Below are 223,231 nucleotides of genomic sequence, written 5' to 3'. Positions count from 1 at the left end.
CGGACGGCGACGGCCAGTTGCAGCGCGTGCGGGCGGCTGCGGTCGGTGCCGCCGGCCTGGCGCCAGACCTCGGCGATCAGCGCCGCCAGGGGCGAATCCGGCCGCGACAGCGCCCCCGAGACCAGCACCGCCCGCCGCCGGTCGTCGAAGGAGCGCAGTCGCAGGTCGCCCAGCCAGTCCTGCCAATGCTGCAAGGTCGCCCCCTGCAACAGCGCCATCACCCGGTCGGGGCTGTCGTTCTGCGGGGCGGGCACTTCGGCGAACAGCGCCGCGCCGGCCTGCCTTGCCGCCTCGACCGCCAGGCCCGCGCCGCGGGCGCGCGCCATGTCCCAGCCGGCGGCGGTGTAGAGCCCCGGCACCGGCCGGTCCAGCGGCAGGCCCGAGCGGCGCTCGGCAATATCCGCCAGCGCGGGCAGCGCCTGCAAGAGGTGCCAGGGCGGCAGCGCCGCCGCCTCGGCCGAGCGGCGCAGCTCCAGAAAGGCGCGCTCGGGCTCGGGCGTCTCGGCCGCAAGGACGCGCGCCTGCGCCAGCAGTTCGGCATCGGGCGGCGCGATGGGGGTGTCGGGGCGGTGCGGCAGGGCCAGCAGATGCGGGGCAAGGCCGACCAGGGCGGGATCGGCGCCGGCGCGATCCTCGGCCCAGCCGGCCAGCCAGGCGGGTTGCCAGTCGGCCGCACCCGACAGCACCGACCAGGCGCGCAGCGTGTCATAGGCGGCGGCCGGCTCGCCCTCGCCGGCCAGGGCGGCGTCGATGGCGCGGGCCAGGGCCGGCGGCAGGTGGCGGGCGCGCCCCTGGGCCAGCGCAGCGGTGGCGCGGCGGGCGGCATCGCGGCCAGTCAGCCAGCCCAGCGGGCGCACCCGCACCCGCGCGATGCCCGCCGCCACCTGCGCCTCGGCCCGCCGCAGCCGGTCGAGCCGCGCGCCCAGGTCGGCAAAGGGCGCATCGCGGTCCAAGCCCGCCGCCACAGCCTCGGCCTGGAACAGCCGGTCCAGCGCCCGGCTTTGCCCGGTCTCGACCCACAGCGCCCAGGCCAGCGCGGCCAGCAGCCAGGCCGCCGCCAGCACCGCCAGCATGGCGCCCCAGCCGGCGGGCCGGCTGCGGTCCAGCGCCTGGCGCCGCGCCTCGGTCCGGGCCAGGCAATCGGCCACCAGCGCGCGCACCGGGTCCAGCTCGGCCCCGCCGCGCCGCAGCGCCTCGGCCAGGCTGGCGCCGTCCATGGCGCCAAAGCCGCGCGCCGCGCCCTGCCAGCCCGGCAGCGCCGGATTGGCCGCGCCCGCATCCTGCAAGAGCAGCGCCAGCGCCGCCCGCGCCGCCGCCACCGCCTGCGGCGGCAGGCCCGCGCGCAGCGCCTCGGTCCCGAAGCGGTCCAGCAGCACCCGCGCATGGCCGGCCAGCGCCGCCATGTCCTCGGCCACCCAGGGCAGTCGGTCGGCATAGGCCAGCACCGGCCCGGCCAGCCGTTCGGCGGCGGCGCTCAGAGCTTCCCCTCGGCCTGCCATTTGCGCAGCGTCTCCTCGCCGATCTCGAAATGCATCGAATCCTCGCGGCTGTTATAGGCGGCGCCCCAGAACCAGCCCTCTTCGTTGAAATATTCGGCCAGGATCAGCAGGCCGAACTGCGTCGCGCCATCGGCAAAGGGATCGAGCTGCCCCTCCAGCGTCAGGTCGATGGCCGTGCCCCAGGAATGGTTCGAGATCGACCGGGTGGAGCCGCGGATCAGCCGCGCGCAAAGCCCGCCGGCGGTGCCCAGCTTGGCATGGATGTCGGGATCGCTCTGCTCCAGCCGCTCCAGCACCCGCGCCAGGCTGTCGAGCGCGGGCTTCAGCATGGTCACGGTGATGGGACCGACCTTGCGCGTCTCGATCAGCGCCGCAGCCGGGGTTGGTCACTGGGCGCAGCGGGGGTTGGTCACGGGCTGGCAATCGGTGTTGTAGCTTTTTCTCGCGCGGCGGCCCCAGGATCGCCAGCATGGTCGCATTGCGCGGCTGGGTGATGCCCTTGTTGAAGCGCGACTTGGCCAGCCGCATCTGCTCGGTCAGCGCCTCGGTCGGGGGCGGGCTTTCGAAATCCTCGCCGCCCAGGTCCGCCGGAGGGGCGGCCTGAAGCGGCGGCGCGACCGGGGCGCGGTTCGCCACCAGGCTCAGGTCGTCGCGCAGCTGCGCCAGATCGGCGCGCAGGCCCTGGCGTTCCACCCGCGCCTCGGCCAGCGCCTCGCGCAGCAGGGCCAGTTCCGCCTCTTGCCGGGACAGGCGCAGCTCGGTCGCCTGGTCGGCGCTGTCGAGAAACCAGGTGGTGACCGCAAAGGCGATGGCGCCGATCACCACGCCGATCGCCACGATGATCGGCGCGGCCAGGCTGCCCGCCGGGCGCGGCGCGCGGGCCCGGCCGCGCCCCGGCATCGCGCTGCGCGCGGGCGGGGCGGTCGGCGGGGCGGGACGGCGGCCCATCTCAGCCCGGCCCGATGTCGACCACGATGACCGAGACATTGTCCGGCGCCCCCGCCGCCAGCGTCTGCTGCAACAGCCGGGCACAGGCGGCATCGGCGGGCGTGCCGGCGGCCAGCGCCGGGCCGGGCCGGGTCTCGCGCAGCGCCTGCGCCAGCGCGGCATCGGCCAGCACATGCGTCAGCCCGTCCGAGCAAAGCAGCAGCCGGTCCCCCGCCGCCAGGTCCAGCGCCGCCAGTTCCGGCGCCGCCCCCGCCCCCACGGCGCGGGTGACGATATTGGCCTGGGGGTGGTCGCGCGCCGCCTCGGGCGCCAGCCGGCCGGCATCGACCAGCTCCTGCACCAGCGAATGGTCGCGGGTCAGCCGCGCCAGCCGGTCCTCGCGCAGCAGATAGGCCCGCGCGTCCCCGGCCCAGGCCAGCGTCAGCCGCCCGCGCCGGATCACCGCCGCGACGGCGGTGGCGCCGATCACCGCGCCCTCGCTGCGGCCGCGCACCGCGATCAGCGCATCGGCCGCGGCAAAGCGCGCGGCCAGCGCGGCGGCAGGGTCTTCGCCGTCGGCGACCGTCTCGAGCGCGTCGATCACCCGGTCCGCGGCATAGCCGCCCAGCCGGTGCCCGCCCATGCCGTCGGCCACCGCCCAGACCCGGCCCGAGGGATCGACCAGGATCGCGTCCTCGTTCTGGTCGCGCACCGTGCCGCGATGGGTCAGCCCCGCGCCCCTGACCGACAGGCCGCGCCGGGTGGTGGGACCGTTCACCGGGTGATCCTTTGCGGGCAAGGCAGCCTCATCCCGAACAATCGCGCAAGAATTGAAAACATCTTTAGTTTAGCGTAAAATAATCTTTCAGGGATGCAGTTTTTTTATGGTGATTCCCGTGCTGCGGACCGGCTTGGCCATATTGTCCGGTATTTGCCTTCTGGTCGGTTCCGCCCAGGGGCAGGACTTGACCGAAGAACAGATCCTGCAACGCTTCGAGGCCCAGCGCGAGATGTATCGCGCCACCGTCCAGGGCCAGAAGACGCGCGGGCTGGACATGATCGCCGTCCCCCAGGGCGGCGAGCCGGCAGGGGCCGAGGCGCCGGCAGAGGGCGGCACCGTGGTCTTCGGCGAGTTCGCGCCCGAGCTTCAGGTCAATATCGCCATCCGCTTCGCCTTCGATTCCGCCAGCATCGCGCCCGACCAGCACCCGCTGCTGGAAAAGATGTGCGGGGCCATGCGGCAGTCGGACGTGGCGCTGTTCCGCATCGTCGGCCATACCGACGCCAAGGGCTCGGACAGTTACAACGAGACGCTTTCGAAGCTGCGCGCCGAAGAGGTGCGCCGCTGGCTGGTCCAGGATTGCGGCATCGCCGCAGCGCGGCTGGAGGCGCTTGGCATGGGCAAGCGCTTCCTGGCCAATCCCGCCGACCCGGCGGCAGCCGAGAATCGCCGGGTCGAGTTCCAGGCATTGAGTTGACGCGACGGGCCGCCCCGGCAGCGGCTGGATACCGATAAGAAGAACGCTTTCGACGGGCTGACGAAACCGGGGCGGCATCCCTGCCGCCGCATCGTTCGGGGGAGGCAGGAACGTGACATCTGCAAGACGCGGCATCCGCCGGCCACGCCCCTTCGCCCGCCCGGCAGGCCCGATCGCGGCGCTTGCCGCGGCGGCCCTGCTGGCGGGGCCGGCGCAGGGCCAGACACGGATCCCGACCGCAAGCCAGATCACCCAGGACAGCTACCAGCCGCCGATGCAGCGGCTGACCGGCGCGGTGGTGTTCAGCGGCTCGCCGGGGCTGGCCGCGCCCGAGGGCGCCGAGCGGCTGTCGATCCAGCTGGCCGATGTCCGGGTCGAGGGCGCCCTGCCCGGCAGCGAAACCCGCATCGCCGCGCTGCGCCAGCGCCTGATCGGCAAGCGGATCGCGGTGTCCGAGATCTTCGCCGCCGCCTCGGATCTGGAGGCGGGCTTCGTGCGCGACGGCTATGTGCTGGCGCGCGTGGTCATCCCGGCGCAGACGCTGGAGGATGGCGGCCCGCTGCGCCTGACCGTGGTCAACGGCTTTGTCGAGAAGATCGACACCAGCGCCGCGCCCCCCGGCCTGCGCGCCCGGCTGGACGCCGTGACCGCGCCGCTGATCGACCGCCCCACCCTGCGCCTGCCCGACATCGAGCGGCGGCTGCTGCTGGCGGGCGACATGTTCGGCGTCGCGCTGGGATCGGCGCTGTCCACCGGCGCCCGGCCCGGCGGCACAGTCATCATCCTGAACCCGCAATTCCGCACGATTACCGGCTTCGTCGGGCTGGACAACAGCTTCTCGCGCGAGCTGGGGCGGTGGAACCTCAGCGCCGGGGTCGAGCTGAACAACCAGCTCGGCCGGGGCGAGGTGTTCTACCTGCGCGCCTCGGGCCATCCCAAGCTGGGCGAGCGGGGCTATCTGGACGACCGGCCGCAATTGCGCACGCTGGCGGGCGGCGCGGTGTTTCCGCTGGGCAACGACGGGCTGACCTTCGGGATCGAGGCGGCCAGTTCCAAGGCCGGGCCGGACAGCGGCGACGTGGCCACGGCCTCGGATTTCGACCGGCTGTCTTTGCGGCTGTTCTATCCGGTGGTGCGCTCGGTCAAGCGCAACATCTCGGTCACGGCGGCGCTGGACCTGCAACGCGACCGGCAGGATCTGGAAACCGGCGCCGGCGATTTCGGGATCTACAAGGACCGCACCCGCGTCCTGCGCCTGACCGGCGAGGGCAACTGGCAGCTTTCCGACCAAAGCGCGCTGCGCATGGCGGCCGTCCTGTCGGTGGGGCTGGACGCCCTGGGCGCGCGCAGCGCCGCCGAGGCGACGCCGGCCGAGCCCCTGTCGCGGGCCGGCGCGGATGCGGATTTCCGCAAGCTGGAGCTGTCCTTCCGCTACGACCGCGACTTTCGCCAGGACTGGAGCATGGCGCTGTCGGGGCAGGCGCAGAGCGCCTTCGGCGACCCGCTGCTGTCGAGCGAGCAATTCGGCATCGCCTCGACCGAGGGGCTGTCGGCCTTTGACCTGGGCAGCCTTTCGGGCGATTCCGGCTGGTTCCTGCGCGGCGAGGTGGCGCGGCATTTCCCGGCGCAGGGCTTCGGGCACCCGCTGGTGGTCAGCCCCTATGTCTTTGCCGCCATGGGCGCGGTCCATCTGGAGAATCCCACCGTCGACGAGGCTGCGCGCATCGAGGCCAGCTCGTTCGGCATCGGCGTCGATCTGCGGCTGATCCGCGATCCCAGCTATTCCTCGGCGCTCATCAGGTTGGAATACGGCAAAGGGAACAGGGACGATGGCCAGGAAGATCCCTCGCGTTTCACGATCGTCAGCACCTATCGCTTCTAGCCCCGGCCGCAGGCTTTGGGCGGCGCTGCTCATGTGCAGCGCGCTGGTGCCGGGACCGCTGGCGGCGCAGACCCTGCCCAGCGGGCCGAACGTGGTCGGCGGCAGCGCCAGCGTCACCACGCCGAACCCCGGCGCCATGCGGGTCGACCAGCAAAGCGACCGCGCCATCATCGACTGGACCAGCTTCAGCATCGGCGCCGGCGGCTCGGTCCGGGTGCATCAGCCGGGGCGCGATGCGGCGCTGCTGAACCGCGTGACCGGCGACAGCCCGACCCGGATCGACGGCTTCCTGGGCGCGAACGGCCAGGTCTTCGTCGTCAACCGCAACGGCATCCTGGTCGGGCGCGAGGGGCGCATCGCCACCGCGGGCTTCGTCGGCTCGACGCTGGACATCTCGAACGAGGATTTCACCGCCGGCCGGCTGCGCTTTTCCGGCGACCGGCCCGGCAGCGCCGAGAATCGCGGCCGCATCGACATCATCCCCGGCGGCTATGCCGCACTGCTGGGCGGGCGGGTCGCCAACAGCGGCACGATCCGCGTGCCGCTGGGCACGGTGGGGCTGGGCGCGGGGCGGCGGGCGGTGCTGAACCTTTCGGGCGACGACTTCCTGTCGGTGGCCCTGCCCCCGGCCGAGGACGGCGACGCCATGGCGCTGGTCCGGCAGCACGGCCGCATCTCGGCCGATGGCGGCGTGATCGAGATCGAGGCGGCGACGGCGCGCCATGCCGCGCGCCATGCGATCAACCTGACCGGCGTGACCGAGGCGCGCACCGTCTCGGGCCGCTCGGGGCGGGTGGTGCTGGGCGGCGGCGACGGCGGCCGGGTGCGCATCGCCGGCCGGGTCGATGCCAGCGGCGGCCGGCGCGCCGCGGCCCCTCCGGTCAGCGCCGCGCGGCCGGCGGCGCGGCCCGAGCGCGGCGGCAGTATCACCGTCACCGGCGCCGAGATCGCGCTGGAGGGCGCGGTACTGGATGCCAGCGGCACCGGCGGCGGCGGGCTGATCCGCGTCGGCGGCGATTATCGCGGCGGGGCCGGCCTGCCGCGGGCGCGCCGCACCACGCTGGACGCCGGCACGCGGCTGCTGGCCGACGGCATCGGCCGTGCCGATGGCGGGCGGATCATCGTCTGGTCGGACGAGCATACCCGCTTGGCCGGCGGCGTGTCGGCGCGCGGCGGCGACATGGGCGGCGACGGCGGCTTTGCCGAGATCTCGAGCCATGGCGCCCTGGCGATCCGCAGTTCCGACGTGCGGGTCTCGGCCCCCCGCGGCCGGCCGGGGACGGTGCTGTTCGACCCGCAGAACCTGCGCATCGTCGACGAGGAGACCTTTGACCCCGACGATCCGACGCATGTGCTGGTAACGGACATCTATGGCATGTTGCTGGACCCCGGCCACTATATCCTCTCGACCGCGGGCGAGGGCGACGATGCCGGCGACCTGGTCGTCGATACGCCGATGACCCTGACCTTTGCCGCCGGCGCGGCCAGCCATCTGGACCTGCGCGCCGACAACGACCTGCTGGTCAATGCGGCGATGAGCTGGAGCGGGCCGGGCCAGCTGTCGCTGACCGCCGGCGCCGGCCTTACCACCCTGGGCGCGCTGAGCTGGGGCGGCGCGACGGCGCTGAACCTGGCGGCGGGCGAAGGCATCGCGCTGAACGCGCCGGTGCAGGGGCCGGCCGGGGTGCTGAACCTGCAAGCGCCGCTGGTCACGGCGGCGGCGGGCGTCTCGGTGGACAGCTTCCGCCTGAACGGCGCCTCGCAATGGCGGCAGGTCGCGGCCACGCTGCCGGGCTTTGCGGCGCGCGATTTCGCGCTTTCCGACACGGCGGGCTTCCTGCGGGCGACGGGCGGCGCCGGGACCGCCGCCAGCCGCTATGTCATTACCGATGCCTATGGGCTTCAGGGCATCGGCTCGGCCGGCTATGCCGGGGCGCATTACGCGCTGGGGGCCGACATCGCCGCAACGGGCACGGCCGGCTGGAACCTGGGCGAAGGGTTCCGGCCCATCGGCAGCCGCGGCACCCCCTTCTCGGGCAGCCTCGATGGCGCCACGGCGGCGGGCGGGCGCCATGCGATCAGCGGGCTGGCGCAGGTGGTCTCCTCGGGGCCGGGCGGGCTTTTCGGCATCATCGCTGGCGCCACGATCCAGAACCTGCGCCTGCTGGACATCGCGCTGGAGGCGCGGCAAAGCTTCGCCCCCGTCGCGGGCGGGCTGGTCGGCGAGACGCAGGCGGGCAGCGCGCCCAACGTGATCGAGAACGTGCTGGTCGCCGGCCGGATCGCGGCCGAGATGGGCGAGGATTCGGTCAGCAGCGCCAGCTTTGGCGGCCTGGCCGGGCTGTTCGGCGACGGCCGCATCGCCGATGCGGAATCCCGCGTCGCCCTGGCGCTTGCGGGCGAGGCGGACGGCTGGGGCGACGTGATCCTGGCCGGCGGCCTTGTCGGGCAATCGCTGGGCGGGATGACGATCACCGGCAGCCGCTATGCCGGCAGCATCGATTCCGGCTTCGACGGATCCGAGGACAACAGCGAAGGCTTCGCCCCCGCCTCGCGGATCGGCGGGCTGGTCGGGCTGACCCAGGAGGGCGACAGCATCGCCGATTCCACCGCCGCCGCGCAGATCTCCCAGACCGACAACGGCAACTGGATCATCGGCGGGCTGGTGGGCGAGAACGCGGCGGACCTGTCCGGGGCCTCGGCCAGCGGCGGCATCACCCTGTCGCAGGACGATGTCGGGACCATCCGCCTGCTGGCCCTGGGCGGCCTGGCCGGCACCAGCAGCGGCGCCATCTCGGACGCCTGGAGCGACGTTTCCATGGACCTCGACACCGCGGGCTATGTCCGGGCCGGCGGGCTGGTCGGCGTGAACGAGGGCACCATCGGCGCCGCCTATGCTCTGGGCGGGCTGGGCCTTGTCCTGTCCGGCCTGCCCGAGGGCGACAGCATCGCCGAGATCGGCGGCCTGGCCGGCGCGAACGAGGGCGAGATCGCCGATGCCTTTGCCGACAATGCCGTCAGCGTCTCGGGCAATGCGGTGACGGCGGCGGGCGGGCTGGTCGGCTGGAACCTGGGCACCATCGCCCGCGCCCGCGCCTCGGGCAGCCTGGAGGTCGCGCTGGACGGCACCGAGGCGCTGGACGGCCCGCGCTCGGCCCTGGGCGGGCTGGCGGGGTGGAACGACGGAAGCATCGCCGATGCCTATGCGCTGGCGCCCGTGACCTATTCCGGCAACCTGCCCGCGACCATCGGCGGGCTGGTCGGCTCGAACGCCGGCGGCATCGCGCGGACCCATGCGGCGGGCCGGATCAGTTCCACGGCCGCGGCGGGCCTGCTGCGCATCGGCGGGCTGGTCGGGGCCAATGACGAGGGCGAGGGCACCGGCAGCACCACCGCCTCGTTCTGGGACCGCCAGGCCAGCGGGCAGCAGCAATCCGCCGGCGGCAGCGGGCTGACCACGGCGCAGTTGCAGGACACGGCGGGCTTCATGGCCCGCGCGACGGGCTGGAGCTTCACCACCACCTGGGCGCCGGGCGGCAATGGCGCCTATCCGCAGCTCTACAGCATCGACCCGGTGCTTTGGGCCGAACTCGCGCCGCTGTCCGCGACCTATGGCGACGCCCTGCCCACGCCCGGCGGCACGGTGCATGGGCTGGGCCGCTACCTGTTCGGCGACCAGCCCCTGGTCGCGGGGATCTTCGGCCTGCCGGCGGGCGTGCGCAATGCCGGAACCTATCCCATCCAGACGGCGGGCAGCGTCACCTCGGCCGAAGGGACCGGCTATCGCATCATCGCCTCGGCGGCGAGCCTGACCATCAACCGCGCGCTGCTGACCGTCTCGGCCAACGACCTGAGCAAGACCTATGGCGAAGAGCGCCGGCTGCTGGTCGGGGACGCCACCGCGACGGGCCTGCGCTATGACGACCGGCTGGCCGCGCTGGACCTGGCCAGCGAGGGCGCGGCGGCCGGGGCCTGGGTCGCCGGCTCGCCCTATGTCATCGGTGCCGGCGGCGCCCGGATCGAGGGCGCGGGCGGCGATGCGACCGGCAATTACATCATCACCTATGCCGAGGGCGCGCTGGAGGTCTTGCGCCGCGCCATCACCATCGGCGCCCGCGACGCCGCGGCCCGCTTCGGCACCGCGCCGGTGCTGGACTGGGCGCTGATCGCGGGCACCCTGGCCCAGGGCGACGCGATCACCGACGTCCTGCTGGCCAGCGATGCCGCCGCGGCAAGCCCGCCGGGCGCCTACGGCATCACCGCCGCGGACGCGCGGATGCTGGCGGGGGCCGAGGCGAACTATGCCATCACCTATGCCCCCGGCACCTTGCAGATCCTCAGCCCCGGCACGGCCAGGGGGTTGCCCATCGCGCAGAACACCCTGCCGGAGACCGGGCTGCCGAACCCCACGGACGGCCCCCTGCCCCTTCCGGTCACGCTGCCGACCGATCCGCCCTTGATCACAGACGGCGGCGGCGTGCAGGAGGACGGGCTGGCCCGGCTTGCCGCCCTGTCGGACGAGGTGTCGCAGATGATCGACGCCTGCAGCCAGCACGAGGGCCAGGCCGAGGACATGCTGGCCTGCCTGTCGCGGGCGCTGGACCGCTATTCCAGCGCGCTGGACCAGCTTTCGGCGGAACTGCCGCCCTCGATGCAGACGGTCTCGGCCATCCTGCGCCAGGCCAGCGCCGAGATCGGCGCGGCGCGCAGCCGGGCGATGGACCGGCTGGCCACGGCCGGCAGCGATACCGAGCGCCGCGCCATCCGCGGCGACGCCCTGCGCGAGGCCAGCCAGGCCATCGCCGGCGCGCGGGCCGAGATTGTCAAGCAGATCGCGCTGCTGCGGGTCGAAGACCCCGAACTGGCCCGCGCCCATGCCCGGCAGGAGGGGCTGATCCTTGCCACGGTCGAGAAAGCCGATGCCGTCCTGGTGCGCGCGGTCGGGCTTTAGGCCCGCCCTCATCCTCGCCGCGCTAGTCGCGGCACTGTTCCTGGCCGCCGAGGCCGCGGCGGCGCCCAAGGTGGCGCTGGTGATCGGCAATGCCGCCTATGGCGGCGTGCCGGCGCTGGACAACCCCGCCAACGATGCCGAGGACATGACCGCGGCGCTGCGCGACCTGGGCTTCCAGGTGATCCTGGGCGTGGACAGCGACCAGGCGCAGATGCGGGCGCTGATCGGCCAGTTCGGCGCGGCGGCGCAGACCGCCGAGGTGGCGCTGTTCTACTATGCCGGCCATGCCTTTCAGGTCGCCGACCGGAACTATCTGCTGCCGCGGGATTTCCGACTGGAGCGGCTGGACCAGGCCACCGAGCGCACCGTGGCGCTGGATGAGGTGCTGGGGGCGATGGCCGGGGCGCCGGGGGTCAAGATCGTGCTGCTGGACGCCTGCGGCGACAATCCGCTGCGGCTTGCCGGCGCCGGCCGCGGACTGGCCCGGATCGGCAGCCCCGCGGATTTCCTGATCGCCTATGCCACCCAGCCCGGCGCGGTGGCCTTTGACGGCGCCGGCCGCAACGGCACCTTCACCGAGGCGCTGCTGAGCCATATCCACACCCCCGCCCAGGACATCGGCGAGATGATGATCTCGGTGCGCAAGGACGTGATGGCGCGGACCGGCGGGCAGCAGATCCCCTGGGACGCCTCGGCGCTGACCCGGCGGTTCCGCTTTGCCGACGGCCCGCCCACCGCCTCGCCCGAGACGCTGTTCTACCAGGTCTCGGTCCGCGCCGCCGATCCGGCGCTGCTGCGGCTTTACCTGCAGCGCTATCCCAACGGCAGCCATGTCGGCGAGGTGCTGGCGCTGCTGGCGCAGGATCCCTCACGCACGGGCCAGGCGCGGCGCAGCATGGGGCCCGAGGCCGAGGGCGCGGCGGGCGAGCAGCTGTGGGATCTGGCGCGGCGCAGCCGGCTGAAGCCGCTGCTGGAAAGCTATGCCCGCAGCTATCCCGACGGGCCGCATATCGGCGAGGCCCGGCGGCTGCTGGCCGAGCTTTCGGCGCAGGCCGATCCCGGCCCCGCCCGGCGCTGTGAATTGCTGGCGACCCATCCGCGCGACGGGACCGAGACCACGCCCGGCGTCTCCTACGAGCTGCTGGCGCAGAACGCCGTCGAGGCGATGCATGCCTGCGACGAGGCGAGCCGGCTTCACCCCCGCCAGGCGAAATATGTCGCGCTGCTGGCACGGGCGACGGCGGCGGCCGGCCTGCGCGCCGAGGCAGTGGCGCTTTACGAAACCGCGGCCGGGCGCGGCGACCTGCGGGCCATGGTCAGCCTGGCGCTGCTGAAGGAAACCGGGGACGGCGTGGCCCCTGACCCGGCCGGCGCGCTGGCGCTTTACGAAAGGGCGGCCGCCGCCGGCAGCGCCGATGCGGCGATCAACCTGGCGGTGACGCTTCTGGACAGCCCCCGCGCCCAGGACCAGCAGCGCGGCATCACGCTGATGCAGCAGGCCTCACAGGCCGGGTCGCCGATCGCCACCTTCAACCTGGGCGTGCTGGCGCAAGAGGGCCGCTTCGGCGATCCCGGCGACGCCCGGACGCTGTTCGAGCGCGCGGCGCGCGAGGGCGAGCCGCGCGGCCACCGCGCCGCGGCCGTGCTGCTGGACGAGGGGCGCGGCATCCCCCGCGACCCCTCGCGCGCGGCGGTGCAGCTGCTGCTGGGCGTCGCGTCCGACGATGGCGGCCTGCTGCGCGAGCTGGCCGAGCAGGGCGGGAACTGGAACCCCGAGACGCTGAGCGCGCTGCAACGCCGCCTGGCGCGGGCGGGACTGTTTCAGGGCCCGGCGGACGGCATGCCCGGCCCGGCGCTGAGCCAGGCGCTGGAACTGTGGCGCAACGGCGGCTTCGACGCGGCGGCACTGTCGGGCTGAGCGCGGCCGCCACGCCGGCAATGCGTCGGAACCGGCCGGGTCTTGCCGGGCCTTGCCGGGCATCTGCTGCCTGCGCAACCCCTGGGATCGCTGCCTGCCGCACAGCCGGCCCCCAGCGGCAGTTCAGGGGAGGACCTGTTGCAGGAACGCGCGCGCGGGGGCCTTGCGGGTTGCTGACGAAATCGCCGGGTGTCGCCTCCCTCGACCTTCTGACCGCAGCCCATCAAGATCCCGGTCGGCGCCCGGCCGTGCGAAGCCCATCTCATCGGTAACGCAGGGCATGGCCACGCCCACTTCGGCCGGACCGACCATGGTGTCGAGGACATCCTTGATCTGAACCTTAACCATGCCGCGACCGAAGCCCGGTCATGCAACTCGTGTGCCGTCGCGAGACCTTGCCACCCTATTTGCGCAGGAGGACTCGCTGCCTGCGCCACGGGATGGCATCGTTGAAGGGAGGGATGCGGGCCGGAAGTGTGCCTTATCAAACAAAAGGCAAGACTCTCTGAAACGCCACAAGAATTTCATGGTCGGAGCGAGAGGATTCGAACCTCCGACCCCCTGCTCCCGAAGCAGGTGCGCTACCAGGCTGCGCTACGCTCCGACCGTGAAGGGGCAGGTAGCCCCTGGGGCGGCGGAATGCAAGGGGGAATCTTGCGGGACAGCCGCAGAAAACAGCGCCAGCCCCGCGCACAGCAAGCGCGGAGATCTCGCCTGCCGGTGCCGGGCGAGTGCCGCGTCAGACCCGTGCGCGTAGCAGGCGCATCAGCGCGGTTTCCGAATGCAGGAAGCCTTTCGCGTCAGCCCCGCGCGCGCAGCAGGCGCTGCAACAGGCTCCAGCGCGGGGCCGTCACCGCCTCGGCGCCCAGGCGCGCCCGCGTCGCCGGCCGCAGGCGCGAGGCGCCCAGCCGCTCGCGCATCAGGATGTAGAGCCCCGAGGCCATGATCAGACCCGCCCCCAGCACCGTCGGCCCGTCCGGGCTTTCGCCGAACAGGAACCAGCCGTAACCCACCGCCCAGAGCATCTGCGAATATTGCATCGGCGCGACATTGGCCGCCTCGCCGGCCTGATAGGCCAGGATCAGCAGGAAACCCGCCGCCAGCCCCAAGGCCGCGATCACCCCGGTCAGCGCCAGGTCGCCCAGCTCCATCGGGCGATAGGCAAAGCCCAGCGAGGCGCCGGTCAGCAGGAAATTCCCGATCATCGGCCAAAGCAGCAGGATCACCGTGCGCTCGGACCGGCCCAGGCGTCGCACGGCGATGGCGGAAAGCGCCGTGGCCGTCGCCCCCATCAGCGCCGCCAGGTGCCCCAGCCCCAAGGGCGTCACGCCGGGACGCAGCACGACCAGCACGCCGCAAAGCCCGGCGCAGACCGCCAGCCAGCGATGCAGCCCGACCTTTTCGCCCAAGAGAGGCACCGACAGCACGGTGACGATCAGCGGCGCGGCGAAGAGGATGGAATAGACCTGCGCCAGCGGCAGCACCGAAAAGGCATAGAACCCGCCGATCCCCGAGATGACGATGCAAAGCGAGCGCAGCCCGACCCAGAACGGGTTGCGCGGCAGCAGCGTGCCATGCGTCGGGTCGCGCAGCAGCAGCACCGCCAGCGGCGGAAAGGACAGCAGCGCCGAGAAGAACAGGATCTGCAGCGCCGGATAGGTCGCGCCCAGAACCTTGATGATCACGTCATGGGTCGAATAGAGCCCCATGGCCAGCAGGGCGAGCAGCGCGCCCTTGATGTTGCCCGCCGTCATGCCCCTCCCCGACGGTTCGCAGGTTGGGCCGCGCCCGGCGATGCGGGCGCGGCCTGCCGGTCACAGCGCCGAAAGCGCCGCGACGATGTGGTCGCCCATCTCGGCGGTCGAGACCGGCTTGCCGCCTTCGGCCCCCATCAGGTCGCCGGTGCGCACGCCGTCGGCCAGCACCTTCTCGACCGCCTTTTCCAGCAGGTCGGCCTCGGCGCCCAGGCCGAAGGAATAGCGCAGGCACATGGCGAAGCTGAGGATGCAGGCGATCGGGTTGGCCTTGCCCTGCCCGGCGATGTCGGGGGCCGAGCCATGCACCGGCTCGTAAAGCGCCTTGGGCCGGCCGTTCTCCATCGGCGCGCCCAGGCTGGCCGAGGGCAGCATGCCCAGGCTGCCGGTCAGCATCGCCGCCGCATCCGACAGGATGTCGCCGAACAGGTTGTCGGTCACGATCACGTCGAACTGGCGCGGATTGCGCACCAGCTGCATGGCGCCGTTGTCGGCATACATGTGCGACAGCTCCACGTCGGGATATTCGTTGTCATGGACCCATTGCACCTCTTCGCGCCAGAGGATGCCGGATTCCATCACATTGGCCTTTTCCATCGAGCAGACGCGGTTGCCGCGCTTGCGGGCCAGTTCGAAGGCCGAGCGGGCGACGCGGCGAATCTCGCCCGAGGTATAGCGCTGGGTGTTGACGCCGACGCGGCCGCCCTCGTTGCCGGGGGTGTCGTCGGCGGAAATGCCGCGCGGCTCGCCGAAATAGACGCCCGAGGTCAGTTCGCGCACGATCAGGATGTCGAGACCCGCCACCACCTCGCGCTTGAGCGAGCTGAAATCGGCCAGCGCGTCGAAGCATTGCGCGGGCCGCAGGTTGGCGAACAGGTCCATCTCCTTGCGCAGGCGCAGCAGGCCGCGCTCGGGCTTGACCGAGAAATCCAGGTCGTCGTATTTCGGCCCGCCGACGGCGCCCAGCAGCACCGCATCGACCGCCTGCGCCTTGGCCATGGTCTCGTCCGCCAGGGGCTTGCCATGTTTGTCATAGGCCGCGCCGCCGACCAGATCCTCGCTGACGTCGAAGGACAGGCCGCGGTTCTGCTGGAACCAGCCGATGACCTTGCGCACCTCGGCCATGACCTCGGGGCCGATGCCGTCGCCGGGCAGGATCAGAAGGGAATAGGTCGTCATCGCAGGCATCCTCTTTGCTTCTGGCTGTTGGCAATCGCGTATCCTTGCGCCTGTGCTGCGTCAAGTTCACGGCGAATTGGGTTGCACGGGACCGGCGGATCGGGCGGGATGGGCGCGCGAAACCGAACGTCCAGAACAAGCAAGGGGGCAATCCATGAAAGCACTCGCGGCTCTGGCCGGCGCATTGGTCCTGGGGACCGGCGCGGCGCTGGCGGACGGGGGCATCACCGTGAAGCTTCCCGATGTCTCGGGCCTGTCCGACCCACAGGCGAAATCGCTGATCGCGGAACTGGCGAATGTGAACGTCATCACCTCGAACTGCCCCGATTACGCGATCACCGACGGGGAATGGACGCTGATCACCGGCACGGGCGATCTTCTGGCGGCGAAGCTGGGGCTGGACGCCGCGGCCTATGACCGCACCTATTACGGGCCAGCCTTCAAGCTGCTGGACGATCCGGGCGCCTGCGACCGCATCGGGCCGACGGCAAGGCCGCTGATCCAGCGGCTGGTCGGCATGGGCGGCAGCACCACGCCGCTGACGCAATCGCAGTAACGCTGGCGTCGCGCGACCGGGGCAAGGCATCGTGCCGCTCGCGCGATCGCAGCTGTGCGTCGCATCTTGCCCGCGCCCGCGCCGCGCCCTAGCCTGCGGCCATGACCGCCGAACCGACCTACAGGGGATTCGCGCTGGACGCCGAGACGGCGCTGGCGCTTTTGCAATGGCAAGCCGAGCTGGGCGCGGACGAGCCATGCCTCGACGCGCCGCTCGACCGCTATGCCGCGCCCGACCGTGCCGAACCGCCCCCTGCCCCGGCCGTCCAGGCCGCGCCGGTCGTGGCGCAGCCGCGCGACGAGGCCGAGGATCTGGTCGCCCGCGCCGAGGCCATGGCCGCCGCCGCGACCAGCCTGGCCGAACTGGCCGAGGCGCAGGAAGCCTTCGACGGCATCGAGCTGAAGAAGGGCGCGCGCAACTTCTGCTTCTGCGACGGCAATCCGGCGGCGCGGGTGATGATCATCGGCGAGGCGCCGGGCGAGGAAGAGGACCGCCAGGGCCGCCCCTTCGTCGGCCGCGCCGGCCAGCTTCTGGACCAGATGTTCGGCGCCATCGGCCTGTCGCGCAAGGCGGTGGATGCGGAACGCGCGCTCTATATCACCAACGTGCTGACCTGGCGGCCGCCCGGCAACCGTCGCCCCGAGCCGGCCGAGATCGCAATGATGCTGCCCTTCCTGGCCCGGCATGTCGAGCTGGCGCAGCCGCAACTGCTGGTGCTGATGGGCAACACGCCCTGCATCGCGGCGCTGAACCAGCAGGGCATCCTGAAGCTGCGCGGCAATTGGACGACGGCCTTCGGCCTGCCGGCGCTGCCGATGGCGCATCCGGCCTATCTGCTGCGCACGCCGCTGGCCAAGCGCGAGGCCTGGGCCGACCTGCTGTCGGTGGCGGCCCGGCTGGAGGGCTAGGCGGGACGGCTAGTCCGCCGCCTCGCGGCAGCCGCGGAACTCGACCGCGTCGTCGGGGCCGATCAGCGTCACCCGCAGCGCCTGCGGATCCAGCGGAAAGGGCTTGCCCGAGGCCGCGACGAAATCCGCCTGCGCCGCCAGCCGGCCGCCGGCTGCATGCGTTTCCGGGGCCGAGACCCAGATCTCGTCGTCGGCCAGTTCCATCGCCACCTCGTCGCCGCGGGCGCTGTCCGCCGCGGGCAGGGTGGCCGTCACCTGCATGCCGTCCTGGATCGGGGCGATGCGGCATTCGGGCTGGCGGTCCGAGGTCTCGGGCTGGCGGGCGATGGCCGCCTCGATCAGCGGATCGGGCGCCGGGCCGGGGGGGCCGGCCTGCAATTCCACCCGCACCGGCACGCAGATGTCCTGGCAGATGCCGAAATCCACCACCGCCCTGGGCTCGACCGGCGCGGCGGGGCTGGCCGGGGTGATCTCGATCGGCAGGACCAGTTCACCGTGATAGCCCAGCGTGCGCTCGCCGCCCGATTCGATCACCTCGGGGCGCGGCCAGAGCAGCCGCACCTGGGCCAGGTTGCGCGAGGCGCCCCAGTCGAAGCGCGGCGGCACGCCGGCATCGCCGGGGCTGCGCCAATAGGTCTTCCAGCCCGGCTCGAGCCGCAGGTGCAGCGCGGTCATGCGCTGGCCTTCGGCCGTGGTCCAGCCGGGCAGCAGCTCGGCAGATGCCAGTCCGGGCGGCAGATCCTGCGCCAGTGCCGGCGCGGCGGTCATGAATAGCAGGGCAAGGGTCTTCATGCTGCCGTTCTAGTCGTCCCGCCCCCTCGGGGTGAAGTCACATTAGCGGCAATCCCTTGCGAAAACAGCCGACAGGGCCGATCTTGAGGAAAAGGACGGAGCAGATCATGGACCAGTCGAGCAACCTGACCGGCAAGATGCTGATCGCCATGCCCGGCATGCGCGACCCGCGCTTCGAGCAATCCGTGATCCTGGTCTGCGCCCATTCCGAGGACGGCGCCATGGGGCTGGTGGTCAACCGCCCGCTGCCCGAGATCGGCTTTTCCGACCTGCTGGCACAGCTTGGCATCCAGGCCGGCACGAATGCGCTGGACATCCCCGTCCGCTTCGGCGGCCCGGTCGAGCCGGGGCGCGGCTTCGTGCTGCATCGCGCCCCCCGCGACATCGACCTGGGCGAGAACCGGATGCGCATCACCGACGACCTCGCCATGTCCACCACCCGCGACATCCTGGAAGATTTCGCGCGCGGCCAGGGCCCGCAGCCCGCCGTGCTGGCGCTTGGCTATGCCGGCTGGGGGCCGGGGCAGCTGGATTCGGAAATCCGCGACAACGGCTGGCTGACCTCGGAGCGCGGCGACGAGATCATCTTCGGCACCGACAATCCCGGCAAATGGCGCGCGGCGCTGAAATCGCTGGGCATCGACCCCCTGATGCTGTCACCCAGCGCGGGCCACGCCTGAACCCTAGCGCGGCGCGGCAGCACGGCGCAGCCGGTCGTTGATCGCGGCGCCCAGGCCCGCGTCCGGCACCGGCGCGACGGCGATGGGCCGCCCCTCGGCATCGGCGCGGTGCAGCAGGTCGAACAGCCGCGCCGCGGCCTCGGCCAGATCGCCCGTCTGGCTCAGCGTCATCTCGCCCGCGACGGGGCCGAAGCCGATCAGCAGCTCGCCCGGCCGCGCGTCCCCGGCGTTCAGCCGCAGGCTGGCGCGCGGCGCGTAATGGCTGGTCAGCTGCCCCGGCGAGGTCGGCGCCTCGGCATTGCCTTCGGGTCGGGCCAGCGGCTGGCCCAGCACGGATTCGATGGCCTCGGCCGCGACGCCGCCGGGGCGCAGCAGGGCGGGCCGGCCCCGGACCCAGCCGACGATGGTCGATTCCACCCCCACCGGACAGGCGCCCGCATCCAGGACCGCCGCGATGCACCCACCCAGCCCGCTTTCGGGGTCGGCGACATGCGCCGCCGTGGTCGGGCTGATCCGCCCCGAGGGATTGGCCGAGGGCGCCGCCAACGGCCCGCCAAAGGTGCGCAGCACCGCCTGCGCCGCCGGATGGGCCGGCACGCGGATCGCCACCGTATCCAGCCCCGCCGTCACCAGCGAGGCGATGCCGGCCTCGGGCCGCAGCGGCAGCACCATGGTCAACGCCCCCGGCCAGAAGGCCCGCGCCAGCGCCAGCGCGGCATCGTCGAAGACGGCGATGCGCTCGGCCGCCGCCAGGTCCGGCAGATGCACGATCAGCGGGTTGAAGCTGGGCCGTCCCTTGGCCTCGTAGATGCGGGCCACGGCGCGCGGATTGCGGGCGTCGCCGGCCAGCCCGTAGACCGTCTCGGTCGGGATGGCGACCAGTTCGCCCTGCGCCAGCAGGTCGGCGGCGGCGCGCACGCCCTGCGGGTCATGGCCAAGGATCAGCGTCTGCATTCGTTACGTCGGGTTGTGGTTGATGGACGCGGGCCGGCAAATATGATCGAAGCCCAAGGCATCAGTTACGCGCCGCAGCCGGATTTGCCAAGGCGCCAGAGGGAGAGAGTGCGGATGGCCTATCAAGCCCCGGTCGAACAGATCGCGTTCATTCTGAACCGGGTCGTGTCGTTTCCAGACCTGTCCGTCACCCAGCGCTTTGCCGAGGCGACGGCCGAGACCATGGCCGCCATCCTGACCGAGGCCGGAAAGCTGGCGACCGAGGTGATCGCCCCGGTGAACCGCGCCGGCGACCTGACCCCCGCACGGCTGGAGAACGGCAAGCTGCGCTCGTCCCCCGGCTATGCCGAGGCGTTCCGCGCCCTGGCCGAGGGCGGCTGGATCGGCATCGCCGCCGATCCCGAATACGGCGGCATGGGCCTGCCGCAGGCGCTGAACATGGCGGTGAACGAAATGCTCGCCTCGGCCTGCCTGGCCTTGCAGCTGAACCCGCTCTTGACCCAGGGCCAGATCGAGGCGCTGGAGCATCACGGCAGCGACGAGTTGAAGGCGCTCTACCTGCCGAAGCTGATCTCGGGCGAATGGTCGGGCACGATGAACCTGACCGAGCCGCAGGCGGGATCGGACGTGGGCGCGCTGACCACCCGCGCCGAACGCGCGGGCGACGGCAGCTATCGCGTCACCGGGCAGAAGATCTTCATCACCTGGGGCGACAGCGACGTGACCGAGAACGTCTGCCACCTGGTGCTGGCGCGCCTGCCCGACGGCGGGCCGGGCACCCGCGGCATCAGCCTGTTCATGGTGCCCAAGTTCATCCCGGACGAGAACGGCAAGCCGGGGGTCGCCAACGACCTGCGCGTCGTCAGCCTGGAACACAAGCTGGGCATCCACGGCAGCCCGACCTGCGTGATGAGCTTCGAGGGCGCCAAGGGCTGGCTCGTGGGCGAGGAGCACAAGGGCATGGCCGCCATGTTCACCATGATGAACGCGGCCCGGCTGGGCGTCGGCGTGCAGGGCGTGGCCCAGGCCGAGGCGGCCTTGCAGCAGGCCGTGGCCTATGCCGCCGAACGGGTGCAGGCGGGGCCGATCCTGCGCCATCCCGACGTGCGCCGGATGCTGGCGGAATCGCGGGCCGAGGTCTTTGCCGCCCGCGCCATCTGCATGGCCTGCGCGGTGGCGCTGGACATGTCGCGGGCCACCGGCCTCGACGAATGGGCGGCGCGCGCCGCCTTCCTGACGCCGATCGCCAAGGCGCATGGCACCGATGTCGGCATCCGCGTCGCCGATACCGCGGTGCAGGTGCATGGCGGCATGGGCTATGTCGAGGAAACCGGCGCCGCCCAATACCTGCGCGACGTGCGCATCACCGCGATCTACGAGGGCACCAACGGCATCCAGGCCATGGACCTGGTCGGCCGCAAGCTGGCCGATGGCGGCGCCGCGGCGATGGCGCTGCTGGACGAGATCCTGGACGGCGCCAAGGCCGCGCAATCGGCCGAGCCGGACCTGGCCAACCAGCTGTGGCAGGCCGCCGAAACCCTGCGCGAGACGACGCAGGAGCTGCTGGACCGGGACATGCCGGACCGCTTTGCCGGCGCCGTGCCCTACCTCTCCGCCTTTGCGCGGGTGCTGGGCGCGCATTACCACCTGCGCGCCGCGACCGGCGGCGGCAGCAAGGCGCTGGCGCGGCTCTACATCGCCCGCATCCTGCCGCAATTCGCCGCCGACCTGGCGGCGGCGCGCGCCGGGCTGGCCGATCTTGAGGCGCTTGACGACGCCGTGCTGCTGGGTCAAATGGCCGGGTGATACGCAGCGAGACACATAACCCCCCGGCCGAGGGCGAGGCGCATGAGATCGCCCCCGGCGTGTTCTGGTTCCAGCTGCCCCTGCCCTTCAAGCCCGATACGGTCAATGTCTATGCCTTCCGCGACGCGGATGGCTGGACGCTGGTGGACAGCGGCCTGGACACCCGCCGCACCCGCGGCATCTGGCAGGGCATCCTGCAGGGCCCGCTGGCCGGCGCGCCGGTCAGGCGGCTGATCGCCACCCATCACCACATCGACCACATGGGCCTGGCCGGCTGGTTCCAGACCCAGGGGGCCGAGCTTTGGACCTCGCGCTCGGCCTGGCTGACGGCGCGGATGGGCATCCTGGACGTGCAGGAACGCCCGACGCCGCAGGCCATCGCCTTCTGGCGCCAGGCCGGGATGCCGCCCGAGCTGCTGGAGGAACGCAGCCACGAGCGCCCCTTCAACAGCGCCGATGTCTGCGCGCCCCTGCCCCCCGGCTACCGGCGGCTGGCCGAGGGCCAGCAGGTGGCCTTCGGCGAGCGGCGCTGGACCCTGCGCATGGGCCATGGCCACGCGCCGGAACATGCCACCCTGTGGTCGCTCGACGACGACCTGGTGATTGGCGGCGACCAGCTGCTGGCGACGATCTCGCCCAACCTGGGCGTCTATCCGACCGAGCCCGAGGCCGATTCCGTCGGCGACTGGCTGGAAAGCTGCGAGCGGCTGGCCGGGTTCGCGCAGCCCGAGCAACTGGTCCTGCCCGGCCACAAGCTGCCCTATCGCGGCCTGCCGACCCGGCTGCGGCAACTGGCCGAGAACCAGCGCGCCGCGCTGGACCGGCTGCTGGACGGGCTGCGGCAACAGCCGCAAAGCACCGTCGGCTGCTTTCCGCTGCTCTATCGCCGCCAGATCGCCAAGCCGGAATTCGGCCTCGCCCTGGCCGAGGCCGTGGGCCACATCAACCACCTGCGCGCGACCGGCCGGGTGTGGCCCGTGGGCCAGACCGAATCGGGCGCGGTGCTTTGGGGGGCGTGACACGGCCGGCGCCTTGGGTTATCCCTGCCCCCGACGCATCGCATCGTTTTACGGACAGGATCATGGCCTCGCATCACGAAATCACCGAACACAAGCACGGCGAAATGGACATCCGTCACCACCAGGCAACCTTCGCAGGCTTCATCAAGGCCGCGACCTGGGTCAGCGTGCTGGCCATTGCCGTGCTGGTATTCATGGCCCTGGCCAACGCCTGATCCTGACCGGGGAAAGACCAAAGATGCAAAGGCGTGCCTTCCTTGCGCTGGCGCTGCCGGCCGCGCTTGCGGCCTGCGGCTCCGACAACAAATGGGCCAGCGACGAGTCGATCCGGCGCGCCCGCTATGTCGCGGAGGGGCCGCCCTCGATCACCCTGTTCACCGTGATCGGCATCCCCCGCGGCGAAGGCGGGCATTCCGCGGTAATGATCAACGGCAGCCAGCGGGTGATCTATGATCCCGCCGGCAGCTGGGAACACCCGGCGATCCCGGAACGGCACGACGTGCTTTACGGCATCACGCCGAACTTCAGGAACTTCTACATCGACTATCACGCGCGCTCGACCTACTGGGTGGCCGAGGACACGGTGCAGGTGCCGCTGGCCATCGCCGAGGCCGCGATCCGCTCGGTCGAGCGGCAGGGGGCCTCGAACAAGAGCTTCTGCGCCGTCAACACCGGCAAGGCGCTAAGCCGCGTGCCCGGATTCGAAGGCGCGCCCACCGGCTTTTCGCCGCTCAAGCTGCGCGAATGGTTCCTGACGCTGCCGGGCGTGACCTCGCGCCGGCACATGGACGGCGACCCGGCCAACAACCACGACGTGCTGCTGCGCCAGAAAGGCGGCGCGATCGCCGGCTATGGCCGCGACGGCCAGCTTCACGTCATGAGGTAAAGCGCCGTGTAAAGCGTGGCCATCCCGCCCAGGATGGCCGCCAGCACGTTGCGCGTCGCCACGCCCACCGCCACGGCCACCGTTGCCGCAAGCATCCGCGCCGGATCGGGCTCGCCATGCGTGGCCGCCGGCCAGACCACCAGCGGCGCCACGATGGCCGGCAGCACCCCCACCGCCGTATAGCGCAAGAGCCGCTGCGCCCAGAGCGGCATCGGCCGGCTGCCGAAGGCGCCAAGAAAGGACCAGCGCAGCCCATAGGTTCCCAGCGCCACGGTCAGGATGATCAGCCAGATCGTCACATCGCTATAGCCGGTCACAGGCGGGCTCCGTTTCTACGTTCCATCAATACCTCGACCCCGGCGCCGGCCAGCATGGCCAGCGGCGCGGCCACGAACAGCCCCAGCCCCGAGGGCAGGAAGGCAAAGGCCAGCGAGGCCACAACTGCCACCAGCGCCGCCGCGACATGGGCCGGGCTGCGCAGCATCGGCGCGATCAGCGCCAGGAAGGTGACGGGCATGGCGAAGTCCAGCGCCCAGCCCTCGGGGATGGCGTTGCCCAGCCAGACGCCCAGCAGCGTGGCCAGCAGCCAGAACGGGCAGGTGGCCAGCGCCGCGCCCAGGAAATAGCCGATGCGCTGCCCCATGCTCAGCCGCGGGTGCTTTTCATAATGCTGGATCGCCAGCGCATAGGTCTGGTCGATCAGCACATAGGAAATCCAGGCCCGGTCGCGCGGCCTGGCCCCGCCCAGCCAGGGCACCAGCGAGGCCGAATACATCGCCATGCGCAGGTTGACCGCGATGGCCGAGACGATGACCACCAGCGCCGGCGCCTGGTCGGTCAGCAGCTGGACGGCGGTGAATTGCGACGCGCCGGCCAGCACCAGCACGGTGAAGCCCAGGATCTGCGGCAGGTCCAGCCCCGCATCCGTGGCCACCACGCCAAACAGCATGCCAAAGGGCAGAAGCACCAGGATAAAGGGCAGCGCCTGCAGGAAGCCGTGGCGCAGGCATTGCGCCGGGCTGCGCAGCAGCGCGCGGCTCTGGTCGGGGGAGTGGCTGGGCTGGGCCGCAAGGCCGGCTTGCGCGGACATGGTGAAAAAGGCTCGCGATGCGGATAAGGCTGGCGGCACAATGGCCAAAACCGCCGCCCGACACAAGAACCACCATACAAGAACATGCAGGGACAGCCATGACCGGATCGCAGACCCCGCCCCGCATCCTGCGCGGCATCCCGCCCGAGCTGCGGGGCGCGGCGGCGGCGCTTTACTGGCGGCATTTCGGGGCGCAGATCCTGCCCTGGCCGGCAGGGCCGCGGCAGGGCGCGGCGCTGGTCCGCGCCGCCATGCGGCCGCAAGGCGCGCTGGTGGCGCTGTCGCCCTCGGGGCGGCTGCTGGGAATCGCCGGGCTGCGCGATGCGGGGGGGCGGCTTCCTCGATCCGGGGCACGGCGGCTTCGTCGCGGTCTGGGGGCCGCTGCGCGGACGGCTGCGCCACCTGGCGACCGGGCTTTACCGGCCCGGCGCCGAGACGGCGGACCTGGTCCTGGACGGGATCGCGGTGCTGCCGCAATGGCGCGGGCGCGGCATCGCGCGGGCGCTGGTCGAGGCCGCCGCCGCCCATGCCCGCCGGCAGGGCCACCCCGCCCTGCGCGCCGAGGTCCAGGCCGGCAATCGCGCCGCGCTGGCGGCATGGCGGGCGATGGGCTTCCAGCCGCAGGACCGCCAAAGGCTGGGCTGGCCCTGGTCGGCGCCGGCCCATGTGCTGCGGCTGCCGCTTTAGCGCGCGCCCGCCCCCTCTGCCCCCTCGACCCCCTCGGCCTGGGTGCCGGCGCGGCCCAGCATGCCGGTCACCTGCGCCAGCAGGGTAAAGGCCCGGCCCGAGCGGGTCTCGGCCAGCGCGGCCAGCAATTGCGGGTCGCTGTCCTGCACCTTGCGGCTCATCAGCCGGTCGAAATGGCGCAGGAAATGATGGGCGACGTCGCGAAACACCTCGTCGCCATGCAGCATCGCCCCGGCGCTGGCCAGGGCGGCCTCGTCGCGAATCACCGCCAGGTCGGCCACGGCCTCGCCGCGCGCGCCCTCGGCAAAGCGGCGCCACAGGACGGGATCGGCCTCGGGGACGGCCAGCTCGTCCATGTAGACGCCCTGCCCCGCCAACAGCGTGACCACGTCCTGCGCCGCCCGGATCAGCCGGGCCATGCCCGGATCGGCCAGCGCCAGCCGCAGGCAGCGAATCGCCTCGCGATCCTCGGGACCGTCGGGAAAGTTCAGCGCATGGAACAGCTCGGCCGGCGTCAGCTGGGCCGCGGGCGGCGAATCCAGCTCCAGGCTGGCCTGCCGCGCATCCGCGGCAGAGGGCCGCGGCGCGGGCGGCACCATGCCGCGCCGCGCGGCCGGCGCGGAAACGGGGGCGGAGGACGACGCGGCCGCGCGCGGGTCGGCCATGGGTTCGCCGGCCATGCCCTGGTCCTGCATCCGGGCCAGCATGGCGCGCAGCTCCTCGGCCTCCTGGCGCAGGAGCAGCAGGCTGCGCGCCGACCAGACCGCCAGCCAGACCAGCGCCAAGGGCAGGATCACGCCCACCAGCCAGACCAGCCAGCCCGCCGCGCCCTGCCCTTCGGCCTCCGGGCCGAAAAGCGCAAACAGCCCGACCAGCGCCAGCCAGGCCAGGCTGACCCCCGCGCCGATCGCCAGCACGCGGTTGCGGGCCTGTTCGACGGCCAGCCTGCGCAGCGGATCAAGCGAGTCCATGCGCCCGGCCCCTTCCTTCAGACATAGCGGATCGAGATGATCTCATAGGATTTCCCGCCCCCCGGCGTCACCACCTCGACGCTGTCGCCCTCGTCCTTGCCGATCAGGGCGCGGGCCAGGGGCGAGCGGATGTTCAGAAGCCCGCGCTCCAGGTCCGCCTCGGCCTCGCCGACGATCTGGTAGGTGCGCTCTTCCTCGGAATCCTCGTCGAGCAGGGTGACGGTGGCGCCGAACTTGATCGAGCCGTTCAGCCGGCTCGGGTCGATGACCTCGGCCCGCGAAAGGATCATCTCCAGTTCCTTGATGCGGCCCTCGACGAAGCTCTGCTTTTCGCGGGCGGCGTGATATTCGGCATTTTCCGACAGGTCGCCATGCTCGCGCGCCTCGGCGATGGCGCGGATCACCGCCGGGCGCTGGACCGAGCGCAGCTCGCGCAGTTCCTCGTCCAGCTGGTCGTAGCCCGCGCGGGTCATCGGTATCTTTTCCATTCCAGTCCTTCCGGTCGCAACGGTGCGACGCCAGTCAACGCGAAACAAGCTGTTGGAACGCCCCCGGCCATCGGCCGGGGGCGCCCGCTGAAAATCCGAGGGGCATCGTGGCGCGATCCCGTCCCTGTTTCAAGTCCCGGCGGATGCGATCCGCGACAGCCTGCCGAGAAAACGTCGCAAGTTGATTATCATGCGTCGCGTTAAGATTGCCCGCAAGAATATTACGCGCTAGGTCTTGCGCCCAGATTGTCGAGCTAGGGAAGTTGGAGGCCGAGCCATGTCCGAAATTGAACGCGAGTCGATGGAATACGACGTTGTGATCGTCGGCGGCGGCCCGGCGGGGCTGTCGGCGGCGATCCGGCTCAAGCAGGTGAACCCGGACCTCGGCGTCGTGCTGCTGGAGAAGGGCTCGGAGATCGGCGCGCATATCCTCTCGGGCGCGGTGCTCGACACCGCCGGCCTCGACAAGCTGATCCCGGACTGGAAGGACAAGGGCGCCCCGGTCAGCACCGAAGTCACCCAGGACAATTTCTACATCCTCGGCCCGCAGGGCCAGGTCCGGGTGCCGAACTGGCCGATGCCGCCCCTGATGTCGAACCACGGCAAGTATATCGTCAGCATGGGCAATGTCTGCCGCTGGCTCGCCGAGCAGGCCGAGGCGCTGGAGGTCGAGATCTTCCCCGGCATGGCCTGCTCGCAGCTGGTCTACGAGGGCGACCGCGTCGCGGGCGTCGTCGCCGGCGAGATGGGGCTCGACGCCGACGGCACCCCCGGCCCGAGCTACGAGCCCGGCATGGAGCTGCGCGGCAAATACGTGCTGATCGCCGAGGGCGTGAGGGGCTCGCTGGCGAAAGAACTCATCCAGAAATACGACCTCTCGGCCGGCCATGAGCCGCAGAAATTCGGCCTCGGCATGAAGGAGATCTGGGAGATCGACCCCGCCAAGGCCCGCCCCGGCACCGTCACCCACACCATGGGCTGGCCCTTGGGCAAGAACGCCGGCGGCGGGTCGTTCATCTATCACCTCGAGGGCAACCAGGTGCTGGTCGGCTTCGTCGTCCACCTGAACTATGCCAACCCCTACCTCTATCCCTACATGGAGTTCCAGCGCTTCAAGCACCATCCCATGGTCGCCGAACTCCTGGAGGGCGGCAAGCGCGTGGCTTACGGCGCCCGCGCCATCTCCGAGGGCGGCTGGCAATCGATCCCGAAGCTGGCGGTGCCCGGCGCGGCGCTCTTGGGCTGCTCGGCCGGGCTGGTGAACGTGCCGCGCATCAAGGGCAACCACAACGCCATGCTGTCCGGGATCGCCGCGGCCGAGGCGGCGGCCGCCGCCATCGCCGCCGGCCGCGCGGGCGACGAGCTCACGGACTACGAGGCCGACCTGCGCTCGGGCCCCATCGCCCGCGACCTCAAGCCGGTCAGGAACGTCAAGCCGCTCTGGTCGAAGCTGGGGCTGTGGCCGTCGCTGGCGCTCGGCGGCTTCGACATGTGGGTGGCCAACCTCACCGGCTGGAACCCCTTGGGCACCTGGAAGCACGGCAAGACCGACGCCGAGGCCACCGGCAAGGCCGCCGATTTCCAGCCCATCGACTATCCCAGGCCGGACGGCAAGCTCTCGTTCGACCGCCTGACCAACGTGGCGTTCAGCTTCACCAACCACGAGGAAAGCCAGCCCTGCCACCTGAAGCTGAAGGACCCCGCGATCCCGATCGCGGTGAACCTGCCGCTCTATGCCGAGCCGGCGCAGCGCTACTGCCCGGCCGGGGTCTACGAGGTGCTGGAGGGCGAGGGCGGCCCGCGCTTCCAGATCAACTTCCAGAACTGCGTCCACTGCAAGACCTGCGACATCAAGGATCCCAGCCAGAACATCGACTGGACAACACCCCAGGGCGGAGACGGGCCGAACTACCCGAATATGTGATCGCCAGGACGCCCGCCGCCGCCGCCCCGCCGTTGCCCATCGGCCCGGCGGCGGCTAGGGTCGCCTGCGCAAATCGCCGAGACATGGGCCCAAGCCGTGACCACAAGACTGATCCCCTTGGCGCTGATCGCGCTGATCGCCGCGCCGATGCCGCAGGGCACCGCCATGGCCGCACCCTCGCTTGCCCAGGCCGAAAAGCCCGAGCCCCAGAACAGCGAGCGCCCGGCGCATCGCCCGGCGGATACGGCGCCCGAGGTTCGCGGCCTCTCGGGGCCCTACCTGGCCGCGCGCATGGCCGCGATCCAGAACGACTATCCCGAAGCCGCCCGCTATTACCTCCAGGCGCTGGCCCATGACGACAGCGATCCCTTCCTGCAGGACAGCGCGCTGGTCGCGCTGATCTCGGCCGGCGAGATGGAGCGCGCCACCGCGCTTGCCGGCACCATGTCCGGCCAGGGCCGCGCCACGGAACTGGCGCGGCTGGTGCAGCGCGCCGAGATGGCACGCGCCGGGCGCTGGGACGCGCTGATCGAGGCCATCGACGCCGCCCCCTCGCCCGAAGGCGACGCCGGCACGCCCGGCGGCGGCATGCTGATCGACGGCATGATGCGGGCCTGGGCGCTGCTGGGCGCCGGAAAGGCAGGCGAGTCGCTGACCGCCTTCAAGAAAATGGCCGAATTGCGCGGCGCTGCGCCGATGGTGAACTACCACCTGGCGCTCGCCAAGGCGCGGGTCGGCGATTTCGAGGGCGCCGAGCTGCTGCTGGCCGATCCCGTCACCGGGGCGCATATCCTGGGCGTCATCGCCCGCGCCCAGGTGCTGTCGCAGCTGGAACGCAACCGCGACGCCATCGCCATGATCGAGGCGACGCCCGGCTTTGCCGAGGAGCCCTACCTGGTCGCCCTGCGCGACCGCATGGCGCGGGGCGAGACGCTGCCCTTCGATTCCGCCCGCGGTCCGGCGGACGGCATGGCGCAGCTGTTCCTGACCTTCGGCTCGGTCCTGGCCACCACCGACGAGCCCGATCCGCTGGCGCTGATCCATGCCCGGCTGGCCGAATACCTGGCCCCCGACTTGGGCGAGGCGCGGCTTCTGGCGGCGCAGCTCTTGCAGGGCTTCGGCCAGTTCGACCTGGCCGAGCGCGAGTTCGAGGCCCTGCGCGAGCTGGGCGACATGCGCCCGGTCGCGGAATTGTCGCGCATCGACGCCCTGGCCCGCGCCGAGCGGCTGGGGGATGCCGAAAAGGCCGCGCTGGCGCTCACCGCCGCCCATCCCGAACTGGCCCAGGGCTGGATCGCGCTTGGCGACATGCTGCGCCAGCAGGACAAGTTCGCCCAGGCGGTCCCGGCCTATGACAAGGCGCTGGACCTGATCGGCGACGCCAGCCCCGAGGCGCGCTGGTTCCCGCTTTACGCCCGCGGCATCGCGCTGGAACGCTCGGGGCAGTTTCCCAGGGCCGAGGCGGATTTCCGCGCCGCGCTGAAGATCCGCCCCGATTCGCCGCAGGTGCTGAACTATCTGGGCTACAGCCTGGTGGACCGCAACGAAAAGCTGGACGAGGCGCTGGCGCTGATCCAGCGCGCGGTCGAACTGCGCCCGGACGACGGCTATATCCTCGATTCGCTGGCCTGGGCCTATTTCCGCCTCGGCCGCTACCAGGAGGCGGTGGCACCGATGGAGCGCGCGGTGGCCGCCATGGCCAGCGATTCGCTGGTCAACGACCACATGGGCGACATCTACTGGATGGTCGGCCGCAAGCGCGAGGCCGAGATCCAGTGGCACCGCGCCCTGTCGCTGAAGCCGGAAACCGAAGCCGACGCCCAACGCATCCGCATCAAGCTGGAGCGCGGCCTCGATGCGGTGCTGGAAGAGGAAACGGCAGCCGGCGGCCGGCGCCCCGAGGTCCGCGCCCCGGAACCGGCCAAGGCCGACTGACCCATGCCCCTGCCCCGGCGCGAGGCCGCGCCCGCCAAGCTGAACCTGTCCCTGCATGTGACCGGCTGCCGCCCGGACGGCTATCACCTGCTCGATTCGCTGGTGGTGTTCCTGGAGCTGGGCGACGTGGTGACGGTGGCACCGGGGCCCTTGTCGCTCAGCCTGACCGGCCCCTTCGCCCAGGGCCTGGCGGCCGAGCCCGACAACCTGTGCCTGCGCGCCGCGCGGCTGGCCGGGCGCGAGGCGCGGATCACCCTGGAAAAGAACCTGCCGGTGGCCTCGGGCATCGGCGGCGGCTCGGCCGATGCGGCGGCGGTGCTGCGCGCGCTGGATGCCCGCCCCGAGCGGCCGGAAGTGCTGGGCGCCGACCTGCCCGCCTGCCTGGCCGGCCGTCCGCTGCGGATGCGGGGCCTGGGCGAGATCCTGGTGCCGCTGCCGCCGCTGCCCCAGCTGCATGTGCTGCTGGTCAATCCCGGCCGCGGCCTGCCCACGCCCGCGGTGTTCAAGGCCCTGGCGCAGCGCGACAATCCGCCCATGCCCGAGCCCTTGCCCGATTTCCCCGACGCGCCGGCGCTGATCGCCTTCCTGCAGGAATGCCGCAACGACCTCGAGGCGCCGGCCATCGCCCTGATGCCCGAGATCGCCGATTGCCTGGCCGCGATCCGCGCGACCGGGGCGGCGCTTGCCCGCATGTCCGGCTCGGGCGCGACCTGCTTCGGGCTTTTCGCGACCGCGGCCCAGGCCCAGGCCGCCCGCGCCCGCATCGCCGGGGCAAATCCCGGCTGGTGGGTGGCGGCATCTGGACTTGCGCCGGCAAAGCACTAACCTGCCGCTGAAATCCACAAGGGGAAAACCATGCTGCGCCTTGGCGTCAACATCGACCACGTCGCCACCATCCGCAACGCCCGCGGCACGCCCTGGCCCGACCCGCTGCGCGCGGCGACGCTGGCCCAGGAGGCGGGCGCCGACGGCATCACCGCCCATCTGCGCGAGGATCGCCGCCATATCTCGGACGCGGACATCGACCGGCTGATGGCCGCGCTGAACCTGCCGCTGAACCTGGAAATGGCCGCGACGGCCGAGATGCAGGCCATCGCGCTGCGCCACCGCCCGCATGCCGTCTGCATCGTCCCCGAAAAGCGCGAGGAGCGCACGACCGAAGGCGGGCTCGACGTGGCCGGAAACGAGGCCTTCCTGGCCGATTTCATCGCGCCGCTGCGCGAGGCGGGCTGCCGGGTCTCGCTCTTCATCGGCCACGAGCCGCGCCAGGTCGAGGCCGCCGCCCGCACCGGTGCCGCAGTGGTGGAACTGCATACCGGCGCCTATTGCGACCTCGACACCGAGGGCCGGCCGGCCGAACGCGACGTGGAGCTCGAGGCGCTGCGCAAGGCCGCGGCCCAGGCGCATCTGCTGGGACTCGAGGTCCATGCCGGCCACGGCCTGACCTTCGACACGGTCGGCCCCATCGCCGCCATCCCCGAATTGCGCGAATTGAACATCGGCCATTTCCTGATCGCCGAATCGGTCTTCCTCGGCCTCGGCCCGGCCATCCGCGAAATGCGCCGGCGCATGGACGCCACCCGCGCCTGATTTCTCCGTTGCCCAAATACCCATGTCACCACAGGACCAACCAGGCGCATGATTCTCGGCATAGGCTCGGACCTTTGCAACATCGACCGCATCGCCGGGGTGCTCGCGCGCCACGGCGACCGCTTCCGCCGGCGGGTCTTTACCGAACGCGAACTGGCGCTGGCCGCGCGGCGCCGGCAAGAGGCCGCGACGCTCGCCAAGCGTTGGGCGGCCAAGGAGGCCTGCTCCAAGGCGCTGGGAACCGGGCTCGCCATGGGGATCGCCTGGCGCGACATGGCGGTCAGGAACCTTGCGACCGGCCAGCCGACCATGGAGCTGACAGGCTGGGCGGCCGAGCGGCTGGCGGCGATGACGCCCCCCGGCCACCGCGCGCATGTGCATGTGACGCTGACCGACGACCATCCCTGGGCCCAGGCCCTGGTGGTGATCGAGGCGCTTCCGGATGACGGCGGGGCAGGCACGGCTTGACTTTGCCGCCCCCCGCGCCCCATGAACGCGCGACTTGCCGATGAAGGGAATGGCATCCATGGCCAAAAGCGAAGCCCGCAAGGATGGCGGCATCTGGGAAACCGTCAAGACCATCTTCTGGGCGCTGGTGATCGCGGGCGTGTTCCGCACCCTGTTCTTCCAGCCGTTCTGGATTCCCTCGGGCAGCATGAAGGACACGCTGCTGATCGGCGACTTCCTGTTCGTGAACAAGATGGCCTATGGCTATTCGCGGGTGTCCTGCCCCTTCGCGATCTGCCCGATCTCGGGCCGCATCCTGGGCTCCGAGCCCGAGCGCGGCGATGTCGTGGTCTTTCGCCATCCGACGCGGGGCGACGATTTCATCAAGCGGGTGATCGGCCTGCCCGGCGACCGCATCCAGATGAGGAACGGCGTGCTGTGGATCAACGGGCAGGAGGTGCCGCAGCAGCCCGCCGGCACCTTCACCGAACCCTATGCCCCGCAGGGCCCGCAGCAAAGCCTGCCGAAATGCCGCAACGAGCCGGTCCCCGAGGGCGCCGCCTGCGAAAAGGACCGCCACACCGAGACGCTGCCCAACGGGCGCACGCATGACGTGCTGAACATCTTCGACAACGGGCCCGGCGACAATACCGCCGAGTTCACCGTGCCCGAGGGGAACTACTTCTTCCTGGGCGACAACCGCGACAACTCCGGCGACTCGCGCTGGCCGGCGGCGGTGGGCGGCGTCGGCATGGTGCCGGCGGAATACCTGATCGGGCGCGCCGACCGGATCATGTTCTCCTCGGCCGGCAAGTCGCTGCTGTATTTCTGGACCTGGCGGGCAGACCGTTTCCTGAAGGCCGTGGACTAAGGGAAGAATTGCCGCGGCGCCCCGCGCCGTGGCAGGATCGCGACATGAAGATTTCCGCAGACCTGCGCGCATTCTCGGAACGGCTGGGGCACGAATTCTCGCGCCCCGACCTGCTGCGCCGCGCCCTGACCCATGGCTCGATCGCCAGCGCCACCCGGCCCGACAACCAGCGGCTGGAATTCCTGGGCGACCGCGTGCTGGGCCTGACCATCGCCGAGGCGCTGTTCTCGGCCGACCACGCCGCGACCGAAGGCCAGCTTGCGCCGCGCTACAACACGCTGGTCAAGGGCGAGACCTGCGCCGCCGTCGCCCGCGAGATCGGGCTGGGCGAGGTGCTGAAGCTCGGCCGCTCCGAGATGCTGTCGGGCGGCCGGCGCAAGGAGGCGCTGCTGGCCGATGCGATGGAGGCGGTGATCGCCGCCGTCTATCTGGATGCCGGCTTCGAGGCGGCGCGCCAACTGGTGCTGCGCCTATGGGCAAGCCGGCTCGCCAATGTCGAAAGCGATGCGCGCGACGCCAAGACCGCGCTTCAGGAATGGGCGCAAGCGCAGGGCATGAGCCCGCCGCGCTATATCCAGACCGCGCGCAGCGGCCCCGACCATGCGCCGGAATTCCAGATCACCGTCCGGCTGGACGACGGCCGCGAGGCGGCCGCCAGCGGCAGGGGCACCAAACGCAGCATCGAGCAGGCCGCCGCCAGCGCCATGCTGGAACAGATCGAAAGAACGCCATGACCCAGACACGCGCGGGCTTCGTCGCCCTGATCGGCGAGCCGAATGCCGGGAAATCCACCCTGCTGAACCGGATGGTCGGGGCCAAGGTCTCGATCGTGACGCATAAGGTGCAGACCACCCGCGCCCGCATCCGCGGCATCGCCATGCGAGGGGACAGCCAGATCGTCTTCGTCGACACGCCCGGCATCTTTCGCCCGCGCCGCAGGCTCGACCGCTCGATGGTCAAGGCGGCCTGGGGGGGCGCGGCCGATGCCGATGTGATCCTGCTCTTGATCGAGGCGCATCGCGGGCTGACCGACGGCGCGCAGGCGATCATCGACAACCTGCGCCAGCATGCCGGCCAGACCCCGGTGGCGCTGGTCATCAACAAGATCGACCGGGTGAAGTCCGAGGCGCTGCTGGCGCTGTCGCAACAGCTGAATGCCGCCTTCGACTTTACCCGCACCTTCATGATCTCGGCCGAAAAGGGCTATGGCTGCGACGACCTGCTGGACTGGCTGGCGCAGGAAGTGCCCGAGGGGCCGTGGCTCTACCCCGAGGACCAGGTGGCCGACCTGCCGATGCGCATGATCGCCGCCGAGATCACCCGCGAAAAGCTGACCCTGCGCCTGCACGAGGAAATCCCCTATCAGCTGACGGTGGAAACCGAGAAATGGGAAGAGCGCAAGGACGGCTCGGCCCGCGTGGACCAGATCGTCTATGTCGCCCGCCCCGGCCACAAGGGCATCGTCCTGGGCAAGGGCGGCGAGACGATCAAGGCCATCGGCCAGGCGGCGCGGGCCGAGCTGGCCGAGTTCATGGGCCGCCCGGTCCACCTGTTCCTGCAGGTGAAGGTGCGCGAGAACTGGCTGGACGAGGCCGAGCGCTATAACGAGATGGGCCTCGATTTCCGCGACGGCGATGCCTGAGGCGCCCGATGCCTGAGCCGCGCCTGGCCGCCGGCGTCTGGGTCGCGGCCTATCTGCGCCGGCTGGGGCTGGCCGGCATCCCGGCCTATGTCACCCGGCATGGCGACGACACCGCCGGCAGCGTGATGGTGAAATGCGCCACGCTGGACGGCCGGGCGAGCCTGTGGATCCGGGAATGGGATTTCGAGACCGACCGGCGGGCCTGGCTGCAGCTGAACGAGGCCGAGGAGCGCGAGATCGACGCCGGGATCGCCCGCAACATCGCCCGCGACCCCGACCTGTGGGTGATCGAGATCGAGAGCCGCGACGGCCGGACCCTGCTGGACGAGGACGGGCTGGCTTGAACCGGCCTGGGTATCGCCCGAGAGGGTGGCAGGCCGGACGGGACGGAGCACAATGCGCGCCGGGCGGGAGTATTTGGGAAACGGTGAAAGCCCAAGGACAAGGCGGCGGGCGGAGCGCCTGGCGGGGCGGGCGGCATGGGTATTTGGGGAACGAAGAAGCCGGAGGTTTCGCGCCGGATGGCCGGGCGCGCGGCACGGCGGGCATGGCGGGGGCGCCGGCCGGTGGGAAGCCGCTAAATCTTGTGGCTTTCCCGTGACATTCCGTGCGGCGCACACTATAAGATGCGAGTCCAAGGCAGGATAAGAAGACAATGACCGAACCCGCCCCCCAGACCTCCGACTACGGCGCCGATTCCATCAAGGTTCTCAAGGGCCTGGAAGCCGTGCGCAAGCGTCCCGGCATGTATATCGGCGATACCGACGACGGCTCGGGCCTGCATCACATGGTCTATGAGGTCGTGGACAACGGCATCGACGAGGCGCTGGCCGGACATGCCGATTTCGTGCGGGTGAGGATTCACGCCGACAGCAGCGTCTCGGTGCGCGACAACGGCCGCGGCATCCCGGTGGACATGCACCCGACCGAAGGGGTCAGCGCGGCCGAGGTCATCATGACCCAGCTGCATGCCGGCGGCAAGTTCGACCAGAACAGCTACAAGGTCTCGGGCGGGTTGCACGGCGTCGGCGTCTCGGTCGTCAACGCGCTGTCGGACTGGCTGGAGCTGCGCATCTGGCGGGGCGGCAAGGAACATTACGCCCGCTTCGAGAACGGCGACACCGTCGAGCACCTGCGCGTGGTCGGCGATGCCGAGCCGGGCGAAAAGGGCACCGAGGTGCGTTTCCTGGCCTCGTCCAAGGAGGACCGGGCGGACGGCACCTTCTCGAACCGCGACTTCAGCTACAAGGTGCTGGAGAACCGGCTGCGGGAGCTGGCCTTCCTGAACTCGGGCGTGCGCATCATCCTGGAGGACGAGCGCCATGCCGAACCGCTGCGGACCGAGCTTTTCTATGAAGGCGGCGTGCGGGAATTCGTGAAGTTCATCGACCGCTCGAAAACCCCGGTCATGCCCGAGCCGATCTTCATCACCGGCGAGCGCGGCGGCATCGGCATCGAGGTGGCGATGTGGTGGAACGACAGCTACCACGAGACGGTGCTGCCCTTTACCAACAATATCCCGCAGCGCGACGGCGGCACGCATCTGGCCGGCTTCCGCGGCGCGCTGACCCGCGTCATCAACAATTACGCGCAGACCAATGCCCAGGCGCGCAAGGAAAAGGTCGATTTCACCGGCGACGACGCGCGCGAGGGGCTGACCTGCGTGCTGTCGGTGAAAGTGCCGGACCCGAAATTCTCGAGCCAGACCAAGGACAAGCTGGTCTCCTCGGAGGTGCGTCCCGCGGTCGAGGGGCTGGTGGGCGAGAAGCTGGCCGAATGGTTCGAGGAGAACCCGGCCGAGGCGAAATCCATCCTGGGCAAGATCGTCGAGGCGGCGCTGGCGCGCGAGGCGGCGCGCAAGGCGCGCGAGTTGACGCGGCGCAAGACCGCGATGGACGTGGCCAGCCTGCCCGGCAAGCTGGCCGATTGCCAGGAAAAGGATCCGGCGCTGTCGGAGCTGTTCATCGTCGAGGGCGATTCGGCCGGCGGGTCCGCCAAGCAGGGCCGCTCGCGCCAGAACCAGGCGGTGCTGCCCTTGCGCGGCAAGATCCTGAACGTGGAGCGGGCACGCTTCGACCGGATGCTGTCGAGCGACCAGATCGGCACGCTGATCACCGCGCTGGGGACCGGCATCGGCCGGGACGAGTTCAACCTGGGCAAGCTGCGCTACCACAAGATCGTCATCATGACCGATGCCGACGTGGACGGCGCGCATATCCGCACGCTTCTGCTGACCTTCTTCTTCCGGCAGATGCCCGAGCTGATCGAGGCGGGGCATCTCTATATCGCGCAGCCGCCGCTCTACAAGGTCAGCCGCGGCCGGTCCGAGGTCTATCTCAAGGACGAGGCGGCACTGGAGGACTACCTGATCGAGCAGGGCATCGACGGCGCCAGCCTGCGGCTGGGCAATGGCGAGACCCTGACCGGCGCCGACCTGGCCCGCGTGGTCGAGGAGGCGCGCACCGTGCGCCGCATCCTGCGCGCCTATCCGACGCATTACCCACCCCATATCACCGAGCAGGCCGCCATCGCCGGCGCGCTGGTGCAGGGCCGGGTCGATGCCGATGCGCAGGGCGTGGCCAATGCCGTGGCCCAGCGGCTGGACCTGATCGCCGAGGAATACGAGCGCGGCTGGACCGGCCGCCCGACCCAGGATGCCGGCATCCGCCTGACCCGGCTGCTGCGGGGCGTCGAGGAAAGCCGGACCCTGGACGGCCCGATGCTGCGCAGCGCCGAAAGCCGGCGGCTGGGCGCCATGACCGATGCGCTGCACGAGGTCTATGGCCAGCCGGCGCAGCTGATCCGCAAGGATCGCGGCATCCCGATCCACGGCCCGATGAGCCTGCTGCAAGCCATCTTCCTGGAGGGCGAAAAGGGCCTGTCGCTGCAACGCTACAAGGGCCTGGGCGAGATGAACCCCGAGCAGCTTTGGGAAACCACGCTGGACCCGGCGGCGCGCACCATGCTGCAGGTGCGGGTCGAGGATCTGGGCGAGGCCGACGACATCTTCACCAAGCTGATGGGCGATGTGGTCGAACCGCGCCGCGATTTCATCCAGCAGAACGCCCTGAGCGTGGAGAATCTGGACATATAGGGCTTAATGGTGCCAATGGTGCCACAAGCCCCTTAAATTTTACACGATCTTTAGTTTTATTGTTGCTATCATGTCGCGATCTGCGCCACAAAACGGCGGCGCCTTCAGGCGCCGCTTGCGGCCTTCCGACCGCAGGCCGAGTTGTTAATTGATTTTGATGCCGGGGATTTTGGACCTTCTATAGGCATCACGCATAGGAGATGTGGACATGTGCGCTGTTCGGATGAACGCCCTTCACGCCACTGCGGCCGCCGCCTCGCTGACGCTGGCCGCCGCTTTGGCCGCGAATGCGGGAGGTTTTACACCGCCGATCGTTGACAGCGGCGTCACCGCCCCGATCGTCGAAGTCCCCGCCGGCGAATGGGCCGGCGGCTATGCCGGTGTGACGCTGGGCTATGCCTTCGGCGAGGGCGAATACGTGGGCTTCACCGAGATCCCAGGCGGCTATCTGGGCACCGCCGGCAAGCTTGAGCTTAGCGGCGCCAATGCCGGGCTGCGCATCGGCTATCGCTGGCAGCGCAACCGCTGGGTGTTCGGCCCGGAACTGGGCTTTGAAGGCGGCAATATCGACGACGTGCTGACCTATGACAACGCATACGACGGCTCGACCGATGTGTCCTCCAAGGTCAAGAGCGTCCTGGCCCTGCGCGTCAAGACCGGCTATGCGGTTCAGCCCGACCTGCTGGTCTATGGCGTGGCAGGCCTTGCCAGGGCCGATATCGAGTATCGGGTCGCTGCCACGGATGACGCAGGCGGTTCCTTCAGCGACGAGGCGAATTACAAGCAGAGCGGCTATATCCTGGGCCTTGGCGTCGAAAAGAAGCTGAACGATCGCATGTCGGTAACGGGCGAATATGAATATGCCAACTTCGGCAAATCCACGCGCACCTTCACTCTCAATAGTGAAACGGCATCGACTCAGGCCACCCCCGACTATCACAACCTGAAACTGGGCCTGAACTTCAAGTTCTGACCCCGAACGCTTGATCCGGCTCCACGGACGGGAAAGGGTCGCCCTGGGGCGGCTCTTTTTCGTTTCTCACGACCGTCGGCGGCCCAACGGCAGCGGGATGGCGCGGGCGCCGCAAGCGATGGCCAGCCCCTGCGGCACCAGCGCCGCCAGCGCCGGATCGTCCTGCAAAAGCCCGCCGGTATAGGCGCCGAAGGCCGGCAGCAGCAGGTGATCGCCGCCCAGCAGGAAGGCGCGCCTCCGCTCTCCGGCCAGCCGCACGGCGGGGTGGAAATGGCCCGATATGTCCGGCCCCTGCCCCGCCTGGTGCCGCAGCGTGACCCGGCCCAGCCGCAGGCTGTCCGCCGCCCGGCCCGGCAGGCCCGCCGGTGCGCCGGGATCGTGGTTGCCGCCGATCCAGACCCAGTCCCGCCCCTGCGCCAGCCGGACCAGGGCGCCGGCGACCAACGGGTCCAGCGCCTCGGCCGCCGCCAGGTCGTCGAAACCGTCGCCCAGGCTGACCACCACCTGCGGGTCCAGCGCCGCGATTTCGGCCGCCAGCCGCTCCAGCGTCGCCAGCCCCTCATAGGGCGGCAGCAGCGGGCCGCCGCGCCGGGCCATGCGCTCGGACTTGCCCAGATGCAGGTCGGCCACGACCAGCCAGCCGCCCGCCCCCCACCACAGCACGCCCGAGGCTCGCGCCTCCAGCCGCAAGCCATGGAAATCAAAGACGTATCCGCTCATGCGATCCCTTCCAGCCCGGCGTCGCGCATCAGTGCCTCGGCCTCGATTTGCGCCAGCCGCTCGCGGCCCTCGCCGCGGATCGGCACCCGGCCGACCTCCAGCAGCAAGGGCGCGGCCATGGGCGAGACGCGGTCCAGCATCCGATGCTCGCGCCGGGGCGAGCGGTCCAGCATCTCCTCGATCCGGCCGAAATCGACAAGGCCCCGCCCCGCCTCCTCGGCGGTGATGCGCAGCATCAGGTGGCCGGGGTCGTATTTGCGCAGGGTGTCGTAAAGGATGTCGCTGGAGAATGTCGCCTGCCGCCCGCTCTTGCGTTGGCCGGGCATGTTGCGCTGGATCAGCCCGGCGACGGTGGCGACATTGCGGAAGGTGCGCTTCATCACCGCATTCCCGCCCAGCCAGTCGCCCAGGCCCGCCCGCAGCCGCGCCCGGTCCAGCAGCGGCGCGGGATCGCACAGCGGGTCCAGCGACCAGACCAGCAGCGCGTAATCGGTCGACAGGAAACCCAGCGGGCCCAGCCCCTCCTCCTCCATCTCGCGGGTCAGCAGCAGGCCCAGCGTCTGCAAGGCATTGCGACCGGCGAAACCGTAAAGCGCGAAATGCCACAGCCCGGCATGGGGAAAGCTTTCGGACAGCAGCAGCCCCGGTTCCGGCAGGGCCGAGACCTCGGCCTGCAAGCCCAGCCAGTCCCGCGTCTGCGCGGGCAAGGCATCGTGCCGCGACGGATCGCCGATCAGCGCCAGCACCCGATGCGAAAGCTGCGTGGACATGGCCAGCTTGACGCCGGAATAGACCGCGATCTTGGGCTGCCGCGTCGGGTCGGGCGTGACCTCGATCACCATCTCGCGCATCGCGTCCATGCGCACCACCCGCCCGCCGATCAGGAAGCTGTCGCCCGGCGTCAGGCTGGCGGCAAAGGCTTCCTCGACCTCGCCCAGGGGCGCGCCGCCGCGGCCGCGCAGGCGGACCTTCATCATCTCGGCCTCGACGATGGTGCCGACATTCATCCGCAGCAGCTTCGCCGCCCGCGCGTCGCGCAGATGCCACAGGCCCCCGCGCAGCATCAGCCGCTGCCAGCGGTCATAGGCGCGCAGGGCATAGCCGCCGGTCGCGGCGAAATCCAGGCAGGCGTCGAAATCGGCGCGGGAAAGCCCGCGATAGGGGCCGGCGGTGGCGACCTCGGCATAAAGCGCATCGGCGTCGAAGGGTGCGGCGCAGGCGGTCAGCAGGATATGCTGGCACAGCACATCGAGCGGCCCCGGCCCGCGCGGATCGCCATCCAGGTCGCGCGCCCGCACCGCCTCCAGCGCGGCGACGCATTCGATCTGCTCGAAACGGTTCGCCGGCACGATCCGCGCCTTCGAGGGCGCATTATAGCGATGGTTCGCCCGACCGATGCGCTGCACCAGCCGCTTGACGTTCTTGGGCGCGCCGACCTGGATCACCAGGTCCACCGCGCCCCAGTCGATGCCCAGGTCCAGGCTGCCGGTCGCGACCACGGCACGCAATTCGCCCGCCGCCATCGCCGCCTCGACCCGCGCGCGCTGCTCGCGCGCCAGGCTGCCGTGGTGCAACCCGATGGGCAGGTTCTCGTCATTCGCGGCCCAAAGCGCCTGGAAGAACAGCTCGGCCTGGGCGCGGGTATTGATGAAGATGATGGTGGTGCGCGCAGCCTTCACCGCCGCCAGCACCTCGGGGATGGCATGATGCCCGCCACCGCCGGACCAGGGCGCGGGCCGCACGGTGGCCAGCATGGCGATGTCGGGATCGGGGCCGGGATCGGCCTCGACCACCGTCACCGACGCGGCGCCTGCCATGAACCCGGCCAGCGCCTGCGGATCCTCGACCGTCGCCGACAGGCCCGTCACCCGCAGCCCCGGCGACAAGGCCCGCAGCCGCGCCAGGCCCAGCATCAGCTGGTCGCCGCGCTTGCTTTCCGCCAGGGCGTGCAATTCGTCCAGCACCACCCGGCGCAATCCGCCAAAGATCGCCGGCGCCTCGGGATAGCTCAGCATCAGGGCCAGGCTCTCGGGCGTGGTCAGCAGGATCTCGGGCGGATCGACGCGCTGGCGCCGGCGCTGGCTCTGCCCGGTATCGCCGGTCCGGTCCTCGACCCGCACCCCCAGCCCCAGTGCGGCCACCGGCCGCGCCAGGTTGCGGCCGATATCGGCAGTCAATGCCTTCAGCGGCGAGACGTAAAGCGTATGCAGCCCGCCCCGTGCCGCTTCTCTGTTGCCCAAATACCCATCCGGCCGCGCCACCTGCGCCAGCTCCACCAGCGAGGGCAGGAACCCCGCCAGCGTCTTGCCGCCGCCGGTCGGCGCGATCAGCAGGCTGTCGCCCGTCGCCGCCAGCAGCGCCAGCTGATGCGGATGCGGCTGCCAGCCCTGGCGCGCGAACCAGTCCTGGAACGCGGGTGGCAGGATCACAGCATCGCCTCGAGCGTTTCCAGCCGGTCCGCCTCGGCCGCCGGCTTGTCCCAGCGGATGCGGCTGATGCGGGGAAAGCGCATGGCCACGCCCGAACGGTGCCGGGCCGAGCGGTTCAGCCCCTCGAAGGCCACCTCGACCACCAGCTTCGGCGCCAGCGCCCGCACCGGCCCGTAACGCTCGACGGTGTTCTGGCGCACGAAGCGATCCAGCTCGCGCAGCTCGGCATCGGTAAAACCGAAATAAGCCTTGCCGACCGGCACCAGTTCACCGCCGTCCCACAGGCCAAAGGTGAAGTCGGAATGAAAGCCCGAGCGCTTGCCATGGCCGCGCTGCGCATAGATCAGCACCGCGTCCACCACCATCGGGTCGCGCTTCCACTTGAACCAGGGCCCGCGCGGCCGGCCGGCGACATAGGTCGAATCGCGGCGCTTGACCATCACCCCCTCGATCACCGCCGCGGGCGGCTCGGCGCGCAGCGCGGCCAGGTCTTCCCAGGTGGCGAAGTCCAACAGCGGCGAGATGTCGATGCGGGCGCCGAAATCCACCGCCTCCAGCACCCTGCGGCGCGCCTCCAGCGGCTCGGCACGCAGGTCGCGGCCGTCCCACAGCAGCAGGTCGTAAAGCCGCAAGCCCGCCGGGTGGCTGGCCAACAGGCCCTTGCCGACGGTCTTGCGGTTCAGCCGCTTTTGCAACTCGCCGAAGGGCGCGACCTCGCCCTCGCGGCGCACGATCAGCTCGCCATCGGCGCTGCCGTGGAAATCCATCGCCTCGATCACGTCGGGAAAGGCGTGCGAGATGTCCTCGCCGCTGCGGGAATACAGCCGCCGCATGCCGCCTTCGGCCACCGCCTGCACGCGGATGCCGTCCCATTTCCATTCCGCGAAATAATCGCCGGGCTCCAGCGCCCGCAATTCGTCCAGGTCGGTCGGCGTCGACAGCATCACCGGGCGAAACGGCGCCAGCGCCGCGCTTTCCGGCCGCGCCCCACCGCCCAGCCAGCCGAACAGCGGCGCATAGGGCGGCGTAAGCCCGTGCCAGATCTCCTCGATCTCGGGGACCGAGGGCACGCCCATCGCCGCCAGCGCCATCCGCGCCATGCGGGCCGAGACGCCCACGCGCAGGTTGCCGGTGGCGAGCTTCAGGAAGGCCAGCCGCTCGGACGGGCCCAGCCGGTCCAGCAACGCAGCGATGGCGCCGGGCAGCGCCGCCTTGCCGGTGCCCTGCAACAAGGCCACCGCCTGGGACAGCGAGGGGTCGTCCTCGGCCCCCTCGGGCCAGACCAGCGCGATGGTCTCGGCCAGGTCGCCGACGAAATCATAGCTCAGCGCCAGGAGCTCGGCGTCCACCCGCTCGGCCGCCAGGGCCCGCAGAAGCGAGGGCGTGACCCGGCGCAACTCCAGATCGCCGGTCAGCGCCGCCAGGGCCCAGCCGCGATCCGGGTCCGGCGTGCGTTCCAGATAGTGCTGCAAAAGCTGCAGCTTGACATTGCGCGCCGGCGTGAAGGCCAGCCGTTCCAGCAGGGCGGCAAAACCCTTCATTCCGCCTCGTCCTCGTAGCCGACCAGCCGCAGCGGCCGGGCGGGGATCTGCGCCAGTTCGCACCAGCGCATCACGCCCTCTTCGGCGCCATGCGTGACCCAGACCTCGGACGGCGCCAGTTCAGCCAGCGTGCCGGTCAGCGCCGGCCAGTCGACATGGTCGCTGATGACCAGCGGCAGTTCGACCCCGCGCTGCCGCGCCCGCGCCCGCACCGCCATCCAGCCCGAGGCAAAGCCGATCACCGGGTCGCGGAACCGCTGCACCCAGGGGCTGGCGAATGCCGAGGGCGGGGCGATCACCAGCTGCGCCGCCACATCCTCGGCCGTGGCGGGCACCAGCGCGCCCAGGTCGATGCCGCGGGAGGTGTAGAAATCGCACAGCGCCTTCAGCGCGCCATGGATGGCGATGGGCGCGTCATAGCCGGCCTCGCGCAGCAGCGCGATGACATGCTGCGCCTTGCCCAGCGCATAGGCGCCGATCAGGTGCGGGCGGTCGGGAAACTCGGCCATGCTGGCCAGCAGCTTGGCCACCTGCACCGCCGGGTCGGGAAAGCGGAATACCGGCAGGCCAAAGGTCGCCTCGGTCACGAAGACGTCGCAGGGCACCGGCTGGAAGGGCGCGCAGGTCGGGTTCGGCTGGCGCGCGTAATCGCCCGAGACGACGATGCGGCAACCGCCGGCCTCGACAGAGATCTGGCTCGATCCCAGCACATGACCGGCCGGGTGGAAGCCGACGGCGACGCCGCCGATGCGCGTCTCGGCCTCGGCCAGCTGGGTCGCGCCGGCAAAGCCGTCGCCCATGCGCAGCCGCATGATCTCCAGCGTCTCGGCCGTGGCCATGACCGCGCCATGGCCGAAACGGGCGTGGTCGGAATGGCCATGGGTGATCAGCGCGCGCTCGACCGGACGCAGCGGGTCGATGTGAAAGCCGCCCTCGGGGCAGAAAAGGCCGGCTTCGGTCGGGAACAGGATGGAATCGGCGCGCATGACCCGAAGATGTAGAACATTTCGTGAAAATCAAGCCGGCGCCAGCGGCCGGCCCTCGAAGATCGTCTCCATCGAGAAAACGCCGGTGACGCGTTCCAGATCCATGTCGGCGATCAGTTGCTTGTAAAGCGCGTCATAGCCCGCCATGCCGCCCACCACCGCCTTGGCCATATAGTCCCATTCGCCGCCGATGCGGTGGAACTCGGTGATCTGCGGCAGCGATTCGATGCGGGCGCGAAAGCGCCGCGCCCAGGCGTCGTCATGATGGCGGGTGCGGATCATGACAAAGACCGTCAGCCCCAGCCCCAGCGCCGCCGCGTCGATGACGGCGCGGCTGCCTTGCAGCACGCCGGCCTCGGTCAGCCGCTGCAGGCGCCGCCAGCAGGCGTTCTGCGACAGGCCCACCCGCTCAGCCAGCTCGCGCTGCGACAGGCCGGCATCGCGTTGCAGCAGCGCCAGAAGGCGGTTGTCGATTTCGTCGATGGAAAAGATCTTGTCGTTCATTTGACAACCGATCAGTGGGATACTGGCAGATATTCAGAATGATTTCTCGCCAGCGGCGGGTCAAGATGCGCGCATGAAGACGAGGAACCCGATGCCGCCTTTCGACAGCTATCTCGCCCGGCTGGGCGACGACCCGATGCAGGTGATCCATGACGGCGTGATCGGCCGCGACGCGATGATCGACGGCCCCTTCGGGCCGCGCCGGATGATCTATGCCGATTACATCGCCTCGGGCCGGGCGCTGCGGCCCATCGAGGACTGGGTGATGGAGAACGTCCTGCCCTGGTATGCCAACAGCCATACCGAGGCCAGCCATTGCGGCGGCACCATGACCCGGATGCGCCGCGCGGCGCGCGAGGCGATCGGCTTTTGCACCCATGCCGGGGCGGAACATGCGGTGATCTTCACCGGCTCGGGCGCGACGCAGGGCATCAACCGGCTGGTGCATCTCATGGCCGCCGGGCCGGGAACGACGGTGCTGATCGGGCCTTACGAGCATCACTCGAACATCCTGCCCTGGCGCGAAAGCGGGGCCGAGGTGGTGACGATCCCCGAGGCCGCGACCGGCGGGCCGGACCTGGCGGCGCTGCGGCAGGTTTTGGCGCGCGCGGGCGGCCCGGTGATCGGCAGCTTCTCGGCCGCCTCGAACGTCACCGGCACGCTGACCGACATGGCCGAGGTCACGCGCATCCTGAAGGCGGCGGGGGCCAGGGTGGTCTGGGACCAGGCCGGCGGCGCGCCCTATCTGCCCATCGACATGCGGCTGGGCATGGATGCGGTGGCGATCTCGCCGCACAAGTTCATCGGCGGGCCGGGCGCCTCGGGCGTCCTGATCCTGCGCCGCGACGCGGTGCTGGCCGGTCGCCCCACCCTGCCCGGCGGCGGCACGGTGCGCTTCGTCTCGCCCCAGGGCCACGATTATGCACCGTCGCTGGAGGCGCGCGAGGAAGGCGGCACCCCGAACGTGATCGGCGACATCCGCGCCGCGCTGGTCTTTCTGACCAAGGCCGCCGTGGGGCAGGACGCCATCGACGCGCGCAATGCCGAATGGCTGGCGCTGGGGATGGCGCGGCTGCGGAACCATCCGCGGATCGAGCTGCTGGGCAACCCGGACGCGCCGCGCCTGCCCTTCTTCAGCTTCCGCATCCGCGACGGGCGGGGCGGCTTTGTCCACCAGCAGCTGGCGACGCGGATGCTGTCGGACCTTTACGGCGTGCAGGCGCGCGGCGGCTGCGCCTGCGCCGGGCCCTATGTCCATCACCTGCTGGGGCTGGGCCCCGAGGATTCGGCCCGGCTGCGCGCCGCGATCCTGGCCGGGGACGAGATCGAGAAGCCCGGCTTCGTGCGGCTGAACCTGTGCTGGGCGGCCCCGCGCGCCGAGGTCGAGGCGATCCTGGATGCCGTCTGCGACCTGGCCGACCACGCGGCCGACCACCTGGCGCATTACCGCTGCGACCGCGCCACCGCGATCTTCACCCCGGTTGCGGCCGCCTAGCGCAGGGGCGCGAGATATAGTCCCGCACCAGGGCCACCCGGCGCGGGCGAAAGCTGGTGCCGCCGGGACGCATGGCCCGGATGCGCGGCACGTGAAAGGTGCGGAAATCCTGCCGCAGCGTGCAATGCGCCAGCAGCATCATGTGATTGTCGCTGTAGCTGAGGCCCAAGGGCCAGATCTCGCGCGTCGTGGCGGCGTCCTGCAGGTCGAGATAGTCGATGACCAGGCTGCGCTCTTCCCACAGCGCCTCGCGCAGCAGCGCCATGTCCACCTGCGGGCTGGGACGCTGCGCCGGTTCGCGAAACAGGCGCATGGTGGTGTGCATGGCGTGCCGGCCCTGGCTTTCGGGCAGGGTGGCGATGATGCGGGCCAGCGCATCCTCGCCCGCGCGGGTCAGTTCGGGATCGCCCAGCGTGCGCAGGCCCGAGACGGCCAGCAGCAGTGCCTCGATCTCCAGCCGCGAAAAGCTTTGCGGCGGCAGGGCCGGGTCTTCGGTCAGCGCATAGCCCAGCCCCGCCTCGCCGTCGATCAACGCGCCGCCGGCGCGCAGCGTGGCGATGTCGCGGTAAAGCTGGCGGCGCGAGACGCCGGTCTCCTCGGCCAGCCGCGCGGCCGTCACCGGCGCGGGCAGGCGGCGCAGCGCATCCATCAGGCGCATCAGCCGGTCGGTGCGGGACATGCTGTCACCTTCTGTCAGGGGCCCTGCGCCATTCTGCCCCCGTCAACACAGGAGGCCAAGATGCCGACCCTATACCACGCCCCGAAAAGCCGCTCGTCGAGCATCCTTGCCCTGCTGGAGGAACTGGGCATCCTCGACAAGGTCGAGATCCGCCATGTCACGATCCCGCGCCAGGACGGCTCGGGCGGGCGCGACCCGGCGAACCCGCATCCCGAGGGCAAGGTCCCCTATCTGGTCGATGGCGAGGATCACGTGCGCGAACGCGGCGCCATCATCCTGTATCTGACCGACATGTTCCCCGAGGCGTGGCTGGGCCCGCTGCCGGGCGATCCCAGGCGCGGCCAGTATCTGAGCTGGCTCAGCTGGTATCAGGGCGTGCTGGAGCCGGTGGCGATCCTGAACTTCTTCAAGATCCAACATCCGGCGCTGGAGGCGACCTTCCGCGACTACGACACCGCGATCCGGCGGCTGGACGAGGTGCTGGGCAAGCAGCCCTGGCTGCTGGGCGACCGCTTCTCGGGCGCCGACCTGCTGATCGCCAGCCCCTTCCTGTTCTTTGGCGAGGGGATGCCGCGCACGCCCGCCATCGACGACTGGGCGCGGCGGGTTCAGTCGCGCCCCTCGATGGCGCGGGCGGCGGAACTGGACGGCTGAGGCGCCGCGGCGGCGGCGGGCAGCTTGGCCAGCTGCACCATCAAGATGCCCGCCGCCACGATCAGCGCGCCGATCACGTCCGAGGCGCCGAACCGCTCGCCCAGCAAAGCGGCGGCGATGGCGACGCCGAAGATCGGCGACAGGAAATGAAAGGTCGCCGCCCGCACCGCGCCGATGCGGTTGACCAGCCGGAACCACAGCCAGGTCGCGCCGATGCCCGGCGCGATCACCGTATAGGCAAAGGCCCAGAGCAGGCCCGCGCTCCATTCCACCGGGCGGCCCCATTCCATCAGCACGGCCGGGACCAGCAGCAGGCCGGCGCCGACCGCCATCTGCAGCCCGACGATCATCATCATGTTGCGGCTGCCCCCGGCCCCGCGCGCCGCCAGCGTGGCAAAGGTCAGCGCCACCATGCCGATCAGGCACAGGATCACCCCCGGCACGTCCAGCCCGTGCCGGAGCCGCACCCCCATGATCAGCGTGACGCCGGCCACCCCCGCGACCAGCCCGGCCACGGCGATGGGGCGCAGCCGCTCGGCATAGAGCAGCCAGCCCAGGAAGGCCACGGCCAGCGGCATCATCGAGGCGATGATGGCCGAGACGGATGCCTCGACATATTGCATCGCGACCCAGCTGAAGCCCAGGTAAAGCGCGTTCTGGCACAGGCCGAACAGGACCACCGTGCGCCATTCGGCGCGGCTGAGGCGCCAGTTCTGGCCCATGGCGCGGGCCAGCGGGATCGCAACCATGGCCGACAGGCCGAAGCGGATGACCAGCGCGGTCAGCGGCGGCGCGGCCGTGACGATCATGCGCGTCGAGGTAAAGGCCGAGGCCCAGACGACCGCAAAGCCGAAGCCCATCAGAATGGCCCTGAAATCCATGTCGCCCCCCCTGCCCGCACCCCCATGGGCTAGCAGATGGGCCGGCGGGCGCAAGGGCCGGAAACGACAGAAGCCGCGCAGGTCATGCGCGGCCCCTTCTGCGGCGAAAGCCGGGATCAGGCGTTCACGCTGTCCTTCAGCGCCTTGGCGATGGTGACCTTGACCACCTTGTCGGCGGGCTTCGTCATCATCTCCTGGGTTTGCGGATTGCGGACCTGACGCTCGGGGCGGGTGCGGCAGGCAACCTTGCCGATGCCCGGCAGGGTGACGGCACCACCTTCGGCGACCGTGCGCGACACGACGGCCGAAAGCGCGTCCAGAGCCGCCGCGGCGGTCTTCTTGTCGCTGCCCATTTCATCGGCCAGCGTGGCGACGAGCTGGGTCTTGGTCATCGGTTTCGAAGCGGCCTGGGCCATATTCTGTCTCCTCGTTGTTCCCCGTTCGGGAAATTTTCGGACGCCACCTTGGCGGCACGCTTGCCGCTACACAAGCTTTTTAAGCGCAGATCAAGCTTTTTCGGCGTCTTTCCCCAGCAAACGCTGCGAAATTCGTCGCCAAGGGCCCTATTCTAGAGAAAGGCGGTCTCGTTGAACGAGCGCAACTTGCGCGAGTGGATGCGCTCCAACGGCGTCTCGCGCAGCTTTTCCATGGCCCGGATGCCGATCAGCAGGTGGTTCGCGACCTGGGTGCGATAGAAATCCGTGGCCATGCCGGGCAGCTTCAACTCGCCGTGCAGCGGCTTGTCGCTGACGCACAGGAGCGTGCCATAGGGCACGCGAAAGCGGAACCCGTTCGCGGCGATGGTGGCGCTTTCCATGTCCAGCGCGATGGCGCGCGATTGCGACAGCCGCTGCACCGGGCCGGACTGGTCGCGCAATTCCCAGTTGCGGTTGTCGATGGTGGCCACCGTGCCGGTGCGCATGATGCGCTTGAGCTCATAGCCCTCCAGCTGCGTGACCTCGGCCACCGCCTCTTGCAGGGCGACCTGCACCTCGGCCAGGGCCGGGATCGGCACCCAGACCGGCAGGTCGTCGTCCAGCACGTGATCCTCGCGCAGATAGGCATGGGCCAGGACGAAATCGCCCAGGCTCTGGCTGTTGCGCAGCCCGGCACAATGGCCGACCATCAGCCAGGCATGCGGGCGCAGCACCGCGATATGGTCGGTCGCGGTCTTGGCGTTCGAGGGGCCGACGCCGATATTGACCAGGGTGATGCCGTCGCCGTCGGCGCGCTTGAGGTGATAGGCCGGCATCTGCGGCATCTTGGCGCCGGTGGCGATGATGTCCTCGGGGCGTTCCAGGACCTGGTTGCCCGGCGCGACGAACTCGGTATAGCCCGAATGCGGATCGGCCAGCGCCCGGCGGGCGAAAAGCTCGAACTCGTCCACGTAGAACTGATAGTTCGTGAACATCACGAAATTCTGGAAATGCTCGGGCAGGGTCGCGGTGTAATGCGCCAGCCGCGCCAGCGAGTAGTCGACGCGCTGCGCGGTAAAGGGCGACAGCGGATGGCTGCCGTCCGGGTTCGGCCCGGCTGTGCCGTTGACGATGTCGTCGTTCATCGTGTTCAGGTCCGGCACGTCGAAGACGTCGCGCAGCGAATAGTCCAGCACGCCTTCCTGCGGCACGTTCAGGTCGCTTTGCGTGGCCACGGCGAAATGCACCGGCATCGGCGTGCCGCTTTCGCCGATCGCCACCGGCACGCCGTGGTTGCGCATCAAAAGCCCGATCTGCTCGGTCAGGTAGCCGCGGAACAGGTCCGGCCGGGTGATCGAGGTCGAATAGGTGCCCGGTAGCGCGACATGGCCGAAGGACAGGCGCGAATCCGTCTTGGAATGGATCGGCACCGTCATGCGCAGTTCCGGGTAGAAGGCGCGATAGCGCGCCGCCGGCCGGCCGCCCTTCAGCGTGGCAAGGAAATGGTCCAGCAGGAAATGCGAGGCGCGCTCGTAAAGCTCGACCAGCCGGGCGACGGCAGCGGCCGGGTCGTCGAAATAGACGCGCTCGGCGGGCTCGGGCGTCTCGATGGGAAGTCTCCGGCTGTCGGTCAACATGCGCGCTCTCCAGTTTCGGCGGAGAGTGCCAGCGCGGCGGCGGGCTGGCAAGCCGGCACCGGACGCCTTATCTGGGGAAGGCAAAGGAGTGATGCGCATGGAATTTTCCATTCTCGATCTGGCGGTGGTGGCCGAGGGCTCGGACGCGCGCCGGGCCATCGCCAATTCCGTGGCATTGGCGCAAGCCGCCGAGGGCTGGGGCTACAGCCGCTTCTGGCTGGCGGAACATCACAACATGCCCGGCATCGCCAGTGCCGCCACCTCGGTGCTGATCGGCCATGTGGCGGACCATACCCGGACGATCCGCGTCGGCGCCGGCGGCGTCATGCTGCCCAACCACGCGCCCCTGGCCATCGCCGAACAGTTCGGCACGCTGGCGACGATCCACGGGCCGCGCATCGACCTGGGCCTGGGCCGCGCGCCGGGCGGCGACGGGGCGGTGATGCATGCGCTGCGCCGGTCCCTGCAGGGCAACCAGGATTTCCCGAACGACGTGGTCGAACTCATGCATTATCTCGGCCCGCCCCGCCCCGGCGTCCCGGTCGCGGCCCATCCGGGCCAGGGCACGAATGTCCCGGTCTGGATCCTCGGCTCGTCGCTTTACGGCGCGAGCCTCGCCTCGGCGCTTGGCCTGCCCTATGCCTTCGCCAGCCATTTCGCCCCCGGCGACCTCGAGGACGCGCTGCGGCTTTACCGCGAGCGGTTCCAGCCCACCGAGTTCGGCCAGGCGCCGCGCTTCATGTTGGCGGTGAACGTCATCGTCGCCGACAGCGACGCCGAGGCGCAGCGGCTGCGCAGCAGCCAGCAGATCAGCTTCGCCCGGCTGCGGCTGGGCATGCCGGGCCTGCTGCCGCCCCCGGTCGACGACGTGCTCGAGGCGATCCCGGTGCGCATCCTGCCCACGGTCAACGCCGCGCTGGCGGTCAGCGCCGTCGGCAGCCCCGACACCGTCGCCGCCGAACTGGACCGGCTGATCGCCCGCCACCAGCCCGACGAGCTGATCCTGGTCGGCAATATCTACGACCAGGCCGCGCGGCACCGCTCCTTCGCCATGGCGGCCGAGATCCTGCGGGCGCGCGCATGACGAGGATGCTGGTTTTCGGCCACGGCTATTCCGCCGGCTTCCTGACGCCCCTGCTGCTGGCCGAGGGCTGGCATGTCACCGGCACCACCCGCACCGCCACCGATCGCGTGGCGCAGGCCGGCGCCCAGCCGCTGCGCTGGCCGGGGCAAGAGGATGACGTGCGCCGCGCCATCGCCCAGGCCGACGCGATCCTGGTCTCGGTCGGGCCGGAACAGGGCGCGGACCCGGTCCTGGCCGCCTTCGGGGCCGAGATCGCGGCGGCGCAGCCGCGCTGGCTGGGCTATCTTTCCACCACCGGCGTCTATGGCGACCGGGACGGCGGCTGGGTGGACGAGGACACGCCCTGCACCCCCTCGACCCGGCGCGGGCGCGAGCGGGTCGCGGCCGAGCAGGGCTGGCAGCGGCTCGCCGCCGAACACGGCCTGCCGCTGCACATCTTTCGCCTGGCCGGGATCTATGGGCCGGGGCGCGGCCCCTTTGCCAAGGTCAGGGCGGGCACGGCGCGGCGCATCGTCAAGCCCGGCCAGGTCTTCTCGCGCATCCATGCCGAGGACATCGCCCAGGTGCTGCTGGCCTCGATCCACGCGCCGCGGCCGGGCGCGATCTACAATGTCTGCGACGACGACCCGGCCCCGCCCGAGGCGGTGATCGGCCATGCCGCGGAGCTGCTGGGCCTGCCCCTGCCCCCCGCCGAGGATTACGCGAGCGCCGAGATGACCCCCATGGCGCGCAGCTTCTATGCCGAGAACAAGCGCGTCGCCAACGACCGCATCAAGCGCGAGCTGGGCGTGACCCTGCGCTATCCCGACTATCGCGCCGGGCTGGCCGCGCTGGCCCGCGCCGAGGCCTCGGCCGTATAGGAGACGTCGATCCCCAATCGCGCCGGGCTGGCCGCGCTGGCCCGCGCCGAGGGGATCGAGGCCTAGCAGGCTGCTGAAAAAGGATTTTGAGAGGGCGACGCAGCGGAAATCGTTCTGGATCCAGCTAATATCGGCCTGGAAATGAGGTGTTTTCGGCAAATTTGAGGCGGATTTCCCGGTTCCCCGCCCCCTCTGTCCTGTCGCCAGGACTTTTTCAGCAGCCTGCTAGGGCGCGATCGAGCAGCAGCCCGTCAGCATGCGCGAGGGCTGCTCCTGCCCGTCCAGGATCACCGCGACGGCCAGGGCATAGCTGCGGTCCGACATGCCGTCCGAACATTGCTCGGGCCGCAGGAAGGCGGTCAGCCGGCCCTTGTCGTCGCCGGCGATGATGCCGCGCGTGGGCTCGCCCTCGATGCCGCGATCCATGACCTTGCGCAGCGAAAGCTGGCGCTCGGGCTGGTCGGGCTCGCTGAAGACCAACCCCTTCTGCACGGTCTTGACCGACCAGAAGGGCTCGGTCCCGCTGCAATGCAGCGCCAGCGGCAGCTCGGCCGGTTTCCACACCGTCGCCTGCGGCTTGAGAAAGCGCAGCGCGACCCAGCCCGTGGTCTCGCCCACGTTCACCCGGCCCCATTTGCCGCTGGCGTCGCGGGAAAGCAGTTCCACGCCCTTGGCGGTCGAGGCGAGCCGGCCGATGACCTTGGCCTTGCCGTCCGGCGCCTCGCGCACGTTCAGCGTGTCCCAGGTCTCGACCACGGTGACGTCGAACAGGTTGGGCAGATGATCCTGCGCCTGCACCGCCAGGGGCGCGGCAAGGGCAAGGCCGGTCAGAAGGATACGCAGAATCTGCTTGCTCATGGTAAGCGTCGCCTCCGGTCAATCCACATCAAAGAAGTTAGCGTCAATCGAGCGCAGCACATAGGTCTTGTCGATCCTGACGCCGACGCCATGGTCTATCATCAGCCGGGCCAGCCGGGCACCGTCGATCAGGACCACGCGCTGCTGCACGCGGCGCACATACTCCCGCGCCTCGCGCGAAAAGGACGAGGTGGTCACGAACACGCCCTTCGTGGCGCTTTCGCCGGTCATCGAGCCGATGAAGGCCTGTAATGCCGGGCGCCCGACGACATTGTCCAGGCCGTAGCGCTTGGCCTGGATATAGACGGCGTCAAGGCCCAGCTTGTCCTCGTTGACCACGCCGTCGATGCCACCGTCGCCGGATTTTCCGATGGCCTGCCCCATCTCGGTCCGACCGTCGCCATAGCCCATGGCCAGCAGAAGCTCGACGATCAGCCGTTCGAAACGGGCGGGGGTCAGCGCCAGAACCTGTTCGAGCAGGTCTTCGGCCAGGGCCGCATCCAGTTGGGCATAGGCGGTTTCGATATGCTCTTCCGGCGTGGCAGCGGCGAGAGGCGCAGCCACGGACGCAGCCGCCGCCTCCGCTTCTCCCGCCTGACGTGAACGCCAAGCTTGATAAAGCGGGAACTGCTCCAGAACGGGCTTGTCGATCCGCGCGCGCCCTTGCGCCAAAAGTTGCTCGCCAAGCGGCGTTATACGATAGCGCCCCCGCGACTCCGCTTCGACAAGGCCCGCATGTTTCATATAGTTACGCGCCCAATGGGTACGATTGCTGATCGTGGTCTGCTTGCCACTGGGCAGAAGCTCTTCCATCTGCCCATCGGTCAGACCAAAGCGGGTCTGGAGCGCAGGTAGGCAATCCGACACGGTCTGGTGCCCGGCCTGGATGAGTTCCAAGACCGGCAGCATGAGATCTTCGAATTTTGGCAGATCGGCCGCGCTCACGCCCGCTTTTCCCCGATCCGGGCCACGCCCAGGACGTCCAGCACCTTGGCCTCGATGTCGGGGGCGGACATGCGGGCGTCGCGATACATGGCCTCGGGGCTGGCATGGTCGATGAACGTGTCGGGCAGCACCATCTGGCGGAAGCGCAGCCCGCCGTCGAAGACGCCCTCGTCGGCAAGCAACTGCGCGACCAGGCTGCCGAAGCCGCCGACCGCGCCCTCCTCGATGGTGATCAGTGCCTCATGCGTGCGGGCCAGGCGCAGGATCAACGCGCGGTCCAGCGGCTTGGCGAAGCGGGCATCGACCACCGTGGGCGAGATCCCGCGCGCAGAAAGCGCCTCGCGCGCGCGCATGACCTCGGCAAGCCGGGTGCCAAAGGACAGGATGGCGACGCGCTTGCCCTCGGCGACGACCCGGCCCTTGCCGATCTCCAGCACCTCGCCGCGCTCGGGCATCTCGACGCCGGTGCCCTCGCCGCGCGGATAGCGGAAGGCGATGGGGCCTTCGTCATGTGCGGCGGCGGTGGCGACCATATGCACCAGTTCCGCCTCGTCCGCGGCGGCCATCACCACCATGCCGGGCAGGTTCGCCAGGAAGGCGATGTCATAGGCGCCGGCATGGGTGGCGCCATCGGCCCCGACCAGACCGGCGCGGTCGATGGCAAAGCGCACCGGCAGGCGCTGGATCGCCACGTCATGCACCACCTGGTCGTAGCCGCGCTGCAGGAAGGTCGAATAAAGCGCGCAGAAGGGCTTCATCCCCCCCGCCGCCAGCCCGGCCGAGAAGGTCACGGCATGCTGTTCGGCAATGCCCACGTCGAAGCAGCGGCGCGGGAAACGCTCGGCCATCAGGTTCAGCCCGGTGCCGTCCGGCATGGCGGCGGTGACGGCGACGATTCGGGCGTCGCGGCTGGCCTGATCGACCAGCGCGCGGGCGAAGACCGAGGTATAGCTGGGCGCGTTCGACTTGGCCTTGGCCTGCGTCCCGGTCTCGACATCGAATTTCGCCGTGGCATGGCCCTTGTCGGCGGCGCGCTCGGCCGGGGCATAGCCCTTGCCCTTGCGGGTCACGACATGCAGCAGCACCGGCCCCGTCGCCCGCGCCTTGACCGTGCGCAGAAGCGGCAGAAGCTGGTCGAGGTCATGGCCGTCGACCGGGCCGATATAGGAAAAGCCCAGTTCCTCGAACAGCGTGCCGCCGACGGCCATGCCCTTGAGCATCTCCTTGGCGCGGCGCGCGCCCTCTTGCAGGCTGGGCGGCAGGAAGCCGACGGCGCCCTTGGCCACGGCCTTCAAGTCCTGGAACGGCCCCTCGGCGTAAAGCCGGGTCAGATAGCGCGACAGCGCCCCGGTCGGGGGCGCGATGGACATCTCGTTGTCGTTCAGCACCACGAACAGCCGCTTGCCCAGGTCGCCGGCGTTGTTCAGCGCCTCGAAGGCCATGCCCGCGCTCATCGCGCCGTCGCCGATCACCGCGATGGCATCGCCCGGATCGCCACCCAGCTCGCGCGCCATGGCAAAGCCCAGCGCCGCGCTGATCGAGGTCGAGCTGTGCCCGGCCCCGAAAGGATCATAGGCGCTTTCCGACCGCTTGGTGAAACCGGAAAGCCCGCCCTCCATCCGCAGGGTGCGGATGCGGTCGCGCCGCCCGGTCAGGATCTTGTGCGGATAGCATTGATGCCCCACGTCCCAGATGATCTTGTCGCGCGGCGCGTCGAAGACCGCGTGCAGCGCCACGGTCAGTTCGACCACGCCCAGGCCCGCGCCCAGATGGCCGCCGGTCACGGAGACGGCGCTGACCGTCTCGGCCCGCAGCTCGTCGGCAAGCTGGCGCAGCTCGCGATCGGTCAGATCCTTGAGGTCGGACGGCAGATGCACCCGGTCCAGGATCGGCGTCGCGGGGCGGTCGGAAGTCTCATGGGTCATGGCTTGCCCCTCTCCGGGCGGGCTGTCAGGCGTCGCGTTCGATAACGAAACGCGCGAGCTGCCGCAAGTTTCCTGCGCCCTCGCCATAGGCATCCAGGGCGGTTTCGGCGTCGCGGACCAGCGCGCGCGCCTTGTCCCGCGCGCCCTCCAGCCCCAAGAGCGAGACGAAGGTCGCCTTGTTCGCGGCCCCGTCCTTGCCGGTGCGCTTGCCGGTCTCGGCCTCGCTGCCGGTCACGTCGAGGATGTCGTCCTGGATCTGGAAGGCCAGGCCCAGGTTGCGGGCATAGTCCGCCAGCGGGCCGGGATCCTTGCCGGCCATGACCGCGCCGGCGGTGGCGGCGAACTGGATCAGCGCCCCGGTCTTCGCCTGCTGCAACCGCGTGATGGCGGCAAGGTCCAGCGGGGCGACAGCGGTCTCGGCGGCGATGTCCAGCGCCTGGCCCCAGACCATGCCGCGCCCACCCGCCGCCTCCGAGAGGCCCCGCACCAGCGCCAGCCGCGCCTCGGGCGTGCCGATCTGCGGCTCGGTCAGCAGGCCGAAGGCCAGGCTTTGCAGCGCATCGCCGGCCAGGATCGCGGTCGCCTCGGACCATTGCACATGCACGGTCGGCAGGCCGCGGCGCAGGTCGTCGTCGTCCATCGAGGGCAGGTCGTCATGGACCAGGCTATAGGCATGCAGCGCCTCGACCGCCGCCGCGACCGGCAGCGCAGCCGCGTCGCCCAGGCCGAACAGCCGCGCCGATTCCATGGCCAGGAAGGCGCGGATGCGCTTGCCGCCGGTGCAGGCATAGCGCATGGCATCGGCCAGCTCGCCCGCGGGCAGGCCGGCCATGGCCCCGTCCAGCGCGGCCTGGACCTGCGCCTTCACCTCGCCCAGGCGCTCCTGCATCACAGCCCCTCGGCCGGCGCGGTGCCCTGGGGCTGGCCGTTCGCGGCCAGCGTGATCCTTTCCACCCGCTCCTCGGCCTCGCGCAGGCGCTGGTCGCAATGCGCCCGCAGCAAGGCGCCGCGCTCGTAAAGCTTGATCGATTCCTCCAGCGTGGCCTCGCCATGCTCCAGCCGGCCGACGGTCGCCTCCAGCTCTTTCATCGCATCCTCGAAGGACATGTTCTCGATCTCGGTCACGCCGCAGTCTCCCTCAGCACATCGACATGGGCGCGCGCCGAGCGGCCCAGAGCGGCAAGATCATATCCGCCTTCCAGCGCCGATACCACCGGGGCCGAACAGGCGGCCGCCGTATCGCAGATCATCCGGGTGATGGCGGTGAAATCGGCCTCGTCCCACATCAGCGAGGCCAGCGGGTCCGCGGCATGGGCATCGAACCCGGCCGAGACCAGCACCAGCTGCGGCCGCCATGCCGCGACCCGGTCGCAGATCGCCGCCCAGGCGGCACGCGCCTCGTCCCCGCCGCTGCCCGGCGCCAGCGCGACATTGACGACCTGGCCATGCGCGCCCCGCTCGGCCGGCGCGCCGGTGCCGGGATAAAGCGGCACCTGGTGGGTCGAGGCGAACAGCGCCCGCTTCTCGTCCCACAGCACGTCCTGGGTGCCGTTGCCGTGATGCACGTCGAAATCCAGCACCGCCACCCGGTCCAGCCCGTGATGCTCCAGCGCCCGCTTGGCCCCGATCGCGACCGAGGACAGGATGCAGAATCCCATCGCCTTCATGCGCTCGGCATGGTGGCCGGGCGGGCGCATGGCGACGAAGGCATTGGGCGCCTCGCCCGCCAGCACCGCATCCACGGCGGCGCAAACCCCGCCCACGGCATGGCGCGCGGCCTCCAGGCTGCCCGGCGCCAGGTAGGTGTCCGAATCGAGCATGCTCCAGCCCTCGGCCGGCACCTTCCGCCGCAACAGCGCCAAGTATTCGGCCGGATGGGCGCGCAGGATGTCCCGGTCTACCGCCTCGGGCGCCTCGCGCCGCTGCAGGTCGGCCCCCTCCAGCGCCGCCAGCACGGCATCCAGCCGGGCCACCTGCTCGGGATGGCTGGGCGGCGTCACATGCAAAAGCCCCGAGGGATGCGTATAAAGCAAGGTCATCGGCCCAAGGATTATGGACAGCCGCCCCGCCCGGCAAGGAAATGTTCCCGACCTGGCCGAAAATCCCGCCCCCCGGCAGGGCAAATGCCCATCAGGACCGCAATGGCGGCACCCCTCCCCGGCTTCTTCCGTGGACAAATATCCTCGGGGGGAGGCCATCGGCCCCAGGCCGATGGACGGGGGGCAGACAGCCCCCCGGCGACCGCGACGATGGACCGCCCTCAGGCCCTCAGCCGCTGCCCGTCATGGCCGGCGATGCGCACATCCATCAGCGTGCCCTCGGGCATGTCGCGATCAAAGGCGACCTCGGTGAAATGCTCCGTCCGGCCCAGGCGCGGCCCCTCGGTCAGCACCATGCGCGCCGCGCCGACCTCGGCCTCAAGATGCCGGGCCAGCGCCGCATCGCCCGCCGCCCGCAGCCGCGCCGCCCGCTCCCTGATCGCCGGGCCGGGCACGCGCGGCATCCGCGCCGCGGGCGTGCCCTTGCGCGCCGAATAGGGGAACACATGCAGGAAGGTCAGCCCGCAATCCTCGACCAGCTTCAGGCTGTTGTCGAACATCGCCTCGGTCTCGGTCGGGAAGCCGGCGATGATGTCGGCACCAAAGACGATACCGGGCCGCAGCCGCCGCGCCTCCTCGCAAAAGCGGATGGCGTCGTCGCGCAGGTGGCGGCGCTTCATCCGCTTCAGGATCATGTCGTCGCCCGCCTGCAAGGACAGGTGCAGATGCGGCATCAGCCGCGGCTCGGTGGCGATGGCCAGCATCAGGTTCTCGTCCGCCTCGATCGAATCGATCGAGCTGATCCGCAGCCGCGGCAGGTCCGGCACCAGCCGCAGGATGCGCATGACCAGGTCGCCCAGCCGCGGCTGCCCCGGCAGGTCCGCCCCCCAGGAGGTCAGGTCGACCCCGGTCAGCACCACCTCGTTGAAGCCGCGGTCGCGCAGCCGCCGGATCTGGTCCACCACCACCCCGGCCGGCACGGAACGCGAATTGCCGCGACCATAGGGGATGATACAGAAGGTGCAGCGATGGTCGCAGCCGTTCTGCACCTGCACATAGGCGCGGTGCCGGCCGAAGCCGTCGATCAGGTGGCCCGCCGTCTCGCGCACGGACATGATGTCGTCGACCTGCACCTTCTCGGTCTCGCCGATCAGGTCGGGGGCCTGCATCGCGGCCCAGGTCGCCGGCTGCATCTTTTCATGATTGCCGATGACCCGGCTGACCTCGGCCATGGCGGCAAAGGTCTCGGGCTCGGTCTGCGCCGCGCAGCCGGTGACGATGACCGGGGCGCCGGGATTTTCCCGCGCCAGCCGACGGATCTCCTGCCGGGCCTTGCGCACCGCCTCGGCCGTCACCGCGCAGGTGTTCACGATCACCGCGCCCTGCAGCCCGGCGGCCTCGGCCATCTCGCGCATGGCTTCGGTCTCATAGGCGTTCAGCCGGCAGCCGAGGGTCGCGAAAACCGGGGGCTTCATGTCCTTCATCCGCGCCAGATCCCGTCGAAGACATGCGCGGTCGGGCCGGTCATCCAGACCCCGTCCTCGCGCCAGTCGATCTCCAGCACGCCGCCCGGCACGTTGACCCTGACCCGCCGCCCGGTCAGCCCGCGCCTTGCGGCGGCGACGACGGCCGCGCAGGAACACGACCCCGAGGCCAGCGTGATGCCGGTGCCGCGCTCCCAGATGCGCAGGATGATCTCGCTGTCCGAGACGACCTGAACGATCTCGACATTCGTCCGCTGCGGATAAAGCGGATGATGCTCATGCACCGGGCCGAAGCGGTCCAGGTCCACCGCCGCCGCATCGGGCACGAAGAAGGTCATGTGCGGATTGCCCATGCCGGTCGCCACCGGATCGCCCTCGACGGGCAGGTGCAGCGTATCGACATCCCCGGCCAGCGGGATCCCGGCCCAGTCCAGCACCGGCGCACCCATGTTGACGCGGGTCAGGCGGTTCCCGGCATCCTCGGCCGCAAGCACGGCGTGGTCGGTGGCCAGCCGCAGCGCGGGGGCGCCGGTCTCGTCCATCAGGAAGCGCGCGACGCAGCGCGTGGCATTGCCGCAGGCCGCCGAGACCGAGCCATCGGCGTTGAAGAACACCAGCCGCGCATCGGCATTCTCGCCGGGCAGGATGACGGCAAGCTGGTCGAATCCGACGCCGCGATGGCGATCGGCGATGGCGGCCACGGTCGCGGCATCGGGCAGCGCGCCCGAGCGGCGGCTGTCGACAACGACGAAGTCGTTGCCGAGCCCGTGCATCTTCATGAAGGGCAGAGGGGTACCCTGACCGAGGTTTTGCTGGTGTTCCATGGCGCTGACATACTCCTGCCGAAAAGATTCTGCCAGAGGCGCGATTTTTCCGCTTGACCCTGTCAGCCGCCGACCGTAGTTAGCCCCCCGTGCGATGGGCCCGTAGCTCAGTTGGTAGAGCAACTGACTTTTAATCAGTGGGTCACAGGTTCGAATCCTGTCGGGCTCACCACTGAACTTCCTTACATGACAAGCGGTTACGAGAAACTGCCTACGAGGCGGTTTGGGCGCTAACACCTCCTTGGGGGACACATGGGGGACAATTCGAAGCCGCTCAGGACGCTCCGAATCTAGCGCCAGCGCGCCGCGCGCCAACCGGCGGCGATAGCCTCGGCCTCGTCGCAAAACCAGCGCTCGCCCCTGCTCTCATCGATCCGGGTCTTGGCATGGGCCGGCGACCAGGGCGTGTGATAGATCCGCTCGCCCTTGTTCGAGATGTTGCCCTTGATCGGACAGCCCTCGGGCGCCTCTGCGACAGCCCGCGCCCGGAGGTCGGCGCGATAGTCCCCAGGCAGGCTGAGATTCGCTCTGTCAGACACCCCGGCCAGCGGAACGGGCCTGCCGGCGCTGCGCGAGCATTGTCGCACCCGAGCATTTCCATCTTTCTCGACCTGCGATTGTCGCTATTCCGCGATTCTCGGCAATCGGGTCGTCAGAAGGGTCGCCGTGGCTGGCTTTCGCGACGATCAGGAATCGCAACCTGCGGCTATTCGGTTGCTACTCTGCCGGGTGGGGGCAACCCTGAAGCCTTGCGTCCCAGCCGGAATACATGGATCAGTCGGAACATGACGGACCCACAGGCCCCTGAAACGGCGAATCCATCGCATGTGGCAAGGCTGTGGCTGGCCCTGCTGCTGGCCCTGCTGGTCGTCATGTTGCCCGGACCACAGGTCACCGCGGCGGCAGGCCAGTCCCAGAAACTGACCGCGCCGGCCCTGACCCTGGCGGCGATCCACGGGCGCGACCTGATCGCCCGAAAGGATGCGGTGCAGATCCGCCCGCTGGCCGCGACGGCGCTGCCGCCACCGGAGCACCCGTCTCTTCCGCCGCGCATCGCGGCATCTCTCGCCTATGCCTATCAGCCGCAAACCGGTGTCTGTGCCGGCAGGCTTGCCCCCTGCGCCCGTGCACCCCCGTCCCTTCCCATGACCGCCTGACAGCATTCTGCCCCCGGTTCCGGGCTGGCAGATCATGACCCTTGCGTTCACGAAGGACGACAGATGACTTCCCACGAAGATGAACCGGCCACGCGCCGGACACCTTTTGCCGAAAAACCAAAGACCGGCGATGCGCCTGAACCTGCCGAAACACCGCCCACACCCGAACAGCTCCAGTCCGGCAAGGCCGTGCTGCTGAACTGGTGCATCATGCTTGCCGGCTTTGGCGGGATTGCCCTGGCCGCCTATTGGCTGCTCGGCTGACCGGCGGCCGCCCCTGCGGAAACGGGTTCGCAGGGGCTGGTCTTGGCCGGCGCAGGGTCAGGCGCCCCTGTCCTGTTCATGCTTGGCCCACAGGTATCCCACGAACGCGCCCTTCACGAGACGGAGGATGACCAGGGTCAGCACGGTTGTCGCCAGCCCTACCGAGACCAGCAGCGTGACCGGATCCGGCCGATAAAGCCCCCAGGCAAAGCCGATCATCGGGATCAACAGCAAGAGCATGATGGTCATGGTGAAGAAGGCCGGGCCATCGGCCGCCCGATAGAGCCCCAGCGGCTCGCCGCAGGATTCGCACTCCTGCACGATGGTCAGGTATCCCCTGAACAGCCGACCCTTGCCGCAATGCGGGCACCTGCCCATCAGCCCTCTCACCGCCGCTGCCCGCTCGTTCCGTTCCTCTGCCATGGCTGTGCGCGCTCCGATTGCTCCTGTCGAAGGATAACACCATGGGGCGAGGATTGGATGTCGCGACATTCGCGACAAAGGGCGTGTCTGTCGCAGGCGTCGGGAGGGGCATGGCCCTTTGGAATCGCAAACCGCTCCTTCCACTACACAAGGGATGCAGCGGAGGGAGCGGCAAACACGAAGCAGGAGCCCCTATGCGCCAGGAAGCCGCTCAAGCTCGGGGAAGGGCTGCCACTGAATGTCCGAGCGGTCACAGAGGGGGTGATCCAGGCTGCCGCCGGCAATCTTGCCGTCCCGGATCGGGATGCCGATGCTGTGCACCCCCAGATAGCGGCCCGAGACATCCTTGCTGTCGGCACGGACGCAGACGCCTTGCAACCCATCCGGCAAGGTCGCCACGTTGGAAATCTCGGCATCGCGGATCGAGGCGGGGTCATAGATGAGTTCCTTGGCACCAGCCACAATCTCGGACTTCAAGGCGGCGCTGGGCGGCGTGGAGCGCGCGATGATTTCGCTGTAATTGTCCGATGCGGTGCAGGCGGCGAGCAGCAACGGCCCGACGATCAGAATGGCTTTCTTCTGCATGATCCACTTTCCCTTCAAGGCTTGGCCTAGGCTAGGAAGTCCTGAGGTCCCGGACAAGCGATAACACTGGCCGCTGTGCTTTGTGCTTGCCAGAATGGGAGGGTCGCCAACCCATGGAACAGGGATCGGCCGAGGCATGGCAGATCCGCAGCCCCTGACACGGCGAAGCCCCGCACCATGCGGAGGCTGCCAATGCGCTCTTGTTCACCCCCTTCCGGCCGAGAAATCAGCCGTCAGGCATGCCCGGGCGACGGGCTGGCGCTGCGAGTCCCCGAGGTCGCCAGCACCAGCGGCGGCTCCTTGGGGAAGGAACGGATATCGAACCACTTGAAGCAGGTGCCGTCCGTGTTCACCCGGTCGCCCGAGGCGATGGGGTAGCCGTTCGAGGCGTGGCGGATCAGCCCGGCCCGGAACGCCCGCAGGTCCAGGAGCCACCAGAGGTCAAAGCCCGTCTCGCCCGCATTGGCATGACCGTAGAACAGCCAATCGCCTTCGCCGTTCACAATCTTGGCCAGTTCGGTGGGGTTTCCCGAGGGCAGGCGCGAGCGGATGGTGAAGTCATAGGGATAGCGGCCGGCATAGCCATGACGCCGCACCCTGGCGGCGATGCGCATGTCGCGGCCATCCAGCATCAGCAGATCGGTGGCATGGCGCGTATCGAGGTAATCCGGCGCGACCCGCAGCAGATGCGCGCCGACGATGCGGCAGATCTCCGGGATGAGGCGATCCGACCAGTGCCGGTGATCGAATAGGCCGTGTCCATGCAGATGCGCCCTCGCGCCGGTTGAAGATGGGATGAAAGAATGGAGGCGCCCGACTGGAGCTGGGGACTTCTGTTTCAACCGATCATTCTGCGGGCCTCGGCCCAGAACTGCGCTTTCTGGTCCCGACACTAGCCCCAAGAGCATCTGCCACGAGACCATTGAGCCTCTGCCGCTCACCCTCACCCTCCTGCGTGAGGGAAATCCCATCTCGCTCATTGGCGACGAAGCCGGATTCGCGCATCTTATCGATGATGGTTCGAGCCATCTTCCGGTCTCGATTGATCCGCCTTGCTATCTCGCTCAGGCTCAGCGGCAGGGACGACTGGCTGAGAACGAGGTAGACGCGGATCTCCGTCATGCTGATCTGCGTCTCGTCCAGCGCGGTCAGCAGGTCGAGGATGAAGCGGTCGATCCTGTCGTCCGGTATCGTGATGTCTTGCACTATCATGCTGCACCTCCGACGAGCGCGCGGGCTGCGGCCAAGATTTCTTCAAGCTTGGCTTCTGCGCGCAGGTCAACGCCGATGCTGGCATATACCACCACCTTCGCTAGGGCGTCTTGCGCGTTGGCTGCCGGCAGGTCGATTAGGGCCACTTCCATGGCATGGCGACGTGCGCACAGGGCGCTGAACTCAGCGTCGGTTGCTCATTGATTGGAAGGCTTCTGACCTTGCGGATGCTGCTGCCGCATCACATGACACGCTGCGCTCCTTCGAGAGTGGCCGCACAAAAGCCCTGAGCCTGGAGAACGAGGAAGCTATCCGCAAGGCCCTTGAAGCCCGAGGTGTTCAGTTCCTCGAAGGCGGGCAGGTCGCGGTGGGGCCTGGGGTGGCGATGAGAGCTGATGGGTCCGATACGGCTTGAAACCGTGCGGCTCTGCATCGCGGCATCCCCTCGAAGATCAATGCGATTGCTTTGCGCTCCGCCTTTCATCCCGCTTGCATTCTGACGAACGCGACCATCCACTGTCCGCAGCATCAACCCAAAGATGAGGGACGGCAATGACTGGCAAGCTTTCGGCGCTACAGCCCTATGCAATCGGAGCCCTGCGCATCGTCGCCGGGCTGCTCTATTTCGAGCATGGAACCCAAAAGCTGTTCGGCATCCCCATCCCCGGCCCCGAAACCCTCGGCACGCTGCCGCTTGTCTCCGGGCTGCTGGAGGTCATCGGCGGCGCCCTGATCATCCTCGGTCTGTTCACCCGGCCGGTGGCGTTCGTCCTGTCCGGGCACATGGCCTTTGCCTATTGGATGGCGCATGCCCCCAAGAGCGTTTTCCCCGTGGCCAACGGCGGCGATGCAGCCATCCTGTTCTGCTTCGTCTTCCTGTTGCTCGTGACCACCGGCGCCGGGGCGCTGTCCATCGACCGGCTCAAGGGTCGCTGAGAGGCTCTGCTGGAACATCCCGCCTCCGGCACGGTTAGACGCGCCGGAGGACGCAACACCATGACCCAAGGCGGACACAGCCAGACCGCAGCAATCCCTGTCCGCGGGCGGCTCAGACTACGCCCGCGGTGATGACCGCCAGCGCGACGGGCGTCAGCGGCGGAAAGGCGAACACGGCGAGCAGGGTCAGCACAAGCACGCTCACGCCGCTGCCAGCGGCTGGATATCGGCCACGTCTCGATCTGGCGTGTTCGTAATCAGGTCGTAGTTCAGTTGAAGGTTCATCCAGAACTCCACCGAGGTTCCCAGGGCCTTGGCGAGCCGCTGCGCCGTGTCCACGGTCATGGCGGTTTCTTCCTTCACCAGGCGCTCGATGCGGGTGCGGGGCACATGGACATGCCGGGCCAGCTTGCCGGCGCTGATCCCCAACTCGTCCAGGAATTCTTCCTTCAGGATTTCGCCGGGATGGACCGGCACTTGCAGCATGGTCATGGCGGTTCCTTTCAGTGGTAGTCCACGATTTCGACATTGGCAGGGCTGTTCTGGGTCCAGGTGAAACAGATGCGCCACGGGTCGTTGATCCGGATCGAATGCTGGCCCACCCTATCGCCCTTGAGGGCTTCCAGCCGGTTCGCCTTGGGCGCCCGCAGGTCGTCCAGGAGGTGAGCCGCTTGCAGCATCGCCACCTTGCGGACGGCGATCTTGGACAGGTTGGCGGGAAAGCCCTTGCCCGGCTTGCCAGCCAGGACCTGCGCGGTCAACTCTCCCCTGATGCTCTGTATCATGCAACGATACGTCTCGTGTGATGATACAAACATCAAGGTATTCCCTGACACCGAAGCTTCGAAATTCCCCCGGATCCTTTGAAAATGTCTCGCCCTTCCGCTGCCTGCACATCACGCCAACCGTGGGGCAGGATCGGGCAGAGTTCGGAGAGGGATGAAACGATGGAAAGCAACGACAAACGTGGTGAGGCGCTCGAGGCATTCGTGATGGACTTGCTGCTGAGTTCGCCCTTGCTGCGGCCGGGGCGCGAGCATGAGACCGCCCGATCCTACCAGGACAAGGCCGCCGTCTCTCATCCCGAGGTGGCGCGCGTTCTTCGCGAGGCTGCTGACCGCCTGCTGCATGGGTGACCCCGCCGTGATCCATCCCCGCTGCATGCATTGGCGCTGGCCACCTCAGAGCGGCAGCCAAGGAACCATCCTGCTGCCTTTGATTTCATGTAGCCTGCAAGCTACATATCATGATCGAGATCCGCCAGACAGATACCTTCCGGGAATGGCTGCTGTCCCTTCGCGATGCACGGGCCAACCGAAAGATTGCCAGCCGCATCCAGCGGCTGCGGTTCGCAAACCCCGGAGATGTGAAGCCGGTTGGCGCTGGCGCGAGCGAGAGGCGCATCAACGAGGGGCCCGGCTATCGGGTCCAGTTCGTTCAGCGCGGATCGGTGCTGGTCGTGCTTTTGTGCGGCGGCACCAAGAGCCGCCAGCAGGCGGACATTGAGCAGGCGAAGCGGCTTGCCGCAGAGATGGAGGGTTGAGCATGGCACTGGAAACCACGGCCTTTGACCCGGCCGAATACCTCGACAACGACGAGGCGATTGCGGGCTACCTGTCCGATGCCCTGGCAACCGGGGATGGGGCGTTCATCGCGGATGCGCTGGGCATGGTCGCGCGCGCCAAGGGCATGAAGCAGATCGCTGAGGATGCCGGGCTGTCGCGCGAAAGCCTCTACCGCGCCTCGAGCGAGAAGGGCAATCCCGAGTTCAGCACCGTCCTGAAGGTGGTGGCAGCGCTTGTCCGCCTTCGGCGAGCTGATCGAGACCTGGGGCATCCCGAAGCATTGCCTTTTCGACAACGGGCACGAATTCGCCAACAAATGGCTGATGGGCGGCATCCCGACCCGGTTCCGCTTCAAGGTGCGCGACGACGACCCGCTGGGCGTGCTGCCCACGCTGGGCATCAAGGTCCACTGGGCTACGCCGGCCCACGGCCAGGCCAAGCCGATCGAACGGGGCTTCCGCGACTTCGCCAGCCGCATCGCCAAGGATCCGCGCTTCGCCGGTTGCCTGATGGATCGCGGCCATCTGCGCCAGCAGCAGCGCCTCGGTCGCGTCTTGCGGCTCCATGCTATCCACGAACCCCAAGGCGAAATTCGAAGCTGCCGGGGCCACCGCTCTGCGATATGATTCGATATTGGCCATCTGCTCCAGCAGCCCGCCCGCGACATGGCTTGTTGCCCGCTGCGGCATCGAGGCGTCCGAAATCACCGGAGGTTTGAATGTGAAGAAGCTTGCCGTCCCCACCTCCAGTTCCATCATCGGCGCAACACGGCCGCTCGCAACTGGCGACTGTTCCGCTGCGCCACGGCAAACGCGCACCAGAAGCGGACGGTTTTCTTAATGAAACCAATGGGGCATGGCGGAGACGAAGGGATTCGAACCCTCGAGGCGGTTTCCCGCCTGCACCCTTAGCAGGGGTGTGCCTTCGACCACTCGGCCACGTCTCCGCCGCGCGGTCTAGCAGGGCAGAGGCGGGAAAAACAAGGGCAAATCGCATGGAAGGGGCGTTTCACGCAAAATTCGCCGCAGCGGGCCGCGAACGGCGCCGGGTGCCCTGCCGCACGGGCCGCGGAGGCGATGCGTCCGTCGCTCCGGTCGACCAAATCCGCCCCGCCCGGACGGTCGGGGCCAGGCGCCGGGCCGCGAGCAAAACCCGGTGCAGGCCGGCGAGGGCGATCGGCGCCGCCAGCAGGCCGGCGCGGTCCGGGAAAAGATGCGAGACAGGGCGGGCCGTCAGCCTGCAGACCGGCGCGGCCCCGGCAGCCCGCGCCAAGGCCCTGCATCCTCCGCCTCGGGAGCAGAAGGACGATGCGCCCGGCCATACCCGCGGCCAGGATGCGACGCGGAAGGTGAGGACAAGGCTGCCGGTCAGGCGTTGAACAGGAAATGCAGCACGTCGCCGTCCTGCACCACATAGGACTTGCCCTCGACGCGGAACTTGCCGGCCTCGCGCGCGCCGGCCTCGCCCTTGCAGGTGACATAGTCGTCATAGGCGATGGTCTCGGCGCGGATGAAGCCGCGCTCGAAATCGCCGTGGATCACGCCCGCCGCCTGCGGGGCCAGCGTGCCCTTGTGGATGGTCCAGGCGCGCGCCTCCTTGGGGCCTACGGTGAAATAGGTATCGAGGCCCAGCAGCTTGTAGCCCTCGCGGATCAGGCGATCCAGGCCAGCCTCGTGCAGGCCCATCTCCTCGAGGAACATGCCGGCCTCCTCGGGCGGAAGCTGGCTGATCTCCTCCTCGATCTTGGCGGAAATCACCACATGGCCGGCGCCTTGTTCGGCCGCCATCCGGGCCACGCGCTCGGACTGGCTGTTGCCGCTGGCGGCCTTGTCCTCTTCGACGTTGCAGACGAACAGCACCGGCTTGGCGGTCAGCAGTTGCAGCATGTCCCAGGCCTTGCGATCCTCGTCCGCGACCTCGACGGTGCGGGCGGGGCGGCCGGATTCCAGCGCCGCCTGCGCAGCTTTCAGCAGCTTTTCCTGCGCCACCGCCTCCTTGTCGCCGCCCTTCAGCTTGCGCTGGATATTGGCCAGCCGGCGCTCGACGGATTCCAGGTCGGCGATCATCAGCTCGGTCTCGATGGTCTCGGCGTCGGCGATGGGGTCGACGCGGCCCTCGACATGGGTGACGTCGCCATCCTCGAAGCAGCGCAGCACATGGGCGATGGCATCGACCTCGCGGATATTGGCCAGGAACTGATTGCCCAGCCCCTCGCCCTTGCTGGCGCCCTTCACCAGGCCGGCGATGTCGACGAAGGTGATGCGGGTCGGGATGATCTGCTTGGACCCCGCGATCTCGGCCAGCCTGTCCAGCCGCGGATCGGGCACGGCGACCTCGCCCACGTTCGGCTCGATGGTGCAGAAGGGAAAGTTCGCGGCCTGCGCGGCGGCGGTTTTCGTCAGCGCGTTGAACAGCGTCGATTTGCCCACGTTCGGCAGGCCGACGATCCCCATGCGAAAGCCCATGATGCACCCCTTTTCCCGGATTTCCGCGCTTATTATGGGGCGATGACGCGCAAGTCCAGTGGCGGGCCGTTGATCTTGCCCCTCAAGCCGGGCTAGGGCTGGGCGGACCATGAGGGAACGGGGCGCATGAGCAGAATCGACGACACTTTCGCGCGGCTGGCCGAAACGGACGGCAAGGCCTTCGTCGCCTATATGATGGGCTGCGACCCGGATTTCGACACCTCGCTGCAGATCATGCGCGGCCTGCCCGGCGCGGGCGTGGACATCATCGAGCTGGGCATGCCCTTCACCGACCCGATGGCGGACGGCGCCACCATCCAGGCGGCGGGCCAGCGCGCGCTGGCGGCGGGCGGCAGCGTGACCCGCGTGCTGGACATGGTGCGCGCCTTTCGCGCCCAGGACGACACCACGCCCATCGTGCTGATGGGCTATTACAACCCGATCTATGCCCGCAAGGACGGCGTGAACCGCTTTATCGCCGAGGCGGTCGAGGCCGGGGTGGACGGGCTGATCGTGGTGGACTTGCCGCCCGAGGAAGATGCCGAGCTGTGCCTGCCGGCGCGCGAGGCCGGGCTGAACTTCATCCGCCTGGCGACGCCGACCACCGACGACCGGCGCCTGCCCGCCGTGGTGCAGAACACCAGCGGCTTCGTCTATTACGTCTCGGTCACAGGCATCACCGGCGGCCCCGCGGCGAACGCGGCCGAGGTCGCGCCCGAGGTCGCCCGGATCCGCGCCAGCGCCAGGCTGCCGGTCGTGGTCGGCTTCGGCATCTCGACGCCCGAGGCGGCGCAGGCGGTGGCGGGCGTGGCCGACGGCTGCGTGGTGGGCTCGGCCATCGTCAAGCTGATCGGCGAGGGCTGCCCGGTGCCCGAGATCCTGTCCTTCGTCGCGGACCTGGCCAAGGGCGCGCATAGCACCTGAACCGATCCCCGCCCCGGCGCGTTCGATGATGCAGAACGCCGCGTTCCAACCTTTGCCGGTTGGGGAAACGCGGCGCGACGCTATCTTGGACGCATCGCAAGACGGAGGATCCCATGCCCACCCTGTTCTACCATGCCGGCGCCTGCTCGCTCGCGCCCCATATCGTGCTGGAATGGACCCAAGCGCCCTATGAGGCGGTGGCGGTCGAATTCGGCTCGGCGGAACTGATGGCGGTGAACCCGGCCGGCGCCGTGCCTGTGCTGCGCGAGGATGACGGCTGGATCCTGACCCAGGCGGGCGCGATCCTGCACCACCTGGCCCGCAAGCATCCCGAGGCCGACCTGGCCGGCGGCGACGAGTTGCGGGCGCAGGCGGAACTCGACCGCTGGTCGAGCTTCTTTACCGGCGACCTGCATCCGGCCTTCTTCCCGCTGTTCACGCCGCAGCGCTATACCACCCGCCGCGATGAGGCCGACCGCGAAGCCGTGCAGGAGGCCGCGCGCAAGCTGGTCCGCAAGCAGCTGGCGCTGCTGGACGCGCATCTGGACGGCCGCGACTGGATCCTGGGCCGCCGCTCGGTGATCGACGCCTATGCCTTTCCGATGCTGCGTTGGGCCGGGAAGCTGCTGCCCGAGGGCACCCAGGGCTGGGCCAATGTGCAGGCCCTGCATGACCGCATCGCGGCCGATCCGGCCGTGCAGACCGTCCTGGCCCGCGAAGAGGGCGCATAAAGGGGAAAGCCATGCCCAGCGGCATCCATCACGTCACCGGCATCACCCGCCGGGTCCAGGCCAATGTCGATTTCTACGCCGGCTTCCTGGGCCTGCGCCTGGTCAAGCGCACCGGCGGCTTCGAGGATGCCGAGCAATTGCACCTGTTCTATGGCGACGCGCTCGGCTCGCCCGGCTCGCTCGTCACCTTCCTGGTGTGGGAGGACGGGGCAAGGGGCCGGGTCGGCCATGGCCAGGTCGCCGAGATCGCGCTGGCCGTGCCGCCCGACAGCATCGGCGACTGGCTGACCCGCGCCATGACCGCGTACGTGCCGGTCGAGGGGCCGCTGCGCGAGCGGGGCGAAACCGTGCTGCGGCTGAAAGACCCCGACGGCGTGATCGTCAAGCTGGTGGGGGCGGACCTGCCTGCCACGGCCCCCCTGCCCGACCCGATCGCGCCGACGCGGCTGCGCGGCGTCACCATCCTGACCGAGCAGCCTGCGGCGACGCGCGATTTTCTGACCCGCTTCGGCTATCGCCCCGGCACGGCCGAGGGCGCGGTGCAGCGCATGGCCTCGGACACGGATGTCGTCGACATCCGCGACGCCACCGGCTTCTTTCCGGGCATTCCCGGCACCGGCATCCTGGACCACGTCGCCTTTCGCGCGCCGGATGCCGATGCGCTGCGCCGGATGCGGCTGGCGTTGCAGGATACCGACGCGACCAGCGTGCATGACCGGAAATACTTCCTGTCGCTTTATGTGCGCGAGCCGGCGGGGACGCTGCTGGAATATGCCACCGACGCGCCCGGCTTCACCCTGGACGAGACGCCCGAGGATCTGGGCCGGACGCTGTTCGTCCCGCCCGATGACGCGGCCCGCGCCGACGACCTGCGCGTGATCCTGCCGCAATTCGCCCTGCCGGGCGAGGAAAGGAGCCCGATGCGCGATCTGCATTTCATCCACCGCTTCCACCGGCCGGAAGACCCGGACGGCAGCACCATCGTGCTGCTGCATGGCACCGGCGGCAACGAAACCGACCTGATGCCGCTGGCCCATCGCATCGCACCCCGCGCCACGCTGCTGGGCGTCCGCGGCCGCTCGACCGAGGAAGGGATCAACCGCTGGTTTCGCCGCTATGACGCGGTGACCTATGATCAGGCGGATGTCCGGGCCGAGGCCGAGGCCTTTGCCGGCTTCATCGACGAAGCCGCGCGGGCCTATGGCCTGGACCCCGAGGCGCTGGTCTACCTGGGTTATTCCAACGGCGCGAACCTGCTGGGCGCGGTGCTGCAGCTGCATCCCGGCCTGATCGGGCGCGCGGTGCTGATCCGCGCCGTGCAGGTGCTGGAGGCGCCGCCGGCGCTGGACGCGCAGGCCCTGGCCGGCAGCCGGGTGCTGATGCTGACCGGCGCCCGCGATCCCTTTGCCCGCATGGCCCCGGCGCTGGAGCGCGCCTTGCAGAGCGGCGGCGCGGCGCTGGAGGCGCGGACCGTCGATGCGGGGCACGAGTTGCGGCCCGAGGACGTGTCGCTGGCCGGCGAATGGCTGGGCCGCGACTGACGCCCAGGCCGGCAGCGCGGCGCCTGTCCGCGCTGCCGCATGGGTATTTGTGGAACAGAGAAGATGGACAGGCGGGTCGCGAAGCCCGCCTGCTTCCTTCCGGCGCGGCCTGTTTCCGATTTCCGAACGCCGCTTCCGATTTCGGTTGGCTTGTCCGAAAGCCTCGCAGGGCCCAGTTTGAGGCCACGACATTCAACCAGAAGGGCCGCGTCCGGCCCGCCAAACCATGACGAAGGACCAGACCATGACCCGGAAACCGCATATCGCCATCATCATCGGCTCGACCCGCGCCGCGCGCTTTGCCGACAAGCCCGCCGCCTGGCTACTGGAAAACGCCCGGAAGCGCGAGGACATGAGCTTCGAGCTGGTGGACCTGCGCGACTACGACCTGCCGCTGTTCGACGAGGTCGCCTCGAACCTCTGGGTGCCGTCGCAGGATCCGCGTGCGGTGAAATGGCAGCAGAAGCTGGCCGAGTTCGACGGCTATGTCTTTCTGACCTCGGAATACAACCACTCGGTCAGCGGCTCGCTGAAAAATGCGCTGGACCAGGCCTACAAGGAATGGAACCGCAAGCCGGCGGCGGCCATGGGCTATGGCGGCGTCGGCGCCGCCCGCGCCATCGAGCATCTGCGCGGCATCGCCGTCGAATTGCAGATGGTGCCGCTGCGCAACGCCGTGCATCTGGGCGGCGGCGATTTCTTCAAGGTCTCGCCCCTGGGCGCCAATGGCGAGATGGCCGAGGTCGAGGCGAACCTGCTGCCCGCGCTGGACGCCATGCTGGACGAGCTGCATTGGTGGGCCGAGGCGACCATGGCGCAGCGCGCCAAGACCGCCTGATATTATCTTGTTAACCAGTTCACGGGGCGGTCACTTCGACCGCCCCTTTTTCTTGCTGGCCGTGTTCAGCGCCACGGCGGCGCGGATCAGCGCCTTCAGCGCCTCGGCGTCGATCCGCTCTCCCTCGCGCAGGTCGATGGCGCGGCGGGTGTTGCCTTCCAGGCTGGCGTTGAACAGGCCCGCCGGATCCTCGAGCGCCGCGCCCTTGGCGAAGGTCATCTTGACCACCTGCTTGTAGGTCTCGCCGGTGCAGAGGATGCCGTCATGCGACCAGACCGGCACGCCGCGCCATTTCCATTCCTCGACCACCTCGGGATCGGCCTCGTGGATCAGGACGCGCAGCCGCGCCAAGGTCTCGCCGCGCCAGTCGCCCAGCTCATTGATCCGTGCGTCGATCAGTTCCGAGGCGGGCTTGTCCGTTTCCGGCTGGCTCATGGGGTAAGGCTCCCTTTCGTCCTGTCGCGCAGCAGAGCATGGGGCGAAACCCCCGATGCGGCAACAGGCCCGAAGGCCGCGGGCGGATTCTTGCACGTAGGAAAAAGGCCGCCGAAGCGATCCGGCGGCCTTTCGTTCGGTTCGGCAGGGTTCAGTCCAGCGGCTTCAGCCGGGCCTCGATCTGCGCGCGCTGCCCTTCCAGGAAAGGCGGCAGGGACAGCGTCTCGCCCAGGCTTTCCAGCGGCTCGTCCACGGCGAAGCCGGGATCGTCGCTGGCGATCTCGAACAGGTTGCCCCCCGGCTCGCGGAAATAGAGCGAGCGGAAATAATAGCGCTCGACCTCGCCCGAATTGGGCACCGGCATCTCGGAAAGCCGCGCGGCCCAGGCGTGGATCGCCGGCTTGTCGGGCACGCGGAAGGCGACGTGATGCACCCCGCCGGCACCCTGGCGCGCCGTGGGCAAGTCGGGCTGGACCGCCACATGCAGCTCGGCCGCAGGGCCGCCCTGTCCCATTTCGTAGACATGGACGGTGCCGTGCCCGTCGGGGCTGGCATAGTCGCGGACCTTGCGCATGGCCATGACATGGGTCAGCACCGCCTCGGTCGGGGCCAGTTCCGGCACCGAGATGGTGATCGGCCCCAGCCCGTGGATCTGGTGCTGCGCCGGCACCGGGCTTTTTTCCCAGGGCGCGGTCACGGCATCGGCGGCGTCCTCGGTCAGGCGGAAACGCTGGCCCTCGGGGTCTTCGAAATCGAGGCTGGCGCGGGTGTCGATCCGGGCGATCTGCCCCACGGTCAGGCCGCGGTCCTGAAGCCGCCCGGCCCAATACTCCAGGCTGTCGCCCGCGACCCGCAGCCCGGTGCGGCTGATCGAATGCGTCCCCCGCCGTTCCCGCGCCGCCGGCCAGTCGAAAAAGGTCAGGTCGGTGCCGGGCCGTGCCAGCCCGTCGGCATAGAACAGGTGATAGGCGCTGGTGTCGTCCTGGTTGACGGTCTTCTTGACCAGCCGCAGCCCCAGCGTGTCGGTATAGAACCGCTTGTTGCCGGGCGCATCGGCGGTGATCGCCGTCAGGTGGTGAATTCCGGTCAGCTCCATGATGGGCCTCCTTTCTGTCGGCACCAATATCGGCCATGGGCGGCTTTTGCGCCACGGCGCCGGCTGCGAACCTTGTGTTCGACGCTGGCGAACGGGTAAGCTCGGACCATGCGCTATGACCTGAACGACCTGGAAACCTTCCTGACGGTGATGGAACTGGGCACCGTCACCGCCGCCGCCGCGCGGCTGAACCTGTCGAAATCGGTGGTCAGCAAGCGGATCACCGACCTGGAGGCGACGTTGGGCGCCGCCCTGTTCCGCCGCAATGCCGGGCGCATCACCCCGACCGAGGCGGCGCTGCGCCTGGCCGAGCGGCTGCGTCCCGCGCTGGCCGAACTGGTCGCGGCGGCCGAAAGCACCGCCTGGGACATGGACGGGCTTGCGCCCCTGCGCGGCAGCCTGTCCGTCGCCGCGCCGATGAGCTTTGGCGTGCTGCACCTGGGGCCGATCATCGCCCGCTTCGCCGCCCAGAACCCCGAGCTGGAGATCAGCGTCGACTACGACGACCGCAGCCGCGACCTGGCGCGCGAGGGCTTCGACATCGGCATCCGCATCGGCAAGATGCGCGACAAGGCGCTGATGCAGCGCAAGCTGTGCGAGGACGCCAGCGTCGCCTGCGCCAGCCCCGCCTATCTGGACCGCAAGGGCCGGCCGCAAACCCTGGCCGACCTGCGCGAGCATGAGGTGATCGGCTACAGCCACCTGCCCAACAGCCAGCTGTGGCAGTTCCAGGACCGCGACCGCTTCGTCTCGCCGCTGGTGCAGGGGCGGCTGTCGATGAACAATGGCGAGGCGATCCGCGACATGGCCGTCGAGGGGCTGGGGCTGGCCATCCTGCCCGGCTTCATCGTCGCGCCGGCGCTGGCCGACGGGCGGCTGGAACGGGTGCTGCCCGGCTTTGGCACCAGGCCGCTGCCCATCGTCGCGGTCTGGCCGCCGGTCCTGCCCATGCCCGCCAAGCTGCGCCGCTTCATCGACCATGTGGCGGCGGAATTGCGCCAGCCCTCGTGGCAGGCGGGCTGGGGTGGGGGCCGCAGCGGTCCCATATCCCAGGAACCCGCAATCCCAAAGGTGGTCCCGTGAAGAAGATCGGTTTCCTGTCCTTCGGCCATTGGTCGGACGAGCCCGCCTCGCACACCCGCAGCGCCCAGGACACGCTGCTGCAATCCATCGAGCTGGCCGTCGCCGCCGAGCAGCTGGGCGCGGACGGCGCCTATTTCCGCGTCCATCACTACGCCCGCCAGCTGGCTTCGCCCTTTCCGCTGCTGGCGGCGGTGGGCGCGCGCACCAGCCGTATCGAGATCGGCACCGCCGTCATCGACATGCGCTATGAAAACCCGCTGTATATGGCCGAGGATGCCGGGGCCGCCGACCTGATTTCGCAAGGGCGGCTGCAGCTGGGCATCTCGCGCGGCTCGCCCGAGCAGGTGATCGAGGGCTGGCGCTATTTCGGCTACTCCCCGGCCGAGGGCGAAAGCGACGCCGACATGGCGCGGCGCCATGCCGAAGTGTTCCTGAACGTGATCGAGGGGCATGGCTTCGCGCGGCCGAACCCGCGGCCGATGTTCCCCAACCCGCCCGGCCTGCTGCGGATCGAGCCGCATTCGCCCGGCCTGCGCCAGCGGATCTGGTGGGGCGCGGCCTCGAACGACACCGCCCGCTGGGCGGCGCAGCTGGGCATGCACCTGCAAAGCTCGACGCTCAAGACCGACGAGAACGGCAAGCCCTTCCACGTCCAGCAGGCCGAGCAGATCCGCGCCTATCGCGAGGCATGGGCGGCGGCGGGGCATGAGCGCGAGCCGCGCGTCTCGGTCAGCCGCTCGATCTTTCCGCTGATGGACGACCGCGACCGGATGTATTTCGGCCATGGCGGCAAGGAGGCCGACCAGATCGGCTTCATCGAGGAGACCCGCTCGATCTTCGGCCGCGGCTATACCGGCGAGCCCGACCGGCTGGTCGAGGATCTGCGCGAGGACGAGGCCATCGCCGAGGCCGACACGCTGCTGCTGACCGTGCCGAACCAGCTGGGCGTCGATTACAACCTGCATGTGATCGAGGCAGTTCTGGCCCATGTCGCCCCGGCGCTTGGCTGGCGCTGAGCGCGGCGCTTTGTGATCGGGGGCGCCGGGTATAGGCTTACCCCCGGAAACCAGCGCGAACGGGGACCGGATGGCGACAGAGATGACGGCCGCCGCCGAGGCGGCGGGGCATGGCGGCGGCGGGATGCCGCTTGTGGGGGTGGTTGTGCTGCTGGCGGCCGCGGTGCTGGCGGTGCCGCTGTTTCGCAAGCTGGGGCTGGGCTCGGTGCTGGGCTATCTGGCGGCGGGGCTGGCGATCGGGCCTTTCGGCCTGGGCTTCTTCGACGACCCGCAGGCGATCATCCATGTGGCCGAGCTGGGCGTGGTGCTGTTCCTGTTCGTGATCGGGCTGGAGATGCAGCCCTCGCGGCTTTGGGCGATGCGGGGCGAGATCTTCGTGCTGGGCTTTGCCCAGGTGCTGCTGGCCATCGCGGCGCTGACCTGCGTCGGGCTGGCGCTGGGTTTTCCGGTCGCCGCCAGCTTCGTGTCGGGGACCGGCTTCGTGCTGACCTCGACCGCCATCGTCATGCAGATGCTGGCCGAGCGGGGCGAAATCGCCCTGCCCAAGGGCCGGCGCATCATCGCCATCCTGCTGTTCGAGGATCTGGCCATCGTGCCGCTGCTGGCGCTGGTCGCCTTCCTGGCGCCGGGCAGCGAGGAAGTGACCCTGTCCCAGCGCCTGGCCGGCATCGCCATCGGGCTGGGCTGCATCGCCGCGCTGGTCGCGGCCGGGCGCTATCTGCTGAACCCGATGTTCGGCCTGCTGGCGCGCTTCGGCGGGCGCGAGGTGATGGCCGCCGCCGCGCTGCTGGTGGTGCTGGGCGCGGGGCTGCTGATGCAATGGGGCGGGCTGTCCATGGCGATGGGCGCCTTCCTGGCCGGGGTGCTCTTGTCCGAATCCAGCTTCCGCCACCAGCTCGAGGCCGATGTCGAGCCGTTCCGCGGCCTGCTGCTGGGCCTGTTCTTCCTGGGCGTCGGCATGGCGCTGGACCTGACCGTCATCGCCGCCAACTGGGCGCTGATCGCGATCTGCGTGCCGGCCTACATGCTCTTGAAGATGCTGGTGATCTATGCCGTCGGCCGGGTGCTGCGCGCCAGCCGGGCCGAGGCGCTGGAGCGCGCGGTGCTGATGGCGCAAGGCGGCGAGTTCGCCTTTGTGCTTTATTCCAGCGCCATGCAGTTCGGCATCATCAGCGGCCAGGACAATGCCATCCTGACCGCCATCGTCATCGTCTCGATGGTGCTGACGCCGCTGCTGATCATCCTGCACGACCGGCTGGCGCCCAAGCCCGCCCCCTCGCTCGACGGGGTCGAGGCGGCGCAGGGGCTGCAAGCGCGGGTGCTGATGATCGGTTTCGGCCGCATGGGCCAGATCGTCAGCCAGCCGCTGATCGCGCGCGGCCATTCCATCTCGATCGTCGAAAGCGATCCGCAGACCATCCGCGATGCCGACGAGTTCGGCTTCAAGGTCTGGTATGGCGACGGGGCGCGGCTGGACATCCTGCACGCCGCCGGGGCCGGCAACGCCAGCCTGATCGTCGCCGTGCCCGGCGACCGGCAGGCCACCACCCGCATCGTCGAGCTGGCCAAGCACGAATTCCCGCTGGTCCCGGTCATCGCCCGCGCCTTCGACCGCGAACATGCGCGCGAACTGGTCGAGGCCGGCGCCGACTACCAACTGCGCGAGACGCTGGAAAGCGCCTTCGCCCTGGGCCGCGAGGCGCTGCTGCAGCTGGGCGACGACCCCGACGAGATCGACGAGGTCATGGCCGAGATCCGCGGCCGCGACATGGAACGCTTCGAGATGGAATGCGTCGGCGGCATCTTCGCCGGCCGCGACCTGCTGCTCGGCAATCGTCGGGACTAGGCGCGGGCGATCTCGATCAGCCAGACATCCGGCGCGGGACCGACCGGCAGCGCCGCCTCCGGCCCTTCGCAGAACAGCGCATCGAGCTGGTCCAGCGCCACGGTCCCGCCGGCGAAATCCAGCACCACCGGCGCGGTCGCCAGCAACAGCCGCCAGCCCGGCGCGCCCTCGGCCGCCTGGGTCAGCCGCGCCAGCCGGTGGGTGAAGGCGCCGCGCCGGGTCATCACGTTCAGGTCGGTGATCGGCCCCGCCAGCAGCCGCGCCGAGGTGGGCACATCCGCCGGGAATGCCAGCGGCGCGCTCTCCGGCGTCAGCCGCTGGGCGGGCTGCCCCTGCACCTGCAACGCGGCCCCCGCGCCGGTCAGCACCGCCAGCGTGCGGTCGATCTGCGGGAAGATCGAGAAATCGCCGTCCTCGGTCACGCCGGCCATGCTGACGCGCCAGCCGAAATCGGCAAGGCCCGCGCCCGCGGGGTGGACGGCGATCTCGACCGTCTCGCCGCGGCCGTTCTTCCACGGCATGCGGCGATGGTCGGCGGCTTTCAGGATGCGATGGCTCATGCGGTTCCTCCCCTTGGTTCCGGCCCCTCGGGGCCGCGGTTGCCTCAGCCCCGGCGGCGGCCCAGCACCTTGCCCACCACCGGACCCAGCACGATCACGATGACCATGCGCAGCAGGTGGTGGCTGACGACATAGGCCATGTCCGCCCCGGCGATCAGCGCGATCACCACCATCTCGGCCTGCCCGCCCGGCAGGAAGGCCAGGAAGGCGTCGAGCCCCGGCGCCAGCCCCAGGTGCACGATCCCCTCGATGAAGACCAGGCTGATCCCCGCCAAGAGCAGCGCATAGACCAGCCCGGCCGTCACATGCAGGCGCAACTCGCGCAGGGTGATGCCGGCATATTTCACCCCGACGGCGATGCCGATGAAGAATTGCGCGGCCTGGATCATCTCGGCCGGCGGGCGCTGGGTGATCAGGCCCGACAGCGACAGCGCCGCCGTCAGCACCATCGGCCCCAGGATCGAGGCGCCGAAGATGCCCAGCCGCTCGGCCCCCTTCCAGCCGACCAGCCCGGCGGCGACCATCAGCGCGATCTCGGCCGCGCCGGTCGTGCGCATCGGCGCGCCGGGCGGCTGCGACAGGTCCACGCCCCACCAGCCGGTCAGGATCAGCGGCGCGACGGTGACGATCACCAGCACCCGCGTCGCATGGATCAGCGACAGCGCGCGGACATCGCCGCCCGCCTCTTCGCCAAAGACCAGCATGTCCTGCAAGCCGCCGGGCATGGCGCCATACCAGGCCGTGGCGTGGTCGAAGCCGAAGGCGCGGCGGAACAAGGGATAGCCGACCAGCGCGATCACCCCGATGAAGCCCGGCACGAACAGCAGCGAGGCCGCCACGTCCGGCAGTTCCGCCAGCACGCCGGGCGTGATCGAGGCGCCGACCGCCACCCCCAGGATGGTGCGCATGAAGATGCCGAACTGCCCGGCCCCGGCCAAAGGCGCGCCGGCCAGCGCCGCGACCAGGCAGGCCAGCATCGGCCCCAGCAGCATGGGCAGCGGCAGGTGCAACAGCAGAAAGGCCGCGCCGCCCAGGGCGGCCAGCGCAAAGGTCAGGAGGCGGCGGTTCAGCAGGCTCATCGTCTTTCCCGGCAGGTATCCGGCGGCCAGGGGCCGGCGGGCCGAATTGGCACGGCCCGCCGGGAAATGTCAAAGCGCCTCAGCCGATCCGCGCCAGGGCCGCGCCAAAGCCCAGCACCTCGCCTTGCGCGGCGATGCGGATCAGCCGGCCCGCCCGGTGCGCCTCGATCCGGGTCTCCATCTTCATCGCCTCGATGACGGCGACGACCTGGCCCTGTTCGACCTCGGCCCCGTCCTCGGCCTGCCACAGCGTCAGCGTGCCGGGGACCGGGGCGGCCAGCACCGCCTCATCCGTCTCGGGCGCAGCCTCCGCGGGAGCGCCGCCCGAGGGCAAGGCCGCAAGCAGGTTCGCGGGCAGGCCCAGCTCGTGCCGCTTGCCGTCGATCTCGATGGCCAGGCGCAGCAGCGGCGCCTGCGCGGCGGGCGCGACGCGAGCATGGGGGACGACCGCCTCGGCCAGCGGTTCGGCGAAATCGGTCTCGATCCAGCGGGTATGGACGCGGAAATCCCCGTCCTCGGCGCGGAAATCCGACTGGGCCAGCACGGCACGGGCAAAGGGCAGCACCGAGGCCACGCCCCCGATGCGAAACTCGCGCAGCGCCCGTTCGGCGCGCTGCAAGGCTTCCTCGCGCGTGGCGCCGGTCACGATCAGCTTGGCCATCAGCGAATCGAAACTGCCCGGCACCACCGAGCCTTGGGCGACGCCACTGTCCAGCCGGATGCCCGGCCCCGAGGGCGCATCGAAGACCTCGACCGGGCCGGGCGTGGGCAGGAAGCCGCGCGCGGGATCTTCGGCATTGATGCGAAATTCGATGGCATGGCCGCGCGGCTCGGGCACGGTCTCGTCGGCCAGCTTGGCGCCTTGCGCCACGCGGATCATGCCGCGCACCAGGTCGATGCCGGTGGTTTCCTCGGTCACAGGATGCTCGACCTGAAGCCGGGTGTTCACCTCGAGAAAGGAAATCGTGCCATTGGCCGAGAGCAGGTATTCCACCGTCCCCGCGCCCGAATAGCCGGCATGGGCGCAGATGGCGCGGGCGGAATCGTGGATGCGGGCGCGCTGCTCGTCGGTCAGGAAGGGCGCCGGCGCCTCTTCGACCAGCTTCTGGTTGCGACGCTGCAGGGAACAGTCGCGGGTACCGATCACCTTGACGGTGCCGTGTCGGTCGGCCAGCACCTGCGCCTCGACATGGCGCGGGCGATCCAGGAACTGCTCGATGAAGCATTCGCCGCGGCCGAAGGCGGTCAGCGCCTCGCGGGTGGCGGATTCGAACAGCTCCTCGACCTCTTCCAGCCGCCAGGCGACCTTCATGCCGCGGCCGCCGCCGCCGAAAGCGGCCTTGATGGCGATGGGCAGGCCGTGTTCCTTTGCGAAGGCCAGCGCCTCGGCGGCGCTTTCGACAGGGCCGGGGGTGCCGGCAACCAGCGGCGCACCCACCGCCTCGGCGATGCGGCGGGCCTCGATCTTGTCGCCAAGCGCCTCGATCACCTTGGGATCGGGGCCGATCCAGATCAGCCCGGCATCCTGCACCGCCTGGGCGAAATCGGCGCGCTCGGACAGGAAGCCATAGCCCGGATGGATGGCATCGGCCCCGGCGGCCTGGGCGATGGCGATGATCTTGCCGGCATCCAGATAGGTGTCCGAGGGCTTGTCGCCCCCCAGCGCATGGGCCTGGTCGGCCATGCGCACGAAGATCGCGTCGCGATCGGCATCGGCATAGACGGCGACGCTTTCGATGCCCTCGTCGCGGCAGGCGCGGATCACGCGGACGGCGATCTCGCCCCGGTTGGCGATCAGCAGGCGGCGGATCGGGCGGCTGGGGCCGGTGGCGAAAATGGTCATGCGGGCCTCTCTGGCGTGATGGGGGCGAAATCGGCGCTGGCGGTAAAGCGGATGCGGGCGCCGGGCGGGACCTGCCCGGCCAGGTCCAGCGCCTCGGGGCGCAGGGTGGCGATGACCGGATAGCCGCCGGTCAGCGGATGGTCGGCCAGAAACAGCACCGGCTGGCCGGAATGCGGGATCTGGATCGCGCCGGTCTCGGTCCCTTCCGAGGGCAGTTCGGTCGCATCCTCGCGCGTCACCGCATCGCCTTGCAGGCGGATGCCGACGCGCGAGCTTTGCGGCGTCACCAGCCATTCCTGGGTCAGGAAATGCTGGACCATCTGGGGCGTGAACCAGTCGGCGCGGGGGCCCAGCGTCACCGGCAATTCCACCAGATCGCCGGGTTTCGGCAGCGCCGGTTCGGGTTCGGCCGCAGCCGCGGCGGTGGCGGGACGGTTCGCGGGGGCCAGCACCGCGCCCGCCGCGACCTGCTCGGGCCCGACATGGGCCAGCGTATCGGTGGCGGCCGAGCCCAGCACCGGCGCGACCCGGAAGCCGCCGCGCAGCGCCAGATAGCTGCGCATCCCGGCCTGCGGCGGGTCGATGGCGATCTCGTCGCCCGCATCCACGGCAAAGGCCGCGCCGCGCGGGACGGCATGGCCGGCGACGCTGGCCGGCGACGCGCCGGTCAGGGCCAGGGTCATCGGCTGGTCGGCCCGCAGCCGGACAGGGCCCAGCGTGATCTCCAGCACCGGCGCGTCCGAGGGGTTGCCGACGGCGCGATTGGCCCGCCGCGCCGCGCCCATGTCGAGCGCACCCGAGGCCGAGACGCCCTGCCCGCCCTGCCCCGGCCGCCCCTCGTCCTGAAAGACGATGGGAAAGGCGGTGGACTGCACGCGCAGGCCCTGCCGGGGTTGGGGCTGCGGGATGGCGGCCGAGGGGCGAACCTCGGCCCGGCGCGCCACGAAACGGCAGCGCACGCCGGGACGCAGCAGCGCCGGCGGGTCGCGGGACAGATCCCACATCGGCACCTCGGTGCGGCCGATCAATTGCCAGCCGCCGGGGGTCTCCTGCGGATAGACGCCGCAGAAACGCCCGGCCAGCGCCACCGAACCCGCCGGGATGCGGGTGCGCGGGGCCGGGCGGCGCGGCAGTTCGAAGCGCGGATCGTCGCAGGTCATATAGGCGAAGCCCGGCGCGAAGCCGCAAAAGGCCACCTGCCAGGTGGTCTCCTGATGGGCGGCAATCACCTCGGCCTCGGTCAGGCCCATATGGGCCGCGACATCGGCCAGATCCTCGCCGTCATAGGTCACGGGCAGCTCGACCGTCTCGCTGGCGCGGGCGTTGGGCGGGGTGCCGGGGGCGGGCTGGCGGGCCAGCACCGCGCCTGCCAGCCGGCCGTCGGCGGCGACGCCGGGCGCGGTGCGGATCATCAGCGTGCGCGCGGCCGGGACGATCTCGGCCACGCCGGGCACCGGATCGGCCAGCAAAGCGTCGAACAGCGCCAGCGTCTGGTCCAGGTCGTCCAGTTCCGCCAGCAGGGTGCGGGGTCCGATGGGCAGGAAGCGCATGGTCACACCTGCCAATGCGTGTCGGGCACGTCGGTGATGAACATGTAGCCCGGCGCATGGGTGATGGCGAAGGGCGGCTTCGACGCCATCAGCGCCGCTTGCGGGGTCACGCCGCAGGCCCAGAACACCGGCACCTCGCCCGGCCGGATCTGCACCGGGTCGCCGAAATCGGGACGCATGAGGTCGGCGATGCCCAGGGCTTCGGGCGCGCCGACATGCACCGGGGCGCCGTGGACCGCCGGCGTGCGGCCCGAGATCATCGCCGCCTCGGCCACCCGCCCCGCCGGGATCGGCCGCATGGACACCACCATCTTGCCATGCAGCCGCCCCGCCGGCCGGCAGTCGCGGTCGGTCAAAAACATCGGCACGTTGCAGCCTTGGGCGATGTGGCGCACCTCGATCCCCGCCTGCTGCAAGGGCGTCTCGAAGGTAAAGGAACAGCCGATCAGGAATGTCACCAGGTCGGGATGCTCGGCCCAGGCGGCGGTGGCGTCGGGGGTTTCTTCAGCCAGCACGCCGTCGCGCCAGATGCGATACAGCGGGATGTCGGTCCTCAGGTCGGCATCCGGCGCAAGCGCGGTGCGGGGACTGCCGGGGTCGGTCACGTCCAGCACCGGGCAGGGCTTGGGGTTGCGCTGCGCGTAAAGCAGGAAATCCCAGGCCCAGTCCTTGGGCAGCGAGATCATGTTGCACTGGGTGAAGCCCGGCGCCATGCCCGCCGTGGGACGGGGCGCGCCTTCGCGGCAGGCCAGCCGGGCGGCGCGGGCGGAGGCGGGATCGGGCAGCAGGGTCATGCCGCGCCCCCCGTGGCCGGGGCGATGGCGACGCCGCCCGCCAGCAGCGCCTCGCGGATGCGGGCGGCCATGGCCACCGCGCCGGGGCTGTCGCCATGCACACAGATGCTGTCGGCCTGAAGGTGCAGGGTCGAGCCGTCCGCCGCCTCGATCCTGCCCTCGGTCGCCAGGCGCAGCATGCGGGCGGCAACGGCCTCGGGGTCGTGCAGCACCGCGCCCGGCTCGCGTCGCGAGACCAGCTGGCCGTCGGGGCGATAGGCGCGGTCGGCAAAGGCTTCGGCGATGGTGGGCAGGCCGGCCTCGGCCGCCTGGGCCAGGATCTGCGTCCCGGCCAGGCCCATCATGGCAAGCGAGGGATCGACGGCGCGGATGCCCTCGATCACCGCCGCGCCCTGTTTCGGGTCCACGGCGATGGTGTTGTAAAGCGCGCCATGCGGCTTGACATAGCGGACGCGGGTGCCGGCGGCGGCGCAGATGCCCTGCAGCGCGCCGATCTGATAGATCACGTCCGCGACCAGCTCGGCATGGGTCACGTCCATCGGCCGGCGGCCGAAGCCCACCCGGTCGGGATAGGAGACATGCGCCCCGACCGCCACGCCCCGCGCCGCCGCCTCGCGCACGGTGGCCAGGATGGTCAGCGGGTCGCCAGCGTGAAAGCCGCAGGCGACGTTGGCCGAGCTGACGATGCCCAGCATGGTGGCGTCGTCGCCCATCTTCCAGGCGCCATAGCCCTCGCCCAGGTCGCTGTTCAGGTCGATGTTGCGGGTCATGTGATCCTCCGGGAATTGGGGCGGGAATTGGGGCGGCGGGCCCGCAGGGGGCCTGCCGCGATCATGGCTCAGGCGCCCAGGAAGGCAAAGATCGGGCCGATGGACTTGAAGCCCATGTACCAGGTCAGGGCGCAGACCACGGCGCTGGCGATCAGCAGCGGGCGGTTGTAGACATGGCCGCCCATCAGGTCGGCCCGCGCGAAGCCGACATAGGTAAAGATGGTCAGGCCGATGGGCAGGATCAGCCCGTTGAAGCCGCCGACAAAGACCAGGATGGCGGCCGGCGCCGTGCCCAGCGACAGATAGACCGCCAGCGAGATGGCGATGAAGATCACCGTCGCGATGTTGCGGTCGCGGTCGCCCATGGTGCGGAAGGCAACCAGGAAGCTGACCGAGGTATAGGCCGCCCCAATGACCGAGGTGATGGCCGCGGCCCAGAAGATCAGGCCGAAGATGCGCATTCCCCATTCGCCCAGCACCACGGCAAAGGCCTGCGCGGCGGGGTTCGCGGCTTGGCCCGACAGGTCCAGCGTCACCCCCGAGGCGACGACGCCCAGGATGGCCAGGAACAGGATGAAGCGCATGACCCCCGTGACCGCGATCCCGGTCAGCGAGGCGCGGGTGACGGCGGCCAGGTTCTGCTCGCCCACCAGTCCCTTGTCGAGCAGGCGATGCGCGCCGGAATAGGTGATATAGCCGCCGACGGTGCCGCCGACGATGGTGGTGATGGTGGCGAAATCGACGATCTCGGGCAGCACCATCTGCCGCACCGCGTCGCCGACCGGCGGGTTAGAGACCAGGGCGACGATGACCGTCATGGCGATCATCAGCAAGCCCAGCCCGATCAGCGAACGGTCCAGAAGCAGCCCGGCCCGGCGCGACAGGAAGATGCCGATGGCCAGCGCCGCCGACAGCGCGCCGCCGATCTTGGGCTCGAGCCCGAACATGGCGTTCAGGCCCAGCCCGGCCCCGGCGATGTTGCCGATGTTGAAGGCCAGCCCGCCGACCAGCACCAGCACCGCCAGCAGGTAGCCCGCGCCGGGAATGGCGGCGTTCGCGGTGTCCGAGGCGTTGCGCCGGGTCAGCGCGGTGATGCGCCAGATGTTGAGCTGCACCACGAAGTCGATCACGATCGAGGCGAGGATGGCAAAGGCGAAGGCAGCGCCCAGCTTTGCCGTGAAGGTCGCGGTCTGGGTGATGAAGCCCGGCCCGATGGCCGAGGTCGCCATCAGGAAGATCGCCGCCAGGAAACCGCCGCGCGCGGCGGCCGAGGCGGCAGAGGGGGAGGTGACGGATTCGGCCATCGGTCTGCTCCTGCTGCAAGGGTGGAGTGCGTCTTGGGAATGGCTCGACTGTGAATTCAACAAGACAATCCGTCAACGATAATTTGACATACATCAGCATATTGTTGAACAAAACATACAGAAAGAAGGGGTGATATGCCCGGATGATGGGCAGTCCAGCGGCATCCTGCCCTGTCAGGCGGCGGTGCTGGTCAGGCCAGGGCGACGAAAAACCCGGCGAATCATCGCGGGGCGGCTTGCCTGCCCCCGGCCGCTCGGCCAAGATCGCGCGGCCCCCGAGGGACGGGACAGCCCCGATGACAAAGGAACCAGCCGCGATGGCCGAAGCCCGCGAACCCGCCCCCAGCCTTGCCGAAGGCATCGCCGCCCGGCTGCGCGACCAGGTCACCGGCGGCGCGCTGGTGCCCGGCCAGCGCCTGTCCGAGGCGCGGCTGGCGGCCGAGCTGGACATCTCGCGCAATACGCTGCGCGAAGTGTTCCGCCTGCTCACGCGCGAGGGCATCCTGCGGCATGAACCGAACCGGGGGGTCTTCGTCGCGGTGCCCTCGATGGCCTCGATCCTGGACATCTACCGGGTGCGGCGGCTGATCGAGGTGCCGGCCCTGGCCCAGGCCTGGCCCGGCCATGCCGCCGTCGACCGGATGCGCGCCGCGGTGAAGCGGGCCGAGACGCTGCAGGCCATCCCCGACTGGCGCGGCGTCGGCAGCGCCAACATGGAGTTCCACGCCGCCATCGTCGCGCTGACCGACAGCCCGCGGCTGATCCAATTCTTTACCCAGATCATCGCCGAACTGCGGCTGGCCTTCGGCCTGCTCGACAGCCCCGAGCTGCTGCACCGCCCCTATATTTCGCGCAATGCCGAGATCCTGGGCAGGCTGGAGGCCGGCGATCCGCCCGGCGCCGCTCGGATGCTGGAGGATTACCTGAACCAGTCCGAGCGCGCCGTGCTGGAAGCCTTTGCCCGGCTGGGCTGAACGCGCCGCGGCTCAGCCTTTCCGGGGACTTGCAACCTGCCCATTCCTGCGACAATTAGGCGCATCGGAAGCCCGTTTTACGGGCAGGCGCGAAGGACAAGCTCGGATGACCAGACCGGCCGGGGCCGTGCTGCACCAGATCACGCAGGCACTCGGCCCGGCGATCGCGCCCGGCTCGCCGCGCGAGGCGCTGCGGGCGGGGGTGGGCGCGCTGGTCGGGCTGGGCGTCGCGGGGATGTTCCTGCTGTCGCCCGCGACCGACCTGCGGCTGGGGCTGTCGATGATCGCGCCCTTCGGGGCGACCTCGGTGCTGGTCTTTGCGGTCCCGAACAGCCCGCTGGCCCAGCCCTGGTCGGCGGTGGTGGGCAATTGCATCGCCGCCGCCATCGGCGTGCTGGCCTGCATGGCGACGCCGCATTCGGCGCTTTGCGTCGCGATGGCGGTGGGGCTCAGCATCACCGCGATGATCCTCTTGCGCGCCGTGCATCCGCCGGCCGGCGCGGTCGCCATGACCGCCGCGCTGAACCCCGAGGCGATCCGCGAGCTTGGCTTTCACTTCGTGCTGGCGCCGGTCCTGGTCGGCACGCTGGCGCTGGTCGGGCTGGCGATGATCTATGCCCGGCTGACCGGGCGGCGCTATCCCTTTCGCCAGTTCGAGGAGCCGGGGCCGCACGGCACCGCCGACCATCCGGCGATGGAGCGGCTGGGCCTGTCCAAGGACGAGCTGACCGAGATCCTGCAACGCTATCGCCAGTCGCTGAACCTGGGGGTCGAGGATCTGGCGCGCCTGATCGGCGCCGCCGAATTGCAGGCCGCCGCCCATCGCACCGGGCCGCTGACCGCGGCGGACGTGATGTCGCGCGACCTCGTCACCGTCGCGCCGCATACGCGGCTGGTGCGCGTCGCCGACATCTTCCGCAAGCACGGCTTCACCTCGCTGCCGGTGGTCGAGGCGGGCGACCAGTTCCGCGGCGTGATCTTCCAGCTGCACCTGATCCGCCGCGCCCGCGAGGACGCCTTTCGCCACAACCGTCGCTTCCTGGCCGCCCTGTCGGACCTGATGAACCCCAGGCGCGGCACGCCGCCCCGCGCGCGCGAGATCATGCAGACCGACCCGCCGCATGTCGCGCCCGACGCGCCCATCGGGACGCTGCTGCCGATGCTCGCCTCGGGCGAATGCGAGGCGGTGCCGGTGCTGGACGGGTCGCGCATCGTCGGCATCGTGACCCAGACCGACCTGATCTCGGCCCTGGCGCGGCAAAGCCTGCGGCAACAGCCGCCGACGCCCTGAACATGCCGATAACGACAGGCCGCGCCGCATTGCAGAACGCGCGGCCGCGGGGATAGGCTGCCCCTGCCGGAACAAGCACGAGGGCAGACATGACCCGTCCCACGCTGGGCGCCGTGGCCATCGGCCGCAACGAGGGCGACAGGCTCAAGGCCTGCCTGCGCTCGCTGGTGCCGCTTTGCGAGCGGGTGGTCTATGTGGACAGCGGTTCGGGCGACGACAGCGTCGCCTTCGCCCGCAGCCTCGGGGTCGCCGTGGTCGAACTGGACACCTCGGTTCCCTTTACCGCCGCCCGCGCCCGCAATGCCGGGGCCGAGGCGCTGCTGGCGGGCGGCGATCTGGACCTGGTGCAATTCGTCGATGGCGACTGCCGGGTCGAGCCGGGCTGGCTGGAGGCCGGCATCGCCGCCCTGCAGGCCGACCCCGGCCTGGGCCTCGTCACCGGCTGGCGGTCCGAGATCCACCCCACCGCCACGGTCTACAACCAGATGTGCCAGGTGGACTGGCACCGCCCCGCCGGGCCGATCACCACCTGCGGCGGCGACATGATGGTGCGCGCCGCGGCGTTTCGCCAGGTCGGCGGCTTCGACCCGACCGTGATCGCGGCCGAGGACGACGAATTCTGCCTGCGGCTCGGCAAGGCCGGCTGGAGGCTGATGCGCCTGCCGGTGCAGATGACCTGGCACGACGCCGACATGACCCGATTCGGCCAATGGTGGCAGCGCACCATCCGCAACGGCCACGGCTTCGCGCAGGTGGGCGCCATGCATCCGCCGCATTTCAAGCGCGAAAGGCTGCGCGTCTGGGCCTATGGGCTGGCGCTGCCGCTGCTCTTTCTGCTGGGGCTGTTCACCAGCCCCTGGCTTTCGCTGGCGGTGCTGGGGCTTTATGCGCTGTCCTTGTGGAAGACCTGGCGCGGGCTGCGCGGCCAGCCGATGGCGGGCCGGCAGGCGGCGCTGCTGACGCTGGCCAAGATCCCCAACCTTCTGGGAATGCTGACATATTTCCGTCGCCGCCGCAGGGGCGACGCCATGCATATTATCGAGTATAAATAGGAGCTTGCCATGACCTCGGACTTGCGCGTCGGTATCGTCGGGGCCGGCTACATCGCCTCGTGGCACGCCGATGCGATCAAGGCGGCGCCGGGCGCGCGGCTGGTGGCCATCTGCGACCCCGCCCTTGACGCGGCCGAGGCGCTGGCTTCCAGCCATGGCGTCGCCGCCTTTGCCGACCTGGACCAGATGATCGCGGCCGGGGTCTGCGACGTGGTGCATATCCTGACGCCGCCGAACCTGCACCGCGACCTGGCGGTGAAATGCCTGGGCGCCGGGCTGCATGTGCTGGTCGAGAAACCCGTGGCCCTGTCGGTGGCCGAGATCGACGCGATGGAGGCCGCGGCCCAGGCCGCCGGCCGCCAGCTGGGCGCCTGCCACAACTTCCTGGGCCTGCCGGGTTACGAACGGCTGAAACAGGCGGTGCAGGCGGGCGACCTGGGGCTGGTCTCCAGCGCGCAGGTCAACTGGGCGCTGCCCTTGGTGCCGCTGCGCTCGGGGCCCTACGCGCTGTGGATGCTGCGGCAGACGCAGAACCTGCTGCTGGAGCTTGGCCCGCACCCCTTCTCATTCGCCGTGGACCTGTTCGGCGCGCTGGAGGTCGAGCATGTCAGCCTGGGCCAATGGATCACCCTGCCCGGCGGCGAGCGGCGGCCGCAAAGCTGGCGCATCCTCGCCCGCGCCGGCAAGGTGGACGTGACCATCGCCCTGTCGCTGGTCGAGACCTTCGACGACCGCTCGGTCATGCTGCGCGGCTCGTCCGGCATGGCGCGGCTGGATTATGCGGCGGATGCGCTGGTGGTCACGCGCGACAATACCGCCGACCTGGTGCTGAACCCGCTGGCCAAGGAACTGTCCCGCGCCGGGGCGCATCTGCGCGAGGGCGTGCGGAACGCCCTGCGCCAGGCCGCCTCGCTGAACCAGAAAAGCCCCTATGGGCTGAGCTTCCGCGCCACCGTCGCGGCATTCTACGACGGCATCCGCGCCGGCCGGCCCGACCCGCGCTTTGCCCCCGCCTCGGCCCGCGCCGTGATGCAGGGCATCGAGGATGCGCTGGCCCGCCTGCCCGCCCTGCCCGCGGTTCCGGCCCGGCCCAGCGGCACGCCGCAGCCGCGCATCATGGTGATCGGCGGCACCGGCTTCATCGGCCGCAACCTGACCCGGCGGCTGGTCCAGCGCGGCCATGACGTGCGCGTGCTGTCGCGCGGCCGCAACGGCCCCTTCCCCGACATCGCCGATCATGTCGAGACGCTGGGCATCTCGCTGCGCGACGAGGACGGGCTGGCGGTCGCCATGCAGGGCATGGATTGCGTCTTCAACCTGGCGAAATCCACCGACAAGAGCTGGCAGGCGGCGCTGGAAAACGACGTGGCCACGACCGAGCGCATCGGCCGCGCCGCGATCCGCGCCGGCGTCGGGCGGCTGGTCCATACCGGCACCATCGCCTCATACGACATGTCCGACCCCGCCCGCACCATCACCGAGGCCAGCGATTTCGGCCAGATGGACAGCCGCAATATCTATGCCCGCTCCAAGGCCGAGGGCGAGCGGCGGCTGATCGCCATGCAGGCGCAGGGGTTGCGGCTGGTCATCGCCCGGCCCGGCATCGTGCTGGGCGACGGCGGGCCGTTGCAGCATTGGGGCATCGGCCGCTGGCACGGCGCCGGCGCGGTGCGGCTTTGGGGCAATGGCCGCAACATCCTGCCCTTCGTGCTGGCCGACGACGTCTCGGACGGGCTGATCGCGATGATGGAGCGGGACGAGGCCATCGGCGAAAGCTTCAACCTGATCGGCGAGCCGATGTTCTCGGGGCGCGACTATTTCGACGCCATCCACCGCCGCACCGGCGCGCGGCTGAAGGTCAGCGGCTCGAACCTGACCGCGCTCTGGGCGGTCGATGCGGTCAAGCAGGGGCTGAAGCGCCACGCGCTGCGCCGCAAGGGCGCGGCACCCGCCTCGCTGGCGGACTGGAAGTCGCGCGGGCACCTGTCGCCCTTTGACAACGCCAAGCCCAAGCGCCTGCTGGGCTGGACGCCGGAGGCCGACCGCGACGCCTTCTGGCGCCGCGCCATCGACGAGGCGCATCTGTTCTGGTGATCAGAGCAGCCCGTCAAGCAGCAGGAAACCCGGCAGCCAGCCGGTGAAGATCCCGGCCAGCAGCGTGACCCAGGCGGTCTGCCGCTGGATTGGGCGACCCAGCGCCAGCAGCAGGAAATACAGAAACCACAGCACGCCCCAGACGGCCCAGTTCGCCGCCAGCCAAAGCTCGGCCGCGGAGCCGGCCGCCGCAAGCGCGCGCAGGAACACCGGCACGGTCGTCACCGCCACGAACAGGCTGAACCAGCCCAGGCCGCGCCCATCCGCCCCGCTGAGCCGGTTATAGGCAACCCACAGATAGGTGGTGCAGAACAAGAGGCTCAGCGCGCCGTTGCGGATGCTGGCCGCGCTGGCCCCGGCGCCGAAGGCGTCGTGCAGCACCGCCGCGCCCGAGACCAGAGCGGCGACGATGTTGATGACGACGATCTCGCGATCGGCGATCCGGCCCATCAGCCAGAGCCCGTTCAGAAACAGCACGGCGCCGACATAGAACAGCACGAACCCGGTAAGCATCGGACCTCCTCAGCACGGCTGCCCGCGTCTTGGGCAATTGCCCGGAATACGATCAGCCCATGCCTGCCAAGAAGGCAAATCCCGCGCCGGATCAATCGAAATGTTTTCAACGATCCGTAAAAACAGCGTTCGGATTCCTGGCGGTCACAAGCCGGTCAGCGGGTTGGTGCTGACCACCTCCCAGACCACTTCCTGCATGCGCCGCGCCAGTTCCGCCGAGGGCGCATCGGCGGGGCTGCCATCGGCGCGCAGCAAGGCATGCGGCAGGCCGACCGGGCTTTGGCCGTAAAGCACCGCGTAATGGGTCAGCGCCACCAGATAGACGCCCAGGTCGTTGGGGTGGATGGGGTCCAGCGTGCCGTCCGGGCTGCGGGCGAACAGATCCTCGCGCGATTGCAGTTCGGCGATGCCGCCCCTGGCCTCGGCCTCGGCCACCAGCCGGGCCATGACCTGCCCGACCGGGATCAGCCAGACCGGCCTGCCGGCGGCGCGGGCGGCGGGCCAGAGCAGGCCGGGCTTCCACATCGTCTCCAGGTCGTCGGGCAGGCGCGACAGCCATTCCGGCTGATCGTCCAGCGCGTGCCAGCTTTCGTAAAGAAAGACCTGCCCGGCCGGATTGCCCGCCGCCGCCTCGGCCGCCCATTTCCCGGCATAGAGGCGGCTTTCCTTGTATTGGATCGCATCCTGCAGCCGCACCATCTCGGTCATGACGAAGGCGTCGTATTCGCCGCTCGCCAGCGCCTGATGCGCGTCGCGATAGCGGGGGGTGGCGTTTTCCTGGGCAAAGCCGTTGATCGCCGCGCCGCCCTGGAAATGCTCGCGCAGCGCGGTGCCCCAGCCCAGCTGCAACGCATAGTCGTGCCCCTGCCCGGCCAGCTGCGCCAGCATCGCCGGCATGTCGCGCCCGACCAGGCTGTGGCCCAGGTGATAGACCCGCAGCGGCCCCTGCGGCAGCGCCCGGCCGGCCTGGTAAAGCGCCTGCACGTCGGCGCCGTCGTCCTGCGCGGCCCCGGCCCTTTGCGCATGGCGCCAATAGAACAGCGCCGCCACCGAGACGACGACCAGCAGGGCAAGCAGGTAACGCATGTCCATCCCTCGTTCCGAACCACGGGCTCAGGGATAGCAAAAAGGCCGCCGCCCCGAAAGGCGGCGGCCATTCCTGTCGCTTCGGAGGGCTTACGCCTCGACCGCGTGGTTCTTGCGGTTCCAGCGGATCGAGGACCAGAACGAGATGCCGATCAGCGTCGCGCCGCCCAGGCCGGTGATGACCTCGGGGATATGCACCAGCGGCTGGACGAACATGATCACGGACAGCGCGATGATGGCATAGAAGGCGCCATGTTCGAGAAAGCGGTATTCGGCCAGGGTGCCGCGCTCGACCAGCATGATGGTCATCGAGCGCACATACATGGCGCCGATGCCCAGGCCGATGGCGATGACGAACAGGTTATGCGTCAGCGCAAAGGCCCCGATCACGCCGTCGAAGCTGAACGAGGCATCCAGCACTTCCAGGTAGAGGAAGGCGCCGATGCCGCCCTTGGCGCCAGCCTGCAGCGCCTCTTGCGAGCTGTCCAGCAGGCCGCCCAGCACCTCGACCAGCAGGAAGGTCAGAAGGCCCCAGATCGCGGAATGGAAGAACACCTGCGAATCGGCCCCTTCCAGGAAGCGCGAGAAGATCAGCACCGTGACCAGCACCACCGCGACCTCGATGCCGCGGACGGTGGCATAGCGCTGCATGCGATGTTCCAGCCAGCGCACCCAATGCACGTCCTTTTCATGGTCGAAGAAGAAGCTCAGGCCGACCATCATCAGGAAGGTGCCGCCGAAGGCCGCGATGGGCAGGTGCGCGTCATGCATGATGCGCGAATATTCGTCGGGCTGGCTTGCGGCCAGGACCATCGCCTGCCAGGGGCCGATATTGGCCGCGACGACCACGATGAGCAGCGGAAAGACGATCCGCATGCCGAAGACGGCGATCAGGATGCCCCAGGTCAGGAAGCGGCGCTGCCACTTCGGGGTCATCTCTTTCAGCTTGTTGGCGTTGACGATGGCGTTGTCGAAGGAAAGCGAGATTTCCAGCACCGCCAGCACGGCGCAGATGAAGAAGATCGTCAGCGTGCCGCCGACGGTTCCGGTGGTCTGCCATCCCAGCAACGCGCCCAGCGCAAGGCCAAGCACGGTGACGATGAAGGACCATTTGAAATATTGCAGGGTGGGACGATGGGTTCCACTCGTCGAGCCCCCCAAGGGCGGGTTGTTTCCTTGCTGCATGTCAGAACAAGATCCAGGCGGCTGGTCAAAGATCGATGCCGACATCACGAACGTGCCGCCACGTCCGCCAGAGGGGCCCGGCCATCAAACTGCGTTCACGAAGACGCGAACGCGCAAAAGATGGCGAATCCGGGTCACGATTGCAAGGGTTCCGTATCGATCCCGGCATTTTCTTGCACGGACCCGGCCCGCGCCAGCGCCGGCAGGGTGATGCGCGCCAGAAGCCCGCGCCCGCCGGCGCCCTCGTCCAGCGTCAGCCGGCCGCCGAACAGGCTGGCGATCTCCAGCGCCACCGGCAGGCCCAGGCCCATGCCGGGCCCCGAGGTCTCGCCCCGCGAGAATCGGCTGACGGCGGCGGCACGCGCCTCGGCCGGGATGCCGGGGCCGTTGTCCTCGACCTCCAGCACAGCGTCGCCGCCCGCGCGCCCGACGCGCACCGTCACCACCGCCGCGCGGCCCGCATGAAGCAGCGCGTTCGAGATCAGGTTGCTCAGCGCCTCGCCCATCAGCAGCGGCTCGGCCCGGACCGTCACCGGCCCCTCGCCCTCGAAGCCCAGGTCGATGCCGGCCTCGGCGGCGGCGGGGATATGCTCGGCGGTCAGGTCGCGGGCCAGCGCCGCCAGGTCCAGCGGCGCGGCCAGCGCCGCGCCCTCGGCGGTATCGACCCGCGCCAGCAGCAGCAGCTGCGCCAGAATGCGCTCGGCATGGGCCACGGCGGCGTCGCCCTTGGCCGCGGCGGCCTGCGCCTCGGGCAGGGTCGCGGCCCGCGCCGCCAGCGCCAGCTGGGTGCGCACCACCGTCAGCGGCGTGCGCAGCTGGTGCCCGGCATTGCCGGTGAAGTTGCGCATCCCGTCCAGCGCCGCGCCCAGCCGCCGCATGAAGCCGTTCACCGTGCCGACCAGCCCGCGCACCTCGGACGGCACCGGCGTTTCGATCGGGCTCAGGTCGTCGGGGTTGCGCGCGGCGATCTCCTCGCTCAGCCGGTAAAGCGGGCGCAGGGACAGCGTCACCGCGATCCAGACGATCAGCGCCGCGCCCGCGATCATCAGCGCCAGCCGCAGGGCCGAGCGCATCAGGATCGCCCGCGTCAGCTCGCGCCGGGCATTGGTGGTCTCGGCCACGGTGACGACGAAGGGCACCTCGTCGATGCCGGTCGAGGCGGCGCGGGCCAGGCTGGCGACCCGCACCGGCTCGCCGCGGAACACGCCGTCGGCATAGGCCGGCTCGCCCCCCGGCCGCGCCGGCGCCATCGGGAGGTCGCCATAGCCGGTGACGATATGGCCGGGCGGGCCGTCCACACGATAGAACACCCGGTCCTGCGCGGCCGAACTCAGCATCTCCAGCGCGCCATAGGGGATCTCGATGGCGATGCGGCCCTGGTCGTCCAGCGAGGCGCGCTCGGCGATCACCAGCGCCGAGCCGGCCAGCACCCGGTCGGCCAGCGCATTGGCCATGCGCACCGCCTCGCGCCAGGTGTCGATCAGCGCGGCGGTGCCCAGCGCCAGCGTTCCCATGAGCAGCCAGCCCAGCAGCCGGCGGCGCAGGGAAAACGGCCGCCGGATCACGGCGAGGCCCGGTCGAGGAAATAGCCGATGCCGCGCGCGGTCCTGACCGTCAGCCCGGCGGGCGCCAGCCGCTTGCGCAGCCGGCTGACATATTGCTCGATGGCATTGGCGGACAGGTCGTCCTCGAGCGAGGTCAGCGATTGCACGATCGATTCGCGCGCCACCACCTTGCCGGCGCGCATGATCAGCAGCTCCAGCAGCCCGCGTTCCCGCGCCGGCAGGTCCAGCGGCTGGCCCGCCAGCAGGAAGCTGCGCGCCGCCTGGTCCAGCACCAGGTCGCCGAAGCTGACGGTGGAATTGCGCAAGCCCGCCTGGCGGCGCAGCAGCGAGCGGATGCGGGCCTCGAACTCGCCGATGTCGAAGGGCTTGATGAGATAGTCGTCGGCGCCGAGGTCGAGGCCGCGCACCCGCTCTTCGGGGGCGCCGCGCGCGGTCAGGATCATCACCGCCGCCGGGTTGCGCCGCGCCCGCATCGCCCGCAGCACCTCGAGCCCGTCCATCTGCGGCAGGTTCAGGTCCAGGATCACCAGGTCGAAGCTTTCCGCCGCAGCCAGCGCCTCGGCCGAGGCGCCGTCATGGACCACGTCCACCGCATAGCCCGATTGCCGCAGCAGCGCGGTCAGCCCCTCGGCCAGCGACAAATTGTCCTCGACAAGCAGGATGCGCATGGTTCCCCCCCTTGCCCGCAACCTAGCGGGGCTCGGCGGGCTTGTGAACGGGCTGCCGCTTTGGCAAAGTCGCCGATCATGCGCCCGCTCGCCCGCCTTTTGCCAGCCATCGCCGCCGCACTCGCGCTGTGGCCGGGCGCGGCATCGGCGCAGGTGACGCTGTTTCCCGCCCCGCAGGGCGATGGGCAGGAGCTGTCGGTCTATTCCTCGCTCGACGACGACCTGGCCGCGCCGCTGGTCGCCGCCTTCCAGAGCCGCCATCCCCGCGTCGCCGTGCGCTACGAGAACCTGCTGACGACCCAGCTGCACGACCGCATCGTCGCCGAGACGCAGGCGGGCGACGGCACGGCGGATTTCGCCTTTTCCTCGGCCATGGACCTGCAGGTCAAGCTGGCGAACGACGGCTTCGCCCGCCCGGTCGAGACGCCGGACACGCCGGGCTGGCCCGGCTGGGCGAACTGGCGCGACACCGCCTATGCGCTGACCTTCGAGCCGGCGGTCTTTGCCTATCACAAGCCCAGCTTCGCCGATCATCCGCCGCCCGCCACCCGCGCCGACCTGATGCGCTGGATGGCCGAGCATCCGGCCGAGGCGCAGGGCCGGATCGGCACCTATGACGTGGCGCGCTCGGGTGTGGGCTATCTGTTCCTGGCCCGCGACCAGGAGCTTTATCCCGGCATCTGGTCGGTGGTGCAGGCGATGGGCCGGGCGGGGGTGCAGCAATTCCCCACCTCGGCCGAGCTGCTGGAGCGGATCGCCGACGGGCGGCTGGCGGTCGGCTACAACCTGCTCGGCTCTTACGCCGCGGACTGGGCGCGGCGGCATCCCGACCTGGGGGTGATCCTGCCGCGCGACTTCACCGTCGTCGTCTCGCGCGTGGGGCTGGTGCCGGCGGCGGCGCGCCAGCCGGGGCTGGGGGCGGATTTCCTGGCTTTCCTGATGTCGCCCGAGGGGCAGAGCCTGCTGTCGCGCACCCTGCGGCTTTCGGCCGTCAGCCTGGAGGTCGCGGGCCAGCCCGGCCCCGCGGGCGGGATGCAGGATCTGGCGGGATTGCGGCTGAAGCCGGTGCCGGTCAGCCCCGGCCTTCTGGCCTATCTGGACCAGGCGACGCGGGCCAAGCTGCTGGCGCGCTGGAACAAGGCGCTGGCCGGGGAATAATTTTCGCCGCGATGTCAGGTCCATGACAGCTTTCTGTGCTGGAAAGGCATGGGGCCCGCCTGCGCGCGGGCTTGCGGAGGACGCCTGCATTCCGGGAGAGATGCAGGCCAGACCCAGAAAATGCGGATAACGGGACCGGCGCGAATGCGTCCGGCCGATGCGGAGGAAGACCATGAAGCAATTCGTTCTCGCCAGCCTGTTCGCGGGGGCCGTCGCGGTCCCGGCCATGGCCGATTACACCATCATCGCCCCGGCCAACCCCGGCGGCGGATGGGACCAGACCGCCCGCACCATGCAGACCGTGATGCAAGAGGAAGGCATCTCGAAATCGGTGCAGGTGCAGAACGTGCCCGGCGCCGGCGGCACCATCGGCCTGGCGCAATTCGCCAGCCAGAACAAGGGCAACCCCGATACGCTGATCGTCGGCGGCTATGTCATGGTCGGGGCGATCCTGACCAACAACTCGCCCGTCTCGCTCAAGGACGTGACCCCCATCGCCCGGCTGACCGGCGAATACGAGGCGATCGTGGTTCCCGCCGCCTCGCCCATCCAGGACATCGCCGGGCTGATCGAGGCGCTGAAGGCCGATCCCGGCGCGGTCAGCTGGGCCGGCGGCTCGGCCGGCGGCACCGACCATATCGCCGTGGGCCTGATCGCCAAGGCGGCCGGCGTCGATCCGACCAAGATCAACTACATCGCCTATTCCGGCGGCGGCGAGGCCCTGGCGGCGATCCTGGGCAACCAGGTGACGGCGGGCATTTCCTCGCTGGGCGAGTTCGAGGCCCAGATCCAGGCCGGCACGCTGCGCCTTCTGGCCGTGACCTCGCCCGAGCGGCTGGAGGGCGTCGATGCGCCCACCCTGCAAGAGGCCGGGCTGGACGTGACGCTGGAAAACTGGCGCATGGTCGCCGCCGCGCCGGGCCTGTCGGACGAGCAGAAGGCCAAGGTCACCGCCGACATCGAGAAGATGGCCAAGTCGGAAAACTGGCAAAAGCAGCTTTCGGACAAGGGCTGGATGGACACCTACCTGGCCGGCCCGGACTTCGAGGCCCAGCTTGAACAGGACGTCACCTCGACCGAGGCGATCCTCAAGGACATCGGTCTGGTGAAATGAGCGGCAACCGCCACGAACCGCCGCGCCGCCGTGATACGGCGGCGCTGATCATCGCCGCCGGGCTGGTGGCGGTCGGCGGCGTGATGCTGTGGGACAGCGCGCGCCTGGCCGACCTGGGCGGCTATTCCGGCGTGGGCCCCGCCAGCGTGCCGCGCGTCGTGGGCTTCGCGCTGATCGGCCTGGCCGCCTGGACCGCCATCGAGGCGCTGCGCGGCGATTTCCCCCAGCGCCCGCCGCAGAACGCCGTGCCGGTCCTGTGGATCGTCGCGGGCCTGGCCGCGCAGCTGATGCTGCTGCATGTCGCGGGCTTTTCCATCGCCACGGGCATCCTCTTCGCCTTTACCGCGCGGGCCTTCGGCAAGCGCAACCTGGCGATGACCATTCCCATCGGCATCGTCTTCGCCTTCGTGGTCTGGGCGATCTTCTCGCAACTTCTGATGCTGCATTTGCCCGCCGGGCCGCTTGAGCATCTGGTCTTTCCGCGGGGCTGAGCCATGAGCGCATTCGAATTCCTGATGCAGGGGCTCGGCACCGCCGCCGACCCGATGATGCTGCTTTACGCGCTGATCGGCGTGACGCTGGGCACCGCAGTCGGCGTGCTGCCCGGCATCGGCCCGGCGCTGACCGTGGCGCTTCTGCTGCCCGTGACCTACCGGCTGGATCCGGCCGGCTCGCTCATCATGTTCGCCGGCATCTATTACGGCGGCATGTATGGCGGCTCGACCACCTCGATCCTGCTGAACACGCCGGGCGAAAGCGCCTCGATCATCACCGCGCTGGAAGGCAACAAGATGGCCCGCAAGGGCCGCGGCGGGCCGGCGCTGGCCACCGCCGCCATCGGCTCGTTCATCGCCGGGCTGATCGCGACGCTGCTGCTGGCCTTCCTTGCGCCCTGGATCGTCAAGGTGGCGCTGGTCTTTGGCCCGCGCGAATATTTCGCGCTGATGGTGCTGGCCTTCGTCACCGTCTCGGCCGCCTTCGGCGATTCGGCGCTGCGCGGGCTGACATCGCTGTTCCTGGGACTGGCGCTGGCCTGCGTCGGCATCGACCAGCTGACCGGCCAGGCGCGGCTGTCCTTCGGCGTGCCCGAGCTGCTGGACGGGATCGAGGTGACGACCATGGCCGTCGCCATGTTCGCCCTGGGCGAAGCGCTGTTCATCGCCGGCCAGCGCCTGCAGGTCGAGGACGAGGTGACGGCCGTCAAGGGCTCGATCTGGATGAGCCGCCGCGACTGGGCGCGCTCGTGGAAGCCCTGGCTGCGCGGCACCTTCATCGGCTTTCCCATCGGCGCCATGCCGGCGGGCGGGGCCGAGATCGGCACCTTCCTGTCCTATGCCACCGAGAAGAAGCTGACCAAGCATCCCGAGGAATTCGGCAACGGCGCCATCGAGGGCGTCGCCGGCCCCGAGGCCGCGAACAACGCGAGCGCGGCCGGCACGCTGGTGCCGCTGCTGACGCTGGGCCTGCCGACCTCGGCCACGGCGGCGATCATGCTGGCCGGCTTCCAGCAGTTCGGGCTGCAGCCCGGCCCGCTGCTGTTCGCCACCAACCCGACGCTGGTCTGGGGGCTGATCGCCAGCCTGCTGATCGCGAACGCCATGCTCCTGGTGCTGAACCTGCCGCTGATCGGGCTGTGGGTGAAGCTGCTGACGGTGCCGAAGCCCTGGCTTTACGCCGGCATCCTGCTGTTCGCGACGCTGGGCACCATCGGCGCCAACCCCTCGGCCTTCGAGCTGGGGATGCTGCTGGGCTTTGGCGTGCTGGGCTATGTGATGCGGCTTTTCGGCTATCCGATCGCGCCGATCGTCGTCGGCCTGATCCTGGGCCCGATGGCCGAGCAGCAGCTGCGCCGGGCGCTGTCGATCAGCCAGGGCGACTGGACGACGCTGGTGCAATCGCCCATCGCCGCGGTGCTTCTGGGCATCGCCGCACTGGCGCTGATCGTGCCGCTGATCCTGCGCGCCCGCGGCAAGGGCGAGGTGCTGAGCCAGCTGGCCGGCGAAGAGGACTGACCCGCCGCCCGGCCCGACAAGGGCCGGGCCCGCCATGTGCTGGCGTCATGGCCGCCTTGCCGTTTTGCCGCGTTGCAGAAAGGCTGGGCGAGGCCCATCTGTCTGTCATCGACATGTTCGATGAAACCTAGAAGACAGGCAGAAAAATGCACCGCGCTTATCATTCCCTCACCTCGGCCCTTTCGACCCTGCGGGCCGCCATCGCCGTCGCCTCGGCGGCCGAAGCGCACCGCCGTCCCGCCGCAGCCGACCTGCGCCGCCTGGGCATCGACGAGACGAAATTCGCCGCGATCCACCTCTGATCCGGGTCGGGCAGGCCGCGCCTACCCCTGCGTCGAAACGCCCCTGATGCGTTTCGGCGCTTTTGTCAGGATACCGTCAGGATTTTGTCTATATAGTCTGCTTCGTAGATACGCGAATCAGTGCAGACAGGTATGGAAAGAAACGACAGGCGGCGACCGGCACGAAAAATTCCCGCACCCTCGACTGACCTGCGCGGCGGGTGCGGTTCTGCATGGGCATCCTGATCGTTTCGATGCTGGTGGCGACGCTTTCCGCCCTGGCAGGATGCCTGTTCGGAATTTGCGGCCTGGTCAGCAGCCTGGCGCTCTATGCCGGATCGGGCGTTGCGACGGTCTTCGTCCTGGCCCTGGCGCGCTGCAGATCCGATACGGGCTGACGCCGGCGCCTTACGAACAGGTCAGGCACCGGCATGCGACTGCCGCGCACCCGGTGCATCAGGGGCGCGCGGCACAGGCTGGTCTACCACAGATGACGGCGCAGCGCGTCGCCTTCCTGCGAGGGGGCGGCCGCATCGCTGCGCGTGTCGGCCACGCCGATGTCGCGCAACAGATGCTCGGGCAGGTCGGCCAGCGCCTTGCGCGTCGCCGGATGATCCAACGCCGCCATCCGGTCCAGGCAGGGCGATAGGCTGGGCTTATCGCCACGCAGCATGGCGAACAGCCGCGACAGGATCGGCAGGAAAGGGCGTTCACGGTCGCATGCAGGATGGTCGGACATTTCAGCCCTCCTTTCAGTGGTCATGGTTGATCCATGACGCGATCATGCTAGTCTGGCGCCGGTTTGACCAACAAAGCCTCGGCAAGCACCCATAAGGCAGCCTTATGTCCATCCCCCCTCTCGCCGCCCTGCGCGCCTTTGAGGCGGTGGCGCGGCACCTGAGCTTTACCCGCGCCGCCGAGGAACTTGGCATGACCCAGGCCGCCGTCAGCTACCAGATCCGCCTGCTCGAGGAACGGCTGGCGACGCCGCTGTTCCTGCGCAAGCCGCGCGGCATCGTGCTGACCGAGACCGGGGCGCTGTTCGCCCGCCCCACCATCGACGCCTTTGACATGCTGCGCGAGGCTTATGCCGACCCTTCGGCGGATTCGGTCTCGACCCTGTCGATCTCGACCGTGCCGACCTTTGCCGGGGCGTGGCTGTCGCCGCGGCTGGGCAAGTTCCAGATGAACCACCCGAACCTGGCGGTGCGGCTGGAGACCGCCGACAACCTGGTCGATTTCGGGCGCGAGGACATCACGGTCGCGATCCGCGCCGGCGAGGGCGGCTGGCCGGGCCTCGAGGCGCATTGCCTGATGCCCATCGAATACACGCCCATGCTGTCGCCCGAACTGGCAAAAAAGCACGAATTGCGCGAACCGGCCGACCTGCTGAAGCTGCCGCTGCTGGACCGGGTGGACCCGAACTGGGCGGTCTGGATGCGCGAGGCCGGCGTCGATTTCTGGGAAATCCCGCCCAAGCCCGGCCTGACGCTTTCGACCGACCTGCACGAGGCGCGGGCGGCACTGGAGGGTTATGGCGTCGCGCTGCTGACGCCGCGCTTCTTTCGCTTCGAGCTGGCGACCGGCGGGCTGATCCAGCCCTTCCCGCTGGTGGCGCAGAACGGCCGCAGCTATTGGCTGGTCTATCCCACCGGCCGCCGCAACCGCCCCAGCATCCGCAAGTTCCGCGCCTTCCTGCTGGACGAGATCGCCCGCGATCCCGGCTAGGCCGGCTGCCCGCGCGGCATGTCGGGCAGCGGGAAAATCCGGTCATAGGCGATGTTGAAGACGAAGTTATAGACCAGGTAGAAGGCCACGATGAACAGGTCGAGCAGCAGCGTCTGCCACAGCGTCATGCCCAGGTACCAGGCCATCGGCGGCAGCAGCATGACCAGCAGGCCGCCCTCGAACAGCAGGGTATGCAGCAGCCGGTGATGCAGCGCCTTGCGGGTATGGCCGTGCAGCCAGCGCATCGCATGGTCGAAGCCCAGGTTGAAGACAAAGGTCCAGACCGTCGCCAGGGTCGCCGCCCCCACGCCCACCACGCCCATGTCGAGCAGCGGCTTGTCGTAAAGCCAGGCCGTCGCCGGGGTGATGATGGCCAGTCCGATGGTCTCGAACATCAGCGCATGCCGCACCCGGTCGGGGAAACTGCGCATCGTCATGGTCCGAATCTTTCCGTTGTTGCGTGTTGCGCCGTTTCTATCTTGATTCTCAGCAGAGCAAAGTTAGTTTCCATCTGAAAACGAGATGGATCGATGACCGTATCGCTGGACCAGCTGGAAGCTTTCGTCGCCGCCGCGCAGCACGGCTCGTTCTCGGCCGCGGGGCGGGCGCTGCGCAAGGCGCAATCCGCGATCAGCACCCAGGTCTCGAACCTGGAGGACGACCTGGGCGTCGCGCTGTTCAGCCGCGAGGGGCGCAACCCGGTGCTGACCCCGGCGGGCGAGCGGCTGCTGGCCGAGGCCAGGGTGGTGCTGGACCGCCGCGAACACCTGATCGGCGTCGCCGCCAGCCTGACCGCGCATGTCGAGCATCGGCTGGCCGTCGCCATCGACGAGCTTTATCCCGAACAGCCGCTGGCCACGCTTTTCGCCGATTTCGCCGCGCATTTCCCGCATGTCGAGTTGGAGCTGCTGTTCCCGATGATGGAGGACGTCAGCCGGCTGATGCTGGACGGCAAGGCCGACATCGGCGTGATGTGGCGCCAGGAAATCCTGCCGACCGAGATCGCCTTTCACACCCTGGGCTGGGTGCCCCTGAAGCTGGTCTGCGGCAAGGACCACCCGCTGGCGAACACGCTGGTCGATTGGGAGGAACTCAAGCGCCACCGCCAGCTGATGGTGGCGGTGCGCAGCGAGGGGCCGGAAAAGCAGCGCCTGCGCACGGCGGCCGAGGTCTGGTGGGTCGAAAGCCACTGGGTGATCCTGCAAATGGTCCGGCAGGGCATCGGCTGGGCGCTGGTGCCGGACCATATCATCGACAACTCTCCGGTCCGCGACGAACTGGTGACGCCGCCGCTGCAATTCGACGGCGCCGACTGGCCGGTGGCGCTGGAACTGGTCTGGCACAAGCAGCGCCCCAGCGGCCCCGCCGCGCGCTGGCTGCGCGAGCGCTTTGCCGCCATGCGGATCAACGGCCTGCCGGGCCGGGACGCGGTCTAACGGCCGCGTGCCCAGCAATCCCGATAAAAACCCAAGGTCAAAGCTTGACCCCGTCCCTGCCGGGCATTTACCTGCGCCCGACGATCCTCAGGAGGCAGGCATGTTTGGCAGATTGATCGCAGCGACCGCAACGGCGCTTGTCCTGGGGACCGCGGCCTGGGCCCAGCCGATGACCATCGCCCATTCCCAGGGCGAAACGGTTCTGCCGGCGCCGCCCGAAAAGGTGCTGATCCTGGACATCAACGCGCTGGACATCGCCCATGCCCTGGGCGCACAGCCGGCCGGCGTGCTGGGCAGCAACCTGCCGGATTACCTGCAGGACTATGCCGACCCCCTGCCCAAGGTCGGCACGATCTTCGAGCCGGATTACGAGGCCATCGCCGCCTCGGGCGCCGCGCTGATGATCGTCGGCACCCGCACCGCACCGGCCTATGCGGAAATGTCACGGATCCTGCCGACCGTGGACCTGAGCCTGGGCGACGACCTCTTCGCCTCGGTCCGCGGCAATGTCGAGACGCTGGGCCGGATCTTCGGCAAGCCCGAGCAGGCGGCCCGGATGGTCGAGGCGCTGGACGCCAAGATCGCGCATCTGAAGGAAATCGCGCCGAAGGCCGGGACCGCGCTGATCCTGGTCACGAACGGCGGCAAGCTGGGCGCCTATGGGCCCAAGTCGCGGGTGGGCTGGATCCACAGCCAGCTGGGCTTTGCCACCGTCGCCCCGGACATCGACGACCGCTTCCACGGCGGCGACGTGATCTCGTTCGAATATATCCTGGAACGCGACCCCGACTGGATCTTCGTCATCGACCGCGATGCCGGCGTGGGCGAGGCGGGCGCGGGCGCCCGCGCCGCGCTGGACAATCCGCTGATGGCGCGGACCAGGGCGGTGCGGGACGGGCATGTCGTGCATCTGGACCCGCATGCCGCCTATATCGCCTTCGGCGGCTATACCGCGCTGAACCGGCTGCTGGACCAGCTGACCGAGGCGCTGGCGGCGCGATCCTGAGATGTCCCGGCTTGCGGCAGCGGTGGCCCTGACCGCCGGGCTTGCGCTGGCAAGCCTGTTCGTCGGCGTGTCCCATGTCAGCCTGCGCGGCATCCTGGCGGGGCAGGAGCTCGACTGGCTGGTGCTGGTCGAAAGCCGGCTGCCGCGGATGCTGGCCCTGCTGCTGTCGGGCGCCTCGATGGCGATCGCCGGGCTGCTGACGCAGATCGTGATCCGCAACCGCTTCGTCGAGCCGGCCAATACCGGCACGATGGAATCGGCGGGGCTGGGGCTGCTGGTGATGACGCTGGTCGCGCCCGGCGCGCCGATCATCGCCAAGATGGCCGCCGGCGCGGGCTTTGCCATGGCGGGCACGGCGCTGTTCCTGGCCATCCTGCGCCGCGTGCCGCTGCGCGACCCGATGCTGGTGCCGCTGGTCGGCATCCTGCTGAGCGGGGTGATCTATGCCGGCACCGCCTTTGTCGCCTATCGCTTCGACCTGATCCAGACCGTGCTGGCCTGGACCCAGGGCGACCTGTCGGGCGTGCTGCGCGGCCGCTATGAACTGTTGTGGCTGGGTGCGGCCATGGCCGCCCTTGCCTGGCTGGCCGCAGACCGCTTTACCGTCGCCGGGCTGGGGCGGGACATCGCCAGCTCGCTGGGCCTTGCGCATGGGCGGGTGGTGGCACTGGGGCTGGCCATCGTCGCGCTGGTCACGGCGGTCGTGGTGGTGACGGTGGGGATGATCCCCTTCCTGGGGCTGATCGTGCCGAACATCGTCAGCCTGGCGCTTGGCGACAACATGCGCCGGGCGGTGCCCTGGGTCGCGGTCTCGGGCGCGGCGCTGGTCCTGGCCTGCGACATCCTGGGCCGGGTGATCCGCGCGCCCTACGAGGTGCCGCTGGGCACGGTGCTGGGCGTGCTGGGCAGCGGCGTCTTCCTGGTCCTGATCCTGCGGAGCCGCGACCGTGCCGCATGAGCGCCGCGCCAGGCTGGCCCTGCTGGTCCTGGGCCTGCTGGCCCTGGGTGCGATCCTGGCCTTCATGACGCTGGGCGCGCGCGGCAACTGGGGCTTCGTGCTGCCGTTTCGCGGCAGGAAACTGCTGGGCCTGCTGCTGGTCGGCCATGCCGTCGCCTGCTCGACCGTGCTGTTCCAGACCGTGACGGCGAACCGCATCCTGACCCCGGCGATCATGGGCTTCGATTCGCTTTTCGTGCTGTGCAGCACCGTGCTGGTGGCGCTGTTCGGCTCGGCCGCGGTGGCGGGGCTGGACCCGCGGCTGGTCTTCGGCCTCAACGTCCTGCTGATGGTCGGGGCCTCGATGGCGCTTTACCTGTGGCTTTTCGGCGGCGAAGAGCGCAGCCTCCACCGCCTGCTGCTGATCGGCGTCGTCTTCGGCATCTTCCTGCGCATGCTGGCGGAATTCGTCCAGCGCCTGCTGGACCCGAACGAGTTCATGGTGCTGTCCGACATGCTGTTCGCCAGCTTCGGCACCATCCCCCCGACGCTGCTGGGCATTGCCGTTGCCGCGGTCGCGGGGGTGACGCTGTGGCTGGTCCCGCGCCTGTCGCGGCTGGACGTCATCGCGCTTGGCCGGCCGGTGGCGGTGAACCTGGGCATCCGCTGGCGGGCCGAGGTGCTCTCGGTGCTGGCGGCGGTTTCGGTCCTGGTCGCGGTCTCGGCGGCGCTGGTCGGGCCGGTGCTGTTCTTCGGCCTGATCGCGGCCAGCCTGGCACATCTGGCGGTCGGGCAATCGGCGCATCGCTACCTGCTGCCCGCCGCCTCGCTGGTCGGCATCATCATGCTGATCGGCGGCCAGACCGTGCTGGAGCGGGTCTTTGCCTTCAACACCGCGCTTGGCATCCTGGTCGAATTCGCCGGCGGCATCACCTTCATCGCGCTATTGATCGGAAAGGGCCGCCGATGATCGAGATCAGCAACCTCTGCAAGAGCTATGGCGCGGCCCCTGTGCTGCACGATGTGTCGCTGAGCCTGCCAAGGGGCGGGATCACCTCGCTGATCGGGCCGAACGGGGCGGGGAAATCCACGCTGCTGTCGCTGATCGCCCGGCTGATCGCGCCGGATTCGGGCAGCGTGACGGTGGACGGGCTGGACGTGACCCGCGCGCCCGGCCCGGTGCTGGCGCGGCGGCTGGCGATCCTGCGGCAGGAAAACCACCTCGTCGCCCGGCTGACCGTGCGCGAACTGGTGGGCTTCGGCCGCTTCCCGCATTCCGCCGGCCGGCTGACGCCCCAGGACCGCGCCGCCATCGACCGGGCGCTGGACTATCTGGAGCTGGCGCCGCTGGCCGACCGCTTCATCGACCAGCTGTCGGGCGGGCAGCGCCAGCGTGCCTTCGTCGCCATGGTGCTGGCGCAGGACACCGACTATCTGCTGCTGGACGAGCCGCTGAACAACCTGGACATGAAGCACGCCCAGGCGATGATGCGGCTGCTGGCCAGCGCCGCGCGGGAACTGGGCAAGACGGTGATCGTGGTGCTGCACGACATCAACTTCGCCTCGTGCCATTCCGACCGCATCGTCGCCATGCGGCAGGGCCGCATCTTCGCCGCCGGCACCCCGGCCCAGATCGTCACCCCCGACCTGCTGGGCAAGCTTTACGAGATGCAGATCGCCGTGCGCGAGATCGACGGGCAACGCATCGCGCTTTTCTACGGATGATTCTAAACATGCAGTTGCATGTTTTAGGCGGAACCGCTATCCGGCGGTGGAAAAGCCAGGGCCGCAGGCCTCAGCCAGCCTTTCCCGGAACGGAGCTTGCTGATGGCCGCACCCTTTTCCCCCCGCCTGATCATGGCCGCCACCGCGGCGCTTGCCCTGCCCGCCGCGGCCCAGGAGACGGCAGAGACCGTGGTCCTGCTGGACCCGATCACCCTGCAGGCGCTGGATGCCGACGGCAGCGCCGCCGACCGCGGCGCCAGCCAATATGTCGCTGCGGCCGAGCTGGAGCGGGCGCGGATGGGCGATCTGAAGGATCTGTTCACCGGCATCGCCTCGGTCTCGGTCGGGGGCGCGATCCCGGTGGCGCAAAAGATCTTCATCAACGGCGTGGACATGCTGAACCTGTCGGTGACGGTGGACGGGGTCGAACAGAACAACCGCGCCTTCCACCATGTCAGCGCCAATGCCATCGACCCCGGCCTGCTGAAATTCGTCCGCGTCGACGCCGGCGTGGCGGCGGCGGATGCCGGCCCGCATGCCGTCGCCGGCGCCGTGGTGATGGAGACGGTGGACGCCGCCGACATCCTCGAGGACGGGCGCAGCTTCGGCGGCAACATCCGCCTGTCCTATGGCGACAACGGCCGGACCTTCGGCCGTGCGGCGACGCTGGCCGGGCAGGCGGGCGGCTTCGAATGGCTGGGCTATCTGAAATCCGCGACCGGCGACGACTACAAGGCCGGCGGCGGCGACAGGATCACCGGCTCGGCCGCCGACCTGCAAAGCGCGCTGCTGAAGCTGGCCTACGAGACGCCCGATGGCCACCGGATCGAGCTGTCCGGCCAGCGGCTGCACGACGATGCGCTGCGCCCCTATCGCGCCAACATCGGCCATATCGAGGGCGGCCGCCCGGTCCCCGAGCTGCGCCGCTACGACACCTCCCGAACCAGCTGGTCGCTGTCCTATGAAAACACCCAGGCCGAGGGCTTCTGGGATCCCCGATTCGTCATCGGCCGCTCGGAAAGCCGGGTGCACGTCGACCAGCCGACCGCTGCGCCGCCCTATGTCAGCAAAGGCGACAGCGACACCTTCTCGGCCAAGCTGGAGAACCGCTTCCACCTGAACGACGCCGACAGCGTGACGGCGGGGATCGACTGGTACGACCGTTCAAGCACCTACAGCGATCCCGCCAGCGCGCTGGACGAGAACGCCCGCAACATCGGGCTTTACGCCCAGGCCCGGCTGGAGCCGGTCGAGCGGCTGGACCTGTCCTTCGGCCTGCGCTGGGACCGGCAGGAGTTTACCGGCACCAGCGGCTGGAAGGACCGGAACGCCGGCTTCAGCGGCAATGCCTCGGTCGCCTATGGCGTCACCGATGCGCTGGTGCTGCGCGCCGGGGCCTCGACCGTCTTCGGCGGCATCGCCATCGAGGACAACTACATCTTCAACGGCGCCTGGGACTACGACGTGCTGCGGCCGGCGCGCGCGCGCAACTATACGCTGGGCTTCGACTATCAGGCCGGCGACCTGCGGCTGGATGGCGAGCTGTTCCTGACCCAGGTCGACAACGCCCGCGGCGGGGCCTATGCCGGCATCGAGAATTTCGACTTCGAAAGCCGGGGCTACAACCTGGGCCTGGGCTATGGCTGGGACGGCGGCTATCTGCGCGCCAGCATGTCGGACAGCCGGGTCAGCGTGAACGGCGACCCGGCCTCCAGCTACCAGGCGCTGGATTTCGGCGCGCCGCTGGGCCGGGTGTTTTCCATCGAGGCGCAGCACACGCCGCTGGGCAGCCCCTTCACCTATGGCGGCAGCATCGAGGCGGCGGCGAAATACGACCGCATCGAGGGCGATTCCGACCGCACCATCCCCGGCTATGCCGTGCTGAACCTGTTCGCGGAATATGCGCCGACCGCGGTGCCGGGGCTGGTGCTGCGGGCCGAGGTCGCGAATCTCTTCGACAAGGATTACGCCGACCGCGCCACCTATGGCGGCGACTATGCCACCGTCACCCCGCTGCGCGAGCCGGGGCGCACCCTTTCGCTGGTGGCGACGAAACGGTTCTGACGGGCCCTCCCGCCGGTCAGCGGTAAAGCCGGTTCAGCACCCGCACCAGGTCATAGGCCTCGTCCGTGGTCAGGGCGGGGGCGAAGGCGGAGCGGATCTTGTCGGCATAGATCTGCCAGATCCGTGCCGGCAGGCCCCTGCCCGCCTCGGCGATGTAAAGGATCTGCCCGCGCCCGGCGCCACCCGCCGCGGCGCGCCGGATCAGGCCCGCCTTCTCGATCCGGGCGACATGGCGCGACAGCGCATATTGCGGCACGAACAGCCGCCGCTCCAGCACCTGCATCTGCACGCCGGCCTCGCCCGCCTCCTCGGTGGCCAGCAGGATCTCGTACCAGATCGGGTCGGCGATGCCGACCTCGCGCAGCGCCTTCTCGATCTGCGGCATCAGGGTGCGATGGATGCGCAGGATGGCGAAGAAGACCCGGTTATAGGCGGTCCGCGGGTCGTCGTCGCCGAATTGCGGCTGGGCGTCGGAGTTGGTCGTCACGGTCAGGGCAAGCTCCCGGAGGAATGGCGTCGGCTGCCCCTGCCTAGTCGAGAACACGGGGCCATGCCAACCGCCCCCTTCCCGCGCCGGGCCCGGCCCGCGGGCGCCCGCATCAGCCCTGGCCCGTCGCCTGCCGCCGCGCCGCAAAGGCCGCCTCCAGCCGCTTGCGGTGGGCGCGGGGCACGGTGACGGTGGTCCCGTTCCACAGCGTCAGCAGCAGCCGGCTGTCGGGCAGGGGCGCATGCTCGACGATGGCGTCGTAGCTCAGCCAATAAGAGCGATGCACCCGCATCCCCGCATCCTCGGGCAGTTGCGTGACCGCGTCCGACAGGCGATAGCGCACCAGCACCTCCTGCTCCTTGGTGACGACGCGGATGTAATGTTCCTCGGCCCGAATCAGCCGCAGGGCGGTGACGGGCCAGCTGTAGCTGCCGAATCGCACCGCGCGGGGCGGAGGCGGCACCGGCGGCTGCGGCGGCCGCGGCGGCTGCCGCAGTATCGGCACCGGCAGGTGACGCGTCATCGGCGCCGGCAGCGGTGCAGCCTGCGGCGCCGCGGGCGGCTGCGGGGCGGGCGGCTGCAGCACGACCTGCGGCGGCCTGGGCGGCGCCTCGGCCGGGTCGGCCGCGACCCGCAGCTCGGCCGCGGCCGGCGCTTCGCGTTGGGACTGGAGCTGGGTGGCCTGGATGAAAACCTTAGTATGCGGCAGCACGAAGATCGAGAACAGGATTTCCAGGTTCAGGATGACGAAATAGATCAGCACGAACTCTTCCGTCAGCGGCCTGAAGTTGGACCAGACCGGGCCGACCATGATCGGGTTGTAGACCCGCGCGAATCCCAGCGTCGCCAGCAGGGCGATCAGGGTGATCAACGGCACCGGCACGATCAGCCGCGGCCAGCGGCGGCAACACTTTTCTATCAGCAGCAATGTCCCGACCAGGATGCAGTAAAAGAACAGGGCCATGGCGGAAAACACGATCACGAACTCCCACCACGGCGGCGACGGCTGAAGCTGCACCGGGTAAAGATAGGTGATCAAGACGCTGGAAATCCCAAAATAGATCAGGAAATGCTGATCTGTCATTAGACGCCAAATCTGAATCGGCGTAAGCGAAAGCCTCCGCCCCGTCACCAAGACGAAATTGATCTGGGAATCGGCCGCCCGGCCGTTTCGCATGCTCCGTGCCGATCGATCCGCATTCGGCATGTCCGTCGTCACCCGGCCCGTTTTCTCATGAGTCATGGGGCGGCTGTTTAACCCATTTGTGCCGGCACTCAACCTATAGGCAGATTCGGCTGGGACCTGAGCCGGGGTCTTGGCCGGATTCGCAAGGGGATTCGCACCCGAATCTCTGGCGGCACCGTCGTTTGACGACAAGAGGCGGGACATCTTTCACCAGCATATACCATTTCACGTCACATGAACTGTAGCAGAAGAGTCTTTACCTACCGTTACCGTCATTCCATGACAATCGAACTGCAATCGGCGACATTTTAGTCATTCGGTATGTCGATCCACGGCTTCGCGCTGGGAAGCCCGCCCCCCCTCCGCTAGCAAGTTTTCATCATAGGCTGGACGCATTCCGAATGCGGCCGGCTTTCACCGTGAAGCTGGTTGGAGCCCTGCCAAGCACGGGACATCATGGAGATTTGATTTATGGCTAATTGCACTTCCGGCCTCGTGACCAATGGCGTAACCATCAGACAAGTGCTTATGAATGCTGGCGCTGCGGGAGATCAGACCCATGGGGCCTCCCTCGATCTGGACAAGGATGGCGTTTACAGCAACTCGGACGAGTTCGTTCAGATTTCCAACTTTTCCAATGCGCAGGTGGACATCTCCGGCTGGCAGATCTGGGCGTCGAAAGACAACAGCGGTGCCGATGGCAACCTGTATCACACCTTCCCGCCCGGCACCTACCTGGCCCCCGGCGCGTCGCTCTATGTGATCACGGAATACGCCGGCACTCCGCCCCTGGGCGTCGTCGAGGCGAATGGCTTGGTCAACGCCACCAACACGACCAATGCCCTATACGACGGCGACTACGGCGAGATCGCCCTGGTCAACACGACGAACCCGGCGAACATCGAATATGTCCAGTTCACCTTTGCCACGGCGAATCCCGACGACGTAACAAAATACGCCGGTTTTCCGAAAAATTCGGATGGCACGGCGGCCGCCCGCGTCACGGGCGATCCTCTCTCCCAAGATGCCAGCCCCGATATCCTCCAAGGATATATCATGGGGGCCCAGCGCACCTCTATTATGAACACTTCCCCAAACAACGGCCAGAGCATCACCTACGATCCTGAAAAGGGCGAGGTGGGCTATATCAACGGTGCCGCCGATTTTCCGGGAGTCACGACGAATCAGGCCGGTATCGACCTGAATGGCATCACCTTCTACGAGATCATGCCCGACAACAATGCCGGCTCCTACCGATTCGACGTCGATGGCGATGGCAAGGTGACGGCCGCGGACCAATACGCTTCCTTCGTGAATACGACCAACGCAGCGGTTGATATCAGCGGTTACGAAGTCTGGTCGACCACGCAGCCTGGTGGCGACACCACGGTTTATCTTTATCACAGGTTCGACCCCGGCACCGTTCTTCAGCCCGGCGAGGTTATCTATATCGTCACGGAATACACTGGCGATCCTTCCTTGCGCGCTGAAAGGATCGTCGAGTCGAATGCAACCATTGCCACGGATAGCTCTGAGCTGCTCCGGGCCTATACGGACGGCGAGATCGCGCTGGTCAACCCCGCCGCAGGCGGTAACTACATCCATTTCACCTGGGACAAGACCCCGGCAAACCTTTCTGCGCAAGCGACCTTTCCCGGCACCACGAATCTGGGCACGATTACCGCTACGGCCTCGTATTATAACGGCAACGAGCCGACCAACTCCGATGCTTACCGATATGACCACAACACCGGCTTTGTAACCGAGCATCCGCAGCAGGCAGCGCTGGCGGTTGGCGGCAATCCACCAGTCGGCCCCGACGGAATCGTGGATGGCACCCCCGGCAACGACAGCATGGGCCCCGGCTATCGCGACGCCCAGGGCGATGAGATCGACGCCGGCGGCGGGACGGACGATGTCATCAATGCGGGTGCGGGCGACGATACCGTTAACGGCGGCGAGGGCAACGACACCATCGAAGGCGGGGAAGGCAACGACCAGCTGAACGGTGGTTACGGCGACGATCTGCTGGACGGCGGCGATGGGGACGACACACTGATCGGCTGGGGCGGCAACGACGTCCTTGTCGGCGGCATGGGCGACGACTCGCTGGACGGCGGCGCGGATAACGACCTCCTGGACGGCGGCGAGGGCGACGATACCTTGCTTGGCGGCGATGGCGACGACCAGCTCGAGGGCGGCGAGGGGGCGGATTCCCTCCACGGCGGGCACGGCAACGACAGCCTGGAGGGCGGCGAGGGCCACGATACCCTGGTCGGCTGGGGCGGAAGCGACACCCTTGTCGGCGGCCTGGGCGACGACTCGCTGGACGGTGGCGCCGATGACGACGTCCTGGAAGGAGGCGAGGGTAACGACACCCTATTCGGCGGCGATGAGAACGACCTGCTCGATGGTGGCGAGGGGGATGATTCCCTCCACGGCGGCCATGGCGACGACAGGCTGCTGGGCGGCGCCGGCAGCGATACCCTGGTCGGCTGGGGCGGAAGCGACACCCTGGTCGGCGGCCTGGGCAACGACTCGCTGGACGGTGGCGCCGATGACGACGTCCTGGAAGGCGGCGAGGGCAACGATACCCTGTTCGGCGGCGATGAGAACGACCTGCTCGACGGCGGCACCGGGGACGATTCCCTGCTGGGCGGAAACGGCAACGACACCCTGCTGGGCGGTGCGGGTAACGATGCCCTCGACGGCAGCTACGGCGACGACCGCCTGGAGGGCGGCGAGGGTAACGACACCCTGTCCGGCGGCGATGAAAACGACCTGCTCGATGGCGGGGCCGGGGATGACTCCCTGCTCGGCGGGTTCGGCAACGACACCCTGTTGGGTGGCGCGGGCAGCGATACCCTCGACGGCGGCCATGGCGACGACCGCCTGGAGGGCGGCGAGGACAACGATACCCTGATCGGCTGGGGCGGAAGCGACACCCTGGTCGGCGGCCTGGGCGACGACTCGCTGGAAGGTGGCGCCGATGACGACGTCCTGGAAGGCGGCGAGGGCAACGATACCCTGTTCGGCGGCGATGAGAACGACCTGCTCGACGGCGGCACCGGGGACGATTCCCTGCTGGGCGGAAACGGCAACGACACCCTTCTGGGCGGCGCGGGCAGCGATGCGCTCGACGGCGGCCATGGCGACGACCGCCTGGAGGGCGGCGAGGGCAACGATACCCTGATCGGCTGGGGCGACAAGGACACCCTGATCGGCGGCCTGGGCGACGACTCGCTGCACGGTGGCGCGGATGACGACCTTCTGGAAGGCAGCGAGGGCCACGACACGCTGCTTGGTGGCGATGGCAACGATACCTTGCTTGGCGGCGAAGGCGACGACCGGCTCGATGGTGGCAAGGGGGATGATTCCCTCCACGGCGGCTACGGCAACGATGCCCTGGAGAGCGGAGACGGCAACGACACGCTGATCGGATGGGGCGGCAACGACACCCTGGTCGGCGGCCTGGGAGACGACTCGCTGGACGGCGGCGCCGATGACGACGTCCTGGACGGCGGCGACGGAAACGACACCCTGTCCGGCGGCGATGAGAACGACCTGCTCGATGGCGGCGCTGGGGATGACTCCCTGAGCGGTGGATACGGCAACGACACCCTGCTGGGTGGCGCGGGCAGCGATACGCTCAACGGCGGCCATGGCGACGACAGCCTGGAGGGCGGCGAGGACAACGATACCCTGATCGGCTGGGGTGGAAGCGACACCCTGGTCGGCGGCCTGGGAGACGACTCGCTGGACGGTGGCGCCGATAACGACGTCCTGGACGGCGGCGACGGAAACGACTCCCTGTTCGGCGGCGATAGCGACGACACCCTGCTGGGCGGCGCGGGTAACGATACCCTCGACGGCGGCTACGGCGACGACCGCCTGGAGGGCGGCGACGGCAACGATACCCTGATCGGCTGGGGCGGCAAGGACACCCTGATCGGTGGCCTGGGCGACGACTCGCTGCATGGTGGCGCGGATGACGACCATCTGGAAGGCGGCGAGGGCCACGACACGCTGCTTGGTGGCGATGGCAACGATACCCTGCTTGGCGGCGAGGGCGACGACGTGCTCGAGGGCGGCCTGGGCGACGATTCGCTGGTGGCCGGCGAGGGCAAGAACACCCTGGTGGGCGGCGCCGGCAACGACACGCTGATCAGCGGCAACGACGACGACGCGCTTTACGGCGGCGAGGGCAACGATTCCCTTGATGCCGGCCATGGCAACAACCTCATCGATGGCGGGGACGGCGACGACTACCTGATCGGCCGCTCGGAAAACGACACGCTTTATGGTGGCGCCGGCAACGATACGCTGCTTGCCGGCACCGGCGACGACCTCCTGGAGGGCGGCGAGGGCAACGACAGCCTGGAAGCCAGTGCCGGCACCGACACCCTGCTGGGCGGCGGGGGCAACGACACGCTGCATGGCGGGGCCGGCGACGACCTGCTGGATGGTGGGGTCGGCGCCGATAGGCTGACCGGCGGCCAGGGCATCGACCGCTTCGTCGTCGATGCCGGGGGCGACGTGATCACCGATTTCGACGCCAACACCGGCATGGGCGACGGGCAGGCCAACAACAACGAATTCGTCGATCTTGCCGCCTTCTACAACGAGAACACGCTGGCCACCTGGAACGCCGCCAATCCGGGGCAGACCTACAAGAACGCCCTGCATTGGCTGCGCGCGGACCAGGGCGACGGTGTGCTGGATGCGGTCGGCGGGCTGCGCATTCTGGACGGCACCGGCAATGCCGTCCAGGCCGACAAGCTGACCACCGAGAACACCGGCGTCGTCTGCTTCCTGCGCGGCACCCTGATCAAGACCGAGGATGGCGAGGTTCCTGTCGAGAAGCTGGAACCGGGCATGAAGGTGATGACGCTGGACCACGGCTATAAGGAGCTTTCCTGGATCGGCAAGCGCGTGCTGTCGGCCGCGGAACTGGCCGAGCAGCCCAAGCTGCGCCCGATCCGCATCCGCGCCGAGGCCCTGGGCGAGAACCTGCCCGAGCGCGACCTGATCGTCTCGCCCCAGCACCGGGTGCTGCTGCGCTCGGTCGTGGCGCGGCGGATGGTCGGCGAGGCCGAGGTTCTGCTGGCCGCGCGCCATCTGATCGGGCTGGAAGGCGTCGAGGTGGTCGAGGACATGCAGGAGGTGGAATACTGGCACTTCATGTTCGACCGGCACGAGGTGGTCTTCTCGAACGGGGCGCCCACGGAAAGCCTGTTCACCGGCCCCGAGGCGATGAAGGCGCTGGGGGCGGAGGCTCGGGAAGAGATCTTCACGCTCTTCCCGGAACTGGCCGAGCCCGAACGCGAGGTGCCCGTCGCGGCCCGGCTGCTGTTGCGCGGCCGGCAGGGGCGGCACCTGGTGCAGCGCTTGGTCGTCAATGGCAAGCAACCGTTCACCTGGGGCAAGGTGGGCTGATGCCGACCGGGGCGCGGGCCCAGCGCCACGCCCCGGACCATGGCGACCTGGCGGGCGGATGGGACGGAAACAACCGTCGCGCCGACCGCAAGGCCCTGGCGGTGGCCGAGCAGCGCCGACAGGGCCCCAATCACCGAAGCGGCGGGGGCATCTTGCCGCCTGGACCAGGAAGGCCGGCAGCACCGCCCCGCGCGGGGCGGTTCTGGAACGGCTGCACCAAAGCGTCACGGTGCGAACCGGCTGCGGCGCGCTCCTCGCATCGCCTTGCGGCGGAGACCGGCGCGGCGCGGCAGACCGTGGCTGTCACGGAACAGATCCGCAGAGCCGATACGGAACCGGAGGCCGACATGCTTGCAGAACACACCCCCGTCCAGATCCGCCGCAGCGGGGCCATGGTGCCCGTGCAATCCCTGCGCGCCGGAGATGTCCTTTACGACCCGCTGTCCGACGATCATGTCGAGATCCTGGGCATTTTCGGCTGCTGCTCGCTTGAGGCGCAGGGCCTCCTTTTCGGCGTCGCGCAGGGCCGCCTGGGTCCGGGCTGCCCCACGCACGGGCTTGCGCTATCGCGGCGCCGGCCGATCCTGGTTCCGGGAGCGCCGGAGGGGAATGAGGACCAGCCCCGCCTTGGCCCGCCGACCGCCCAGCGGATCGGCATCCCGCTGCCAGAGGACGCCATGCTGTTCGCCATCTTTCCCGAACGCGACCGCTTCATGATGTCCTGCGGGTTCTGCTTGCGCGTCCTGGCGCCCTGTCCATCCCATTTGCATTGAAGGAGCCACCCCATGGAAAAGGTCATGCGCGATGAATTCTGCCGATTCGACAGCGATCACGCGGGCGGCTTTCCGATGGGGACCGTCATCCTTGCGGTTCTGACGGCCCTTGCGGCCGGTGGACTGGCCTGGTGGATGGGCTGGGGGCTGGTATGGATCATCGTCACCTATTGCCTGACCGGCTCGGCGACGTTGGTGGCGCTTGCCTGGCACAACGCGAACCATGTCCCCGGTGATCATGCCGGCTGCTGCGGGCGTCTTTGCGCGGGAGAGGCCGAAGAGCCGGCCCGGCCCGCCGTCGCAGGAAGCCGGTTGCGATAACGCCCCGCAAGCAGGGCCGCGACAGCGGGCGGGCGCCGACTGCGCAACGATACCGCCTGTTGCCTGGCCCGCCAGACGCGCAACGGGGCGCCCCTTGGCCGTCACCCGCAGGCCCTTCGGCAGCCGGGCCTAGGCGCCGGTCGAAAGGGTCCGCCCAACATCAACATGGCTATGCAGTCCGGCGTGCCGCCGCAGCCGGCGCCGTCGTCGCGGCGGGGCTGCATCCCGCCGCATCGGGCACGCGCGCCCCAAGGGCGATGTCCAGATCTTGCGCCTGGCGAACCGCCGGTGTCCGGGACAGGCGGCGGCCCCTCGCTTTTGCCGGGCTGAAATTTGCCTTGGCGATCCCGGAACTTCATGGGCTCGGCCTTTGCCGCAGCCTGAGTTCCCGGTGAGGGTCGAAGGGCGGCGATCCGCCCTTTCAGCCCCCCGAAGGGCAAGACAGCGATTGCGGGGGCGGCGGTGAAATCATAACATTCCTGCCTATCGACAGGATTGCCTTGGTTTTCGCTCATGACAATATGGACCCCCGACCCCAGCGCCTTGCATCGCCCGGCCTATCTTTCCTTGGCCGAGCAATATGCGCGGGCGATCCGCGACGGCCAATTGCCCGCCGGAACCCGCCTGCCGCCCCAGCGCCGGCTGGCCGACGATCTGGGCCTGTCGGTCCAGACCGTCTCGCGCGCCTATGAGGAGCTGATCCGCCGCGGCCTGGTGGTGGGAGAGGTCGGGCGCGGTTCCTTCGTGCTGCCCCCCGGCTCGGAAAATACCCCGCCCTACCTGGCCGAGCGGCTGGGCGAGCTGGTGGACCTGTCGATCCTCAAGCCCGTCACCGAGCGGATGCATGTCGAGACCTTTCGCGAGGGGCTGCATTGGGTCGCCGAGAACCTGCCCGTCCCGGCGGCGCTGTCGTTCCGGCCGAACTCGGTCCTGCCGCAGCACCGGCAGATCGCCGCGGACTGGCTGCGCCGCAAGGGGATCGAGGCGGCGCCCGAAAACATCACCCTCACCGACGGCGCCACATCCGCCATCACCACCGCGGTGATGAGCGCGGTGCCCGCGGGCGGCACGCTGGCCGCCGCCGCGCTGACCCATCACCTGCTGATGCCGCTGTGCAAATACCTGGGCCTGCACCTGGAAGGGCTGCCGGTCGACGAGGACGGCATCGTGCCCGAGGCGCTGGACCACCTGGCGCGCAAGGGCAGCCTGCGCGCGCTTTACATGCAGCCGGCCGCGATCAACCCCATGGCGATCATGAGCAGCGCCGAGCGGCGCGCCGAACTGGCCGCCATCGCCCGCCGCCACGACCTGCTGATCGTCGAGAACGACATGCTGAACGCGATGATCCCGGACCGGCCGCCGCCCATGGCGGTGCTGGCGCCCGAGCGGGTGCTGCATATCAACGGCTTCACCAAGACCACGCTGCCGGGGCTCCGGGTGGCCTGGCTGCTGTCGCCGCCGCGGCTTGCCTCGGCCACCGCCAACCGGCACCTGGTGACGAACTGGATGGCCACCCCCGCCATGGTCGAATTGCTGAGCCATTGGATCGGCGACGGCACCGTGGACCGGCTGATCCTGTGGCAGCGCGAGGCGCTGGCCATCCGCCATGGCATCGCGCGCGAGGTTCTGGGCGCGGCCCCCTTCCGCAGCCATCCGCAAAGCCTGCACATCTGGCTGGAACTGCCCCCCGGCCGCGACGAAGAGGAATTCGTGGCCCAGGCCCGCCAGCGCGGCGTCGCCGTCGCCTCGGGCCGCGCCTTCCGGCTGAGCGAGCGGGGCCGGCGCGACGCAGTGCGAATCGCGCTGGGTTCGACCGGGACGGAAGAGCTGCGCCGCGGCCTTGCCCTGGTGGCCGAAACCCTGGGCGGCAGCGCGGAACCCCTGCTGCCGCTGATTTGACAGGCAGATTGCCCCGGAAAATTGTCATGATATTATTTAAATATTGACCTGATTTAATCTCGCTGCAAAGTTCCTCTGGACAGCAAGGGGGACGCTCTTGGACCAGCCGATCATTCGCATCCAGAACCTGCGAAAGTCCTTCGGGACGCTGACCGTCATCGACGGGCTGAACTTCGACGTGATGAAGGGCGAAAAGCTGGCGCTGATCGGCCCCTCGGGCTCGGGCAAGACCACCATCCTGCGCATCCTGATGACGCTGGAGGACATCTCGGGCGGGCGCATCGAGGTCTGCGGCGAGCCGCTTTACCACATGCAGCGGAACGGCGCCGAGGTGCCGGCGGACGAGGCGCATCTGCACAGGATGCGCCGCCATATCGGCATGGTCTTCCAGCATTTCAACCTGTTCCCGCACAAGTCGGTCTTGCAGAACATCACGCTGGCGCCGATGCTGACCAAGGGCGAGGCCCGCGCCGCGGCCGACAAGAGGGCGCGCGACCTGCTGGACATGGTCGGGCTGGCCGACAAGGCGGATTACATGCCAAGCCAGCTTTCCGGCGGCCAGAAGCAGCGCGTCGCCATCGCCCGCGCCCTGGCCTTGCAGCCGCAGATCATGCTGTTCGACGAGGTGACTTCGGCGCTCGACCCCGAACTGGTCGAGGAAGTGCTGGAGGTGATGAAGCGCCTGGCCGCCGAGACCGACATGACCATGCTTCTGGTCACGCATGAGATGGGCTTCGCCCGTGATTTCGCCGACCGCGTCCTGTTCTTCGACAAGGGCCGCATCGTCGAACAGGGCCCGCCTGCCCAGCTATTCACCGCGCCGCAAGAGGACCGCACGAAGTCCTTCCTGCGCAAGATCATCGCCGCCGGACAGCGCGTGTGATGCCAACCCGACAGGAGAGAACGATGAAGAAATGCCTGATTGCCGTGGCCTTGCTGGCCGCACCGCTGCCCGCCATGGCCGACAAGCTGGAAGACCTGCAAAAGCAGGGCTATGTCCGCATCGCCATCGGCAACGAGCCGCCCTATACCGCCGTCGCCTCGGACGGCAAGGTCTCGGGCGCGGCGCCGGACGTGGCGCGCGCGGTGTTCGAAAAGCTGGGGATCAAGGACCTAGAGGCCTCGATCGCCGAATATGGCGCGATGATCCCCAGCCTGCAGGCCGGCCGCGTCGATGCGATCACCGCGGGCCTGTTCATGAAGCCAGAGCGCTGCAACGCGGTCGCCTATTCCCAGCCGATCCTGTGCGATGCCGAGGCGCTGCTGGTGCCCAAGGGCAATCCCAAGGGCTTCAAGTCCTATGCCGACATCGCCAATGACGCCTCGGCCAGGATGGGCGCCCCCGGCGGCGGGACCGAGGAAAAGCTGGCACTGGATGCCGGCGTGCCGCGCGACCGGCTGGTCGTGGTGCCCGACCCGCAATCGGGGCTGAAGATGGTGCAGGACGGCCGCATCGACGCCTATTCGCTGCCGGTCCTGTCGCTGAACGACCTGCTGGCGAAATCGGGCGACGCCAACCTGGAAGTCTTTGCCCCGGTCGAGGGCGCCCCGGTCTATTGCGACGGCGCCGCCTTCAACAAGAAGGACACCGCGCTGCGCGACGCCTTCGACGTGGAACTGGCCAAGCTGAAGGAATCGGGCGAATTCGCCCAGATCGTCGAGCCCTACGGCTTCTCGGCGGCCGCGGCCATGTCCACCACCCGCGACGCGCTCTGCGCCGCGCAGTAATATCCGGGGCGGGGGCCGACCCCGCCCATCCCGACAACGGCAAAGGCAGGCTTCGGCGCATGGGCGACTGGGCAGGATATCTGACACTCATCCTTATGGGGGCCTGGGTCACGGTCAAGCTGACCCTGATGGGTTCGGCATTGGCGTTGGTCGTGGCCTTCATCGCCGGGCTCGGCCGCATCTCGCGCCACGCCTGGGTCCGCTGGCTCGCGACCGCCTATATCGAGTTCTTCCGCGGCACCTCGATCTTCGTGCAGCTGTTCTGGATCTATTTCGTGCTGCCGATGACCGGCGCGGAACTGACGCCGATGCAGGCCGGGGTGATGGCCCTTGGGCTGAACGTCGGCGCCTATGGGGCCGAGGTGGTGCGCGGCGCCATCCTGGCCGTGCCGCGCGACCAGCACGAGGCCTGCGTCGCCGTCAACCTGACCCGGTTCCAGCGCATGCGCCACGTCATCCTGCCCCAAGCGCTGCCCTTGATGCTGCCGACCTTCGGCAACAACGCCATCGAGCTTTTGAAGGCTACCTCGGTCGTGTCGCTGATCTCGCTGTCGGACATGACCTTCCAGGCGCAGGTGGTGCGGTCGCAGACCGGCAGCACGCTGATGCCCTTCGTCACCATCCTGCTGCTGTATTTCGCCATGTCCTCGGCGCTTTCCTTCGGCATGCGCCGGCTGGAGCGGCGGGTGACGCGCGGCCTGGACGGGGTACGCTGAGATGGAATGGGATTGGGATTTCGCCTGGTCGATCATGCCGACCCTGCTGGCCGGGTTTCGGATCACCCTGGTCGCCACCGCGCTTGGCGCCGTGGTCGCTGCCGTGCTGGGGCTGGTCTTCGCCATCCTGCGCCGCTCGGCCAACCGCACCGTCGCCCGCACCACCGGCTTCGTGGTCGAGTTCATCCGCGGCACGCCGCTGCTGGTGCAGCTTTACTTCATCTTCTACGTGCTGCCCGACCTGGGGCTGCGCCTGCCGGCACTGACTGCGGGCGTGATCGGCATGGGCCTGCATTACGCCACCTATGCCGCCGAGGTCTATCGCGGCGGCATCGAGGCGGTGCCCCGCGGGCAATGGGAGGCAGCCAAGGCCACCAACCTGACCCCGCGCCAGACCTGGCTGCACGTGGTGCTGCCGCAGGCGGTGCCGCCGATGATCCCGGCGATGGCCAATTATCTGCTGGCCATGTTCAAGGAAACGCCGCTGCTGTCGGCCATCACCGTGCTTGAGCTGATGAACCAGGCCAAGTCGGTGGCCAACAGCTCCTATCGCTATGTCGAGCCGATGACGCTGGTCGGCGTGATGTTCCTGGTCGTCAGCCTGATCTCGGTGGTGGCGCTGCGCTGGCTGGAACGCCGTTATGGGAGGATTTCGCGGTGACTGTCCTGTCCGTTCCGGTCGCGCTGGACGACCGCCCCCTGCCCCGCCGCCTGGGCCTGGTGACGCTGGCGACCGACCACACGACCGAGGTCGATTTCGCCGCCCTGCCGGCGCATGGCGTGGGCGTCTATGCCACCCGCATCCCCTTTGCCAACCCGGTGACGCCCGAGACGCTGGCCGCCATGGCCAAGGACGTGACCGCGGCGGCGGCGCTGATCCTGCCGGAGGAGGATCTGGATGCGGTGGTCTACAGCTGCACCTCGGCCTCGGTGGTGATCGGCGACCAGGCGGTGCGCGACGCGATCCGGCTGGGCAAGCCCTCGGCGGAACCGATCACGCCGATCTCGGCCGGCTTCGCGGCGCTGCGGGCGCTGGGGGCGGACAGGATCACCCTGCTGACGCCCTATACCCCGCGCACCACCCGGCCGATGGCGGAATGCTTCGAGGCCGGCGGCTTTGCCCTGCAGGGCGTCTCTTGCCTGAACCTGACCGATGATCGCGAGATGGCGCGGATCTCGCACGCCACCATCATCGAGGCGGCGCGCGCCGCGCTGGTGCCGGGCAGCCAGGCGCTGTTCATCGCCTGCACCGCCGTGCGTGCTTGCGCGATCATCGACCGGATCGAGGATGCGGTCGGCGTGCCCGTGGTCTCGGCCAATTCCGCGACGCTCTGGGCCGCGGCGCGGGCCTGCGACGTGACCGGACCGGTGGCTCCGGGCCAGTTGATGAGGCTGGCATGACCGTGACGCTGGACGACATCCGCGCCGCCGCCGAACGCATCCGCGGCCATGTGATCGAAACGCCGCTGGTCCGCGACAAGGCGCTGTCGGCGCGGCTGGGCCAGCCGGTCTGGCTGAAATGCGAATATCGCCAGACCACCGGCGCCTTCAAGCTGCGCGGGGCGACCAATGCGATCCTGTCGCTGCCGCCCGAGGCGCTGGCGCGCGGCGTCGTCACCGCCTCGACCGGCAACCATGGCCGGGCGCTGGCCCATGCCGCCCGCGCGCTGGACGTGCCGGCCACCGTCTGCCTGTCGCGGCTGGTGCCGGGCAACAAGGTGCAGGCGATCCGAGATCTGGGGGCAGAGGTCCGCATCACCGGCGCCAGCCAGGACGAGGCCATGGCCGAGGTCGCCCGCGCCGTGGCGCAGGAAGGCATGACCGCGATCCCGCCCTTCGACCACAAGGCGGTGGTGGCGGGCCAGGGCACCATCGGCCTGGAAATCGGCACGCCGGAAACGGTGCTGGTGCCGCTGTCCGGCGGTGGCCTTGCCGCCGGGGTCGCGGTGGCGATCAAGGCGCTGGCCCCCGGCACGCGGGTCATCGGCCTGACCATGGAAAACGGCGCCGCCATGGCCGCGAGCCTGGCCGCCGGCCATCCGGTCGAGGTCGCGGAAACCGCCAGCCTGGCCGACAGCCTGGGCGGCGGCATCGGCTTGCAGAACCGCGTGACCTTCGCGCTCTGCCGCGCGTTGCTGGACGATGTGATCCTGCTGACCGAGGCCGAGATCGCCCAGGGCATCCGCCATCTCGGCCGCGCCGGCCATGTCGTCGAGGGTGCGGCCAGCGTCGGCACCGCCGCGCTGCTGGCGGGCAAGGTCGTCCCGCAGGGCCCGACCGTCTGCATCCTTTCCGGCGCGAATATCGACCCCGCGCTGCACGCGCGCATCATGGCGGAGGCCGCATGAGACCGCCCGTGACCATCCTGACCGAGACCGATCTGCGCGCCCTGGTGCCGCTGGACGCCGAGGCCGTGGCCTGCATCCGCGACGCCTTCGTGGCGCTGGCGACCAAGGCGGTGGCGATGCCGCCGATCCTGCGCCTGGACATCCCCGAACACCGGGGCGAGGTCGATGTGAAGACCGCCTATGTCCCCGGCCTCACGCATTTCGCGATCAAGATCTCGCCCGGCTTCTTCGGCAACCCGGCGCTTGGCCTGCCCTCGACCAACGGCATGATGGTGGTGCTGTCCGCAACGACCGGGCTGGTCGAGGCGCTGCTGCTGGACAACGGCTATCTGACCGACGTGCGCACCGCCGCCGCCGGGGCGGTGGCCGCCGATGCGCTGGCCCGGCCGGACGCGGCGACGGCGGCGATCCTGGGCGCCGGGATGCAGGCGCGGATGCAGCTGCAGGCGCTGGCGCTGGTGCGGCCGCTGGCCGGCGCGCGGGTCTGGGCGCGCGATCCCGCCAAGGCGCAAGCCTTCGCGGCCGAGATGGCCGCCGCCCTGCGCATTCCGGTGATCGCCGCCGCGACTGTGGCCGGGGCTGCGCGCGGCGCAGATCTGGTAGTCACGACCACGCCCGCGGAAAAGCCCATCCTGGCCGCCGCCGATGTGGCGCCCGGCACCCATGTCACCGCCATGGGCTCGGATGCCCAGCACAAGAACGAGATCGCGCCGGACCTGATCGAGCGTGCCCATTACGTCGCCGATCGCCTGTCGCAGACCCGCGAGCTGGGGGAACTCCACCACGCGCCGCTGGCCGGGCAGGATTTCCCCGAGCTGGGCCAGATCCTGGCAGGGCAGCGCCCCGGCCGGACCAGCCCCGAACAGATCACCCTGGCCGACCTGACCGGCACGGGCATCCAGGACACCGCCATCGCCACCCTGGCGCTTGCCCGCGCGGGCAAGGCCGGGGCCGGCCGCAGCTTCACCCTGTAAGAGAAACCGCCATGACAGACGTCGCATTGAAGTTCACCCGCGAGGAATATGCCGACCGCCTCGCCAAGACCCGCCGGGCGATGGACAAGGCGGGGGTCGATCTGCTGATCGTCACCGATCCGTCGAACATGAACTGGCTGACCGGCTATGACGGCTGGTCCTTCTATGTCCATCAATGCGTCGTGGTGCCGCCGGATGGCGAGCCGATCTGGTATGGCCGCGGACAGGACGCGAACGGCGCGAAGCTGACGGCCTATCTGAAGCCCGACAACATCATCGGCTATCCCGACCATTACGTGCAGAACCCCCAGATGCACCCGATGGACTACCTGTCCGGCATCCTGCGGGACCGCGGCTGGGGCGCGAAGCGCATCGGGGTCGAGATGGACAATTACTGGTTCACCGCCGCCGCCTTTGCCAGCCTGACCCGGAACCTGCCCGACGCGACGCTCAGCGATTGCACGGCGCTGGTGAACTGGCAGCGCGCGGTGAAATCGCCGCAGGAGATCGCCTATATGCGCAACGCCGCCCGCATCGTCGAGGCGATGCACGCCCGCATCCTCGACAAGGTGCAGGTCGGGATGCGCAAATGCGACCTGGTCGCCGAGATCTACGACGCCGGCACCCGCGGCGTGGACGGGATCGGCGGCGACTATCCGGCCATCGTGCCGCTGCTGCCCTCGGGGCGCGATGCCTCGGCGCCGCACCTGACCTGGGACGACAGGCCGATGAAGGCCGGCGAAGGCACCTTCTTCGAGATCGCCGGCTGCTATCACCGCTATCACGTCCCGCTGTCGCGCACGGTGTTCCTGGGCCAGCCGACGCAAGCCTTCCTGGACGCCGAAAAGGCCACGCTGGAGGGGATGGAGGCCGGGCTGGCCGCCGCGAAGCCCGGCAACACCTGCGAGGACATCGCCAAGGGTTTCTTCGACGTGCTGGCGAAATACGGCATCGTCAAGGACAACCGCACCGGCTACGGCATCGGCGTCAGCTATCCCCCGGACTGGGGCGAGCGCACCATGTCCCTGCGCCCCGGCGACCGCACCGTGCTGCAACCCGGCATGACCTTCCATTTCATGACCGGGCTCTGGCTCGAGGACATGGGGCTGGAGATCACCGAGTCGATCCTGATCACCGAGACCGGCGTGGAATGCCTTGCCGATGTCCCGCGCCAGCTGTTCGTGAAGGACTAGCGCCATGTTGCAGATGCAGCTTGCGCCCTCGCCCATCGCGGCGACGGTGGATTTCGCGGCGCCGGGGGTGCAGCACGGCTTCCTGCGCCTGCCCTATTCGCGCGACGATGCGGCCTGGGGGTCGATCATGACCCCGATCACCGTGGTCAACAACGGCGAGGGGCCGACGGCGCTGCTGACCGGCGCCAACCACGGCGACGAATACGAGGGGCCGATCGCGCTTTTCGACCTGGCCGCGACCATCCGGGCCAAGGACGTCACCGGCCGCATCATCATCGTTCCGGCGATGAACTACCCGGCCTTTGCGGCGGGCACCCGCACCTCGCCCATCGACCGCGGCAACCTGAACCGCAGCTTTCCGGGCCGGCCGGACGGCTCGGTCACGCAGAAGCTTGCGGATTACTTCCAGCGCGTGCTGCTGCCGATGGCGGATGTGGTGCTGGATTTCCATTCCGGCGGCAAGACGCTGGATTTCCTGCCCTATTGCGCCGCCCATATCCTGCCCGACAAGCGGCAGGAGGCGGCGGCCTTCGACCTGGTGCGCGCCTTCGGCGCCCCCTGGTCGGTCAGGATGCTCGAGATCGACGCGGTCGGCATGTATGACACCGCGGCCGAGGAAATGGGCAAGACCTTCGTCACCACCGAACTGGGCGGCGGCGGCACCGCCACCGCCCGCACCGCCGGGATCGCCCGGCGGGGGTTGCGCGACCTGCTGGTCGCGGCCGGGGTGATGCGCGGCGAGGTCGAGGCCCGGCCGACGCGCTGGCTCGACATGCCCGATGCGGATTGCTTCACCTTTGCCGAGGATGGCGGGCTGATCGAGTTCCTGGCCGACCTGGGCGATGCCGTGGAACAAGGCCAGCCCGTCGCCCGCATCTTTCCCGTGACGCGCACCGGCCTGGCCCCGGTCGCGGTCCATGCCCGCCGCGCCGGGCTGATGATGGCGCGGCATTTCCCCGGCATCGTGAAACCCGGCGATTGCGTCGCCGTCATCGGCGAGGAGGTTCAGCCATGATCACCGACAAGACCCTGATGCGCGAGGATGCCTTCGTGAACGGCGCCTGGGTGGGCGGGGCGCGCTTTGCCGTCACCGATCCCGCGACCGGGCAGCCGGTGGCGCAGGTGGCGCGGCTGGATGCGGTGCAGGCCCGCGCGGCGGTCGATGCGGCGCAGGCGGCGTTTGCCGGCTGGTCGGCGCTCTTGCCGCAGGAACGGGCCGCCGTGCTGATGCGCTGGCACCGGCTGATCGTCGATGCGCGCGAGGATCTGGCGCGGATCATGACCGCCGAGCAGGGCAAGCCCCTGTCGGAATCGCGCGGCGAGATCGACTATGCCGCCAGCTTCGTCGAGTTTTATGCCGAGGAAGCCAAGCGCCCGAACATCGAAAGCGTGACCTCGCATCTCTCGACCGCCGAGATGGAGCTGTGGCGCGAACCGCTGGGCGTCGCGGCACTGGTCACGCCCTGGAACTTTCCCTGCGCCATGATCACCCGCAAGGCGGCGGCGGCGCTGGCAGCGGGCTGCACCGTGGTCGTGCATCCCTCGGCCGAGACGCCGCTGTCGGCGACCGCGCTGGCGGAACTGGCGGATCGCGCGGGCTTTCCGGCCGGCGTCTTCAACGTGGTGACGGGCGAGGCGCCCGAGATCGTGGGCGCCTGGTGCGCCGATCCGCGGGTGCGGGCGCTCAGCTTCACCGGCTCGACGCAGGTCGGCAAGCTGCTCTATCGCCAAAGCGCCGAGACGGTGAAGCGGCTGGTGCTGGAGCTGGGCGGGCACGCGCCCTTCATCGCCTTTGCCGATTGCGACCTCGACCTGGCGGTGGACGAGGCGATCAAGGCCAAGTTCGCCACCTCGGGCCAGGATTGCCTGGGCGCCAACCGCTTCCTGGTCGAGCGGCCGGTCTATGACGAGTTCTGCCGCCGCTTCACCGCCGCCGCCGCCGCGCTGACGCTGGGGCCGGGGGCCGAGGATCGCGACCTCGGCCCGCTGATGAACGAAGGCGCGGTCAGGAAGCAGGAGGAGCATGTGGCGGACGCGCTGGCCCGCGGCGCGCGCCTGCTGACCGGCGGCAGCCGCGATCCGCAGGGGCCGCTGTTCTATCGCCCGACCGTTCTGGCCGATGTGCCGGCCGAGGCGCTGATCTTTCGCGAGGAAACCTTCGGCCCCGTCGCCGCCATCGCCCCCTTCGACACCGAGGACGAGGCGGTCCGCATCGCCAACGCCACCGAATACGGCCTTGTCGCCTATGTCCACAGCCGCGACCCGCGCCGCATCTATCGCCTGTCCCGCGCCCTGGAGTTCGGCATGGTCGCGGTGAACCGCACCAAGGTCACGGGCGCGCCGATCCCCTTCGGCGGCATGAAGCAATCGGGCCTGGGCCGCGAGGGCAGCCGCCACGGGCTCGAGGCCTTCACCGAGATCAAATACGTCTGCCGCGACTGGGCAGAGACAAGGAGAGCGTGATGCTGACCAATGACGAGCTGTCCAGATGGGACCGCGAAAGCCTGTTCCACCCCTCGACCAATCTGGGCCAATTCGCGCGGGGCGAGGGGCCGCAGCGCATCATCGCGGGCGCGGAAGGCGTCCATATCATCGACCGCGACGGCAACCGGCTGCTGGACGGCTTTGCCGGGCTCTATTGCGTGAACGCAGGCTATGGCCGGACCGAGATCGCCGAGGCCATCGCCGCGCAGGCGCGCGAGCTGGCCTATTACCATGCCTATGCCGGACATGGTTCGGAAGCCTCGATCACGCTGGCGAAAATGGTCATGGACCGGGCGCCGAAACACATGGCGCGGGTCTATTTCGGCCTGGGCGGCTCGGACGCCAATGAAACCAACGTCAAGCTGGTCTGGTATTACAACAACATCCGCGGGCTGCCGCAGAAGAAGAAGATCATCTCGCGCTGGCGGGGCTATCACGGTTCGGGGCTGATGACCGGCTCGCTGACCGGGCTGGAGCTGTTCCACAAGAAATTCGACCTGCCGCTGGCGCAGGTGATCCATACCGAGGCGCCCTATTACTATCGCCGCAAGGACGCCGGCATGACCGAGGAACAGTTCAGCGCCCATTGCGCCGAGGAACTGGAGCGGCTGATCGCGGCCGAGGGCGCCGACACCATCGCCGCCTTCATCGGCGAGCCGGTGCTGGGCACCGGCGGCATCGTCCCGCCGCCCAGGGGCTATTGGGATGCGATCCAGAAGGTGCTGGCGCGACACGACATCCTGCTGATCGCGGACGAGGTGGTGACGGGCTTCGGCCGGCTGGGCAGCATGTTCGGCAGCGATCACTATGGCATGACCCCCGACATCATCACCTGCGCCAAGGGCCTGACCTCGGCCTATGCGCCCTTGTCGGGCAGCATCGTCGGGCAGAAGGTCTGGGACGTGCTGATGCAGGGCACCGACGAACATGGCGTGCTGGGCCATGGCTGGACCTATTCCGCCCATCCCATCGGCGCGGCGGCGGGCATCGCCAACCTGCGGCTGATCGACGAGCTGGGGCTGGTCGAGAATGCCGGCCGCGTCGGCCGCTACCTCAACGACCGCATGCGCGGGGCGCTTGGCGATCACCCGAACGTGGGCGAGATCCGCGGCGAGGGCATGCTCTGCGCCGTCGAGCTGGTCCGCGACCGCGACACGCGCGGCTTCTTCGACGCGGCCGAGGGCATCGGCGGCAGGGTCGTCGCCGCCATGCTCAGGCGCGGGGTGATCGCGCGGGCCATGCCGCAGGGCGACATCATCGGCCTGGCCCCGCCGCTTTGCCTGACCGAGGCCGAGGCGGAGGTGATCGTCGATGCGACCGCCGAGGCGCTGCGCGAAACGCTTGGCTGAACCTGGCGGCGGGCGGCGGCCTATGCGGCTGCCCGCCGAATGTGTCGTCCGCAATGATGTCGCCTTGCAAGAATTTCGCGCTCGCCTTCACCCAAACGGGTGACGACAGTCCCCTGCCCCCGGCCCTGTAATCGGAACCGGGCCTTGCGCCCGTGATTTCAGGTTTTCTTGGAGGGTTCCATGCAGACGGGCAAGATCTTCGGCGGCGTCCTGGCCGCGTCAATCACGCTGGCGCTGGCAGGTTGCGGCGGTAGCAGCGGGTCTGGAGGCGGCGGCGTGCCGGGTGGTGGAGGCGGCACAGCGGACGGCCAGACCTTTCTGGAACATGACGGGCCGTTGATGGAGATGGAGGGCCGCACCGCAGCCCTTGCCCCGACCAGCACCGCAGCCATGCCGACGACGGGCAGCGCCACCTATGACGGCTATGCCTTCGTCGAAATGAACATGACCGGCGGCCCGGTCGCTGTCGGCGATCCCGGATACGAGGCCGCGAACGCCAGGATCGCGCTCAACGCGGATTTCGCCAGCAGCAGCGTTTCCGGGCAGATCCACGAGGTCGGCGTCGAGGACGGCCCCACCCTGACCGGCAGCCTGCCGATCACCGGCGGCAGCATCAGCGGCAACGGCATGACGGGCCGCGCGGCGGGCACGCTGGGCGGCGGCGACCGCGGCGACCTCGGCCTCGACCTCGCGCTGGACGGGACGTTCAGGGGCAGCGCCGCCGAGGCCGTGCGGGGGACCATCACCGGCACGGTCGAATATGACGGCGCCACGGGCGCGGTCTTCGGCGACAGCGGCTTCGCCGCCGAGCGCTGATCCCGCCGAATGCTGCCCGCATCATGGAAGGCGGGCTGGCGGGCCTGGGTCTTCGCCAGCCTGCTGCCCTGCCTGGCCTCGCCCGCCTGGGCAGAGCAGCCCGACCGGACCCAGGCGGCGCTGATGTCCGGCTTGCCCCGGCTGGCGGGTTTTGCGCTGATGCGCGACCGTCCTGCCGGGCGGGCCCCGTTGCTGGCGCGGCTGCTGCATCACGAAGGGATGCTGCGCGACGGCCGCCCGCAGCCGGTCCTGCTGTCGCGGCACCTGACCGCCCGGCCGCTGCTGCGATGGGACGACAATATCAACGGCGGCATCCCCGGCGAAAGCCTGACGGTCGGGGGCATCGACCTGACGGTCAGCCCGGAAAGCCGCGCCCGCGGCGGGCTGGTGCTGGGCCTTACCGCCTCGGCCGGCGCAAGATACCGGCTGGCGCCGGGGCGGGTGCTGCGGCTGGCGGGCCAGGCGACGGCGGTCTATTCGCCGCGGCACGATCTTTCGCGCCAGGATCTGGGGCTCGGGGCCTGCCTTGCGCAGCACCTGGGCGAATGGCGCTTTGTCGACCTGTGCGGCGGCTACGCCTTTGGTCGGACGGATCTGTCCGAAAGCCATCTGGCCTGGACCGGCCTGCGCGGCACCAGGCTATTCGAGGCCGCGGGCGCCCTGCACGAGATGTCCCTGGGCCTGCGGCAGACCTGGCGCAAGGATTATCGCCAGGCCTTCGCGGACCTGTCGCTCGGCAGCGCCGTTTCCGGGATCGGGGCGGTCGGGCTTCAGCTTTCCGCCGGCGAAAGGGTCGCCGGCCACAACGCCATCCGCTATCGGGCAGGGCTGTCGCTGACCCGCCCGGTCGGGAACCGCCCCGTGACCCTCGGCATCGGCTGGCAACGGGAAGAGGGCTCTGCGGTCTTCGGCACCCCGCGGCGGGACGATGTCCGCACCCTGGGCACCGAGGTCGCCCTGACGCCGAAATTCACGCTGCTGCTGGCGGGGCAACGTCGGTCGTCGACGGTTCCGATGTATGACGAAAACCGGGTCATGCTGGATGTCCGCTGGCGCTGACCGGACGGCGCGGCAGCCCCTCAATTGAAAAGCCGCCGGCGCCAGTAGCCCAGGAAAACCCTGGCCCGTCGCAGCAGGGGTTCCCGGCGCTGCATGTAGTATCGTGCCTTTTCGTAAAGGTAATCGTCCTGGTATCCCCGAAGGAATGGAGAGATCCTGTGTCCCTTGCGAAAGGAATCCCGGATGCGAAGCAATCGCAACCCCCATTCCTGGCAATGAAAGATGCGAATGTCCTCGCCATTGACAAGGCGCAAGCCCCAAAGGCCGTTTTCCGCCACATAATCCTCGGCCGCGCCTTCGACCAGGAACCTGCCGTATTTCGACTCGGAATCCTGGGTTCCGGCCTGGAGCGTCCTCCAGATTTCCGGCTGGATCACCAGGAAGCAATTGCTGATGCTTTGCGTCAGCATGAATTCCGGCCTGGCCGTAGGCCGGTCCGCGCGATAGGGCAATGTGCTGCCGGTCATGAAACAGGCGCCCGTTTCCTTCATCAATGCAAGGGCCGCGTCCTGCCAGGCCACATTCCGGGCGCGATAGGGAATGGTATCCAATCGCACCACGCATCCAAGATCGGCCGTTACCGCATCGAACTGCTTTTCCAGAAGCTGCTGTTCCGAATCGGTGGTTTCCCGCGGCGTCGTCCTGCCCATGTCATGCAGGCGAATGCCATGCGCTTCGCATAGCTGCCGGACGCGGGTTTCTATGCCGGGATCCTTGCCCAGATGCACGACCAGCTCGGCAATCGGATGGTCGAAAAAGGCAATCCAATCTTCAAGGATCACGCAATGATGCTCTTCAAGCACAAAGGTCAACAGCGCGACTGACGGAGCCTCGGGCGCCTTGTCAGATATCAGCATGCAGCATTTCCAGTTTGCAGAAACAATTACCCCGGCCGATCCTAAGGATACCGGCACGGAATGCGAGCGAAAAGAGGCTTCGCCCTAAATCTGCGCCCATCGCCTGCCCCCTCCGCCGCGGATTCCTGCGCCCCTGGACGGCCCGCCGGCCTGCACGCGGCGCCGTCTGCTGCGGTATCCACATACCAAGCCTGCCCGGAAAACCCGGCTGCGCCGTCAAGTGTTGCGTTGACACCCGTGGCTTTCTTCAACATGTTTCCTGGAAATCAGCTTTCCGGGTGCCATGGTGCGTCGCTATCTTTTCCTGTGTCCCGACACGCAAACGGCATCGGGCGGGATTGCCGTCATCTATGACACGGTGGCAGCGCTGTGCCGGGCGGGCTATGACGCCGCCATCCTGCACAACAGCCCCGCCGCCGGCTATCTGGACCATCCCGACAAGCCGCCGCTCTGCTATACCTATGACTATTATATTGCCCGGCAAAAACAGGGGTTGGACGGCCGGCGCGCCCGGCTCATGTCGCCCTTTATTCTCATGGGCGAAAAACTTCGCGGCGGGCCCCTGAAACCCTGGCGGCCGGGGGTCGAGGATATTCTGGTCATACCGGAGTTCATGATCACCGCGGCAATGACGGCTTTTCCGCAGTCCCGGCTTGGCGTTTTCGTGCAAAACCCGTTCGCCTTCCAGGAGGCTCATGCGGAATCCATGGAAAGGGGGCTCGACATCCGCGAACGCGCGGACTGGTTCCTGGGCGTTTCGCAAATATGCCTCGATCAGTTCGAACTTCTGAATATCCAGACCGGCCATCACCTTCCCGTCTCGATGAAGCCCGAGGATTTTCCCTTTCGCGAGGAAAAGGAGCGGCTGATTACCTATATGCCGCGCAAACGCTCGGCAGAGGCACGCCAGATCGTCGATACGCTGGAGCGCCGGGGGAAATTGAAGGGATACCGGATTCAGGAACTCGACAATATGCCGCGGCTGAATGTCTCGGATCATTTGCAACGCAGCCAGTTCTTCATTTCGCTGCTGCGCATGGAATCGATCGGCTTCCCGGCAGCAGAAGCAATGGCGGCGGGCTGCATCGTGGTCGGCTACACCGGGCTTGGCGGGCGGGAATACTTCACCCCCGAAACCGGGATTCCCGTGACCGAGGACGATACCCTGGGGCTTGTGCATGCGCTGGAGGCGGCGGTGGCGGAATATGCCGCCGCGCCGGCGCGTCTTGATGCCATCCGCCGCCACGCAAGCGCGGTGGTGAATGCCAATTACAACAGCGATACCTTTGAAACGGCGCTGCTGAAGATCTGGCGCGAACTCGATGCGGCGTAAGGGCCGCCGTCCAGAGGACAGCTGGCCGAGGTAAGGGTGCCCCGCAACCCCTTTGCCGGGCAGCAGCACCCTGCGAATGCGCAGGCAAGGTCGGGGTATCGGCGCCCGCAGATGAAGGCCCGCTTCAGTCCTGGGGGAAATAGCCCGGACGGTTCTGCCGGATCGCCAGCGTGATGGATTGCCGCAAGGATCGCAGCAGGAACAGCCCCACCGCCATGACAAGAATCGCGCCCATTCCACCCAGGGAATATGCCAGGAAAACGCCCAAAAGCGACAGGTTCAGGAAAAGTGCCAGGCTGACCCCCATCAGCCCTCCGGCTATCGCCGCCAAGATATAGATGACCAGCTCTCCGCCTGTAGAGCCGCAGTCATGGTCGAATGCTTCGCTGCTGGCAGTTTCGGAAAAACGGCACTTCGTCAACATGGCTACTCCTCGTCATATTCTGCCTTGGGCAAATGCGGATTGGTCGGCACGTTTCGAAAGGGCCGGGGCGCAAGCCCCGGTTCACTGCTGCGCGCTGGCCCGCCCCTTGAAGGGAATGAGGCAGGCGGTCGCCTTGATCGGCTCGGGTTCGGGCTGCACCGCCGGCGCGATGCGGCCGATCTGGTCGCGCAAGCCGCTGAGCTGCCGCAGAAGCCCGCGGATATGCCATTCCAGATCGTCTATGTCCTCGTCGCGAAAGGCCTTGCCGTCGGCATAGGCCCGGCAATAGGCGATCTTGGCTTGGGCCTGGGAAAGCTTGCGTTCCAGGATCTTCGTGACCTTCGCCGGCGGCACGCCCGGCTGGTTCAGGTCCATGTCCTGCACATCCTCGAGCCCGAGTTCCCGGATGAAGCCGGCCAGGAATTCGGCGCTGTTGCCGAATTCGTAGAATGCGCTTTTCTGCGGCAGGTTATCCAGGGCGTATAGGCCGACCCGGCAATTCGGGTTCCTGTCCGTCAGCTCTATCGCCATGGCCAGCAGATCCGCCGAGTCCTTGCGGTGCCGCGTGCGGATCGCGATCATCATCGCGGAATCGACAATTCCAACCATTGTTTCCTCGGGATCGAACGGCCGGCCGCCTTGCGCGTCCTTCGCTGCCTTGCCGCCGGATTGCTGGGGGGCGGCGGGCGCGCCCGGCCTGGGCGCGCCCGCGTTTTCGTGCGTCAGGCGCCATGCTCGTCGTTGAGGCTGCCCAGGCCGGCCAGCAGGCCGCCGCCCAGAAGCCCGTCGACGGCATCGCCCAGCGGCGCCAGCAGATCGCCGGCATTGCCGCTGCCAAGCAGCCCGCCAAGCGTATCGCTCACCCCGCCCAGCAGGTCGCTTTCGCCGCCCAGCAGACCGTCCAGGGTATCGGCGACGCCGGCAATCAGGTCGTCGCTGCCGCCCAGCAGGTCGTTCAGCAGGCCGTCGGGATTGTCGCTGTCCTCGCCCAGCAGGCCATGGCCGGTCAGCTCGCCCAGCAGCCCGTCCTGGCCGGTAACGGGCGCAAGCGCCCCGTGATCGCCAACCACGTCGCCCAGCAGGCCGTTCGAGCCGCTGATGTCGCCCAGGGTGCCGTTGTTGCCGGTCAGCTCGCCCAGCAGCCCGCCATCGGCGAGGACAGGATCCAGCAGGCCATCGCCGGGCGCAACACCCAGCAGGCCCGTCAGCGTGCCGCCGACATTGCCCAGCAGGTCGCCGCCAAGGAGGTCGCCCAGCAGGTCGCCCTGACCGCCAAGGAGCCCGCCCAGCAGGTCATCGCCACCCAGCACGCCGCCGACAACGCTCTCGACCGTTCCGGTCACGGTGTTGAGCAACCCGCCCTCGCCGCCGAGCAGACCGCCCAGCAGGTCATTCCCGCCCAGCACGCCACCGACAACGCCATCGAGCGTCCCGGTCACGGTGTTGAGCAAGCCGCCTTCGCCGCCAAGCAGACCGCCCAGCAGATCGTTCCCGCCCAGCACACCACCGACAACACCATCGAGCGTTCCTGTCACCGTATCCAGCAACCCGCCTTGGCCGCCAAGCAGGCCGCCCAGCAGGTCGTCCCCGCCAAGCATGCCGCCGACAACGCCATCGAGCGTCCCGGTCACCGTATCCAGCAACCCGCCCTCGCCGCCAAGCAGACCGCCCAGCAGATCGTTCCCGCCCAGCACGCCGCCGACAACGCCGTCGAGCGTCCCGGTCACCGTATCCAGCAACCCGCCCTCGCCGCCAAGCAGACCGCCAAGCAGGTCATTCCCGCCAAGCAAACCGCCGACCACGTTGTCCAGCGTTCCGGTCACGGTGCCCAGCAACCCGCCTTGGCCGCCAAGCAGGCCGCCCAGCAGGTCGTCCCCGCCAAGCACGCCGCCGACAACGCCATCGAGCGTTCCTGTCACCGTATCCAGCAACCCGCCCTGCCCGCCAAGCAGGCCGCCCAGCAGGTCATTCCCGCCAAGCAAACCGCCGACCACGTTGTCCAGCGTTCCGGTCACGGTGCCCAGCAATCCGCCCTCACCGCCAAGCAGACCGCCCAGGAGATCGTTGCCGCCGAGCAGCCCGCCGAGCAGGTCGTTGCCACCCAGCACGCCGCCAAGCAGACCCGAGAGGCCGTTGGACCCCTCGCCGGCCGCCCCGTCCTTCAGCAGGCCGGTGCCGGTCAACTCACCCACAAGCCCTTGCGAGCCGGTGACGGAGCCCAGCAGCCCCTGGTCGCCGATCAGATCGCCCAGCAGCCCCTCGGAGCCGGTGATCGCGCCCAGCAGGCCGCCGTTGCCGGTAAGATCCCCCAGAAGCCCGCCATCGGCCAGAACCGGATCAAGGACGCCGGCGGAACCGTCCACCCCGTCACCCAGGAGGGGAACGCCCAGCAGGCCACCCCCCAGCCCGCCCAGCAGCCCATCCTGGCCCAGCAGGTCGCCCAGCAAGCCGTCCGAGCCGGTGATTGCGCCGAGCGGGCCGTCATTACCCGTCAGGTCGCCCAGAAGCCCGCCGTCACCCAGGATGGGATCAAGGAAGCCCTGCACATGGTCCGCGCCATCCGTCGGATCGGTTCCATCGGTCGGATCCGTGCCATCCGTCGGGTCGGTCCCGTCGGTCGGGTCAGTGCCATCCGTCGGGTCGGTCCCGTCGGTCGGATCCGTGCCATCCGTCGGGTCGGTTCCGTCGGTGGGATCGGTGCCATCCGTCGGGTCGGTCCCGTCGGTCGGGTCAGTGCCATCCGTCGGATCGGTTCCATCCGTCGGATCGGTGCCATCCGTCGGATCGGTGCCATCCGTCGGATCGGTCCCGTCCGTCGGGTCAGTGCCATCCGTCGGATCGGTCCCGTCAGTCGGGTCAGTGCCATCCGTCGGGTCGGTTCCATCGGTCGGGTCGGTCCCGTCGGTCGGATCGGTCCCGTCGGTCGGGTCGGTTCCGTCAGTCGGATCCGTGCCATCCGTCGGATCAGTCCCGTCAGTCGGGTCCGTGCCATCCGTTGGATCGGTCGTATCCGTCGGATTCGACGAATCGCCCGAGTTGCCGATGATGGTGCCGCCGCCGATGGCCGCCAGGGCGGCGGAGCCCAAGGCCCAGACGCTGGCGGCGCCATCGTCGAACATGCCGGCGCCAAGGCCGGCCGCCGCCTCTTCGTCGCCATCCGCCAGGATGACCGTGCCGTCGCCCAGGACCAGCCGATGGGCCGTGCCGTCGGCCGCGGCCATGTAGAAGTCCTTGATCAGGAACTCGTCGCCGCTGTTCATCCGCACGATCAAGTCGCTGCCGGACCTGAGATAGCCGCCGACAGCCGCCGGTAACGCCGGAATGGTGACATCGATCAGCGTGCCAGCCTGAATGATGCTTTGAGCCATGGAATCATCCTTTTGGGGGCGGCCCTGGATCAGCGCGGGCCAAGGTAGAGATTTGGTATAGGGTCATATACGATAGTATGTGCCAATAACACATACTAAATGACAGTCAAGCCACGACGGATCGCTTTCGACGATTCGCTGCCGGACAGGGGGAAGGCGCGCGATCCGGTCGCTCTTGCCGCGCCATCGCCCTTTGGCCAGAATCGCGTCGTTGCCGGGTTCACGAGGAAAGACATGACCGAGATTGCCGATACCGAGGGCCAGGAACCGGGCGAGCTTGCCCCGCTGCCGGCGGGGATGCGCAAGGATCTGGCCAATTCGGTTCGCCCCATCCTGCAGGCCCTGGCGCGGGTGATCGCCACCGACAGGCGCGCGGTGGTGCTGGCCAACCAGCGGGGCGAGATCCTGCTGGCGAATCGCTCGGCCCAGCAGCTGGGGATCGGGCAGGACGAACTGACCGCGCGGCTGGATTGGGCCGGGGCCTGCGCCCGCGCCCGGCGCTCGGGCAGCGTCTCGGCGCAATGGACCGAGAACGGCCAGAGCTTCGCGGGCGAGGTGGTGCATGTCCCCCTGGGCCCGGCCGAGGGCTATCTGCTGCGGCTGGCCGAAAGCGACCAGGAATCGACCTGGCTGCGCAACCGCGCGCGCTCGGCCATGCTGATGCGGGTGGCCCATGACCTGCGCACGCCGATCCAGTCGCTGCTGGCCTCGGCCGAGGCGCTGATGCAGGGGCCGGACGCGGCCGCCGCGCCCCGGGATGCCGGCGACAGGATGCGCCGCGCCGCCGAACTGGCGCTGGACCATATCAGCAACGTGCTGGCCGTGATCCGCGGCGAGCAGAACCCCCGCGGCATCCAGCCGGACGAGGATTTCCGCATCGTCGAGGAAGTGGGCAGCCTGGTTGCCCTGGTCGAGCCGATCGCCAGCGCGCGCGCGACCGAGGTGCAGCTGACCGTCGACGCGCCGCCCGACCTGACGCTGCGCGGCCCGCTGCGCTTCGTGCGGGCGCTGTGCCAGAACCTGATCGACAACTCGGTCAACCATGGCGGCGGACGGGTGGAATTGCGGCTGTCCTGCGCGCCTCTGGCCGATCCGCTGCCCGGCGACGAGCCGGCGGCCGAGATCTGGCGCGTCGGGATCGAGCTTCTGGACGAGGGGGGCGGGCTGCCGCCGGCGCAAAAGGCCCGCCTGGCCAAGGCGCTGGGACTGCCGCTGGACGAGGCGGCCGTGCCGGCGACGGCCCCGGACAAGCGCCCCTCGGCCGGGCTGAACGTGCTGGCCCATGCGCTGAAACAGCTGGGCGGCCGGATCGAGATCCAGGACCGCGGCAGCGACGGCCTGGCCCTGCCGCCCGGAAGCCCCGGCCGGGTCATCGGCACCATCTTCCGCGTCAGCTTCAGCCTGCCGCGCGCCCCGGACATGCGCCGCCAGCCGCTGGCCGAGCCGGCGCAGCCCCAGCAGGCGCTGGCGGGCCGGATGCTGATGCTGGTCGAGGACAGCCCGGCCAGCCGCGACTGGCTAAGCCATCTTCTGCACAGCTTCGGCGCCGAGGTGGTGGTGGCGGGCAGCGGCCCCGAGGCGCTGGCGATGCTGTCGCGCGACGAGCTGGCCGGCCGGGTCGAGCTGGTGCTGACCGACGTCACCCTGCCCCGGATGAGCGGGATCGAGCTCGCCGCCCGGCTCAAGGCCGGGGATCCGGCCTCGGCGGCGCGCTGGCAGGGCAAGGTGGTCGGGCTGACCGCCCATGCCGACGACCGCATCAAGGAGGCATGCCACCAGGCGGGGATGGTCTGCGTGCTGGAAAAGCCGATCCGGCCCGACACGCTGCGCGACGCCCTGGCCGGGATCCTGGCGGGCGCGCCGTCGCGGCAATCCCCCGGCGCGGCGCCGATCCGCTGCGAGGACGCGGCCGTCGACCCGGCCGCTGCCGCCGATCTTGCCGAGCGCGTCGGCCGCGAGGCGGCGCGCGGCTTCATGCTGCGGGCCCTGGCCGAGGCGCAATCCGTGCTGGACGAGCTGCGCCAGGAAGGCGTCGGCAAGGATACCGGGCGGCGGCTGCACGCCGCCACCGGCGCCAGCGGGCTGACCGGGCTGGTCCTGGTCGAACGGCGCCTGCGCGCCATCGAAAAGGCGGTCGAGGCGGGCCAGCCGGACCTGGAGCCGCTGTTCGCGCCCCTGGACGAGGCGCTGATGCAAAGCCGCCGGTCGGTCGAGGAGATGGCGTGAACGGGCTGTTCTCTGCCCGCGCGATGGGATACCTTGATCCTGCCGTGGGTAAGGGGGATGTGATTGCACCGGCATCACGCCGTTTCTGGATGTCACTCGACGGACCGCCGCCCCTGGGCGGGCGGCGATGCCGAAAGCAGAAACCATGAATGAACAACAAGAAAACACATTGCGGGTGCTGATCGCGGACGATCACGCCATGATCCTGGAAATGCTCGAGATGTATCTGACCGGCGTCCCGGACATCGAGGTCGAGACCGTGCCCGACCTGCCCGCCGCGCTGGAGGCCATCGACCGGCGCGGGCCGTTCGATCTGGTGCTGGTCGACCTGGACATGCCCGGCATGGATGGCGTCGCCGGGCTGGGCAAGGCGCTGGAACACAATGGCGGCAAGCCGGTCGGCATCCTGACCAGCAACCCCCCGCCGCGCGTGGTCGAAGAGGTCATGGCGCTTGGCGGGGCGGGGATCGTGCTGAAGACCACCTCGCTCAAGAACCTGGCCAACGAGATCCGCTTCATGGCCGGCGGCGGGCGCTATCTGCCGATCGAACTGGTGAAAACCCGGCAGCAGGCGCAAGAGGACCAGGGCGCGCTGCTGTCCCGCCGCGAATCCGAAGTGCTGGGCCTTCTGGCCGAGGGCAAGCTGAACCGCGAGATCGGCGTGGCGCTGAACCTGGCCGAACCCACGGTCAAGATGCATGTCAAGGCGGTCTGCAAGAAGCTGGGCGTCAGCAACCGGACGCAGGCGGTCATCGCCGCGCGCGACCGCAAGCTGATCTGAGACCGCCAACTCCATGCCAAAGCCCGTCATCGTCTTTGCCGGCGCCGTCTATCCGGGCCAGTTCGGCCCGCTTTGCGACTATCTGCGCAAGGCGGGCATGGCCGAGACCTATTTCCTGACCACGCCCGGCCATCGCCAGCGCCATCAGGACAAGGGCGCCCATATCCTGGCCTTCCAGCCCGACGGTCCCATCACCGGCGCGCAAAGCTATTACTACACCGCCAAGCTGGAACGCTCGGCCCGGATCGGGCGCGGGCTGCTGCTGGCGCTGCGCGAATTCCAGAAAAGCCGCCCCATCGACGTGGTCGTGGCCCATTCGCTGTGGGGCGCGCCGCATTTCCTTTATGACGAGATCGACGCGGCCATCGTCAGCTATGTCGAGTTTCCCAGCTTCCATGCGCATGGCTGGGATCCGGCCTATCCGCCCGACCTGTCGCAGCGCATGAGCGACAAGAACACCGAGATGCTGCATTTCCACCAGGCGCTGCGCAGCGACCTGGTGATCTGTCCCAGCCATCATGCCAAGACGATGTTCCCGCCCACCCTGCGCGGCAATATCGAGGTGCAGCTGGAAGGGCTGGACTTCGGCCCGGCCTTTGCGCCGCCCCCCGGCCCGCGCCCGTTCACCATCGGCTTTTCGGCGCGCGACCTTTCCAGCGCCAAGGGGTTCGATAGCTTCGTGCGGATCGTGGACCGGCTGGCGCGCGAAGGCTTCGATGCCCGGTTCATCGCCCTGGGCGGGGCGGACGGATCGACCTATGGCTACGAGCAGCAATGGGTGCAGCGCCGATATGGCGGCGAGGTGGCGGATTTCTGCACCCATCTGATGCGGGAATTTCCCGCCGCCGCCGCGGTGCTGGAACGGCCCGGCAAGCTGCCCTACCAGGATTTCGTGCGCGAACTGTCGCAGATCGACCTGTTCCTTTATCCGCTGCGCCACGGCGTGGCGAATTGGGGATTGCTGGAAATCCTGGGCCGGGGCGGATGCGTGATCGCGCCCGACCGCGGCTATCCGGCGGAACTGATCCGCGACGATGTCAACGGCATCCTGCTGCCCGACGACATCGGCCGCTGGCTGGACACGATCCGGGCGCTTAGGGACGATGCCGCAAGGCGGGCGCGGCTTGGCCGGGCAGCGCGCGTCCTGGGCCAGGCCCATACGCTGCAATCCGTGGCGCCGCGCTACATGACGCTGTTCCGGCAGGCGATGGACAATCGCGCCCGCCGGCTTGGCGCGGCGTCAAAACCTTGCGTTGACGGATAGGCCGAAGACCTGCCGCTCATCCTGGGGCTGGTGCCGGACCGGCACCGCGGCATAAAGCGAGACCGGGGTGCTGGCCACGTCGAAGGTCAGCGACAGGCCGATGCTGCTGCGGATATGCGCCTTGTCGTCGATGCGCCCGCCCAGCGTATCGTCGAGCCCCCAGACCGAGCCGAGATCGGCGAATATCCCGCCGCGCAGGGCGGTGCCCATCACCTTGCCCAGCTCGCGCTGCACCTCGGCCGAGAGGATCAGGTGGCGGTTGCCGCCCAGGAAATCATCGCCATCGGCCGGACCGATGCCGCGCGGGGCGAAGCCGCGAAAACTGTCGCCGCCCGGAAACACCCGGTCCAGCGCGGTCGTGTCGTTGCCGGACAGCCCGGCGACGATGCCGCCGTCCAGCCCCAGCATCAGCACGGTGCCGCCCGCCAGCACATGGCGCGCATCCAGTTCCAGCCGGGTTTCCGAGATCGGGCTGGATGTGCCCAGGTTCCACAGGAATTGCTCGAACTGAACGAACAGGCCGCCGGTTTTCCCCCCTGCGCGGTCGCCATGGCTGAAGCCCAAGCGCAGGAAGGGCGCGTCAAGCTGGCCTTGTTCCCGTTGCAGCAGCGGGCTGGCATCGGCATCCAACCCGAACAGCCTGTGGTCGCGCCAGCCGATGCCGTATTCGATGCGCGTGGCCTCGTTCGGCGTCGCGGCCAGGTAGAACTCGGCCTGGTGGCTGCGCATGGAGAACGCCAGGTCGCTGAAATTGCTGCGCTGGCCCAGGATGTCGATGCCGAAATGCAGCCCCGGCCGGAAAGCGTCGGCGCGATAAAGGCTGATGTCGAAGCTTTTGGCGTCGCGGCTGAAATCGCCATGCACGGCGGCGAAGGTATCGGGCAGCAGGTTGTATTGCTCATAGGACAGGCTGCCGGTCAGGCTGCGGTCGTTCACCCATGAGATCGCCGCCTCGATCCGGCCCGGCCTCTGCTCGACCTCGGTCACGTCGATGACCAGCGCATCCCCCTGTCCGCTGACCGAGACGCGCTCGAACACGCCGGTGGACATCAGGCAGCGCTCGACCCCGGCCAGGTCCGCCGCCTCCAGCGCAATGCCGTCAAGCGCCCCGCAGGCGCGGCGGATGTCGTCCTGGGGGACGAACTCGGCGCCGCGCACCTCGACCCGGTCATAGACCCGCGCCGCGGCGGGCAGGGTCAGCGCGCCCAGAAGCAGGGTGGCGGCTAGGGATGTCCTGGACAGGCAAGTCGGATCATGGCGCATGGGAAAATCGCATCGTTTCAAGGGTTAGCGCAGCCTTGCGCGCAGCAGGGGGCGGATCAGGTAGCTGAGGATGGATTGCTTGCCGCTTTCGATGTCCACCTGCGCCACCATGCCGGGGCGGATCGGGTATTCTTCGCCGAACCGCTCCAGATAGCTGCGCTCGGTCTGGACCATGACGCGATAGAAGTCCTGCGGGCCGGTCGCGGTTTCCTCCTCGACCGTATCCTCGGAGATCTGCGTGACGCGCCCGCGCAGGTCGCCATAGACCGCAAAGTCATAGGCGGTGATCTTGACGCTGGCCGGCATGTCCGGGGCGATGAAGGCCACGTCGCGGGGCAGGATCTTGGTCTCGATCAGCAGCTGGTCGTCGATGGGCGTGATCTCCATGATCGCCTCGCCGGGCTGGACGACGCCGCCCAGGGTGGTGATGGTGATGTTGTTGATCCGCCCCTCGACCGGGGAACGGATGACGGTGCGGCGCAGCTCGTCCTCCTTGCGCACCAGATCCTGCTGCAGCTGGGTCAGCTTGGCCCGGCGCTCGGCCAGGTCGCGATAGGCGTCCTGGACATAGCCGTTGCGCGCCTCGCTGATCTTGCCGTCAAGCTCGGCGCTTTTCTGTCGCAGTTGCAGCAGGTCGATGCGGCTGACCGAGCCGCTGGCGGCCAGCGACTGAAGGATGTCCAGCTGTTCCTGGACCGAGACGCGCTCCTGCTCCAGCGCGGCAAGCGAGGATTCCAGCCGGGTGCGCCGGGCCTTGAACAGCCGCAATTCGGTCTGTTGCGTCTCGGTCGGATCGGCGCCGAAATCCAGCGCCGGCTTTTCCAAAACCTCGGCCTCCAGCCGCGCCACCTCGGCCTCCAGGGCCTCGATCTCGGATTGCACGGCCAGGAAGGCGGCGCGCGGGCGCGTCGCGTCCAGATGGGCGATGACCTGGTCCTGCCGGACCACGTCGCCTTCGGCGACCAGCAATTCGGCGAGAATGCCGCCCTCCAGGCTCTGGATCGTCTGCAACCGGCGCAGCGGAATGACCCGGCCGTCGCCGCGGGTGATCTGGTCGATCTGGGCCAGGGCGGCCCAGACCACGGCGACGATCACCGCCAGAAAGACGATCTGGATGGTCCATCTTGCCTGCCGCAGCACCAGCCGCCGATAACTTCCGTCGATATGGCTGGCGCTGACGGAATCGTCACCGTTCATGTCACCACGTGAACGGGCGCCTGCTGCACCCTGTTCGCCCTGGCCGCATTGAGGATCTGCATCAGATCCCCGTCACGGACGACCCGCCCGTCCTTCAGCACCACCGCCCGGCTGGCCAGCCCCAGCACTTCGCGCTTGTGGGTCGAGATGATGGCCGTCCGCCCCTCCAGCCATTCCCGCAGGAAGGCGATGACCTTGGCCTCGGTCACATGGTCGAAGGCCGAGGTCGGCTCGTCCAGCAGCACGATGCGCGGATCCTGCAGGATGACCCGCGCCAGGCCGATGGCCTGCTTCTGCCCGCCCGAGACATTGGCATTGCTGTAGATCTGCAGGTCCAGGCCGCGGACATGGCGGCGGACATAGCCGCCAAGCCCGACCGCATCCAGCGCGGCCAGCAATTCCTCGTCGCTGTGCAGGCCGTGATCCAGCAGCAGGTTGTCGCGCAGGGTGCCCTGGAACAGCGCGACGTTCTGCGGCAGGTAGCCGATCTGCCGGCGACGGTCGATCGGGTCGATCTGGCTAAGCGCGAGGTTGTCGACCAGCACCGCCCCGTCCTGCGGATCGGTCAGCCCGGCCAGCAGGCGCAAGAGCGTGGACTTGCCCGCGCCGTTCCCGCCCAGAAGCGCGATCTTTTCCCCCGCCGCCAGGGTCAGCGCCGGAATGCTGACGACCGGCGCGGCCTCGGGGTCGTGGCGATAGCCGACCTCTTCCAGCCGGTATTCGCCCGACAAGGCCGGGGCGCGGACGTAATGGCGGTCGGCGGGACGCTCGACCGGGGTCTTCATGATCTCGTCCAGCCCCTCCATCGCGGCGCGGACATGCTGCCAGCGCGCCAGAAGCCCCGCGACCTGCCCCATCGGCGCCAGCGTGCGGCTGGACAGAAGCGTGCAGGCGATCAGGCTGCCCACCGTCAGGTCGCCCGAACTGATCAGGTAGACCCCGACGATGATGATGCCGGCATAGGCGAATTTCTGCACCGAGCTGACCAGCTGCGTCATCAGGTTGGTCAGCCCGCGGGTCTTGACCGCCGTCGTCGCCATGGTCGCGGTCAATTGCGCATAGGCGCGCTGCAACCGCCCCTCGGCCCGCGCCGCCTTGACGGTTTCCAGGTTCGAGACGGTTTCCAGCAGCAGCCCGTTCAAGGCCGCCGCCTCGCGGGTGCTTTCGCGCGAGGCGCGGCCCAGGCGACGCTGCAGCACCAGGCCGGGCAGGACGGTCAGCACCACCGCCGCCACCACGACCAGCGCCAGCGCGCCGCCTAGCCAGGCCAAGACGCCGATGAAGATGATGACGAAGGGAATGTCGCAAAGCGCCGTGACGGTGCCCGAGGTGAAGAATTCGCGCACCGTGGCAAAGTCGCGGACCTGGTTGGCGAATACGCCGGTCGATTTCGGCTGATGCGCCAGCCGCAGGTTCGACACCCGGTCGAAAAGCTGCGCCGACAGCCGCAGGTCCAGGTCGCGCCCCGACACGTCGATCAGCGAGGCGCGCATGATCCGCAGCAGGATCTCCAGCACGATGGCGATGCCCACGCCGCTGGCCAGGATCCACAGGGTGTCGAACGCCTGGTTCGGCACCACCCGGTCATAGACCTGCATCGAGAACAGCGCCGTGGCGATGGCCAGCAGGTTGGCCACGAACGAGGCGATGATGACATCGCGATAGATCGGCCAGTTGTCCAGCACCGGGCCGATGATCCAGTGCCGCTTTTCGCCATCGGTCTTGTCCAGCCGGTCCGCAACGATGTCGATGGGCTTGGACACCAGGATGCGCCCGTCATGGCGTTCGGCCAGTTCCTCGGCCGTCCAGACCGCCCGGCCGCCGCCGGTGGCGGGCAGGATCAGGCTGGCCTGGCCGTCGTGCATGGCCTCGAGGATGACGGTGCTGCCGTCGCGCAGGAACAAAAGCGCGGGCAGGCCGTGTTCGGGAAAGCCGGCCAGGGGCTCGTTGCTGATGCGGCAGCTCATGTTGGCGCGGCGCAGGGCCAGCGCGGCAAGCCGGGGCGGCAGGCTTTCGCCGCGGGCGCGGGGCAGCCCGTCGGTCAGCCGCTCGGCCGAGGCCGAGACGCCATGGACGCGGCAAAGCTCGACAAGACCCAGGACCAGGGGGTCCGTCGCCGGGGATTGGGGGTCATGCTTGGATGCGCTCAACGGTTTCAGCCTCCCGCGGAATTGGCGAGGATGAGCGTGCCCAGCACGCCGAGGTCATGTGCCGCCTGGTATTCGGTGCGCTTTCTGGCGTCATAGGTGGCAATGCTGTCGATCTGCGCGTCGTAGAGGTCGCGCCCGGTGGTCAGCAGGTCGATCAGTTCCCGCTGGCCGCCGACGAATTGCTCTTCATAGCTGTCCAGCACCTGCTGCGCCTGCGCCAGCTGGCGGGATTGCGACGCCTCGCTGGCCCGCAGCACGCGCACGCGCTCGACCGCGCTTTGGGCGCCGTTGGCCAGGTTGCGCCGGATCGCCTCCATGTTGGAGCGCGCCGCATCCGCCTCGAGCTGCGCCGACTGGATCTGCCGGCCGCTGAAGCTGCCCGCGTTCAGGTCGACGCCGGCGGCCAGCCCGACCGCGGTGCGGCTGCGCCCGCCATCCAGGTCGGCGCGGCCCTGTGCCTGCAGGCGGATCACCGGCAGCCGTTCGGCCCGCGCCAGGGCGATCCCGGCCTCGGCCACGCCCAGCTCCGCGTTCGTGGCGATGAAATCCGGCGACAGGCGGACCGCCGCCTCGACCGCATCGGCCTTGGCGTAGCGGCCGGCAAAGCCCAGCTCCGGCGGCTTGGCGATGCTGCCCGGCGCCCGCCCCATCAGGAAGGCAAGCTGCGAAAGCGCCAGCCCGCGCTCGCTGGTCAGCTGGTCCAGCCGCTCCTCGGTCCGGGCGATTTCCAGCTCCGCCCGCGCGACCTCTCCGCTGTCGCCCAGCCCGCCCTGGGCGCGGGCCGCGGCATGCTCCGCGATCCGCTGGGCAAAGCCCAGATAGTCGCGGGTGCGGGCGATCTTCCTGTCCAGCACCTCGATGTCGAGATAGAAGTTCGAAACCTCCAGCGTCAGCTGCTCGATCCCCATCTTCAGTTCGGAGACGGATTTCACCCGCTCCTGCGAGGTGCTGGCGATCAGGTTGCGCACCCGGCCCCAGTCATACAGCACCTGCGAGACCGTCAGCGTCACCCCGGCGCCGTTGGCATCGGTGGTGTTGGTATCGGCCGAAATGCTGAACTGCGGATAGCGCTGGTCCCTGGCCGCCTCGATGTCGACCGAGCGGCGCGCGACCTGCTGGCGCATCGCCGTGATCCCCGGATCGCGTTCCGAAGCGACAAGGACGGCCTGGGGCAAGGTGGTGGCCTGCACGGCGGCGGGCGTGCCGCCCAGAACGGCAAGGATCAGGGCCAGGGCCGCAACGCCGCGCCTTCTGGAAAAGAACCGGGTTTCAAAGCCGCTGGGCAGCGCAAGGCGCGACAGATTATGTCTTATAAGAATCATGGATGGCATCCACCGGATCTTCTTCGCAAGGCCGCGCATGTCGGCGGTTCTGTGGCTTTACTTCGGACAAAACAGTTCGTTGTGGCAAGAGGGCAGCGCCAATATGCACAGGATGAACGGCTCGTCCATTTGCCTTAAAAGACTAATTTACGCATTATCTCCGCGCTGCGTATGCTCGCAGGTCGGCTGTCAGTGGTTGTCGTCGTCGCCCGGGAACAGGCCAAGCTGGCCCAGCAGCCCGCCGCCGCCCAGAAGCGACGAGGCGGCTTCGCTCTCGACCGCATCTTCTCCGAACAGCGTGGCGAGCGCGTTTTCGACGGCCGCATCCGCCGCAAAAAGCCCTCCCTCGCCGATTTCCGCGCCGATCGGGTCCAGCAGCGCCGCCAGGGGGTCGGTCACGCCGCCCGTCGCCCGTTCGCCGCTGTCGATGATCTCGTTGAGCAGGCTGTCCACCTCGGGATCATGCCCGGCCAAGGCGTCGCTGGCCGCCGCCTGGGGCTGGGCCAGGGCCGCTTCCAGCCCGACCACGCCCAGAAGGCCGCCCACCAGGTCGTCGGTCAGGGGGGGCTCGGCCGCGGGGTCGATGCCGAAGACATCCTGGTCCGAGAGCAATTCGTGGAACAGCAGGTCCGTCACCATGTCCGATGCGTCGAACACCGCGCCGGCGATGGACGGATCGCCGCCGATCAGGTTTTCCAGGAAGCCGTCGTCATCGCCATGCTCTTCCCCGGCCGGGGCCCCGGCCGAAAGCTGCGGTTCCTGGCCGGCGCCTGCTGCCAGCAGCCCGGTCAGCTCGTCCAGCAGGCCGCCGGCCAGCGGCAATGCCGGATCCGAGCCTGAAGCCGGCTCTGGCGCGGCTTGCCCGGCGATCCCGGCCGCGATTCCCCCCAGCAGGCCGCCCTCGCCGGCGACAGGGCCAAGAACGTCCTGCACCAGGTCAAGCCCGGCGGATAGCGCGCCATCCTCGTCCAGGATCGGGTCGCCGGTCCCCACCGCATCGGCGACCGCGCCCAGCACGCCCGTCGCCAGAGCGCCTTCCTCCGACACGGGTTCAGCCAGCGAAGCGGCAAGCGCGCCGGGTTCTTCCAGAACCGGCGCAGGCGATGCCTGGGCCGGGACCGTGGCGCTTGACGCGCTTCCCCTGCCCAGCAGGCTGCCGGTCAGGCCGCCCAGCAGACCGCCCGGTCCAAGGATCGGACCCAGCAAACCGCCCTCCCCCAGGATCGGGGCCGTGATGCCGCCCAGCAGCCCGCTTTCACCCAGGATCGGCTCGAGCAAGCCTTCCTGGACGACCCCCACCACGCTGCCGAGCGCACTGTCCTCGCCCAGGATGGGGTCAAGGACCGCGCCCAGCAAGCCGTCGGGACCAAGGATGGGATCGACCAGCGAATCCGTCACCGTGCCCAGCAGCCCCTCGGGGCCAAGGACGGGCGAGACGAGGCTGTCGACCAGCCCGTCCTGGCCCAGAAGGGGATCAACCACGCTTCCCAGCAGCCCGTCTTGGCCCAGCACCGGCTCGAGCACGCTTTCCTGGACGACGCCCACCACGCCGCCGAGCGCACCATCCTCGCCCAGGACGGGGGCCAGGACTTCGCCCACCAGCCCATCAGGCCCCAGGATCGGATCGAGCAGCGAATCCGTCACCGTGCCCAGCAACCCGTCTGGGCCGAGGATGGGCGAGACGAGGCTGTCGATCAGGCCGCCCTCGCCCAGGATGGGGGTGACGAGATTGCCCAGCAGCCCGTCCTTGCCCAGAATCGGCTCGAGCAGGCCCTCCTGGACGACGCCCACCACACTGTCCAGCAGGCCATCCTTGCCCAGGATGGGGTTCAGCAGATCGCTCACCAGCCCGTCCGGGCCAAGGATCGGGTCGACCAGCGAATCCGTCACCGTGCCCAGCAGCCCGTCGGCGCCGAGGATGGGCGAGACGAGGCTGTCGACCAGCCCGTCCTCGCCCAGAAGCGACCCGTCTGCCTCGGAAGGCGCATCTTCGGCAGCCGTCCCGTCCTGGGCGACAGGGCCCGCATCGGCCGCCGCAGCCGTCGGCCCATCGCCCGCAACGACGCGCGAAGGCGCAGCGGCCACGCGATCCGTGACCGGCGCGGCAGCCGGCGGCTCCGCCGCGGGCAAGGTGGTGTTGACGGCCGCGCGAATCGACAATTCGCCCGCCTCCTGATCGCCGATCCTGCCCAGGGGCGGCGCAAAGGCGGCCACGCTGTCGGCAGCCGGCGTGCCGCCGCCGGATGCTGCGGCATCAGCCTGCGGCACCTGCGACGCGCCCGCCGGCACGGCCGATTGCGCCACGGCGAACGCGCCGGCAGGCGCCATGCTGGCGAAGGTTTCCGCCCCCGCAACCGCCCGGTCGCCGGCAAGGTCCGGGGCTTTGCCGGGCTCCTCGGCGGCCTGGGACAGCAGGTCGGATTGCCCTGCATGGGTCGCGGTCTGGGTGGCAAGCCCCATGCCGATCGCGCTGAGGCCCAGGGCGGTGCCGCCCGCCCCCTCGGCATGGATGCGCGGCTGGGCGTCCCGAGCGGCGGCGGCAGGGTCGGCCGGGATATTCGTCTCGGACCCGTGCCGCGTTGCGGCCTTAGTGGGGTCGGGCTTCTTTGCCGCCATTCCATCCTCGTTCAGCTCCGGCGGGCTTGAACTGCCCAAAGGATTGGGCGCGCCGGGGCCGGGCAGGTAAATCACATACTATAGTATGCAGATATTCCATTAGGATGGCAATGCGATTCCGCGCCCCCTTGGCGCGGGAGGCGGCGCATGGGCCAAGGGCGCTGGCCATGCCGGGAAACGGCACCCGACAGCGCCCGGAACGGGCGGGCATGGGCGCGCAGGCGACCGGGGCCAGCGCCAGGCCGACGGCATGGAGGTCGAGCGCTATCCGCGCCGCGCCGGCGGAACCGTTCGGCATGTCCGGCAACCGGCGCGGGCCTTGTCGCCCGGATCATCCACGGCTCGCCGGGCGTCAGGCAAAGCCGAACCAGTCCCCGCGCGAGCTGCCCGCGCCGCTTGGGGCCGCGCAGCGGGAAGCCTCGGCCGTAGCGTCCGGGCGCAGCCTGGTGGCGTCCCAGCCTTCCGCCCGCTCGTCGCGCCGCGCAAGGCCGTTCGCCGCCAGCGCGACCGTCCCGATCAGGAAATGCGCCCGCGGCGGCCCGGTCCGCCCAATCCGCGGCAGGACCGACATCCTGCTGCTGGATCAGGGACACCCAGCATGCCATAGAGCAGCGGGTCCAGCGGGCGCGAGATGCGGTCAGCCCAGAGGATGCCGGCGCTGGCGGGCTCGACCCGCTCGATGCTGGCAGCCAGCAGGACAGCTCCAGCGTGCCGGTCAGGATGGAACGGGCGCCAAGGCGCGCCGATTGCCTGACAGTCGGGCCCGGCCCGGCCAAAGCGGAACGAAGAGTCCCGCGCGATCACCGCAAGCCAGCGCAGGATCTCATGCGGCAGGGCCTCGGTCAGGATGGCGTGGTCATGCGACTAGCCGGAAGGGCGGAACGGCAGCGCCGCCAGCGAGGGGCCCCGTCGCGGCGGCGACCTGCGCAAGCGAACGGCGGGCACCAGCCGGAAACCGCGGCCGTGAACGGTGCGGACGATGTCCTGCCGCTCGCCATCGTCCCCGAGCGCAGCCCATGCGGCGCGGATGCGGCTGGCGGCGCCGGCGTCGGACACGGCCCTCAGAGGACATCCACCATTCGCCCTTGCCGACCAGCCGCCCGCCAGCCCGCAAAAGCCCGTGCAGCACCAGGAATCCCTGTGGCTCCAGCCGAACCGCTCCGCCGCAGCTCGAATTTCTGGTCATCCCGCTCGAAGTCGCCGAAGATGTGGATCATGCGCAAGCCTATCGCAAAGCGGGGGCACCTGCACGACCTCTTCATGGTTCGATCAAGCATTCCGATCGCCGTTGGACCATGATCGCTTCATCTTTAGCCAAGGGAATCGGATCATGACGACGCAAGGCACAAGGACGACCGCCGGTCGCGGGCGGCTCTATGACAGCATCCTGGACACGGTGGGCGACACGCCGGTGATCCGCGTCAACAACCTGGCCCCCGACGGGGTGGATCTCTACGTCAAGGCAGAGTTCTTCAACCCCGCCGCCTCGGTCAAGGACCGGCTGGCGCTGAACATCATCGAGGCGGCGGAACGCTCGGGCGCGTTGAAGCCGGGGCAGACCGTGGTCGAGGCGACCAGCGGCAACACCGGCATCGGGCTGGCCATGGTCTGCGCGCAAAAGGGCTATCCGCTGGTCGTCACCATGGCGGAAAGCTTCTCGGTCGAGCGGCGGCGGCTGATGCGGCTGCTGGGGGCAAAGGTGGTGCTGACGCCCCGCGCCGAAAAGGGCACGGGGATGTACAACAAGGCCGTGGAACTGGCGCAGGAACACGGCTGGTTCCTCGCCCGCCAGTTCGAGACCGCGGCCAATGCCGACATCCACGAGGCGACCACGGCGCGCGAGATCCTGGGCGATTTCGACGGGCGCAGGCTCGACTGCGTGGTGACGGGCTATGGCACCGGCGGCACCGTCACCGGCCTGGCCCGCGTCCTGCGCAAGGAACGCCCCCAGACCCGGATCGTGCTGGCCGAGCCGGCCAATGCCGCCCTGGTCTCCAGCGGCATCGCGCAGCAACGGGGCGCGGCGGACGCGCCGGCGGCCAGCCATCCGGCCTTCGAGCCGCATCCGATCCAGGGCTGGACCCCGGACTTCATCCCCTTCGTGCTGCAGGAGGCGCTGGACAAGGGCGGCTATGACGAGCTTGTCACCGTGCCCGGCGCGGATGGCATCGCCTGGGCGAAAAAGCTGGCCGCGCGCGAGGGGATCCTGACCGGCATCTCGGGCGGCGCGACCTTTGCCGCCGCGATGGGCATCGCCGAAAAGGCCGTGCCCGGCACGGTGATCCTTGCCATGCTGCCCGACACAGGCGAGCGCTACCTGTCCACCCCGCTGTTCCAGGACATCCCCGAGGACATGGACGACGAGGAACGCGCGCTTTCCGAATCCACCCCCGGCTACCGGATGGGATGAGCGCCAGGGCCGCGCGCCCTGAGACGCTGGACCCCGAGGACTGGGATGCCTTCGCCTGCATCGCCCATGCCGCGGCGGGACGCCATCGCCCGCACGGCAGCCCTGCGCGACCGCCCCGTCGGGCACCCCATTGCCCCAGGCGGCGCGAAGGCCCTGCACCACGCGGATTTCGCGCATTGAAGATATGGATGATGCTCAAGGAACAAGGCGCGCAGGTTTCGGGCGCAACATCGACCAGGTCCACCGCCTTGCCGCGAGGATCGACGCCGAGCCGCGGTCCGCTGCCTGTCGCCCGTCACGCTGGACATCCTCTGCTTCCGCTATCTCTGCTTCCGCTATGATCCGGGCGGGCTGGACACGACTGCGCTGGTGGCGCTGAACGCCGAGATCATGATGCGGCCGCAAGAACAGGGGGTCGCCGCCTTCTCGGATACCTGGGTGCATGGCGGACGCGGGCTGCGGGCCGCCTTGTGCCATCACCGGACCACGGACGCGGATCTGGACCTGGCGATGGCGCGGTTCTGCGCCTGGGCAAGGCGCTGGCGTGATGCCGGAACGCCCGAGGGCGGGAAACAGCCGCCGGCCGATGACCGCAGCCCGGTCGCGTCGGATTGCAGCCTTCCCGAAGCGGTCAGCCGCAAGCTGCCCCTTGTCGGCCTGATGCGAGAGCCCGCCTTGGCAACTTGTAGGCATGGCCGCCTGCGCCTTCACGCCGTCGCCCGGCAGCCGGCGCAGAGCCCGGTTCCCGGCGATGTCATTCCTTCCCTTCGATGCCGTCCAGGAACCGCAGCACCTCGGGGCCGAGCCCTTCCACGATCCGCGCCACGCCCGCGGCATTCGGATGCAGCCCGTCGGGTTGCAGATAGGCGCCCAAGCCCGCGGGATCGCCCGTGCCTTCAAGCAGCGGCGCAAGGAAGCTGCCCGCCAGCGGCACGTCATGCGCCTGGGCCAGGTCCGGGTAGATGGCGTCGAAGGCCCGGCGGTATTCGGGGCCGTAATTGCCCGGCGCCTCCATCCCCACCAGCAGCACGGGCACGTCCTGCGCGGCCGCCTCGGCCAGGATCGCGTCCAGGTTGGCGCGGCTGACCTCGGGCAGGATGCCGCGCAAAAGGTCGTTGCCGCCCAGCGCCACGATCATCGCATCCGCCCCATCGGCCAGCGCCCAGCCGACCCGCGCCCGCCCGCCCGCGGTGGTGTCGCCCGAGACCCCGGCGTTCAGCACCGTCACCTCGCGCCCTTCGGCCCGCAGCCAGCCCTCCAGCTGCGGCACGAAGCCCTGGTCCGGCGGCAGGCCGTAGCCCTGCGTCAAACTGTCGCCCAGCGCCACCAGCCGCAGCGGCCCTGCCGCCGCCGGCAGCGCCAGCAGCGCCAAACCGAGGAAAACCACGGACATCATCGCCATCATGCGGTTGCGGAAATCCCGCCCGGCCCCATATCCCGAGGCAGGACGGTCAGGTGAAGGACGGGTGATGACGGAGCCGGTGGTTTCGCTGCGCGAAGCGCGGCTGACGTTGATGGGAAACGCCGGTCCGGTGGAAATCCTGAAAGGCATCACCCTGGACGTGGCGCAGGGCGAGACATTGGGGCTGGTGGGTCCGTCTGGTTCGGGCAAGTCCTCTCTCCTCATGCTCATGGGCGGGCTCGAACGGGCCACGGGGGGCAGCGTCCGCGCGCTGGGTCGCGATCTGACGGCGCTGGACGAAGATGCGCTTGCCCGGTTCCGCAGGGGGAATATGGGCGTGGTCTTCCAGTCCTTCCACCTCATCCCGACGATGACGGCGCTGGAAAACGTCGCCGTGCCGCTGGAGCTGATGGGCGCGAGGGACGCTTTCGAACGCGCGGCCGCCGAGCTGGCTGCCGTGGGGCTGGAGAAACGCGCTGGGCATTATCCCGCGCAGCTGTCGGGGGGCGAGCAGCAGCGCGTGGCCTTGGCCCGCGCCGCGGTGACGCGCCCCGCGATCCTGCTGGCCGACGAGCCGACCGGCAACCTGGACGGAAGGAACGGCCGGGCGATCATGGACCTGCTGTTCGGGTTGCGCGACCGGCACGGCGCGACGTTGATCCTCGTCACCCATGCGCCCGAACTCGCGGCGCGCTGCGACCGGGTGGTGCATCTGGCCGACGGCCGGATCGAGGATGAGGCGGCCGGGCAGAGGGCGGCGGAATGACGGCCCGGTCCCCTTGCCGCCCGGCGCGGGTGCCGGGCCGAAGCGCCCCCCGCCCCGCGGTCCGGCCATGAGCGCCCGCACGGCCCTGCGCCTTGCCCGGCGCGAGCTGCGCGGCGGGTTGCGCGGCTTCCGCATCTTCCTGGCCTGCCTGGTCCTTGGCGTCGCGGCCATCGCTGCGGTGGGCATCGTGCGCGCCTCGATCCAGGCGGGGCTGGCCGACCAGGGCGCGATCCTGCTGGGCGGCGATGCGCAGATGCAGTTCACCTATCGCCATGCCACCGAGGCCGAGCGCGCCTTCATGGATCGCGTCGCGCTGCGCACCTCCGAGGTAATCGACTTTCGCTCGATGGCCGTGGTGGGCGAAGGCGACGCGGCCGAGCATGGCCTGACCCAGGTGAAGGCCGTGGACGGCGCCTATCCGCTGGTCGGCACGGTCGATCTGGACCCGCCGATGCCGCTCGATCAGGCGCTGGCGGACAAGGACGGCCTGCCGGGCGCGGTGATGGACCGGGTGCTGGTCGACCGGTTGGGCCTTGGCATCGGCGACAGGTTCCGGCTGGGCCTGCAATCCTTTCGCCTGGCGGCGGTGCTGGTGGGCGAACCCGACAGCGCCTCGGGCGGCTTCGGCCTTGGCCCGCGCACGCTGGTCGCCAGCCCGGCGCTGGCGGATTCGGGGCTGATCGGGCCGGGCACGCTGTTCGACACGCAATACCGCCTGCTCCTGCCGCCTGGGACGGACCTTGACGCCCTGCGGCAAGAGGCGATGGCCGCCTTTCCCGACACCGGCCTGCGCTGGCGGGACAGCCGCCGCGCCGCGCCGGGGATCGAACGCTTCGTGGACCGGATCGGGGCTTTCCTGGTGATCGTCGGGCTGGCCGGCCTGGCGGTGGGCGGGGTCGGCGTCTCGGCGGCGGTGCGCGCCTATCTGGCGGGCAAGACGGCCACCATCGCCACGCTGCGCACCCTGGGCGCCGACCAAAGGGTGGTGTTCCTGACCTATCTGTTCCAGATCGCGGCGCTGACCGCCCTGGGGGTCGGGGCTGGGCTGATCCTTGGCGCGGCCATTCCCCTGGCGCTCGCGCCGATGATCGGGCGGCTGCTGCCGGTGCCGGCGGTTTTTGCGCCCTGGCCCGCGCCGCTGGCCGAGGCGGCGTTCTACGGCATCGCCACCGCGCTGCTCTTCACGCTCTGGCCGCTGGCGCGCACCGCCCGCATCCGGGCGGCGGCGCTTTACCGCGAGGCGGCGGGCGCGGCGCCCGGCTGGCCCCGGCCGGTGTGGTGGGCGGTGTCCGCGGCGCTGTCGGCCGTGCTGATCGGCGGGGCGGCGCTGTTTTCCGGCGTGCCGCAACTGGCGCTGGGGGCGGCCTTCGGCATCGTGGCGGCGCTGGGGGTGCTGGTCCTGTCGGCCGTGCTGGTGCGCCGCGCGGCGCGGTTCCTGGCGCGCAGGCCCGCCCTGCGCGGGCGGCCGACATTACGGCTGGCGCTGTCGGCCATCGGCGGGCCGGGACAGGAAACCACCTCGGTCATCCTCTCGCTGGGCCTGGGCCTCGCGGTGCTGGCCAGCGTGGGACAGATCGAGGCCAACCTGCGCGCCGCCATCGACCGCGACCTGCCGGCCCGCGCGCCGGCCTATTTCTTCCTCGACATCCAGAACGACCAGATGGCGGCGTTCAATGCCCGGCTGGATGCGGACCCCGGCGTCGAGCGGGTGGAGAGCGCCCCCATGCTGCGCGGCATCCTGACCCGCATCAACGGCCGACCCGCCGCCGAGGTCGCGGGCGACCACTGGGTGCTGCGCGGGGATCGCGGCGTCACCTATTCCGAAGCCCCGCCCGAAGGCACCACGGTGACTGCCGGCACCTGGTGGCCCCAGGGCTACGATGGCCCGCCACAGGTCTCGTTCGGGGCCGAGGAGGCCGCGGAACTGGGGCTGACGCTTGGCGACCGGATCACGGTGAACATCCTGGGCCGCGACATCGAGGCCCGGATCACCAGCTTCCGCGCGGTCGATTTCTCGACCGGCGGCCTCGGCTTCGTCATGTCGATGAGCCCGAACGCGCTGAGCGGCGCGCCCCATACCCATATCGCCACGGTCTATGCCGGGACCGAGGCCGAGGGCCGCATCCTGCGCGATCTGGCGCGCGCCTTTCCGAACGTGACCGCGATCCGGGTTCGCGATGCGGCGGACCGGGTGGCCGAGGCGCTCGGCGCCATCGCCTCGGCCGCCGCCTGGGCGGCGGGGGCGACGCTCGTGACCGGGTTCATGGTGCTGATCGGCGCCGCCGCGGCGGGCGAGCGGGCGCGGCTCTTCGAGGCGGCGGTCCTGCGCACGCTGGGCGCGACGCGGGGCCGCATCCTTGCGTCCTTCGCGCTGCGCTCGGCGCTGATGGGGGCCGCGGCAGGCCTCGTCGCGATCCTTGCCGGCGGGGTCGCTGGCTGGGCGGTGATCACCTTCGTGATGGAGACGCGCTACGTGTTCGAGCCGGTCTCGGCGGTGGCGATCGTCCTGGGCGGCGTGGTTGCGGTCATGCTGGCCGGCATCGGTTTTGCGCTGCGCCCGCTGTCCGCGCGCCCGGCGCGCGTGCTGCGGGCGCAGGACGGCTAGGGGGCGAGCCGCCCCGGCTTCGTACCATCGGCACCGCGCCTATGTCTATCGGGCCCTCGCACTGGCAGGATCGCCGTCGGCGAATACCGGGAAGGCCGGGCCCCTTGCAGCCCTTCAGCCTTTCCCGAGCAATCGGTGCCTGCTGATCCGCGCTTTCGTGAAGGAGGTTTGCCCAGGCGGAGCGGCTGGCCATAGGTCTGGGTGTTTCGATCCACGCCTCCGCGAAGGAGGCGACCGGCCTGCATGGTGCAGGCCTGAATCCCCAAGGAGTTTCGATCCGCGCCTCCGTGTATGGGATCGCGGAGATAATCCGGCGATGCCCATGGCCTGCGGCATGGTCCAGCGCAAACCCCAGCGAGGCCAGCGTCTTGCCGCCGCCGGTGGGCACGGTCAGGGTGAACAGTCCCGGCGCCATGGCCGCGCCGCGCCGGACATGGGCCAGGATATCGGCGCGCAGGCGGTTGATCGGGCCAGCGCGGTCGAATTGCGCCATATGCGTGTCTAAGGCGCGTCTCCAGTCCGGCAACAGATCGGCCAGGGCCGGCCAGGTGCGGTCGGGCTGCCTGCCCTCGAGTCCGGCATAGAAGGACTCGGTATCGCGGAAAACGCCATGCGCGCGGCGCCCGACAGATCGAAACCGCAGGAGGCCGGCCGCATCTAGCGCCGCCAGTTCCCTGGCGAAGGGACCGAAATCCGAACCGGCCGCCGCCGAGATTTCCGGCGCGATCGGATCGCGGCAAGCGTCGAGCCGGCGCTCCATGCTGCTGTCCGCGCCATAGCGGTCGGGCAGGCCCGCATGTTGGCCCAGGATGGCATGGCCGATCACCTCGGCGCAGGGGCTCATGCCGGCGGGTGCCTGGGCGTAAAGCAGGGCGGCGCCGGCCGTCGAATGTTCCCCCCGGACATTCTGACCGTCGAGAAGGCGGCCGAAGGTAGGGTCATACTTGCCGAAGTCATGAAAAAGACCGGCCACATGCGCTGCGGCCTGCAACCCCAGGGGCGCGCCGCGCGTCGCAGCCAGCGCAGCCGTGTTCCGAAGCTGATCGGCCGGCAATTGCCAGTCGGCGCGATCCTTGCGGCTACCCGTATGCGCGCAATAGTTTGCCATCGCCATTCCCGCCCGGCCCCGCGGACTGGTTCACAGACCGACTCGTCAGCATCAGCCAGCATTCCGCGGGGCAGCCGTAACCCGCAAGCCATGGATCCGATTGGCAAACTCCTGCTCCAGATGGCGTCTGCCGGCAGTACCGCTTCGACGGATTGAACGGGGCTTTCCCCGCCGCGGGAAATGGGTCGCGGCCGGGAGTCCCGATCAGGTGGCGATGCGCACGGGGACGGATTTCGCGGCGGGCGTTCCGGTGATGTGGTCGTGGTAGTCGAGCGGCATGAGCGGGTTCAGCTCCGGGTAATATCCCGCGACCGAGCCGCTCGGCATCGGATAGGCGACGACCGTCAGCCCCGCGACCCGCCGGTGCCGGCCGTCGCGGCTGATCGTCTCCAGCGCCACCGCCTGGCCGTCGGCAAGCCCGCGCGCGGCGATGTCGCTCGCATTCATGAACAGCACCATGCGGTCGCCGTGGATGCCCCGGTAACGGTCGTTGTAGCTGTAGATCGTGGTGTTGAACTGGTCGTGCGAGCGGATCGTGGACAGCCGCAGCATCTGCGGATCGTCCACCGGGTCGTTGACCTCCAGCCCCGGCAGCGGCAGGAAATTCGCCTTGCCGTTCGGCGTCGCCCAGACGCGCCGGCGCGGCGGCACATCAAGGTGAAAGCCGTGCGGCGCCTTGATGCGGCTGTTGAAATCGGCATAGATCGCCGGATAGACATCCGCGATCCGGTCGCGTATCGCGCTGTAATCGTGGATGTATTCGCCCCATGGCGTGCGGCTGCCGGGCAGGGTGGCCAGGGCCATGCGGCAGACGATCTCGACCTCGGGCAGGCAGTCGGGGCCGGGCGGCTCCAGCACCCCGCGCGAGGCGGTGACGTTGGCCATGGCATCCTCGATGGTGACGAACTGCTCGCCCCTGGCGGTGCGGATGATCTCGGAACGCGCCACCACGGGCAGGATCAGCGCGTCCCGGCCGTGGACCAGGTGGCCCCGGTTCAGCTTGGTCGCGATGCCGACCGTCAGGTCCAGCTTGCGCATCGCCGCATAGGTCCGCTGGGTGTCGGGCATGGCGCGGGCGAAATTCCCGCCCATGCCGATGAAGACCCTGGCCTCGCCGCGCAGCATGGCCTCGACCGACTCGACGGCGTGATGGCCGTGTTCGCGCGGCGGCTCGAAGCCGAAGACGGCGGCAAGCCGGTCCAGGTAGTCCTGCGACGGCTTTTCGTCGATGCCGACGGTGCGGTCGCCCTGCACGTTGGAATGGCCCCGGATCGGCGCGATCCCGGCCCCCGGCTTGCCGAAATTGCCGCGCAACAGCAGCAGGTTCGCGACCTGCTGCACCAGCCGCGACCCCTGCTGGTGCTGCGTCACCCCCATGCCATAGCAGATCATCGTCGCCTTCGAGCGGATATAGATCTCGGCCAGCCGCCGGATCTGCGCCTGGTCGATGCCCGAATGGCGCTCCAGCGCGGCCCAGTCCAGCGCCTCGATCTCGGCCCGGACCTTGTCCAGGCCCGCGGTATGGGCGTTGACGAAGGGCCAGTCGATGACGTCCTCGCCCGCCGCGTCGCGTTCGAAGATCACCTTCATCATCCCCTTCAGGATCGCCAGGTCGCCGCCGATCTTCACATGCACGAATTCGCTGGAGATCCTGGTCGAGCCGAAGGTCGCCATCTGGACCACGTCCTGCGGCTCGGCAAAGCGGATCAGGGCGCGTTCGGGCATGGGGTTGATGGTGACGATGGGCACGCCGCGTTTGCGGGCCTCGACCAGGTTGGTCATCATGCGCGGGCTGTTGGTGCCGGTGTTCTGGCCGATGACGAAGATCGCCTCGGCATGTTCGAAATCGGCCATGACCACGGTGCCCTTGCCGATGCCGATGGCGGGCTGCAGGCCGCGGCTGGTCGGCTCGTGGCACATGTTCGAGCAGTCGGGGAAATTGTTGGTGCCGAACTCGCGCACGAAGACCGCATAAAGAAAGGCCGCCTCGTTCGGGGTCCGGCCCGAGGTGTAGAATTCGGCCCGGTGCGGGCTGTCGAGGCCGCGCAGGTGCCGCCCGATCAGCGCGAAGGCATCGTCCCAGCCGACCGGGACGTAATGGTCGGTCGCGGGGTCGTAGCGCATCGGCTCGGTCAGCCGGCCCTGCATCTCCAGCCAGTAATCCGACCGCTCCATCAACTCGCTGACGCCGTGGCGGGCGAAGAAGTCGCGGGTGACGCGGGATTTCGTCGCCTCATGCGCCAAAGCCTTGGCGCCGTTTTCGCAAAACTCCAGCTTCTTGCGGCAATCGGCATCGGGAAAGGCGCAGCTGGGGCATTTGAACCCGCCGGGCTGGTTCATCGACAGCAGCGCGCGCGAGCCCTTGGTCAGCACGCTCTGCTCCATCAGCACCTTGGCCGTCGCCGCGGCTGCGCCCCAGCCGCCTGCGGCATGGTGATAGGCCTTGTAGACGGGTTTGCGGTCGGACATCGGCGCGGTTCTCCTGTCGGGCCGTGCGGGCCCCTGCCCCCGATGGCAACAGACCGGCGCCGCGATTTCAACGGACAGCCTGTCGGCCTGTCCTGGACAATCTGTCCGTTGATCTTGCCCCCGCCCCCTGCATCCGATGCTTGCCAAGCAAGGCGGGCCGGTGCCACTGTCCCGCCGAGGGAGAGGATGATGGGAACCCAGAACGACCCCCGCCAGGAAGCGCATGCCGCCCAAGGCGACGCGCTGGCGCAGGCCACGATCCTGGTGGTCGAGGACGAGCCGGGGATGCGCAATTTCCTGGAACGCATCCTGTCGTCGAAATGCCGCGCCATCCGGCTGGCCGCGAACACGGCTGAAGCCAGCGCGCTGGTCGCCCAGACCGATTTCGACCTGGTGATCCTCGACAACCTGATGGAGGGCCAGCGCGGGGTCGACTGGCTGCGGGAACAGCGGCCGCTGGGCTTTTTCCCGCCCGCGATCCTGATGACCGCCCATGCCGACCTGGATACGGCCATCCAGGCGCTGCAGGCCGGGGCCTCGGATTTCCTGCTCAAGCCGTTTCGCACCAACCAGCTGCTGAACACCATCGCCCGCTGCCTGGAAGGCGAAAGGTTGCGGCGCGAGAACCTGATCCTGCAGCAGGAATTGCGCAACAATATCGACCTGGGCCGCCTGCGCAGCGAGTTGATCGGCAGCTCGCCCGCCATCGAGCGCGTGCGCCAGGTCATCGCCCGCGTGGCGCCGACCCCGTCCTCGGTGCTGATCACCGGCGCCTCGGGCACGGGCAAGGAAGTGGCGGCGCGGATGATCCACGCCCTGTCCGACCGGGCGCGGATGCCCTTCGTTGCGGTGAACTGCGCCGCCATCCCCCGCGACATGCTGGAGGACGAGCTTTTCGGCCATGTGCGCGGTGCCTTTCCCGCCGCCGACCGGAACCGCGAGGGGCTGTTCAGCTCGGCCCGCGGCGGGACGCTGTTTCTGGACGAGATCGCCGAACTGCCGGTCGCCTTGCAGGCCAAGCTGTTGCGCGCGATCGATGATCGCCGGATCCGGCCGCTGGGGTCCGAGCGCGAGACGGCGGTGGACCTGCGCCTGATCTTTGCCGCGAATGCCGACCTGGACCGCGCCGTGGCCGAGGGGCGGCTGCGCGCGGACCTGCTTTACCGCATCAACGTGCTGCATATCCACATGCCGACCCTGGCCGAACGCGGCGGCGACATGTTCGACCTGGCGGAACTGTTCATGGATACCCTGTCCCGGACGCTGGCAGCGCCCAAGGTGCCGATCACCCCCGAGGTGCGGGCCGGCATGGCGACCTATGACTGGCCGGGCAATGTCCGCGAATTGCGCAACGCCGTCGAGCGCGCGCTGATCCTGGGCCGCTTCACGCCGCTGGTCGCATCGCTGGGCAGGCGCGACGGCCAGACCCTGGCCGAGATCGAGCGGCGGGCGATCCTGGGCACGGTGGCCGCCTTCGACGGCGACCGCGAGGCGGCGGCGGCGCAGCTGGGCATTTCGCGCAAGACCATCGACCGCAGGCTGGCGGACTGGAATGCCTGAGCCGGCGCGTCCGCTCAGCCGCTCGGTGCGTCACAAGCTTCTGGCCATCGCCCTGCTGCCGGTGCTGGTGATCCTGCCGGTCTTTCTGGGGGCGACCATGCATCAATGGTCGCTCAAGCTCGACCGGCTGCTGCTGGTCAAGGTCAACAGCGACCTGACCGTGGCGCAGCAATATCTGGGCCGCATCCTGGAAACCACCGGCGAGCGGATCGAGATGCTGGCCCGCTCCGAGGAATTCGCGCGCACGGCCGATCCGGCCGCGCTGCTGGACAGCCATCGCCACAGGCTGGGGCTGGACTACCTGTATCTGGCCCGCCCGGATGGCCGCGTGGTGGCGTCCAGCCCGCAAGGCATCCGCCCCGCACCCCCGCGCGACGCCGCATCCGCGCGAAACACGCTGGAGGTTTTCGACCGGGACCAGCTGCGCGCCCTTTCCCCGGCGCTGGCCGCGCGCGCCGAAATGGAACGGCCCGGCAATCCGGCGGCAGGCCGGGCCCCGGTCGAGACGCGGGGCATGGTGGCACAATCGCTCGTCCTGGCCAGGCTGCCCGGCAGCGAGGCCGAGGCGGTCCTGGTCGGGGGGATCCTGCTGAACCGCAACCTGTCGGTGATCGACAGCATCAACGCCCTGATCTATCGCCCCGAAAGCCTGCCCGAGGGCAGCCACGGCACCACCTCGCTGTTCCTGGGCGACATGCGCATCGCCACCAACGTCACGGTCCCCGGCGGCGTCCGGGCGCTGGGAACCCGCGCCTCGGCGGCGGTGCGCGAGCGGGTGATCGGCCAGGGGCAGGTCTGGCTGGACCGGGCGCAGGTGCTGGACGACTGGTATGTCTCGGCCTATGCCCCGCTGGCCGACGGCGCGGGCCGCACCATCGGCATGATCTATGTCGGCATCCTGGAACGCCCCTTCGCCGAAGCCCGGCGCCGCACGGTGGGCTGGGTGCTGGTCGGCTTCCTGTGCGTGGCGCTGGTGACGGTGCCGCTGTTCTTGCGATGGGCGCGCGGCATCTTCCGCCCGCTGGAGCGTATCGGCGCCACCTTCGAGCGGGTGCGGTCGGGCGACCTGGCCGCCCGCACCGGCATCAGCCGCGGCGACGACGAGATCGCCGAACTGGCCCTGGCCCTGGACGGGGTGCTGGCGCAATTGCAGGACCACGACCGGCGGATGCGGGCCTGGAACGACGAGCTGAACCGGCGCGTGGACGAGCGCACGGCGGCGCTGCGGCGGGCCGCGCAACAGCTCGAGACCGCGACATACCAGCTGGTCCAATCCGAAAAGCTGGCCGCCCTTGGCGAAATCTCGGCCGGGATCGCGCATGAGGTGAACAACCCGCTGGCGGTGATCCAGGGCAACCTGGACGTGCTGCGCGAGGTGCTGGGCAAGGCCGCCGCCCCGGCCGAGACCGAATTGCGGCTGATCGACGAGCAGGTGCAGCGCATCTCGCGGATCGTCGCGCAATTGCTGGACTTCGCCCGGACGGACCAGACCGCGGAAGAGCATCCCCTTTCCGATCCGGGCCGGGCCGTGGCCGATTGCGTGCCGCTGGTGGCGCATATGCTTGCCCGGTCCTCCGTCTCGCTGCGCCGGGACATCCGCTCGGATCGGCCGGTCCGCATCAGCCGCATCGCCCTGCAGCAGGTGCTGGTCAACCTGATCGTCAACGCGGTCCATGCCATGCCGCGGGGCGGCGAGATCCGCATCCTGGTGCAGGACCAGGACCGCGACGGCGCGGCAGGGGTGATGCTGCAGGTCTCGGACCAGGGCGAGGGCATCCCGCCCGAAGTGCTGAAGCGCCTGTTCGAGCCCTTCGTCACCAGCCGCGGGCGCAGCGGCGGCACCGGGCTAGGCCTGTCGATCTGCCGCAGGCTGGTCGAGCGGCAAGGCGGCAGCATCGCCGCCAGCAGCGATGCGGATGGCAGCACCTTCCGCATCTGGCTGCCCGCCGCGTGATCCCGCCGCCCGGACTTGCGGGCCATGGGCGGCGGGCGCAGCCATCAGCCGAACAGGGCCGCGGTCTTCGTGATCGTCGTCCACACCCCCCAGGCCAGCGGGATGCCGACCGCCGCCCAGGCCAGCATCGCCGGCAGGTCGAACCGGCCCCGGTCGATCCCGAACGATCCGCTCTGGACCTGGCCGGCGGTTGCCTCGCCGGCCTGCAGGGCCGCGACCTCTTCGGGCTTCATGAACCACTTCTCGTCCAGCGGCCGGACCAGCGCGTTGCAGACCAGCCCGACGGCCAGGAACCCGGCAAGGATATACATCGTGTAGTCATAGGCCTGCGCCCGCGGCACGCCCGCCGCGATCTGCGCCTCGCGCAGGTAGTTCACGACGACCGGGCCGACGATCCCCGCCGTCGCCCAGGCGGTCAGCAGCCGGCCATGGATCGCGCCCACGAATTGCGTGCCGAAGACATCCGCCAGATAGGCCGGCACGGTCGAGAACCCGCCGCCATACATCGAGATGATGACGCAGATCATCGCCACGAACAGCACCTGGTTGCCCGAATGCGCGGCACTTGGCGCCAGCAGGTAAAGCCCGATCCCCAGGCCGAAGAAGATGAAATAGGTGGTCTTGCGCCCCAGCCGGTCCGAGGCCGAGGCCCAGCACAGCCGCCCGGCGATGTTGAACAGCGACAAGAGCCCCGCGAAACCCGCGGCGATGGCCGCGATGGCCGCTTTCTGGCCGGCGTCCAGCTGGGTAAAGCCCAGGTCCGGCCGGCCGACCAGCGATCCGGCGAAGATTTCCTGCAGCATGGGCGAGGCCATGCCGATCACCCCGATCCCGGCCGAGACGTTCAGGCACAGCACCAGCCAGATCAGCCAGAACTGCCGGGTCTTGTGCGCGTCCCTCAGGTGGACGTGATGCCGGGTGATCATCCCCGCCTTCCGGGCCGAGACCTTGGGCTGCCAGCCTTCGGGCTTCCAGCCCGCAGGGGGCACCCGATAGCCGAAGGCGCCCGCCAGCATGAAGACGAAATAGACCACCGCCATGACGAAGAAGGTCTGCCAGACGCCGACGCCGGTCACGGATTGGAAATGGTTCATCAGCCGGTCCGCCAGCGGCGCCCCGATCATCGCGCCGCCGCCAAAGCCCATGATCGCCATGCCGGTCGCCAGGCCGCGCCGGTCGGGAAACCACTTGATCAGCGTCGAGACCGGCGAGATATAGCCCAGGCCCAGGCCGATGCCGCCGATCAGGCCCGAGCCGAGCCACATCAGCCACAGTTGATGCGTCATCACTCCGAAGCCTGAAACGACCATGCCGCCCGACCAGCACAGGGCCGCGACGACGCCCGCCCTGCGCGGGCCGGCGGTTTCCAGCCAGCCGCCCCAGATCGCGGCCGAGGAACCCAGCAGCACGAAGAACAGCGTATAGATCCAGCCCAGATCGGCGACGCGCCAGTCGCAGCTGGTCGTGAACAGGGCCGAAACCAGGCCCATCCCTTCGCAGACGACCGGGTCGCTGATGCCGATGGCGCGCGACAGCGGCAGCCAGAACACCGAAAAGCCATAGGCCATGCCGATGCACAGGTGGATCGCCAGCGCGGCGGGCGGCACCAGCCAGCGGTTGAAGCCCGGCCGCGCTATCGTGCGCTCGCGGGACAACAAGGGTGCCCGGAATCCTGGAAAATCTTCTATGGCCGTCATCATTCCCCTCCCTGAAACGAATATGCGCGCGCGACCCGTCGGAACCGGCCGCCGCCTGCCCTTTTTCTTGCGAGCATGGACGCTTATCCCCCCGTCCCGCTCCCCTCGGGTTTTGGCACAAGGTGCGGAATGCATGGGGTTGATTTCAATGGACAATCTGTCCAGCCGCCAGGACAGGTTGTCCGGCGCGCCCCGGCCCTGGCCGGAAACCGTCAGGAAATCAGGCCGTTTTCGCCCGGCACGGAAGGGTCAATGCAGGTCCGGGCGACCCGGCAGTCAGAGCGAAACGACGCTTCCCAGCAAGGCCCCGATCCCGGCATTGCCGATATTGTTATGCGCATCCGTTCCGCCCGGAACGGCCACGACCACCTTGTCGGCCAGATAGTTGTTCACCCTGCCCGCGACGGGCCGATGGCCGGACGAGGCGGGAAAGCCGCCATGGCGCAGGGCATCCACATGCTGCGCGCCATTGGCCCCCATCGCGCCATAGCGGTCGTTGGCGTCCCCGATCGCCATCGTCCCATCGCCCGCCAGGCGCGAGGCAAGCGCATAGTAGAAGGTGCAGGCCCGGTCGTTATGCGTATGGGTAATCGCGATCGGACCGCGGACCCGCTGTTCGGCCAGCACATCGGCAAAATATCCCGGCCCTGCCGGCGAACTGGCCGCCAGCCCGTTATGCGAGAAGGCGGCTTGCAGCAGGGTCAGGCTTTGCGGGCGCAGCGATTTCATCTGGGACGCGCAGGCCGTGACCAGCCTGCCGCCGAAACTGTGGCCCGCCAGGTGAAGCCGGGTATTCGCCAGGAAGGGCTGGGGGTCCAGGTAGCCGCCCAGCATGCGGCCGACCTTTCCCGCACGGCGCTTCATCGGGTAATAGGTGAACTGGTTCGCCAGCCGGGCAATGCTGGCCAGGGGACCGCGGACGACCTGCCCGGCGCCGTCCCCGCCGGCCGCGCCGCCGTCTTCGCCATCCCGCGGCACGAAGGGTTTCGCGCTGATCTGGAACAGCAATTCGGGGTTGCTGCTGGCCCGGCGGGCGATCAGTTCCGCCTCGTCCGAAAGCTCGGCATCGTCCCCGGCGGCCAAGGCCTGCATCCGCCTGGCCAGTTCCGCGGCCAGGGCGGCTTTCGTCTCGGCGCTGGGATCGCTCGCGGCGGCGCGGGCCAAGCTGCGCAGCCTGGCGTTCTCCTTGCCCGGCAAGGACTGGCGCAGGATGCGTTCAAAGGTCCGGGGGTCGAGGTCGGACGGACCGCCCGCCAAGGGCGCGGCAAGCGCCCCGCCTGCGGTCTCGCGCCCGGCCCGGTCGTCGAAATCCGTGGGAAAGGCGACCGAAGGCCAGGCGATGCCGGCCAGCACGAAGCGGCGCGAGGACGGGATATGCGGCCGGGCATTGCGCCAGATCGCCTGGTAAAGCCGCGCCGCCTGCGCCTGGGTGTTCTTCCAGCCGTGGGAAAGGACCAGCACATCGGTCGCCTGCACGCTCTGCATGGCCTCGTGCAGCGCGTGCAGGGGCTTGGGGTTGCCGTCCAGGCGGCCCTCGCTGTCGAAGCTCAGCCAGACCAGGGGGGTTCCGTCGATATCGGGCATGGTTCGCTCCTGCGGTCAGATGGATTGCAGCGCACGCATCAGGTCGGCCAGCCCGGCGCCCTGGAAGCTGGGAACGCGGCCCAGGTCGGTCGCGCTGTCCATGAGGATCTGCTTGACGCGCTCGGGCTGGCCGATGAACTCGCGCCGCACGGAAAGCAGCGCCGCGACAAGGCCCGAGACATGGGGCGCGGCCATGCTTGTGCCCGAACGCTCCTTGAAGCTGGCGATGCGGTCCTTGTCGCCCGGATGGCACGAAACGATCCGCTCGCCCGGCGCCAGAAGATCCGGCTTCATCCGGCCATCGACGGTCGGCCCCTTGGCGGAAAAGAACGAGACCCCGTATTCATGCGGCCGGTCGCGATGGGTCGAGCCGACGGTGATGGCCAGCTCGGCATTGCCGGGATCGGCGATGGTCGAGGCGTTGGCGCTGGAATGCAGCCTGCTGTTCTGGTCGTCGACATAGCCGAAGCCCGCATTTCCCGCCGCGACCACCACCACCACGCCCGAGCGCACCAGCCGGTTGACCTCCTTGCAGATCGAGCTTTGCCCCGCTGCGAACCAGGTCGGGTCGAAGCTGTAGCCAAGGCTCAGGTTCAATCCGTGGATGCGCAGGTTGCGACCGTATTCGTTCAGCCGCTGCACATAGCCGATGGCGGCGATGACATTGCTGATGCCGCTGTCGTCGCGGGCGCGCGACAGCACCTTGAGGCTGATCAGCCGGGTTCGCGGCGCCACGCCCAGGATCACCTCGGGCGGCCGGGCAAGCGAGCTTTCCTCGACCCTGATGCCGTCGGGGCGGGTGTCGATGCTGATGTCCATGCCGTCGATCAGCGGCTTGCCCTCGGGCGTCTGCATCCTGACGTTGGTTTCGCCGGCGATGATGCCGGCGACATGGGTGCCATGCCCGTCCTGGTCGCACAGCGCCGCCTTGGCCGCGGCGCTGTCGCTTTCATGCGTGCGGGTGAAGTCGTAATGGTTCAGGCCCGCCGGCGGCTCCAGCGTGTCGTAGGGCCGGAAATGCGGATGCGTGCCGTCGATGCCGGTATCGGCAACCGCCCAGACGATATCCTCGCCCTGCGCGCCGAAGGCGACGCGCGCGGCATCGCATTTGATGGTCTTGTAGGATTTATAGACGCTCGCCTGGAAAGGCTGGTCCAGCCACAGCTTGTAGATCGGCCCGTCCCGCTCTTCCTGGCAGTTCTGCGCGATGCGCCGGATGGTGCCGCGCGACAGCCGCCCGAAAAGATAGCCTTCGGTAAAGGACGAGGTAACAAGGTTGAGTTCATCAGACGCGTTGAAGCCGATCTTTTTCCACGGACCCTGAATCTCGGCCAAGGCCAGGATTTCGGCAACGAATCCCAGCTTTCGTTCGTCCGCGACATCGGCCTTTTCCCGATAGCTCGCGACGAGCGCCGCCCGAGCCATGCGCGCACCACCTGGGAAATTATTGTTCATCTCGATCATGACGGAAAATGCGTCCCTGGCCGAGCCGGGCGGTTTTCCTTGCGCCATTGCCTCGTAGAGATCCCGCGACACGCAGCTATGAAGCAGGATGCTGTTCGGATCCATATTGCCGGGGGTCTCTTCAGCGGTCATGAAGTCCACCTCATGCAGCCTTTGCAGCATATTGAGATTACCGGCGTTTTTCGAAGCGCGCAACGAGAATGGGGGGGCAATCCGCAAAAGCAAAGCGCCCATTTTCGCGCGGTGAAATTGGGGACGCCGCTGAAATCCCCTTCCTTTGAATCAGCCTATGACGTGCCTATTCGGACCGAAATGCATTGCCTGGAAGGCCGGTCAATCGCCCGCGCGGCAAACTGGCGGGCAATGGCAGGCATTTTGTTTGCGGTGGCGCGGTTGCCGCATCGGCGCCGTCAATAAAAGCGCAGGCGGCCGTCGTCCCCCTGTTCCCTGCGAACCGGGATGCCATAGAGGCGGGACAGGTTCCCGGCCGTCATCGTCTCTGCGACCGTCCCCGAGGCGAGCAGGCCCGAACGGTTCAGGAGCAGCGCCCGGTCGGCGATGGCGGCGGCGTGGTCGGGATCGTGGCTGGACAGGATGATCCCGGTTCCCGCATCCGCGAGGCGACGGATCGCATGGCCGACCTGCCGGCGGTTGGCGAAATCCAGGCTGGCGGTGGGTTCGTCCATCACCATTGCCGCCGCCTCCTGCGCCAGCGCCCGTGCGATCAGCACCAGCTGGCGCTGGCCGCCCGAAAGCCGGGTGACTTCGGCCCCGGCCAGGTCGGCGATGCCAAGCCTGTCCAGCGCCGCCATCGCCCGTTCCGCCTCGACCCGGCCCGGACGGGCAAAGGGACCAAGCCGGGCCGCCGCCCCCATCAGCACGATGTCGAGGGCGGTAAAGGCAAAGGGCGTCGCCAGCGCCTGCGGCACATGGGCCAGCCGGGCGGCGACCTGGAGCCGCGACAGGCGGGACAGCGGCTCGCCGCCCAGCGCGATCCGGCCATGGACGGGCGGGATCAGCCCCAGCAGGGTGCGAAACAGCGTGGTCTTGCCGGCGCCGTTCGGTCCAAGCAGGCAAAGCACGCTTCCCCGATCCAGGCTCAGGTCGATGCCCCGGATCAGCACCTTGCCGCCATGGCCGATGGCAAGGCCCGTGGCGGTCAGCAGCGGGGTCATTCGCTCCATGCCTTCGCCCCCCGCGCCAGCAGCCAGACGAAAAGCGGCGCGCCGAGGACCGCGGTCAGGATGCCCAGCGGCACCTCGACCGTGGCGATGCTGCGCGCGCTGGTATCGACCAGCACCATGAAGCCCGCGCCGATCAGGATGGCCGCCGGCAGCAGCCGGTCGAAGCGGGGGCCGGTCAGCAACCGCGCCATATGCGGCACCATCAGCCCGATCCAGCCGATCACCCCCGCCAGCGCCACCGCCGCGGCCGTCATCAGCGTGGCGCAGGCGATGACCAGCAGCCGCAGGCGGGTGGCGTCGATCCCCATCGACCGCGCCTCGTCGTCGCCCATGGCCAAAAGCCCGATCCGCCAGCGCAGCGCCAGCAGCGGCGCAAGCCCGACCAGCAGCGCAGGCAGCGCCGCCGCGATGTCCGGGCGCTTGACCCCGGCCAGGCTGCCCATCAGCCAGAAGGTGATGGCGGGCAATTGCTGCTCGGGGTCGGCCAGCAGCTTGACCAGCGAGATCCCGGCCCCCGCCAGCGCGCCGATGGCGATGCCGCACAGCACCATGACCAGCACCTGTCCCGCACCGCGCAGCATCATGGTCAGGCCCAGGACCATCGCCACGGTGGCAAGCCCGGTGCCGAAGCCCAGCATCTGGATGGCCATGACCGGCCAGCCCAGCAGGATGCCCAGCACGGCGCCGAACCCCGCCCCGGCCGACACGCCCAAGATGTCCGGCGAGACCAGCGGATTGCGGAAGGTGGTCTGGTAGGCCGCCCCCGCCGCCGCCAGAGCCGCGCCGACCATGGCCGCCGCCAGCACCCGCGGCAGGCGGATGTTCCACAGCACCGTCACCGCCTGCGGGTCCGAGCGGTCCCCCGACAGGACGGCCACCAGCTGCTGCGGCGCGATCGCATAGGGGCCGACCGCCGCGCCGATCGCCAGCGTGGCGATCAGCCCCAATGCGAGCCAGCCGTTCAGCCGCCGCTCAGTCACCCAGCAAGGCCGCCAGCGCGGCATCGTCCGGGCGCCGGCCATAGAACAGCGCGTAGAACTCGGCGATCTTGGCGTGCAGGTCGTCGGTCGCGGCCTGGGGATAAAGCTTGTGCGAAAGCCAGATCAGCCCGGCCAGGCGATTGACCGAAGGCGGCGCGTCGATGAAGCCGAAGGGGACCGCGGGCGCCAGATGGACGCGCCCGTTCGCCACCGCGGGAATGCCCTGCCATTCCGGCATCTGCGCCACCTTGGCGGCGAAATCCCGGTCGATGGTGACGATCACGTCCGGCGCCCAGGCTTGCACCTGCTCGGGCGAGACGGTGGCAAGCCCGTCGCCTTCCGTCTCGACGACATTCCTTGCGCCCACGCGCTCGATGATCTCGGCATTGATCGAGCCGCGGCCGGCGGTCTCCACCCCTTCCGGCCCGCGCGCAAGATAGACCCTGGGCCGCGCGGCCTGCGGCACCTCGGCCAGAAGCGCGTCCAGATCCGCCAGCGTGGTTTCGGCATATGCCGCCAGGGCCTCGCCGCGCGCGGGGACGCCGAGCAGGTCGGCCATCTGCCGGATCGACCGCGGCATCTGCGCAAAGCTGCCGTCGATCAGCACATAGGGCACGCCCGCCTGTTCCTGGACGCGGGCCGGCCAGATCGACATAGGTCGCGTTCACCGTGCCGTAATCCACGATCAGGTCGGGCCCCGCCGCAAGCAGCACCTCGAGGTTCAGCGTGTCGCCCCGGCCGGTCAGCCGCCCCAGTTCGGGCAGGTCCGCAACCTCGGGCCGCAGCCAGGCCAGATCGGCCGGCTTCGGCGCGCGAACCCAGCCGATCATCGCCTGGGGCTTCAGCGTATAAAGCAGCGTGGCGGCAGGGGGGCCGGCGGCAAAGACCCTGGCGGGATCGACCGGAACCCGGACCTGCCGTCCGCCGGCATCGGTCACGGTCTTGCCCTCCTGGGCAAGGGCGGGGCCGGCCGCGACCAGGATCGAAAGCACGCCGGCCAGGGCGCGGCGGGTCAGCCGCATCATGCCATCGCTCCGAACGCGGCCTTGATGTCAAGAAGCGGCGTGCCGTCCAGGCAATCCAGCCCGCGCACGGTCAGCACCGGCCCCTCGACCGCCAGCAGCCGCACCACCGACGAGGCGATCGGGTTGGGACGCACCGGCGAGCGCAGGGCAAAGGTGCCGGTCGCGCGCTCGCCGAACTTGGGGTTCTGCAGGACCAGGTCGCGCCGCGCCCGGTCCATCCAGTAAAGGATCTGCAGGTTGGCATGCGCCTCGATCCCGGTCAGTCCCGGAACCCAGGGCTCGAACAGCTCGATCCGGCAGTCCGGCCCGTCGGCGGCATCGCCGCGATGCGGGCAGTCGCCGCGTCGGGTCCAGGGCGTGCGGATACGGCCGATGAACCAAAGCTGCGCGTCGAAGCCCTGCGGCGGGACGACGGCCTGCTCATGCGGTCGCAGGTCGTCGGTGCCGACCTCATTCATCCACGCCCACCATCACGTCGGACGCCTTGATGACGGCCGAGGCGCGGCTGCCGACCACCAGGCCAAGCTCCTTCACCGCGTCATTGGTGATCGAGGCTGTCACCACGCTGCCGCCCAGGTCGATGCGGACATGGCTGGTGACGGCGCCGGTGACGATCTCGACCACCGTGCCGGGCAGGACGTTTCTTGCGCTGAGCTTCATCTGGAAATCTCCCTTTCCATCGACTGGGTTTATGCGACCCGGCGCAGGCAGGCCGCCTGCAGCCAGGCCAGAACCTGATCCTCCTCGGCCGGCAGCGGTTCGGCCGCGCCGCCGGCAAAGGCCAGGAATGCCTTGCGCCATTGCGGCGACACGCCGACCAGCACCGGAAACCCGCGCGCGCAGGCCTCGCCGATGGCACCGACCAGGCCGCGGCCCACCGCCTCTTGCTTGCCGAACTTGTTCACCACCAGCCCCTGCGCACCGGGCAGCCGGTCATGGACGGCCATCACCGCCGCCTCCAGCGCATCGGGGTCCAGCCGGCAGCCGGTCATGCCGGGGGCGAGGTCGAAACTGACGTTCCGCCGCTCGCCGTCGGGCAGCAGGGCCAGGACGATATTGCATTTCTCGGGCGGGGCGTCGGGGTCCACCGGCTGCACGGTTCCCGCCAGCGCGATTCCCAGGGCGGCCGCCCTTTGCGCGACCGCGCTCAGCACGGCATCCGTCCTTCGTTCCTCGTCGGAACAGACATAGCGGATTTCCATTCGCGCCTCCCATCATCTCCGCGCCGTTATAGATACTGAAACATATCGGAGGGCGCTGGCAAGGCCCTGCCGCTTCAAACCGCCACCGCCCGGAAAGAAAGACTTCCGCGCCTGCCCTATGTTCATCCGTCGCGATTTCATTATGTTTGATCAAGCATAACGATTCTCTCCGCTGGTGGAGAGCTGTTCGGGAGGGACATGGATGCGGGTCACGACAAGGGCGGGATTGCTTTGCGCCACCATTCTGGGCTGGGCGGCCGCGCCGGCATCGGCGCAGGTGGCCGAGCCGTCGCAGGTCTTCGTGCTGGGCACGATCACCCTGACGGCGGAGGACGACGAAGGCCGGGGCGGCACCACGACCACCGTGACCGCCAAGGATGTCCTGCGCAGCAACCGCACCTCGCTGGACGATGCGCTGCGGGTCGCGCCGGGGGTGCAGGTCGGCAATACCGGCGGCAGCCGGAACGAGCGGCTGGTCTATGTCCGCGGCTTCGACCGCTTCCAGGTGCCGCTGTCGATCGACGGCATCCGCGTCTACCTGCCTGCCGACAACCGGCTGGACTATGGCCGTTTCCTGACCCCGGACCTGGCCGAGATCCAGCTGCAAAAGGGCCATGTCTCGGTCCTGAACGGGCCGGGGGGCATGGGCGGGGCGATCAACCTTGTCACCCGCCAGCCCTCCGCGCCCTTCGAGGGCGAGGCGCGCCTGGGAATCGAGGCCGGCAACCGCGGCGACATCGCTGCCCGCAGCGGCTTTCTGTCGCTGGGCACGCGGCAGGCGGATTTCTGGCTGCAAGGCAGCTACATGCGGCGCGACAGCGACGGCTTCTACCTGTCGCGCGACTTCGTGCCGCGGCCGCAGCAGGGCGCGGGCCTGCGCGAATATGCCGATACCGACGACAGCCGCCTGAACCTCAAGGCCGGCTGGACGCCGAACGCGACCGATGAATATGTCCTCAGCTATACCCGGCAGACCGGGGCGAAGCGCGCGCCCTACAACATCGACCTGCCGATGCGGGGCCGGCCGGACACCGGCTCGGGCGGATACCAGCGGGACTGGACATGGCCGGAGTGGGACATCGACAGCCTTGCCTTTTATTCGCATACCGAACTGGCCGGCGGCTATCTGAAGACCCGCGCCTATTACAACCGCTTCGACAACCTGCTGTCGTCCTGGGACGATTCCACGCAGACCACGCAGGAGACCCTGGCGCCGCGCATTTTCGACAGCCGCTACAAGGACGCGGCCTGGGGGCTGAGCGCAGAAGCCGGAACCGAGTTCGGCCCGGATCACGAGGTCAAGGCGGCGCTGCATTACCGCCGCGACCGGCACGATTCCATCCAGTCCGTCGCCCCCGGCACCGGCCGGGAACCCGACCTGCCGGAACGGTCCGAGGAAGAGACGATCTCGGTCGCGCTCGAACATGGCTGGCAGTATTCGCAGGCGCTGAGGCTCGTCTCGGGCATCAGCTACGACAAGGCAAGGATGCTGCGGGCCGACAACAACGACACCAGCGGCTTCCCCGGCCCGGCCGTGCCCGGCAGCTATCCCACCGGCTCGACCGATGCGGTGAACTGGCAACTGGCGGCGATCTACAGCCACGACAGCGGCGAATATCACGCCAGCCTGTCGTCCCGCACCCGCTTTCCGACGCGGTTCGACCGCTACAGCACCCGCTTTGGCACGGCCCTGCCGAACCCCGCCCTGGAATCGGAACGCGCCACCAATATCGAGATCGGCTATGGCGGCCAGATCGGCCCGGCGACGGTTCAGGCGGCGCTGTTCTACAGCAAGGTCAAGGACATGATCCAATCGATGCCGACCGACCAATGGGATGATGAGCGCGACCGGCCCATCGTGCAAAGCCAGAACGTCGGCGACGGCACCTACAAGGGCTTCGAGATCGCGGCGAACTGGCAGGTCAGCGACCGGCTGGGGCTGGTCGCGAACTACACCTGGCTGCATCGCGGCATCACCGACCCGGTCCGGGCCGACTACCGCCCGACCGACACGCCGCGCCACAACGCCTATCTGCGGCTCGACTGGCGGGCGATGGACGCCCTGACCATCTCGCCCTCGGTCGAGCTTTCCAGCTCCCGCCTGTCGGAAAGCGCGATCCAGCCCTCGGATCCGGGGCAGATCGCCTATACCCGCATGAGCGGCTTTGCGTTGGCCAACCTGGATGCGGAATGGCAGGCGAGCGAACAGGCGAGCGTGGTGTTCGGCATCCGCAACCTTTTCGACCGGGACTATCAGCTGGTCGAGGGCTTCCCCGAGCCGGGACGCAGCTTCTTCCTGACCACCCGCATGACCTTCTGAAACGCAAGGACGGGGGCTCGGACTGGCGGGGGCCCAAGCCCCCGCCCGGCGTTCAGCGCAAGTGCTTGCCCTTGGTTTCCGGGGCCCAGAGGATCGACAGGACCAGCCCCAGCAAGGGGAAGGCGGCCATCATGATCACGGTCGCGGAAAAGCCGAACCTTTGCAGCAGGTAGGGCAGAAGATAGGTCACGCCCGCTGCCGATATGCGCGAGAAGGCGGCCGAAAAGCCGACCCCCGTCGCCCGCACATGGGTATCGAAGATCTCGGGCGGATAGACGAACTGGATGTTGTTCGCGGCCGGGGCGACGAACATGTAGATCGCGAACAGCGCGACGATGAACCAGGTCGGCGCCTGCGGGAACAGGCCCAGCGCCAGGAAGGTCAGCAGCACGATCACGAAGGTCCAGATGACGAAGCCGCGCCGGCTCATCCAGTGCAGCATGAAGACGCCGACCACGGCCCCGGCGATCTGGATGGCGTTCAGCGACATGTCCACCGCGGTCGCGTCCTGCAGGCCCAGCGATTCCAGCACCGGCATCATGAAGGTGAAGATGCCGAAGAACGGACCGACCTGGCAGAACCAGAACAAGCCGGAATAAAGCGTCTGCCGCCAGGTCTCGGCCGTGAAAAGCTCGCGCGGCGAGGCGTGCCGCGGGTTCGGGTCGACGTCGGGGATGGCATATTCCGCGCCGAAATGCCGGTCGACGATCGCCTGCGCCTCGGCATCGCGGCCCTGCCCCTTCAGCCACATGGGCGTCTCGGGCAGGGTTATCCGCAAGGCGAAGGTGATCAGCGCCGGGATCACGCTCGAGGCCAGCAGCATCCGCCAGTTGTCGCCGTCATAGAACGAGCCGACGACGAAGGCGACGGTAAAGCCCACCTGCCAGCCGATCGAGAAGCAGCCCAGCAGCACGCCCCTGCCCTTGCGGCGCGAGAATTCCGCCAGCACCGACGAGCCCACGGCATATTCGACGCCGATCGCCAGCCCCAGCGCCAGCCGGATCGCGACCAGTTGCCAGACATCCTGCACGAAGAGTTGCAGCAGCGACAGCACGATAAAGGCCGCCAGGTTCCAGCCGAAGACCGGACGGCGGCCGAAACGATCCGCCAGATTGCCAAAGAACAGCCCGCCGATGAACACCCCGATCAGCGCGCTGGATGCGATCAGGCCCTGGCTGATCGCCGAAAGCTGCATTTCCTGCCTGGCGATGGACAGCGCCGGCCCCACGATGCCCAGGACGTAGCCGTCCAGCACCGCGCCGCCCAGGACGGCCGCGGCCGCCACGACATGAATGGTCTTGAGCCGCGCCTCGTCGATCGGCAGCCGTCCCGAGGCGTCGCGCATCGCGGGTCCGCCGGATAAAATGGATATGGCCATAGAATACCTTCCTGGGCTCAGAACTGGGCGTTCCGCTGAAGGCTGGCGGAAGCGGCCCGATACGCATCGCGGTTTTCATGGCCCTTCCACCGACGTGGCTCCTCCGCAGGCCCATGAAGTCGCTGGTCGTGAAGCCCCCGGAAAACCCTGGGCCGCGCCAGCCTGTCTTGGGCCGCGGATGCCGGGACGCGGCCTGCATCCTCCCCCCAACATTCGACCTGGGCGCTTTTTCCGACCAGGCAACCGGAACCCGCGCCACCGGAGGCTCCGGCGGACGAAAGCAGGGTCCGGCATGTGAATTCAATTGGCCGGGGCTGATGACCGTTCATCTCCGCCAAGGCACCCCGCGACCCGGACAGGCGGTTTATTCCCCGATAGCCTCATTGGGGCAAACGAGAATATCCTCTCGGGAAGCATTAGAATTTCTAACGCAATTCTCTTGCCCTGGGCCGATGGTCCGCTTTGCGCATCGCGAGGAGGCCGGGCTGCCTCCGGCTTCCTTATGGACCCGTGGGCCGCCTTGCCTACCGATGCACCTGGGCGCGATCCCAGTCCTCGCGCTTGGGCAGGGTCTCGAAGGTATGCTCCGGCGGCGGCGAGGGCAGGGTCCATTCCAGCGTGTCGGCATGCTCGTTCCAGTAGTTCGGCACGTTCACGCGCTTGCCGGCGAAGAGCGTGTAGAACACGATGCCGATGAAGAACAGGAAGGACGCGAAGCTGATATAGGCGCCGATCGAGGAGATGTTGTTCCAGTAGGCGAACTCGACCGGATAGTCGATGTAGCGGCGCGGCATGCCCTGGCGGCCCAGGAAGTGCTGCGGGAAGAAGATCAGGTTCGAGCCGATGAACATCATCCAGAAATGCAGCTTTCCGGCCCATTCCGGGTATTGCCGGCCCGACATCTTGCCGATCCAGTAATAGACCCCGGCAAAGATCGCGAAGACCGCGCCCAGCGACATCACATAGTGGAAATGCGCCACGATATAATAGGTGTCGTGGTAGACCCGGTCCAATGGGGCTTGGGCGATGACGACCCCGGTCACGCCGCCGACGGTGAACAGGAACAGGAAGCCGAAGGCCCAGAGCATCGGCGTCCTGAATTCGATCGAGCCGCCCCACATGGTCGCGATCCACGAGAACACCTTGATGCCGGTGGGCACGGCGATGGTCATGGTCGCCATCTGGAAATAGGTCTGCTGGGTCAGAGACATGCCGGCGGTATACATGTGGTGCGCCCAGACCACGAAGCCCAGGAAGGCGATGGCCGCCATGGCCAGCACCATCGGCAGGTAGCCGAAGATCGGCTTCCTGGCAAAGGTCGAGACCACATGGCTGATGATGCCGAAGCCGGGCAGGATCAGCATGTAGACCTCGGGATGGCCGAAGAACCACAGGATATGCTGGTAAAGCACCGGGTCGCCGCCGCCAGCCGGGTCGAAGAACTGGGTGCTGAAATTGCGGTCCATCAGCAGCATGGTGATCCCCCCGGCCAGCACCGGCAGCGACAAGAGGATCATCCAGGCGGTGATGAAGACGGCCCAGGCAAACAGCGGCACCTTGAACAGCGTCATCCCCGGTGCGCGCATGTTCAGGAAGGTGGTGATGATGTTGATCGCACCCAGGATCGAACTGGCGCCCGAGACATGGACGGAAAAGATCGCCAGGTCCATCGCATAGCCGGCCTCGGTCGTGGAGAGCGGCGGGTAGAGCACCCAGCCCACGCCCGCGCCGGGCTGGTCGTTGCCGCCCGGCGACAGCAGCGAGGCGATGGCAAGAGAGACCCCGCAGACATAGAGCCAATAGCTGAGGTTGTTCAGCCGCGGGAAGGCCATGTCCGGGGCGCCGATGTGCAGCGGCATGAAATAATTGCCGAACCCCCCGAACAGCGCCGGGATCACCACGAAGAACATCATCAGGATGCCGTGATAGGTCACGACGACATTCCACAGATGGCCGTTGGGCGTGCATTCCGCCGAGGCGTCCGCGACCAGCCGCATCCCCTCCAGGCACATGTATTGCACGCCGGGATGCTGCAACTCCATCCGCATGTAGACGGTGAAGGTGACGGCGATCAGCCCGGCCGTCCCGGCGGTGAACAGGTAAAGGATGCCGATGTCCTTGTGGTTCGTCGACATGAACCAGCGGGTGAAGAACCCCCGCTTCTCTTCGATGCTGTCGCTGATCTGGGCTGACATGGTCCTGTCCTTTATCTGTGCAGGCTCCGGTTTGCGGATACGCGGATGGTCGGGCGCGGCGGCAGGGCGACCTGGCCGGCCCTGCGGCTATCGGCAAGGCCAAGGGTGGCATCGAGCCTCGCGGTGATCTGCCGGACTGCCGCCGCGCCCTTCATGCAGGCCTCGACCCCTAGCCATGTTCCGCAAGGGACGGCAGCAGGGCATGGGCAGGCTTCACGCGCCATCGATCTGGTCCAGCACCGCAAGCGCCTTGTTGGCATGGGCATGGGCGGCCCCGGCGCGCATCTCGGCCGCGACCCAGATCGCCTCCATGATCTGCTCGGGACTGGCGCCCTCGCGGCGGGCACCCTTGACATGGCCCTCGATGCACCAGGGGCATTGCGTGACATGGGCCACGGCGACCGCGATCAGCTGCTTGGTGCGCTTGTCCAGCGCGCCGTCGGCAAAGACCGCCTTCGACAGCGCCAGAAAGGCATCGTCGGTCGCCGGCGCCAGCGCGTGCCGCCTTGCCGCAAGCGCGGCGCTGGCCTTGGGCATGGAGATGTCGGCCATGATCGTCCTCCGTTCAGGTTCATTCGCGCCAATAGTCGTTGGCCGCGGCGATGGTCGCGAACCAGGCCGCCGCCACAGCCGAGACGTCGATCAGCCTGCCCGCATCGGCCGCATAGCCCGGCCGCCCCGCCCTCAGCGCCGCGACATCGGGCTGGGTCGTCCCGACCGCCCGCCGCGCCATGCCGATGGCCAGGTCGAAGCCCTGCTGCGGCGTCCGGGTCTGCAGGCTGGGCAGCCATGTCTCTTCCGCCGCCGCGGTCGTGGCGGGCTGGCCGGTCTGGGCAAGGCCGGCAGCCGGCAGCAGCGCCAGCGAGGCGGCGAGGATGCAACCGGGTCGGACCATGGAACCTCCTCCTTGAAGGGGTGGCAAAAGGCGGGCTTCGGGGCGTCGGATGCGGCGCCGGCGGCGGGCGGCGCCGCATGAAACAGCGGGCGGGCAGCGGGCCTCATGCGGCCTTTTCAAAGCGCGGGAACAGCACGTTGTTTTCCAGATGGATATGCTCCATCAGGTCGGCCCGCAGCTGCGCGGTCCCGGCGTAAAGCGCCTGCCAGGTCCGGCAGGCGCCCTCGGGCAGGGTATGGTCCTGCGTCAGCCGCGCCAGCTCCGCCAGGAAGGCGCCGTGATCGTCGTGATCGTGCCGCATCTCGGCGATGGGGGCGGCGATCCGGTCCGCCGCCTGCCGGCGCATGGCCGGGAACAGGATCAGCTCTTCCTTCTTCATGTGCACCTCCAGTTCGCCCCATATCCGCTGCAGCAGGTCGGCCAGGCCGCCGGGCACCTCCGGGTGGCCGGCATGGACCGCCTCGACCTTGCGCGAAAGCGCGATCAGCTCGGGGATCTGCCGGCGATGCGCCTGGTGATAGCGGGTCTGGATATGGTCGATCAGCGCCCCGGTCTCGCGTGGCGCATCGGGGATCGCCAGCGGGTCGAGGTCGCCCAGGACCGCCTCGAGCGCGCCAAGGTCCAGTTGGCGCCGATTGGCCGCCTCGGCCAGCGGCACCTCTCCGTGGCAGCAGAAGTCGATGCCGAAGCGGCGGAACACGCCGGACGCGCCGGGAAGCCGCGCGGCGATCTCGCCGACCGTCCGGTCGTGCAATGGGAATGTGGTCTGGGGCATGGCTGTCTCCATGAGCGGGGGATCTGACGGTGAGTCGGGCGCCGCGGGGCAGGAGGATGCGCGAAGCCCATATTCGGTACTTGCAATGCCGAATATCCGCCCACATAATCGGTATTGTCAATACCAATTCAGGAGAGCCGATGCGTCTTGCGACCTTTACCGACTACGGATTGCGGGTGCTGATGCGCCTGGCGGGGGCGCCGGAAAAGCCGATCTCGACCGGGCAGATCGCCAGGGAGTTCGCCATCTCGCAGCATCACCTGGCCAAGGTGGTCAGCGACCTGGGGCTTGGCGGCTTCGTGCGGTCCGAGCGCGGCAGGTCCGGCGGGCTGCGGCTGATGCGCCCGGCGCATGAGATCACGCTGGGGCAGGTGGTGCGCCATCTGGAGCGCAAGTTCGCCATCGTGGAATGTTTCCGCGCCGACGGCGGTGCATGCGTCCTGCGGCCGCACTGCCGCCTGCGGCCGCAGCTTTCCGCGGCGCGCGAGGCCTTCATGGCCGAGCTGGACCGCACGACGCTGGAGGATTGCGCCTGGCCCGGAGCGGGTCCGGGAGGGCGCGTGGTGGCGGCCGAGTGAGGCCGGGAAAGAGAGGCGGCGATGCCTGGGATCGACTTGCAGCAGGACGGCGCCCGGATCGACGCGGCCGTCCTGGCCAGGGCGTTCGGGATCAGCGCCGACGATTTGCGGCAGGGCATGCGCGACGGCACGATCACCAGCCGGTTCGAGCGCGGCGCGGGCAAGGATGCCGGCACGGTGCGGCTGATCTTCTTTTCGTCCAGCCGCCGCATTCGGATCACCGCGGACGCAAGCGGCAGGATCCTGAGCTGCGGCGCGCTGGATTTCGCCCGATCGCCCGGCCCCGGAAGCCCAGGCGCGGAGGCCGGCGGGGATCACGAGACCCCCTTGCCGGCGAGGGACCGGGATCCGGGACAGGCGGCGCATGTCGAGACGCTTCTCGACCTGGCGCTGCAAGGAACCTTCCCCGCCAGCGACCCCATCGCCATCACCATCGACGCACAGCCCCGGACACACTGCACCTGAAGCCCGGCTCAGAACGAGAGCAGGGTCGGGGCGGCATCCGGGAGCCAATGGGCGATCGCCAAGGGCAAGAGGCACCGGAGCCGCAGATAGACGATGACCATGAACACGGAGTTCGGGATCGACGACAGGAAGCGGTGCAGCATGCAGGCCGGATCGAAGGTCAGTGGCATGAAGGCGCATACGGGGAACAGTCGCCGTCCTCAATCAGCGCCGCTGCCAGCGCCGGTTCACCCCCGCGCATGCGGGGAACAAGGATGAAAATGGTAGCCGTTGTTTTCCACAGGACGGTTCATCCCCGCATATGCGGGGAACGCGCTGGCTCGACCCCATCTCACGGATCATCCCTAACCGAGGCGACAGGGCCGAAGATCTCTTCACGCGCGATGGTCATGTCGTTGTGGACATTGCTGAAGACGGTCGGAGCGATGAAATAGCCGTCCGCCAGATCGCCCCCCAGCCGGCTGCCGCCTGTCCGCAGATCCGCGCCTTCCGAACCACCAACCGAGACATAATGCATCACCCGCTCCAATTGACGCTGCGAGACAAGAGGACCCAGTTGCACATTCGGATCGAAGGGGTCGCCCACGACGATTCCCTTGCTGAACTCGACCATCCGGGCCAGGAACTCCTCTTGGATGGTGCGCTGCACGAAGATGCGGGTCCCGGCTGAACAGATCTGGCCGGAATTGGTAAAGACACCCATGGCCGCGCCGGGCACCGCCTTGTCGAGATCCGCGTCGGCAAAGATCACGTCGGGCGACTTGCCGCCCAGTTCCACCTGTACACGCTTCATGTTGACCGTAGAGGCCTTGACGATCTCGCGACCGGTGGCGGTCGAGCCAGTAAAAGCGATGCGATCCACATCGGGATGGGCAGCCAAGGCAGCGCCTGCCTCGGCGCCGAGGCCGGTGACGACATTCACCACCCCTTCTGGCACACCGATCTCGGCCAGCAGTTCCGCCGTGCGCAGCGCGGTCAGCGACGCATCCTCGGCGGACTTGATCACCACCGTGCAGCCGGTCGCCAGGGCGCCGCCCACGATTCCCCAGAAGCTGATAAGCGGCCCGTTCCACGGGATGACCCCGCCGACGACACCCACCGGCGCCTTCAGAGTGAGCGTGGTGACATTGCCAGGTAGCGAGTTCGGAATCGTGCTGCCGGTCCAGCTTACCGCCTGTGCAGCAAGGTAGCGGATCATGGCCAGCAAGCCGGCTTTCATGCCACGGGTCCGCGCAAGCGGCGCTCCCATATCGAGCGATTCCAGTGTGGCAAGCTCGTCGAAATTTTTCTCCACGACCTCGGCGACTCGCATCATCAGCGTCATCCGCTGTTGCGGAGTGAAACGGCTCCACGGCCCCTCGAACGCACGCCGTGCAGCGGCAACTGCGGCATCGACATCCTCCTTGCGACCGCGCGCCAGTGTAGTCAGGACCTTGCCGGTCGCGGGGTTGAATGTCTCGATACTCTCCCCGGAAGCGGATGGCCGCCATGTACCGTCGATAAAATGCTGCTTGTTTGGATCGGCTAGGAACTGCGGTTGTCCTGCCTTTGTCCTGTTATTCAATTTCTGTTCCTCGCTAGATCTTGCGGTTATCGAGAACGCAGTTCGAGCTGTTCAGGGGCCGTTGTCATCGTGCTCCTGTAAGCCGATACGAAGGGTTTCTGCGCAATAACTATGCCAATGATGGCTCAGTAAGCGACTGCCCGTTTCTTGGACAGATTTCCGGCTGTGAGCTGCTGCGGTAATCCTCCCCATGGTTAAGGGGATGCGGACGTGGAATTTTCTCGGCAGGATGGACGAGGAGATTCCGATGAAGAAGAGCCGTTTCACCGAAGCCCAGATCATGGGCGTGTTGCGTCAGGCTGAGGGCGGCCCGGCCTTCCAACCCGCCCCGCCAGAAAGCAGCCGATCGCGGCCAGTTGTATCGCCGCAGCGCAGGCGAACAGCAGCGCGGAACCGGATCCGTCGATCATGCCATCCCCGCGCAGCAGGCCGAACGCCGCCGGCGCGAAGGCATGGCCGGCCTGGCCCATGGCGACGATCAGCGGCACCACGCGGGCCACCTCCGCCGGGGTGAACCCCTGCTGCGCGATCAGCGGCGGCAGCGAGGTGGCATTGCCGATCCCCAACCCGAAGAGCGCGATGCCAAGGATCAGCCATGCCCCGCCTTCGCCCGCCGCCAGCAGGAACAGCAGCGATCCGGCCACCTGCACGCCGTAGCTGGCACAGGCGACCAGGCGGCGGTCGGCCGAGACCGGCATCATCCAGCCCACCACCGAACGCCCGAGGATCGCGGCGAGCGTCGCGCCGCCCATCGCCAGCCCCGCCATGCCCTCGCCCAGCACCGGCACCAGCAGCGAGAACAGATGCGCGAGCAACCCGATCTGGGCAAACAGCCCCAGCATCATGCCGGCGGCCAGCGTCACGAACTTGCCGTCGGCAAAGAACCGGCGGCGCGCGGGCGAACCGCCTCGCGGCGCTCGTGGCCGGGGATCGGCCCCCTCCACGCCATCCGGGCGTTGCCCCATGCTTTCGGGCGTGTGCCGGAACACCAGCACCGACAGGGTCGCGACCACGGCCACCATGACGCCACCGACGGCCAGGGCCGCCGGCAGAAAGCCGATGCCCGCGATCAGCGCGATCCACCGCGGCGAGAAGATCACCCCGCCCAGGCTCGCGCCGTTATAGGCCATGCCGAGCGCGGCGGGTCGGCGCAGGATGAACCAGGGCGCGATCAGCGCATTCACGGCGGCGGCCCCCATCGCGACCCAGCCGGCGCCGCTGGCCAGCGCGGCCGCGAGCAGCTGCCAGGGTTCGACCGCCAGCGCCCAGCCTGCGATGCCAAGCGCCAGCAGCACGGCGCCCAGCACCGTCACCACCGGCACGCCAAAGCGCCGATACAGGCGCGGCAGATTGGCGACGACGACCGCCCCAATCAGGAAATGCATCGTCACCGCCGCCGAGACCATCGGCACCGGCCAGCCGGTCCGCGCCACGACGGCATAGAGGAATACCGGCGGGCCGTAGAAGCCGACGCCCCAGCCGAAAGCGGCCAGCAGGAAAGTTGCGGCGACGACATCCCAGCCGAAGAAAGGTGGGGCGGGGGATGCAGGCAGGGTCATGGGACGCTCTCGATGATGTCCTGCCGCTTATGGCCGCGAACCCGCCGGCGATGCTTCGGTAAAGGCCGAAGCATTCCCCGCATTTCCGCGCTAGGATGCCGGCAGCCGGAGGGATCGCCATGGCCACATCGAACCGCATCGCCGAGGTCGCCGCCGCCGTGGGCGAGCCTGCCCGCGCCGCCATGCTGGCCGCGCTGATGGATGGCCGGGCGCTGATCGCGACCGAACTGGCCGAGGTCGCCGCGATCACGCCGCAGACCGCCAGCGGTCATCTCTCGCGGCTGGCGGCCGTGGGGCTGGTCGCCGCCGAGAAGCAGGGCCGCCACCGCTATCACCGCCTCGCCAGCCCCGAGGTCGCGCGGATGATCGAAAGCGTGATGCAGATCGCCGGCGGTCTCGTGCTGTCCCCGCCCCGCACCGGCCCGAAGGAGGCGGCGCTGCGCCATGCCCGCACCTGCTACGACCACCTGGCCGGTCGATTGGGCGTCGGCATCGCCGATGCGCTGCAGGCCAACGGCGCGGTCGAGATCGCCGGCGATGCCGCGGCCCTCACCGAGGCCGGCCGGGCCAGGATGCAGGCCCTCGGCATTCTGGCGGCGGATCGCGACATGCACGGCCGCCGCCCGCTCTGCCGTCCCTGCCTGGACTGGAGCGAGCGCCGCCCGCATCTGGCCGGGGCTCTGGGCGCCGCCATCTGCACCCATGCCCTGGATCGGGGCTGGGTGCGGCGCCGCGCCGGAACGAGGGCGCTGGAGATCACCCCGGCAGGCAGGATCGGTTTCCGGCAGGCGTTCGGGGTCACGGAAGCTGCCGGCTGATCAGGGCTGGCCGCTTGCGTCCGGCATATCCGCATGGCCGCGGCGGGGGGCGCACCGCGGCAAGGGGCTGCTCGCGAGTGGGCGGCCACCATGAAAGCTTCCCTCAGGAGCGCCCCGCCGGGCATGTGAGGTAGGCCATGACCATCCTCCGACACTCGCCTGCAAATCTCGCTGTCGACAGGCTGGCGGGATGCTGCTCGAGCGCGCGGTGGGCGGCGGTTTCCAGCAGGGCTTCCAGCATCACCGCTGCCTCCGAGGGATCGAGATCGGCGGCCAGTTCGCCCGCATGGCGCCGCAACCGGGTCTCGATCAGTGCCGCGATCCGGGCGCTGAACGCCTTCCTGTGATCGCCACGACCGACGCGTGGCGCAATCTCGATCAGCACCTTGTGGAGCCGTGGATCGTGCGGGTGGCTCTCGAAAGCGGTCGCGACAAGCGCGTCGACCGTCCGGGCCAGCGTATCGCCTGGTCCTGCCGCAATCGCCTGGGCGAAACGCGCAGCAAAGATCTCGCCGTAATGATCGACCACCGCGGCCGCCAGCGCCTGCTTGTTCGGATAGTACTGGTAGAGCGAGCCGATGCTGACCCCTGCCCGCTCCGCCACCATCGCGGTGGTCATCCGCTCGAACCCGGCATGCGCCAGAACCTGAGCGGTCGCCTCGATGATGGCGCGAATCGTGGCCTGCGCCCGGCTTTGGCGCGGAATTTTCCGTGGATTCACATCCATCTGCACCGTCCTCCCGTCCTGAACGGGAATGCGAATACAAAACATGAGGAATTCGTCACATATTCCAGGCGTCAACGCAAGCAAGGTCGCGGACACTGCGGCCGGAAAGGAAGAAACGCCATGACCGATACGAATTCCGCTCTCGACCTGAGCCGCTTCCATCTGCATCTTGAGGATGGACCGCGAATACGCCCGGTTTCGCTGGCGTCCGGCGGAGGTCCGGCGGAGGGAAAGACACTCGCCGTCTTTTCCGCCGAACGGCCCGAGGATGTTCACCCGGACTATTGGGAGATGCATCCCGGTGGCGATGAGTTGCTGATCCTCTGTTCCGGCAGGCTGGAGCTTGATATCGAGAATGCCAGCGGCCTCCGCACGGTCGAACTGACGCCGAGGACCGGCCAGGTCGTGCCAGCGGGCAGTTGGCATCGGCTGCGGCTCAGGGAACCATCGGTGCTGATGGCGATTACCCACCGGAGCGGTACGCAGCGCCGCAAGGATCGCGAGGCGTAGACCGGGGCGCGGCCTGCCCAGGCCCGTAACGACCGGGAAAACCATGAGTGAAGGCCCTTCCAGGCGCGGGGGGACGATCGGGAGCCCCCTGCCCGCCATCGAGCGATGGCGCAGGGCCGGCATACGGCCCGGCGGTGATGCTGGTCGCGCCCCCGGCTCTCGCCGTTGCCGCCCAAAGGGCTCGTCGTGCTGGTATATGCAGCGCAGGGATCCGCCTCACCCTGACGCGACGCCGGGGCGTGGCTTCCGGTCTGCGGAACCCTGATCGACGCCCGGCTGCCTTGTCCATCGGCCCCCGATGACGGGCCCATTTTGATTGTTGGTGCAATGCTGGTCGTGTTTCCAGCGCGGACGGCGTTGCTGGCCCAGGTTGTCGAGCTGTCCGCGCTGGAAACGCGGGGATGAAGACTTCCCGAGCCGGAGGCTTGTAGCCGAGCGATCCATGCGGGCGCACGGTATTCTCGTGGCATCGCCACCTTTCCACGATGATCCTGGTCTCGGCGAGCCCTGGCAAATCGTTGCGGCAAGCACGGCTGTCCGGTCTGAGAAAGCCGCGCTGCAGCGTCGCCGGTCTCTCGACCGGCGGCTCGGGGCCGCCCCTGACTTACCGAGCATACAAGCAGCCGGCAGATCGAACCTCCTCTCCGCATCGAGTGCGGCAACGACTGCCTCGAACAGGTGATGGGCGTCATCGTCGGCCAACGGAGCACTCAACTGCTCCTTGGCCTTGCAGCGGTTCGGATCATGTAGTTCAGGCACATATCCTTGTCCCACCTCGATCCTCCATCGGGCTGCTACCAAGGGAAAAGCAGAGGCCGATCGGGTCGACGCAGGTTTTTCGCGATTCTGGCGCCCCTTCACCCCTGGTAATTGTCGATCAGAGGCCAGCTTATCGGACCAGGCACCGCAGCGTCTGGCACGGCCGCGGATTGCAGCCTATGCAACCGATATGAGCAGCCCTGCCGATCTCAACAGCGATTCCCCCCGTGGCCTGGTCCTGGTGATCCTGACCTATGTCCTCTGGGGCTTTCTGCCGCTTTACATGAAGGCGCTGGCGCATGTGCCGCCGGTCGAGGTCGTCGCCCACCGGGTGATCTGGTCGCTACCCATCGCGGCGGCGGTGCTGATCTGGCAAGGGCGCGCGACCGAGGTGATCGCGGCGCTGCGCACGCCGCGCCTGCTGGCAATGGCGGTGCTGACGGCGATGCTGATCTCGGTCAACTGGCTGGTCTATGTCTGGGCGATCATCAACGATCACGCGATGGAGGCGGCGCTGGGCTATTATATCAACCCTCTGTTCAGCGTCTTCCTGGGGGCGGTGCTGCTGAAGGAGCGCCTGGGACGGACGCAGCTCATGGCCATCGCGCTGGCCGCGGTCGCAGTTGTCATCATGACCGTGCAGGCAGGCCGCCTGCCGCTGGTGGCGCTGGGGCTGACCCTGACCTGGGGCTTCTACGCCTATTGCAAGAAGAGCCTGCCGCTTGGTCCCAACCAGGGCTTTACGCTCGAGGTCCTGGTGCTGTGCCCCTTTGCGGCGGCCATCCTGCTGTGGCTGACGCTGACCGGGCAATCGCATTTCGGCACGGGCGCGGGCGCCGACACGCTGCTGTTGCTGGGCTGCGGCGTGGTTACCGCCGTGCCGCTGATGCTCTATGCCAACGGCGCCAAGCTGGTGCGGCTGACCACGGTCGGCATCCTGCAATATATCGCGCCGACGCTGATCTTTCTGTGCGCGGTGCTGGTCTTCGGCGAGCCGTTCGACCAGTCGCGACGCATCGCCTTTCCGCTGATCTGGGCGGCGCTGGCGCTGTATTCCCTGGGGTTGTGGCGGCAATATGGTGCCGCCCGGCGCAAGGCCACCGCGACCGGCCGGATGCAATAGGCGTCGCGACATGGGGACGCAGCATCTACCGGGCGAGAAGGCCGGGTTCCTCGGAGAGCATGGTTCGAGCGGCGAGTCCGAGGATCATCTCCGTCGACCGACGCCTCGCTCACAGGGCATGCTGCCGCCACGATGCCCTGCCGGGTCTGCGGGCCAGCGCGACGCCAGCAACTCAAGAAGAGCTTGCCGCGACCACCTCGAAAGCCGGTCATGGAAAGCGCGGTATCGGCCCGCCCTCATCAATCACGTCGCCGCAACCAGGCCGAAGGGAAAAGAGAACTCAGGTCGCAGCTATCCGACCAGCCGCTGCAGCAGCAACCGAAGGTTCGCACGCATCTCCGCCAAATCTTCTGGGTCCGGCTTTCCCTGTGGAAGGCGTTCCAGCATCACCTTGTGCAGCGCACCGCAGATGAGGGCGCGGATCAATTCCGCCAGTACTTCCGCATTGTCCTCACCGGCCAGCAGCCCGCCCTTCTTCGCACGGACCAGCAGCCGCTGCATCAGCACGATCACCGATCGCTCGAAGCGGGTGAAGCGATCATTCTCCCGCAGCGCGCCGAGAGCCGGCGAATGGAAGGCCAGGAACACGCCCGGATGATCGATGGCCCAAGCGATATAGGCGTCGGCAAGTGCTTCCAGCTGGGCGATCGGGTCAGCACCGTCGATCACCGCCGTGGCCCGGATGCAGCGATCGTGAAGCCGCAGCAGCGCGCTTTCCACCGCCACCTCCATAAGATGCGCCCCGTCACGAAAGACGGACATCATGGTCGAAGGCGGAACATCGAGCGCACTGGCCACCTCCTCGAGACTGGGCGGGTAGCCTGTTTCAGCCAGCAACCTGTGAAAGACGCTGGTCGCATCGGTGCAGAGATTCCTGCCGCTATGGTTTTGACGGGTCATATTCAATCCTAAGAAACAGCCAGATCGCGGAAACCGGAAGCCCGGGCACGGTGAAGCCGAGCATAATGAAATCATCCATTATGCCCCGGTCATCCGAGGCGAGTGGCTGGTTAAACATGTATCTTTGTCTGGTATTCGGATCGGTGGGAGGCGGCGCGATCCAGGGTGCTATCCGCCCTTCATCGCTGCAGGAGCGGCACTTATCCGGCTCTGCGCAGATCTTTCACCGCGCCGCATTCCCACCACCTCACCCGGCTTTTTGCCCGGGATGAGACAGTCAGCCGCATCGACATGGCGGCGATGAGGCCGGCGATGCCGAAGACGACATAACAAGAGAGTACCGCGACCCGGCCGTGGCCCAGTGCGAAAGTGATAACCGCCGACGTCATGCCTCCGATGACGCCGGCAACGAGATATGCCAACATATGCCGAATGGTTCCGCTAACAAGGGTTAAGATCGATCTAACAAGGGGTTCAGGCGTGAGGCCAAGTAAACATCGCCTGTGGTATTTCCCACAGACGCTCTCATGCCCGTCGAGTTATCGTCCAAGTTGTGTTTGCTTCAATATTTTCACCCAAGCTTCTGCGAGTCATGCCTTTTTCTCCAGATTTCCGTGCATTGAACTCACTTGCCCTGGGTGAAGACATTGGCAAACATGCAACTGTAGATTGGTCATCCCTTGGAGATTCCTCGCAGGTGGTTCATATTATTAGGAGGGTAATGATTTGCTTTACACTAATAACCCTGACATGATTGCCTTTACATTCGGTCGCGTGATTCTGCGCCTTGCACAGGACGGGATCCCGATCGGCGCGGATACCGTCACTCAGGCACTCATCCGAATTGCAAGCGGTGCCTCCGTCGACAGGGTTTCCCCGGAAATGGCGAAAAGCGCCCTCATGGCGCTGAGGAAACTTGATATTACAGACGAGATGGCACCCTCAGCGCCTACCCCGAAACGTCGCCCGACAGCGATGGCGAACCGGTTGGCGGCGTAGAGGTCTTAGGACCTGTCGGCTTGGGGCGCTATGCTTGGGAGTTGGAAAAAGGGCGGACAGGAATTGTGGGGTCGCGTGAACGGACGACGAACCAACAACTGCTCCGCCATGATCGATGTGCCTGTTAACGGCTTCGGCATCGCCTATGCCCCCGAGGATATCGCCGCCGCGAATATCCCAGCCGGCGCGCTGGCGCGGGTGCTGGATGACGGGTCGCCGATGCTCGACGACTGTTCCTCTACCATCCAAGCCGACGCCCGAGCCTTCACGCTTCCAAGGCCATGGTCATCAGCGCACGGCGGTATCGCGGCGGGCCAGGCCGGTGGGAGACCCGTCACCACAACCAATCCATCACCCCGACCAGGTGATCCGGCGATCAGGTGTCGGTGATATGCGCGCTGCTAACCCTTCTGTGCGTTCACGCGCTGCGCATTGCGCAGATCCTTGTTGATCAGGTCCAGATCGAACCATTCCGGATCGAAATGCCCGCCCGCCCATCGCAGCGTGGAGCGATGGTCCTCGTGCGCCGGATCGCGGATGATCCCGAGGAAATCCGCGTAGCCCCGCGGCCCGCCGACAGCCTCGGGCGGCCTTGCCCACGCGCCCTCCAGACAGCGCGCGTGGCGAGGCGCCGGGCCGAGCGCCAGCCACTCCTCTATCCGGATCTGGTGCTCCCAGCCATCCCCGAAATCGTAGGCATAGGTGAAGCCGGCGTCGCGCCCGATGAAATCCTGCAGCCGGACCTCGGTATGATCGAAGATGCGGGGGCCGCCGAAGCCGTCGTCCAGCAGGGCCGGATCGCCGTAGCGCAACCCGCCGATGCGGAATTCGTGCAGATGGCTGTCGGTCCAGCCGAAGGCCGCCTGCAGGACCAGGTGCAGCCGGTCCAGCGTCCAGTCGCAGGGAACCACCAGCCGCCCCCAGATCTCCGGCTCGATCCCGGCCAGGGAGACATGCAGCCGCACCGCATTCGGAGGCTGGACCACCCCCTGCCCCGGTCAGATGGCGAAGTCCTCGAGGGATTTGCCGCCCTCCAGCCCTTCGACGATCCAGGCGGGCTTGCGGCCGCGACCGCTCCAGGTGCGTTCCGGGTTTTCCGGGTGGCGGTATTTGGGGGCCGAGGCAGCGCCTTTTCTGGACGGCGCCGCATGCGCGAGATCGCTCAAAGAAAGGCCGTGCTGCTTTGCCACCGCTTCCGCCCCCGCACGGGCCTCACAGGCTTTGCGGCGATCCTCGAAGGAGGCGATCGCCTTGGCCACGTTCTTTTCCAGCTGCTTCAGTTCGGCCAGCGACAAGGCATGCAGGTCGATATCGGCCATAAGCGTCCCCTGTTGTTATGCCATCCGTTTAATTCAGCAGGGGTTCAACGGCAATTCCCGCGCTCAATCCATAGCCCGTTACCTGTCCAGCCTGATCTCCCGAACCGGATGCCCCGTGTCGATGAACAGCCGTCCCGCCGGTTTCAATGCGGCCCGCAATCGTTCAAGGGCGCGTTGCCCGATCTCCGGATGGCGGCCGTCCAATGCCCCGACACGCATCGCGAAAGCGATGTCGAAGGGCGCTTCATCGGCCAGCAGTTCGAAATCCTCGACCGCCACCTGCCGGAACCGGAGGCTGCCCGAGGCGATCTCGGGTTTCGATCCGGCCACCGCGCTGTCGATCGCCCTGGCCGAGCGGTCGATGGCGAGGACGAAGCCGTTGCCGATGCGGCGGCAGACCTCGCGGGCCGCTACGCCGGGGCCACAGCCGACCTCCAGCACCCGATGGCCCGGCACCAGCGGCAGGGCGTCCACGAAACACGCGATCCGGTTCGATATCCGCGGGGCCATGATGCTCAGCCCTTGTCGGTGACCTTCGGCCACCAGGTGCCGAAGCACCACAGGTTGCCCTCGGGATCGCGGCAGATGAATTCGCGGCTGCCGTAGTCGCGGTCGGTCAGCCCCTCCTCGAACTCGACCAGGCCTCGCCATCGGAAAGCAGGGCCAGCAGCCCGGCGTGATCGCCCTCGACCGGCGGGGCAAGCACGGCGATCCTGCGCACGCCGCACGGCTCCAGCACGAAGCCCCGGCCCGTCGCGCTGATCCCGGCCAGCGGGGAGAGGTGGATGGAAGGGAACTGCGCGAAAGGCCAATATCGCGGCAAACGTCCTTGATGTGGACCGAAAAATCCAAGCGCTTGCATGGCCGAGGTTGGGCTGGCTTGGCCAGCGCCTGACCGTTCCCAGTGCCCAGGGATGGGGAATTAGTCGGCTCACCAGCTCTGCGTTTTCGAATTGCTCATGTGCCGGGCAGTTGCCCGATCATGGTTGAGCTTCCTGAACGCCGAAGCGGCAGGAGACTTCCGCGGCATGCGCAATGGCAGGAATCCCACATATTTCTCTTGAGGAAATTTTATTTCTCATAGGTAATCATTAGGTAAGCGAAGCTGATTACGAGGACGGCAAGGGATGTGTGGTATCGTTGGTCTGTTCCTGAAGAACCAGGAATTGCAGCCGAAGCTAGGCGACCTGCTGACGGACATGCTGATCACGATGACGGATCGCGGGCCGGACAGCGCGGGAATCGCCATCTACGGCAATGATGGCGGCAAGCCGAAGATCACCGTCCAGTCGGACGACCCGGAAACGGCATTCCGTGGCCTCGACGCGGCGCTGTCCGATGCGCTGGGGGATACGGTCGGGATGCGGGTCATCGACACTCATGCGGTGCTGACCCTACCCGAGGGCACAGAGCCCGAGGCCCGCGTCTTTCTGGCCGGGAAAGGCATCCGCGTCATGGGTTCGGGCCACGCGATGGAAATCTTCAAGGAGGTCGGCCTGCCCGAACAGGTCGCCGCCCGTTTTCACCTGCGCCAGATGGCCGGCAGCCACGGCATCGGCCATACCCGCATGGCGACGGAAAGCGCGGTGACGACGCTGGGCGCGCATCCCTTCTCGACCGGCGCCGACCAGTGCCTGGTACATAACGGCTCGCTGTCCAATCACAACCAGATGCGCCGTGAACTGACCCAGAAGGGTTTCGCCCCGGAAACACAGAACGATACCGAGGTCGCCGCTTGCTATATCTCGTCGCGCCTGGCCGAAGGCGCCAGCCTCAGCGAGGCGCTGGAAGGCACGTTGCAGGATCTGGACGGTTTCTTCACCTTCGTCGTCGGCACCCGCAATGGCTTCGGCGTGGTGCGCGACCCCGTCGCCTGCAAGCCCGCCGTCATGGCCGAGACCGAGGATTACGTCGCCTTCGGCAGCGAATACCGCGCCCTTGCAAACCTGCCCGGCATCGAGAGCGCCCGCGTCTGGGAACCCGAGCCCGCCACCGTCTATTTCTGGGAGCGCTGAGATGCAGACCATAGACCTTGCCACCACGCCGCTGCGCGACGTCAATGCGGCGCTTCAGGCGCAGGCTTCCCGGACCAACCAGACCGAATGGGTGATCGAGAACCCCAAGGGTGCCCATGCCATCGCCGTGGGCCTGGATGCGCCCATCGAAGTCACCGTCAAGGGCTCGACCGGCTATTACTGCGCCGGGATGAACAAGCAGGCGACCGTCAAGGTCACCGGCTCGGCCGGGCCGGGCGTGGCCGAGAACATGATGTCGGGCACTGTCGTCATCGAGGGCGACGCCAGCCAATACGCGGGTGCCACCGGCCATGGCGGGCTTCTGGTCATCAAGGGCAATGCCAGTTCGCGCTGCGGCATCTCGATGAAGGGCATCGACATCGTGGTCTTCGGCAATATCGGCCATATGTCGGCCTTCATGGCGCAGTCGGGCAATCTGGTGGTGCTGGGCGATGCGGGCGACGCGCTTGGCGACAGCCTCTATGAGGCGCGGCTGTTCGTGCGCGGCGCCGTCAAGTCGCTGGGTTCGGACTGCATCGAGAAAGAGATGCGCCCCGAGCATGTCGAGATCCTGCGCGACCTGCTGGAACGCGCCGGCGCCGATGCGAAGCCCGAGGAATTCAAGCGCTACGGCTCGGCCCGCAAGCTCTACAACTTCCACGTCGATCACGCCGGCGCCTATTGATGAGGGATATCATGGACAAGACGCCGCAAACCCTGCCGCGCGACAGCTGGACCTTCTCGCCCGGCATCAACGCCGAAATCCGCCGCGCCGCCGATACCGGCATCTACGACATCCGCGGCGGCGGCGCCAAGCGCAGGGTGCCGCATTTCGACGACCTGCTGTTTCTGGGCGCCTCGATCTCGCGCTACCCGCTGGAGGGTTACCGCGAGAAATGCGACACCTCGGTGGTGCTGGGCACACGGTTCGCGAAAAAGCCCATCGAGTTGAAGATCCCGATCACCATCGCGGGCATGAGCTTCGGCGCGCTATCCGGCCCCGCGAAAGAGGCCCTTGGGCGCGGCGCGACGCTGGCCGGAACCTCGACCACCACCGGCGACGGCGGCATGACGAACGAGGAACGCGGGCATTCGGAAAAGCTGGTCTATCAGTATCTTCCCAGCCGCTACGGCATGAACCCCGACGACCTGCGCCGCGCCGATGCGATCGAGATCGTCGTCGGCCAGGGCGCCAAGCCCGGCGGCGGCGGCATGCTTCTGGGCCAGAAGATCACCGAGCGGGTGGCCGGGATGCGCAACCTGCCCATCGGCATCGACCAGCGCTCGGCCTGCCGCCATCCCGACTGGACCGGCCCGGACGATCTGGAGATCAAGATCCTGGAACTGCGCGAGATCACCAACTGGGAAAAGCCGATCTACATCAAGGTCGGTGGCGCGCGCCCCTATTACGACACCGCCCTGGCGGTGAAGGCGGGCGCCGACGTGGTCGTGCTGGACGGGATGCAGGGCGGCACCGCCGCGACGCAGGACGTCTTCATCGAGAATGTCGGCCAGCCGACGCTGGCCTGCATCCGCCCGGCGGTGAAGGCGCTGCAAGACCTGGGGATGCACCGCAAGGTGCAGCTTGTCGTCTCGGGCGGGATCCGCACCGGCGCGGATGTGGCCAAGGCGCTGGCGCTTGGCGCCGATGCGGTGGCCATCGGCACCGCCGCGCTGATCGCCCTGGGCGAGAACGACCCGAAATGGGACGAGGATTATGCCGCGCTCGGCACCACGGCGGATGCCTATGACGACTGGCACGAAGGCCGCGATCCCGCCGGCATCACCACGCAGGACCCCGAACTGATGAAGCGTTTCGACCCTGTCGAGGGCGCGCGGCGGCTGCGCAACTACCTGGCCGTGATGACGCTGGAATGCCAGACCATCGCGCGGGCCTGCGGCAAGAGCCATGTCCACAACCTGGAACCCGAGGATCTTTGCGCCCTGACGCTGGAAGCCGCCGCCATGGCGGGCGTCCCGCTGGCGGGCACCAACTGGATTCCCGGCCAGAACGGCTTCTGAACCAACGACCAGAGGGCAGGACATCGCATCCTGCCCCGATCCAGCTCTTTTCCTCCAACGGGAACCTTCCGCATGACCGATCTCGCCGAATTCGCCCGTGAGAAGGGCGTCAAATACTTCATGATTTCCTATACCGACCTGTTCGGATCGCAGCGCGCCAAGCTGGTACCGGCGCAGGCCATCGCCGAGATGCAGAAGGACGGCGCCGGTTTCGCCGGTTTCGCCACATGGCTGGACCTGACCCCCGCCCATGCCGACATGCTGGCGCTGCCGGACGCCTCCTCGGTCATCCAGCTGCCGTGGAAAAGGGAAGTGGCCTGGGTCGCTTCGGATTGCGTCATGTCGGACAGCGGACCGCTGGCGCAGGCGCCTCGCAACGTGCTGGGGCGGCTGACGGCCGAGGCCGCGGAAATGGGCCTGGTGGTCAAGACCGGGGTCGAGCCGGAATTCTTCCTGCTGACGCCCGAGGGCACGCAGATCTCCGACCCCGCCGATACCGCGGTGAAACCCTGCTACGACCAGCAGGCGGTGATGCGGCGCTACGATGTGGTGGCCGAGATCTGCGACTACATGCTGGAACTGGGCTGGGAACCCTATCAGAACGACCATGAGGACGCGAACGGCCAGTTCGAGATGAACTGGAAATACGACAGCGCCATGGCCACGGCGGACAAGCACAGCTTCTTCAAGTTCATGACCCGCTCGGTCGCCGAAAAGCACGGGCTGCGCGCCACCTTCATGCCCAAGCCGATCATGGGCCTGACCGGCAACGGCTGCCATGTCCATATCTCGGTCTGGACCAGGGACGGGCGCAATGCCTTTGCCGACGACGGCAAGGAACTCAGCCTGTCAGACGAGGGCCGGCATTTCCTGGGCGGGGTCATGAAGCACGCCTCGGCGCTGGCCGCGATTACCAATCCCACGGTGAACAGCTACAAGCGCATCAACGCGCCGCGCACCGTCTCGGGGGCGACCTGGGCGCCCAATACGGTCACATGGACCGGCAACAACCGCACCCATATGGTGCGCGTCCCCGGACCGGGCCGGTTCGAGTTGCGGCTGCCCGACGGCGCGGTCAACCCCTACCTTCTGCAAGCCGTGATCATCGCGGCGGGACTTTCGGGGCTGCGCAGCAAGGCCGATCCCGGCAAGCGCCACGACATCGACATGTATGCCGAAGGCCACCGCATCACCGATGCGCCGAGGCTGCCGCTGAACCTGCTGGACGCGATCCGCGCCTATGACGACGACGCCGGGCTGAAGGCCGCGATGGGCGAGGATTTCTCGGCTGCCTATATCAAGATGAAGACGCAGGAGTGGAATTCCTATTGCGGTCATCTGACCCAGTGGGAACGGGACAATACCCTGGACATCTGACGGATTCCCGGGCGCCTGCTATGGGCGGGCGCCATGCGCGCTTACCGCTGACGGCCTCCGATCCGGGTGCGCCCAGCCCTTGCAGCCTGCGTTGTCCCGGCGGAACGCCGAAGGCTTGCGCGAAACACCGGCTGAAATGCTGCATGGTCGCGAAGCCGGTGATCGCGGTGATTTCGGCGATCGGCAGGGCGGAATGGCGCAACAGCTCGTCCGCCTTCTCCAGCCGCAAACGCCGGTAGAACTCCATGACCGACAGGCCGAAGTGGTCCGAAAAGCAGCGCTGTAGCTGGCGCAGGCTGCAACCGGAAAGCTCGGCAAGCTGGTCGGCCGGCAGCGGATCGGCGATATGCGAACTCATCAGCCGCACCGCCCCCTCAAGCACGGGATGGTGCAGATTGTAGCGCCGGGCCGGGCTTTTGCTTTGGGGCGGGCTGCGGACATTGCAAGGAGAATGGCTTATGGGTGCAAGGATCATCGACGGGCGGGGCTTTGCGGCCGGGGTGCGGGCGCGTGTTGCCGAGGCTGTGGACCGGCTGCGGTCTGGGCACGGGTTGGTGCCCGGGCTTGCGGTTGTTCTGGTGGGCGAGGATCCTGCGAGCCAGGTCTATGTCAGGAACAAGGCGGTCCAGACGCGCGAGGCGGGGATGGCGAGCTTCGAGCACCGGCTTGCGGCCGAGACGCCGCAGGCGGCGCTGCTGGCGCTGGTCGCGCGGCTCAATGCCGACCCGGCCGTGCACGGCATCCTGGTGCAGCTGCCGCTGCCCGCGCATATGGACGCCGGGGCGGTGATCGCCGCCATCGACCCGCGAAAGGACGTGGACGGGTTCCATGCGCTGAACGTGGGGCTGCTGGGGATCGGGCAGAAGGCGCTGGTGCCCTGCACGCCCTCGGGCTGCCTGATGCTCTTGCGCGAGACGCTCGGGGATCTGTCGGGGCTGGAGGCGGTGGTGGTGGGGCGCAGCAACATCGTGGGCAAGCCGATGGCGCAGCTCTTGCTGGCCGAGAACTGCACGGTGACCATCGCCCACAGCCGCACCCGCGAGCTGGCGGCGGTCTGCCGGCGGGCGGACATCCTGGTGGCGGCGGTGGGCCGGGCGCGGATGATCCGGGGCGAGTGGATCAAGCCCGGCGCCACGGTGATCGACGTGGGCATCAACCGCATCGAGGAGGAGGGCCGGTCGCGGCTGGTCGGCGACGTGGACTTCGCGGGCGCGGCGCAGGTGGCGGGCGCGATCACCCCGGTGCCGGGAGGCGTGGGGCCGATGACCATCGCCTGCCTGCTGGCCAATACGCTGGTGGCCTGCTGCCGGGCGCATGGCCTGCCCGAGCCGGATCCGGGCCGGGCCGAAGGCGCGGCGGCCTGAGGGATGGCGCGGGACGGCGGGGGGCGCTGCCCCCCCGCTCCTGCGGCCCCTCGAGGGGGCCGCAGGAGCGTCCCCCCGGGATATTTGCACACGGAAGAAACCAGGGCGCTTGCCCTTTCAGTGGAGAGCCAGATGAAGAAATACACGCTGACGGTCGCCTGCCCCTCGACGCGCGGCATCGTCGCCACCGTGGCCGGCTTTCTGGCCGAGCATGGCTGCAACATCACCGACAGTTCGCAGTTCGACGATACCGAGACCGGGCGCTTCTTCATGCGGGTGAGCTTCGTCTCGGAGGAGGGCGTGGGGCTGGAGGCGCTGCGCGCGGGCCTGGCCGGCCCGGCCGAGCCCTTCGGCATGGACCATGCCATCCATGACGAGGCCGAGAAGATGAAGGTGGTGATCATGGTCAGCCGCTTCGGCCATTGCCTGAACGACCTGCTCTATCGCTGGCGCATCGGCGCGCTGCCGATCGAGATCGTGGCGGTGATCTCGAACCACATGGACTACCAGAAGGTGGTGGTGAACCACGACATCCCCTTCCACTGCATCAAGGTCACGCGCGAGAACAAGCCGCAGGCCGAGGCGCAGCTGATGGCGGTGGTCGAGGATTCGGGGGCCGAGCTGGTGGTGCTGGCGCGCTACATGCAGGTGCTGTCGGACGCATTGTGCCGCAAGATGTCGGGGCGGATCATCAACATCCACCATTCCTTCCTGCCGAGCTTCAAGGGCGCCAACCCCTACAAGCAGGCCTTCGAGCGCGGGGTGAAGCTGATCGGGGCGACCAGCCATTACGTGACCGCCGACCTCGACGAGGGCCCGATCATCGAGCAGGACACCGTCCGGGTCACCCATGCGCAATCGCCCGAGGACTATGTCAGCCTCGGCCGCGACGTCGAAAGCCAGGTCCTGGCCCGCGCCATCCACGCCCATATCCACCGCCGGGTGTTCCTCAACGGCAACAAGACCGTGGTCTTCCCCGCCTCGCCAGGAAGCTACGCATCCGAAAGAATGGGGTGAGCGGGGCTATTCACATTGTCGGTGCCGCGGTCTAGACTTTCTTGACAGGAAACAAGGCGCGCGGCACATGTGATGGACAGCAGCGATACATCGCAAAGACTGACCCAGAATCCCCATGCCCTGCGCGACAATCCGGAAAGAAACCTCGAGGTCGCCATCGGCCGGGTGGTGCGAGAACTGCGCAAGCGCCAGCGCCTGACCGGATCGGATCTGGCGGCGCAGTCGGGGCTTTCGGTCGGGATGCTGTCCAAGATCGAGAACGGGGTGATCTCGCCCTCGCTGGCCACGCTGCAAATGCTGGCCAATGCCTTGCGGGTGCCGCTGGTCCAGCTGTTTTCCGGCTATGCCGAGCCCCGTGGGGCCATGCATGTGAAAGCCGGCGACGGGGTGGAAATCGAGCGCCAGGGCACCCGCGCCGGCCATCAATATCACCTGTTGGGCCATATCGGCGCGAACGACTCCGGCGTCGTTGTCGAGCCCTATCTGATCGTGCTGACCACGGAAAGCGACCGCTTCCCGACCTTCCAGCACGAGGGGATCGAAATGCTGTATATGCTGGAAGGAACGGTCGGCTATCGTCATGGCGAACAGATCTATCGCCTGGAGCCGGGCGATACCCTGCTGTTCGATGCGGACGCGCCGCATGGCCCGGTGGACCTGATCGAACTGCCGGCGAAATACCTGTCGGTCATCACCTATCCACAAAGCCGCTGACAGCGGAAAAGGCCGGGCCCCGCGAGGCCCGGCCCTGGAATGGGCGCGGCATCAGCCGCGCTGATTGGCGACCTGCGCCGGAGAGCCCAGACCATGCGCGGCCTGCGCCGGCACCAGCGCCGCACCTCCGTAAACGCCATCGCCCAGACGATAGCCGACCTCGCCATGCTGATGGATGTCCAGCCCCTCGGCCTCGGCCTCCTCATCGACGCGCAGGCCGACCAGCGCGCCTGCGATCTTCAGCGCGATCCAGGTCGTCACCAGCGAGACCGCGATGCTGAAGCCCATGATCAGCACCTGCGGCACCATCTGGGTCAGCATGGTGCGGCCCTCGGGATAGCCCAGCCCGCCAAGCGCGGGCGCGGCGAAGACGACCGTCAGCACGCCGCCGACCACCGCCCCGACACCGTGGACGCCGAACACGTCGAAGGAATCGTCATAGCCGACGCGGCGCTTGACCACCTCGACCGCATAGACGCAGACCGGCGCGGTGAGGAAGCCCACCAGCACCGCGCCCATGGGGCCGACGAAGCCGCAGGCGGGGGTGATCGCGACCAGGCCGGCAATCGCACCCGAGGCCAGGCCGAAGGTGCTGGGCCGCTTGCGGTGAATCCATTCCGCCGTCATCCAGCCAAGCGCGCCCCCGGCGCCGCCCAGCATGGTGTTCAGCATCACCAGCGCGCTGAAGCCATTGGCCGCCAGCGCGCAGCCGCCGCAGAAGGCCAGCCAGCCGACCCAGAGCATCGCCCCGCCGGTATAGGTCATGGTCATGTTATGGGGCACCATCATCGTGGTGCCGTAACCCTTGCGCGGCCCGAGGACCAACGCACAGACCAGCGCCGCGATGCCGGCGTTCAGATGGACGACATTGCCGCCGGCAAAGTCCAGAACACCGACATCGAAGACCCAGCCTCCGCCCCATGCCATATGCGCCATGGGCGCATAGTTGATCAGCAGCCAGACGCCCATGAAGATCAGCACCGAGGCGAATTTCATCCGCTCGGCAAAGGCGCCGACGATCAGCGGCGGGGTAATGGCCGCGAACATCATCATGAACAGCACGAAGAGATATTCCGGCAGCGTCCCCACCATGCTTTCGGTGGTTATCCCCGACAGGAAGAACTTGGAGGTCCCGCCGATGACGGCGTTCAGCGGCGTCTCGGTGTCGAAGCTCAGCGAATAGCCGAAGGCGATCCACAGCACGCAGATCAGCGCGACCGAGGCGAAGATCTGGGTCAGGACCGACAGCACGTTCTTGCTGCGCGCCATGCCCGCATAGAACAGGGCAAGGCCGGGCAGCATCATCAGCATGACGAACAGCGCGCAGGTCGCGACGAAGGCGGTATCTCCGGCGCTCAACGCCGGTTCGGCATCCTGCCCCCAGGCGAGGGCGGGAAACAGGATCGCGGGCAAGGCCGCTACAAGGGCATTCTTCTGTGTCATGGCGAATCCATCATGCGATGCGGGCATCCTCATGATGGGGTGATGGCGCCAAAAACAAAGTTTCCTGTTGATAAAAATAAGATCCTTCCAGGAATATTTCTATTCTGCCGCCATTCCGTTCACCCTGCCCGACTTCGCGCCAGGAACCGAACCGATCCCGCGCCATTGGGCGGGTTCGATCGGGGCCATGCAGGAAGGCCGTAACGGCCAGGAAGCGACACGAATCCGAGGAGATTGCGACGACACTGCCGCAGGTCGGTTCCGTCCCGCCGAATGCTGGCAGCATACAGGTTGGCAGCCCCTCGCCGTCAGTCATCGGGAAAGATCCCGGCCGAGGTCGGCGCGCAGTCGTCGAACCGCGACAGGTAGTTGACGATCAGCGGCCGGTTCACGGCGAATCCCTTGTATTCGGCCAGTTCGTCCGGCAGGTCGCGCAGCACCCGGTGCAGGCGGCGCCCCCATTTGGGCACCGTCACCAGATCCTCCAGCGCCAGCAGATAGCAGCGGATCGGGAAGGCGATGGCGTTCGACCGGGGCAGGCGCCAAAGCGTCTGCAACTCCACCCGCAGATATTGCTTCGCGCCGACATTCCCGGCGGTCAGCGTGCGCTTTTCCGGCCCCCATTTGTGATAGTTTTCGGGGCTGGTATCCAGCCGGGGATTGACCGTCATCGTCCAGTTCAGCCGCCGCACGGGTGCCCCCTGCTGCAGGCTCAGCAGGAATTTCAGGGCGCGCTGGAACACCCCCAATTCATGTGCCTTCGGCACCGGGGCGTGCCATTCGAAGAAGTTCATGCCGATGTCGAAATCGAGGCTCCAATCCGCCTGGCTGGTCACCATGCCGGCATCCATCCACAGGTTGCCCTCGCGCTGGTCCAGCAGGGCATGGTCGCCCTGGGTCTGGCGGGTGATGTATTCCATCGGCCCGCAGGGCAGGCTGGTCGCGTCAAGGAAGATGAAGCGCTGTTCGATCCCCAGCGGCCGGTTGATCCAGTGCCAGCGGTCCCCGTCGCGGTGCAGTTCGAACAGTTCGGGATAGTCCTCGGCCTTCGAGACCATCACCAGTTCCAGGAAATCCCAGCCCGCCAGTTCCATATGCGGCAGCGACTGGCAGCGCAGCGGATCGTCGCGCAGCGTGATCTCTCGGTCGCGCATTTCGGCGACGTAATGTTCGTCCACGTCGAAACGGTGCTGGAACACCGAGCCCGCCGCGCCCCGGCGGTGCGGCTCGATATTGACCGAATACATGTAGCTGTCCTGGTCGAAGGGGAACGGAAAGCGCCGGATCGCCGCGGGCGAGTTGTAAAAGGTGTAATCGTCGCGGAAGGTTTCGTCGTTGAAGCGCATGGTCATGCTGGCCCCCTAGCGGTCAAGGGTGAGGTCTTCGCCCTGAAAGCGCGAAACGCAGGGCATGATCTTCTGCTGCGCGGCCTTTTCGGCATCGCTCAGCCAGTGGTCGTGATGCTCGATCCGGCCCTTGCAGGACAGGACGGCGGTCTCGCATTGCCCGCAGGCGCCGCCCCGGCAAAGCCAAGGAGCATCGACCTGCGCCTCTTCCATCGCCTCCAGCAGGCTTTGATGGGGGCCGACGGTGATCGTTATGCCTGACCGCGCCAAGGTGACCTTGAAGGCTGCGCCGGGTGGCGGGGACAGGAAGGCTTCGGAATGCAGCGCGGCCTTGGGCCAGTTAAGGCGGGTGGCGGTTCCTGCTACGGCCTCGATCAGCCCTTCGGGTCCGCAGGTATAGACATGGGTTCCCAAAGGTTGCCCCGCCAGCACCGCGCCGATGTCCAGCCGATCGCCTTCATCGGAGATATGGGCATGGACCTGCGGCAGGTCGGGCAGCAGGCTCAGGCCGGCGGCCTCGGCCCGGCTGCGGGCGCAGTAATGCAGTTCGAACGGCATTTGCAGCCGGGTCAATTGCCGAAGCTGGGCCAGGAAGGGCGTGATGCCGATGCCGCCCGCGATCAGCACATGCTTTTTCGCCCGCAGGTCCAGCGCGAAAAGGTTGACCGGCGCACCCACACGCAGCAGGTCGCCCACCGCCACATGGGTATGCATGAAGCGCGAGCCTCCCCGGCCGGCATCCTCGCGCCGCACCGCGATTTCATAGCCCGATCCGTCCAGCGGGTCCGAGATCAGCGAATAGGCGTTGCGGCGCAGGGTGGCGCCATCGGGCATCTCCACGACCACATGCGCACCGCCGGAGAACAGCGGCAGCGTGCCGCCTTCGGGGCATTCGAAGCGGAAGCGGGTGACGAGGGGCGACAGGGGCGTGACCTCGGCCACGCGCAGCATCCGGGCGGTCATGGCCTGATCTCCTGCACGGGTGGGAGGACGCCGGGGGTTTCGGCATCGACGCAGACGCCCTGAAAAGCGCCCAGGCGGCGCGAATAATGGTCGCGGACGAACAGCGTCAGCCCGCAATGCGAACAGGTGAAGGGATCGGTGGTGACACCCTCGGTGATGCCCTTGCAATGGACGCATTGCATCCGCCGCGCGATCGACCCGCGGTGCTCGGACTGGATGGCGCCGGCGGGTAGGCCGGCGGCCAGCGCCTCGGCCGCGGCCTGCCCGATCAGCCCCTCGGTTCCGGCCAGATAAAGCGTGGTGCCCATATGGGCATCGGCCAGCGCCTTGCGGAACCGCTCCAGGCAGGCGGCATAGCTGGGGCTTTCGTGATAGATCCGCGCGCCAAGCGCCCGCAGCCGCGCGCCATGTGGGGTGCCTGCCGGGATGAAGATCACATGCGCCCGCTCCATCACCGCCGGATCGCGGGCGGCAAGGTCGATCAGCGCCCCCGCCCCCTCGGCATCGGCCAGCATGATCGCGGGCATGGCCCCCTGCGCCACCAGCCCCGGATAGACCGGGCGGCTGGTGATCGAGGGCGAGAATTCGGTTCCTGGCATGGTTTCCCCCTGTTGACGGGAAGGGCCGGGCAACCTGCGCCACCCGGCGGGCGCTTGAGTCAGCCCTTGGCGGTGCGGACCTTCTTTTCCGGGTCGAGGAAGGGCATGGACGCGGTCACGGCGGCGATTTCGCCATGGGTGGCGCAGTTCACGGTCAGCCTGCTGCCTTCGTTCGCGCAATCGACCGGCAGGCGGGCGATGGCCACCGTCCAGCCGTTCAGCGGCGAATGCATCGCCTGGGTCACGACGCCGACCTGCACACCGTCGCGCAAGACCGGAGCGCCATTGTCCGGGGCCTTGTCGCCTTCCAGCTTCAGGCCCCAAATCCTGAAGCGCTCCCTGCCCTTCAGGCGGTAATGTTCTTCGGCCCCGCGAAAGCCGGTCTTGCCGGGCGATACGGTGAAATCCAGGCCCAGTTCCCACAGCGTATCCCCGCCCGGCTGGTCGTCGAAGGGATACATTTCCGAATTGTCATAGGGAAAGAACAGCAGATAGCTTTCCGTCCTCAGCAGGTCCAGCGTGGTGAACCGGCAGGGGATGATCCCCATCCCGGCGCCCTCGTCCAGGATACGGTCCCAGACCATCGGCGCATCCTGCCCACGCACGAACAGCTCGTAGCCCCGCTCACCGGTGTATCCGGTGCGCGAGATCATGGCCGGCTGGCCGAACAGCGAGGTCTGGATATGGCCGAAATAGGCCAGGTCGCGGATACCGGGCACGTGTTTCGCCAGGTAGTCCACCGCCAGAGGGCCTTGGAGAGACAGGTCGTGCAGGTTGTCATCGAAGCGCACCGACACGTCGCGGCCAGAGGCAGCCATGGTCAGTTGCTCGAACCCCTGCCCCGAGCCATGCACGACCAGAAAGGCATTGGGCCCGGTGCGATAGATCACGCAATCGTCGATGAACTTGCCGGCGTCGTTCAGCATGCAGGCATAGATCGCCCGGCCCGGCATCAGCTTTTCGACATTGCGCGTGGTGGCACGGTCGATCACATGGCTGGCGGCCGGGCCGGTGACATGCACCTTCTTCAGCCCCGAGACATCCATCAGCCCGGCCTTGGTGCGGATCGCCAGATACTCGGCAACCGGATCACCGTCATAGGACCAGGCGGTTCCCATGCCCGACCAGTCCTCAAGCTTCGATCCAAGCGCGCGATGCCGGTCGGCCAATGCCGAGAATCTCCATGAAGCGGTCATCGTCAACTCCCTGTTTTCACGTTCTTGTTTGCCCCATTGCGGTCAGGGGCGTTCCTTTTGCGGGGCATCACGCCACCAGGCGGCCCTTTTCAAGGCAATAGCTGCGGGTGCAGAGCGCGCCCAGAAAGGCCTCGTTCTGCTCGACCAGCAGCATGGTCAGGCGCAGCCGGTCGCGCAGCATCAGAAGCGCCTCGACGATCTCCTCGCGGATCGAGGGCTGAATCCCCTCGGTCGGCTCGTCCAGCATCACCAGGCGCGGCGCGGTGCAAAGGCATCGGGCCAGCGCGAGGATCTGCTGCTCGCCCCCCGAAAGCACCCCGCCCGGACGCTCGGCAATCGGCGCGAGACGTGGGAACAGCGCGATCATTTCCTCGGCCCGCGCCAGCGGCTGGCCGCCGGCCAGGCAGGCCGCCTGCATGTTCTCGCGCACCGTCAGGCGCGGGAAGATCCGCCGACCCTGCTTGACATAGCCAAGGCCCATCCTTGCGCGCCGGTGAACCGGCAGACGGGTGATGTCCTGCCCGCCCATCTCGATCCGGCCATCGGTCGCGGGCAGCGTCCCGCCGATGGTCATCAACAGCGTGCTCTTGCCCATGCCGTTATGGCCAAGGATGCCGACGAATTCGCCCTCGGCGACATTGAGGCTGATGTCGCGCAGGATCGGGATCTGCCCATATCCCGAATGCACTCCGACGAGTTGCAGCATCAGGCCACCTCCCTTCCCAGATAGACGTCGCGCACGCGCTGATCCGACAGGACCTGATCGGCCGGCCCCTCGACCAGGACCGAGCCCTGGTTGAAGACGGTGATGCTGCGCGCGATCCGGCGGATGAAGCTCATGTCATGCTCGACCACGATGACCGAGCAGCTTCGGGCCAGTTCGACCAGCAGGTCGCCCAGCCCCTCGACCTCTTCGCCGGTCATGCCGGCAGCGGGCTCGTCCAGCAGGATCAGCGCCGGGCGCGGGGCGATCACGGTGGCCAGTTCGACCAACTGGCGCTGGCCATGCGCCAGGATGCCGACCTTTTCGGCGGCGAGATGGCTGATGCCGATACGCTTCATCACCTCGTCGCAGCGCCGCCGCGCAAGGTTGGGCGGCAGCGCCCGGACGGCGGCGAGCATGACATTCTCGCGCACCGTCATGGCGTTGAAGACCGAAGGCACCTGGGTCTTGATCCCCATGCCGGCCCGCGCGATCTTCGCGCTGCTTTGGCCGTTGATCGACTGGCCGCGAAACAGCACCTCGCCGGAGGTCGGGCGATACTGGCCGGACAGCATGCGGAAGAAAGTGGATTTCCCGGCGCCATTCGGCCCGATCAGGCAATGCAACTCGCCCTCGCGCAGCGAGAGGCTGACATCGCGCACCGCGACGACGCCGCCGAAACGCATGGTCAGGTTGCGGGCTTCCAGCAGGTAGTCGGTCATCGTGCTTCCTCCCCGATCATGGCCTCGCCGGGTTCCGCCGCCGGTGCCGGGCGCCGGAACGCGGCCAATGCCCGGTCGCAGCCGCTCCGCATCAGCGGCAGGATGCCCTTGGGCAGCACCAGGACGAACAGCGTCAGCACCAGCCCCATCACCAGGTTCGGGTCGAGCCAGACCCCGGCGTTCAGCGTGCCCAGCCAGGCCGAGAAGGCCAGCAGCAGGAAGCAGGCCATGACCGGGCCGGCAAGCGTTCCCAGGCCCCCGACGATCACCCAGACCAGCAATTGCGAACTGGTCGTCAGGCTGAACATGTTCGGGCTGACGAATACGCAATTGGCAAACAGCACCCCCGCAAGGCCCGCAAGACCGCCGGCGATGGAAAACACCCCCAGCTTGTAGAGGCGGGTATCGTAGCCCAGCAGTTCCGCGCGCAGCTCGTTTTCCCGCAAGGCCACCACGACCCGGCCGAAATACGTCGCAAGAAGCAGGCGGCAGAGGATATAGGACAGGATCAGCGCCACCACGCAAAGCACATAGATATCTTCAGGCCAGAGCGGGTTGCCGTCCAGATCGTTGAGGATCGGCGTCGAGGGGATGCCGTTGAAGCCGCCCAGGGGCGCCTTGCCGATCTTCCATTCGCTGCCCGAGGTCTGGTTGATGAAGCGATAGAGGATCAGCGACAGGACCAGGGTGATGACGCCCAGATAGACATCGCCCAGCCGGCCCCAGAACATGAAATAGCCGATGGCGGCCGCCATCGCCGCCGCGACCAGGATCGCCAGCAGCACCGCCGTGGTCGTATTACCGATGTTGAGGGCGAGAACCGCATAGGCATAGCCGCCGATCCCGAAGAACGCGGTCTGGCCAAAGCTGAGGATGCCGCCGAACCCCCAGATCAGCGCCAGCGAAAGCGCGAGGATTCCGAAGGCGCAATAGATCGAGCCCGAGAGGATCAGCGTCATGTCCCCGCCCGAAGGGACGATGAACAGCGCCCAGGCAGCAGCGAGGATCATCGCGACGGCGCCCAGGCGGTCCGAGGTGACAAGCGGCGTTTTCATTGCGATCTCCGGAAGAATTTGCTGGTGATCCCCTGGGGCAGCACCCGCAGCAGCACCACCGCCGCCGCAAGCAGCGCCACTTCGGCCAGGACGGGGGTCGCCAGGAAGGTCATGATCACGCCGACGCCGCCCAGCAGCCCCGAGGCGGACAAGGTGCCCGCGATGATGGCGGGACCGCCTGAGATCACCGTGATGAAGCATTTCGCCAGATAAGAGGCGCCGATGGTCGGCACCACCCCGGCAATCGGCGCGATCAGCGCACCGGCAAGCCCGCTCAGCGCGGCGCCGGTGACGAAGGTGGCGCGGTAGACGGCGCGCTGGTTGACCCCCAGCGAGGCGGCCATGTCACGGTCCTGCATCGTGGCCCGCGCGATCAGCCCGACGCGGCTGTAGCGCATCACCAGATAGCCGGCGATGACCATGACCAGGGTGACGGCGACAAGGAACAGTTCATAGAACCCGATGCTGAACCGCCCGATGGAAAGGCTGCCGAAGGGCGTCGAGATGCCCGAGACCGAATTGCCGAAGGCCACGGTGACAAGGCCGATCAGAATCAGGCTCACCCCCCAGCTTGCCAGCATCGTGTCCAGAAGCCGCCCGTAAAGATGGCGGATCACCAGATATTCCACGACAAGCCCCACCAGCCCGACCAGCACCGGCGCCAGGATGAAGCACGAGACCAGCAGCGGCACGCCATGCTGGGTGGCAATGACCGCCGTATAGCCGCCCAGCATCAGGAACTCGCCATGGGCGAAGTTGATGACGCGCATCATGCCGAAGATGACGGCGAGGCCTGCGCTGATCAGCACCAGGTTCGCGATGCTGATCGCGGTCTGAAGAAGAATGATCGCAACATAGTCCATGAGAAGCTCCCTGGTGCGGCGGAAACGGGACATGCGGGCGCCCTATGGCCGGGCGCCCGCGCGGTCCCGTTACTTCGGCACCTCGACCACATATTGCGTCGCATCGGTCGGGTTGACCTTCAGGTCGCAGACCGCCAGCGTGTCGCTGGGCGGTTGCTGCGCAAAGCTTTCCAGCACGACGTAATTGTTGTCGCGCACCTCGGCGATATAGCTGTCGAGCGTGTTGTGATGCGTCTGGGCGTTGATCGTGGTCAGCCCCGCCGGCCCGGCGAAGGAAAGGCCGCTCTCAAGCGCCTCGATCACCGGCTCGCGTTCGATGGTGCCGGCCATCTCGACCGCCTTGGCCCAAAGATTGACGGCGTGATAGGTCATGGCGCCGCCCTCGGTGATCGCATCTGCCTTGTCGCCGAATTTCGCGTAATACTCGGCCTTGAACGCCTCGTTCTCGGGGGTCTGGATCCCGTCGAAATAGGCATAGGAGACGATGATGCCGTTATGTTCATCGGGGGTGGTCAGCACCTGTTCGTTGCCGATGCCGAAGGTCGTCGAGGCCATCGGGATCTTGTCCTTCATCCCCGAGGCGACCCATTGGCGATAGAAGGCGTTATGCGCACCGCCCACCAGGACCGACATGATGATATCGGGCTGGGCCGCCTGGATCTGGCGGATGGTCGAACCGAAGTCGTTGACATCGAGCGGGAAGAAATCCGCCCGCACCACCTCGCCGCCGTTTTCCTTGACGAACTTCTCGATCCACAGCGCGGTGATCTGGCCGTAATTGTAGTCAGCGGCCAGCACATAGACCTTCTTGCCGCCGAATTTCTGCATCACATAGGGGATGAATTTCTCCAGCGTCTGGCCGGGAGTCGAGCCCATGCAGAAAGTGTTGCGGTCGCAGACCCCGCCTTCATAAAGCAGGCTGTAGAAATAAAGCGTCCTGTAGCGGTCGAGCACCGGCCGCATCGCCTCGCGCGAGGCGGAAAGGATGCCGCCGAAGACCACAGCCGCCTTCTGGCGCGTCGCGGCCTCGGTCGCATATTGCGCGTAAAGCTGCATGTTCGATTGCGGATCGTAGTTGACCAGTTCGATCTCGCGCCCCAGCACGCCGCCGGCCGCGTTCAGTTTGTCCACGGCAAGGTTGAGGCAATTGATCATCGGGCGGCCATAGATGTCGATGCCGCCCGAGGCGTCATGAATACCGGCGACCTGGATTTTATCGGTCGCGGCAAAAGCGGGACGGGCAAGGAACGGGGTTGCAAGAATCCCTGCGGCACCCAGGCCGAGGAAATGTCTGCGTTGCAGGTCTTTCATGGTGGATTCCCTGTTTTCATTTGTGCTTTTTGGAAGAGGCATTCCCAACAGGCCAAACTCCGAAGTCCCGAATTTCCGGAGAGCCTTTCGCGACGCTGGCCCATTTTCATGGGAGGGCGCGCAACACCACTTGGCGGCACGATGCTGTGCCTCATGGCTTTGGGCTGACAGATGGCACCTTGTTGTGCCTATGCGCCTTAGTCGAAGACAATGCCGGTGTGACGAACTCGACGCGGCGAACAAGAGCTAAACTTCGCTAACTCGTTATAGAGTGCATCGGCGATCCGAGCCGAATCGGTCAACAGGTTTTTCCGGATCGAGCGGATTTTTCCGGCAGCCGCAATCCAGCATCGCGCCCGGCGTTCAGCAGGCGGGCAGAAGGCAATGCTGCCGCGTAAATTTTGCGCAGATCGTGACTTGTCTTGCGTCGGCTTTGACAGTCGGGGTATCCATTTGCATGGGCTGGCCGTCCCGACCCGGATCTGCGCCTTCGTCGAAGCATCATCCGATGATTCTTTTCCTACCTGGACAGGCTGAAAGCGGCGATTCGCACCCTTTCCGATCTCGCAATCCCGTCGTCAGCGCGAAAAGGATATTCCGCGGCGCGGCGCATTGCCCATGATCGCAATCCATTGATTTTTATCATGTTTCAGGAAGCTTCTCCGCAAATTTCTGCACTTGAAAAAAACGCTTGTCGATCTTGATATTCATCGCGTAGTGTCGAGGAATGCATTCAACAACGAATGCAACAGATCACCATGCGCCCGAAAGCATCAGGTGATCGACCTCCCCTCGATATCAAAGCGAAATCTATGCGCAGGTGCTCATCGGACGGATTCCGTCCTTTGCAGCCTGATTTGCGCAATGCGGATCAAAAGGAAATTCACGATGAGTATGGATGGGGCGGACGCAGGTCCGTCGATGAAACCTGCACGTGCCCGCCTTGCAATTGACGTTGGCGGGACGTTTACCGATATTTTCGTTCTGGACTCGAACGGAAAACAGACCGTTGCGAAAGTGCCCAGCACGGCCAATCCGATCGACGCGATCATGAACGGCGCCGAGGCCGCCGATCTTGACTGGAATGATGTCGAACTGTTCACCCATGGGACGACGGTTGCGACGAATGCGCTGATCACGCGCAATTTCAAGCCCGTCGCCATGGTCACGACCGAAGGTTTCCGCGACGTCCTGGAAATCGGGCGCGGCACCCGCGAAGATCCCTGGGACGCCTATAAGGAGGGGACCCCGCCCTATGTGCGCCGGCGCGACCGTTTCGCCGTGCGCGAGCGGATCAATTACCGGGGCGAGATCATCGAGCCGCTGGATGAGGAACGGGCGCGGGAAATCGCGCGCATCCTGAAGAAGCGCGAGGTCCATGCGGTCGCCGTGTGCTTCATCAACGCCTATGTGAACGGCGTCCACGAACAGCGGATGGCCGAGATCCTGGCCGAGGTGCTGGGGCCGGATGTCGCCATCTCAACCTCGCACGAAACCCATCCCGAAATCTTCGAGGACGACCGCTTCTCGACCACCGTGGCGAACACCATCCTCGCGCCGATCATCCGTCCCTATGCCCGCGACATCGCCAGCCGCACCAGTGAGGCCGGATATGAGGCCGATGTCCTGCTGTTCCATTCCGGCGGCGGCGTGATGACCCCGGCGACGGCCGAGAAATACGCCGCCCGCCTTGCCGCATCGGGGATCGCTGCAGGCGCCATCGCCAGCAAGTATTTCGCCGAGCTCTGCGGCTACAAGAACTCCATCGGCCTGGATATGGGCGGCACCTCGGCGGATATCTCGCTGACGGCGGACGGCCATCTGCGCATGACCGACAAATGGGAAGTGGACTGGGGCCATCCGATCTGTTTCCCCTCGATCGAGGTTCTGACCATCGGCGCCGGCGGCGGCTCGATCTCTTGGCTGGACAAGGCGGGATCGCTGCGCAACGGCCCGCAATCGGCTGGATCGGTGCCGGGACCGGCCTGCTACAAGGCAGGCGGAACCGAGCCGACCAATACCGATGCGAACATTATCCTGGGCCGTGTCGGCACCACCCTGGCCGGTGGCAAGAAGTCGCTGGACCGCGAGGCTGCGCTTGAGGCGATGCAGAAGATCGCCGGGCCGCTGAACCTGGATCTGGTCGAGGCATCGCTTGCCACCCTGCGCGTCGCCAATGCCAATATGGCCGATGCGGTGCGCCTGATCTCCATCGCCCGGGGTCACGATCCGCGCGATTTCGCGTTGGTGGCCTTCGGCGGCGCGGGTCCGCTGCATGGCGTCGATATCGCGCGCGAACTCAACATCCCGGTGGTCATCATCCCGCCCAATCCCGGCGTAACCTCGGCGGTGGGCTGCATCCTGGTGGATGTCCAGCATGACGTGACGCAGATGTATTTCGACAATGCCAGCACGGCCGATCCGGCGGATGTCGAAGCCGCGTTCCAGAAGCTGGAAATGGAAGGCCGCGACCGGATGCAACGCGACGGCGTCGCACCCGGCGACATGACCTTCCAGCGCTTCGTGGATATGCGCTATCGCGGTCAGTGGCGTTCGCTGGCGGTGTCGGTTCCCGGCAAGATCACCGCGATGGACGAGGCACTGGCCATCTTCCATGCCGAATATGAAAAGGCGCACAACTTCCGCCGCGAGGATTTCCCGGTGGAGATCTACCGCCTGACCGTGCGCGCGATCGGGGTCACGCCCAAGCCCTCCTTCCCCAAGGTCGCCATCGACCCGAATGCGAAGGCGGTTCCCAAGGGCACCCGCGAGGCCTGGTTCCACGACCACCCCGCGGCCATGACGACTCAGCTTTACGACCGCGAGACCCTGCCGGCCGGCGTCACCATCAAGGGCCCGGCCGTCATCGACCAGCTCGACTCGACCACCGTCATTCCGCCGGGCGACGTCGCCTATATCGACGAATGGCTCAACATCCAGATCAAGCTTGGCGCGGCATAAGCGCCTTCCCCCAACCAGCAAGGAGGACGACCGGCATGACCGGCAAGAAGCAATCCCTGGAACTGTCCGACAAGGGCATCCAGTTCCCCCCGCCCCCCGAGAAGCGCCTGACCGAGTTCAAGTCCGAACTCGACCCGATCACCTTCGAGGTGTTGCGCAACGCCTTCGTCAACATCGTCGACCAGATGGCCGAGCAATTGCTTCGGACCTGCTATTCCTTCGTGATCTACTGCCGCGACTTCTCGTCCGGGCTCAGCGATCCGCAGGGCAACCTGGTGATGCAGGGCACCGGCGACATCGCCGCCCATGTCGGCACGCTGCATTATACCTGCAAGGCGGTGATCGAGGAGTTCGGCGACGACATCAATCCGGGCGATGTCTTCATCATCAACGATCCGTTCCGGGGCGGTAGCCACTTCAACGATACCCGCATCCTGCGCCCGATGTTCTACAAGGGCGAGTTGATCGGCTGGTCGCAGGCCAATGGCCATTGGGCCGACATGGGCGGCGCGACGCCGGGCTCGTTCAATATCACCGCGCTGGACCACATGGGCGAGGGGCTGCGCATCACCCCGGTCCGTATCTGGAGCAAGGGCGTCTGGCTTGAGGACGTGGCCAAGATGATCGCGGCCAATACCCGCAATCCGGGCGACGTGATCGGCGACATGCAGGCCCAGGCCGAGGCGACGGCGGTTGCGGAACGCGAGATCATGCGGCTTTGCGACAAATACGGCGTCGAGACCATCAAGACCGCCTTCCGCGAGGTGCAGGACTGGGTCGAGGTGCTGATGCGCAACCGCCTGGCCGAGCTTCCCGACGGAACCTGGTATGCCGAGGACTATATCGACCAGGACCCGAAGCTGGAGGAGGGCCTGATCCCGATCAAGATCAAGTTCACCATCGACGGCAACCATGCCCATTACGACCTGTCGGGCTCGCATCCGCAGATCTCGACCTTCCTGAACGCGGCCTATGGCGGCTCTTTCGCCGGGATCGTCGCAGGAACGAAATACCAGTTCCCGGACCTGCCGTTGAACTCAGGCCTCTACCGTGCGGTCACGGTCAATGTCGGCGAGCCCGGAACGGTCGTCAACGCGGAATGGCCCAGCCCCTGCGCCGGCTTCTGTTCGGGCCCGTTCGAGAAGCTGATGAACTCGGTCTTCGGGCTCTGGGCGGATATCATGCCCGAACGGACCATGGGTTGCGCCTTCAACCTGGAATACCTGCTGGTCGGCGGCCGCGACACCAGGCTTCAGGGGCGCCCCTATTTCATGTGGTATGACTGGATGGCCGGCGGCTGGGGCGGCCGCAACGGGCGCGACGGCTTCAACGCCACCGCCCCGGTCTTCGGTGCGCAATACGGCATCCAGCCGCTTGAAGGTCAGGAACGGCTGGCCCCGGTGCTGACCAAATGCCACGACTTCGTGCAGGATTCCGCCGGCCCCGGCGAGGCACGCGGCGGGCTTGGCGCCGAGAAGGGCGGCTCGGTCTTCGAGGGCGAGCGGATCGTGGTTTCCTATTGCTGCGACCGCGAGCGTTCGGTGACCTGGGGCATGTGGGGTGGCCTGCCCTCGATCCCGCATGGCGTCTGGCTGAACAAGGGCACCGAGAAGGAGCGCTACCTGGGCTCGATCTTCTCGAACCTGCCGATCGAACTGGACGACGTCTTCACCCGTCCCTCCGCCGGCGGCGGCGGGGTCGGCGATCCGCTGATGCGCGACCCGAAACTGGTCTGCGAGGATGTCGCCGACGAATATGTCAGCGTCGAGCGCGCGCGCATCGACTATGGCGTCGTCATCCGGGTGGTGGATGCCGATCTGGCGCAATATGAGGTCGACGCAGCGGCAACCGCGAAGGAACGCGAGCGCATCGCGGCCGCACGCCTGGGCTGGCTTGACGAGAATGCGGAAGCCATCGCTGCGCGCTATCGCTCGGGGGAGCTGAACGTCATGGATTGCGTCCGGCAATATGGCGTGATCCTCGACTGGGGCAATGGCCAGTTGCTTGCCAATACCACGCAGCAATTCCGCGAAATGATGAAGCGGCGGGTTGCGCCCTATTGGGGCAAATCGCTTGCGGTGCTGAGTCTGGAAGCCAAGGAACGGGTGCAGATCGCCGCGTAACGACGGAGGGGCGGCAAGGCGATCCGCCGCCCCTGCCCGATCAGACCACACCATGGCCGCTTCGGGGTCAGTCCCTTTGTCCGGCGCCCGCTGCCTCTGCCACTGCCACTGCTTGTTTATCGGGCCTATCCACGCCTGAAAACCGGGCATCTTGCATGGGCCATCCGCTACAATCGGAATCGCGAACGGCGCTTTCTTGACCCTTATGTTGGGCACGCCTAGCGTCACGCCATGCCGCCCCGAGCAACGCACCATCGGAAAGCTTGAACTCCCGATCACCTATTCTTTAAAAGGAGGGCCGCACAAGATGAGAAGAGACGATCCAGTATATATCGGGGTCATGTTCTCCCAAACGGGCTGGACCGCCGTGACAGAGAAAAGCATGTTGTCGGCAACCATGTTTGCAATCGATGAGATAAACCAGTCTGGCGGCATCAATGGTCGTGAACTGATCCCCGTATATCGCGATCCGGCAGGAGAACCTGCCGCCTATAAAGCCATGGCGGCGGATATTCTCGCCGATGGCAAGGTAAAGGTCATACTGGGGTGCTACACCTCAAGCCAGCGCAAGGCGGTATTAACTGCCCTGGACAAAGAGGCGGGAATTCTCTGCTACCCAGCCCAATATGAAGGGTTCGAGTATTCCGAAAGCGCAATGTATTTCGGAGCCGTTCCAAATCAGAACAGCCTGCTTCTGGCCAGATATCTTCTCGAAAACCATTCGCCGCGCATATATATCATAGGATCGGACTATATCTGGCCCCGCGAATCCGGCCGGATCATGGGCGACCTCATCAGATCCGGCGGCGGAGAGGTCTTGGGCGAGCGCTATCTCGGCCAACAAGCCAAAAGGCCGGAAATGGATTCCCTCATCGCTGACATCATGAAATGCAGACCAGACATCATATTCAACAATTTCGTCGGTCAGTCCAATCTGGATTTCTACAATGCTTATGCCGGAAATGGGCTCGACGCCGGCCAGATCATGGTTGCAAGCCTGACGACCAGCGAAGCCGATCTACAGGAAATCGACCCCAAGGCGGCTGTTGGACATATCACGGCAGCGACGTATTTTGCATCACAGGCAAATCCAGCCAACATTTCCCTTCTTGAGCGCTACAAGACAGCGCGTGGCGAGCCTGCGCATACGAATATGTGCTGGGACGCAGCCTATACTCAGACTCATATGGTTGCGCAAGCCATGAGGAATGGCTCTGCCGATAGCATCGGCTCGATCCGCGCAGGGATTCTGGGCACTTCCTTCGAGGCACCTCAGGGTAGAGTTGCAATAGATCCATCGAATCTTCACTGCTTCGTCTGGCCTAAGATCGGAATTGTACGAAGCGATGGCCAATTTGATATTGTTGCCCAAACGAAGAATGCTATTCGCCCCATTCCATATATGACAACCTACTCCATAAACAGTGACGAAAAGACCGCAGCTGAGACCATATCACACACCCCGGAATGGACATGAATGCCTGAGCTTCAGGTGAATGCAGATCGAGATCAATCATGGGCGCACACGCTTTCAGGGCAGAGGAATCCGAGATGCAGGCCGGACGAAGCGAGCCCGCAACCGGCGATAGGGATCGACCAGTCCTGATCAAGGATCTTCGATTACTGAAGATCATTCTTGTTCAACCAGACCAGGGCGGCGATCAGGATCTTCGCTCTCATCTGGTGAGAATTGGTTGCCAGGTGCAGGAAATCTGGCCACCACCCATTTCCTATGCCGAGGATATCGACATCGTTTTCGTCCTACTTGATCGGCTGATCGAAAGCAGGCTCTCGTTCCATTGGCAAGCCGAGAATCCTTCGGCGGTTTTGATCGCAGTGATTGACTATGAGAATCCTTTGTCCATCGACCGTCTGTTGAACATGCGGGTGAATGCGGTAATCGGGCTGCCGATCCGACCCTTCGGGATTCTTACCAACCTATTGGCGGCGGTCAACAATCACCGACGAGAACGGCGATTGCGCCAGAGCTTAAGCCGCCTGCAGGCAAAGCTCGAGTCGTCCCGTATCATCGAGCGCGCCAAGCTTGCGATCATGTTGACTGACAATCATTCCGAAAAGGAAGCCTATGGCGTGCTTCGGCAGTTGGCGATGAAGCGCAGAACCACCGTCGATATGGTGTCAGGTGAGATCCTCTCCCGCCTGAACTGGCGTGAGGGGGAAGATACCCTGATGCATGAAGACTACGGTCAAGATCCATAAGGGCGCTTGAAGGATATGTTGTGACGTGTTTCAGGCGCATGGCGCTGCAGCTGACGGGACGATGGTCTTTCGCCGCAAGCTATTCCGGGCGCAGTTGCTGATTGCCGAAACGGCGTCGCAGCCGACCATGCGGTTGTCGGCCGTGAAGGGCGAAGCGTTGCGGGGGCTATTCGATGATCTCGAAGGATCTTCTGGGCCGCTCGACGGCGCGCAACAAGGGCACCTGCGACAACCGGATGAACATCCGCCGCGACGCGCTGGAAGCGCGGGTGCTGAACGCCCTGCGCACCCGCCTGGTCGACCCCGACCTCTTCGCCGAGTTCTGCGACGCCTATACGAGGGAGACCAACCGGCTGCGCATGGAAAGTGGCACCGGCATCGACAAAGCCGAGACCGAGCTGAAGCGGATCGCCCGTGAGGAAGAGAAGCTGATGGATCTCTACATGCGGGACGCCCTCTCGATCGAGGCGGTGAAGGAGCGCGGCGACAAGCTGCGCGCCCGCAAAGTGGAGCTGCAGGACTTCCTCGCCAATGCCGACGAGCCCCCGCCCCTGCTGCATCCCTCGATGGCGCTGCAATACCGGGCACGGGTGCAACAGCTCTACGAGACGCTGCAGGGCGACGACGAGGCGCAACGCATCGAGGCGGCGGAGATCATCCGCTCGCTGGTAGACCGGATCGTACTGACGCCGGGGGAGGTCCGGATCGAGATCGACGTCCAGGGCGATCTGGCCGGAATCCTTACGATTTCCGCGCAAAAAAGCCCGGCGAAGGGGCGGGCGGATCGCAAGTAAAGATGGTTGCGGGGGCAGGATTTGAACCTGCGACCTTCAGGTTATGAGCCTGACGAGCTACCGGGCTGCTCTACCCCGCGCCATTTGCATCGCGTGGTTTGCGGTGCTTTTTCGTTCCGAGAGATTTTCGCTTCTTTTCAGGTCTGGCGGTGACCTACTCTCCCACGTCTTTTGACGCAGTACCATTGGCGCGACGGCACTTAACGGCCGAGTTCGGGATGGGATCGGGTGTTTTGCTCGTGCTAAAGCCACCAGACCGGAAAAGGAGCGAGATCGGCGTTTCCGCTTCCCTTCGGGCTTTCGCCGCTTCGGGATCGGGAAGACATTGTCCAAGGATGCTTTTGGAAGAAGGCGGGCTGCTTGTCCTTGACAAGCTGGTCTGTCTTCTTCCGGATCAAATCAAGCCTATCGAGCGATTAGTACCGGTCAACTGAACGCATTGCTGCGCTTACATCTCCGGCCTATCGACGTGGTGGTCTTCCACGGCTCTCAAGGGATACCTTGTTTTGAGGGGGGCTTCACGCTTAGATGCCTTCAGCGTTTATCCTGTCCGTTCATAGCTACCCAGCACTACCGTTGGCACGATAACTGGTCCACCAGTGGAACGTTCACCCCGGTCCTCTCGTACTAGGGGCAACTCCTCTCAAGTATCCTACACCCACGGCAGATAGGGACCGAAACTGTCTCACGACGTTCTAAACCCAGCTCACGTACCTCTTTAAATGGCGAACAGCCATACCCTTGGGACCTGCTCCAGCCCCAGGATGAGATGAGCCGACATCGAGGTGCCAAACGATGCCGTCGATATGGACTCTTGGGCATCATCAGCCTGTTATCCCCAGCGTACCTTTTATCCGTTGAGCGATGGCCCTTCCACTCGGGACCACCGGATCACTATGGCCGACTTTCGTCTCTGCTCGACTTGTCAGTCTTGCAGTCAGGCTGGCTTCTGCCATTGCACTCGACGAGCGATTTCCGACCGCTCTGAGCCAACCTTCGCGCGCCTCCGTTACTCTTTGGGAGGCGACCGCCCCAGTCAAACTACCCACCACGCAGGGTCCCGGACCCGGATAACGGGCCGCGGTTAGACATCAAGAGTGCGAAGGGTGGTATCTCAAGGATGGCTCCACCGGAACTGGCGTCCCGGGCTCAATGCCTACCACCTATCCTGCACATCGCAATCCTGATGCCAGTGCGAAGCTATAGTAAAGGTGCATGGGGTCTTTCCGTCTAACCGCGGGAAGTCTGCATCTTCACAGACAATTCAATTTCGCTGAGTCCACATTTGAGACAGCGGGGAAGTCGTTACGCCATTCGTGCAGGTCGGAACTTACCCGACAAGGAATTTCGCTACCTTAGGACCGTTATAGTTACGGCCGCCGTTTACCGGGGCTTCAATTCAAGGCTTGCACCTCTCCTTTTAACCTTCCGGCACCGGGCAGGCGTCAGACCCTATACGTCGCCTTACGGCTTCGCAGAGCCCTGTGTTTTTAGTAAACAGTCGCCACCCCCTGGTTTGTGCCCCCCGCCGACAGTTGCCTGCCAACGGGGCCTCCTTCTCGCGAACTTACGGAGGTATTTTGCCGAGTTCCTTAAATGTGGTTCTCTCAAGCGCCTTGGTATTCTCTACCAGTCCACCTGTGTCGGTTTAGGGTACGGTCTTGTGGAGGGCTATTTCCAGGAACCGCTCAGCAGCCCCTCCAATCCGATAAGGAGGAACTACACCTGCGATCCGTCACCATCTCCTGGCCCAGGAATATTAACCTGGTTCCCATCGACTACGCCTTTCGG

At 68.3% G+C, this 223,231-nt stretch carries 205 protein-coding genes, 4 tRNA genes, 2 rRNA genes and 2 pseudogenes (1 of these 213 cut by a window edge); 105 read left to right on the top strand and 108 right to left on the bottom strand.

All coding sequences use genetic code 11. The features are described 5' to 3' along the window. Positions 1-1,499: ImcF-related family protein (locus KF941_RS13975; RefSeq protein ID WP_240540307.1), on the bottom strand; the 1,499-nt coding region annotated here is incomplete at its 3' end. Continuing rightward, entirely contained in the window at positions 1,475-1,828 is a 354-nt protein-coding gene (locus KF941_RS28035) for a M15 family metallopeptidase (RefSeq protein ID WP_240540428.1), read from the bottom strand. The genes KF941_RS28035 and KF941_RS13975, both read right to left, overlap by 25 nt. 140 nt (positions 1,829-1,968) lie before the next feature. Here KF941_RS28035 and KF941_RS28360 point away from each other — a divergent pair, with 140 nt between their 5' ends. Beyond that, positions 1,969-2,103 carry a hypothetical protein gene (locus KF941_RS28360; RefSeq protein ID WP_276315850.1) on the top strand — a complete coding sequence of 45 codons (135 nt, stop codon included), beginning with the start codon at positions 1,969-1,971 and terminating at the stop codon, positions 2,101-2,103. 345 nt (positions 2,104-2,448) lie between these two features. Here the strand turns inward: KF941_RS28360 and KF941_RS13965 are convergent, their stop codons facing one another. Then, positions 2,449-3,204, bottom strand: coding sequence for a protein phosphatase 2C domain-containing protein (locus KF941_RS13965; RefSeq protein ID WP_214272236.1), 756 nt, complete (start codon positions 3,202-3,204; stop codon positions 2,449-2,451). 187 nt (positions 3,205-3,391) lie between these two features. Here KF941_RS13965 and KF941_RS13960 point away from each other — a divergent pair, with 187 nt between their 5' ends. From KF941_RS13960 to KF941_RS13945, 4 genes are all read left to right on the top strand, one after another. Continuing rightward, positions 3,392-3,904 (top strand): OmpA family protein, encoded by a 513-nt coding sequence (locus KF941_RS13960; protein WP_166435530.1) that lies wholly within the window; start codon positions 3,392-3,394, stop codon positions 3,902-3,904. A gap of 112 nt (positions 3,905-4,016) precedes the next feature. Further along, entirely contained in the window at positions 4,017-5,786 is a 1,770-nt protein-coding gene (locus KF941_RS13955; RefSeq protein WP_214272235.1) for a ShlB/FhaC/HecB family hemolysin secretion/activation protein, read from the top strand. A gap of 31 nt (positions 5,787-5,817) precedes the next feature. Next, positions 5,818-10,737 carry a filamentous hemagglutinin N-terminal domain-containing protein gene (locus KF941_RS13950; protein ID WP_214272234.1) on the top strand — a complete coding sequence of 1,640 codons (4,920 nt, stop codon included), beginning with the start codon at positions 5,818-5,820 and terminating at the stop codon, positions 10,735-10,737. Next, entirely contained in the window at positions 10,706-12,655 is a 1,950-nt protein-coding gene (locus KF941_RS13945; protein WP_214272233.1) for a caspase family protein, read from the top strand. The genes KF941_RS13950 and KF941_RS13945 overlap by 32 nt, the downstream gene beginning before the upstream one ends. A 527-nt stretch (positions 12,656-13,182) precedes the next feature. Here the strand turns inward: KF941_RS13945 and KF941_RS13940 are convergent. From KF941_RS13940 to leuB, 3 genes are all read right to left on the bottom strand, one after another. Beyond that, positions 13,183-13,259, bottom strand: a tRNA-Pro gene (locus KF941_RS13940). A 196-nt stretch (positions 13,260-13,455) separates the two neighbouring features. Then, positions 13,456-14,409 carry a DMT family transporter gene (locus KF941_RS13935; protein WP_072461696.1) on the bottom strand — a complete coding sequence of 318 codons (954 nt, stop codon included), beginning with the start codon at positions 14,407-14,409 and terminating at the stop codon, positions 13,456-13,458. A 60-nt stretch (positions 14,410-14,469) separates the two neighbouring features. After that, on the bottom strand, positions 14,470-15,588 hold the full coding sequence (gene leuB / locus KF941_RS13930; RefSeq protein WP_036759322.1) for a 3-isopropylmalate dehydrogenase: 1,119 nt from the start codon (positions 15,586-15,588) through the stop codon (positions 14,470-14,472). Between the two features lie 154 nt (positions 15,589-15,742). Between leuB and KF941_RS13925 the strand changes: the two genes are divergently transcribed. Together KF941_RS13925 and KF941_RS13920 are read left to right on the top strand one after the other, a co-directional pair. Then, positions 15,743-16,144 carry a hypothetical protein gene (locus KF941_RS13925; RefSeq protein WP_214272232.1) on the top strand — a complete coding sequence of 134 codons (402 nt, stop codon included), beginning with the start codon at positions 15,743-15,745 and terminating at the stop codon, positions 16,142-16,144. 101 nt (positions 16,145-16,245) lie between these two features. Further along, positions 16,246-17,052: a uracil-DNA glycosylase gene (locus KF941_RS13920; protein ID WP_114537287.1), complete on the top strand. Its 807-nt coding sequence runs from the start codon at positions 16,246-16,248 to the stop codon at positions 17,050-17,052. A 9-nt stretch (positions 17,053-17,061) separates the two neighbouring features. Here the strand turns inward: KF941_RS13920 and KF941_RS13915 are convergent, their stop codons facing one another. Then, a complete protein-coding gene (locus KF941_RS13915) occupies positions 17,062-17,844 on the bottom strand; it encodes a protein-disulfide reductase DsbD domain-containing protein (protein ID WP_036759325.1) in 783 nt (260 codons plus the stop codon). A gap of 107 nt (positions 17,845-17,951) precedes the next feature. Here KF941_RS13915 and KF941_RS13910 point away from each other — a divergent pair, with 107 nt between their 5' ends. Further along, positions 17,952-18,524, top strand: coding sequence for a YqgE/AlgH family protein (locus tag KF941_RS13910; RefSeq protein ID WP_036759328.1), 573 nt, complete (start codon positions 17,952-17,954; stop codon positions 18,522-18,524). A gap of 3 nt (positions 18,525-18,527) precedes the next feature. On the opposite strand, the gene KF941_RS13905 is transcribed toward KF941_RS13910, so the two are convergent. Further along, positions 18,528-19,478, bottom strand: coding sequence for an L-threonylcarbamoyladenylate synthase (locus KF941_RS13905; RefSeq protein ID WP_214272231.1), 951 nt, complete (start codon positions 19,476-19,478; stop codon positions 18,528-18,530). A gap of 114 nt (positions 19,479-19,592) precedes the next feature. Between KF941_RS13905 and KF941_RS13900 the strand changes: the two genes are divergently transcribed. The 4 genes from KF941_RS13900 to KF941_RS13885 all read left to right on the top strand — a co-directional run bounded on the left by KF941_RS13900 (position 19,593) and on the right by KF941_RS13885 (position 23,189). Continuing rightward, positions 19,593-21,284 carry an acyl-CoA dehydrogenase gene (locus KF941_RS13900; protein WP_114537285.1) on the top strand — a complete coding sequence of 564 codons (1,692 nt, stop codon included), beginning with the start codon at positions 19,593-19,595 and terminating at the stop codon, positions 21,282-21,284. Next, positions 21,281-22,303, top strand: a complete 1,023-nt coding sequence (locus tag KF941_RS13895) for an MBL fold metallo-hydrolase (RefSeq protein WP_036759335.1) — start codon at positions 21,281-21,283, stop codon at positions 22,301-22,303. Before KF941_RS13900 ends, KF941_RS13895 begins: the two co-directional genes overlap by 4 nt. Before the next feature lie 62 nt (positions 22,304-22,365). Next, complete coding sequence (locus KF941_RS13890) at positions 22,366-22,518, top strand: aa3-type cytochrome c oxidase subunit IV (RefSeq protein WP_024845773.1); 153 nt, start codon at positions 22,366-22,368, stop codon at positions 22,516-22,518. 23 nt (positions 22,519-22,541) lie between these two features. After that, positions 22,542-23,189 (top strand): hypothetical protein, encoded by a 648-nt coding sequence (locus tag KF941_RS13885; RefSeq protein WP_052096194.1) that lies wholly within the window; start codon positions 22,542-22,544, stop codon positions 23,187-23,189. On the opposite strand, the gene KF941_RS13880 is transcribed toward KF941_RS13885, so the two are convergent. After that, the gene (locus KF941_RS13880) at positions 23,174-23,506 is read right to left on the bottom strand and encodes an AzlD domain-containing protein (RefSeq protein ID WP_072461693.1); all 333 of its coding nucleotides are present in this window, start codon (positions 23,504-23,506) and stop codon (positions 23,174-23,176) included. The two genes, KF941_RS13885 and KF941_RS13880, sit on opposite strands and share 16 nt — an antisense overlap. Then, positions 23,503-24,279 carry an AzlC family ABC transporter permease gene (locus tag KF941_RS13875; protein WP_083539059.1) on the bottom strand — a complete coding sequence of 259 codons (777 nt, stop codon included), beginning with the start codon at positions 24,277-24,279 and terminating at the stop codon, positions 23,503-23,505. The genes KF941_RS13880 and KF941_RS13875 overlap by 4 nt, the downstream gene beginning before the upstream one ends. Positions 24,280-24,600: 321 nt before the next feature. Between KF941_RS13875 and KF941_RS28020 the strand changes: the two genes are divergently transcribed. Further along, on the top strand, positions 24,601-24,966 hold the full coding sequence (locus KF941_RS28020; RefSeq protein WP_240540306.1) for a GNAT family N-acetyltransferase: 366 nt from the start codon (positions 24,601-24,603) through the stop codon (positions 24,964-24,966). Here the strand turns inward: KF941_RS28020 and KF941_RS13865 are convergent. Together KF941_RS13865 and greA are read right to left on the bottom strand one after the other, a co-directional pair. Then, entirely contained in the window at positions 24,963-25,937 is a 975-nt protein-coding gene (locus KF941_RS13865) for a hypothetical protein (protein WP_214272229.1), read from the bottom strand. The genes KF941_RS28020 and KF941_RS13865 overlap by 4 nt on opposite strands. Positions 25,938-25,954: 17 nt before the next feature. Next, positions 25,955-26,425, bottom strand: coding sequence for a transcription elongation factor GreA (greA, locus tag KF941_RS13860; RefSeq protein ID WP_024845767.1), 471 nt, complete (start codon positions 26,423-26,425; stop codon positions 25,955-25,957). Between the two features lie 277 nt (positions 26,426-26,702). On the opposite strand from greA, the gene KF941_RS13855 reads away from it, so the two are divergent. The 11 genes from KF941_RS13855 (at position 26,703) to KF941_RS13805 (ending at position 38,901) form a co-directional block, all read left to right on the top strand. Then, positions 26,703-28,349 carry an electron transfer flavoprotein-ubiquinone oxidoreductase gene (locus KF941_RS13855; protein WP_214273614.1) on the top strand — a complete coding sequence of 549 codons (1,647 nt, stop codon included), beginning with the start codon at positions 26,703-26,705 and terminating at the stop codon, positions 28,347-28,349. A 96-nt stretch (positions 28,350-28,445) separates the two neighbouring features. Further along, entirely contained in the window at positions 28,446-30,284 is a 1,839-nt protein-coding gene (locus KF941_RS13850) for a tetratricopeptide repeat protein (RefSeq protein ID WP_052095688.1), read from the top strand. Positions 30,285-30,287: 3 nt separating this feature from the next. Next, positions 30,288-31,109, top strand: coding sequence for a 4-(cytidine 5'-diphospho)-2-C-methyl-D-erythritol kinase (locus tag KF941_RS13845; protein WP_214273613.1), 822 nt, complete (start codon positions 30,288-30,290; stop codon positions 31,107-31,109). A 30-nt stretch (positions 31,110-31,139) separates the two neighbouring features. Next, on the top strand, positions 31,140-31,874 hold the full coding sequence (locus KF941_RS13840) for a pyridoxine 5'-phosphate synthase (RefSeq protein WP_214273612.1): 735 nt from the start codon (positions 31,140-31,142) through the stop codon (positions 31,872-31,874). 48 nt (positions 31,875-31,922) lie between these two features. Further along, complete coding sequence (gene acpS / locus KF941_RS13835) at positions 31,923-32,342, top strand: holo-ACP synthase (protein ID WP_072463727.1); 420 nt, start codon at positions 31,923-31,925, stop codon at positions 32,340-32,342. 49 nt (positions 32,343-32,391) lie between these two features. After that, positions 32,392-33,192: a signal peptidase I gene (lepB, locus tag KF941_RS13830; protein ID WP_036750036.1), complete on the top strand. Its 801-nt coding sequence runs from the start codon at positions 32,392-32,394 to the stop codon at positions 33,190-33,192. A gap of 44 nt (positions 33,193-33,236) precedes the next feature. Continuing rightward, the gene (gene rnc, locus KF941_RS13825) at positions 33,237-33,926 is read left to right on the top strand and encodes a ribonuclease III (RefSeq protein WP_116221928.1); all 690 of its coding nucleotides are present in this window, start codon (positions 33,237-33,239) and stop codon (positions 33,924-33,926) included. Next, the gene (era, locus tag KF941_RS13820; protein WP_072463724.1) at positions 33,923-34,834 is read left to right on the top strand and encodes a GTPase Era; all 912 of its coding nucleotides are present in this window, start codon (positions 33,923-33,925) and stop codon (positions 34,832-34,834) included. Before rnc ends, era begins: the two co-directional genes overlap by 4 nt. 8 nt (positions 34,835-34,842) lie before the next feature. Further along, positions 34,843-35,178 carry a DUF1491 family protein gene (locus tag KF941_RS13815; protein ID WP_214273611.1) on the top strand — a complete coding sequence of 112 codons (336 nt, stop codon included), beginning with the start codon at positions 34,843-34,845 and terminating at the stop codon, positions 35,176-35,178. Between the two features lie 311 nt (positions 35,179-35,489). Beyond that, positions 35,490-37,928, top strand: a complete 2,439-nt coding sequence (gene gyrB / locus KF941_RS13810) for a DNA topoisomerase (ATP-hydrolyzing) subunit B (protein WP_214273610.1) — start codon at positions 35,490-35,492, stop codon at positions 37,926-37,928. 208 nt (positions 37,929-38,136) lie between these two features. Further along, positions 38,137-38,901 carry an outer membrane beta-barrel protein gene (locus tag KF941_RS13805; RefSeq protein ID WP_214273609.1) on the top strand — a complete coding sequence of 255 codons (765 nt, stop codon included), beginning with the start codon at positions 38,137-38,139 and terminating at the stop codon, positions 38,899-38,901. 66 nt (positions 38,902-38,967) lie between these two features. On the opposite strand, the gene pdeM is transcribed toward KF941_RS13805, so the two are convergent. The 5 genes from pdeM to KF941_RS13780 are packed head-to-tail and all read right to left on the bottom strand — an operon-like array spanning position 38,968 to position 45,081. Continuing rightward, positions 38,968-39,621 (bottom strand): ligase-associated DNA damage response endonuclease PdeM, encoded by a 654-nt coding sequence (pdeM, locus tag KF941_RS13800; RefSeq protein WP_214273608.1) that lies wholly within the window; start codon positions 39,619-39,621, stop codon positions 38,968-38,970. Continuing rightward, positions 39,618-42,050, bottom strand: coding sequence for a ligase-associated DNA damage response DEXH box helicase (locus tag KF941_RS13795; RefSeq protein ID WP_214273607.1), 2,433 nt, complete (start codon positions 42,048-42,050; stop codon positions 39,618-39,620). Before KF941_RS13795 ends, pdeM begins: the two co-directional genes overlap by 4 nt. After that, positions 42,047-43,591, bottom strand: coding sequence for a cisplatin damage response ATP-dependent DNA ligase (locus KF941_RS13790; RefSeq protein WP_214273606.1), 1,545 nt, complete (start codon positions 43,589-43,591; stop codon positions 42,047-42,049). The genes KF941_RS13795 and KF941_RS13790 overlap by 4 nt, the downstream gene beginning before the upstream one ends. Beyond that, positions 43,588-44,577, bottom strand: a complete 990-nt coding sequence (locus KF941_RS13785; protein WP_214273605.1) for a ligase-associated DNA damage response exonuclease — start codon at positions 44,575-44,577, stop codon at positions 43,588-43,590. The genes KF941_RS13790 and KF941_RS13785 overlap by 4 nt, the downstream gene beginning before the upstream one ends. A gap of 30 nt (positions 44,578-44,607) precedes the next feature. Continuing rightward, complete coding sequence (locus KF941_RS13780) at positions 44,608-45,081, bottom strand: Lrp/AsnC family transcriptional regulator (protein WP_214273604.1); 474 nt, start codon at positions 45,079-45,081, stop codon at positions 44,608-44,610. A gap of 73 nt (positions 45,082-45,154) precedes the next feature. Between KF941_RS13780 and KF941_RS13775 the strand changes: the two genes are divergently transcribed. After that, entirely contained in the window at positions 45,155-46,576 is a 1,422-nt protein-coding gene (locus KF941_RS13775; RefSeq protein WP_214273603.1) for an aminotransferase class V-fold PLP-dependent enzyme, read from the top strand. Here KF941_RS13775 and KF941_RS13770 read toward each other — a convergent pair. After that, complete coding sequence (locus KF941_RS13770) at positions 46,554-47,255, bottom strand: YafY family protein (protein ID WP_036750003.1); 702 nt, start codon at positions 47,253-47,255, stop codon at positions 46,554-46,556. The two genes, KF941_RS13775 and KF941_RS13770, sit on opposite strands and share 23 nt — an antisense overlap. A 60-nt stretch (positions 47,256-47,315) precedes the next feature. On the opposite strand from KF941_RS13770, the gene KF941_RS13765 reads away from it, so the two are divergent. Further along, entirely contained in the window at positions 47,316-47,909 is a 594-nt protein-coding gene (locus tag KF941_RS13765; protein ID WP_214273602.1) for a glutathione S-transferase family protein, read from the top strand. Here KF941_RS13765 and KF941_RS13760 read toward each other — a convergent pair. From KF941_RS13760 to KF941_RS13750, 3 genes are all read right to left on the bottom strand, one after another. Beyond that, positions 47,864-48,790 (bottom strand): DMT family transporter, encoded by a 927-nt coding sequence (locus KF941_RS13760; protein WP_214273601.1) that lies wholly within the window; start codon positions 48,788-48,790, stop codon positions 47,864-47,866. The two genes, KF941_RS13765 and KF941_RS13760, sit on opposite strands and share 46 nt — an antisense overlap. A 116-nt stretch (positions 48,791-48,906) precedes the next feature. Continuing rightward, positions 48,907-49,206, bottom strand: coding sequence for an HU family DNA-binding protein (locus tag KF941_RS13755; protein ID WP_024845371.1), 300 nt, complete (start codon positions 49,204-49,206; stop codon positions 48,907-48,909). A 152-nt stretch (positions 49,207-49,358) separates the two neighbouring features. Beyond that, positions 49,359-50,843 carry an AMP nucleosidase gene (locus tag KF941_RS13750; RefSeq protein WP_036749994.1) on the bottom strand — a complete coding sequence of 495 codons (1,485 nt, stop codon included), beginning with the start codon at positions 50,841-50,843 and terminating at the stop codon, positions 49,359-49,361. A 97-nt stretch (positions 50,844-50,940) separates the two neighbouring features. On the opposite strand from KF941_RS13750, the gene KF941_RS13745 reads away from it, so the two are divergent. Both KF941_RS13745 and KF941_RS13740 read left to right on the top strand, forming a co-directional pair. Continuing rightward, positions 50,941-51,927 (top strand): LLM class flavin-dependent oxidoreductase, encoded by a 987-nt coding sequence (locus tag KF941_RS13745; protein ID WP_214273600.1) that lies wholly within the window; start codon positions 50,941-50,943, stop codon positions 51,925-51,927. Next, positions 51,924-52,787 (top strand): SDR family oxidoreductase, encoded by an 864-nt coding sequence (locus KF941_RS13740; RefSeq protein ID WP_214273599.1) that lies wholly within the window; start codon positions 51,924-51,926, stop codon positions 52,785-52,787. The genes KF941_RS13745 and KF941_RS13740 overlap by 4 nt, the downstream gene beginning before the upstream one ends. Before the next feature lie 225 nt (positions 52,788-53,012). Here KF941_RS13740 and KF941_RS13735 read toward each other — a convergent pair whose 3' ends face one another. The 8 genes from KF941_RS13735 to dapF all read right to left on the bottom strand — a co-directional run bounded on the left by KF941_RS13735 (position 53,013) and on the right by dapF (position 60,862). After that, positions 53,013-53,645 carry an SH3 domain-containing protein gene (locus tag KF941_RS13735; protein ID WP_240540305.1) on the bottom strand — a complete coding sequence of 211 codons (633 nt, stop codon included), beginning with the start codon at positions 53,643-53,645 and terminating at the stop codon, positions 53,013-53,015. An 18-nt stretch (positions 53,646-53,663) separates the two neighbouring features. Next, complete coding sequence (locus KF941_RS13730) at positions 53,664-54,590, bottom strand: restriction endonuclease (protein ID WP_346428987.1); 927 nt, start codon at positions 54,588-54,590, stop codon at positions 53,664-53,666. Beyond that, entirely contained in the window at positions 54,587-56,515 is a 1,929-nt protein-coding gene (gene dxs, locus KF941_RS13725; RefSeq protein ID WP_072463712.1) for a 1-deoxy-D-xylulose-5-phosphate synthase, read from the bottom strand. Before dxs ends, KF941_RS13730 begins: the two co-directional genes overlap by 4 nt. Before the next feature lie 25 nt (positions 56,516-56,540). Further along, positions 56,541-57,404, bottom strand: a complete 864-nt coding sequence (locus KF941_RS13720; RefSeq protein WP_214273598.1) for a farnesyl diphosphate synthase — start codon at positions 57,402-57,404, stop codon at positions 56,541-56,543. Continuing rightward, entirely contained in the window at positions 57,404-57,640 is a 237-nt protein-coding gene (locus tag KF941_RS13715) for an exodeoxyribonuclease VII small subunit (protein ID WP_036749981.1), read from the bottom strand. Before KF941_RS13715 ends, KF941_RS13720 begins: the two co-directional genes overlap by 1 nt. Further along, positions 57,637-58,554, bottom strand: coding sequence for a histone deacetylase family protein (locus tag KF941_RS13710; RefSeq protein WP_214273597.1), 918 nt, complete (start codon positions 58,552-58,554; stop codon positions 57,637-57,639). Before KF941_RS13710 ends, KF941_RS13715 begins: the two co-directional genes overlap by 4 nt. 221 nt (positions 58,555-58,775) lie before the next feature. Further along, positions 58,776-60,029, bottom strand: coding sequence for a tRNA (N(6)-L-threonylcarbamoyladenosine(37)-C(2))-methylthiotransferase MtaB (mtaB, locus tag KF941_RS13705; RefSeq protein WP_116222419.1), 1,254 nt, complete (start codon positions 60,027-60,029; stop codon positions 58,776-58,778). Between the two features lie 5 nt (positions 60,030-60,034). Continuing rightward, positions 60,035-60,862, bottom strand: coding sequence for a diaminopimelate epimerase (dapF, locus tag KF941_RS13700; RefSeq protein WP_214273596.1), 828 nt, complete (start codon positions 60,860-60,862; stop codon positions 60,035-60,037). Between the two features lie 96 nt (positions 60,863-60,958). On the opposite strand from dapF, the gene KF941_RS13695 reads away from it, so the two are divergent. After that, positions 60,959-61,034 (top strand) — tRNA-Lys (locus KF941_RS13695). Between the two features lie 118 nt (positions 61,035-61,152). Here KF941_RS13695 and KF941_RS13690 read toward each other — a convergent pair. After that, a complete protein-coding gene (locus KF941_RS13690) occupies positions 61,153-61,401 on the bottom strand; it encodes a hypothetical protein (protein WP_214273595.1) in 249 nt (82 codons plus the stop codon). A gap of 246 nt (positions 61,402-61,647) precedes the next feature. Here KF941_RS13690 and KF941_RS13685 point away from each other — a divergent pair, with 246 nt between their 5' ends. Further along, the gene (locus KF941_RS13685) at positions 61,648-62,019 is read left to right on the top strand and encodes a hypothetical protein (protein ID WP_072463708.1); all 372 of its coding nucleotides are present in this window, start codon (positions 61,648-61,650) and stop codon (positions 62,017-62,019) included. Between the two features lie 63 nt (positions 62,020-62,082). Continuing rightward, the gene (locus KF941_RS13680; protein WP_116221914.1) at positions 62,083-62,283 is read left to right on the top strand and encodes a hypothetical protein; all 201 of its coding nucleotides are present in this window, start codon (positions 62,083-62,085) and stop codon (positions 62,281-62,283) included. 57 nt (positions 62,284-62,340) lie between these two features. On the opposite strand, the gene KF941_RS13675 is transcribed toward KF941_RS13680, so the two are convergent. The 5 genes from KF941_RS13675 to KF941_RS13655 all read right to left on the bottom strand — a co-directional run bounded on the left by KF941_RS13675 (position 62,341) and on the right by KF941_RS13655 (position 64,936). Further along, positions 62,341-62,706 carry a DUF983 domain-containing protein gene (locus tag KF941_RS13675; protein ID WP_036749970.1) on the bottom strand — a complete coding sequence of 122 codons (366 nt, stop codon included), beginning with the start codon at positions 62,704-62,706 and terminating at the stop codon, positions 62,341-62,343. Positions 62,707-62,898: 192 nt separating this feature from the next. Continuing rightward, positions 62,899-63,291: a hypothetical protein gene (locus tag KF941_RS13670; RefSeq protein ID WP_116221912.1), complete on the bottom strand. Its 393-nt coding sequence runs from the start codon at positions 63,289-63,291 to the stop codon at positions 62,899-62,901. A 233-nt stretch (positions 63,292-63,524) separates the two neighbouring features. Continuing rightward, on the bottom strand, positions 63,525-63,923 hold the full coding sequence (locus KF941_RS13665; RefSeq protein ID WP_240540304.1) for a hypothetical protein: 399 nt from the start codon (positions 63,921-63,923) through the stop codon (positions 63,525-63,527). A gap of 214 nt (positions 63,924-64,137) precedes the next feature. Further along, positions 64,138-64,503: a helix-turn-helix domain-containing protein gene (locus KF941_RS13660; RefSeq protein WP_214273594.1), complete on the bottom strand. Its 366-nt coding sequence runs from the start codon at positions 64,501-64,503 to the stop codon at positions 64,138-64,140. A gap of 241 nt (positions 64,504-64,744) precedes the next feature. After that, positions 64,745-64,936 carry a hypothetical protein gene (locus tag KF941_RS13655; protein ID WP_214273593.1) on the bottom strand — a complete coding sequence of 64 codons (192 nt, stop codon included), beginning with the start codon at positions 64,934-64,936 and terminating at the stop codon, positions 64,745-64,747. Between the two features lie 119 nt (positions 64,937-65,055). Here KF941_RS13655 and KF941_RS13650 point away from each other — a divergent pair, with 119 nt between their 5' ends. Next, positions 65,056-65,439, top strand: coding sequence for a DoxX family protein (locus KF941_RS13650; protein WP_036749957.1), 384 nt, complete (start codon positions 65,056-65,058; stop codon positions 65,437-65,439). A gap of 201 nt (positions 65,440-65,640) precedes the next feature. On the opposite strand, the gene KF941_RS13645 is transcribed toward KF941_RS13650, so the two are convergent. Together KF941_RS13645 and KF941_RS13640 are read right to left on the bottom strand one after the other, a co-directional pair. Beyond that, positions 65,641-65,931, bottom strand: coding sequence for a HigA family addiction module antitoxin (locus KF941_RS13645; protein ID WP_214273592.1), 291 nt, complete (start codon positions 65,929-65,931; stop codon positions 65,641-65,643). 11 nt (positions 65,932-65,942) lie between these two features. Then, positions 65,943-66,224, bottom strand: a complete 282-nt coding sequence (locus KF941_RS13640; RefSeq protein ID WP_214273591.1) for a type II toxin-antitoxin system RelE/ParE family toxin — start codon at positions 66,222-66,224, stop codon at positions 65,943-65,945. A gap of 162 nt (positions 66,225-66,386) precedes the next feature. On the opposite strand from KF941_RS13640, the gene KF941_RS13635 reads away from it, so the two are divergent. The 4 genes and pseudogenes from KF941_RS13635 (at position 66,387) to KF941_RS13620 (ending at position 67,630) form a co-directional block, all read left to right on the top strand. Next, positions 66,387-66,575, top strand: coding sequence for a hypothetical protein (locus KF941_RS13635; RefSeq protein WP_036749949.1), 189 nt, complete (start codon positions 66,387-66,389; stop codon positions 66,573-66,575). 110 nt (positions 66,576-66,685) lie between these two features. Beyond that, positions 66,686-66,982, top strand: coding sequence for a type II toxin-antitoxin system RelE/ParE family toxin (locus KF941_RS13630; protein WP_214273590.1), 297 nt, complete (start codon positions 66,686-66,688; stop codon positions 66,980-66,982). A gap of 2 nt (positions 66,983-66,984) precedes the next feature. Then, a pseudogene (locus KF941_RS28550) lies at positions 66,985-67,179 on the top strand (addiction module antidote protein); the annotation flags it as partial. A gap of 58 nt (positions 67,180-67,237) precedes the next feature. Continuing rightward, the gene (locus tag KF941_RS13620) at positions 67,238-67,630 is read left to right on the top strand and encodes a transposase domain-containing protein (RefSeq protein WP_214273589.1); all 393 of its coding nucleotides are present in this window, start codon (positions 67,238-67,240) and stop codon (positions 67,628-67,630) included. Positions 67,631-67,860: 230 nt separating this feature from the next. On the opposite strand, the gene KF941_RS13615 is transcribed toward KF941_RS13620, so the two are convergent. Together KF941_RS13615 and ychF are read right to left on the bottom strand one after the other, a co-directional pair. Next, positions 67,861-67,950 (bottom strand) — tRNA-Ser (locus KF941_RS13615). A 421-nt stretch (positions 67,951-68,371) separates the two neighbouring features. After that, entirely contained in the window at positions 68,372-69,469 is a 1,098-nt protein-coding gene (ychF, locus tag KF941_RS13610; RefSeq protein ID WP_036749941.1) for a redox-regulated ATPase YchF, read from the bottom strand. Between the two features lie 126 nt (positions 69,470-69,595). On the opposite strand from ychF, the gene trpA reads away from it, so the two are divergent. From trpA to KF941_RS13590, 4 genes are all read left to right on the top strand, one after another. Beyond that, entirely contained in the window at positions 69,596-70,393 is a 798-nt protein-coding gene (trpA, locus tag KF941_RS13605) for a tryptophan synthase subunit alpha (protein ID WP_214273588.1), read from the top strand. Between the two features lie 113 nt (positions 70,394-70,506). Further along, positions 70,507-71,124 carry a glutathione S-transferase N-terminal domain-containing protein gene (locus KF941_RS13600; protein WP_214273587.1) on the top strand — a complete coding sequence of 206 codons (618 nt, stop codon included), beginning with the start codon at positions 70,507-70,509 and terminating at the stop codon, positions 71,122-71,124. Positions 71,125-71,135: 11 nt separating this feature from the next. After that, positions 71,136-72,665, top strand: a complete 1,530-nt coding sequence (locus KF941_RS13595; protein WP_214273586.1) for a VOC family protein — start codon at positions 71,136-71,138, stop codon at positions 72,663-72,665. A gap of 244 nt (positions 72,666-72,909) precedes the next feature. Further along, complete coding sequence (locus KF941_RS13590; protein WP_072463580.1) at positions 72,910-73,503, top strand: NAD(P)H-dependent oxidoreductase; 594 nt, start codon at positions 72,910-72,912, stop codon at positions 73,501-73,503. Between the two features lie 30 nt (positions 73,504-73,533). Here KF941_RS13590 and KF941_RS13585 read toward each other — a convergent pair whose 3' ends face one another. Beyond that, positions 73,534-73,938, bottom strand: coding sequence for a DUF1801 domain-containing protein (locus tag KF941_RS13585; protein ID WP_214273585.1), 405 nt, complete (start codon positions 73,936-73,938; stop codon positions 73,534-73,536). Positions 73,939-74,089: 151 nt separating this feature from the next. After that, entirely contained in the window at positions 74,090-75,034 is a 945-nt protein-coding gene (locus tag KF941_RS13580) for a ring-cleaving dioxygenase (RefSeq protein WP_214273584.1), read from the bottom strand. Positions 75,035-75,142: 108 nt separating this feature from the next. Here KF941_RS13580 and KF941_RS13575 point away from each other — a divergent pair, with 108 nt between their 5' ends. From KF941_RS13575 to KF941_RS13565, 3 genes are all read left to right on the top strand, one after another. Then, on the top strand, positions 75,143-76,117 hold the full coding sequence (locus KF941_RS13575) for a LysR family transcriptional regulator (RefSeq protein ID WP_214273583.1): 975 nt from the start codon (positions 75,143-75,145) through the stop codon (positions 76,115-76,117). Further along, complete coding sequence (locus KF941_RS13570; protein WP_036749923.1) at positions 76,114-77,133, top strand: LLM class flavin-dependent oxidoreductase; 1,020 nt, start codon at positions 76,114-76,116, stop codon at positions 77,131-77,133. The genes KF941_RS13575 and KF941_RS13570 overlap by 4 nt, the downstream gene beginning before the upstream one ends. An 82-nt stretch (positions 77,134-77,215) precedes the next feature. Continuing rightward, a complete protein-coding gene (locus tag KF941_RS13565) occupies positions 77,216-78,979 on the top strand; it encodes a monovalent cation:proton antiporter-2 (CPA2) family protein (protein ID WP_240540303.1) in 1,764 nt (587 codons plus the stop codon). Here the strand turns inward: KF941_RS13565 and KF941_RS13560 are convergent. The 7 genes from KF941_RS13560 to KF941_RS13530 form a co-directional block, all read right to left on the bottom strand. Beyond that, the gene (locus tag KF941_RS13560; protein ID WP_214273581.1) at positions 78,976-79,539 is read right to left on the bottom strand and encodes a HutD family protein; all 564 of its coding nucleotides are present in this window, start codon (positions 79,537-79,539) and stop codon (positions 78,976-78,978) included. The genes KF941_RS13565 and KF941_RS13560 overlap by 4 nt on opposite strands. 44 nt (positions 79,540-79,583) lie before the next feature. Beyond that, entirely contained in the window at positions 79,584-80,618 is a 1,035-nt protein-coding gene (locus KF941_RS13555) for an AbrB family transcriptional regulator (RefSeq protein ID WP_214273580.1), read from the bottom strand. A 79-nt stretch (positions 80,619-80,697) separates the two neighbouring features. Further along, positions 80,698-82,461 carry a biotin carboxylase N-terminal domain-containing protein gene (locus KF941_RS13550; RefSeq protein WP_214273579.1) on the bottom strand — a complete coding sequence of 588 codons (1,764 nt, stop codon included), beginning with the start codon at positions 82,459-82,461 and terminating at the stop codon, positions 80,698-80,700. Beyond that, positions 82,458-84,011 carry an urea amidolyase family protein gene (locus KF941_RS13545; protein WP_214273578.1) on the bottom strand — a complete coding sequence of 518 codons (1,554 nt, stop codon included), beginning with the start codon at positions 84,009-84,011 and terminating at the stop codon, positions 82,458-82,460. The genes KF941_RS13550 and KF941_RS13545 overlap by 4 nt, the downstream gene beginning before the upstream one ends. A gap of 2 nt (positions 84,012-84,013) precedes the next feature. Then, entirely contained in the window at positions 84,014-84,805 is a 792-nt protein-coding gene (locus tag KF941_RS13540; protein WP_214273577.1) for a putative hydro-lyase, read from the bottom strand. After that, a complete protein-coding gene (locus KF941_RS13535; RefSeq protein WP_214273576.1) occupies positions 84,802-85,575 on the bottom strand; it encodes a 5-oxoprolinase subunit PxpA in 774 nt (257 codons plus the stop codon). Before KF941_RS13535 ends, KF941_RS13540 begins: the two co-directional genes overlap by 4 nt. A 68-nt stretch (positions 85,576-85,643) precedes the next feature. Then, on the bottom strand, positions 85,644-86,879 hold the full coding sequence (locus KF941_RS13530) for an NRAMP family divalent metal transporter (protein WP_072463562.1): 1,236 nt from the start codon (positions 86,877-86,879) through the stop codon (positions 85,644-85,646). A 296-nt stretch (positions 86,880-87,175) separates the two neighbouring features. Here KF941_RS13530 and KF941_RS13525 point away from each other — a divergent pair, with 296 nt between their 5' ends. The 4 genes from KF941_RS13525 (at position 87,176) to KF941_RS13510 (ending at position 92,290) form a co-directional block, all read left to right on the top strand. Continuing rightward, positions 87,176-87,853, top strand: a complete 678-nt coding sequence (locus tag KF941_RS13525; RefSeq protein ID WP_208021300.1) for a GntR family transcriptional regulator — start codon at positions 87,176-87,178, stop codon at positions 87,851-87,853. Positions 87,854-87,959: 106 nt separating this feature from the next. Beyond that, on the top strand, positions 87,960-89,144 hold the full coding sequence (locus tag KF941_RS13520; protein WP_214273575.1) for an HPP family protein: 1,185 nt from the start codon (positions 87,960-87,962) through the stop codon (positions 89,142-89,144). Positions 89,145-89,233: 89 nt separating this feature from the next. Beyond that, a complete protein-coding gene (locus KF941_RS13515) occupies positions 89,234-90,196 on the top strand; it encodes a glycosyltransferase family 2 protein (RefSeq protein ID WP_214273574.1) in 963 nt (320 codons plus the stop codon). Positions 90,197-90,205: 9 nt separating this feature from the next. Further along, positions 90,206-92,290, top strand: a complete 2,085-nt coding sequence (locus KF941_RS13510; protein ID WP_214273573.1) for an NAD-dependent epimerase/dehydratase family protein — start codon at positions 90,206-90,208, stop codon at positions 92,288-92,290. Here the strand turns inward: KF941_RS13510 and KF941_RS13505 are convergent, their stop codons facing one another. The 5 genes from KF941_RS13505 to KF941_RS13485 form a co-directional block, all read right to left on the bottom strand. Next, positions 92,291-92,803, bottom strand: a complete 513-nt coding sequence (locus tag KF941_RS13505; RefSeq protein ID WP_036749893.1) for an AmiS/UreI family transporter — start codon at positions 92,801-92,803, stop codon at positions 92,291-92,293. A 144-nt stretch (positions 92,804-92,947) separates the two neighbouring features. Continuing rightward, the gene (locus tag KF941_RS13500) at positions 92,948-93,889 is read right to left on the bottom strand and encodes a hypothetical protein (protein WP_214273572.1); all 942 of its coding nucleotides are present in this window, start codon (positions 93,887-93,889) and stop codon (positions 92,948-92,950) included. A 90-nt stretch (positions 93,890-93,979) separates the two neighbouring features. Then, on the bottom strand, positions 93,980-95,074 hold the full coding sequence (locus KF941_RS13495; protein WP_052095687.1) for a DUF475 domain-containing protein: 1,095 nt from the start codon (positions 95,072-95,074) through the stop codon (positions 93,980-93,982). Positions 95,075-95,208: 134 nt separating this feature from the next. Continuing rightward, complete coding sequence (locus tag KF941_RS13490) at positions 95,209-96,639, bottom strand: sensor histidine kinase (RefSeq protein ID WP_214273571.1); 1,431 nt, start codon at positions 96,637-96,639, stop codon at positions 95,209-95,211. Then, on the bottom strand, positions 96,636-97,307 hold the full coding sequence (locus KF941_RS13485; RefSeq protein WP_036749890.1) for a response regulator transcription factor: 672 nt from the start codon (positions 97,305-97,307) through the stop codon (positions 96,636-96,638). The genes KF941_RS13490 and KF941_RS13485 overlap by 4 nt, the downstream gene beginning before the upstream one ends. Before the next feature lie 78 nt (positions 97,308-97,385). On the opposite strand from KF941_RS13485, the gene KF941_RS13480 reads away from it, so the two are divergent. From KF941_RS13480 to KF941_RS13455, 6 genes are all read left to right on the top strand, one after another. Then, positions 97,386-98,465 carry an ABC transporter substrate-binding protein gene (locus tag KF941_RS13480; RefSeq protein WP_240540302.1) on the top strand — a complete coding sequence of 360 codons (1,080 nt, stop codon included), beginning with the start codon at positions 97,386-97,388 and terminating at the stop codon, positions 98,463-98,465. A 172-nt stretch (positions 98,466-98,637) separates the two neighbouring features. Continuing rightward, positions 98,638-99,579, top strand: a complete 942-nt coding sequence (locus KF941_RS13475; protein WP_036749889.1) for a tripartite tricarboxylate transporter substrate binding protein — start codon at positions 98,638-98,640, stop codon at positions 99,577-99,579. Further along, positions 99,576-100,070, top strand: a complete 495-nt coding sequence (locus KF941_RS13470) for a tripartite tricarboxylate transporter TctB family protein (RefSeq protein WP_036749888.1) — start codon at positions 99,576-99,578, stop codon at positions 100,068-100,070. Before KF941_RS13475 ends, KF941_RS13470 begins: the two co-directional genes overlap by 4 nt. 3 nt (positions 100,071-100,073) lie before the next feature. After that, positions 100,074-101,591 (top strand): tripartite tricarboxylate transporter permease, encoded by a 1,518-nt coding sequence (locus KF941_RS13465; RefSeq protein ID WP_072463558.1) that lies wholly within the window; start codon positions 100,074-100,076, stop codon positions 101,589-101,591. A gap of 146 nt (positions 101,592-101,737) precedes the next feature. Next, positions 101,738-101,893: a hypothetical protein gene (locus KF941_RS13460; protein ID WP_166435514.1), complete on the top strand. Its 156-nt coding sequence runs from the start codon at positions 101,738-101,740 to the stop codon at positions 101,891-101,893. 212 nt (positions 101,894-102,105) lie between these two features. After that, a complete protein-coding gene (locus KF941_RS13455; protein WP_157034044.1) occupies positions 102,106-102,270 on the top strand; it encodes a hypothetical protein in 165 nt (54 codons plus the stop codon). Positions 102,271-102,353: 83 nt separating this feature from the next. Here the strand turns inward: KF941_RS13455 and KF941_RS13450 are convergent, their stop codons facing one another. Next, positions 102,354-102,611, bottom strand: coding sequence for a DUF1127 domain-containing protein (locus KF941_RS13450; RefSeq protein ID WP_036749884.1), 258 nt, complete (start codon positions 102,609-102,611; stop codon positions 102,354-102,356). Between the two features lie 104 nt (positions 102,612-102,715). Between KF941_RS13450 and KF941_RS13445 the strand changes: the two genes are divergently transcribed. Next, a complete protein-coding gene (locus tag KF941_RS13445; RefSeq protein ID WP_114535174.1) occupies positions 102,716-103,600 on the top strand; it encodes a LysR substrate-binding domain-containing protein in 885 nt (294 codons plus the stop codon). On the opposite strand, the gene KF941_RS13440 is transcribed toward KF941_RS13445, so the two are convergent. Then, entirely contained in the window at positions 103,597-104,037 is a 441-nt protein-coding gene (locus tag KF941_RS13440) for a PACE efflux transporter (RefSeq protein WP_072463557.1), read from the bottom strand. The genes KF941_RS13445 and KF941_RS13440 overlap by 4 nt on opposite strands. A 93-nt stretch (positions 104,038-104,130) precedes the next feature. Between KF941_RS13440 and KF941_RS13435 the strand changes: the two genes are divergently transcribed. From KF941_RS13435 to KF941_RS13410, 6 genes are all read left to right on the top strand, one after another. Continuing rightward, on the top strand, positions 104,131-105,036 hold the full coding sequence (locus KF941_RS13435; protein WP_214273569.1) for a LysR family transcriptional regulator: 906 nt from the start codon (positions 104,131-104,133) through the stop codon (positions 105,034-105,036). Positions 105,037-105,136: 100 nt separating this feature from the next. Further along, positions 105,137-106,042: an ABC transporter substrate-binding protein gene (locus tag KF941_RS13430; RefSeq protein ID WP_214273568.1), complete on the top strand. Its 906-nt coding sequence runs from the start codon at positions 105,137-105,139 to the stop codon at positions 106,040-106,042. A 1-nt stretch (position 106,043) separates the two neighbouring features. Further along, positions 106,044-107,000: an iron chelate uptake ABC transporter family permease subunit gene (locus tag KF941_RS13425; RefSeq protein ID WP_214273567.1), complete on the top strand. Its 957-nt coding sequence runs from the start codon at positions 106,044-106,046 to the stop codon at positions 106,998-107,000. Further along, complete coding sequence (locus tag KF941_RS13420; protein ID WP_214273566.1) at positions 106,990-107,949, top strand: iron chelate uptake ABC transporter family permease subunit; 960 nt, start codon at positions 106,990-106,992, stop codon at positions 107,947-107,949. Before KF941_RS13425 ends, KF941_RS13420 begins: the two co-directional genes overlap by 11 nt. Continuing rightward, positions 107,946-108,704 carry an ATP-binding cassette domain-containing protein gene (locus KF941_RS13415; protein WP_214273565.1) on the top strand — a complete coding sequence of 253 codons (759 nt, stop codon included), beginning with the start codon at positions 107,946-107,948 and terminating at the stop codon, positions 108,702-108,704. The genes KF941_RS13420 and KF941_RS13415 overlap by 4 nt, the downstream gene beginning before the upstream one ends. A 102-nt stretch (positions 108,705-108,806) precedes the next feature. Beyond that, positions 108,807-110,768: a TonB-dependent receptor gene (locus KF941_RS13410; RefSeq protein WP_214273564.1), complete on the top strand. Its 1,962-nt coding sequence runs from the start codon at positions 108,807-108,809 to the stop codon at positions 110,766-110,768. Positions 110,769-110,784: 16 nt separating this feature from the next. On the opposite strand, the gene KF941_RS13405 is transcribed toward KF941_RS13410, so the two are convergent. Together KF941_RS13405 and KF941_RS13400 are read right to left on the bottom strand one after the other, a co-directional pair. After that, positions 110,785-111,255, bottom strand: a complete 471-nt coding sequence (locus KF941_RS13405) for a MarR family transcriptional regulator (protein WP_036749867.1) — start codon at positions 111,253-111,255, stop codon at positions 110,785-110,787. A 112-nt stretch (positions 111,256-111,367) separates the two neighbouring features. Continuing rightward, positions 111,368-112,294: a LytTR family DNA-binding domain-containing protein gene (locus KF941_RS13400; protein WP_214273563.1), complete on the bottom strand. Its 927-nt coding sequence runs from the start codon at positions 112,292-112,294 to the stop codon at positions 111,368-111,370. A 618-nt stretch (positions 112,295-112,912) separates the two neighbouring features. Here KF941_RS13400 and KF941_RS28355 point away from each other — a divergent pair. The 17 genes from KF941_RS28355 (at position 112,913) to KF941_RS13315 (ending at position 133,537) form a co-directional block, all read left to right on the top strand. Then, positions 112,913-117,877 carry a Hint domain-containing protein gene (locus KF941_RS28355; protein WP_214273562.1) on the top strand — a complete coding sequence of 1,655 codons (4,965 nt, stop codon included), beginning with the start codon at positions 112,913-112,915 and terminating at the stop codon, positions 117,875-117,877. Between the two features lie 347 nt (positions 117,878-118,224). After that, on the top strand, positions 118,225-118,650 hold the full coding sequence (locus KF941_RS13390) for a hypothetical protein (protein WP_116221830.1): 426 nt from the start codon (positions 118,225-118,227) through the stop codon (positions 118,648-118,650). A 12-nt stretch (positions 118,651-118,662) separates the two neighbouring features. Then, a complete protein-coding gene (locus KF941_RS13385) occupies positions 118,663-118,971 on the top strand; it encodes a hypothetical protein (protein ID WP_072463003.1) in 309 nt (102 codons plus the stop codon). A 513-nt stretch (positions 118,972-119,484) separates the two neighbouring features. Beyond that, positions 119,485-120,870 carry a PLP-dependent aminotransferase family protein gene (locus KF941_RS13380; RefSeq protein ID WP_036749858.1) on the top strand — a complete coding sequence of 462 codons (1,386 nt, stop codon included), beginning with the start codon at positions 119,485-119,487 and terminating at the stop codon, positions 120,868-120,870. 97 nt (positions 120,871-120,967) lie between these two features. Beyond that, positions 120,968-121,753 (top strand): ectoine/hydroxyectoine ABC transporter ATP-binding protein EhuA, encoded by a 786-nt coding sequence (gene ehuA / locus KF941_RS13375; protein WP_072463004.1) that lies wholly within the window; start codon positions 120,968-120,970, stop codon positions 121,751-121,753. Between the two features lie 23 nt (positions 121,754-121,776). Further along, positions 121,777-122,598 (top strand): ectoine/hydroxyectoine ABC transporter substrate-binding protein EhuB, encoded by an 822-nt coding sequence (ehuB, locus tag KF941_RS13370; RefSeq protein WP_036749852.1) that lies wholly within the window; start codon positions 121,777-121,779, stop codon positions 122,596-122,598. A 59-nt stretch (positions 122,599-122,657) separates the two neighbouring features. After that, complete coding sequence (ehuC, locus tag KF941_RS13365) at positions 122,658-123,314, top strand: ectoine/hydroxyectoine ABC transporter permease subunit EhuC (RefSeq protein WP_036749849.1); 657 nt, start codon at positions 122,658-122,660, stop codon at positions 123,312-123,314. A 1-nt stretch (position 123,315) separates the two neighbouring features. Continuing rightward, positions 123,316-123,975, top strand: a complete 660-nt coding sequence (gene ehuD / locus KF941_RS13360; RefSeq protein ID WP_214273561.1) for an ectoine/hydroxyectoine ABC transporter permease subunit EhuD — start codon at positions 123,316-123,318, stop codon at positions 123,973-123,975. Beyond that, the gene (locus KF941_RS13355) at positions 123,972-124,715 is read left to right on the top strand and encodes an aspartate/glutamate racemase family protein (RefSeq protein WP_214273560.1); all 744 of its coding nucleotides are present in this window, start codon (positions 123,972-123,974) and stop codon (positions 124,713-124,715) included. The genes ehuD and KF941_RS13355 overlap by 4 nt, the downstream gene beginning before the upstream one ends. Then, positions 124,712-125,662 (top strand): hydroxyectoine utilization dehydratase EutB, encoded by a 951-nt coding sequence (gene eutB, locus KF941_RS13350; protein ID WP_214273559.1) that lies wholly within the window; start codon positions 124,712-124,714, stop codon positions 125,660-125,662. The genes KF941_RS13355 and eutB overlap by 4 nt, the downstream gene beginning before the upstream one ends. Continuing rightward, positions 125,659-126,636, top strand: a complete 978-nt coding sequence (locus KF941_RS13345; protein ID WP_072463009.1) for a cyclodeaminase — start codon at positions 125,659-125,661, stop codon at positions 126,634-126,636. Before eutB ends, KF941_RS13345 begins: the two co-directional genes overlap by 4 nt. Positions 126,637-126,647: 11 nt before the next feature. Continuing rightward, positions 126,648-127,829, top strand: coding sequence for an ectoine hydrolase DoeA (gene doeA / locus KF941_RS13340; protein WP_214273558.1), 1,182 nt, complete (start codon positions 126,648-126,650; stop codon positions 127,827-127,829). Between the two features lie 4 nt (positions 127,830-127,833). Continuing rightward, positions 127,834-128,844, top strand: coding sequence for a N(2)-acetyl-L-2,4-diaminobutanoate deacetylase DoeB (gene doeB / locus KF941_RS13335; RefSeq protein WP_240540301.1), 1,011 nt, complete (start codon positions 127,834-127,836; stop codon positions 128,842-128,844). Beyond that, entirely contained in the window at positions 128,841-130,292 is a 1,452-nt protein-coding gene (locus KF941_RS13330; RefSeq protein ID WP_214273557.1) for an NAD-dependent succinate-semialdehyde dehydrogenase, read from the top strand. The genes doeB and KF941_RS13330 overlap by 4 nt, the downstream gene beginning before the upstream one ends. After that, complete coding sequence (locus KF941_RS13325) at positions 130,292-131,662, top strand: aspartate aminotransferase family protein (protein ID WP_214273556.1); 1,371 nt, start codon at positions 130,292-130,294, stop codon at positions 131,660-131,662. The genes KF941_RS13330 and KF941_RS13325 overlap by 1 nt, the downstream gene beginning before the upstream one ends. A 180-nt stretch (positions 131,663-131,842) precedes the next feature. After that, complete coding sequence (locus tag KF941_RS13320; RefSeq protein WP_214273555.1) at positions 131,843-132,478, top strand: transferrin-binding protein-like solute binding protein; 636 nt, start codon at positions 131,843-131,845, stop codon at positions 132,476-132,478. A gap of 9 nt (positions 132,479-132,487) precedes the next feature. Continuing rightward, positions 132,488-133,537 carry a hypothetical protein gene (locus tag KF941_RS13315; RefSeq protein ID WP_214273554.1) on the top strand — a complete coding sequence of 350 codons (1,050 nt, stop codon included), beginning with the start codon at positions 132,488-132,490 and terminating at the stop codon, positions 133,535-133,537. 20 nt (positions 133,538-133,557) lie between these two features. On the opposite strand, the gene KF941_RS13310 is transcribed toward KF941_RS13315, so the two are convergent. Next, the gene (locus KF941_RS13310; protein WP_214273553.1) at positions 133,558-134,451 is read right to left on the bottom strand and encodes a hypothetical protein; all 894 of its coding nucleotides are present in this window, start codon (positions 134,449-134,451) and stop codon (positions 133,558-133,560) included. Positions 134,452-134,887: 436 nt separating this feature from the next. On the opposite strand from KF941_RS13310, the gene KF941_RS13305 reads away from it, so the two are divergent. Then, positions 134,888-135,727 carry a glycosyltransferase gene (locus KF941_RS13305; RefSeq protein WP_214273552.1) on the top strand — a complete coding sequence of 280 codons (840 nt, stop codon included), beginning with the start codon at positions 134,888-134,890 and terminating at the stop codon, positions 135,725-135,727. Between the two features lie 124 nt (positions 135,728-135,851). Here the strand turns inward: KF941_RS13305 and KF941_RS13300 are convergent, their stop codons facing one another. From KF941_RS13300 to KF941_RS28000, 3 genes are all read right to left on the bottom strand, one after another. Next, positions 135,852-136,151, bottom strand: a complete 300-nt coding sequence (locus tag KF941_RS13300; protein WP_140848403.1) for a hypothetical protein — start codon at positions 136,149-136,151, stop codon at positions 135,852-135,854. A gap of 81 nt (positions 136,152-136,232) precedes the next feature. Further along, a complete protein-coding gene (locus KF941_RS13295) occupies positions 136,233-136,760 on the bottom strand; it encodes a hypothetical protein (RefSeq protein WP_214273551.1) in 528 nt (175 codons plus the stop codon). A gap of 113 nt (positions 136,761-136,873) precedes the next feature. After that, a complete protein-coding gene (locus KF941_RS28000) occupies positions 136,874-139,519 on the bottom strand; it encodes a hypothetical protein (protein WP_240540300.1) in 2,646 nt (881 codons plus the stop codon). 234 nt (positions 139,520-139,753) lie between these two features. Here KF941_RS28000 and KF941_RS13285 point away from each other — a divergent pair, with 234 nt between their 5' ends. From KF941_RS13285 to KF941_RS13275, 3 genes are all read left to right on the top strand, one after another. Continuing rightward, positions 139,754-141,745: a response regulator gene (locus tag KF941_RS13285; RefSeq protein ID WP_214273550.1), complete on the top strand. Its 1,992-nt coding sequence runs from the start codon at positions 139,754-139,756 to the stop codon at positions 141,743-141,745. Between the two features lie 145 nt (positions 141,746-141,890). Then, positions 141,891-142,526: a response regulator transcription factor gene (locus tag KF941_RS13280; protein WP_214273549.1), complete on the top strand. Its 636-nt coding sequence runs from the start codon at positions 141,891-141,893 to the stop codon at positions 142,524-142,526. A gap of 13 nt (positions 142,527-142,539) precedes the next feature. Then, positions 142,540-143,790, top strand: a complete 1,251-nt coding sequence (locus KF941_RS13275) for a glycosyltransferase (protein WP_214273548.1) — start codon at positions 142,540-142,542, stop codon at positions 143,788-143,790. Here KF941_RS13275 and KF941_RS13270 read toward each other — a convergent pair. The 6 genes from KF941_RS13270 to KF941_RS13245 all read right to left on the bottom strand — a co-directional run bounded on the left by KF941_RS13270 (position 143,767) and on the right by KF941_RS13245 (position 152,909). Beyond that, positions 143,767-145,053, bottom strand: coding sequence for a BamA/TamA family outer membrane protein (locus KF941_RS13270; RefSeq protein ID WP_214273547.1), 1,287 nt, complete (start codon positions 145,051-145,053; stop codon positions 143,767-143,769). The genes KF941_RS13275 and KF941_RS13270 overlap by 24 nt on opposite strands. 24 nt (positions 145,054-145,077) lie before the next feature. Beyond that, on the bottom strand, positions 145,078-146,250 hold the full coding sequence (locus tag KF941_RS13265) for an HlyD family efflux transporter periplasmic adaptor subunit (protein WP_214273546.1): 1,173 nt from the start codon (positions 146,248-146,250) through the stop codon (positions 145,078-145,080). Further along, positions 146,247-148,400 (bottom strand): type I secretion system permease/ATPase, encoded by a 2,154-nt coding sequence (locus KF941_RS13260; RefSeq protein WP_114537711.1) that lies wholly within the window; start codon positions 148,398-148,400, stop codon positions 146,247-146,249. Before KF941_RS13260 ends, KF941_RS13265 begins: the two co-directional genes overlap by 4 nt. A gap of 5 nt (positions 148,401-148,405) precedes the next feature. After that, complete coding sequence (locus tag KF941_RS13255) at positions 148,406-149,722, bottom strand: TolC family protein (RefSeq protein ID WP_214273545.1); 1,317 nt, start codon at positions 149,720-149,722, stop codon at positions 148,406-148,408. Positions 149,723-149,911: 189 nt separating this feature from the next. After that, positions 149,912-152,338: a hypothetical protein gene (locus KF941_RS13250; protein WP_214273544.1), complete on the bottom strand. Its 2,427-nt coding sequence runs from the start codon at positions 152,336-152,338 to the stop codon at positions 149,912-149,914. 352 nt (positions 152,339-152,690) lie between these two features. Further along, positions 152,691-152,909, bottom strand: coding sequence for a hypothetical protein (locus KF941_RS13245; RefSeq protein ID WP_214273543.1), 219 nt, complete (start codon positions 152,907-152,909; stop codon positions 152,691-152,693). 759 nt (positions 152,910-153,668) lie between these two features. Between KF941_RS13245 and KF941_RS13240 the strand changes: the two genes are divergently transcribed. After that, complete coding sequence (locus tag KF941_RS13240; RefSeq protein WP_072463025.1) at positions 153,669-154,748, top strand: pyridoxal-phosphate dependent enzyme; 1,080 nt, start codon at positions 153,669-153,671, stop codon at positions 154,746-154,748. A 754-nt stretch (positions 154,749-155,502) separates the two neighbouring features. Here KF941_RS13240 and KF941_RS13235 read toward each other — a convergent pair. Further along, positions 155,503-156,144 (bottom strand): arylesterase, encoded by a 642-nt coding sequence (locus KF941_RS13235; RefSeq protein WP_214273542.1) that lies wholly within the window; start codon positions 156,142-156,144, stop codon positions 155,503-155,505. A 73-nt stretch (positions 156,145-156,217) separates the two neighbouring features. Between KF941_RS13235 and KF941_RS13230 the strand changes: the two genes are divergently transcribed. Then, a complete protein-coding gene (locus KF941_RS13230) occupies positions 156,218-156,916 on the top strand; it encodes an ATP-binding cassette domain-containing protein (RefSeq protein ID WP_072463026.1) in 699 nt (232 codons plus the stop codon). A 67-nt stretch (positions 156,917-156,983) separates the two neighbouring features. Further along, complete coding sequence (locus KF941_RS13225) at positions 156,984-159,521, top strand: FtsX-like permease family protein (RefSeq protein ID WP_214273541.1); 2,538 nt, start codon at positions 156,984-156,986, stop codon at positions 159,519-159,521. Here the strand turns inward: KF941_RS13225 and KF941_RS13220 are convergent. Beyond that, on the bottom strand, positions 159,442-160,629 hold the full coding sequence (locus KF941_RS13220; protein WP_214273540.1) for a CRISPR-associated endonuclease Cas3'': 1,188 nt from the start codon (positions 160,627-160,629) through the stop codon (positions 159,442-159,444). The two genes, KF941_RS13225 and KF941_RS13220, sit on opposite strands and share 80 nt — an antisense overlap. Before the next feature lie 204 nt (positions 160,630-160,833). Next, on the bottom strand, positions 160,834-163,098 hold the full coding sequence (locus KF941_RS13215) for an FdhF/YdeP family oxidoreductase (RefSeq protein WP_214273539.1): 2,265 nt from the start codon (positions 163,096-163,098) through the stop codon (positions 160,834-160,836). A 189-nt stretch (positions 163,099-163,287) separates the two neighbouring features. Between KF941_RS13215 and KF941_RS13210 the strand changes: the two genes are divergently transcribed. Further along, on the top strand, positions 163,288-164,658 hold the full coding sequence (locus tag KF941_RS13210) for a sigma-54 dependent transcriptional regulator (RefSeq protein ID WP_214273699.1): 1,371 nt from the start codon (positions 163,288-163,290) through the stop codon (positions 164,656-164,658). Next, the gene (locus tag KF941_RS13205; RefSeq protein ID WP_214273538.1) at positions 164,651-166,612 is read left to right on the top strand and encodes an ATP-binding protein; all 1,962 of its coding nucleotides are present in this window, start codon (positions 164,651-164,653) and stop codon (positions 166,610-166,612) included. The genes KF941_RS13210 and KF941_RS13205 overlap by 8 nt, the downstream gene beginning before the upstream one ends. Positions 166,613-166,656: 44 nt before the next feature. On the opposite strand, the gene KF941_RS13200 is transcribed toward KF941_RS13205, so the two are convergent. The 3 genes from KF941_RS13200 to KF941_RS13190 all read right to left on the bottom strand — a co-directional run bounded on the left by KF941_RS13200 (position 166,657) and on the right by KF941_RS13190 (position 171,489). Continuing rightward, positions 166,657-168,267 carry an OFA family MFS transporter gene (locus KF941_RS13200; RefSeq protein ID WP_240540299.1) on the bottom strand — a complete coding sequence of 537 codons (1,611 nt, stop codon included), beginning with the start codon at positions 168,265-168,267 and terminating at the stop codon, positions 166,657-166,659. A 318-nt stretch (positions 168,268-168,585) separates the two neighbouring features. Continuing rightward, on the bottom strand, positions 168,586-169,893 hold the full coding sequence (locus tag KF941_RS13195) for a hypothetical protein (RefSeq protein ID WP_214273537.1): 1,308 nt from the start codon (positions 169,891-169,893) through the stop codon (positions 168,586-168,588). A gap of 15 nt (positions 169,894-169,908) precedes the next feature. Further along, the gene (locus KF941_RS13190) at positions 169,909-171,489 is read right to left on the bottom strand and encodes a S8 family peptidase (RefSeq protein ID WP_214273536.1); all 1,581 of its coding nucleotides are present in this window, start codon (positions 171,487-171,489) and stop codon (positions 169,909-169,911) included. A gap of 12 nt (positions 171,490-171,501) precedes the next feature. On the opposite strand from KF941_RS13190, the gene KF941_RS13185 reads away from it, so the two are divergent. After that, on the top strand, positions 171,502-171,774 hold the full coding sequence (locus KF941_RS13185; protein ID WP_214273535.1) for a hypothetical protein: 273 nt from the start codon (positions 171,502-171,504) through the stop codon (positions 171,772-171,774). Here KF941_RS13185 and KF941_RS13180 read toward each other — a convergent pair. From KF941_RS13180 to KF941_RS13155, 6 genes are all read right to left on the bottom strand, one after another. Next, positions 171,768-172,532, bottom strand: a complete 765-nt coding sequence (locus KF941_RS13180) for an ABC transporter ATP-binding protein (protein WP_240540298.1) — start codon at positions 172,530-172,532, stop codon at positions 171,768-171,770. The genes KF941_RS13185 and KF941_RS13180 overlap by 7 nt on opposite strands. Continuing rightward, positions 172,529-173,521 carry an iron ABC transporter permease gene (locus tag KF941_RS13175; protein WP_346428986.1) on the bottom strand — a complete coding sequence of 331 codons (993 nt, stop codon included), beginning with the start codon at positions 173,519-173,521 and terminating at the stop codon, positions 172,529-172,531. The genes KF941_RS13180 and KF941_RS13175 overlap by 4 nt, the downstream gene beginning before the upstream one ends. After that, the gene (locus KF941_RS27995) at positions 173,514-174,176 is read right to left on the bottom strand and encodes an ABC transporter substrate-binding protein (RefSeq protein ID WP_240540297.1); all 663 of its coding nucleotides are present in this window, start codon (positions 174,174-174,176) and stop codon (positions 173,514-173,516) included. Before KF941_RS27995 ends, KF941_RS13175 begins: the two co-directional genes overlap by 8 nt. A gap of 366 nt (positions 174,177-174,542) precedes the next feature. Then, a complete protein-coding gene (gene tsaA, locus KF941_RS13165) occupies positions 174,543-175,004 on the bottom strand; it encodes a tRNA (N6-threonylcarbamoyladenosine(37)-N6)-methyltransferase TrmO (protein WP_072463036.1) in 462 nt (153 codons plus the stop codon). Then, positions 174,997-175,206: a TOBE domain-containing protein gene (locus tag KF941_RS13160; protein ID WP_036760400.1), complete on the bottom strand. Its 210-nt coding sequence runs from the start codon at positions 175,204-175,206 to the stop codon at positions 174,997-174,999. Before KF941_RS13160 ends, tsaA begins: the two co-directional genes overlap by 8 nt. 29 nt (positions 175,207-175,235) lie before the next feature. Next, positions 175,236-175,748, bottom strand: a complete 513-nt coding sequence (locus tag KF941_RS13155) for a DUF2478 domain-containing protein (RefSeq protein ID WP_214273533.1) — start codon at positions 175,746-175,748, stop codon at positions 175,236-175,238. A gap of 202 nt (positions 175,749-175,950) precedes the next feature. On the opposite strand from KF941_RS13155, the gene KF941_RS13150 reads away from it, so the two are divergent. Beyond that, positions 175,951-178,068, top strand: a complete 2,118-nt coding sequence (locus KF941_RS13150) for a TonB-dependent receptor (protein WP_214273532.1) — start codon at positions 175,951-175,953, stop codon at positions 178,066-178,068. Between the two features lie 52 nt (positions 178,069-178,120). On the opposite strand, the gene KF941_RS13145 is transcribed toward KF941_RS13150, so the two are convergent. The 5 genes from KF941_RS13145 to ric form a co-directional block, all read right to left on the bottom strand. Then, on the bottom strand, positions 178,121-179,413 hold the full coding sequence (locus KF941_RS13145; RefSeq protein ID WP_240540296.1) for an MFS transporter: 1,293 nt from the start codon (positions 179,411-179,413) through the stop codon (positions 178,121-178,123). Positions 179,414-179,970: 557 nt separating this feature from the next. Then, on the bottom strand, positions 179,971-181,641 hold the full coding sequence (locus KF941_RS13140) for a cytochrome c oxidase subunit 1 (protein ID WP_214273530.1): 1,671 nt from the start codon (positions 181,639-181,641) through the stop codon (positions 179,971-179,973). A gap of 213 nt (positions 181,642-181,854) precedes the next feature. Further along, positions 181,855-182,193 carry a carboxymuconolactone decarboxylase family protein gene (locus KF941_RS13135; protein WP_214273529.1) on the bottom strand — a complete coding sequence of 113 codons (339 nt, stop codon included), beginning with the start codon at positions 182,191-182,193 and terminating at the stop codon, positions 181,855-181,857. A 19-nt stretch (positions 182,194-182,212) separates the two neighbouring features. Further along, on the bottom strand, positions 182,213-182,536 hold the full coding sequence (locus KF941_RS13130) for a hexameric tyrosine-coordinated heme protein (protein ID WP_214273528.1): 324 nt from the start codon (positions 182,534-182,536) through the stop codon (positions 182,213-182,215). Positions 182,537-182,639: 103 nt separating this feature from the next. Next, on the bottom strand, positions 182,640-183,311 hold the full coding sequence (gene ric / locus KF941_RS13125; RefSeq protein WP_114536727.1) for an iron-sulfur cluster repair di-iron protein: 672 nt from the start codon (positions 183,309-183,311) through the stop codon (positions 182,640-182,642). A 140-nt stretch (positions 183,312-183,451) separates the two neighbouring features. On the opposite strand from ric, the gene KF941_RS13120 reads away from it, so the two are divergent. After that, positions 183,452-183,889 (top strand): Rrf2 family transcriptional regulator, encoded by a 438-nt coding sequence (locus KF941_RS13120; protein ID WP_214273527.1) that lies wholly within the window; start codon positions 183,452-183,454, stop codon positions 183,887-183,889. Positions 183,890-183,910: 21 nt separating this feature from the next. Next, on the top strand, positions 183,911-184,354 hold the full coding sequence (locus KF941_RS13115; protein ID WP_214273526.1) for a DUF6522 family protein: 444 nt from the start codon (positions 183,911-183,913) through the stop codon (positions 184,352-184,354). 8 nt (positions 184,355-184,362) lie between these two features. Here the strand turns inward: KF941_RS13115 and KF941_RS13110 are convergent, their stop codons facing one another. The 3 genes from KF941_RS13110 to KF941_RS13100 all read right to left on the bottom strand — a co-directional run bounded on the left by KF941_RS13110 (position 184,363) and on the right by KF941_RS13100 (position 187,477). Then, the gene (locus KF941_RS13110) at positions 184,363-184,524 is read right to left on the bottom strand and encodes a hypothetical protein (protein ID WP_181820578.1); all 162 of its coding nucleotides are present in this window, start codon (positions 184,522-184,524) and stop codon (positions 184,363-184,365) included. 161 nt (positions 184,525-184,685) lie between these two features. After that, complete coding sequence (locus KF941_RS13105) at positions 184,686-185,918, bottom strand: aldehyde dehydrogenase family protein (RefSeq protein ID WP_214273525.1); 1,233 nt, start codon at positions 185,916-185,918, stop codon at positions 184,686-184,688. 278 nt (positions 185,919-186,196) lie between these two features. Further along, a complete protein-coding gene (locus tag KF941_RS13100) occupies positions 186,197-187,477 on the bottom strand; it encodes an MFS transporter (protein ID WP_214273524.1) in 1,281 nt (426 codons plus the stop codon). Positions 187,478-187,596: 119 nt separating this feature from the next. Here KF941_RS13100 and KF941_RS13095 point away from each other — a divergent pair, with 119 nt between their 5' ends. Continuing rightward, positions 187,597-188,295, top strand: coding sequence for a helix-turn-helix domain-containing protein (locus KF941_RS13095; RefSeq protein ID WP_214272925.1), 699 nt, complete (start codon positions 187,597-187,599; stop codon positions 188,293-188,295). Between the two features lie 103 nt (positions 188,296-188,398). On the opposite strand, the gene KF941_RS13090 is transcribed toward KF941_RS13095, so the two are convergent. After that, complete coding sequence (locus tag KF941_RS13090; protein WP_214272926.1) at positions 188,399-189,022, bottom strand: TetR/AcrR family transcriptional regulator; 624 nt, start codon at positions 189,020-189,022, stop codon at positions 188,399-188,401. A gap of 120 nt (positions 189,023-189,142) precedes the next feature. On the opposite strand from KF941_RS13090, the gene KF941_RS13085 reads away from it, so the two are divergent. After that, positions 189,143-189,532 (top strand): cupin domain-containing protein, encoded by a 390-nt coding sequence (locus tag KF941_RS13085; protein WP_214272927.1) that lies wholly within the window; start codon positions 189,143-189,145, stop codon positions 189,530-189,532. A 409-nt stretch (positions 189,533-189,941) separates the two neighbouring features. On the opposite strand, the pseudogene KF941_RS13080 reads toward KF941_RS13085, so the two are convergent. After that, positions 189,942-190,037 (bottom strand): annotated as a pseudogene (locus KF941_RS13080) (integrase core domain-containing protein); the annotation flags it as partial. Positions 190,038-190,481: 444 nt separating this feature from the next. Here KF941_RS13080 and rarD point away from each other — a divergent pair. Continuing rightward, positions 190,482-191,414 carry an EamA family transporter RarD gene (rarD, locus tag KF941_RS13075; protein ID WP_214273523.1) on the top strand — a complete coding sequence of 311 codons (933 nt, stop codon included), beginning with the start codon at positions 190,482-190,484 and terminating at the stop codon, positions 191,412-191,414. Between the two features lie 291 nt (positions 191,415-191,705). On the opposite strand, the gene KF941_RS13070 is transcribed toward rarD, so the two are convergent. The 4 genes from KF941_RS13070 to KF941_RS13055 form a co-directional block, all read right to left on the bottom strand. Continuing rightward, the gene (locus KF941_RS13070) at positions 191,706-192,314 is read right to left on the bottom strand and encodes a TetR-like C-terminal domain-containing protein (RefSeq protein WP_214273522.1); all 609 of its coding nucleotides are present in this window, start codon (positions 192,312-192,314) and stop codon (positions 191,706-191,708) included. A 1,400-nt stretch (positions 192,315-193,714) separates the two neighbouring features. After that, positions 193,715-194,299 (bottom strand): plasmid pRiA4b ORF-3 family protein, encoded by a 585-nt coding sequence (locus KF941_RS13065; RefSeq protein WP_214273521.1) that lies wholly within the window; start codon positions 194,297-194,299, stop codon positions 193,715-193,717. A 12-nt stretch (positions 194,300-194,311) separates the two neighbouring features. Further along, a complete protein-coding gene (locus KF941_RS13060) occupies positions 194,312-194,632 on the bottom strand; it encodes an H-NS histone family protein (protein WP_214273520.1) in 321 nt (106 codons plus the stop codon). 78 nt (positions 194,633-194,710) lie between these two features. Beyond that, on the bottom strand, positions 194,711-195,142 hold the full coding sequence (locus KF941_RS13055; protein ID WP_214273519.1) for a class I SAM-dependent methyltransferase: 432 nt from the start codon (positions 195,140-195,142) through the stop codon (positions 194,711-194,713). Positions 195,143-195,759: 617 nt separating this feature from the next. Here KF941_RS13055 and KF941_RS13045 point away from each other — a divergent pair. The 4 genes from KF941_RS13045 to glnT all read left to right on the top strand — a co-directional run bounded on the left by KF941_RS13045 (position 195,760) and on the right by glnT (position 200,046). Further along, positions 195,760-196,647, top strand: coding sequence for a glutamine amidotransferase family protein (locus KF941_RS13045; RefSeq protein ID WP_036761224.1), 888 nt, complete (start codon positions 195,760-195,762; stop codon positions 196,645-196,647). Between the two features lies 1 nt (position 196,648). Then, positions 196,649-197,332 carry a GXGXG domain-containing protein gene (locus KF941_RS13040; RefSeq protein ID WP_036761223.1) on the top strand — a complete coding sequence of 228 codons (684 nt, stop codon included), beginning with the start codon at positions 196,649-196,651 and terminating at the stop codon, positions 197,330-197,332. A gap of 11 nt (positions 197,333-197,343) precedes the next feature. Continuing rightward, positions 197,344-198,669 carry an FMN-binding glutamate synthase family protein gene (locus KF941_RS13035; protein WP_072464342.1) on the top strand — a complete coding sequence of 442 codons (1,326 nt, stop codon included), beginning with the start codon at positions 197,344-197,346 and terminating at the stop codon, positions 198,667-198,669. Positions 198,670-198,741: 72 nt separating this feature from the next. Further along, positions 198,742-200,046: a type III glutamate--ammonia ligase gene (gene glnT / locus KF941_RS13030; protein WP_214273518.1), complete on the top strand. Its 1,305-nt coding sequence runs from the start codon at positions 198,742-198,744 to the stop codon at positions 200,044-200,046. On the opposite strand, the gene KF941_RS13025 is transcribed toward glnT, so the two are convergent. Then, entirely contained in the window at positions 199,967-200,404 is a 438-nt protein-coding gene (locus KF941_RS13025; protein WP_240540295.1) for a helix-turn-helix domain-containing protein, read from the bottom strand. The two genes, glnT and KF941_RS13025, sit on opposite strands and share 80 nt — an antisense overlap. Before the next feature lie 100 nt (positions 200,405-200,504). Here KF941_RS13025 and folD point away from each other — a divergent pair, with 100 nt between their 5' ends. The 3 genes from folD to KF941_RS13010 all read left to right on the top strand — a co-directional run bounded on the left by folD (position 200,505) and on the right by KF941_RS13010 (position 203,141). Next, a complete protein-coding gene (folD, locus tag KF941_RS13020; protein WP_214273516.1) occupies positions 200,505-201,410 on the top strand; it encodes a bifunctional methylenetetrahydrofolate dehydrogenase/methenyltetrahydrofolate cyclohydrolase FolD in 906 nt (301 codons plus the stop codon). A 132-nt stretch (positions 201,411-201,542) separates the two neighbouring features. Continuing rightward, positions 201,543-202,427: a formyltetrahydrofolate deformylase gene (gene purU, locus KF941_RS13015; RefSeq protein WP_214272728.1), complete on the top strand. Its 885-nt coding sequence runs from the start codon at positions 201,543-201,545 to the stop codon at positions 202,425-202,427. A gap of 72 nt (positions 202,428-202,499) precedes the next feature. After that, entirely contained in the window at positions 202,500-203,141 is a 642-nt protein-coding gene (locus tag KF941_RS13010) for a helix-turn-helix domain-containing protein (RefSeq protein ID WP_036750938.1), read from the top strand. A 51-nt stretch (positions 203,142-203,192) separates the two neighbouring features. On the opposite strand, the gene KF941_RS13005 is transcribed toward KF941_RS13010, so the two are convergent. From KF941_RS13005 to KF941_RS12955, 11 genes are all read right to left on the bottom strand, one after another. Next, entirely contained in the window at positions 203,193-204,584 is a 1,392-nt protein-coding gene (locus KF941_RS13005; RefSeq protein ID WP_214273515.1) for an ammonium transporter, read from the bottom strand. Positions 204,585-204,594: 10 nt separating this feature from the next. Further along, positions 204,595-204,900 (bottom strand): hypothetical protein, encoded by a 306-nt coding sequence (locus KF941_RS13000; RefSeq protein ID WP_214273514.1) that lies wholly within the window; start codon positions 204,898-204,900, stop codon positions 204,595-204,597. Beyond that, a complete protein-coding gene (locus KF941_RS12995) occupies positions 204,893-205,936 on the bottom strand; it encodes a DUF3445 domain-containing protein (protein WP_214273513.1) in 1,044 nt (347 codons plus the stop codon). Before KF941_RS12995 ends, KF941_RS13000 begins: the two co-directional genes overlap by 8 nt. A 9-nt stretch (positions 205,937-205,945) precedes the next feature. Further along, the gene (locus KF941_RS12990; protein WP_036750932.1) at positions 205,946-206,893 is read right to left on the bottom strand and encodes a PDR/VanB family oxidoreductase; all 948 of its coding nucleotides are present in this window, start codon (positions 206,891-206,893) and stop codon (positions 205,946-205,948) included. Beyond that, a complete protein-coding gene (locus tag KF941_RS12985; RefSeq protein WP_214273512.1) occupies positions 206,890-207,492 on the bottom strand; it encodes a dimethylamine monooxygenase subunit DmmA family protein in 603 nt (200 codons plus the stop codon). The genes KF941_RS12990 and KF941_RS12985 overlap by 4 nt, the downstream gene beginning before the upstream one ends. A 59-nt stretch (positions 207,493-207,551) precedes the next feature. Continuing rightward, positions 207,552-208,688 (bottom strand): aminomethyltransferase family protein, encoded by a 1,137-nt coding sequence (locus tag KF941_RS12980; RefSeq protein WP_214273511.1) that lies wholly within the window; start codon positions 208,686-208,688, stop codon positions 207,552-207,554. Positions 208,689-208,755: 67 nt separating this feature from the next. Next, a complete protein-coding gene (locus tag KF941_RS12975) occupies positions 208,756-209,394 on the bottom strand; it encodes an ABC transporter ATP-binding protein (protein WP_052095731.1) in 639 nt (212 codons plus the stop codon). Then, entirely contained in the window at positions 209,394-210,113 is a 720-nt protein-coding gene (locus tag KF941_RS12970; protein ID WP_036750919.1) for an ABC transporter ATP-binding protein, read from the bottom strand. Before KF941_RS12970 ends, KF941_RS12975 begins: the two co-directional genes overlap by 1 nt. Continuing rightward, entirely contained in the window at positions 210,110-211,168 is a 1,059-nt protein-coding gene (locus KF941_RS12965) for a branched-chain amino acid ABC transporter permease (RefSeq protein WP_214273510.1), read from the bottom strand. The genes KF941_RS12970 and KF941_RS12965 overlap by 4 nt, the downstream gene beginning before the upstream one ends. Beyond that, positions 211,165-212,031 (bottom strand): branched-chain amino acid ABC transporter permease, encoded by an 867-nt coding sequence (locus KF941_RS12960; protein WP_072462276.1) that lies wholly within the window; start codon positions 212,029-212,031, stop codon positions 211,165-211,167. The genes KF941_RS12965 and KF941_RS12960 overlap by 4 nt, the downstream gene beginning before the upstream one ends. A gap of 69 nt (positions 212,032-212,100) precedes the next feature. After that, positions 212,101-213,342, bottom strand: coding sequence for an ABC transporter substrate-binding protein (locus tag KF941_RS12955; protein WP_214273509.1), 1,242 nt, complete (start codon positions 213,340-213,342; stop codon positions 212,101-212,103). An 864-nt stretch (positions 213,343-214,206) separates the two neighbouring features. On the opposite strand from KF941_RS12955, the gene KF941_RS12950 reads away from it, so the two are divergent. The 5 genes from KF941_RS12950 (at position 214,207) to KF941_RS12930 (ending at position 221,440) form a co-directional block, all read left to right on the top strand. Further along, the gene (locus KF941_RS12950) at positions 214,207-216,303 is read left to right on the top strand and encodes a hydantoinase/oxoprolinase family protein (RefSeq protein WP_346428985.1); all 2,097 of its coding nucleotides are present in this window, start codon (positions 214,207-214,209) and stop codon (positions 216,301-216,303) included. 35 nt (positions 216,304-216,338) lie between these two features. Then, a complete protein-coding gene (locus tag KF941_RS12945) occupies positions 216,339-218,426 on the top strand; it encodes a hydantoinase B/oxoprolinase family protein (RefSeq protein WP_240540294.1) in 2,088 nt (695 codons plus the stop codon). Positions 218,427-218,733: 307 nt separating this feature from the next. Next, complete coding sequence (locus tag KF941_RS12940) at positions 218,734-219,903, top strand: transporter substrate-binding domain-containing protein (RefSeq protein ID WP_214273507.1); 1,170 nt, start codon at positions 218,734-218,736, stop codon at positions 219,901-219,903. Between the two features lie 74 nt (positions 219,904-219,977). After that, positions 219,978-220,646 (top strand): ANTAR domain-containing protein, encoded by a 669-nt coding sequence (locus KF941_RS12935; protein ID WP_214273506.1) that lies wholly within the window; start codon positions 219,978-219,980, stop codon positions 220,644-220,646. A 173-nt stretch (positions 220,647-220,819) separates the two neighbouring features. After that, positions 220,820-221,440 carry a hypothetical protein gene (locus KF941_RS12930; protein ID WP_214273505.1) on the top strand — a complete coding sequence of 207 codons (621 nt, stop codon included), beginning with the start codon at positions 220,820-220,822 and terminating at the stop codon, positions 221,438-221,440. Between the two features lie 3 nt (positions 221,441-221,443). Here the strand turns inward: KF941_RS12930 and KF941_RS12925 are convergent. The 3 genes from KF941_RS12925 to KF941_RS12915 all read right to left on the bottom strand — a co-directional run. Then, a tRNA-Met gene (locus KF941_RS12925) sits at positions 221,444-221,520 on the bottom strand. Positions 221,521-221,581: 61 nt separating this feature from the next. Further along, positions 221,582-221,696 (bottom strand): 5S ribosomal RNA (rrf, locus tag KF941_RS12920). Positions 221,697-221,835: 139 nt separating this feature from the next. Continuing rightward, positions 221,836-223,231, bottom strand: a 23S ribosomal RNA gene (locus tag KF941_RS12915); it runs 1,452 nt beyond the window's last position.

This window comes from Paracoccus sp. pheM1, assembly GCF_018499825.1.
GTDB classification, from domain to species: domain Bacteria; phylum Pseudomonadota; class Alphaproteobacteria; order Rhodobacterales; family Rhodobacteraceae; genus Paracoccus; species Paracoccus versutus.
The sequence above is the reverse complement of the archived record's forward strand: the minus strand, read 5'-3'. Positions and strand labels throughout refer to the sequence as shown.

Bases quoted from the DNA above. Each gene is read 5' to 3' on its own strand.
- KF941_RS28035 (WP_240540428.1), bottom strand. From the start codon at position 1,828: ATGCTGAAGCCCGCGCTCGACAGCCTGGCGCGGGTGCTGGAGCGGCTG.
- KF941_RS28360 (WP_276315850.1), top strand. From the start codon at position 1,969: ATGGTCGCATTGCGCGGCTGGGTGATGCCCTTGTTGAAGCGCGACTTG.
- KF941_RS13950 (WP_214272234.1), top strand. From the start codon at position 5,818: ATGTGCAGCGCGCTGGTGCCGGGACCGCTGGCGGCGCAGACCCTGCCC.
- KF941_RS13945 (WP_214272233.1), top strand. From the start codon at position 10,706: ATGCCGTCCTGGTGCGCGCGGTCGGGCTTTAGGCCCGCCCTCATCCTC.
- KF941_RS13935 (WP_072461696.1), bottom strand. From the start codon at position 14,409: ATGACGGCGGGCAACATCAAGGGCGCGCTGCTCGCCCTGCTGGCCATG.
- leuB (WP_036759322.1), bottom strand. From the start codon at position 15,588: ATGACGACCTATTCCCTTCTGATCCTGCCCGGCGACGGCATCGGCCCC.
- KF941_RS13925 (WP_214272232.1), top strand. From the start codon at position 15,743: ATGAAAGCACTCGCGGCTCTGGCCGGCGCATTGGTCCTGGGGACCGGC.
- KF941_RS13920 (WP_114537287.1), top strand. From the start codon at position 16,246: ATGACCGCCGAACCGACCTACAGGGGATTCGCGCTGGACGCCGAGACG.
- KF941_RS13915 (WP_036759325.1), bottom strand. From the start codon at position 17,844: ATGAAGACCCTTGCCCTGCTATTCATGACCGCCGCGCCGGCACTGGCG.
- KF941_RS13910 (WP_036759328.1), top strand. From the start codon at position 17,952: ATGGACCAGTCGAGCAACCTGACCGGCAAGATGCTGATCGCCATGCCC.
- KF941_RS13905 (WP_214272231.1), bottom strand. From the start codon at position 19,478: ATGCAGACGCTGATCCTTGGCCATGACCCGCAGGGCGTGCGCGCCGCC.
- KF941_RS13900 (WP_114537285.1), top strand. From the start codon at position 19,593: ATGGCCTATCAAGCCCCGGTCGAACAGATCGCGTTCATTCTGAACCGG.
- KF941_RS13890 (WP_024845773.1), top strand. From the start codon at position 22,366: ATGGCCTCGCATCACGAAATCACCGAACACAAGCACGGCGAAATGGAC.
- KF941_RS13885 (WP_052096194.1), top strand. From the start codon at position 22,542: ATGCAAAGGCGTGCCTTCCTTGCGCTGGCGCTGCCGGCCGCGCTTGCG.
- KF941_RS13875 (WP_083539059.1), bottom strand. From the start codon at position 24,279: ATGTCCGCGCAAGCCGGCCTTGCGGCCCAGCCCAGCCACTCCCCCGAC.
- KF941_RS28020 (WP_240540306.1), top strand. From the start codon at position 24,601: ATGCGGGGGGGCGGCTTCCTCGATCCGGGGCACGGCGGCTTCGTCGCG.
- KF941_RS13865 (WP_214272229.1), bottom strand. From the start codon at position 25,937: ATGGACTCGCTTGATCCGCTGCGCAGGCTGGCCGTCGAACAGGCCCGC.
- greA (WP_024845767.1), bottom strand. From the start codon at position 26,425: ATGGAAAAGATACCGATGACCCGCGCGGGCTACGACCAGCTGGACGAG.
- KF941_RS13855 (WP_214273614.1), top strand. From the start codon at position 26,703: ATGTCCGAAATTGAACGCGAGTCGATGGAATACGACGTTGTGATCGTC.
- KF941_RS13845 (WP_214273613.1), top strand. From the start codon at position 30,288: ATGCCCCTGCCCCGGCGCGAGGCCGCGCCCGCCAAGCTGAACCTGTCC.
- KF941_RS13840 (WP_214273612.1), top strand. From the start codon at position 31,140: ATGCTGCGCCTTGGCGTCAACATCGACCACGTCGCCACCATCCGCAAC.
- acpS (WP_072463727.1), top strand. From the start codon at position 31,923: ATGATTCTCGGCATAGGCTCGGACCTTTGCAACATCGACCGCATCGCC.
- lepB (WP_036750036.1), top strand. From the start codon at position 32,392: ATGGCATCCATGGCCAAAAGCGAAGCCCGCAAGGATGGCGGCATCTGG.
- rnc (WP_116221928.1), top strand. From the start codon at position 33,237: ATGAAGATTTCCGCAGACCTGCGCGCATTCTCGGAACGGCTGGGGCAC.
- era (WP_072463724.1), top strand. From the start codon at position 33,923: ATGACCCAGACACGCGCGGGCTTCGTCGCCCTGATCGGCGAGCCGAAT.
- KF941_RS13815 (WP_214273611.1), top strand. From the start codon at position 34,843: ATGCCTGAGCCGCGCCTGGCCGCCGGCGTCTGGGTCGCGGCCTATCTG.
- gyrB (WP_214273610.1), top strand. From the start codon at position 35,490: ATGACCGAACCCGCCCCCCAGACCTCCGACTACGGCGCCGATTCCATC.
- KF941_RS13805 (WP_214273609.1), top strand. From the start codon at position 38,137: ATGTGCGCTGTTCGGATGAACGCCCTTCACGCCACTGCGGCCGCCGCC.
- pdeM (WP_214273608.1), bottom strand. From the start codon at position 39,621: ATGAGCGGATACGTCTTTGATTTCCATGGCTTGCGGCTGGAGGCGCGA.
- KF941_RS13790 (WP_214273606.1), bottom strand. From the start codon at position 43,591: ATGAAGGGTTTTGCCGCCCTGCTGGAACGGCTGGCCTTCACGCCGGCG.
- KF941_RS13785 (WP_214273605.1), bottom strand. From the start codon at position 44,577: ATGCGCGCCGATTCCATCCTGTTCCCGACCGAAGCCGGCCTTTTCTGC.
- KF941_RS13780 (WP_214273604.1), bottom strand. From the start codon at position 45,081: ATGAACGACAAGATCTTTTCCATCGACGAAATCGACAACCGCCTTCTG.
- KF941_RS13775 (WP_214273603.1), top strand. From the start codon at position 45,155: ATGAAGACGAGGAACCCGATGCCGCCTTTCGACAGCTATCTCGCCCGG.
- KF941_RS13770 (WP_036750003.1), bottom strand. From the start codon at position 47,255: ATGTCCCGCACCGACCGGCTGATGCGCCTGATGGATGCGCTGCGCCGC.
- KF941_RS13765 (WP_214273602.1), top strand. From the start codon at position 47,316: ATGCCGACCCTATACCACGCCCCGAAAAGCCGCTCGTCGAGCATCCTT.
- KF941_RS13760 (WP_214273601.1), bottom strand. From the start codon at position 48,790: ATGGATTTCAGGGCCATTCTGATGGGCTTCGGCTTTGCGGTCGTCTGG.
- KF941_RS13755 (WP_024845371.1), bottom strand. From the start codon at position 49,206: ATGGCCCAGGCCGCTTCGAAACCGATGACCAAGACCCAGCTCGTCGCC.
- KF941_RS13750 (WP_036749994.1), bottom strand. From the start codon at position 50,843: ATGTTGACCGACAGCCGGAGACTTCCCATCGAGACGCCCGAGCCCGCC.
- KF941_RS13745 (WP_214273600.1), top strand. From the start codon at position 50,941: ATGGAATTTTCCATTCTCGATCTGGCGGTGGTGGCCGAGGGCTCGGAC.
- KF941_RS13740 (WP_214273599.1), top strand. From the start codon at position 51,924: ATGACGAGGATGCTGGTTTTCGGCCACGGCTATTCCGCCGGCTTCCTG.
- KF941_RS13735 (WP_240540305.1), bottom strand. From the start codon at position 53,645: ATGAGCAAGCAGATTCTGCGTATCCTTCTGACCGGCCTTGCCCTTGCC.
- dxs (WP_072463712.1), bottom strand. From the start codon at position 56,515: ATGACCCATGAGACTTCCGACCGCCCCGCGACGCCGATCCTGGACCGG.
- KF941_RS13720 (WP_214273598.1), bottom strand. From the start codon at position 57,404: ATGCAGGAGCGCCTGGGCGAGGTGAAGGCGCAGGTCCAGGCCGCGCTG.
- KF941_RS13710 (WP_214273597.1), bottom strand. From the start codon at position 58,554: ATGACCTTGCTTTATACGCATCCCTCGGGGCTTTTGCATGTGACGCCG.
- mtaB (WP_116222419.1), bottom strand. From the start codon at position 60,029: ATGAAGCCCCCGGTTTTCGCGACCCTCGGCTGCCGGCTGAACGCCTAT.
- dapF (WP_214273596.1), bottom strand. From the start codon at position 60,862: ATGGAACACCAGCAAAACCTCGGTCAGGGTACCCCTCTGCCCTTCATG.
- KF941_RS13685 (WP_072463708.1), top strand. From the start codon at position 61,648: ATGACGGACCCACAGGCCCCTGAAACGGCGAATCCATCGCATGTGGCA.
- KF941_RS13680 (WP_116221914.1), top strand. From the start codon at position 62,083: ATGACTTCCCACGAAGATGAACCGGCCACGCGCCGGACACCTTTTGCC.
- KF941_RS13675 (WP_036749970.1), bottom strand. From the start codon at position 62,706: ATGGCAGAGGAACGGAACGAGCGGGCAGCGGCGGTGAGAGGGCTGATG.
- KF941_RS13670 (WP_116221912.1), bottom strand. From the start codon at position 63,291: ATGCAGAAGAAAGCCATTCTGATCGTCGGGCCGTTGCTGCTCGCCGCC.
- KF941_RS13665 (WP_240540304.1), bottom strand. From the start codon at position 63,923: ATGCTGGATGGCCGCGACATGCGCATCGCCGCCAGGGTGCGGCGTCAT.
- KF941_RS13660 (WP_214273594.1), bottom strand. From the start codon at position 64,503: ATGATAGTGCAAGACATCACGATACCGGACGACAGGATCGACCGCTTC.
- KF941_RS13655 (WP_214273593.1), bottom strand. From the start codon at position 64,936: ATGCAGAGCCGCACGGTTTCAAGCCGTATCGGACCCATCAGCTCTCAT.
- KF941_RS13650 (WP_036749957.1), top strand. From the start codon at position 65,056: ATGACTGGCAAGCTTTCGGCGCTACAGCCCTATGCAATCGGAGCCCTG.
- KF941_RS13645 (WP_214273592.1), bottom strand. From the start codon at position 65,931: ATGACCATGCTGCAAGTGCCGGTCCATCCCGGCGAAATCCTGAAGGAA.
- KF941_RS13640 (WP_214273591.1), bottom strand. From the start codon at position 66,224: ATGATACAGAGCATCAGGGGAGAGTTGACCGCGCAGGTCCTGGCTGGC.
- KF941_RS13635 (WP_036749949.1), top strand. From the start codon at position 66,387: ATGGAAAGCAACGACAAACGTGGTGAGGCGCTCGAGGCATTCGTGATG.
- KF941_RS13630 (WP_214273590.1), top strand. From the start codon at position 66,686: ATGATCGAGATCCGCCAGACAGATACCTTCCGGGAATGGCTGCTGTCC.
- ychF (WP_036749941.1), bottom strand. From the start codon at position 69,469: ATGGGCTTTCGCATGGGGATCGTCGGCCTGCCGAACGTGGGCAAATCG.
- trpA (WP_214273588.1), top strand. From the start codon at position 69,596: ATGAGCAGAATCGACGACACTTTCGCGCGGCTGGCCGAAACGGACGGC.
- KF941_RS13600 (WP_214273587.1), top strand. From the start codon at position 70,507: ATGCCCACCCTGTTCTACCATGCCGGCGCCTGCTCGCTCGCGCCCCAT.
- KF941_RS13595 (WP_214273586.1), top strand. From the start codon at position 71,136: ATGCCCAGCGGCATCCATCACGTCACCGGCATCACCCGCCGGGTCCAG.
- KF941_RS13590 (WP_072463580.1), top strand. From the start codon at position 72,910: ATGACCCGGAAACCGCATATCGCCATCATCATCGGCTCGACCCGCGCC.
- KF941_RS13585 (WP_214273585.1), bottom strand. From the start codon at position 73,938: ATGAGCCAGCCGGAAACGGACAAGCCCGCCTCGGAACTGATCGACGCA.
- KF941_RS13580 (WP_214273584.1), bottom strand. From the start codon at position 75,034: ATGGAGCTGACCGGAATTCACCACCTGACGGCGATCACCGCCGATGCG.
- KF941_RS13575 (WP_214273583.1), top strand. From the start codon at position 75,143: ATGCGCTATGACCTGAACGACCTGGAAACCTTCCTGACGGTGATGGAA.
- KF941_RS13565 (WP_240540303.1), top strand. From the start codon at position 77,216: ATGACGGCCGCCGCCGAGGCGGCGGGGCATGGCGGCGGCGGGATGCCG.
- KF941_RS13560 (WP_214273581.1), bottom strand. From the start codon at position 79,539: ATGAGCCATCGCATCCTGAAAGCCGCCGACCATCGCCGCATGCCGTGG.
- KF941_RS13555 (WP_214273580.1), bottom strand. From the start codon at position 80,618: ATGAGCCTGCTGAACCGCCGCCTCCTGACCTTTGCGCTGGCCGCCCTG.
- KF941_RS13550 (WP_214273579.1), bottom strand. From the start codon at position 82,461: ATGACCATTTTCGCCACCGGCCCCAGCCGCCCGATCCGCCGCCTGCTG.
- KF941_RS13545 (WP_214273578.1), bottom strand. From the start codon at position 84,011: ATGCGCTTCCTGCCCATCGGACCCCGCACCCTGCTGGCGGAACTGGAC.
- KF941_RS13540 (WP_214273577.1), bottom strand. From the start codon at position 84,805: ATGACCCTGCTGCCCGATCCCGCCTCCGCCCGCGCCGCCCGGCTGGCC.
- KF941_RS13535 (WP_214273576.1), bottom strand. From the start codon at position 85,575: ATGACCCGCAACATCGACCTGAACAGCGACCTGGGCGAGGGCTATGGC.
- KF941_RS13530 (WP_072463562.1), bottom strand. From the start codon at position 86,879: ATGGCCGAATCCGTCACCTCCCCCTCTGCCGCCTCGGCCGCCGCGCGC.
- KF941_RS13525 (WP_208021300.1), top strand. From the start codon at position 87,176: ATGACAAAGGAACCAGCCGCGATGGCCGAAGCCCGCGAACCCGCCCCC.
- KF941_RS13520 (WP_214273575.1), top strand. From the start codon at position 87,960: ATGACCAGACCGGCCGGGGCCGTGCTGCACCAGATCACGCAGGCACTC.
- KF941_RS13515 (WP_214273574.1), top strand. From the start codon at position 89,234: ATGACCCGTCCCACGCTGGGCGCCGTGGCCATCGGCCGCAACGAGGGC.
- KF941_RS13510 (WP_214273573.1), top strand. From the start codon at position 90,206: ATGACCTCGGACTTGCGCGTCGGTATCGTCGGGGCCGGCTACATCGCC.
- KF941_RS13505 (WP_036749893.1), bottom strand. From the start codon at position 92,803: ATGCTTACCGGGTTCGTGCTGTTCTATGTCGGCGCCGTGCTGTTTCTG.
- KF941_RS13500 (WP_214273572.1), bottom strand. From the start codon at position 93,889: ATGCGTTACCTGCTTGCCCTGCTGGTCGTCGTCTCGGTGGCGGCGCTG.
- KF941_RS13495 (WP_052095687.1), bottom strand. From the start codon at position 95,074: ATGCAGCAAGGAAACAACCCGCCCTTGGGGGGCTCGACGAGTGGAACC.
- KF941_RS13485 (WP_036749890.1), bottom strand. From the start codon at position 97,307: ATGCGCATCCTGCTTGTCGAGGACAATTTGTCGCTGGCCGAGGGGCTG.
- KF941_RS13480 (WP_240540302.1), top strand. From the start codon at position 97,386: ATGCGCCCGCTCGCCCGCCTTTTGCCAGCCATCGCCGCCGCACTCGCG.
- KF941_RS13475 (WP_036749889.1), top strand. From the start codon at position 98,638: ATGAAGCAATTCGTTCTCGCCAGCCTGTTCGCGGGGGCCGTCGCGGTC.
- KF941_RS13470 (WP_036749888.1), top strand. From the start codon at position 99,576: ATGAGCGGCAACCGCCACGAACCGCCGCGCCGCCGTGATACGGCGGCG.
- KF941_RS13465 (WP_072463558.1), top strand. From the start codon at position 100,074: ATGAGCGCATTCGAATTCCTGATGCAGGGGCTCGGCACCGCCGCCGAC.
- KF941_RS13460 (WP_166435514.1), top strand. From the start codon at position 101,738: ATGCACCGCGCTTATCATTCCCTCACCTCGGCCCTTTCGACCCTGCGG.
- KF941_RS13455 (WP_157034044.1), top strand. From the start codon at position 102,106: ATGGGCATCCTGATCGTTTCGATGCTGGTGGCGACGCTTTCCGCCCTG.
- KF941_RS13450 (WP_036749884.1), bottom strand. From the start codon at position 102,611: ATGTCCGACCATCCTGCATGCGACCGTGAACGCCCTTTCCTGCCGATC.
- KF941_RS13445 (WP_114535174.1), top strand. From the start codon at position 102,716: ATGTCCATCCCCCCTCTCGCCGCCCTGCGCGCCTTTGAGGCGGTGGCG.
- KF941_RS13440 (WP_072463557.1), bottom strand. From the start codon at position 104,037: ATGACGATGCGCAGTTTCCCCGACCGGGTGCGGCATGCGCTGATGTTC.
- KF941_RS13435 (WP_214273569.1), top strand. From the start codon at position 104,131: ATGACCGTATCGCTGGACCAGCTGGAAGCTTTCGTCGCCGCCGCGCAG.
- KF941_RS13430 (WP_214273568.1), top strand. From the start codon at position 105,137: ATGTTTGGCAGATTGATCGCAGCGACCGCAACGGCGCTTGTCCTGGGG.
- KF941_RS13425 (WP_214273567.1), top strand. From the start codon at position 106,044: ATGTCCCGGCTTGCGGCAGCGGTGGCCCTGACCGCCGGGCTTGCGCTG.
- KF941_RS13415 (WP_214273565.1), top strand. From the start codon at position 107,946: ATGATCGAGATCAGCAACCTCTGCAAGAGCTATGGCGCGGCCCCTGTG.
- KF941_RS13410 (WP_214273564.1), top strand. From the start codon at position 108,807: ATGGCCGCACCCTTTTCCCCCCGCCTGATCATGGCCGCCACCGCGGCG.
- KF941_RS28355 (WP_214273562.1), top strand. From the start codon at position 112,913: ATGGCTAATTGCACTTCCGGCCTCGTGACCAATGGCGTAACCATCAGA.
- KF941_RS13390 (WP_116221830.1), top strand. From the start codon at position 118,225: ATGCTTGCAGAACACACCCCCGTCCAGATCCGCCGCAGCGGGGCCATG.
- KF941_RS13385 (WP_072463003.1), top strand. From the start codon at position 118,663: ATGGAAAAGGTCATGCGCGATGAATTCTGCCGATTCGACAGCGATCAC.
- KF941_RS13380 (WP_036749858.1), top strand. From the start codon at position 119,485: ATGACAATATGGACCCCCGACCCCAGCGCCTTGCATCGCCCGGCCTAT.
- ehuB (WP_036749852.1), top strand. From the start codon at position 121,777: ATGAAGAAATGCCTGATTGCCGTGGCCTTGCTGGCCGCACCGCTGCCC.
- ehuC (WP_036749849.1), top strand. From the start codon at position 122,658: ATGGGCGACTGGGCAGGATATCTGACACTCATCCTTATGGGGGCCTGG.
- ehuD (WP_214273561.1), top strand. From the start codon at position 123,316: ATGGAATGGGATTGGGATTTCGCCTGGTCGATCATGCCGACCCTGCTG.
- eutB (WP_214273559.1), top strand. From the start codon at position 124,712: ATGACCGTGACGCTGGACGACATCCGCGCCGCCGCCGAACGCATCCGC.
- KF941_RS13345 (WP_072463009.1), top strand. From the start codon at position 125,659: ATGAGACCGCCCGTGACCATCCTGACCGAGACCGATCTGCGCGCCCTG.
- doeA (WP_214273558.1), top strand. From the start codon at position 126,648: ATGACAGACGTCGCATTGAAGTTCACCCGCGAGGAATATGCCGACCGC.
- doeB (WP_240540301.1), top strand. From the start codon at position 127,834: ATGTTGCAGATGCAGCTTGCGCCCTCGCCCATCGCGGCGACGGTGGAT.
- KF941_RS13330 (WP_214273557.1), top strand. From the start codon at position 128,841: ATGATCACCGACAAGACCCTGATGCGCGAGGATGCCTTCGTGAACGGC.
- KF941_RS13325 (WP_214273556.1), top strand. From the start codon at position 130,292: ATGCTGACCAATGACGAGCTGTCCAGATGGGACCGCGAAAGCCTGTTC.
- KF941_RS13320 (WP_214273555.1), top strand. From the start codon at position 131,843: ATGCAGACGGGCAAGATCTTCGGCGGCGTCCTGGCCGCGTCAATCACG.
- KF941_RS13315 (WP_214273554.1), top strand. From the start codon at position 132,488: ATGCTGCCCGCATCATGGAAGGCGGGCTGGCGGGCCTGGGTCTTCGCC.
- KF941_RS13300 (WP_140848403.1), bottom strand. From the start codon at position 136,151: ATGTTGACGAAGTGCCGTTTTTCCGAAACTGCCAGCAGCGAAGCATTC.
- KF941_RS13295 (WP_214273551.1), bottom strand. From the start codon at position 136,760: ATGGTTGGAATTGTCGATTCCGCGATGATGATCGCGATCCGCACGCGG.
- KF941_RS28000 (WP_240540300.1), bottom strand. From the start codon at position 139,519: ATGGCTCAAAGCATCATTCAGGCTGGCACGCTGATCGATGTCACCATT.
- KF941_RS13285 (WP_214273550.1), top strand. From the start codon at position 139,754: ATGACCGAGATTGCCGATACCGAGGGCCAGGAACCGGGCGAGCTTGCC.
- KF941_RS13280 (WP_214273549.1), top strand. From the start codon at position 141,891: ATGAATGAACAACAAGAAAACACATTGCGGGTGCTGATCGCGGACGAT.
- KF941_RS13275 (WP_214273548.1), top strand. From the start codon at position 142,540: ATGCCAAAGCCCGTCATCGTCTTTGCCGGCGCCGTCTATCCGGGCCAG.
- KF941_RS13270 (WP_214273547.1), bottom strand. From the start codon at position 145,053: ATGCGCCATGATCCGACTTGCCTGTCCAGGACATCCCTAGCCGCCACC.
- KF941_RS13265 (WP_214273546.1), bottom strand. From the start codon at position 146,250: ATGAACGGTGACGATTCCGTCAGCGCCAGCCATATCGACGGAAGTTAT.
- KF941_RS13255 (WP_214273545.1), bottom strand. From the start codon at position 149,722: ATGATTCTTATAAGACATAATCTGTCGCGCCTTGCGCTGCCCAGCGGC.
- KF941_RS13250 (WP_214273544.1), bottom strand. From the start codon at position 152,338: ATGGCGGCAAAGAAGCCCGACCCCACTAAGGCCGCAACGCGGCACGGG.
- KF941_RS13245 (WP_214273543.1), bottom strand. From the start codon at position 152,909: ATGTCGGTCCTGCCGCGGATTGGGCGGACCGGGCCGCCGCGGGCGCAT.
- KF941_RS13240 (WP_072463025.1), top strand. From the start codon at position 153,669: ATGACGACGCAAGGCACAAGGACGACCGCCGGTCGCGGGCGGCTCTAT.
- KF941_RS13235 (WP_214273542.1), bottom strand. From the start codon at position 156,144: ATGATGTCCGTGGTTTTCCTCGGTTTGGCGCTGCTGGCGCTGCCGGCG.
- KF941_RS13230 (WP_072463026.1), top strand. From the start codon at position 156,218: ATGACGGAGCCGGTGGTTTCGCTGCGCGAAGCGCGGCTGACGTTGATG.
- KF941_RS13225 (WP_214273541.1), top strand. From the start codon at position 156,984: ATGAGCGCCCGCACGGCCCTGCGCCTTGCCCGGCGCGAGCTGCGCGGC.
- KF941_RS13220 (WP_214273540.1), bottom strand. From the start codon at position 160,629: ATGGCAAACTATTGCGCGCATACGGGTAGCCGCAAGGATCGCGCCGAC.
- KF941_RS13215 (WP_214273539.1), bottom strand. From the start codon at position 163,098: ATGTCCGACCGCAAACCCGTCTACAAGGCCTATCACCATGCCGCAGGC.
- KF941_RS13210 (WP_214273699.1), top strand. From the start codon at position 163,288: ATGGGAACCCAGAACGACCCCCGCCAGGAAGCGCATGCCGCCCAAGGC.
- KF941_RS13205 (WP_214273538.1), top strand. From the start codon at position 164,651: ATGCCTGAGCCGGCGCGTCCGCTCAGCCGCTCGGTGCGTCACAAGCTT.
- KF941_RS13195 (WP_214273537.1), bottom strand. From the start codon at position 169,893: ATGCCCGATATCGACGGAACCCCCCTGGTCTGGCTGAGCTTCGACAGC.
- KF941_RS13190 (WP_214273536.1), bottom strand. From the start codon at position 171,489: ATGACCGCTGAAGAGACCCCCGGCAATATGGATCCGAACAGCATCCTG.
- KF941_RS13185 (WP_214273535.1), top strand. From the start codon at position 171,502: ATGCAGCCTTTGCAGCATATTGAGATTACCGGCGTTTTTCGAAGCGCG.
- KF941_RS13180 (WP_240540298.1), bottom strand. From the start codon at position 172,532: ATGACCCCGCTGCTGACCGCCACGGGCCTTGCCATCGGCCATGGCGGC.
- KF941_RS27995 (WP_240540297.1), bottom strand. From the start codon at position 174,176: ATGTCGATCTGGCCGGCCCGCGTCCAGGAACAGGCGGGCGTGCCCTAT.
- tsaA (WP_072463036.1), bottom strand. From the start codon at position 175,004: ATGAATGAGGTCGGCACCGACGACCTGCGACCGCATGAGCAGGCCGTC.
- KF941_RS13160 (WP_036760400.1), bottom strand. From the start codon at position 175,206: ATGAAGCTCAGCGCAAGAAACGTCCTGCCCGGCACGGTGGTCGAGATC.
- KF941_RS13155 (WP_214273533.1), bottom strand. From the start codon at position 175,748: ATGGAAATCCGCTATGTCTGTTCCGACGAGGAACGAAGGACGGATGCC.
- KF941_RS13150 (WP_214273532.1), top strand. From the start codon at position 175,951: ATGCGGGTCACGACAAGGGCGGGATTGCTTTGCGCCACCATTCTGGGC.
- KF941_RS13145 (WP_240540296.1), bottom strand. From the start codon at position 179,413: ATGCGCGACGCCTCGGGACGGCTGCCGATCGACGAGGCGCGGCTCAAG.
- KF941_RS13140 (WP_214273530.1), bottom strand. From the start codon at position 181,641: ATGTCAGCCCAGATCAGCGACAGCATCGAAGAGAAGCGGGGGTTCTTC.
- KF941_RS13135 (WP_214273529.1), bottom strand. From the start codon at position 182,193: ATGGCCGACATCTCCATGCCCAAGGCCAGCGCCGCGCTTGCGGCAAGG.
- KF941_RS13130 (WP_214273528.1), bottom strand. From the start codon at position 182,536: ATGGTCCGACCCGGTTGCATCCTCGCCGCCTCGCTGGCGCTGCTGCCG.
- ric (WP_114536727.1), bottom strand. From the start codon at position 183,311: ATGCCCCAGACCACATTCCCATTGCACGACCGGACGGTCGGCGAGATC.
- KF941_RS13120 (WP_214273527.1), top strand. From the start codon at position 183,452: ATGCGTCTTGCGACCTTTACCGACTACGGATTGCGGGTGCTGATGCGC.
- KF941_RS13115 (WP_214273526.1), top strand. From the start codon at position 183,911: ATGCCTGGGATCGACTTGCAGCAGGACGGCGCCCGGATCGACGCGGCC.
- KF941_RS13110 (WP_181820578.1), bottom strand. From the start codon at position 184,524: ATGCCACTGACCTTCGATCCGGCCTGCATGCTGCACCGCTTCCTGTCG.
- KF941_RS13100 (WP_214273524.1), bottom strand. From the start codon at position 187,477: ATGACCCTGCCTGCATCCCCCGCCCCACCTTTCTTCGGCTGGGATGTC.
- KF941_RS13095 (WP_214272925.1), top strand. From the start codon at position 187,597: ATGGCCACATCGAACCGCATCGCCGAGGTCGCCGCCGCCGTGGGCGAG.
- KF941_RS13090 (WP_214272926.1), bottom strand. From the start codon at position 189,022: ATGGATGTGAATCCACGGAAAATTCCGCGCCAAAGCCGGGCGCAGGCC.
- KF941_RS13085 (WP_214272927.1), top strand. From the start codon at position 189,143: ATGACCGATACGAATTCCGCTCTCGACCTGAGCCGCTTCCATCTGCAT.
- rarD (WP_214273523.1), top strand. From the start codon at position 190,482: ATGAGCAGCCCTGCCGATCTCAACAGCGATTCCCCCCGTGGCCTGGTC.
- KF941_RS13070 (WP_214273522.1), bottom strand. From the start codon at position 192,314: ATGACCCGTCAAAACCATAGCGGCAGGAATCTCTGCACCGATGCGACC.
- KF941_RS13060 (WP_214273520.1), bottom strand. From the start codon at position 194,632: ATGGCCGATATCGACCTGCATGCCTTGTCGCTGGCCGAACTGAAGCAG.
- KF941_RS13055 (WP_214273519.1), bottom strand. From the start codon at position 195,142: ATGGCCCCGCGGATATCGAACCGGATCGCGTGTTTCGTGGACGCCCTG.
- KF941_RS13045 (WP_036761224.1), top strand. From the start codon at position 195,760: ATGTGTGGTATCGTTGGTCTGTTCCTGAAGAACCAGGAATTGCAGCCG.
- KF941_RS13040 (WP_036761223.1), top strand. From the start codon at position 196,649: ATGCAGACCATAGACCTTGCCACCACGCCGCTGCGCGACGTCAATGCG.
- KF941_RS13035 (WP_072464342.1), top strand. From the start codon at position 197,344: ATGGACAAGACGCCGCAAACCCTGCCGCGCGACAGCTGGACCTTCTCG.
- glnT (WP_214273518.1), top strand. From the start codon at position 198,742: ATGACCGATCTCGCCGAATTCGCCCGTGAGAAGGGCGTCAAATACTTC.
- KF941_RS13025 (WP_240540295.1), bottom strand. From the start codon at position 200,404: ATGAGTTCGCATATCGCCGATCCGCTGCCGGCCGACCAGCTTGCCGAG.
- folD (WP_214273516.1), top strand. From the start codon at position 200,505: ATGGGTGCAAGGATCATCGACGGGCGGGGCTTTGCGGCCGGGGTGCGG.
- purU (WP_214272728.1), top strand. From the start codon at position 201,543: ATGAAGAAATACACGCTGACGGTCGCCTGCCCCTCGACGCGCGGCATC.
- KF941_RS13010 (WP_036750938.1), top strand. From the start codon at position 202,500: ATGGACAGCAGCGATACATCGCAAAGACTGACCCAGAATCCCCATGCC.
- KF941_RS13005 (WP_214273515.1), bottom strand. From the start codon at position 204,584: ATGACACAGAAGAATGCCCTTGTAGCGGCCTTGCCCGCGATCCTGTTT.
- KF941_RS13000 (WP_214273514.1), bottom strand. From the start codon at position 204,900: ATGACTGACGGCGAGGGGCTGCCAACCTGTATGCTGCCAGCATTCGGC.
- KF941_RS12995 (WP_214273513.1), bottom strand. From the start codon at position 205,936: ATGACCATGCGCTTCAACGACGAAACCTTCCGCGACGATTACACCTTT.
- KF941_RS12990 (WP_036750932.1), bottom strand. From the start codon at position 206,893: ATGACCGCCCGGATGCTGCGCGTGGCCGAGGTCACGCCCCTGTCGCCC.
- KF941_RS12985 (WP_214273512.1), bottom strand. From the start codon at position 207,492: ATGCCAGGAACCGAATTCTCGCCCTCGATCACCAGCCGCCCGGTCTAT.
- KF941_RS12980 (WP_214273511.1), bottom strand. From the start codon at position 208,688: ATGACCGCTTCATGGAGATTCTCGGCATTGGCCGACCGGCATCGCGCG.
- KF941_RS12975 (WP_052095731.1), bottom strand. From the start codon at position 209,394: ATGCTGCAACTCGTCGGAGTGCATTCGGGATATGGGCAGATCCCGATC.
- KF941_RS12970 (WP_036750919.1), bottom strand. From the start codon at position 210,113: ATGACCGACTACCTGCTGGAAGCCCGCAACCTGACCATGCGTTTCGGC.
- KF941_RS12965 (WP_214273510.1), bottom strand. From the start codon at position 211,168: ATGAAAACGCCGCTTGTCACCTCGGACCGCCTGGGCGCCGTCGCGATG.
- KF941_RS12960 (WP_072462276.1), bottom strand. From the start codon at position 212,031: ATGGACTATGTTGCGATCATTCTTCTTCAGACCGCGATCAGCATCGCG.
- KF941_RS12955 (WP_214273509.1), bottom strand. From the start codon at position 213,342: ATGAAAGACCTGCAACGCAGACATTTCCTCGGCCTGGGTGCCGCAGGG.
- KF941_RS12950 (WP_346428985.1), top strand. From the start codon at position 214,207: ATGCGGATCAAAAGGAAATTCACGATGAGTATGGATGGGGCGGACGCA.
- KF941_RS12945 (WP_240540294.1), top strand. From the start codon at position 216,339: ATGACCGGCAAGAAGCAATCCCTGGAACTGTCCGACAAGGGCATCCAG.
- KF941_RS12940 (WP_214273507.1), top strand. From the start codon at position 218,734: ATGAGAAGAGACGATCCAGTATATATCGGGGTCATGTTCTCCCAAACG.
- KF941_RS12935 (WP_214273506.1), top strand. From the start codon at position 219,978: ATGCAGGCCGGACGAAGCGAGCCCGCAACCGGCGATAGGGATCGACCA.
- KF941_RS12930 (WP_214273505.1), top strand. From the start codon at position 220,820: ATGATCTCGAAGGATCTTCTGGGCCGCTCGACGGCGCGCAACAAGGGC.